The following is a 226167-nucleotide window of genomic DNA, read 5'->3' as shown; positions in this document are numbered from 1 at the left end:
CCGCCGTGGCGCCCGGGGAGAGTGGCTGCGCACCACCGTCCCCGGCGGGCGCCGCACCGTCGGGTGCCCGGTCCGCTCCGGCGCCGCTCCGCCCACCCGCGCCGGGTCCGGTTCCCGAGGTGCCCGCCGGACCCTCCGCGGCGAGCGAGGTCCCCGCTGTCGCGCCGGGCCCGTCCGCCGGTGACGTGCCGGCCCCCGGCACCGGGCCGGCGGCGTCCGACAGCTCCGACGGGTCGGCGAGGGGCGCGGCGCCGAGGACCGCGGCCCGGTGCAGGCAACGCGGCGCCAGGAGACAGCCGCAGACGGCCTGCCCGGCCTCCGTGACCACGCCGGAGGGGCCCGGACGCAGCGTCACCACCGCGTCCTCACCGAACCGTACGGTGACACCGCCCTCGGGCCCCGGCCGGGCCGCGGCGGCGCAACCCGCGACGGCGGCGTCGAGCTTCTTGCGCAGCCGGGCACTCAGGTCCTCCACGGCCTTCGCGAGGACCTCGGGGGCGACGGGCGGCAACGGCACGGCGCCGCCCGCCGGGTCCGTACCCGATTCCGAACCACTGGTCGTGCTGGTCAACGGGTCTCTCCACGGAGTCGGTCGCCCACCCAACGGGCGAGGGCGAGAGGACTGAGCGCGGCCACCGGCATGCCGGCCGCCACGAGTTGCCGGGCCACCGGAACCGAGTACCGGGGCGCGCCCGCGTCGTCGAGGGCGGCGCAGCCCATCAGGTGGGCGCCGGAGGCGGCCAGGGCGCCGACCTCGGCGAGCAGCCCGCCGAGCGGCGCGCCCTCCTCGAAGTCGCTGACCACGACGACCAGGGTGCGGCTCGGCACGGTGATCAGCGATCGGGCGTGCGCGAGGCCCGCCGCGATGTGCGTCCCACCGCCCACCCGGACCTCCAGCAGCAGCGAGAGCGGATCCTCGACGCGGTCGGTGAGGTCCACCACCGACGTGGAGAACGCGAGGAAGTGCGTGGACAGCGTCGGCACGCCGCCGAGGACCGCCGCCGTCAGCGCCGACCAGATGACGGACGCCTCCATGGAGCCGGAGACGTCGACCACCAGGATCAGCCGCCAGTCGCTCTCCCGGGAGGCCCTGGTGCGGAACACCGGGCGCTCGGGGACGACGACCACCCGGCCGTCGTCCAGCCGGCGGGTGTGCGCCAGGTTCGCCCGCAGGGTGCGGGCCAGATCGAGGGCGCCACCCGGACGGCGGGTCGGGCGCGGGGTCGACAGCCCGGACAGCGTCGGCCGCAGCCGGGTCGCCAACTCCTTGGCCAGCTCGTCGACCAGCCGCCGCACCAGGGGTCGCAACCGGGCCAGTTGCTGCTCCGGCATGCCGCCGGCCAGCGACAACACCGAACTCAGCAGTTCCACGGAGGGACGCACGGACGCCGGGTCGAGCTGCGCCAGCACATCGGTGCGGCCCGCTCCGGCCGCGTCCGCGAGCACCTCCTCCCGTACGTCGGCGCCGAAGAGGGACTCCAGCTCGTGCGACCATTCGCGGGCGGTGGGGAAGGAGGGCCCGTCCCCACCGCCGGAACCGCCCCGGTCGAGGTCCGTGGAGCCCTCGCCGCGCCCCGCCCCGTACAACTCGTCGAGGGCGTGGGCGTAGCGCCGCGCACCCGCCGGGAGCCGGTCGCGCTGCCGGCCGAGCAACAGCCGCCACCGGTCGGCGGGGGACAGGCGTCGCTCCGCCGCCGCCGGCGGCACGGCACGCGGAGCCTCCGGCACTCCGGGAACCCGCGGCGGCGACCCGGGCGAACACGCCGGGAGCGCGAGCTCCTTGAGGGCGGCCGCGCCGGCGGCGTCCGCCGCCGCCCACAGGGCGAGCAGCGCGGGCGGCGCGTCGAGGGAGAGGTCGACGCGGTCGCCCAGCCGCTCCGTCACCGTCTCCAGCAGCCGCTCGCGCGCGGCCGGGGCCAGCGCGTCGAAACCACCGCGCAGCGCGGGCAGCCGCTCCAGGAACGCCGCGTCGTCGAGACTGTCCACCCGGTCCAGGAGCGGGGTGAGGGCGTCCGGGGAGCAGTCCAGCAGCGGCCCGGCGGCACCGAGCACCCCGGCGAGCCGCCGGGACAGGGCCCGCCGTCCCTCGGGGGCGGTCGCGCCGTCGACCCAGGCGGCGGTGCGCCGGCCGAGTTCCGCCACCGGATCGAGGTCCAGCAGGACGCGCACGGCCAGTGCCGCGCCACGCATCAACGGTGAAGCCGTGGCGGCCAGCTCGTGGAGCGCGGCGTCCATGCGCAGGCCCAACCGGCGGGCCGCCGCCCGGTCGGCGAGGGCCACCAACGCGCCGGCGTCGGACGGGTCGTCGCTGCCGGCGAGCCCGGGCAGGGCCCGCACCGCGGTCTCCAGCAGATCGCCGACGAGCCCGCCCGCGGTGTCGCGGGCCGCGGCGGTGGTGCCCGGCAGGTGCCCGCGGCGCAGCGCCTCCAGCAGGTCGACGGCCTCCAGGAGTTCCGGCAGCCCGGCGGTGTCCGGCAGGACCTCCGCCGCCTCCGCCAGCCGTACGTCGACCAGCGCGGGCAGGTCGCAGCGCGCGGCGGCGGCCAGTCCGGCCAGGACCTGGGCCGCCGTCGGACCGCCCGCGTCGGCCTCGCGGCGCGCGGTGTCCCGCAGGGTTCCCGCGGCGGCCTGGGCCGCGGTCACGCCGCGGACCCCCGCCAGGTCCAGCCGGGCCGGGACGGAAGGGGTCCACGACAGCCGCCACTTGCTGCCCAGGGCGGTGCCGTCACCGGTCGCGGCGACGGCCACGGGCTCGCCGTAGGAGGCCCCGCAGACCAGCAGGCGCCGGAGCAGCACCTCGCGGCGCCCGTCGAGCGCGGAACGCAACGGGTCGAGGCGCACCTCGCGGGGCGCCGGGTCCTCGGGCGACGGCAACCGCAGCTCGGCCAGCTCCGCCTCCACGGACGGCCCGAGCCCCGAACGGGGGGCGTGCGGGGTGGTCCGGCCGCGGCCCGCACCGACCAGTACGGCCTCCAGGGCACGCGCCAGCGCCCGCCCCCGGCCCAGGGGCTCGCCCTGCCCGAGCACCGTGGACACGGCCTCCAACAACTCGCCCCGCCCGGGCGCGGGCAGCCCGCGCAGCACCGCCAGGTCGCAGGCGAGGCGCAGGGTCTCCGCCGCCTCCCCGGTCCCGGCGGTGTGCCCGGCGCGGCGCAGCTCCCGGCACACGCCGGTGACGGCGACCGACGCCGCCTCGCGCACCCGTACGGGGTCGCCGCCCGCCCTCAGGACGGCCTGCTGCCACAACGGGTCCCGGATCCCGGCCGGGTAGCCGGACCGGGAGTCGAGCAGGTCGTAGGAGTAGGCGACGAAGGAGGTCACCACCCCCGCGTCGCCCTCCCCGCCGCCCGGCGCCCCGGCACCGGGGCCCCCGGCGGGGCGGACCGTGCGCGCCCGCGCCCCGGGCCCGGCACCGGTGTGCGTCCCGTGGTCCGCAGTGGTGTCCGTCCCCGGGGCGGGCACGGTGTCGGTCGTGTCCGTACCCGGCCGCGGCGCGGGCACCGCGGTGCCCGGTCCCGCCGGGAGCAGCGCGGGGGCGTGGAAGGCGCCGATCAGGGCGGCCACCCGACGTCCGCCCGCTCCCGCGGCGGCGATCACCCGCCGCATGTGGGCCTCACGGGCCAGGTCCGTCGCCGGCACCGTCCCCGCGTCGGACCGCAGCGCCCAACCGACGCCGAGCGCGGCGCGGCGGACGGCCTCGGCGGAGCACCCGGGGGCCGGCACCTCGACGGCCCGGTCCCAGAGGTCCTCGCCCTCCCGCCCGGTGCCCGAGGCGATGAGGGCGTCCGCGAACACGCGCCCGCCGGCGGTCGGACGACCGGCCCCCGCCTCCCACGCCCCTCCGGCATCCACCGGCGGCGCCGCGGTCGGCCCGGATCCCGGAGCCGCGGCCTCGGTGCGCCCGTCTGCCGCCGCCGTCCCGTCGGTCGCCGTTCCGGCCTCCTGCGCGTCACCGTGCTCGGCTCCCGGCCCCGGGGCCGCGTCGGACCAGCCCGGATCGGTCAGCGGCAGGTCGCAGCAGACGACCTCCACGCCCCGGCCGCGGGCCCAGCGGATCGCCGCCAGCTCGGGGGAGAAGTCCGCGAACGGGTAGAAAGCGAGACGCCCTTCACGGCCGAGGCCCGCCAGGGCGACCGGTGCCACCGTCTCGGGGTCCGCGAGGTGCTCCAGCCACGGCTGGAAGTCGGCGGGGAGCTCCACGCACAGCACCTCGGTGCCCGCCGCCTCCAGCAGCGCCGGCACGACCACCGCCAGGGCGGGGCTGTGGTGGCGGACGCCGATCAGGTACGGCTCGCGCGAGGCGGCGAGGGCGGCCACGGCGGTCCGCGGTTCGGCCGCCGGGCCGGCCGTCGTACCGGCCGTCGTCGGGTCGGTGACCGTCAACGCAGGCTCCCGCGCAGGTCCCAGAGGCGCCGCCACATCGCCGACCCGTCCTCGGCACGGCGCCGGACCGGGCCGTCCCAGTACCCCAGCAACCGCCCGTGGTCGGCCGGGTCGTCCTTGCGCACGACGCCCAGCAGGTGTCCCGGCAACAGGTCCAGCGCGTCACCGCCCGGCAGGTACGCGGCGGCCACCCCCAGCGACGCCGCCACCTGTACGGCCTCGGCGGTGGACATGACCGTGCCGGGCCGCTCCACGTCCCAGCCCTCGGCGGACCGGCCCGAACGCAGGTCCCGGAACACGGTGACGAGCGCGTCGAGCACGGAGTCGTCCACCCCGAAGGCCGCACCGGCCCGCTGGACGGCGGCGACGGCCTGGCGCCGGATCAGCGTGGCCTCGGCGTCGGCGTCCGCTATCGGCTCGACCGTCTCGAAGTTGAAGCGCCGTTTGAGGGCGGCGGACATCTCCGAGACGCCCCGGTCCCGCAGGTTGGCCGTCGCGATGACGGTGAAACCAGGCGCAGCCGCGACCAACGCATCCTCCGTGGCGGTGAGTTCGGGGACGCTGACCCGCCGGTCGGACAGGATCGACACGAGGGCGTCCTGCACCTCGGGCAGGCAGCGGGTGATCTCCTCGACGCGGACGACGCGCCCGGTGCGCATCGCGGACAGTACGGGGGAGTCGACCAAGGCCTGTGCGGTGGGGCCCTGGGCCAGGAGCAGGGCGTAGTTCCAGCCGTAGCGGAAGGCGTCCTCGGTGGTGCCCGCGGTGCCCTGCACGGTGAGGGCGCTGGTACCGCACACCGCCGCCGACAGCAGTTCGGACAGCATGGACTTGGCGGTGCCCGGCTCACCCGTCAGGAGGAGGCCGCGCTCACCGGCCAGGGTGACCACACACCGCTCCACCAGGGCGCGCTCGCCCACGAACTTCGTCGTGATCACCAGCTTCGACGGCAGTCCGGCCCGGCGCTTGGGCAGGGTGAGCTCGGCACCCTCGCTGCCGCACACGAACGTCACGACGGCGCGCGGGGTCAGGGCCCAGCCCGGCGGCCGGGGACCGGTGTCGTGCGCGGCGAGGAAGGCCAGTTCGGCGGCGTACCGCTCCTCGGCCGGCATGACCTGCCGGGAGGGTGCGGGCTGATCGGTGACGGTCATCGGGTCCTCTGTGTTCTGGAGTCGACAAGGGAGAAGGGGCGCGAGGGGAAGGGACGGGAGCGGGACAGGGGGAGGGCGAGGGGGCGCGCGGATCGAGCGGCCGGACGGGGAGCGCAGGGGCGCTCCCCGTCCGGCCGTCGGGTCAGCGGCGGCGGCGGGTCGCCGTGCGCTTGACCTTCAGTTCCTCGAAGCGCGGCACGTCACCCTCGCGGACCCGCGCCCACGCCCGCCGGTACAGGGCGGCGGCCGGTTCTGTCGGCGCCAGCAGGCCCAGCGTCGGACGGCCGCCCGGCGCCGCCGCGTACATGGGCAGCTTCCAGGTCTCCACCGGCAGCACCGGCGAATCCAGGTCGGACCAGCCACCGGGCAGGAACAGGGTGCGTCCCGCCCGGCTGCGGACGGCCGTCACGACCAGGTCGCCGGCGGCCAGTTCGGCGCGGGCCGCCTTGAGGCGGGCCGGCTTCCAGCCCGTCCAGCGGGCCGTGTTGCGGTCCGTCGGGTCGGGCATCGCGAGCAGGGCCAGGTACAGGGCCGCCGCGTCCGCGCCCAGCCCGTACGCCGCCTCCACCTCGGCCACCAGCTCGGGAACGGACCTGCTCGGGTCCTGCGGCCACCAGGAGCCGTCCTTGTCGGCAGCCCCGGCCGCGGGCGCCCCCGGATCGGCCAGCAGCGCCGCGAAGCGCGGGTCGTGCGCCAGCCGCAGAGCGGTCTCGACGGCGGAGGGCAACTGCTCGGGGCCGCGCAGCAGCGGCAGGTAGGGGTCCGAACCGGTGGAGTCCAGCAGCGCCGTGCGCAACGCGGGCCGGGGCGTTCCGTCGGCCGTGGGCAGCACCACCGCGCCGTACCGTTCGTACCGCTGCGCGGTCTCCGTGGGCGTGCCCGCGGCCTTTCGGAAGTCCGCGGACCGGATGTAGTGGCCGATGCCGAGCAGCAGTTCGGGCGAGGCCAGCCGCTGCCGTACGGCGGTCAGCCCGGGCGGCAGGCAGGCCCGCAGCGGATCGCCGGCGGGCAGCCGGTGCGCCAGCCATGCCGTGAGCGTGATCGCCCCGCTCAGTACGGCGGCGTCGAACAGGGCGTCGGACGGCACGACGGGCGCCACGTGGTCGCCCTTGACGGCCCACGCGACATCGGTGGACAACACCGGTGAGGCCGCCGGGTCGAGCAGCGCGGGCAGCGCCCGGTGCAGTGCCCAACTGCTGCGCACGTCCTTGCCTGCCTCGGTGGGCAGCCAGTCCGGCATCGCCGTACGACGCCCCACGCGACGGTTCCAGACCCGCGCGGCGGCAGCCGCGTCCGGGCCCTCGGTCCACAGCCGGACCGGCTCGGCGGGCAGGAGCGCGGCGACCAGTTCCCGGCGCACGTCGAAGCCGAGTTCCTTCAGGTCGTCGCGGGCGTGCCCGGCGGCGGTGGCCTTGACCCCGAGGACCGTCCGCAACTCGGCGGGCAGGAAGCCCCGGTCATAGGTGTCGAGGTGCGGCAGGCCCGCCAACACCAGCCGGGCCGTCGTGGAGGAGACCCCGGTCAGTCGGGCGAACTCCTCGGCGGCCTCGGGGAACCAGGGAGCCGCGCCGCGGGCCCCGGCCTCCCGAAGGAACGCGGCCAGCCAGCCGGCACCGCGCTCCGGGTCGCCCGGGGCCGTGGGGTCGCCGAAGCCCTCGTAGGGCGCCGGCACGGTGAACGTGCCGGTCGGGTCGTGAAGGAGCGCGGCGAACTCGCGCTGCCCGGGCCTGCCGTCGATGGCCTCGGCCATGCCGAGAGCGGCCCCGCCGCCGAGCGGCAGGACGCTGCGGTGCCGGTTGCCGCGGCCCCGCTCACGGCCGTCCGTCCCGTGGAGGCGGCCCAGGTCGATGCGTACGCGCACCCGCCGCCACCGGGCCGCGGACTGCTCGGTCGAGCCGAGGCCCAGGGCGTCGACCTCGGCGAGCAGCGCGCACAGCGCGGTGCGCTGCTCATCGGTGGTGCCGGTGACCACGGACCGGTAGGCGACCGCGGCGGGACGTTCCAGGAAGGGCCCGGTCCACGGGAGCGCGGAGTGCGGCACGGCGGGCTCGTCGACGTGCAGGCGTCCGGGTACGGCCCGCGCCGCGCTGTCGGAGGAGGCTGCCGCGAGTTTGCGCAGGAACTGGAAGACGGTGTCGGACTCCTCGCCGTAGCGGTAGTGCCCGGAGCCGACGAGCCCGTCGAGACCTTCGTCGAGGAGACGGTCGGCGGGACCGCGTTCGACCGGCTGCCGGGGTTGGTGGGGTTCGGCGGGCGCGAGGGCCCGCGCCACCTGGTCCAGGGCCTTGCGCTGGGTGAGCGCGGCCCGCACCTGGTCGACGACGCCGCCGATGAGCACGGGGTCGGTGATCCGCGGCAGGGCCGCGGCGACCACCGCCGGCACCTCCTCGGGGTTCGTGACCTCGGCGGCGGCCTTCAGCAGGGTCGCCGCGGTGTCCCGGTCCATCGCGCGCAGCACGGCCGAACCCTCGGGGTCGCGGGCGCGCAGGCAGTACCAGTAGGGCAGCGGGGGGAGTTCCACGCGCCGGGTGGAGAAGGTCCGGGTGCGGTGGTCGGCGCCGACGGAGGCCGTGACCACGCCCTCGGGGTCGATGAGGGACAGGGTCTGCCAGTCGGTGGCCGCGGCGCGCGGCCGTCCGTCACCGGGGAGTTCCAGGGCGTGCCGCGGGACGCGGTTGCCGGCGGGGACCGTGACGGAGCGTCCGGCGTTGTCGGAGCCGTGCCAGCCCTGTTCGGGTACGTGTACGGCGCGCCAGCCCAGCAGTCCGTCGACGGGCGTGCCCAGCACGGAACCCTCGACGGTGGGTACCGGGCGCAACCAGTTCTGCCCGACGGAGCCGGGCAGGGTGCTTCCCCGGGGGTGACCGTTCAGCGCGTCGGCGAGGAAGCCGGGCGCGGAGCGCCTGCCGGTCAGGCCGGTGGTGGGGTCGTACTCGGCCCAGCCGGGCTCGGCCGGGTGCTGGGCGTGTTCCCACACCCAGTAGGAGGTGCCGTCGGAGATGACCTCCCGTTCCTCGGGCAGTCGGGTGTCGCCGGGGTGCAGGAGGTGCGAGCCCGTGGCACGTCCTCCGCCGGGCAGTTGCAGGGAGACGTGACCGGTCCGCGGGTTCCAGTGGTCGCCCTTGGAATCCAGGGTGAGGACGTCGCCGGGCGCGCTCAGCCAGTAGCCCTGGACGGGGCCGTCGTAGGAGGACCAGAAGACCAGCAGGTCCCCGTCGACGTGGTGGAAGCCGACGACGTTGTTGTTCCCGGTGGGGACCCGCAGATCGTGGGTGAGGATCGTCTTGTGGGCGTCGATGACCCTGACCTGGGCGGAGTTCGCGACGATGAGGTGCGGCCAGGCGTCCATCACGACGCGGCGGTGGTGACGGTTGTTCCCGGGCATGAGCTCGGTGACGGCCTCCTCCCAGGCCGGCCACCCCAGTTCGTCGAAGAGTCCGCCGCGCAGTGTCCGGGCGAGGATCTCGCCCAGGTCGGCCGCGGCCGCACGGCCCACTTCCTCGGGGGCCAGGGCCAGAGCCTCCGCGGGCAGCCAGGTCAGCCGCTGGATGGCCGCGGGCAGTTCCGGCAGGGCCGCGGCGCGGGACGCGTCGGCGACCCCGCGGACCCACTCGGCGACCAGCGACCTGCTTCCCCGGCTCGTCGCGAGGAGCCGTACGACCGTACGACCGACGGACATGTGCCGGTTGAAGCCGTCCAGGCCGCGCAGCACGAACGGACGCAGCCGTGCGTCGGCGCACAGGGCGTGCAGGTCGCGGCGCTCGGGAGTGACCGCCCACTGTTCCAGGCCGAGGAGGCCGCCCCGGCCGCGGTGGCCCGAGTCCCCGTCGAGGGCGGGGACGTCGACGGGCACGTCCAGGGACAGCAACAGGTCGAGGAGGTCCACGTCCTGGAGGCCGATCCGCAGACCCTCCTCCCGGTCCGGGGAGGAGAGTTCGCCGCGCAGCTGGTCGGCGCAGCGGTTCACCAGCGGCAGCAGCGACGGCAGGGCGGGCGGGGTGCCCCAGCCGCTGTACCGGGCGGTGTGGAAGCGCTCCAGCCAGCCCGCGGTGCCATCGGCGCAGCGTTCCTCGGCGGGCAGGCCGGTGTCGGTGAGCCCGGCGGTGGCACCCGACTCCTCCAGCACCTCCAACCACAGCGCCGCGAGTTCACCGGCGTCGCCGCCGCCGGTCGGTGCCAGACCCAACAGGGTGCCCCGTACGGACGGCTCGCGCCGGGCGAGCGCGACGAGGGCGGCGCGGTGCGACTTCCACCAGCCGGTCGCGGCCCGCATCGTCGCGGGCAGCGGCAGAAGCTCCGCCAGGTACTCCTGCTCGGCCTCGCCGGCGGACGGTCCGGCGGCGCGGGCCAGGCGTCGCAGCTCCACCGCCGCCTGTGCGGACGGCGGCAGCCCGCCCGCGGTGCGGCGCACGCACAACCGGCGGAAGCGGTCGAGGGCCTCGGCGGGGGAGACCCGCAGCGCCAGTTCCTTCGCGTAGGCGGTGAGCACCTTCACGGGGAGGGCCCCGGCCAGGGCGAATTCGAGGAACACGGCGTCCAGTCGGTCCTCGTCGACGCTCAGCCCGTACTGGCTCTCGCTCGTTCGGGCCCGGCCGAACAGCTGGGCGGCGTAGGTGGTGTTCTCGACGGCGAGGAACAGCCGGGCGGCCTGCTCGTGGAAGACGGGCAGGAAGTGCGGGACGGCGGCGGCGAGCCGGCCGGCCAGTTCGTGGCAGGCGTCCAGGGCGGCCTTGGGCTTCGACTTCGCCTGTCGGGCGATCCGGTCCAGTTCGGGGACGACGGCCAGCGCGTGGTGTCCGTCGTCGGGGTGGTGCACCAGGACCCACTCGGGGAAACCGAGTGCCTGCCGGCGGCCCAGGCCCACGACGGGCGGCTCGACGTCCTGCGGTACGAGGCCCAGGAAACCGGCGGCGAGGTCCTCCGCGGCGCCCAACTCGGCGGCGGCGAGCCGCACGACGACGCGCTCCTCACCGAGCGCCGGGTGACGGTAGCTCCGCGCGGTCAGCGGCACGGCGGTGGGTCCCGCTCCGGTGGCGTCGGCGGGCAGCACGGCGCCCGCCCGGAGGAGGAGCTCGGCGGCCCCGGTGCTGTCGGTGGTGGTGTTCACGCGTCCCCGCCCTCTTCGATCCTGCGCCCGGCGTACAGCGCCGCGGCCATCCTCATGCCCTCGGACCAGGCCACCGGCCCGACCTCGTCGAGCCGTACCGACCGGCCCTCTTCGTCGTGCCAGTTCAGTGACCCGGTGGCCGACTCGCTGTCCCAGTACGGTTCGCCGATCCACACGGCGGCCTCCACGGCCCGTCCGGTGTCGCGGACCTTGCAGGTGGAGTAGCCGCCGGAGACCCGGTAGCCCAGGGCGGTGGCACGGGCGGCCAGGCTGAACCGGGAGGGGAACACGCCGCCGGCGTAGTCCCGCACCTCGGTGTCCGTCGAGCTCGCCCCCTCGGGCCTGACCCAGGTCGGGCGGTGGATCTGCTCGACCTTCTGCGTGATGCCCAGCTCGGCCGCGAAGTCCCGTACGTCGTCCAGGTCGGGCAGCAGCACCGGGTGCGGCAGGGTCACCGTGCGCGGTGAGAGGCGTACCGTCTCGCCGTCGAGGTTGACCACCTTCAGCTCGCCCGCGGCCGTCGCGTCGCGCAGGAAGCCGACCTCGTCGGGGTCGTCCCCGACGATCGCCAGGTCGCGCAGGGCCGCCTGCCAGGCCTCGTCGGGCCACACGCGGGCCAGCAGCGCGGTCGGTACGGGGAGCGAGGACACCATCCACGCGTCCACCTGCGCGGCGCAGGACGCCTCGTGCCGGTCGAGCCACTCCGCGAGCCGACGCAGTCGGTCCACCTCGGGGTGATCGCGCAGCGCCTTCGGGAGCGCCTTCAACTGCCGCCCCGCGGGCCGCCGCGCGGTGACCCGCCCTTCCACGAGGGCGACCTCGTACCCCTCGTCCAGTGCCAACCAAGCCATCAGAACGCGCCCCTCCACCTGTTCGTATCCGTTTCCGCGCAGCCCTCATGACGGCGCCAACGCCCCTGAGCTGCGGTATGCGGGGAGACTAGCGAGGCCCACTGACAGCGTCCGTCACGGGATCGGGGGGCGCCGCGCGCCAGGAGTGGACAATGAGGTCGGTTGAAGCGTGAATCGCACAGAACGGGGCGGGACAGTGACTCAGGCACCTCTGGAACTCGACAAGGGCGGCAACGGCGAACTGCCGGGCACACGAGTCACGGTGACCGTGCGGACACCGGCGCCGGTGGACGTCTGCGCGCTGCTGCTCACGGCGGGCGGCAAGGTGCGCGACGACGGAGACCTGGTCTTCTTCAACCACCCCGAGCAGGACGGCGTACGCGTCGCGGGGCCGGTCGTCGAGGTGGACCTGGACGCGGTCCCGTCGGACATCGAGACGGTGGTCTGCGCGGCGAGCGTCGACGCGGCCGGACCGCAGGTCGCCTTCGACGCCGCATCGACCCCGAGCGTGTCGGTGAACCACGGGGCGCAGGACCTGGTCTTCGTCCCGCCGCCGCCGACGGACGGCGAGACGGTGCTGCTGCTCGTCGAGCTGTACCGCCGCGATGAGGGCTGGAAGGTCCGCGCGGTGGGGCAGGGTTACGCGAACGGCCTCGCCGGTCTCGCCGCCGACTTCGGTGTCGCGGTGGAGGGTGCGGCCGGCGCGGGGCGGACCGCACCGGAACCGGCCGTGGCCGGGGTGACCGTACCGGAACCGGCCGTGGTCGAGCCGGAGCCCGCCGCCGAGCCCGCCCCCGGGTCGGCGTTGGGCAGGATCGAGCTGGTCAAGAACGGCACGGCCACCATCGCCCTCGACAAGAGCGATCCGGGCGTGGTGGTGACCGCCTCCCTGGAGTGGGACGGCGGCGACCGGGAGGAGGGCCTCGCCGACCTCGACCTGTACGCCCTGTTCGTGCCCGCCGGCGGGGTCCGTCGGGACCTCACGGAGAAGGAGCGGCGCGCGGCGGACCGGGAAGCGGGGAGGACGCCCACCGCCGGGGCCGTGTACTGGAACAACGGGGGATCCCTGGACGACAGGCCCCATCTGGCGCTCGACGGGGATGCCGGGGCGCCGGGCCGCGAGATGATCCGCATCCACCGGCCGGACAGGCACGGATACGTGCTGATCTGCGCGTACAGCGCGCTCGACAACGGCACCGGCAGTTTCAAGAGCTTCGGTGCGAAGGCCGTGGTGACCGACGGACGGGGCTCGACGGTGGTGGTCCCGTTGTTCTCGGACCAGGAGAACGCCTACTGGGCGGCCATCGCCCTCGTGGACTTCACCCGTCCCGACGGCGTGACGATCAACCAGGCGGAGACGTACAGCGGGGCCAACGTCGAGAACCGTCCGATGCTGTACGCCGACGGCGTGTTCCGGATGGACCTGGGGCCGGTGGAGTTCAAGGAGGCGCGGTGACATGAGGACGCCGCCCCCGGTCCGGTGACCGGGGGCGGCGTCCAAAGGGGTGCGCGTCGCGCTCAGACGGCCTCGGCGGTCGCCTTGACGGGGGCGGCGGCGGGGGCCGCTCCCGCGGCGGCGGTCACGCGCGGTTCCTGCCCGCCGCGCAGGCCGAGCCAACTGATCAGGGCCACCAGCGCGAACGCGACGGCTCCGATCCCGAAGGTGAGCGTGAAGCCGGACTCCGCGGGCAGTGCGGGGACGCCCGGCGGGAGGTGCTCGATCGTCTGCGAGGCCAGGATCGTGGTCACGATGGCACTGCCGATCGCGCTGCCGGTGGAACGCGAGATCGAGTTGATGCCGTTGGCGATGCCGCTCTGGTGGTGCGGGACGCTCGCCATGATCACGGCGGGCATCGCCGCGTAGCCGAAGCTGACGGCCGCGCCGACGACCAGACCGGCGCCGATCACCGAGGCGCTGTGGCCGTGGTCTAGGGCGAGCCAGCCGAAGCCGGCGGCGCCGAGTGCGGCCGCCAGGCCGAGCGCGACGCGCGGCCCGCGGTGGCGCACCAGCTGCCCGCCGATGGGCGAGGCCAGCAGCGAGACGATCGCGCCGGGCAGCAGGAACTGGACCGAGGCGCGCAGGATGGACGCGTCGAATCCGTAGCCGGTCAGCGCCTTCGGCATCTGCACGAGGTAGGAGACGCCCAGGAAGTTCGCGAACATGCCGAAGCCGACGAGGATGCCGGCGAGGTTGGCCATCAGCACCGGGCGGTGGACGAACATCCGCATGTCCACGAGCGGTTCGCGCACCTTGAGCTCGGTCAGTACCCATACGGCGGTCATCACCGCGGCGCCGGCGAAGCTGCCCAGCGTCCGGCCCGAGGCCCAACCCCACTCGTGGCCCTGGGAGATGGGCAGCAGGAGCAGCAGCAGGGCGATGCCCAGGGTCAGCGCGCCCAGGAAGTCGGTGCGACCGCCGGTCTTGTGGCGGGTGGCGGGTACGAGGACGACGACGGCGAGCAGGGCCAGCGTCGCGAACCCGGTGGCCATCCAGAAGGCGTTGCGGTAGTCCGCGTCGGCGCCCGAGGTCAACAGGCCGGTGGCGACGAGCGCCAGCCCGCTGCCGAATGCGAGCGTGCCGCTGACCAGCGCCATGGCCCCCGGCAGCTTCTGCGGACGGACCTCCTCCCGCAGCACCGACAGGGCCAGCGGGAAGATCGCGGTCGCGGCGCCCTGGAGGACGCGTCCCAGGATCAGGAGCGGCAGCGAGGTCGCGAGGGCGGCCACGACGGATCCCGCGACCATGACGCCGAGGACGGCGACCAGGGTGGGCTTCTTGCCGTGCTGGTCGCCGAAGCGGCCGAGCAGCGGGGTGAAGACGGCGGCGGAGAGCAGGGTGGCCGTGGTCACCCAGCTGACGTTGGCGGTCGAGGTGCCGAGGTCGTTGCGGATCAGGCCCAGGATCGGGACGGGCAGGGTCTGCATCATCGACACGACCATGGCTGCCAGGCTCAGGGCGAAGACGATGACCGTCTCGTTCCTGTTCCTCGCTTCGGCGGGGGCGGATGCGGTGGAGCTCATGAGGGGGAGGACCTACTTCAGGACGAAGATGTTTGATGTCATCAAGTACTTCGTCGAAGGTAGACATCGATAGTTAAGGAGGTCAAGTAAAAGGTTGATAATGTCAACGATTCTGAGTAGGCTCCGGACGTATGAGCACCACCGCCGCGCCCCGGCCCACCAAGCTCCAGCTGCTGGAACTGCTCGCCGCGATCGGCACCGCCCAATGGCGGGACTTCGCGGCCGCGGCCGCGCGTCACGGCCTCACCTCCACGCAGGCCAAGGTCCTGGCCCAGCTGGAGGGGCCCGTCCCGATGCGGGGGCTCGCCGCGCTGCTGGTCTGCGACGCCTCGAACGTCACCGGGATCGTCGACCGGCTGGAAGCCCGTGACCTGGTGCGGCGCGAGCCTTCCCCGGCCGACCGGCGCGTGAAGAACGTCGCCGCGACCGAGGCCGGCCGTGACGTCATCCGCCGGGTCCGCGAGGAGATGCAGGCCACGCACGGCGCCCTCGACGAGCTGGACGCCGACGAGAGTGCGACCCTCTACGCCCTGCTGGAGCGGCTGCGCCCCACCCTGGAGCGCGACTCCGGAGCCTGAGCGACGCCCGCGACCCGGCCTCGGGGTGGCTCCGTGCCGGGTCGGGTGCTCGATCCGGCGGCCGGGTCGGCGCTCGGTCCACCCCTCGTGCCGGTGATCGGTCCCGCGTCCGTGCCGGTGATCGGTGCCGCGTTCGTGGCGGTGCTCAGTCCTGCGGCGCCGCGGCGTCGAGGGCGGCCGTCAGACGGCCCAGGCGCGTCTGGAGATCGCGGATCTCGGCCAGCTCGAACCCGGTGGCCGCCGCGATCCGGCGGGGCACCTCCACGGCGCGCGCCCGCAGTGCGGCGCCCTCGTCCGTGAGGACCGCGTGCACCGACCGTTCGTCCTCGCTGCTGCGCTCGCGCCGGACCAGGCCGGCCGCCTCCAGCCGCTTGAGCAGCGGTGACAGCGTGCCCGAATCGAGGCGCAGGTGCTGTCCGAGCTGCTTGACCGGCATCCTGCCGTGCTCCCAGAGCACGAGCATCACCAAGTACTGCGGGTAGGTCAGCCCCAGATCCTTCAGGACCACCCGGTAGAGCCCGCCGAAGGCGCGGCTCGCGGCGTTGAGCGCGAAGCAGATCTGCCCGTCCAGCCGGAGGAAGTCCTGATCGAGGACGCCCTGGTCGTGGACGTGCTGGTCGAAGACGTCCGGGAGGCGGAGGGCGTCGGCGGGCTGCTCGGTCATGGGGGCCAGTGTACCGGAGGGCCCCTCGCGAGCGATTGAGTTGTGCACAATTTAATTGTGTGCTCTAGTTGTGGTCGAGGGTCGGTCGCCGACCCCGCCCCTGTGAAAGGACCTCCCGATGAACGCGCTGTACACCGCCGTCGCCACCGCCAACGGCCGCGAGGGCCGCGCCGTCAGCTCCGACGGGCAGATCGACCTCGCGCTCGCCATGCCGCCGGCGCTCGGCGGCAACGGACAGGGCACCAACCCCGAGCAGCTGTTCGCCGCCGGGTACGCCGCGTGCTTCGCCAGCGCCCTCGGCCTGGTCGGCCGTCAGGCGAAGGTCGACACCGGCGACATCTCCGTCACGGCGGAGACCTCCATCGGCCAGGACGACAGCGGCTTCGCGCTGGCCGTCACCCTGCGCATCGAGCTCCCCGAGGCCCTGGCGGGCGAGACCGGCGCCCTGCTGGTCAAGCAGGCGCACGAGGTCTGCCCCTACTCCAAGGCCACCCGCGGCAACATCCCCGTCGAGCTCGTCATCGAGTAGTCACCACCCGGGCCCCGGCCCCTGGGTGGTCCGTCAGGCGGTGCGCCGCGCGGCCACCACCGCGCAGGCCACCGCCAGTGGCAGTTCCGCCCCGACCGCGAGGGCCAGGGCCGCGCCCTGGCCGCCCGTACCCGCCGAGGTCGTGACGTCGAACCAGGCGTCCATCGCCAGCAGCGCGGCCGTCGCCGCCGCCACCGGCGACACCCGCCGGTCCCCCTTGCGCAGCAGCAGCCCCGTCGCCGTCAGCCCGGCCGCCAACGCCGCGTCGAGGCCGATCCACGCTGTGGACCAGTTCGACACCTGCGCGGTGTGCGGCACGGTTCGTGCCGGCGCCACCATCCAGGGCAGCAGCGCCAGCCCCGCGCCGGTGAGCACCGTGGCGAGCCGCCGGGTGCGCCGGTCCGCCCCGAGCGGCTTCGCCGCCGTCCGCCGGAGGGTGGACCCGGCCTGCGGGCGGGCCGGGAACTGCGGGGTGACGAGGGCCATGGCCGTGGTCTCCTTCCTGCCCGGCGGACCGTCCCCCGGGCACACCACCACTCTGGTTCCGCGCCCCGCGAAGATCACTGGCGTACGGATCCCGTTCGGGGGTGGTGCCAGGTACACCCCCGCCCGGGTGCCAGGGTGGTGGAAACACCCCCCACCGGGCCGATTACCGTTCTGACCATGGCACTTCGCGGCGCGCCGGGACGCGCGTACACCTTGCTCGCGGCGTACGCCCCCTGGTCGGCGTGGGCCCGGCGCAACACGGCCTTCGCCGCCGCGGCTGTCCCGGCCGCGCTACCCGTCGTCCTCGGCCTCGTGGCCATGATCGCGACCCCGGCCCGCACCCCTCTCCCGTTGCTCCTCGCCCTTGCCTGCCGCCCGTTGCTGACGCGCCTCCAACGCAACCGACTGCGGACCCTGCTCGACCTGGACGTCCCGCCCGTCGTGCGGGAGCACCCCTGGAACTCCGCCCGTGGTGCGGGCGAGCGGCTGCGTTCCGAGGCGACGTGGCGCCAGTACGGGTACCACCTGCTGATCGCCCCGGCCGCCGCCGCCGCGGGCGCGCTGGTCGTCCTCGGCTGGACCGTCGGCGTCGTGGCGAGCACCGTGTACGCGTGGGAGTGGCTGTTCCCCGCCGACGGATGGATACGCGGCTCCGGGGCATCCCCGTACTACGACCTGATCACCGCGACCGGCCTGCTGTCCCTGCTGGTCACGCCGTGGGCCGCCGCCCTGACGACCCGGTTGGACGCCGCCGCCGCGACGGCTCTCCTCGGCCCCAACCGGGCCCGTGAGTTGCAACGCCGCGTGGAGGACCTGGCCGAGAGCCGGGCCGGTGTGCTGGACGCCGCCGACCTCGAACGCCGCCGCATCGAAAGGGACTTGCACGACGGGGCCCAACAGCGCCTGGTCTCCCTCGCGATGAACCTCGGCATCGCCCGCGCCACCCTGCGTGATCTGCCGCCCGAGGCGCACGCCGTCATCGACGAGGCGCACCGCGAGGCCAAGGAAGCCATCGAGGAACTCAACGACCTGGTACGGGGCCTTCATCCGGCCGTGCTGGAGGACCGCGGCCTCGACGCGGCGCTGTCCGGCATCGCCGCGCGCGCCCCGCTGCCCGTCGCCCTGACCGTGGAACTGCCCCGCCGGCCCGGGCCAACCGTGGAGGCGGTCGCCTACTTCGTGGTCTCCGAGGCGCTCGCCAACGTCGCCAAACACGCGCGCGCCGAGCGCTGTTCCGTCCATGTCACCTCCGTTCCCGGCCCCCGGCGCGACCTGCTGCGGGTGGTCGTCACGGACGACGGTGTCGGTGGTGCGGACCCGGCCGGCGGCACCGGACTGGTCGGCCTGCGCAAACGCGTAGGGTCGGTCGACGGAACGCTGTCGATCAACAGCCCCCTCGGGGGTCCTACCGTCATCACCGTGGAGCTGCCGTGCGGGCCGTGATCGCCGAGGACTCCGTCCTCCTGCGCATAGGGCTGGTCAAAGTCCTCGAAATGGCCGGATTCGAGGTGGCCGCCGAGACCGGCGACGCCGAAGGGCTGCTCGCCGCCGTGGAGGAACACCGGCCCGACCTCGCCCTGATCGACGTCCGGATGCCGCCCGCCTTCACGGACGAGGGCGTCCGCGCCGCTCTGATGATCCGGGCCCTGAGCCCCCGTACGGCCGTCCTGCTGCTCTCCCAGTACGTCGAGGAGCGCTACGCCGCCGACCTGCTGGCCGTGCCGAGCGGCGCGGGCATCGGCTACCTCCTCAAACAACGCGTCGCCGACGTGGAGGAGTTCGTCGACGCCCTGCGCCGCGTCGCGGCTGGCGGCACCGCCCTCGACCCGCAGGTCGTCGCGCAGCTCCTGTTGCGCCGCGGGGGCCCGGACCCGTTGGAGCGGCTGACGCCGCGCGAGCGGGAGGTCCTCGCGCTGATGGCGGAGGGCCGCTCCAACGCGGGCATCGCGGCCGGTCTCTTCGTGAGCGAGAGCGCGGTCGCCAAGCACATCAACAACATCTTCACCAAGCTCGACCTGCCGCCCGCCGGGGAGGCACACCGCCGGGTCCTCGCGGTGCTCCGTTTCCTGGACGGCACGGCGTGAGGGACCCGCACACCGCGCGCCCCGGGCAGGACCGTTCCGTGCAGCGGCTCGCCTGGCTCACCGCCTCGGCGTTGTGCGCCGCCCTCGTGGTGGCCGCGGTGGCTCGGCAACTGCCGGCGCGCGCGGGCGTGCGCTCGGCCACGGTGTTCGGCGGCAGCGAGGGCCGGCCGGTGTCGGCGGTCGAGATCCTCGGCGGTGGCGCGGACGTCAGCGTCACCCCGGCCGGAAACCGTGAGGTGGGCTACGAGGCCCGGACCACCTCCGCGTGGAAGGCCCCGACCGTCGAGGAGAGCCTGCTCGGCGGCACCCTGCGGTTGACCCCGCGCTGCACGGGCGGGCGGCAGGACGCCGGCTGCTCGGTGGACCTGCGCGTCACCGTCCCCCGGGACGCACCCGTCAAGGTGTCGGCCGGGTCCGGCCGGGTCTCCCTCAGCGGCCTGGACGGCGCCGTCGACGCCGAGGTCACCTCCGGTGCCCTCACCCTGGCCGGGCTCCGCGGCCCCCTGCGCGCCGCCATCGGTTCGGGCGTCCTGCGCGCCACCGGGTTGGGCTCCGCGCGGGCGGAGATCCGTACGGGTTCCGGGCGCGGGGAGGTCGAGTTCCTGACCCCGCCGGAGCGGGTCACCGGGCACGCGGGCTCCGGGCGCCTGGACATCACGGTCCCGCCGGCCTCCCGGTTCCGCGTCGAGTGCCGCAGCGGTGCCGGACGGTGCGAGACCGACGAGGCCCTGACCGATCGGGCGTCCCCGAACTCCCTGGACCTCACCGCCGGCTCCGGCCGCGTCCACGCGGGCCGGTCCGATCCGTGACCGGTGGTGGGCGCCGCACCACCACCGGCGTCCTCGTGGCGGCCGGCCGGCCGGCCGGGAGGGCGGGCCGCGGAGCGGAGGTGAGGCGAGCGGGTGCGGACCCGAAGGGCGGGTCGTCGGGGCACGCCCGCGGTGGTGCCGGGCCCGCAGGGGTCAGCGGCGTCGAAGGGCGCCGCGGACGAAGGCGGCCTGGCCCGCGTGCTGGAGGTCGTCGGAAAGGACGCTGACCAGCCGGACGGCCAGGGTGACCGGCGGGTCCCAACGGTCGTCGACGACCCGGTCCAGATCGGCCGCGGCGAGGCCGCGCAGGTGGCCCAGGGTCCGCTCGTGGACGGCGTCGTGGTAGCCGAGCAGCAGCTCACCGGTGTCCACCCGGACGGCCGCCACCTCCCGCGGGCCGTGCCCGTAGCCCGTGGCGTCGGCGGGCAGGTCGAGTGCGAACCGGTCGGCCCAGCCCCCGGCGGACCACACCTGGTCGGTGCCCGCCGCATCCGCCAGGTGGTCGTCCTGGACCCGGGTCAGGTGCCAGACCAACCAGCTGATCGAGTTCGCCTCCGGGTCGAGCAGGGCGTTGAGTTCCTCTGCGGAGAGTCCCTCGACCACCTCGTGCACCACTTCGCGGACCCGCCCGAAGCCGTCCGCGAGTACATCGGTTGCCTTCATACGCCGTCCTCAGCCGTGTCGCGTCGATGCGACCGCCGGGCCGGCGGCCGCCGCCGGGACCACCATGCAAGGCCCGCGGGCGGCGGCGTCGCAGACACTCCGTCAGCGCAGCGAGCGACGTCGGCGGCGCAGCAGGACTCCGGCCGCGGCCCCGGCCAGGGCGATGCCGGCGACGCCGGCCGTGGTCCACCAGCCGGTGTTGTCACCGGCGGAGTCGGACTCCGCGGCCGTGGGAGCCGGCGCGGACGGTCCGGGGGACGCGGGCGCGGCCGACCGGGCGACCGCCGGAGCGGGCACGGAGGCCGGCACCGAGGTCGGCGCGGGTGCGGACGCCGCGGTCGAGGGCGCCGGGTCGACGACCGGCACGCCGACCTCCGCCGTGCCGTGACCGAGGCCGGGGAAGCCCGTGTCGACGCTGACCGTCCAGGTACCGGGCGGGAGCGACTCGGCCGTCGTCCAGCCGGCGGGCCTGCCGGGATCGCGGACCAGCCGCCAGGGTCCTTCGGTACGGGTGCCGTCGGCGCTGACCGAGTTCACGGTGGCGGCGACCTGCTCGTCGACCGGGTCCCCGTCGTTCTCCCAGGTGACGTCCGCGGTGACGTGGCCGTCGCGTTGTCCCGTGACCACCACCTTCAGGGTGTCGCCGTGGGCGTGGGCGGGTCCGGCGAGGGCCACGCCCTGAACGAGGGCCAGCAGGACGAGGCCGAGTCCGGCCAGGGTCGGGGAAACGGCGGCGCGCAGTCGCATCGGCACGGTGCTCCAGGTGATGAGGAGAGCGGGAGGGGAGCGGAACGTGTGGGGGGAGGGTGAGGGGGACGTGGGGGAGGTGAGGCGTGGGGAGGCGGCGGGCGGCCGCAGGGGAGTACGGCCGCCCGCCCGTTCAGGAAAGGGTCAGGCGGCCTTGCGGGCCGTCCAGACCTGCGCCGGACGGCCGTCCGCGCGCTGGAGTTCGAGCAGCCAGTCCCCGTAGTAGGGGCGGTTGCTCACGGCGAGCGCGAAGCCGCCGCTCGGATCGGAGACCGTCACCGCGCCGTCGCGGGTGGAGACCTTCCAGCGCTGCGCGCCGGCGCTCCCGCAGGGCTGCTGCGCGACCCACATGCCGGCGGCGGGCGCGCCGCCCGGCTGCAGGCACTTGCCGGAGACCGCCGACCGGATGCGGACCAGTCCGTCACCCGCGTCGTCGAAGAACCACTGCTGCTGCGCGTAACCGTTGTTGCGCCCGGCGACGAGGACGGTGCCGTCCGCGGTCCGGCCGCCCCACAGCTCGGCGGCCATGCCGGTGCTGCCGTTGCCGAGCACGTAGCGGGTGCCCGGGGTGGTGGCGCCACCGTTCTTGTCCGCCGTGCGGAACGATGCGGCCTTGCCGGCTCCGCTGTCCCGACCGGCGTTGTCACGGACCGACACCGCGGCCGTGTACGCCGTGCCCGGACGCAGGTTGTACACGCGCAGGGACGTCGACTGGACCCAGGTGAGGTGTTTGCCGTTCAGCATGACCTGGTACCAGGCCGCGCCCTCGGTCCTCGGCCAGCTCAGCACCACCGAGTCCGGCTGGATCTGGCCGGCCGTCACGGTCGGTCCGCCGGTCGGCTTCCCGGTCGGCGTGGGGGTCGGTGTCGGCTTCGGCGTCGGGGTGGGCTTGCCGGTCGGCGTCGGCGTCGGGTTCGGACCGGGGTCCGTGCCGCCGCCCCCGCCTCCTGCCGCGCGCATCAGAAACTGGTTGTCCGCGATGTTCCAGTGCGTGGCGAGGTAGCTGCCCGCCTTCGGACTGGTGTGGAAGTAGTCGTCGTGGTTGCAGTCCAGGATGTTCTCGGCCGCCTGGTTGGTGCAGACGTTGCGCATCTTGGGGTAGTACGGCGTGTCCGAGTAGCACATGACGTCCCACTCGTCCGTGCAGTGCGCGCCGCGGCTGGTGTTCGGGGCGCTGTTGTTGACCGCGCCCAGGTTGTGGCCCAGTTCGTGGGCGGCCGTGTGGCCGCCCCAGCAGCCCGAGTCGGTGCGCCCGTAGGACGGGCCGAAGTTGCTCAGGTTGTTCTGGCCGGGACGCTCGTCACCGGCGAAGGTGCCGATGCCGCAGTAGATCTTGGCGTCAGCGAAGATCATGTACTTGCGGTCGCGGCGGTCCAACCCCTTGGCGGCGAGCGCCTTGTTCGTCGCGCTGAACTCCGCGAGTGCGGACTGCGGCAGTTCGATGCTGAGCACCGAAGGCGTGCAGTCGGCGGCCGTCACGTAGCGGATGTGACGGACACCGCCGGTCTCCTTGGCGCTGGCCGAGTAGATGACGTCGGCGTCGGCGGCCCACTTGCGGAACGAGGCGAGGTACTCGGCGTACCTGTCCTGGCCCGGGGCGTGGACGTACACGACCTGCACGCGGTTGCCGGTGGTTCCGTCGCCGTCGCACTGGACGGTCTGACCGGCCGGGCCGGCGGCGACCGCCTGGCTTCCGGCGGCCGGCGGCGCGGGCGCCGCGGCGGCCTGGGCGCTGCCGGCGTCGGCTGCCGCGGGCGCGTCCTGAGGACGCCCGCCGCCTTCCGTGGCGGCCGGGTCGCCCGCCGCGGGGGCGGCGGGGTCGGCGGCCGGGGCCTTCGCCTTGACCGCGGGCGGGATGTCCTTCTTGATGTCGACGCCGCCGGGAGGGGCGTCGGGGCCGTGGGTGCAGTGGCCGGCGTCCGTGCGGTAGACGCCGGCGCAACTGTCGCCCTTGGGCGCCGCTTCCAGGCCGTCGTAGACCATTCCGCGGGTGCCCTCGTTCGCGGGCTTGGCCTTGATGGGGGCGGGGTCCGCGTCCCGGGCGGGCGCCGAGGCCGGCTCGGGGGAGTCCGTGCCGGGTCCCGCGGCCATGGCGGGCGGGACCGCTTCGGCCTGGTCGCCGAACCCGGAGTAGGCGAGGCCTCCCGCGATCACCGCCGCCGCGGCAACGGCGGCGGTGACGAGTATGAGCCGCCGGGGTCCTCGCCGGTCCTCACGGGGTCTGCGGCGTCGGCCGCCCGCGCGTCTGGCTGTCATGCGCACCTCAAATCGATGTGAGGGGGGTGGGTGCGCGGAAGCTTGCCAGAAGGACGCCGAGAAGAATTCGGACAAACGGGAATGGGGCCCGAGAAATCTATCCGTTACCTTGTGGTTGAATCTGATGAACAGTCAACTTGCTTACAAAACATGAGAGTTACGCGCGTTGCGCCCGAATGGTCCAGGCCAATAAAGGGATGTCGTTATCAAATCGAGATATGAGGCGGAATCTTGTTGACGGGAATTCAGTCAGGTATTCACGCAAAAACTACCTGCCGAATCTCTCCGGTCACGAGCGGTGAACCAAGCCGCGGTCCTGGGTGCCCAGGCCGCCCGAACACTCCGGCGGCGGCAAGGGCACCCGTACGGACTACCTTCCGGCGTCCCGCTCCCAGCGGTAGAACCGGTGCGCCATCGCGTCCTTGGGGCCCCGCCAGGTCTGCGGGTCGTGCGGACTGATGAACGTCGAGAGCCGGTCGCTGAGATCGCGGAACTCCGGGTGCTCGACGACCTGGGCGATGGCCGGACCGGGATCCGTCTCGGACTCGATCAGGTGCAGGTACACGTCCCCGAACTGGAACAGGCTGCGGCGCTTGACCCCCACCAACCGGGGGAGTTCGCCCGCGTCCGAGGCGGCGAACAGGCCGGCGATGTCGGGTGCCGAACCGGGCGCCATGCGGGCCACGATGAGGGCTTGGTGCATCGGGAGGTTGCCTTTCGTCTCGGGTGAGGAGAGGTGGAGTGCGGGTGGACGAGCCGAGCCGGGTGCGACGCCGAGGGGCGCCGCCGCCGGCTCAGCGCCGCTCGGCGACCGGGGTGCGCGCGGCGCGCCGCCCCTTCTCGATCTTGTCCCGGATGAGTTCCATCTGGATCCGGGAGTTGTGGTTGATCCGCTTGGTCATGCCCTCGTCGTCGATGGGGGCGTCGGGCTTCATCGCGAAGTCCTGCACCCAGCGCATCCGGGTCCCGCCGCCCGCCACCTCGCCGTACTCCCAGTGGATGTTCATGTGGGCGAACGGCCCGGTCTCCACCCGGCGGGCCTTCACGGTCAGGCCCGCGCGGTCCACGGTGCGCTCGGAGACCCAGCTCCACACCACGCCGTTCTCGTCGGGGTGCATGGCGAGGCGGAACCGGGTGGTGTTCCCCTCCTTCTCCAGGATCTCGATCGAGGCGTACTCGCTGAACAGCTCCGGCCAGTTCGGCAGGTCGTTCGTCACGTCCCACACGACGTCGACGGGCGCGTCCACGTGGATCTCGTTGTCGGTGTGTCCAGGCATGTCAGGCTCCAGTCATGAGGCTGTTGTTCACGAGGTCGAGGAACTCGTGGGGGCTCTTGCAGCGGTCGGCGTCGGTGGGCAGCGCCCGACCACGCCGGTTCTCCAGCTCGCCGACGATGCCGAGCAGGCCCAGCGAGTCGAGTCCGTACTCGTCGAACCGCGACTCCGGACGGCTCCGCATCTCGGAGGGGTCGACGGTGATGCCCGCGGTCTTCATCAGGGCCGCGAGCTCTTCCATGGTCAGTCGGTCGGACATGGGTGCCTTCTCTCTTTCCTGCTTCCGGAGTGCCGCGCCGATGACGCCGCGGCCCTGACGAGCGGGTCCCGATCCCTACACGCGCGATTCGGGCCCTTTGCGGAGGACGACCGCCGCGTTCGAACCCATGAGGCCCCGGCTCAGTACGAGCGCGGTCCGCACGGGCGCGACCCGGGCGCCGCCGGTCACGACGTCGAGGTCGTGGCAGACCTCGAAGACGTTCGGCGTGGGGGGTACGACGCCGTGCTCCAGGGCCATCACGGCCGCGGCGACGTCGAGGGTGCCGGCCGCGCAGTAGGCCCGTCCGGTACCGGTCTTGGGGGCGGTCACGGCCACCCGGGCCCCGTGGGCGCCGAGCGCGTCGTGGATCGCCCGCACCTCGGCGGCGTCCGCCTCCGGCGTGCCGAGGGCGTCCGCGAAGACGACGTCCACCTCCTCGGGAGCCACGCCGGCCTCGGCCAGCGCGCCGCGGATCGCGTGGGAGAGGCCCTCGGCGGACTCCTCCCAGCGGCCCGGCCCGGTGAAGGTCGCGGCATGGCCGGCCAGTACGGCCCGCACCGTCGCGCCCCGGGCGGCGGCCGCGGCCGCCTCCTCGACGACGAACATCGCGCCGCCCTCGGCCGGGGCGAAGCCGCACGCCTTCGAGGTGAAGGGGCGGTAGGCGCGCTCCGGCTCCTCCCGGGTGCTGAGGCCCGGATACCCGAGCTGGCACACCATCGAGTACGGGGCGAGCGGCGCCTCCGTGGCGCCGACCAGCATCGCCCTGCTGCCCCGACGGATCTGCCGGGCGGCATGGGCGAACGCGTCGAGCCCGCCCGCCTCGTCGGAGGCGACGACCCCGCACGGACCCTTGAACCCGCGCCGGATCGATACCTGACCGGTGCTGGCCGCGTAGAACCAGGCGATGGACTGGTACGGGCCGACGAAGCGGGGGCCCCGCCCCCACAGCCGTTGCAGCTCCCGCTGCCCGAACTCGCCACCGCCCGAACCCGCGGCGGTGACGACACCCACCGCGTACGGATCGTCCTCGTAGTCGGCCCGGCCGAGCCGGGCGTGCTCCAGGGCGAGGTCGGCCGCGGCCAGGGCGTAGTGACTGAACCGGTCGGTCTGCACCAGGAACCGGTCCTCGACGAGCGCGCCCGGCTCGAAGCCCCGTACCTCGCCGGCGACCCGCAGCGGCAGGTGCTCGCACCCCTGCCGGGTCACCCGGTCCAGGACGCTGACGCCCGCCTGGGTCGCCTTCCAGAAGGCATCGGCGCCGACGCCGTTGGGCGCGACGACTCCGATGCCCGTCACGACCACCGACGGGCCGGCTGTGGCAGTACGGCTGTTCACGCGCGCACCTCCTTGGGCTGGGTCAGGACTACGGCGGACTGGAAGCCGCCGAAGCCGCTGCCGACCGACAGCACGTTGCGCAGGGTGTGGTTGCGGGCCGTGCGCGGCACGTAGTCCAGATCGCACTCCGGATCCGGGGTCTCGTAGTTCGCCGTCGGCGGCACCACGTGGTGGGTCATGGCCAGGACGCAGGCCGCGAGTTCGATCGCGCCGATCGCGCCCAGGGAGTGCCCCACCATCGACTTGATGGAGCTCATCGGGGTCTCGTAGGCGTGCCCGCCCAGGACCCGCTTGACGGCCGCCGTCTCGTGCCGGTCGTTCTGCTTGGTGCCGGAACCGTGCGCGTTGACGTAGTCGATGTCCGCGGAGTCGACCTCGGCCTGGTCCAGGGCCGTCCGGATCGCCCGGGCCATCTCCAGGCCCTCCGGGGTCAGCCCCGTCATGTGGTGGGCGTTGCCGAAGGTGGCGTAACCACCGACCTCGCAGTACACGGTCGCACCGCGGGCCCGGGCGTGCTCCCACTCCTCCAGCACCAATATCGCGCCGCCCTCACCGAGCACGAAACCGTCCCGGTCCGCGTCGAACGGCCGCGACGCGTGCGCCGGGTCGTCGTTGTTCGCCGAGGTCGCCTTGATCGCGTCGAAGCAGGCCACGGTGATCGGGGAGACGGGGGAGTCCGAGGCGCCGGCGACACAGACGTCCATCCGGCCGTCCTGGATGGCGTGCACGGCGTACCCGATGGCGTCGAGCCCGGACGTGCAGCCGGTGGAGACCGTCTGCACCGGCCCGCGCGCCCCGGTCTGTTCCGCCACCGCCGAAGCGAGCGTGGCGGGGGTGAACGCGCGGTGCAGGAACGGCGAGGCGAGCCGGTGGTCCACGTCCCACCAGTCGCCCTTCTGGCTGACGGCGACGTAGTCGTGCTCCAGACGGGTGGTCCCGCCCACCGCGGTGCCCAGGGAGACCCCGGTGCGCCACGCGTCCTCGCCGTCGAGGGTCAGTCCCGCGTCGGCCATCGCCTCACGGGCGGCGACCAGCGCGAACTGGATGTACCGGTCCGCCCGGGCCGCGTCATCGGGGCCCAGGCCGTGTGCGGTCGGCTCGAAGTCGACCTCGGCGGCTATCCGGGAGCGGAACCCGGCCGGATCGAAGAGGGTGATGCCCCGCGTCGCCGTACGGCCGTTGGACAGCAGATCCCAGAACGCGGCGGTGCCGATCCCGCCGGGCGCCACGACTCCGACGCCCGTGACGACAACCCTCCGGCGGGTCAAGAGACCACGCCCGTACGCTCGGGCGGGCGCTCGGCCCACGCGGTGCCCTGCGGGTTCGGGGCCTCCTCGGTGTCCACGTGCCCCAGCTCCGGGCGCGGCGCGAGCGGGCCGAGGTGGAACACCATCCGGGCCTCGGTGCTGCCGACGTTGCGGAAGCGGTGCCGCACGTTCAGCGGGACCAGGAGCCCCTGGTCGGCGCGCAGCGGGTGCGGTTCCCCGTCGAGGTCGACCTCCAGGGAGCCGCTCACCACGAACACGAACTCCTCGGAGTACGGGTGGTAGTGCTCGGCGATCGACTCACCGGGGGCGATCAGGGCCAGCCCCATGAATCCGCTCGTCGAACCCACCGAGGTCGGCGTGAGCACGGCGCGCAGGTCACCTCCGCGCCTGGTGTTGGGCTGCGTCTCGCTCAGATCGACGATGCGCGGGTGATGTTGCGTCATGACTGACTTCCTCCTGGCGGTGCGGAGCCTGAACGTGGGCTGCCGGTGGTGGTGGGACTACTGCTCGGGGCCGCGCCGGTGGACGCCGCGGCCCGTCCGGATCAGGACTGCGCCGGAGCCCGACGGTCGGTGATCAGGTCCATGGGGTGGGGAGCGCCGTCCGGCCCGGCGCCGGGCTCGCCGGCCAGCAGGCGCCGGAGCACCGCGGCCTTGCGGGGCCCGTCGATGCCGAAACCGGCCGCGAACAGGCCGTCCGACGGACCGGCGACGTCCAGGAGCCGAACGACGACGTCGTCGCGCTGGAAGACGCTGCTGCTCACCACGGGGCTGGTGGGACGTTGCGCGGCGGCCTCGTCCTGCCGGGCCAGGAAGCGGGCCAGCAGCGGACCACAGCCCGCCTTGGCGGGGTAGAAGAGAGCGTGCCTGCGCACATCCTGCGGCTCCCGCCGCGTCGCGGCCACGTGGTGGACGGCCGGCAGGGCCGCCCGCATGAAGAACATCCGGGCCGACTCCGGGTCGGTCAGGTCCCGCTCCTGCTCCAGGTACGGGTCCATCTGCTGCTCGACGGCCCGGATCTCGGGCTGCTTCGCCACGTGGCGCAGGGCCGCCGTCAGGTCGCCCTGCACCTCCACCGCCCGGACCACCCGGTTGCCGTACATGAACAGGGAGGTGCGCAGCAGCCGGGTGTGCTCGTCGACCTGAGCGGCCGGCGAGGAGTAGGAGGACAGGATCTCGGCGACCTTCGCCTCGGTACCCGGCTTCACCGTGAAGGTCAGCGCGTGGCGCACGACGCCCGCGCCCAGCCGGGGCGTGGTCTGCAAACGGCCGCCGAAGCCCTTCGCGGGGGCCTCGTAGCGCCGGCCGGTCTCCTTCAGGACGGTGAACTGCATCGGCCGCATCGTCCGTACGCAGGCGCCCAGCGGACGGACCTGCTCGGTGTGTTCCTCGCTGTTCACCCAGGCGAGGTACTGCGGGGCGCTCTCCCACTCGCTGGTGATCAGCCACTGCTCGGGGTTCTCGAACGACTGGCAGAGCTGGTCGCCGAGGTGGCCGGGGACCGAGGCGATGTCGTGCCGCAGCTGCTCGTACGCCTCGAAGAACTCCTGCTGGACCCCTTCGTGCAGGTCCATCAGCAGGACGACCCGGAGCATGGAGCCGTCGAAGGCCGACTGCGACACCCGTTCGGACAGTGTGGTTGTCATCTGCTCACTCCTTCGTGAGGGCCCGGAGTCCGACGCGAACGCGCTCACGTGCGTCATCGGCGGCAACCTCCCGGGTCGATGGGACCGGCGCCCCGCGCGATCGGGGACGGCGGGGCCGGGGGCCACCGCTGTCGCTCATCGTCATCCGCCCGGGTACGGATCGCTACATCTCCGGATCAAGCGGGTGACAACCGGCGAATCACCAGGGCATCGGGGCTCATCGGGGGCATAAGGCGACCACTGCCCCCAAGACGAAACAGGAGCCCGCAGCTGATGGAAGAGCATGCCGATGTTCGCGTACCGGTCCTCGTCGTGGGCGGCTCCCTCGTGGGCCTGTCCACCTCGCTTTTCCTGAGCCGTCACGGCATCAGGCACCTGCTGGTCGAGAAGCACTCCGGTACCTCCGTCCACCCCCGTGGACGAGGCATCAACGCACGCACGATGGAACTGTTCCGGACGGCGGGCGCCGAGCCCGCCATCCGCAAGGAGGCCTCCGCGCTGGAGGCCAACCAGGGAATCCTGCAGACCCACGCGCTGATCGGCGGAGAGCACAAGTGGCTGATCAAGGCGGTCGACCCCTCAGGGGCCCTCGCCCGCTTCAGTCCGACCGGCTGGTGCCTGTGCAGCCAGAACAACATCGAGCCGGTCCTCGCCGCCCAGAGCCGCGCACAGGGCGCCGACGTGCGCTTCTCCACCGAACTGATGAGTTTCGACCAGGACGCCACCGGAGTGACCGCCCTGGTCAAGAACCGTGAGACCGGTGAGCACCTCACCGTCCGGGCGGACTACCTGATCGCCGCGGACGGGCCGCGCAGCCCCGTCCGGGAGGCCCTCGGCATCCGCCAGAGCGGCAACGGCGAGCTGTTCCACAACGTCAGCATCGTCTTCCGGTCCGAGAACCTCGCCGGTCTCCTCGGTGACCTGCGCTTCATCGTCTGCTACCTGATGCGCCCCGGAGCGGACGGCGCCCTCCTGCCGGTCGACAACGAGACCCAGTGGGTCTTCCACGCCCCCTGGCACCCGGAGACCGGCGAAACCCTGGAGGACTTCACGGAGGAGCGCTGCGTGGCGCAGATCCGCGAGGCCATCGGGGTGCCCGACCTGGACGTCGAGATCGGCGGAAAGGCCCCGTGGCACGCCGCCGAACGGGTGGCCGAGCAGTACCGCGTCGGCCGCGTCTTCGTCGTCGGCGACGCGGCGCACGAGATGTCCCCGACGGGTGCCTTCGGTTCCAACACGGGCATCCAGGACGCGCACAACCTGGCCTGGAAGGTCGCCGCGGTCCTCAACGGCTCCGCCGGCCCCGACCTCCTCGACACGTACGAGGCCGAGCGCCTGCCGGTCGCCAAGGCCACCAGTGAGCGGGCTTCCGCCCGTTCGGCCGAGCACAGCCACCCCGGCTACGTACCGCCCCCCACCATGGGCGGCGGCCCCGGCAGCGGTGTCCTGACCACCGCCATGGGCTACGCCTACCCGAAGGGCGCGGTCGTCGGCGGCGACCCGGCCCGGCCGATCATCCCGGAGAAGATGCGCCTCGCCGGCGACGTCGGCACCCGCGCCCCGCACATGTGGTTGACCCGTGCGGGGGAGCGGATCTCCACGCTCGACCTGTACGAGACCTCGTTCGTGCTGCTCAGCTCGCCGGGCACGCCTTGGCGGGAGGCCGCCGGGAAGGTGGCGCGGGAGCTGTCCGCCCGACTGGACGCGTGGACGATCGGCTCGGCGCCCGACGCCGACCTGGTCCAGGCACCCGAGGCCGACTGGGCCGCGCTGCACGAGCTGCCGGCCGACGGAGCCGTACTCGTACGCCCGGACGGGTTCGTGGCGTGGCGTGCGGAGGGGGCCTCGGCGGACCCGCGGGCCGCGCTGCTGGAGGCGATGACGCACCTGCTCGCGCGGTCCTGACCGACGGCGGGAGCCTCAGGCGCAGGCCCAGCACCCCGACCAGCAACCGTGGCCCGATGGCCGCGTACGCGGGCGGCGGTGCTGGGCCTTCCCGGTGTCGGCGGGCCGCTCGGCGACCCGGCCGGCGAGGCAGGCGAACACGACCGCGATGGCGGCCAGTTCCTCGGGTTCGGCGTTCCCCCGGTGGACCCGGAGCAGGCTGGATATGGGGGCGTCGTTCCGCATCGACACGGCCTCTCAGCAGGAGGGTTCACCTCGTCCGGGCCCTGGGGACCCCGACGTCCCCGACGCTACGAGCCCCCCGTCCGCCTGTCGTGCCGGGGGGCTCCGTCCACACCCATCCGTGCGACACGCCCGGGCGGTCGCATCCGTTGCCGGGCAACCGCCGAAGGGGTCACGGAGCGGGGTCCCGGCGCAGGCCGAGTTTCACCCACTTGGCGGCGCTGGGAACGCCCCGGCCGTCGAGCAGGAACAGCATGTAGTAACCGGGGGGCGCGTCCGCGGCGGACGGCGGGGTCCTCAGGCCGACGTTCTCGCCCCGCACCCCGGTGACGCGCAGTTCCACGTGGCGCTGGCTGGTGTTCACCGCGTGCGTCACCGTCGTCGGGGCCAGCAGCACGGCCCGTCGGACCGCCGCGGCGGACCGACTGCGTACCTCGAAGGCCGTGTCGTGTGCCAACTCCCCGCCGGGAACCCGGTCGAGCGAGGGTCGGGGACCCCGGTGCAGGTACGCGGGTTCGTAGAGTTCGACGCTGCCGTCCATCGCGTCCCCGATGTCCGGGTCGTTGGCGATCTGCTGGAGCTCGTCACCCGTCACCATGACCCGGCCGTCCGGCATGACCAGGGCGTTGGAGTGGTAGCCGCGCGGGATCCGTTGGGCCGGGCCGAGCCGCCAGTGGCCCCGCGCGTCGCGCAGTTCCGTCTGCCGGTACTTGAGGTCGGCCTTCGGGTTGAACGGCCCGTTGCCGTAGTCCCGCGTGCTCAGGGCGCCGTTGACCGTGAGCAGGGTGGCGTCCGGGAGGATCAGCGTGTCGTCCTGGGTACGGCCGAACGCCCTCGGTTCCTCGGTGGTCCACCGGCCTCCCGCGAGCCGGTAGGTGTGGGGGTCGTGCGGGTCGCCGCCGAGGACGAGCACGGAGTCCGGACCGCGGAACCCGGCCGGGAGGGGCACCGCCGACCCGTAGCCGCGGAAGTCCGCCGGACGCCGCGGCAGGTCGCGGCGGGTCTCCGCGACGGGATCGAACAGCCACTGCTGGTCGGCGTCCCGACCCAGGCCGTAGATCATGCCGTCCCGCAGCGAGAACAGGTGCGGATAGTCGTTGCGGAAGGGCGCGTCGACACCGAACCGCTCGGTGGCCAGATCCAGCGGGATGTCGTACGGACGCCAGGGCACCGGCAGTCGTTTCGCCGGGAAGCGTTCCACGAGGGGGGTGGGGGTGCCCGTACCCCGCTCGGACTGGCCCGACATGATGATCTGGCGGCCGTCCGCCCCCGTGACCACCGAGGGGTACCAGCGGCCGGCGGCCATGTCGCGGTTGCGGTACCAGGTTTCCGTCCACGGGTCGAAGACGAACGACAGCTTCGCGCCGCTGCCGCCCTTGCCGCCCGTGTTGCCGCCGAACACCGCGAGCATGCCGTTGGGGAGGAAGGCGTGCCCGGCGCAGAAGAACGGCGCGGGGCGCGGCACGTGCGTGCCGTCGGGCATCAGGACGGTCGGCGGCCGGACCTCCTTGAACGCCCCGGGGCCGGTACCGCGGGTCGGATCCCAGAGGAAGGCGCGGCCGGCGTTGGTCGGGCCGATGCGGTCGGTGGGGCCGGTTTCCTTGGTGGGATCGGTCTCGACGCGTTCGAAGGAGAACAGCAGCACCTTGCCGGTCGGCAGCTGGGCGAGGTGGACACCGAAGTCGGGGGAGGGGAAGAAGTCGGTGAACCGGCCCGACTCCGATGCCTCGAACGCGGTGTTGGCGTGCGCCTGCGACGCCCGCAGCGACTCCAGGCTCGCCGTGCGGGTGGCCTGCGGGTACCCCGCGGCGCCCTTGGCCGCCGCGCGCCGCCCGGCGTGGGCACGGGCGTGTTCCTCGCCGAGCAGGGCGACCTCGTCGGCGGCCGGCACGGCCGCCGCGCCGGCGCGGGCGAGGGGGTGGCCGGGGACTCCGCCGTGCGGGTGGCCGGCGGAGCGGTCGCCCGGATGGTCGTGGGCCGGGGGGAGTCGAGGTCCGCCCGGTGCCGCCGAGGCCGGTACGGCCAACGTCGTCGCGACCGCCAGAGCGGACAGGAACACGCCTGCGGATCGCGTGGCGGACCGGTGTGCTCGGGACATGCCTCTCCTCGGTACGACGGCCGGGACGGGACGCCATGCTAGAAGAACCGGGACAAACCGCCCCCGTTCGACGCGAGGTGACTTCCCGGGGCCGTCCGGTCGGGCGGATCTTCCGCCGGGCCCGCGACCCCCCGTCGGTGTGCCTCCGGCCTACGCCTCCCGGCCCTCCCGCGCCCCCCGGATCGCGTTGACCAGGCCGGCGACGAGGCGCGCCCGCTCGGGCATGGCGTCGACGACGAGATACTCGTGGTCGGCGTGGGCGCCGCCCCCGACGGCGCCGAGGCCGTCGAGGGTCGGTACTCCGAGCGCCGCCGTGAAGTTGCCGTCGCTTCCGCCGCCGACGGCCGCACCTTCGATCCCGGGCATCAACCGTTGTGCCACCGCGAAGAGTTCGGCCGAAGCGGCCTCGGGCATCGGGGGGCGGCCGACGCCGCCCTCGACGGTGATCGCCGCCCCGTCGAGGTGGGGGGTCAGCGCGGCGAAGGCCGATTCGACGCGTTCCTTCTCGTCCTGCGACTCGACCCGAACGTCGACGACGACGGTCGCCTCCGCGGGGACGACGTTGTCCAGCGTGCCCGCGGACGCGACGGTCGGGGTGACGGTCGTGCCGATGTCGGGCCGGCCGAGCGCCGCGATCCCCAGCACCTGGTGCGCGGCTTCGACGAGGGCGTTGACGCCGGCGGCGGGTTCCAGCCCCGCGTGCGAGGCGCGTCCCGTGACGGTGACCCGGAAGGTGCCGCAGCCCTTGCGTCCGGTCTTGAGGCCGCCGCCTTCGGCGGCACCCTCGAACACGAGCACGGCACCGCAGGCGAGGGCCCGTTCCTCGATGAGCGCGCGGGAGGAGTGCGAGCCGACCTCCTCGTCGGCGGTCACGAGGACCTCGACGCCCGAGAGGTCCTCCAGCGTCGCCAGCCCGTGTACGGCCTGGACGAGGCCGCCCAACATGTCGAAGACGCCGGGTCCGGTGGCGTGCCCGTCGGCGACGGTGAACGGGCGGCGCGCGAGGGTGCCGAGCGGGAACACCGTGTCGTGGTGGCCGAGGATCAGGACGCGGGGGGTGCCGCCGCCGGACCAGTGGACGTGCGGACCGGCGACGCTCTCGACGAGGACGGCGTGTCCTCCGAGGCGCCGGTCGAGGAGGTTGGCCACCGCTTTCGCGGACGCCGCCAGCGCGTCGGTGTCGCGGGAGGGGGACTCGGTCTCGACGAGTGCCCGGAGGTCCTCGATCATCGCGTCAACGTTCACATCGACGGTCTTCTGCGTCGTCATCCCGCAAGAGTACTGCCGGCCCGCGCGGGGCCCAGTGGTCCGCGGCGCAAAAAAACAGCCCCGGACGAATTGACGTCCGGGGTGTGCGCCTGCGTATATTCGTTGTTTCACGTCTTACTCGCGCGATGTTTATTGCGAGGGCGTGAAGAAGCTTTGCAGTGGCATCGTATCGCGTCGGGAGTGGAATTGTCAAACGTGGAACTTGAAAATGAGCAGCAATTCATCACCCGGCTGTACGCGCGTCTCGAAGACCTCCGGGACCAGGCCGAACGTGCGGTTCGGGCGGCTCTGAAGGAGGGCGGCAACGGTTTCCAGGCCCGTATGGAACGCGATGTCGTCGTCGCCGAACAATCCGGGGTGCTTTCCGCACTGAACTCGGCCGAACACGGTCTCTGTTTCGGGCGGCTGGAGTTCACCGACGGCCGCGACCACCACATCGGCCGTATCGGAATCAGGCAGGACGACGCCGAACGCACGCCGCTGGTAATCGACTGGCGGGCCGAAAGGGCACGCCCGTTCTACCTGGCGACGGGACACGTCCCCATGGGGCTGCGCCGCCGCCGCCACATCACCACCAGGGGGCGATCGGTCACCGCCCTGCACGACGAGATCCTCGACCTCTCCGACACCGAGCGCACCGGCCACGAAGGGGCCGACGCGGACGCCGTCCTGCTCGCGGCCCTCGACGCCGCCCGGACCGGCCGCATGCACGACATCGTGCGGACCATCCAGGCCGAGCAGGACCGGGTCATCCGCTCGCCCCACCAGGGAGTCCTCGTGGTGGAGGGCGGCCCCGGCACCGGGAAGACGGCCGTCGCCCTGCACCGTGCCGCCTACCTCCTCTACGCCTACCGGGACCTCCTCGCCAAGCGCGGCGTGCTCATCGTCGGACCGAACCCCGCCTTCCTCGGCTACATCGGGGAGGTGCTGCCCTCCCTCGGCGAGACGGGCGTGCTCCTCGCCTCGCCCGGCGACCTCTTCCCCGGAGTCCACGCCACCGGAACCGACCGCCCCGGCGCCGCCGCCGTGAAGGGCCGCGCGGCCATGGCGCAGGTCCTCGCACGGGTCGTCGAGGACCGCCAGACCCTGCCCGAGGGCATCCCGGCGGGCAGCGGCGAGGACAACGACCTGGTCCCCGAGCCGGCACTGGAGATCGACCACGACGACTACGGCACCCTGCTGTTGGACCGCACCATGGCCCACGCGGCCCGCGACCGGGCCCGCGGCACCGGCCTGCCGCACAACCTGGCCCGCCCCTACTTCGCCTTCGCCGTCATCGACGCCCTCACCGCGCAGCTCACCGACCGGCTCGGCGCCGACCCGTACGGCGGCCCCAACCTCCTCGGCCCGGACGACGTCGCCCAACTCGGCAAGGAGATCGCCACCAGCTCCGAGGTGCACGCGGCCATCGACAGCCTGTGGCCCCGGCTCACACCCCTCGGCCTGATCGCGGACTTCCTCGCCGACCCGACGCACCTGCCGCCGGACGAGGCCGACCTGATCCGCCGCGCCGGGGGCGAATGGACCCCCGCCGACGTCCCGCTCCTCGACGAGGCCGCCGAGCTGCTCGGGTTCGACGACACCGCCCAGCGGGCCGCCGAGGAACGCGACCGGCTGGAACGCATCGCCTACGCCCAGGGCGTCCTCGACCTCTCCCAGGGCTCCGACTCCTACGAGTTCGAGGACGCCGAGAACGAGTACCTCGCCGCCCACGACATCATCGACGCCCAACGCATGGCGGAACGTCAGGAGGAGGCCGACCACCGCACCACGGCCGAGCGCGCGGCCTCCGACCGCACGTGGGCCTTCGGCCACGTCATCGTCGACGAGGCGCAGGAACTGTCCGAGATGGCGTGGCGCCTGCTCATGCGCCGCTGCCCCACCCGGTCCATGACCCTCGTCGGCGACCCGGCCCAGACCGGCGACGAAGCGGGCTGCGGCTCCTGGCGGAAGATCCTGGAACCGTACGTCGGCGCCCGCTGGGAGCGCGTGCGCCTCGGCGTCAACTACCGCACGCCCGCCGAGATCATGGAGGTCGCCGCGGCCGTGCTCCGCGCCCACCGGCCCGGCTTCGAGCCCCCGCGCTCGGTGCGTTCCACGGGAACGCCGCCCCGGGTCCGGAGGGCCGACGACATCGCCGACGGCGTCGCCGAGGCCCTGCGCGCGGCCACCCCGGCCGAGGGCCGGCTCGCGGTGATCGCCCCGCGCCCGCTGCACGACGCGCTCGCCGCGGCGCTGCCCGACGTACGGGCGGGCGAGGAACCGGACCTGACGCGTCGGGTCGTCCTGCTCGACCCGCGCCAGGCCAAGGGATTGGAGTTCGACACCGTGATCGTGGTCGAACCCGCCGACTTCCAGCCGAGCGACCTGTACGTCGCCCTCACCCGGGCCACCCAGCACCTCGACGTGGTCCACACCGGCCGCCTCCCGCGCGGACTGCCCGACCCGCAGGAGGTGGTGTAGGGCCGATCGGCCACCGCCACTCGGGGGAGTGGCCGGTTTCCCACACCTCCGGGGAGCGGGCCTCTCGTAGTGTGGAGCGATGGCTGTAGTAGACATCAAGACCGCCGCGCGGGACTTCGGCGCCGACCCCCACTCCTTCTACGCCGCGCTGCGCGCCGCCGGGCCCGTGCACGAGGTCGCCGGAATGGCCCTCATCACCGATACGAACTGGCTGGTCGTCGGCTACGAGGAGGCCCGCCAGGCGCTGAACCACCCCGACCTCCTCAAGGACTGGCGGACCTCCGGGATGTACCCGGACCTCGTGACCACGGCGGCCGGCGCCAACATGTTGGAGTCCGACCCGCCCCACCACACCCGCCTGCGTCGCCTGGTGGCAAGGGAGTTCACGGCCCGACGGGTGGAGGCGATGCGTCCGCGCGTCCAGCAGATCACCGACGACCTGCTGGACGCGATGGCCGCCCGACCCGAGCGGTCCGCCGACCTGATCGAGGCGCTCGCCTTCCCGCTCCCGATGACCGTGATCTGCGAGCTGCTGGGCGTGCCCGACCTCGACCGCGAGCGCTTCCGGCAGTGGTCCAACGCCGTCGTGGCGCCCGTCTCCGTCGACCTGCAGTCCACGGTGCAGCAGCAGCTCAGCGCCTACCTCGCGGACCTCATCGAGTCCAAGGCCAAGGCTCCCGGCGACGACCTCCTCAGCGCGCTGATCCGCACCCGCGACGAGGACGGCGACTCGCTCTCCCCCGAAGAACTGATCGGAATGGCGTTCCTGCTGCTGATCGCCGGACACGAGACCACCGTCAACCTGATCTCCAACGGCCTGCGCGCCCTCCTCGACCACCCGGACCAACTGGCCGCGCTCCGCGCCGACTACGACGGCCTGCTGGGCGGCGCCGTCGAGGAGATGCTTCGTTACGACGGCCCGGTGCAGAACGCCACATACCGCCATGCCGCCCGGGACGTCGAACTCGGCGGGGCGGTCATCCCCGCGGGCGCCGTGGTGTTCGTCTCCCTGGCCGGCGCCGACCGGGACCCCGAGCGCTACCCGGAGCCCGACACCTTCGACATCCGCCGCGCCCCGCAGGGCCACCTGGCGTTCGGCCACGGCCTGCACTTCTGCATCGGCGCCCCGTTGGCCCGGCTGGAGGGCCGCATCGCCCTGCGGGGACTGCTGGAACGCTTCCCGGACCTGGCCCGCGACGAGTCCGGCGGCCCCCTGGAGTGGCTGCCCGGCACCCTGATGCACGGTACGACCCACCTCCCGGTGCGCTGGTAGACCCTGCGCCGACCGGCCTCCGCAGGGTGAACGGCGGCCGCCGCGGACCGTTTTGGATTGGTGCGGGATCCTCAATACGATCCGGCGATGATCACAACAAAACGGCTGGCGGCCGCGACCTGCGGCCTGCTCGTCGCCCTCAGCGCGGGGCTCCTCCCGCCGGCCGCGGCCGCCGCCGACGGTCCACGCAAGGAACCGCCCAAGGTGGAACTCGTCCTCGACGTCAGCGGTTCGATGCGGGCGACGGACATCGACGGGCAGTCCCGGATGGCCGCCGCGAAACAGGCCTTCAACGAGGTCCTCGACGCGGTGCCCGAGGACGTACGGCTCGGCATACGGACCCTGGGCGCCGGCTACGCGGGTGAGGACAAGGCGCTCGGCTGCAAGGACACCGCGCAGCTCTACCCCGTCGGACCGCTGAACCGCACCGAGGCCAAGACCGCCGTCGCGACCCTCGCGCCCACCGGCTGGACGCCCATCGGCCCCGCCCTCCTGGGCGCGGCCCAGGACCTGGAGGGCGGCGACGCCACCCGCAGGATCGTCCTCATCACCGACGGCGAGGACACCTGCGCCCCGCTCGATCCCTGCGAAGTCGCCCGGGAGATCGCCGCGAAGGGCATCCACCTCGTCGTGGACACCCTCGGACTGGTCCCGGACGCCAAGACGCGCGCCCAGCTCACCTGCATCGCCGAGGCCACCGGCGGCACCTACACCTCGGTGCAGCACACCGCCGAACTCTCCGGCAGGGTCAGACAACTCGTCGACCGGGCCGCGGACCCCGTCGTCACGCCGGTCGCCACCGCGGGCGCCCAGCAGTGCGCGAACGCCCCGAAGCTCGGGGCCGGCCTCTACTCGGACCGCGAGACCTTCGGCGAGCACCGCTGGTACCGGGTCGACGTCCGTCCCGGGCAGGAACTGCGCGCCTCCGTCAGCATCGGGGCGGACCGCGCGGTCAACCGCGACTACGGGATCCTCCTGCGCGCGACGACCGTCCACGGACGGGAGATCGTCCGCGGATCGGAGGCCGGGGACGGCCGCACCGACGTCGTCTCGACGGGCCTGCGCTACCCCAAGTCGACCGTGGAGGACGCCGACGGGGACGCCGTGGAGGCACCCGAGACCGTCTGCCTGCAGGTCAGCAACTCCTTCTCCGCCGGGCCGGCCGTCAAGACCGCCCCGGGCATGCCCGTCGAGCTGACCATCGATGTGGTCGACGGTCCCGACGACGCGTCCGACGTCGCCTCCTTCGGCCTCGGCCGCGGCTGGTGGCTGCTGGCCGTGCTCGCCCTCACCGGCCTGCTGGCCGGCCTGGTGTGGGGCTGGATCTCGCGCTGGCGCGTCTCCGTCTGGAGGACCAACTGATGCGTACCCCAAGGACGTCGACCGCCGCGCTGTTGGCCGCGCTGGCTCTCGCAGGAGGCGCGGCCCCGGCCACCGCGGCCCCGAGCCCGACCCCCACCCCGAGCGCGTCCGGAGGCTCCGCCGGCCCCACCGAGGCCGGCACCGGATTCCGCACCGCGACCGCCTTCCGGCCGGGCGAACGGGCCACGGCCGCCGCCTCCACCGGTGACTACCTCTACTGGGTGCTCCCGGTCGACGCGGGCCAACGGGTCACCGTCCGGGCGACGGTGACCCTGCCCGAGCCGGCCCTGCGGCACGGCCCGGCCACCTGGCAGCTGGACGTGTACGACGGACTGCGCCGCCGCCAGGCCTGCACGTACGGGACGCAGACGAAGGCGGCGGCCAAGGAGGCCGGGACCGCCGAACTCTCCTGCACCCTGCGCACGGTGCGGTCCGGCGCCGAGCCCTGGGCCAACGACCCCCTTCCGGGCAGCTACTACGTACGCCTGACGGTCGTCGGACTGCCCGAGGAGGACCTGGGCCTGCCGGTCAAGGCGCAGGTGGAGGCCGACGTCAAGGACGTGGGCGGCGCCGTGGCCGTGGACGCGGCGCTGGCCGAACCGCTGGTTCCGGGCATCGCGGGCGCCTCGGACGATCAGCGGGCGGCACGCGCGCCCGCGGACGGCTGGTCCGGTGGCCGGTGGTCCGACCGCTGGGTCTGGACCGCCGCCGGCGGGGTGCTCGCCGCCCTCGCGGGAGTCCTCGGGTACTCCCTCACCCGCGGCTCGGGCCGCCCCAGGGGCACCCGGACCACCACCTGAGCGGGCGCCGCCGCGTCCCCGGGCGCGGCGGTACCCGACCAGGGAGTTGATCACCGGACACGGAGCGTGGGCTATGTTGGAACACGAGTGACGTGAGAAGGAGGCCCGCCGGTGTCATCGGGGCAGCAGGCACGCGCCCAGGCGGCTGCGATCACGCCGGGCGGACGGGCGCCGGAGCAGGTCAGGCCGCCGGCCGACCGTCTCCTCGCGCTGTTCGACGGCCACCGGCTCTCCCCGGGGCAGCGGCGGATCGCCCAGTACCTGATCGACCACCTCACCGAGGCGGCGTTCCTGTCGATCACCGAGCTCGCCGAGCGGGTCGGTGTGAGCCAACCCTCCGTGACCCGCTTCGCCGCCTCCCTCGGGTTCAGCGGCTATCCGGCGCTGCGGGACGTCCTCCAACCGATCGCGCTGAGCGCCGTCGCGGGTACCCCGGACAGTCGGGAGCAGATCCGCCAGAACGAGCTCCAGGCGGCCGTGGACGCCGAGATCGAGAACCTGGAGAACGTCCGCCGGCTGCTCGCCGACACCAACCAGGTCCTCGACATCGGGCGGGAGCTGGCCCGTTCCGTCCCGCTGACCGTGCTGGGCCTGCGGATCTCCGTCTCCCTCGCCGAGTACTTCGCCTACGCGGCCCGCCGCATCCACCCCGACGTCCGCCTGGTCACCCGGGGCGGGAGCGTGGCCTACGACGCCCTCCTCCAGTCGCGGGCGGCGGGCGGTACCTGGGTGCTGGCCTTCGCCATGCCCCGGCACGCCAACGAGACCCTCGCGGCCCTTCGGGCGGCCCGCAGCACCGGCCTGCGCGTGGTCCTGATCACGGACCCGACCCTGGGGCCCCTGGTCGACGAGGCCGAGGTGGCCCTCACGGCCGGTACGGGTTCCCGGCTGGTCTTCGACTCGTACGCGGCCCCCGGCATGCTGTCGGCCGCCCTGCTCCAGGCGATGGCCGACGCCGACCCGGAGCGGACGCAGGCCCGTCTGGAACAGTACGAGCAGGTCGCCGACCAGCACGGATTCTTCCTCTAGCGAGCCGGTCGCAGGCGCTCGCCGCCCGCTCGGCGCTTCCCTGCGCGAGGGTGTGCGCGCACGGTGCGGACCGTGAACGGATCGAAAATATTCAGTGCCGGTAGGTGCATGAAATTTTTCATACCCTTGCCTACTCGACGGTATATATGTTTACTGACGGCGGCGCCCCGGATCCATCAGATGCCAAGGCGGACGTCCCCACGTCCTCCTCGAACGGACCCCCGGTACACCGCTCCTCCTCACGGTGCGACCGGGTGTCGAGTCAGGCTTTCGGATCCCGCCGGGCGCCCCGGCGGCCTCGGTCAACCCCTGGGCCGAGGCCGCCCACCAGCACCGTCTCGATCAGAGTTCGATACCCCTCGGAAGTGACGAGAATGTCCCAGACGGCCACCCTCACGCGCAGCCCGGACTGGCCCCTGCAGGTCAAGAGCCCCGGTACGCACGACTGGGAACGCACCGCCGCGCGATGGCTGCGCGACCTCCTCCCGGCCCGCTACGGCGGCTACCTGACCCTCACCCGTCACCACGCCCTCCTCGCCCGCCACGTGCAGCTCCAGCTCCAGCACGAGATGCGTGCCGTGCGCGTCGCGCTCCACACCAGCCGGGCCGACCTGCCCACCATGGGCATGGCCGAGGCCGTCATCGAGAACACGATCCGGATGTACGCGATCGAACTCGAACAGCTGGGCAGGCTGTCCCGCAGCGTGCGCCTGGTGTCCGAGGCGCTCCTCGTGAACACCCCGGCCCAGCGCAAGCGGTAGCCCTCGGGGGTACGGCCCGGTGCGCACGCCGCCCCGGGCCGTCGCCCGTCAGGCCTGGCAGAGGCCGCGCGCGTGGTCGTACGTGGCCGTGGCCCGGGAGTACTGCCACTGCGGTGCCAGCAGCCCGCTCGCCAGTTGGCGCGCCGCGGCCGGGCTCTCGACGATGTAGCCGAAGTCCTGCAGCCAGGACGGGTAGAGGTTCTTCGAACCGATGTAGAAGGCCGAATCGTCCACCGAGACCAGCTTGTGGTGCTGGGCGTACGGCTTGCCGTCGGCCCAGGTCGCACTGTCCGAGGAACGGAACGTCGCCAGTTGCAGGTTCTGGCACATCGCGGCCTTCGCCCGTCCCTCGTCACCGGTCAGCACGGTCAGTCGCCCGCGCAGGGCGTCGCTCACCTCGGACAGGGACTTGATCTGGGAGTAGCCGTTGCTGCCGATCGGCCCCCGGTTCGCGGGGTCGCTGACGACGATGCGGACCTTGACCCCGGACGTCAGCTTCTTCGCCAGCACGTCGTACAGGCGGACGTCGTAGCGCGGCAGCGGCGGGCAGGTGGCGTGCACGTCCTGCTGGGAGATCTCGATGTGCTCGGTGGCGCTCTCCACCAGCGCGCGCAGGGCGCTCTCCTCCGGATTGACCGTGTCGTAGTCCCGGTCGGCGTTGGTCCGGTCGGGCAGGCCGACGCCGCACCTGGTGTCGGGCGCCGTCGGCAGGGCCGGGCGGAACGTCGAGGAGGGGTCGTTCTGCCGGATGCCCACCCCGAGACCGCCGACGGCCAGCACGGGTACGTCGCCGCCGGCGGGCGGCGAGGCGGGCCGGGGCAGCGTGGGCAGGCAGCCCGCGCCGTTCGACGAGGCGAACCAGGCGGCGCTCCAGCCCCAGTTCCCCTTGTTGCGGCAGGTCCAGTCCCACAGGGTGTCCAGGTACCGGCCGGCCGAGCCCGCGGCGGGACCGGACAGCGCGAGGTCGACGTCGCTCACCGGGTGCGCGGTGTCGAGGTAGGCCTCCTTCCAGCTGTTGATGCCGCCGGTGATGACCGACTCGCCGTCCACGACGACCAGCTTCGAGTGGTTCCAGGAGAACGCCGTCTTCGAGGTCGTCATCGACGCCACGTTCAGGGTGATGTTCGCGGCGTCCGGGCCGAGCCGGGCGACCAGCTCGTCGCGGTACGCGGACGGCAGCACGGTGGCGTGGTAGATCGGAGCGGCGCCCACCATGACGCGCACCTGGAGCCGGTTGCCCTTCTGCGCGGCCTCCTTCAGCCCGGCCACGATCGCGTCCTGGAAACCGCCGTCGGGGAAGGGCGCCAGGGTCGATATGTCGACGCTCCGGTGGGCCTGGGCGATGTCCTCGCGCGTCTTGTCGAGCAGCCTGCGCGTGCCGGGCCGGTCGGTGCAGGCGGGGTCGCCCCAGCAACCGGGCGTCTGGAGCAACCAGTCGGCGCCGCCGGGCGAGGAGGAGCCCAGCCGGTTGCCGGAGGTGCGCTCCCACACGGAGCCCTCCAGGCCGGGGGACACCTGACGCAAGGTCTGCTCGATGGAATCCAGGTGGGGCGTGGGCGCGTCGGAGGCGAAGGCCGGGGTCGCGGGGAACAGCGCGGCGCAGAGGACGAGGGAGAGGGCCGTCGTGCGGACGGTGCGGGCCAATGTGGTTCCTTGCTCGGGGGGTGGCTCTGCCGGGCGGCAGGACGGAAACCGGGCCCCCGGCCTTGATCAACTCGCGCAAGTTACCAGCCCGTAGCTCGCTGTTCACCTCGATGGGTCTGCTTCCGGCCACCCACCCCGAGAGGCCTCCGCAGGGCTGGTCCATTCGGATGGGACTCGCTGCCGCGCGGTCGGGCACCGGGACAGCCGGGCCGCAGTTGCCTACCTTCTGTCCTTGTTCCCTCCCTTTCGAAAGGTGGATCCATGCGATCTGTCCGTTCCGTCCTCACGGTCCTCGCCGCCGGCGCCCTCGTCTTCGGTGGCGCCTCCGCCGCGAGCGCCGACGTGACCGTCACCGTTCCGGAAGGCCCCAGCTTCAACCTCGTCTTCGGCGACTGGTACCAGTTCGCCGCCGACGACGTCTTCAACGCCGGCCACAACAACACCGTGGGCTCCGACAACTGACGAGGCCGCACCGGCTCCGGCCGGTCCCGCCCCCCGCTCACCCGGGGCGCGGGACCGGCCGTCCGTCGTTCACAGCCAGGGGATCTGCTCCGCCCCGTACCGGTAGGCACGGAACACGGAGTTCTGGGCGCCGCGCGAGGACTCCAGACCGGTGCCCCGGCTGAACGCGCCGAACTCGGGGACGACGAACTCCCACACCACGTCGCCCTCCGGAGTCACCTCGAAGAGCCGCCCGAAGGAACCCTCGGCGATGAACGTGTTGCCGTTCGCCAGCCGCTGCGCGCTGGACATGTACGGGCTGAAGAAGTTCTGCGGCGGGTTGTCCTCGTACGCCCACACCTCCTCGCCCGTGACCGGATCCAGCTCCAGCACCCGCGAGTACGGCACGGACGTCGTGTCGCGGTACGTCCCGTTGTCGAAGACCAGGATGTTGCCGCCCGGCAGCTCGTGCGGGTGGTGCTGCTGCGCCAGCACGTCGGGCCCGATCCGCCAGCGCACCGAGCCGTCCGCCCGGTCCACGGCCACGGTCGTGGACGCGCTGCGGAAGCCGATCACGATGCCGCCGTCGGCGAGTTCGTTGACGGTGTTGGCCATCGGCCAGTGCTCACGCGCGAAGTGCGGGTTGAGCGGGACCTCCTCGGGGTCGAGGTGCTCGATGGCCGCCCAGCGCCACACCGTGTCGCCGTCCCAGGTCAGCTCGTACACCACGTCCCCGTAGATCACCCCGTCCGCGGCCTCCGAGCCGGGGATGCCGCCGCGGATCCGTGCGGCGTCGGCCGGGGACAGCGGCTCCACCACGCTGATCAGCAGGTTGCCGTTCCGCAGCACGGAGGCGTCGTGGTGGTGGAAGGGGTGCCGGACCTCGCGCAGCACGGTGGAGTCGGGGGCGAGCTCCTGGAAGATGCCGCCGTGGTACACGTCCCAGATCGGGAAGAGCGTCGGCCCGGACGTGTCCTTGGCCGCGTAGAAGAGGTTGCCGTTCGGCAGCAACTGCGCCTGCCGGCCGGGCGGGTGCGGAGACGTCCAGGTGTGCGCGGTGCGGCCCTCGATGTCGACGAGGTGGATCTCGCCGTCCCCCGTGATCGGGGTGTACAGCGTGTAGCCGCCGTGACTGCGTTCGGGGTCGTGGGCGCGCAGGCCGGTACCGCGGCGGCGCAGGGTGTTCTGGTCGACGGTCATGGGGGAGCTCCTGTGGTGGATGGTCGGCACGGGTGGTCGGGGTGCGAGGGGTGCGGGCGGGACGTCAGCCGACGGTGACGGCCGCCGGATCGACGGTCCTGAGCGGACCGGGACGCAACCTCGCCAGCAGGGCCGCCCGGTCGGCGTCGCCGGGCAGGGACTGGGCGGCCTTGGCCCAGGCGGCCTCGTCCGTCAGCTGCGTCAGCAACTCGGGGGACAGGCTCGCGCCGTAGGTGTAGCGGGGCTGGTAGGCGTCGACGTAGCCCGCCTGGAGGGCGCCCTTCGACTGGGCGACCACGGCGGCCCGGGCGGCCGTCGGGTCGGCGGTCGCCGCCTGCTGGGCGCGCAGCACCGTACGCAGGACCGCCGTCACGGCCTCGTCGCTCGCGGAGGGGCCCGCGATGAGGAGTGTCCGAGCGGTGTAGCCGCTGAAGGGGAGTTCGGCGTAACGGTCGCCGAGCGCGGTGCGCGCCGCGCCGTAGAAGCTGGGGAAGGTGACGCCGGCGTCGATGTCGCCGCGGGCCAGTGCCGACGCGACCTGATTGGGGGTCAGGTTGACGACGGTCACGTCGGCCGCGGTCAGCTGCGCCGAGGCGAGCATCCGGCTCAGGGCGTACTCGACGTTGGTGCCCCGGGGCACTCCGATCTTGCGGCCCTTCAGCGAGCCGAAGCCGGTGATGCCGCGGTCGGTGGCGGACAGCAGCCGCCAGTCGCCGAACCGCGAGAGATCGGCGACGATCCGCACGTCGCGCCCGCTCAGCGCGGCCGTCACCGCGGGCAGGTCGCCCACGATCCCGAGCTGTGCCTGGCCACCGAGCACCGCGTTCAGGGCGTCGCGGCCGGTGGGCAGGGTCGTCACGGTGGCGTCGACGCCCTCGGCGGCCCACAGGCCGCGTTCCTCGGCGATGTGGACGGGGGCGCCGCCGAGGTGGTCGCTGCCGGCCACGGTCACGGCGTGCCGTCCGCCGGACTTCGACGGGGTGGCGGCCCCACCGCCGCAGGCGGTGGCGAGGACGCAGAGCAGGGAGGCCAGGAACGCGGCGGCCACCGCGCGGGGTCTGGTCGTGGATCGGGGTCCGGGCATGGTCGGGGGTCCTTCCGAGAGCAAGGGGAGTACGGAGGGCAAGGGGAGGGCGGAGGGGGCAACGGCGCGGAACGGGGAGGGGCGGGGCGGGTCCGGGAGGGTGCTCAGCCCGCGCCGAGGTGGCGGGCGATCAGCGCGCGCAGGTCCGGGTCGGGCGGGCCGGGCGTCACCGCGTGGTCGGCCAGGACCCGGCCGGGGGAACCGCCGAGGACGACGACCCGTTCGGCGAGGGCGAGTGCCTCGTCGATGTCGTGCGTCACGAAGAGCACGGTGGTGCCGCTGCGCCGCCACAGTTCCCGCAACAGGCCCTGCATCCGGGAGCGGGTCAGTGCGTCCAGCGCACCGAAGGGCTCGTCCATCAGGAGGACTTCGGGGCGCGCGGCCAGGGCGCGGGCCAGCGCCACGCGCTGTTGCATGCCGCCCGACAGCTGCGCCGGGTACTTCTGCGCGCCGTCGGCCAGTCCGACCTCCTCCAGCGCGGCCAAGGCCCGCTCGCGGCGCTCGGGGCGGGGCACCCCGAACCGTTTGAGGGCGAACTCCACGTTGCCGCGGGCGGTGCGCCAGGGGAACAGCGCGTAGTGCTGGAAGACCACGCCCCGATCCGGGCCCGGCCCCAGCACGGGCTCCGCCCCGGCCGTCACCCGCCCCGCCGTCGGGCGGACGAACCCGGCCACCGTGTTCAGCACGCTGGACTTCCCGCAGCCGCTCGGCCCGAGCAGCGCGGTGAACGAGCCCGCGGGGAACTCCAGGTCGGTGGGTTCCAGCACCGGGGCCTCGCCGTACCCGACCGACAGCCCCTCCAGTCGCACCGTCAGGCTCATGACGCGCTCCAGTGCACGAAGCGACGGCCCACGGCGGCGAGTACGAGATCGGCGGCCACCCCGAGCAGACCGAGCACCAACAACCCCGCGAACATCCGGTCCACCCGGAGGAACTGTCCGTCCACCTGGAGTCGGTACGCCAACCCCGCGTCGGCGCCGCCCAGTTCGGCGGCCACCAGGGCCAGCAGCGCCACGGACGCGCCGTACCGCAGTGCGGCGAGCAGGGCGGGAGCGGCCGCCGGTAGCAGCACCTCGGTGAAGCGCCGGTGCAGCGGCGCCCCCAGCGAGCGGGCTGCCCGCAGGTGTGAGACGGGGACGCGCGACACACCGTCGTGGACGTACAGCCAGACGGCGAGCAGGACGGCGTAGGCGATCAGCAGTCGCTTCGCGCTCTCGCCGATGCCGAACCAGGCGGTCGCCAAGGGCACGAGCGCGATGGCCGGTATCGGACGGAGGAAGGAGACCACCGGGGTCACCGCGGCCGACAGCCGGGGCAGGTAGCCCGTCGCGAAGCCCAGCGCGCCCCCGATCACGGCGCCGAGCGCGAAGCCCTGGCCGGCCCGCGCCAGACTGGCGCTCAGGTCGGTCGCCAGCACTCCGCTGCGGGCGCTGTCGACGAGCGCCGCGACCGTCTCGGCGGGGGTGGGCAGCAGCCCCGGAGCCACGGCGCCGGACCAGCCGGCCAGTGACCAGAGGGCGAGCACCGCACCGGCCGCGCCCAGGGCGGGCGCGAGCCGGCCGAGGGCCCGGCCCACGGGAGTTGGGGTGGCTTGCACGCGAGGACTCCTTCGTTGATAAGTGAGGTCAATAATTGACCACGCTTATGAACGGGGTGTTGCAGCGGTGCGAAACCTCCCGGGACCCCCCGGGCGAAGATCGGCGATGGGGTACGTTCACCAGCGTGTCCCGACCCGAACCCACCCCCGAAGCGATCGAGGTCGGGCGGGCGATCCGCGGCTGCCGCACCGCCCGCCGCGTCTCCATGGCCGTACTGGCCGCCCGCTCGGGCCTTTCGCAGCCCTTCCTCAGTCAGCTGGAACGCGGACTCGCCACGCCCAGCCTCAGCTCGATCTACCGCATCGCCGAGGCCCTCGACGTGGCTCCGGGAACCTTCCTGCGCCGCCCCGACCGGCCCGGAGTCGTCAGCCACGAGAGCGATCCACAGGTCATCCGCGTGAGCGAGGCCGCCGGGCAGGTCGCGAAAGTACTCATCCCCGGCGGCAGCAGCGGACTGATGGAGGCCTACGAGCACCACTTCGAACCCGGCCGGGGCGAACGCGGCTGGTTCGAGCACCCCGGCGAGGACTTCCTCTACGTCCTGGAGGGCGAGCTCGTCCTGGAGGTCGAGGGCGAGGAGCCGCTCGTCCTGCGCGCCGGCCAGAGCGCCCACCACCGGGGCGAGGTCCCGCACCGCTGCGGCCTCGGCGGACGTACGGTTCCCGCCCGCACCCTGCTGGTCATCGCGAACGCGTAGCCGGGTCGGCCGGGGCCGGTCGGGGTCGGCCGTCCGGACGGGCGAGCGGCGCCGTCCGGCCGGCCCCGGCCCCGGCCGGGCGTCGAACCGGAACCGGGGTCAGGACAGTCGCGTCACCCGCGCACCGAACGACGGCCCGTCCAACGCCCCCTCCACGGCGACCGGTACGGACTTCGCGCCGTCGCCCTCGCCCACGGTGAGCACGCCGACCTCGGTCCCCGCCTTCGCCTCGTGCGGAACGGACTTCGAGCCCGGGGCGAGCGACAGCCGCAGCTCCTGCCCCGGCACGCCGACGACGTTGAGGTCCTGCGTGGCCACCAGCGGGGTCGAACCCCCGAGGCCGTCCGACAGGTGGCCGACGAGCTGACCCTTGCGGATGACCGTCGTGGAGGTCAGCGCCGCCCGGACCGCCTCGATGACCTTCCGACTGTTGTCCTTCACCAGGCCCAGGGCCTTGGTGGCGTTCGGGTCCGGGCCGTCCACCCGCTGCTCCATCATCGCTCCGAGGATCAGCCGGGTCTCGCTCCCGACCGTCTTGTACGCCGCCCAGAGCAGGGTGCCGCCGGCGGGCGTGCTCGACCCGGTCTTGATCCCCTTGATGCTCAGACCGTTGGCGAGCAGCAGGTTGTCGTTGTTGTTGATGATCGGCTTCGGCAGGCCCTCGATGGTCGCGTTGGGCATCGCGACGATCGCCCGGAACGCCTCCTCCTTCATCACCGCCTCGCCCAGTTTGATCTGGTCGGCGGCCGTGCTGACGGTACCGGCGTCCAGCCCGCTGGGATCCGTGTACGTGGTGTGGTCCATGCCGAGTTCCTTCGCGGCCGCGTTCATCTTCGCGACGAAGGCGGTCGTGGAGTCGGTACCGGTGTCCCAACGGGCCAGCAGGCGGGCGACGTTGTTACCCGAGGGAATCATCAGCATCTTGAGCATGTCCTGCTGGCTGAAGGTCTGCCCGGCCGTCAGACCCTCGATCCGCGACTCGTCCTCGGCGGCGCCGTCGGCCACCGCCGCCGCGTCGACCTCGATGCGCGGACCGGCCTCGTTCTTGCGCAGCGGATGCCCCTTGAGGATGACGTAGGCGGTCATCACCTTCGCCACACTGGCGGTCGGTACGGGCTTCTGCTCGCCGAACGAGCCGATGTCCCCTGAGCCCGGCACGCGCACCGCCGCCTGCCCCTTGGCGGGCCAGGGGATCTGGGTGCTCCCCTCGAAGGCGTACGTGGCCGAGTCGGCGACCAGCTGCGGAGCCGGCAGGGGGCGCAGCAACTGCCCCCCGACGACGGCGCCGCCGAGCAGCAGCACGATCGGCGTCCACACCTTGACGCGGCGCGTGAGGGTACGGCGCGGGGTCTCCGGCGGGGGAGCGGTATTGGTCAGCTCGGCGAGCAGGTCGAGCGGGGGCAGCGGCGCCTCCCGTGTCCGCTCCGCCGCCGGGGGCTCGACGGCGACGGGCGGCGCGGCCGTCCGCGCGGGGGCCGGGCGGGGATCCTTGAGCGCGACGAACGTACTGGTCCGCTCGGGGTCGTCGACGGGCTCGCTCCGTGCGGGCCGGGGCGCGGCAGGGGCGGGCTTCGCGGTACCCGGCCCGGCCGGGGCGGTCGGCCCGGGCTTCGCGGGGTGGGGCCCGGCCGGGGCGGGGGCCGGGTCGGCGGTGTCGCCTTCGGTGTCGCCTTCGGTGTCGGTGTCGGCTTCCGCGTCGGCCTGCTCGGGGTCGGCATCCGGGGCGGTGGCGTCGGACCGGGCTGCCGCCCTGGGGTCGGTGCGCTCCGGGCGGGCCTTCGCCTCGGGGGCGTCGGGGGTGGTGTCGGTGTCCGGGGCCGCGTCGGTGTCCGGGTCCGCGTCCGTTTCCGGGTAAGCGGCGGCCTCCGCCTTCGCGTCGGGGTCAGGGCCGGCCTCCGCCTTCGCGTCCGCGTCCGACGTGGTCTCCGACTCCGCTGCCGGGTCGGAGACGGCAGGTTCGGCTGCCGGGTCCGCGGCGCGCCGAGAGGCTTCCGGTTCCGGGGCATCCGCCTGCTCGGGGGAGTCGGCTTCGGCATCGGCGGGCGCGGCGGGTTCGGCCTTCTGCGCGTCGGCTTCCTGCGCGTCGGCTTCCGGTCCGGCGTCGCCTGCCGCAGCCACGGGCGCGTCCTCGGAGGTGAACTCCGATTCGCTCCGAGACGGGTCGGTGACGGCTTCTCCTGAGCCGGTCCTGTCCGGGGCGGTGTCCCCCGTGCCGTCGGGCGCCCGCTCCGGGGCGTCGGAGTCCCGCCGGCCGCCGGCCTCGACGTTCCCGTCGGCGTCCGGCTCCGCGTTCGCCCGGGCCCCGGCCGTGGCGTCGGCCGCTTCGGTGCCCGCGTCCGCACCGGGGTGAGCCTCGGTCGTGGCGTCGGCGTCGGGTTCGGAGTCGGCGACGGCGTCCGCCTTCGGCTCCGGGCGGGCCTTCATCCTGGCAACCACGTCCACGTCCAGGTCCACGTCCGGGTCCGACGCGGTCTCCGCGTCCGTTGCGGAGTCTGTGTGCGTGTCCTCCGGGGTGGTCGGAACCGCGAAAGCGCTCCGGGGGTCGGGGGTCTTCGCCCGGCCGCCGGTGTCCGCACCTCCCGGGGTGTCCCGCCGGTCCCGGTTCGGGGCCTTGGCGGTCCGCTCGTTCTCCGACGCTCCGTCGCCACCGGCCGCCGTCGCCTCGCCCGCCACCGATTCCGCCTTCATCTCCAGCGTCCCACCTTGCTGCTCACAGCCGTTCCGGCCGCTCGTGCGCCCGCCGGTCCGGCCGGTTCTTGCCGACACGTCGGCGCGCCCCCGCGGGGCCCGCCGCATCCGTAGATGTACGTCGTGGCCACCGCGTTCCCCGCGCCGGAAGCTGTGACCGTTCGGTCATACTCCGCCGCGGTTTGACGATCACCGCACCACCCTGCACTATTCCACTAACGTGTTAGTGGAATGAGGTGGAGCTGATGGAATTCCGAGTCGATCGCCGTAGCGGCGTCGCCACCTATCTGCAGCTCGTCACCCAGGTGAAGCAGGCGCTGCGACTGGGTGTGCTCGAACCGGGTGACCGGCTGCCGACGGCGCGCGAAGTGGTCGCGGCGACCGCCATCAACCCGAACACCGTCCTCAAGGCCTACCGGGAGCTGGAGCGCGAGGGGCTCGTCGAGCCGCGGCCCGGCGCCGGAACCTTCGTGCGCCGGTCCCTGTCCCACCCCGGGGCGGCGGCCGATTCGCCGCTGCGCGCGGGCCTGGCCGCCTGGATGGCCCAGGCGCGCGAGGCGGGCCTGGGCCGGGAGGACATCACGGCGCTCGTCGCAGCGGCCGTGGACGACAGTTTCAGCACATCCGGGTCCGAGGGGCCCGGTACGTCGAGAGGGGAAACGGCGTGAGCGATCCGACCCACGCTCCGGCACTTCGGGCGACGGGCCTCGCGAGGGACTACCGCGGCAGGCCCGCCCTGCGCGGCTGCGACCTGGAGCTGTCCCCGGGGCGCATCACCGCGCTCGTCGGGCCCAACGGAGCCGGAAAGAGCACGCTGCTCCAGCTCGCCGCGGGCCTGACGCGTCCGACCGGCGGTCGAATAACCGTCTTCGGCGCCGCCCCCGGCACCCACGAGGCCCGGCGGCGCACGGCCTACCTGGCCCAGGACAAGCCGCTACACGCCGGATTCACCGTCGAGGAGACCCTCGGCATGGGCCGCCGGCTCAATCCGGGCCGGTGGGACCGGGTCGCCGCGGAACGGCTCGTACGCCAGGGGAACATCCCCTTCGGCGCCCGGATCGGCTCGCTCTCCGGCGGCAACCGGACCCGGGTCGCCCTGGCGCTGGTCCTCGGCAAGCGCGCCGATCTGCTGCTGTTGGACGAGCCGCTCGCCGACCTCGACCCGCTGGCCCGGCACGAGGTCATGAGCCTGCTCATGACGGAAGCCGCCGAACGCGGTACGGGCATCGTGATGTCGTCGCACGTCCTGGCCGAGCTGGAGGACGTCTGCGACCACGTGGTCCTCCTGCAGGGCGGCTCCGTCCGGCTCGCCGGGGACGCCATGGAACTCTGCGACGCGCACACCTGGCTCACCGGCCGCGCCGACCCGATGGAACCCGACGGCCTGCCGCGCGCGTTCGACCGCGACAGCGTCGTGCACGTCGCCGCCAGTGGCCGTCAGGTCACCGCCCTGGTCCGGACGTCCCCCGGAGAACCCTTCGCGCCGGGAAACCGGTGGATCGCCGAAACCCCCTCCTTGGAAACCCTGTTGCTCGCCCACCTGCGGTCCGCGCGTCCTGCCGGCGACCCCACGAGGACGGAGGCCGCCGCATGAGGGGCGCGCTCTGGCTGGCCTGGCGCCAGCAACGCCTGCTGATCCTCACCGCGACCGCGCTGCTCGTCGGCTGCGCGGTGTGGGTGGCGTACCAGCGCTCCGGGATGACGCAGCTGATCGAGGACCACGGATGGGTGCCCTGCCCGGGGTGGAACGGCGGCTGCGAGAGCGTCGCCACCTACGAGATCATGAACGGCAACGTCGACGGCATCCGGATGCTCGGTACGCTCGGGTTCTCGATCCCGGCCCTCATCGGCGTGTTCTGGGGCGCTCCCCTCATCGGCCGGGAGTTGGAGAGCGGCACCTTCAAGGTGGCCCTCACCCAGGGCGTCGACCCGCGCGGTTGGTTCGCCGCCCGTTTCGGTCTCGCCGCGCTCTTCGCCCTGTTGACCTCCGCGGTCATCGCGGCCCTCGTCGCCTGGTGGTGGCTGCCCATCGCCAACACCCTCGAAGGCCCCTACTGGCACGATGCCGTCGTCTACAACGCGACCGGCCCGGCCCCGCTCGCGACGGCGTTGTTCGCCCTCGCCGTCGGGACCCTCGCGGGGCTCCTGGTGGGCAAGGTACTGCCCGCGATGGGTGCGGCCTTCGGCGTGATCGGCGCGGCGATGCTCGCCATCACCTTCCTCCGCACCTCATGGATCGATCCGGAGGTCCGGATCACCCCCGGCATGACGCCCAAGCGACTCGTCGGGAGCGCCTGGTCGACGGGCGAGTTCGGCTACCGCACGCCGGACGGCCGGGAGTTCTCCATCGGCAAGTGGTGCCAGACGTCCGGCGAGGACGCCCGGCGGTGCATGGAGGAGAACGGCTTCACCAGTCGCTACCACAAGGTCTATCCCAGCGGCGACTTCTGGACCTTCCAGTGGATCGACACCGCGCTCTACCTGGGCCTGGCGGCGGTCCTGGTCGCCGTCACCCTGGCCGTCCTGCGCCGCCGCACCGCCTGACCCGCCGTACGGCCCGCTGCCTCGTACGGCCCGACCCGCCGTAGCGCCCGGATCCGCCGTACGGCCCGCAGTCACCACCGCACCTCTTCTCCGTACCCCAGGGGGACCCCTCATGGCCACCAAGAAGAACCTCACCGCCAACCGCGCCGGCGTCGGACACAAGGTCCGCTACGCGCTGGGCAATCCGACCCGCATCGCCCCGTACGTCCGGCGGGCCGCCCGGGACGGCTGGCTGCGCTTCAAGCACCCCGACCACGTGGGCTACTACCGGGCGGTCATGGCGTCCGACACCGGACGCAATCCGGAGGCGGCCGTCGGCAGCGGGAGCCACGACCGATGGTTGGCCCTCGGCAAGATGCAGTTCGACTACCTGGTCGAGCACGGCCTGGAGCCCCGCCACCGGATGCTCGACATCGGTTGCGGCAACCTGCGGGCCGGCTGGCGCTTCATCGACCACCTGGAGACCGGTCACTACTACGGCATCGACATATCGCCCGACATCCTCATCGCCGCCAAGCAGACCCTCACCGGGCGCGGACTCCAGGCCAAACTGCCGCACCTGACCATCACCCAGGACCTGACCCTGGACTTCCTGCCGGACCACCACTTCGACGTCGTGCACGCGCACAGCGTCTTCTCGCACTCGCCGCTGCACATCATCGACGAGTGCCTCGCCCACGTGGGACGGGTGCTGGCGCCGGGCGGCCGGTTCGACTTCACCTTCGACCGTACGGAAGGCGTCGAACACCAGGTCCTCCGCGAGGACTTCTACTACCGGACGCAGACCCTCGTGGACCTCGCGGCCAAGCACGGTCTGCGGGCCCGCTTCATGGACGACTGGGAGCGCCTCGGCCACGGCCAGTCCAAGCTCCGGATCACGGTGGGCTGACCGCCCGGCGCCGGGGGCCGCCCCATCGGCTCCCGGCGCCGCGTGACCTCGACCACCTCCCATTGGTGCTCAAATCTGCTTGGTGAAGGGCGACTTCAAGCAACTTCCGCCAAACGGCCCCGCCGGACCGCTATGTTGCCGGGAGCATGCCAATGCGGTGTGTCCGCGATCCGGACCGCACGAGGAGCTGCCCGATGACACCGAGCACCAGGCGCGACCGGCACGACCCCCCACCCCCACCGCCACCCCCGCTCCGAACCGTCCGGCCAGGCCGTCCCGCCCGCCGCCGCACCCCCTTCAAGGCCCTACCGGCCGCCGCGCTCGCCGTCGCGGGCCTCGTGGCCGTCGGACCGGCCACCGCCCGCGCGGCGGTACCCGACCCCGCCGGGGGCGCGAGCGCCCCGGCGGTCACGGCGGGGGACGTCACCGGGTTCACCCGGGCCGGCAACACCTTCACCGTCAGCACGTCCGGCGGGGCCAAGGCCCGGGTGACGGTCGCCCGCGCCGACATCTTCCGGCTCCGGATCTCGCCGGACGGATCCTTCACCGACGATCCGGCCGGTTCCGACCTGGCGCCCACCACCGACTTCGGGCCGGTGGACACCGACTGGACCGACGTCGGCGGGCACTACCGGATCACCACCGGGGCCCTGTCCATCCGCGTCGAGAAGTCGCCCCTGCGGTTCTCGGTCTACCGCGCCGACGACGCCACCCCGGTCTGGCAGGAGACCCGCCCCACCACCTGGGGCGGCGGCAGGACCACCCAGTACCTGGCCCGGGGAGCCGACGAGCAGTTCTACGGCACCGGTCTTCGGCTCGGCGAATGGGCGCTGCGCGGCAAGACCGTCCCCGTCGCCGTGGACAACAGGTGGCGGGAGAACGACAACGCCAGCCCCGCGCCCTTCTACATGTCGACCAACGGCTACGGCGTCATGCGCAACACCTGGGCCCCCGGTTCGTACGCCTTCGACTCGCCGACCGCCCTCACCCACGACGAGGACCGCTTCGACGCCTGGTACTTCACCGGGAACTCGCTCAAGTCCGTCCTCGACGCGTACACCGACGTCAGCGGCAAACCCTTCATGGCGCCCCTGTGGGGTTTCGAACTCGGCAACGCCGACTGCTTCAACGCCTCCAACCCCGATTACCAGGGCAGGCACGACCGCCCGCGCCACCTCACCACACCCGACGTCATCGGGTACGCGGCCGACGCCCGGGCCGCCGACATGCCCTCGGGTTGGTTCCTGCCCAACGACGGCTACGGCTGCGGCTACACCGCACCCCTGAAGTCCACCGTGGACGCCCTCGCGGCCAAGGGGTTCCGGACGGGCCTGTGGACCTCCACCGGCCTCGGGTCCATCGCCGACGAGGTCGGGAAGGCCGGCAGTCGCGGGGTCAAGACGGACGTCGCGTGGATCGGCAGCGGCTACAAGTACGCCTTCGACGGGGTCCGGCAGGCCGTCGAGGGCATCGAGAAGAACTCCGACGCGCGCCGTTACGTCTGGACCGTGGACGGCTGGGCGGGTACCCAGCGCAACGCCGTCGTCTGGACCGGCGACACCCACGGAACCTGGGACGACATGCGCTGGCACGTCCCCGCCATCACCGGAGCCGGTCTCTCCGCGCTCAACCACGCCGCCGGCGACATCGACGGGATCTTCGGCGGCAGCCCGAAGACGTACGTCCGCGACCTCCAGTGGAAGGCCTTCACCCCGGCGTTCATGACCATGTCCGGTTGGGGCGCCACCGGCCCGTCGGCCGGCTACCAGGACAAGCAGCCCTGGCGGTTCGCCGAGCCGTACCTGTCCATCAACCGCAAGTACCTCCAGCTGAAGATGCGGCTGATGCCCTACCTGTACACGATGAGCCGCGTCGCACACGAGACGGGCGTACCCAGCACCCGCGCCCTGGTCCTGGAGCACCCCGACGATCCGGTGGCGCGCGGCAACGCCACGAGCGGGCAGTTCATGGCGGGCGACTCCTTCCTCGTCGCCCCCGTCGTCTCCGACACCTCGGTGCGCGACGGCATCTACCTGCCCGCCGGCACCTGGACGGACTACTGGAGCGGGAGGACGTACGCCGGACCGGGATGGTTGAACGGCTACCGCGCCCCCCTCGACACCCTTCCCCTCTTCGTGAAGGGCGGAGCGGTCGTCCCGATGTGGCCGCAGATGAACCACACCGGCGAGAAGCCCGTCTCCACCCTCACCTACGACATCCATCCGCGCGGGTCCTCCACCTTCAGCCTCTACGAGGACGACGGCCTGACCCGCGCCCACGCATCGGGCGCCTTCGCCCGCCAGCGCGTGGACGTCACCGCCCCCACGGCGGGGTCCGGGACGGTCACCGTCGCCGTCGGAGCCGCGACCGGCGACTACACGGGCAAGCCCGCCTCGCGCGGCTACGAGTTCAACCTGCACGTGGCCTCCGCCCCCACCACCCTCACCGTGGACGGCGCGGCGTCGCCCCGCCTCGCCGACCGGAGCGCCTACGACGCCGCCGCCACCGGCTGGTTCTTCGATCCGGCCGACCGGTCAGGCGTCCTGTGGGTCAAGTCCGGCACGAAGTCGGGGGCGTTCACCGTCACCGCCACCGGGGTGGCCGTCCCCGCGGCCGAACCGGTCCCGGCGGGTTCGCCGCTCCTGGACCCGACGCGGTGGAGCCTGGTCTCCACCGACAGCCAGGAGAGCGGTGCCGAGAACGGCTCCGCCCGCAACGCCTTCGACGGGAACGCCGCCACCCACTGGCACACCGCCTGGTCCGGCGGCGCCCCGGCCGCGCTGCCGCACGAGATCGTCCTCGACCTCGGAGCCCGTCACACCCTCGACGGGCTGGGCGTGCTGCCCCGCCAGGACGGCGGCGTCAACGGTCGGATCGGCGGTTACGAGGTCCACGTCTCGGACTCCACCGCGGACTGGGGCGCACCTGCCGCCACCGGCACCCTCGCCGACGGCGCGGGCGTCCAGAATATCGCCCTCGCGCCCCGGACCGGCCGCTACCTGCGACTGCGGGCCCTGACCGAGGCGGGCGGCCGAGGCCCGTGGACCAGCGTCGCGGAACTGACCCTGACGGGACGGCCGGCGCCGCTCCCGGCCGATACCACCCTCGTCAACAAGGCCTCCGCGCGGTGCGCGGACCTCCCGCACGGCGCCACCACCCCCGGGACCGCACCGACCCTGTACTCCTGCCACGGCGGCCCGAACCAGCGCTGGACCCTGCATTCCGACGGCCGGCTCACCGGTCTCGCCGGGGTCTGTCTCGACGCCGCCGACCCGGCCGGGGTCACCGTCCGGGCCTGCGACGGCAGCCCCGGTCAGAACTGGCGGACCGCCCCGGACGGCAGCCTCCGCAACGCCGACCGGTGCCTCGCCCCGACCGGGTCGGGCACCGCCGACGGGACGCGGCTCACCCGGGCCGCCTGCACGGGCGGCGCGGCCCAGCGCTGGACCCTCACCCCCTGACCCGTGGTGCGCGGGGTTCGGCCCGGCCCCCCACGCCGGGCCGCACCCCGCGCACCACGCCCGCCGCCGGGCCGTCGCGGCCCGGCAGCGCCGCCGCCGCCACCAGACCGGTCGCGGCGAGCGCGGCGAGTACGGCGAGGGTCCGACCGACGGCGCCCTCCGCGTCCGGGCCGACGGCGCCGGCGCCCGTACCCGCCGCGACCGCGATGCCCAGGGCCGGCCCGACGTTCATCGCGGTCTGCTTCAGCCCGCCGACGACCCCCGCGTACCCGGGCGGGGCGTCACCCACGACCGAGGCGGTGGCGGTGACCATCACCGCCGTGAACCCGGCGCCCAGCAGCCCGAACGCCACCGGCCCGCCCGATCCCAGCCCCGCGATCCCGGCCACCACCGACACCGTTCCCGCCAGGGCGGTCCGCCGAGGGCCCAGCCGGCGCAGCGCGAGGGCCGCCGGCGGTGCCCCGGCGATCATCAGCGCCGTCATCGGGAGCACCCGCAGCCCGGTTTCCAGCGGATCCAGTCCCCGTACGTCCTGCAACAGGAACGTCGCCGTGAACAGGGCGCCGAACATTCCCGCCGAGACGGCCGACAGCAGCGCCATCGAAGCCGCCACCGGTCCGGCGCGGGCCACGGCGGTCGGCACCAACGGTCGGGAGCCGCGCCGCTCGTGGCGTACGAACAACGCCCCGAGTCCGGCCGCCGCACCGAATCCCAGCAGCGTCGCCGGGGCCGTCCAGCCGTGCTCCGCGGCGCCGGCCAGGGCGTGCACCGCCGCAGCGACCGCCACCGCGAGCAGCGCGGGACCGGCCACGCCCATCGGGGCGCGCGGCGCCTCCGCCGCCGGGGTGACCCGTAGGGCCGCCGCCGCGCCGGCGATGACCACGGCCACGGGCACGTTCACCAGGAACACCACCCGCCAACCCCACTCCGCGACGACGAGCCCGCCGAGCAGCGGCCCCGCCGCGGCGGCCAGCCCGATCGCGGCGGTCCGGATCGCGACCGGCCTGCCCAGCCGGTCCGGGGGATGGGCGAGCCGGAGCAGTGCGAGGGTGGCGGGCTGCAACAGGGCGCCGAACAGGCCTTGGACGGCCCGCAGGGCGACGACCCAGCCGACGTCGGGGGCGAGCGCGATGCCCGCCGAGGCCGCGCCGAAGCCCAGTACGCCGGTGAGCAGCAGCCGGACGTGTCCGTACCGGTCGCCCAGTCGGCCGGCGATCACGAGGAACGCGGCGACGGTGATCAGGTAGGCGGTGCTCGTCCACTGCACCTGGGCCGCGCTCGCCCCCAGGTCCTGCCGCAGTGCGGGCTGCACCACGATCAGGACGGTGCCGTCGAGGGCGACGAGCATCGCCGCCGCCACACTGACGAGGAGCGCGAGCCCGGGCCTCACGCCGGCTCCGGCCCGAGGTGGGCGTCCAAGGCGGCGTCGACCAGCCGCTCGACGCCGCTCTCCGGGCCGCCGTCGAGGACGAGCGGCAGACTGCCGGTCGCCCACAACCCGGCCACCCCGTGGAGGTTGGCCCACAGCGCGGCCGCGCTCACCTCCGGTTCCCGCGCCCCGCACCGGGCGACCAGCGAGACGAGCAGGGCGAACAGGGGCAGGGTCGACTCCCGCAGTCGTGGCCCGTCGCCGGGCTCCCCGGTGCTGTCCAGCAGGTCGTGACGGAACATCAACTCGAACATGCCGCGGTGCTCCAGCGCGTAGCCGACGTACGTCGTCGCGAGCGCCCGCACCTGTTCCCGCGGGGTGCGGGAAGCGGTGTCCCCGGCCGCGAACCGGGCCCCGAGGTCGGTGAACCCGCGCCGGGCGATGGCCGACAACAGGGCCCGGTGCGTGGGGAAGTGGCGGCGCGGCGCGCCGTGCGAGACGCCGGCGCGCCGGGCGATCTCCCGCAATCCCAGGGCTCCGCTCCCCTCGGTCGTGACGAGTTCCACTCCGACGTCGATCAACCGCTCGCGCAGCGGGCTTCCAGGTTCCATGGACACTGTCTACCAGCCACCGTAGACAGTGTCTACTCAGACGAATTCCCCTTGAAGAAGTGGAAGGTTGACATCCGGACCCTTCCTCCACCACCCTTTCACTACTTAATTAGTGAAAGGGTGGTGGAGGGGCGTGCTGGAGTACCGCATCGACCGGCGCAGCGGCATGGCCACGTACCTGCAGATCGTCCAGCAGACCAAACAGGCCCTGCGCCTCGGCCTGTTGGAACCCGGCGACAAACTGCCCACCGCGCGCGAGGTCGTCGAGGCGACCGCCATCAACCCGAACACGGTCCTCAAGGCCTACCGGGAACTGGAACGTGAGGGCCTCGTCGAAGCGCGACGCGGCATGGGCACCTTCGTCCGCCGGACCCTGGGCGCCGCGCCCGCAGGTTCACCCCTGTGGGAGGAACTGGCCGACTGGGCGCGCCGCGCCGGCGAGGCGGGCCTCGCGCGGGACGACGTGGCCGCCCTCTTCACCGCGGCACTCGACGAACACTTCAAGGGGGACGACGCGTGAACGACATGGCGATCGAGGCGGAAGGCCTGGGTCTGCGCTACGGGCGCAAGAAGGGGGCCTGGGCCCTGCGCGACTGTTCCTTCCGGCTGCCCGCCGGCCGGGTCTGCGCGCTCGTGGGCCCCAACGGTGCGGGAAAGTCCTCCCTCCTCACGCTCCTCGCGGGCCTGGAACGCCCCACCGAGGGCACCATCAACACCTCGGCCTCCCGCGAGACACTGGCGTACGTCGCCCAGGACAAGCCCCTGTACCCGCAGCTGACCATCGGCGAGACCCTGCGCATGGGCCACGAACTCAACCCCGGCCACTGGGACTCGGCGAAGGCGACACGCATCGTCGAAGCCGGCCGACTGAGCGAGGACACCCGCGTACGGACCCTCTCCGGAGGCCAGCGAACCCGCGTCGCCCTCGCGCTCGCCCTGGCCAAACGGCCCTCGCTGCTCCTGCTGGACGAACCGATGGCCGACCTCGACCCGCTCGCCCGGCAACAACTCATGGGCATCCTCATGGGCGACGCCGCCGAGAACGGCACCTCCGTGGTGATGTCCTCGCACATCCTCACCGAGCTCGAAGGGGCCTGCGACCACCTGCTCCTCGTCGACGGCGGCCGGATCCGCCTCGCCGGCCCCATCGAGGACGTCATCACGGCCCACAGCCTGCTCACCGGGCCCGCCGCTGCCGCCGACGAACTCGCCGCGCACACCGTCGTCGAATCCCGCACCACCGGCCGGCAACTCATCACCCTCGTACGGCCGGGGGGCCCGGTCGACACCGGCACCTGGCACGCGGCGCACCCGACCCTGGAGGAACTCTTGCTCGCACATCTCCGCGCCCCCGACGCCCCGGCCCTCCTGCTCCCGCCCACCGGCGCCGAGGCGGTGCGGGGATGAGCGCCCTGACCCTGAAGGGACCCCACTGGGCCACGGCCCGCCAGCACCGGCGCGCCCTGTGGGCCCTGCCGGCCGCGGTCGCCGCCTGCCTCGTCATCGCCGTGGCGCTGCGCGTGCTGTCCTCGCCGCCCGGCACCGTGGAACCGAACATCTGGAACGGCCTGCTGCGGAGCGCTCTGGAAGGCGCCGGGCGCGGCATGCTGATCCTGCCGGTGCTGATCGCCGCGTTCGTGGCCGGCCCGATGCTGGCCCGGGAGACGGAGAGCGGGACGTACCGGCTCGCCCTGACCCAGTCGACCACCCCGAAGGACTGGCTCGCGTCGAAGCTCGTGGTCGCCGCGGCGGTGTCGGCGGCCTGCGCGGCCGCCATGATCGGGGTGTACCGCTTCGGGTGGGACCCGGTATCGGGCAGCCACCAACTCACCTGGGCCGACCGGGGCACCTACGAGGCGACCGGGCCGGTCATCGTCGCGTACTGCCTGCTGGGAGTGGGTGTCGGAGCCGTCGTCGGGCAATGGATCCGGCGCACCCTGCCCGCCCTGCTCGTCGCCGGCGCCGTCACCGGCCTGGTGGTCACGGTCTTCGGATCCCTGCGCTGGTCCGTCCTCACCCCGGTGACCGTCACGACCCCGCTCACCGGCCGTCCGGAAATGGGATTGCCCCGCTCCTCCTTCCTGATGGACGTGGGCCTCCTCAAGGCCACGGGTGAGCGCAAGCCCGGTTGGGGCTGCTACGACGGGACCGGCGGACTCGGCTCCTGCGCCCCCGACCTCCAGGTCGTCGGCCGGTACGCCGACTACCACCCCTTCTCCCACTACTGGCTGACCCAGCTCATCGAATCGGCCACCGTCCTGGCCCTGGCGGCCCTCGCGCTGTACGCCGCCTTCCGGATGCTGCGCGCCCGCCGGGGCTGAGCGCCCACCGGGCCGCCGCCATTTTCATTGGCGGCGGCCCGCCCGATGGGCGATCATCCCCGGCATGACCACAAAGACGATCAACGCATCGGCGTCGGGGACCTGGAAGCTCGGCGATCTGGAGATCAACCGCATCGGCTTCGGCGCGATGCGCCTGCCGCAGAACGGCGCCGCGCTGCGCGCCGACGCCGTATCGGGGGACCGCGACCGGGCCATCGGCGTACTGCGCAAGGCCATCGAACTCGGCGTCAACCACATCGACACCGCCACGTTCTACTTCTCGCCGCTGCGCTCCGCCAACGAACTCATCAACAGCGCCCTGGGCGGCCCCTACCCCGACGACCTGGTCATCGCCACCAAGGTCGGACCCGGCCGGGACCAGTCCGGCGAATGGACCGCCCACGCCGGGCCCGCGCAACTGCGCGGCCAGGTCGAGGAGAACCTGCGCCAACTCGGCCGGGACCACCTCGACGTGGTCAACCTGCGCATCCTCGGCACCGACTCCGTCGCCGAACGCTTCGGTGTCCTCGCCGACCTCCGTCAAGCCGGACTCATCCGGCACCTCGGCGTCTCCAACGTCACCCCCGAACAGCTCGCCGAGGCCCGTGCCATCGCCCCGGTGGTCTGCGTGCAGAACCCTTACGGCATCGGCATGCGACCCGACCAGGACGAGTTCGTACGGTTCTGCGGCGAGCAGGGCATCGCGTTCGTGCCGTTCTACTCGATCGCCACCACCGGACGCGAGGGCGGCGCGAGCGGCGCCGAGAGCGAGGAAGTGCTCACCGTCGCGCGGGCGCACGGCGCGAGCGCCGCCCAGGTCCGCCTGGCCTGGACCCTGCACCGCGGCCCGCACGTGCTGGCCATCCCCGGCACCGGCAACCCGGACCACCTCACCGCCAACGTCGCCGCCGGCGCCCTGCGCCTGACCGAGTCCGAACTGGCCCTGCTGGAAGGCCTCCACCACCGGGACGCCTGAGCAACCCGGCCCCGGGGCACGGGGTGTCGGTGGTCCGTGGTGGGATGAGCGGGCTCTATTGTCGTGAACCTGCTGGGAGATCACCCTCATGCCCGTGTACCCGTCGCTGACCCATGCCTTGGCCGAGGCCCTGGTCGACGTACTCCGCTTCGTCGAGGACAGCGAGGAGGAGCCCATGGACACGGACGACGCCGTGAAGGTCCTGGAGGGCGTGGCCCAGCTCGTGGGCGAACTGTCGGCGGAACAGCGAGGCGAACTGGGCGACCTGCTCGGCGCCATGGCCGAGGCCGAGGTGGACCCGGTCCGCCGCGATTTCCTGGAGGAGTTCCCGGAGGGATTCGGACTCCTCGACGACTAGCCGGTCGGCGCCCGGCCCCGGCCGGCCGGAACCCGGCCGGACCGGGGCCGGGCGCGCAGCTCGCCCGGCCGGACCTGCGGCACAATCGGCGGATGAGCGAAGAAGCCCCCAACGACCCGTACCTCTGGCTGGAGGACGTGGCAGGCGAAGCGGCCCTCGACTGGGTCCGCGACCGCAACGCCGAGACCGTGGCAGCGCTGACCACCTCCGCCGGTTTCAAGCCGCTGGAGCAGGAGGTGCGCGAGGTCCTCGACGACGACGGCCGGATCCCGTACCCGGTCCGCCGCGGCCGTCACCTGTACAACTTCTGGCAGGACGCCGACCACGTCCGCGGGATCTGGCGGCGCACCACCCTGGAGGAGTACCGCACCGACCGCCCGGCCTGGGAAACGGTCCTGGACCTCGACGCGCTCGCCGACACGGAGGGCGAGAAGTGGTCCTGGGCGGGCAGCCGCGTCCTGGCCCCCGACCACCGGCACGCGCTGATCCTGCTCTCGCGCGACGGGGCGGACGCCAACGTGGTGCGCGAATTCGACCTGGGGACGAAGCGGTTCGTCGACGGCGGCTTCGAGGTGGCCGAGGCCAAGACCCGGATCGGTTGGATCGACCACGACCACGTCTGGATCGGCACCGACTTCGGCCCCGGCTCGATGTCCCCGTCGGGGTACCCGCTCCAGGCCCGCCGCTGGCGCCGCGGCACCCCCCTCGAACAGGCCGAACGCGTCTTCACGGGCGAGCCCGGGGACCTCTCCGCCGGCGCGTGGCACGACGACACCCCGGGCTTCGAAAGGGACTTCGTCCACCGGCAGATCGACTTCTGGAACCAGCGGACACATCTCCTGCCGCCGGAGGCGGACGCCCCGCCGATCAGGATCGACGTACCCGACGACGCACACGCCTCCGTCCACCGGCAGTGGCTCCTGGTCAGCACCCGGTCGACCTGGCTCGGGCACGCCCCCGGCAGTCTCCTGGCCTTCGACTTCGACGCCTACCTCGCCGGTGCCCGCGAGCCCGCCGCGCTGTTCACCCCCGACGAGCGCACCGCCCTCGCCGACTTCAGCTGGACCCGCAACCACCTCATCCTCAGCATCCGCGCAGACGTCTCCTCCCGCATGGAACTCCTCACACCGGGCCCCGACGGGTGGCGGCGCGCACCCCTCGCCGGGGTGCCCCCGCTGTCCACGGCGTCCGTCGTGTGCACCGACCCGGACGTCGGCGACGAGTACTTCCTGAACGTCTCCGGCTACCTCCAGCCCTCCACCCTCCACCGCGGCACCGCCGGTGCCCCCGACGGCGGCGAGAGCGTCAAGCGCGGCCCGGCCCTCTTCGACACCGCCGGACTCGCCGTCAGCCGGTACTTCGCCACCTCCGAGGACGGCACCCAGGTGCCGTACTTCGTCATCGGCCCGGAGGACCGCCCCGGCCCCGGCCCCACCCTCCTCTACGGCTACGGCGGCTTCGAGATCTCCCTCGCCCCGCACTACAGCGCCGTCACCGGCCGGACCTGGCTGGCGCGCGGCGGCACCCACGTCGTCGCCGGCATCCGCGGCGGCGGCGAGTACGGCCCGGCCTGGCACCAGGCCGCCCTCGGCGAGAACCGCGTCCGCGCCTTCGAGGACTTCGCCGCCGTCGCCCGCGACCTCACCGCCCGCGGCATCACCACGCCCGCCCAGTTGGGCATCGAGGGCGGCAGCAACGGCGGCCTCCTGATGGGCGCCCTCCTCACCCGCGAGCCCGAGCTGTTCGCGGCCGTCGTCGCCCACGTACCGCTCCTGGACATGCTCCGCTTCCACAAGCTCCTCGCCGGTGCCAGTTGGACCGCCGAGTACGGGAACCCCGACGATCCCGCCGACCGGCCCCATCTGGAGCGGATCTCCCCCTACCACCGGATCCGCACCGACGGCCCCCCGTACCCGCCGCTCCTCCTGCTCACCTCCACCCGCGACGACCGCGTCCACCCCGGACACGCCCGGAAGATGGCCGCCCGGCTGCGCGAACACGGCCACCCCGTGCTGTTCCACGAACACCTCGGCGGCGGCCACGCCGGCGCCACCGACCACGCGCAGACCGCCTTCAACGAAGCCCTCGTGCACACCTTCCTCTGGGAGCGCCTCACCCCCGGGCGCTGAAACCCCGGCGCGCTGCCCGGCCCGTCCGCCGTCGCGGCTGGTGGAATGGGCGGACCGGCGGCCCGCATCGGGCCGCCCGACGGGCGGAGGCACAGTGTCGGAACGCGACGGCACCCACCCGCACCCCCGACCCCCCGTCCCGCCCGCCCCCACCGATGCCCTCGACGCGATCGGCACGACCGACGACGAACGCACCACCTGCCGCGAACTGGCCGCGTTCGTCTTCCGCACCCTGGGCGACGCGGCCGCCGTCGACCTGACGGTCGACGGTGCGACCGAACGCGTCGCCGTCGCAGGGGCCGCCCACCTGCTGCGGGCACCCCTGCGCGCCGTACGGCCCGAGGTCCGGGCCGTCGACGGGGGTCACCCGATGCGCAGCTGGACCCTGCGGCCCGGGCGGGCCCCGGTGCACGGGCTGTCGGTGGCGCTCGCCCGGCACGGGACCTCGTACGGGACGCTGCTGGCCGTGCGCTCCGGGACGGGGTTCACCGACGGCGAGGCCGCCGCGCTGCACTTCGCCGCCCGGGTCGCCGCCGTCCACGTCCGCCACGCGCGGCGCCTCGCCGCCACCGAGAGCGTCGCCCTGAACCTCCAGCGGGCCCTCGTCGCCGACCCGGGCCGGCCGCACCCCAACCTCCTCGTCGCGGGCCGCTACCTGCCCGTCGGGACGAGCGCCCTCGTCGGTGGCGACTGGTTCGAGACGGTGCGGCTGCACTTCGGCCGGACCCTGCTCGTGGTCGGCGACGTCATGGGGCACGGCCTCGACGCCGCCGTGGACATGAACGCCTACCGCTCCACCCTGCGCGAGGTCGCCTCCACCGACCTGGCCCCGCACCGGGTGCTGCGACAGCTCGACTCCCTCGTGGCGGAGGACGAGGCCCGCCGCCCCGCGACCTGCCTCATCGTCCGCGTCGACCCGGCCCGCGGCACGGCCGTCTACGCCAGCGCCGGGCACCTGCCGCCGGCGCTGTTCGCGGCGGACGGGACCGGCCGGCTGGTCGACGTCCCGGTGGGACCGCCGCTCGGAACCGGCCTCGGCGGGTACGAGTCCGTGGCCCACCCCCTGGGCGAGGAGGACACCCTGCTGCTCTACACGGACGGGCTCGTCGAGCGGCGCGGGGAGGACATCGAGACCTCCCTGGACCGTCTCACGGCCCTGCGGATCCCGGCCGGCGGGGGAGTGGCCGAGGTCGCCGACGCCGTCGTCGCCGGACTGGACGCGCGGCACGCGGAGGACGACGTCGCCGTCCTCGCCGCCCGCGTCAGGGCCCGCACCCCGCACGGCTGAACGCACGGCCGCCTACGGCAGGGCGCGGGCGATCAGGAGGGCGACGTCGTCGTGGGTGTCGGGGCGGCGCAGGGCCGACAGCAACAGGTCGCAGGTGTCCTCCAGCGGGCGGTGCGGGCCCGCCAGCAGGTCGGTCAGGGTCAGCAGCCGGGTGTCGATGTCCTGGTCGCGGGTCTCGACGAGGCCGTCCGTGTAGAGGACCAGCTCGTCACCGGGACCGAGGGTCACGCTCGTGGTGTGGAAGGGGACGCCGCCCACCCCCAGCGGCACCGCCGTGCGCAGGCGCAGCAGCTGCGGATGGCGGCCCGGGCGCAGGTGCACGGGCGGCAGGTGCCCGGCCGTCGAGATGTGGCACTGCCGGGTGTGCGGATCGTAGACGCCGTACACGCAGGTGGCCATCGCCTCGCCGAGGTCGGCGATCGCGGCGTCGAGGTGCGTGAGGACCGTCCCGGGCTCCAACCCGAGGCGGGCCAGCGCCCGGGCGGTGGCCCGCAGTTGCCCCATGGTGGCGGCGGCGTTGATGCCGCTGCCCATCACGTCGCCGACGACCAGGGCGGTCCGGTCCCCGGGGAGCGGGACGACGTCGAACCAGTCGCCGCCGGTCTCGTCCGCCGCGCCGGCCGGCTGATAGCGGTAGGCGATCTCCAGGCCCGGGGCGGTTCGGGGGTCCTGCGGCAGCAGATGGCGTTGGAGGGCGAGGGCGGTGTGCCGTTCCCGCTGGTACCAGCGGGCGTTGTCGATGGACACGGCGGCGTGCGCGGCGAGTTCGGAGGCGAGCAGGACGTCGTCCTGGCCGAAGGGCGCCGGGTTGCGGGACCGCTTCAGGTCGAGGGCGCCGAGTACCTGCCCGCGGGCGATCAGCGGCACCGCCAGGTAGGAGTGCAGCCCGGACGCGCCCAGCAGACGGGCGGCCTCCTCGTTGCGGGCGATGCGGGGCAGGTCCGCGGGGAGCACCCGCGGCACCAGCACCGGCCGGCCGGTACGGACGCACCGCGTCACCAACCGGCCGGGACCGTACAACGTCACCTCCCCCACGGGGTCGGCGGCGTCCTCGGCCGGATTGCGGTAGCCCGACTTCAGCGCCAGCGCGCGGAACCGTACGGATCCGTCGCGCAGCGCCTCCCCGGGACGGGTTCCGGTCAGGATGGTGTCGAGTACGTCGACGGCGGCGATGTCGGCGACCTCCGGGACGACGACGTCGGCCAGTTCCCGGGCGGTGATGTCCAGATCGAGGGTGGTGCCGATGCGGACCGAGGCGTCCGCGATCAGGGACAGCCGGCGCCGGGCGTGCGCGGCCGACACGGCCGTGCGGTGCTGTTCGGTGACGTCCACGACCGACACGGCCACCCCGATGGTCCGGGAGGCCTGGTCGTCGAGCCGGTAGATCGACACCAGCCAGGCGTGCTCGTCGCCGGTGTTGCCCGGCAGCCGACCGGTGGTGAACTCGTCGAGGATCGGAACGCCGGTCTCCATGACGCGGCGCATCCGTGCCTCGATGGTCGTCGCGCCGAGGAAGGGCAGCACCTCCCCGATCCGCCGGCCCAGGTGCTGGTCGGCCGGCACGCCGTTGATCCGTTCCAGGGCGGGGTTGATGAGCACGTAGCGCAGGTTCGTGTCGAAGACGGCCAGGCCGATGGGGGACTGGTCGACCAGACGCAGCGAAAGGGCCAGGTCACGCTCGACGCGCCGCAGGGTGGCCTGCTCGGAGGCCAGGCCGAGCGCGTACCGCCGGCCGTTGTCGGCCTCCAGCCGCATGTTGCGGAACTCCACGAGCACGACCCGGCCGTCCCGGTGCCGTATCGGGAACGACCCGGCCCAGGCGCCCTCACCGGTCATCACGTGGGCGAACAGGGCGAGCACCTCGTCGCGCCGGCCCTCCTCGACCAGAAGCTGCGCCGCGTACTGTCCCAGGGCCTCCTCGGCGGTGTACCCGAAGAGCGTCTCGGCCTGAGGGCTCCACAGTCGGATCCGGCCCTGGTCGTCCAGGACCACGGAGGCCACACCGAGGACGTCGAGCAAGCCTCCGGCTGTCGCCGCCCCCACCAGGGGGCCGGCGGCAGGCTGAGGGGAGTCCTCCTCGGCCATGTCCGTCCTCCTCGTCCAGGGCGTCTGCCTCCATGCTGCGGCCCAGTGCGCCGGCCTGCGAGCCGGTCGTGGCGGGCGGGGTGTTCCGGGGGTGGCGCGGTGGTGGTGAGCGCGTGGGCGCGGCGGGCCCGTTCCCGGGCGAGGGGGCGGGGGTCGCCCGGGAACGGGAGCGGTCAGCGGAACAGCATGGAGGCGCCGCCGGCCGGGGTGGCGACGGAACCCGGGCACAGGAAGCTGCCCGAGGCCTTGGTGGCGGTGAAGGGCTGGTTCAGGTACTTCCGGGTGGTGCCGTCCCGGTCCCAGACGATGTTCGTCGCCTTGTAGCGGCAGGTGATGAAGCTCGCCTGCCCGGTGATGTCGATGAGGTCGGCCCGGGCGGTCGCGGCGGCGTCGTCGAAGGTGAACGCCGGGTTGTTGTTGAGGGAGGCCTTGATGCCGCCGTCACAGGCGAGGTTGCCGCCGGGCTTGTTGATGGTGGCGCGGTCGACGGTGAGGGCGCCGGGCGGTTCGGCGCTGGTGCTCGCGTTGGTCCACGTACAGGTGTTGCCCGCGACGACGATGACGCCGTCGACCTTGAGGTCGGCGGCGCTGCCGGACGCCGCGGCGGTCGTGGCGGCGCCGACCGTGGCCGCGACGGCCACCATCGTCACGGCGAGTTTCGCGAGGTGCTTCATGTCGCTCCTCCTTGACACGTCCTTGTGGGGGTGTGGTGCGAGGCCGGTGCGGAGTGCGGAGCTCGTGCGCCACGGAGATTCCCACAGGGGTCTTGAGATGTCATGAGCACAACAGTTATTGGCCGGATTTCGGCAGCCGGGGCGGGCCGTGCGGAAGCGCCGCCCGGGGCGGGGGCGGGGGCCGGAGGAGGCGGAGGGCTTGCCGCGCCGACGGGGTCAGGGCAGGTCGGAGGCCAGCGGCTCGGCCTCGTAGACGTGCGGGGGGTCGCCCTGCCACTCCAGCAGGGTGCGGTTCCCGCCGAGCACGAGGTCGTCCGGGTCGGGCACCTCCGCACGGCGCAGGAACTCGATCACGTCGCGGTCCTCGTGCGCGACACCGAGGACCGCCTCCCCCTCCGGGGTGCGCAGCGTCACCCTACGGCCCCCGGACGGAGAGACGCGGTGTACGACGATCGGGGCGTGCTCCATCCCTCCACCCTCGCGCCGCGCCCCCACCCCCGCATCCGGGCGGGCGGGCCTTCACCACACGCCCTAGTCGCCCACGAAGGCGATGTGCAGGTCGTCGTCCGCGCGGCAGCGCAGGCCCCAGGCCAGTAGGGTCGTCAGCGTATCGCCCCCGATGTCCGTCGGCCGGGCGGGGCGGGATCGAGGGCGGCGGTCAGCTCCCGCACCATCCGCTCCACCGCGGCGCCGCGCAGGGTGGTGTCCGCGTAGGGATCGACGTCGGCCAGGGTGGGCAGGCGGTGCCGCCCCATGCGCCCCACCGCCGCCCCGAAGGCCTCGTCGACGACCAGCCGCTCCACCATTCCCGTCGCGGGACGCGGCCCCGCCCGTCGGCCGGTCCGGGAGGTCGAACGCCTCCGCCGCAGCTCGATGACCAGCACCCCGACCCACTCCTCACCCTTGGCCGACCGGCTCCGTACGGGGCCGGCCGCGCTCGTCCTTCGTCGGTCGCGGCCGACGCCCTGCCTCGCTCTCAGCGCGTCCCGTGCCGCTTGAGGCCGGCCCGGGCGGTGTTGCGGATCCGCTTCGTGCGACCGTGCTCGGCGAGGAGCCCGGCGGCCCCGCTGCTCGCCGTACCGGCGGCTTTGAGCTGCAACCAGTCGGAGGCGTCGAGGAGTGCCTCCTCCGACCACGGCCGGCCCGAGGTGACGGCACGGAGGAGGGACCACTCCCGCAGCCGCCCGGTCAGGAACGGATCACCGGCGACGGCCGCGATGATCGGAGCCACCCATGTCCCGTAGCCGGGCCCGGTGTGGAGTTCGGTGGCCCGGCGGTCCAGGTGCCGCAGGACGGCGGACCGGGCCATGGCCCGGTCCGGGTCGGTGAGGACCTCGACGATCAGGCCGACCTCCTCGCCCTCGCCGACCCCCTCCAGCGCGCGGAGGTACGCCGCGAAACGCAGGTGCTCGGCCGGTTCCTCCGCCGGTTCCGCCGCAGCCGGTTCATGACGGTTCACGCGCCGACCCGCCGACCGCCGGAGGTCACCGCCGGCCTTCGCCGCACGGGTGGGGGGAGGCGCGCACAGCCGGCACAGGTGAATCCGAGGTCACGGGTCATGGGGTGGAGCCTAGTGATCGGCTTCGCCCTCCGGGGACACGGGGACACGGGGGCACAGCGGCTCGGCAGCGGCAGGGTGCCGATCGACCCCGTGCCCGCGCGGCGGGGGTGCCGGCCGTGGCAGGCTGGGGGCATGTGCGGCCGATACGTCTCCACCCGCAGCCCCGAGGACCTGACCGACCTCTTCGGCGTCACCCGACGGGATGCCGACCTGGTGGTCCCGCCCAGTTGGAACGTCGCCCCGACCGATCCGGTGTGGGCGGTGCTGGAGCGCGCGGACCGGGAGACCGGCGTACTGGAGCGGCAGCTGCGCCCGCTGCGCTGGGGGCTGGTGCCGTCCTGGTCGAAGGCGCCGACCGACGGGGCCCGGATGATCAACGCGAGGGTCGAGACGGTCGAGGAGAAGCCCGCCTACCGGCGGGCGTTCGCCAAACGACGCTGTCTGTTGCCCGCCGACGGCTTCTACGAATGGCAGCCGGTCGCGGCCACCGACGGGGCCAAGGCGTACAAGCAGCCGTACTTCATCCGTCCCGAGGACGGCGGGGTCATGGCGATGGCCGGCCTCTACGAGTTCTGGCGCGACCCCGCGGTCGCCGACGCGGACGACCCGGCCGCCTGGTGGGCGACCTGCACCGTCATCACCACCGAGGCCACTGACGCCGCCGGCCGCGTCCACCCCCGCATGCCGCTGGCCCTCGCCCCCGTCGACTTCGACACCTGGCTCGACCCCGCCCACCAGGACCCGCACGCCCTGCGCGCCCTCCTCGCGACCCCCTCCGGCGGCAGGCTGGACGTCCGCGCGGTGTCCACCGCCGTGAACAACGTCCGCAACAACGGCCCCGAGCTGCTCGTCGACGCGTAGGACCGCTCGCGCCGGCCCCCGCCCATGGTCAGCGGCGGCACAGCACCGGCACGTGCTGGACCAGGTTGTTGCCGAACCCGCCGCGGTTCCAGGGCTGCTCCAGCGGTTGGACGCGTCCTTCGGCGTCGGTGGCGCGGGCCATGAGGGTGTGGGTGCCGGGCGTCGCCGTCCAGTCGCAGTGCCATGCCTGCCAGGCCCACCCGCCGGGCTCCCCGTCCACCAGCCGGGCCCGTACCCAGGACGTGCCCCCGTCGGCGCTCACCTCGACCCGCACGACGGGTCCGGCGCCCGACCAGGCGCGCCCCTCCAACCGCACCGTGCCCGGCCGCACCACGCGGACCCGTGACATGAAGTCGGGGAAGCCGGGCGGCACCATCAGGGCCCTCGGCCGGATCCGGGTGACCGGTACGCCGGGGTCGTCGGGCAGGTCGCCCGCTTGCCGGTACCGGTAGGCGACGCTCTGCTGGAAGCCCGTGAACGGGACGTCGGTCAAGGTGATGTCCCGCAGCCACTTCACGTGCGCCATGCCGTACCAGCCCGGCACGACCAGCCGCAGCGGGTGCCCGTGCTGCGGCGGCAGGGGGCCGCCGTTCATCGTGTGGGCGATCAGCACGGGCGGGTCCTCGCCGGTGGCCACCGTCAGCGGCAGACTGCGCCGGTAGTCCTGCTCCACGCCCCGCTCGACCCCGTGGTCGGCACCCGTGAAGACGGCTTCGACGGCCTCCGGCAGCACCCCGGCCTCGGCGAGCACCGTCCGCAGCGGGACGCCCGTCCAGTCGGCGGTGCCCACCGCCTCGACCAGCCACGGCTGGCTCACGGGCCGCGGTGAGAGCCGCGCCCTGCCGTTGCCCGCGCACTCCATCGTGACCCGGTGCGTGACCGCGGGCAGGGATCGGAGCGTCGCCGGGTCCAGCTCCAAAGGAGTACGCACCAGCCCGCCCACGGACAACCGCCACGTCCCCGCCTCCGCCGGTGGTATGTCGTAGTGCACCAGTACGTAGTGCAGGCCGGCCGGGGTGACGTCGTAGCGCAGCGCCTCCAGCGGTAGCCCGTGGTTGCGCGCGGCCAACGCGAGCTCCTGCGCGCTGATGTCCTCCCCGTCGTCCGCGATCCGCCCCGGGGTGCTGACGTCGCTGAGGGAGCCCTCCATCCCCCCATGGTCGCGCGCTCGAAAGGGCTCGGCCACCCGGTCGCGGTTGCGGCCGAACCGTACGAGGCCCCAGGTCCTAGGCGCAGGACCCGGCCGCCCCGGGTCGACGCAGGGCCGGGGCCGCGAGGAGCGCGTCGGGGCCCGTGAAGAGGTGGCCGCGCATGCCGAGGGCTCGGGCGGCGTCGACGTTCTCCTGCCGGTCGTCCACGAAGAGGACGTCGTCCGGTGCCGTGCCGAGCGCCGACAGGCACCACCGGTAGGCCTCCGGTTCGGGCTTGGCGTGGCCGATGCGGCAGGAGAAGGCCCGAACCTCGAACCGGGCCAACCAGTCCTGGTGTCGTTCGTAGTGGACCGCGAGTTCCTCGGGGATGTTCGACAGCAGCGCGATGCGCCGTCCCGCGGAGGCGAGTTCGCCGATCAGGTCCACCATCCGGTCGTCCACGAGGCTCCAGCTCGCGACGTCCTCCTCGACGAGCCGCGTGGTCGTCGCCGCGCCGAACCGGGTACCGAGTGACCCGGCGACCCGGCTCCAGTACTCGGGGCCGTCGACGTCACCCCGGTCGTAGTCGGGGCGCAGGGCCCAGTAGGCCTCCCAGAAGGGATCCGGGGCCACTCCCGCCGTCCGGGCGAGGCGCTCCCGGCCCTCCGGGCTCTGGTGGCGGGCGATGACCCCGAAGAGGTCGAAGAGCAGGGTCGAGGACACCTCGTCACACCTTCCGTACGGTGACGCCCGCGGCGGTGAGCGCGTCCACCGCGTCCTCGGGAGCCGTTTCGTCGGTCACGACGGCGTGCAATGCCCCGGCGGGCAGGACGTGCGCGAGCGCGGTGCGGGACAGTTTCGCCCCTTCCGCCACGGCGATGACCCGACGGGACGAGCCGATGGCGGCCCGTTTGACGGCGGCGTCGGCGAGATCGTGGGCGGTGAGGCCGTCGGCCGCGGTCAGACCGCAGCAGCCGATGACGGCGGTGTCGAAGCGCAGCGCGGCCAGGGAGGCCTCGGTCAGCGGTCCGGTCAGGGCGAGTTCGCCCCTGCGGGGTGCGCCGCCCGGCAGCAGCAGCGTCAACCGGGGCGCGTCGGCGAGGGTGTTGGCGGCGTGCAGGGACAGGGGCACGACGGTCAGTCGGCGGTCGCGCAGGGCGTCGGCCACCTCCAGGCAGGTGGTGCCGCTGTCCAGGACGACGGACTCGCCGTCCGCGATCAACGCGGCGACCTCGGCGGCGATGCGCCGCTTGACCTCGATGCCGTCCCGGACGCGCAGCGCGAACGGGATCTCCTCCCCGCGCAGCAGCAGGCTCCGCGCGCCGCCCCGGTACCTCTCCAACACCCCTTGTTCGGCCAGCGATTCCAGGTCGCGCCGGATGGTCATTTCGGAGGCGCCGGTGAGCTCCGCGAGCTCCGCGACGCTTCGGCTGCCGTTGACGCGCACGGCGTCGGTGATCTGCCTCAGACGATCTGCACTCATGCTCGAAGTGAACATCAATGATGTTTGAAAGGCAAGTATCGAACATCATTGATGTTTGTTATGTTCGATTGCATGGATACAGTGTTGCGCCGCGGCAGAGCGGCCACCTTCGTCTACTTCGCCCTGAACGGGTTCGTCATGGGGATGTGGATCGTCCACATCCCCGCGGTGGAAGCGGCGACCGGCACCGGGCACGCGACTCTCGGCTGGCTCCTCCTGGTCCTCGGCGGCGGCGCCTTCGCCGGGATGCGGCTGGCCGGCCCGCTCACCGACCGGTTCGGTGCCAGGGCGGCCGTACCCGCCGGCGCCGCTCTGTGCAGCGCCGCCCTGGTCCTGCCGGCGATGGCCCACGACGCCCCGACCCTGGGCGCGGCCCTGCTCGTACTCGGCTTCGGCAACGGCTGCCTCGACGTCGGCATGAACACCCACGCCGTCCAGGTGGAGCGCGCGTACGGCAGGCCCGTCATGTCCGCCTTCCACGCGGTCTTCTCCGTCGGCGGCGTCCTCGCCGCCCTGGCCGGAGCCGTGGCGCTGGCCCGTGGCGTCGGCGTCACCGCCGCGCTGGTCGCCACCGCCGTCGGCGGTATCGCCGTCGCCGTCCTCGCCGCCCGCGCGCTGCTCCCCCCGGCGGCCGGCGGACGTACCGGGCCCGCCGCCGGCCCGGAACCCGCCGCCCGGGCCGGTCGGGGCCCCGCCCCGCGGATCGGACTGCTGGCGGCCCTCGCCCTGATGCTCATGCTGTGCGAGGGAGTGGCCAACGACTGGAGCGCCCTGCACCTGCGGGACGCCCTCGGCGCCCCCGCCGCCACCGCCGCCCTCGCCTACGCCGCCTTCGCCACCGCCATGACCGTCGGTCGCCTCCTCACCGACCGGCTGACCGCACGGATCGGACCCGCCGCCGTCCTGCGATACGGCTGCGCCCTCGCCGCCGCCGGGCTGGCCCTGGCCGTTGCCGCGCCCGCGGTCGGGCCCGCCCTGGTCGGCTGGACCCTCTTCGGAGCGGGCCTCTCCGGCACCGTCCCGCAGCTCTTCAGCGCGGCCGGACACGCGGACCCGGACCGCGCCGGCGCCAACGTCGCCCGCGTCGCCGGCCTCGGCTACCTCGGGATGCTCGCCGGGCCCGCCGTGATCGGGCCCCTCGCCCACCTCCTCTCCCTCGACCTGGCCCTGCTGCTGCCCGTGCTGCTGTGCGCCGTCGCCGCCCTCGCGGCCCGGACCCTCCGGGGGCCGCGCCCCGAACGTGGCCGGACGCCCGTCGAGCGGGAGCCGTTGGCGGAGCCCGGCATCGATCGTTCGTGTGGCTGACGGACCGGCCGGGGCCCGGTCCGCCGGGCCGCTGGGCTGAAAGCTTGGTCGTTCGTGTCGGTGCCGGGGCGTGCGGTCGGCGTCCGGCACGGTGTGCGCAGTGGGCGGCCGTCCGCGTGCGACGGTCCAGGAACGCTGTGAGGGGTTCGCATGGCCGAGTACGACGACACCTCCCGGACCAGCCGTCGCGCCGTGCTGCTGGCGGCGGGAACAGCCGGGGCGGCCGCGCTGACCGCGGCCTGTTCGGGCGCGGTCGGGGACCGAGGGTCCGCGACGCGGCAGACGCCCGCCGCGGCGGCGGCACTGCCGTCCGCCGGCTCCACCGTCCCCGGGTGCGTGCTCACGGCCGAGGCCGGCGAGGGCCCGTACTACCTCGACCTCGACAAGGTCCGGTCGGACGTCACCGAGGGCCGGGGCGGCGTACCGTTCCGGCTCGACCTCACGGTGGTCCGGACGTCGGCGGGATGCCGGCCCCTCGCGGACGTGGCCGTCGACATCTGGCAGGCCGACTCCTCCGGCACCTACTCGACCGGCAAGGCCACCTTCCTGCGGGGCACCCAGATCACCGACGCGGGCGGTCGAGCCGTGTTCCGCACGATCGTGCCCGGCTGGTACGCGGGCCTGGCTCCCCACATCCACTTCAAGGTGCGTCCCGACGCGGGCGCCGGGACCACCTCGCAGTTCTTCTTCCCCGAGGACCTCCTGCTGCGGGCGTACGCGCTCGCCCCCTACGACCGCCGGCGGGCCCCGAAGCACCCCAACGAGCGCGACGACCGCTACCGGGCGTCCGGAGCCGCCATGACGCTCAAGCCCCTCGCCGACGGTCAGGGCTACCGGGCCTCCTACACCGTCGGGATCGCCTGAACCCCTTCCGGGGGCACGGGAGTCAGGCGCCCGGTGCGCTGCAGCGCGTACACCGAGGCGGCGCACCCCAGGCCCAGGGCGCACAGCCCGAGCCAGGGCAGGGCGGACAGGCCCGCGGCCCGCGCGGTGTCCAGCGCGGCTCCCGTGAGCAGGTTGCCGAGGGCGATGCCGAGGCCGCAGACCGTGTTGTAGAACCCGTAGTGCGTCGCGACCAGGCGGTCCCCGCAGAGCCGGACGATGGTGTCCATCTCGAAGGGGTAGGCGATCATCGTGCCCAGCGCCAGCATCAGCGCCGCCACCGCCGGTGGCCCCGCGGCCAGCAGCTTCGCCCCCGCACCGCCCGACTCCACGGGCACCGCCGCGGCGACCAGCAGCGGCAGGAAGGCCGCGCCCATCGTGAGCAGCCCCCAGGTGAGCGCGCGGCCGGGCTCCATCCGGGCCTTGCACCACGCGGTGACCCGGGTCTGGAGGAGGATCGTACTCAGCCCCGACACGGCGAACAGGGCCGCCACCGACGCCGTACCGAAGGCGCCGTCGCCGCCGAGGCGCCGGACTTCCAGGGGCAGCGCCAGGTACACCTGGAAGGTCAGGACGTACGAGCCGATCATGGCCAGCGAGAACAGCAGGAACGGCCGGTTGGCAAGGATTCCGCGCCACTGGGCCAGCACCTTCTCGCGGGGGCCCGCCGCCCGGCCCCCGGCGTCGTCACCCCGTCGGGCGGGCAGCGCCCGGATCTGCACGGCGCCCAGGACGGCGAACACGGCCGCCGCCGTCAGACAGGTGACGCGGAACCCGATGCCCGTCAGCACCATCCCCACCAGCGGGCCCAGCAGGATGCCCGCCTGGTAGAAGACGTTGAACAGGGCGAAGGCCTCCACCCGGCGCTCGCCCGAGGCTGCCGCCAGGTACGCCCGGGTGGCCGGGTTGAACAGGGCTCCGGCCAGCCCCGTGGCCGCCGAGGCCGCGATCAGCGCGGGCACCGAACCGACCAGCCCGAGGGTGGCGAACCCGGCGACGCGCAGCCCCAACCCCGCGATGATCATCGGCTTGTAGCCGAGGCGATCGGCCAGTGTCCCACCGATCAGGAACATCCCCTGCTGGCTGAGGTTGCGTACGCCCAGGATCAGGCCGACCGTCCACGCCGCGAGCCCCAGGGAACCCGCCAGGTGCGCGGCGAGGTACGGCATGAGCATGTAGAAGCCGAGGTTGATGGTGAACTGGTTGACCATCAACAGTTGGACGCAGCGGTCGTACGAGCGGACCTGCGCGAGGATTCCCGGCATCAGGACCGCTCCTTCCCGGCGGGCGCCAGCGGATCGACGACGTTCGCGCACCTGGTCCAGCGGGTGACCTCCCGCTCGTCCGGGCGGGCGATCGTGTCGGGTTCGGTGGCGGGCGGGCCGTCCAACAGGCCGTGGGCGGCGCAGTAGTCGTCGTCGTACACCGTGCCCAGGTAGCGCTGCGGTCCGTCCGGGAAGACCGCCGCGATCCGGGAGCTCCGGGGCAGGGTGCGGGCCAGCCAGCCGGCGACCAGGGCGACCGCGCCGACGCTCCAGCCGCCCGCCGCGTAGTGGGAGGCGGCGAGCAGCCGGCAGGTCCGCACCGCTTCCGCCGGAGCCACCCAGTGCACCTCGGAGAACTCCTCGTAGGCCACGTTGCGCGGATGGATGCTCGAACCGAGGCCCCGCATCAACCGGGTCCGGGCGGGCTGCCCGAAGATCGTTGAGCCCACGGTGTCCACCCCGACCAGCCGCAACCCCGGGTACAACTGGCGCAGGACGCGGGAGACGCCCGCCGAGTGGCCCCCGGTGCCGACGCTGCACACCAGCACGTCGATGTGCCCGAGTTCGGCGGCCAGTTCGAGGGCCAGACCCGTGTACGCGGTGGTGTTGTCGGGGTTGTTGTACTGGTCCGGGCACCAGGAATCCGGATGCCGCCGCGCCAGCTCGGCGACCCGGTCGCGGCGGGCCTGCTGCCACCCACCGGTGGGGTGCGGCTCGGCGACGACGTCCACCCGCGCCCCGTACGCGTTCAGCAGACGGGTCATGGAGGGCTCCAGGCCGGGGTCGGTGACCAGGGTGACGGGATGCCCGTGGACCATGCCGGCCAGTGCCAGCCCGAGGCCCAGGGTGCCGCTCGTGGACTCGATGATCCTGGCCCGGGGCGCGAGGTCGCCCCGGGCGCGGGCCCGTTCGACCATGTGCAGGCCGGGGCGGTCCTTGATGCCGCCGGGGTTGAAGCCTTCGAGCTTCGCCCAGAACCCGCGGTCCGTCCGGGACGTGGGGTCGCCGACGCGGAGCAGGGGAGTGTTGCCGACCAGCCCGGACAGGGAGGCTCGGCTGGGAGGTGTGAGGCCGGTGATGGGGGGATGCATCGTTTCCGCTCTCGGTCGATGGAACCGGGTGGTCGCACGTGCGGGAGTCGTCGGTCCTTCCCACGGACGAACGGTCCTTCGGGATCGGCCGGGGGCGGCGGAGCCCGTGTGGGGAGGACCGGATCGGGACGTCGGCGGCCGCCGCCGACGGTCGGGCAGGGCGGCCCGCCGGCCGTATGGGGCCGCAGGAACGCGGGCAGGGCGGGGCAGGGCGGTGCCGTGCGGTCGGCGGATCGCCGGGACGCGCGGGCACGGCCGTGCGGGCGGTGCGGCCGGGCGGGGCGTCTACACCCGCAGGACGGCCGAGGTGACGGGACGCGCGGGGCCGGCCCCGACCGGCGCGATCCCGGTGCGGTGGTCCGGACGTCCGGCCCGTACGCATCCGGGGTCCGTGTGGGGTGCGGTGGTGGAGGCCTCCGACACGGCCGCCTGGTGCGGCGGCAGCGGCGCGCACTCGTGCGCCGGGTGCACGGGGCCGTGGCCCTCGGCGGGCCCGACCGGCGCGTCGGACGGCACCGTGCGGGTGACGGCGTGCGTCACCGACGCGCCGGACGCGCCGGGGCCCGGGTGGACGGCGCCGTCCTGGGCGGCGGTGCCGTGCGCGCAGAAGAGGCCCATCAGCAGCATGGTCAGGGCGAGCAGGCGAAGCAGACCCGCCGGACGGCGGGCCCGCGCGATGCCGTGCGAGCGGTCTGTGACCATGCCGCGATGCTAGCGCTCCCTTCCGTCCGACGGTGGATCTCGATTCGGACATGGGAAAACAGGCCTCGTGAGGGTGAACGGACGTCAATTGTCGTTCCGGGCGATCCGCGCCGCGCCGGTGGCGGCCGTTACGTCGAGGGGTATGGCAACCGAACGTTAAATTCGTTCAGAAGAAAGTCCATTCCACGTCAAGGAAAGCTATTTCAAGACAGTGGATGATCATTCGTGGCTACGGTTCGACCGAGACCGGGCACGTGGGCGCCTGCCGGTCGGGCGCGGCACGCACCCGACCGGATCGAAGGAGGAGCCGCCGTGACCGCCCCCGGTGCGCAGGCGAACCGACTCAAACGCACCTTCGAGGCCCTGTCCGTCCGCAACTTCCGGCTCTTCGCCGGCGGCCAACTCCTCTCCGTCACCTGCACCTGGATGATGATCGTCGCCCAGGACTGGCTCGTGCTGTCCCTGTCCGGGGACTCGGGAACGGCCCTGGGCCTGGTCACCGCCCTGCAGTTCACTCCCGTCCTGCTGCTGACCCTCGCGGGCGGCCGACTCGCCGACCGGTACGACAAGCGCCTGCTCCTCATCTGGGCGAACGCCGCGTCCGGCGTCCTCTCCCTGCTGTTCGCCCTCGCGGTCCTCCTCCCGGGCGCCGAACTGTGGCACGTCTACCTCTTCGCCCTGGGACTCGGCACGGTCAACGCCGTGGAGGTGCCGACCCGGCTCTCGTTCATCAGCGAGATGGTCGGCGCGGAACTCCTGCCCAACGCCTCGGCCCTGAGCGCCGCCTACTTCAACGCGGCACGCGTCGTCGGGCCCGCCCTCGCCGGCCTGCTCATCAGCGCCTTCGGCACCGGGCCCGTCATCGCGCTGAACGCCGTCAGCTACCTGGCGACCGTCCTCAGCCTGCTCGCCATGCGGCCCGGCGAACTCCGGCGCGGCGGCGCCCCGCGACGGGGCGCCGCCAAGGTCTCCCACGGACTGGCGTACGTCCGGGGCCGGCCCGACCTCCTGCTGCCCATGGTGCTCGTCGGGGTCGTCGGCATGTTCGGCTTCAACTTCCAGCTCACCCTGCCGCTCCTGGCGAAGACGGTGTTCCACGCCGACTCGCGGGCGTTCGGGCTGCTCGCCAGCGCACTGGCGGCCGGCTCCCTCCTCGCGGCCTTCGTCACCACCGCCCGGCGGGGCCGGCCCTCCGCCACCCTGGTCGTCACGTCCGCCATCGCCTTCGGCCTGCTGGAGACGCTCACCGGGCTGGCCCCCACCTTCGCCACCGCCCTGGTCCTGCTGGCCGCCACCGGCTTCGCGTCGATAACCTTCGCCCAGGCGACGAACCACCGCGTCCAACTCGGCAGCGATCCCGGGTTCCGCGGCCGCGTCATGGCCCTCTACGCCCTGATCATGCAGGGCACCACCCCGGTCGGGGCGCTCCTGCTGGGTTGGCTCGCCGAACACTGGGGAGCCCGCTCGGGCCTCTACGTCGGAGGGCTCGTCTCCCTGGCCGCCGCCCTCGTCGTCCTCGTCGTGCAACGCCGCGGAGCCCGTACCGGCGCGTCGCCGGACGAGGACACCCGGCTGAACCGCCCGGAGGTCCCCGACCGCCGCTGACCCCGGACGGCCGATCGGGCGGGCGGAGGCGCCGGGCCGATCCACCGGAATGCGCGCCGGATTCACCGGAAAGCGGCGGGGGGCCCACACACCGCGGCGGGCGGGGCGAACACCTTCGAATGCGCCGCGCCCTCCCTCTCCGTACCCGGAACCGATGAGGGGACCCATCGATCCGAGGCATTGCGGTCGAGCGACGCGGGGGTGAGCAATATCCCTTTCACGCCGAGGGAATTCCAGGAACGGCAATGCGCGGTCGTGCGGGAATCCGGTGCCGGTCCTCGTCCTCCGTGCGCCCTGGTGGGCTTCGCCGCCCACCAATGGACGCCGAGCGCCGAACGCCTACGGGGCCCGCCGGAACGGCTCCTGGCGGTCGACCCGCTCGGACACCTGGTGCAACCGGAGCGCGAGCTGGAGCTCCAGGGCCCGGTCCGGGGACTGCCAGTCCGCGCCGAGCAGTCGACCGATGCGGTCCAGGCGCTGCACGACGGTGTTGACGTGCACGTGCAGCAGGTCCTTCGCCCGGGACTGGCTCATCCCCGCCGCGAAGTAGGTCCGCAAGGTGTGCACGAGATCGCTGCCGCGCCGCTCGTCGTACTCCAGCAGGGGACCGAGCGTGGCCCGTACGTAGGAGGGCAGGTCGGGGCCCTCGCCGAGGAGCACCCCCAGGAATCCGAGACCGGCCAGCGTGCCGCCGTCCCCGGCGCGGCCCAGGGCCCGTAGCGCGGACAAGCAGCGCAGGGCCTCCCCGTGCGCCGCCGACAGCATGGCGCAGTCGCCGTCCGTACCGGCCGCGCCGACCGTGACCGGGCCCCCCACCGCCCGCCCGAGGGTTGCGGCGAGGGCCACGGCATCGGGCCCGGGCGCGTCCGACGGAGCCAGCAGCACCGCGTGGTCGTGGTGGACGCCCGCCAACCCCCGCCGCGCACGTGCCTGGTGCGCCGCCGCGGCGAGCAGCCGCGGCCGGGGCGCGGCATCGCTGTGCAGGACGAAGAGGGCCTGGGGCCGCGCCAGATCGACGCCCAGCCGGCGGGCCCGGACGGCCAGCCCCGCCGGATCAGCCGCGGGGCTGAGCAGGTCACCGAGGAGCTCGCCCCGTATCCGGTCCTCGGTCTCGGCGACCGAACGGCGCTGGAGCAGCAACAACGCCGCGACCGTGGCCGCCCGTTCGAAGAGGCGGCGCCCCGCGGCGTCGAGGTCGGGGCGTCCGGTCAGGGTGACGCTGCCCAGGATCTCCGGACCGGCGAGCACCGCGCACACCCAGGTCCCGTCCAGGGGGACGGCCCGACCGTCGGCCCGGGAAGCCGTCACGGCCTCGGCGGGCGCCGGCCGGGCCCCGGAGCGGGACCGGGCGAGTTCCGTTCCGTCGGCGTCGTGGACGAGGGTGCCCCCGTCGAGGAGCGTCCCGATGGCCGCGGCCACCTCCGTGATGTCCCCGCCCCGCAGGACGAGCCCCGTGAGCCGGTCGTGGGCCTCCTCCGCGCGGCGCAGCGCGTCGCTGTTCTCCTGGATGGTGCGGGAGGCGACGCCCAATTCGGACAGGGCCCGGCGGGTCTCCTCCAGGAGGCGGGCCCCGTCGATGGCGATCGCCGCGTGGTCGGCGAGCGAGGAGAGCAGCGCCACCTCCCGCGCCGAGAACTCGCGCGGGTTGCGGTCGGCGGCGAACAGGACCCCGATCACCTTCGCCCCGAGCCGCAACGGCACCCCCAGGATGGCGTGCAGTTCCTCCTCGCCGACCGCCCTGTCGATCGGACCCGTGTGCCGGAACCGCGGGTCGCCCTGGTAGTCCCCGGTGGCGTACGGGCGGGCGGTCTGGGCGACGAGCCCGCCCAACCCCTCGCCCATGCCGAGCCGCAACTCCTGGAAAGCGGCCGACACCGAACCGTCGGTGACCCGCATGAAGGTGTCGCCCGCGGCGTCGTCGTTCAGCGAGAGGTACGTGACGTCCGTGTGCAGCAGTTGCTTGGCGCGGTGGGTGATCGCCCGCAGTACGGCGTCCAGGTCGCGCAGCGCCGCGAGGTCGCCCGCGGTGTCGAACAACGCCGTCAGCTCCGCCTCGCGGGTCCGGTGCTGGGCCAGCGTGCGGTGGACGTCCAGTGCCGCGCGCGTGGCGTCCTCCAGATCGGCGAGCTCCTCGGCGGGAGCGCCGGCGGCACGTGCGTCCGCCACCGGCCGGGCGAGGTCCTCGGCGGGAGCACCGAGCGCCAGCAGCCCGAGCAGGTCCCGTACCCCTGCCCGGGTCCGCGGGCCGTCCGGGTTCGTCACGGGGGTGAGCTTACGGGCGGCGGCCGATCAGCGGCCGACGGGGGCGGACCGGGGACGGGAGGCCCCGGTGGGGGCGAGGTCCGCGCCGGTCAGGCTGCGGCCCTTCGTCTCCCGCGCCGCCAGCACCGTCCCCGTCGTGACCAGTGCGGCCGCGCAGAGGTAGAGGGAGACGGGGAAGGAGGACCCGTGGTCCCGCAGGAGCTCGACCGCGATGATCGGGGCCAGCGCGCCGCCGAGGATGGAGGCGAGCTGCGAGCCCATGGAGGCGCCGGAATAGCGGACCCGGGTGTCGAACAGCTCCGAGATGAAGGCGGCCTGCGGGCCGTACATCGCCCCGTGCAACAGCAACCCGGCCGTCACGGCGACCGCGATCATCGGGAACGACCGGGTGTCCAGCAGGGCGAAGAAGACGAAGGCCCAGACCGCCATGCCGACCGACCCGACGAGCGTGACCGCCCGGCGGCCGATCCGGTCCGACAGGGCGCCCCACATCGGGATCGTCACGAAGTGGACGGCCGAACCGATCAGGACGGCGTTCAACGCGTCGCCCTTGGGCAGTTGGAGGTGGACGGTGACGTACACCAGCAGGAAGGCCGTCAGGATGTAGTACGAGACGTTCTCCCCGAGACGGGTCCCGATCGCCGTCAGGATGCCGCGCCGGCCGGTGCGCAGGACCTCGACGACCGGCGGCCCGTGCCGCTCGCCCGCAGCCTCCTCGGCCTCCGCCCGGGCCCGGGCCTCCAGGAAGGCGGGCGACTCCGACACCGACACCCGGATCCACAGCCCGATGACCACCAGCACTCCCGACAGCAGGAACGGCACCCGCCATCCCCAGGCGAGGAACGCCTCGTCGGACTGCACGGCCGCGAGCAGCGCGAGGACGCCCGTCGCGAGCAGGTTGCCGCCCGGCGCGCCGGCCTGCGGCCACGACGCCCAGAAGCCCCGGTTGCGGTCGTCGCCGTGCTCGGCGACGAGCAGGACCGCCCCGCCCCATTCGCCGCCCAGAGCGAAACCCTGGACCAGCCGCAGCACGGTGAGCAGGATCGGCGCGCCAACCCCGATGCTCGCGTGGGTGGGCAGCAGCCCCATCGCGAAGGTGGCGCCGCCCATCATCAGCAGGCTGAGCACCAGCAGCTTCTTGCGGCCCACCCGGTCGCCGTAGTGCCCGAAGACGATCCCGCCCAAGGGACGGGCGGCGAAGCCGACGGCGTAGGTCAGGAAGGCGAGGAGGGTCCCGACCAAGGGGTCGCCGGTGGGGAAGAACAGGGTGTTGAAGACGAGGGCGGCGGCGGACCCGTAGAGGAAGAAGTCGTACCACTCGACGGTGGTCCCGACGAGGCTCGCGGCAACGATCCTCCGGATGCCTGACGGGGTCGGCGTAGCCGGTGCGGGGGAGGTCATGGGCACCACTTCCAGGGGTCCGAGGGGAGGTCGCGTGTGGCCACAACGTAGAAGTCCGCAGGTCAACGGCATATGTGGGCGGTCATTACAATCGACCCCGGTCGAATGTGTCCGACCACCACACGGCCCCCGAACCGTCGGGTCGTCGGCCGAGGGCCGCGTGCCCGCTCCGATCGACGCCGCGAAGGTTGGCGCTCCGCGGAGTGGGCAGGGGGCGAACAGGATCCCTGCGGTCCGAACGGTAACGGCGTCGGTTCCGCGGCACGTGCCGGTATCGTGCGGTAGCGGTACGGGTACGTCGGGCAATTCCAGGGAGGCTGGCTGTGAGAGCGGCGCGGGCCTTGACGAGGCTCGACGAGGTCGAGCTCGGCGACCACGTGTGTTGGCGCATGGACCCGACCGCCACCCTGCTCACCGACGCGCGCGCCTACGTGGCCGACGGAGCGCTGTACGGGGACAAGATCGTGATGATCGGGTCGTCCGGTGCCGCCGCGGCCCGCCGCGACGGCGCCCCCGCCGCGTCGGTCATCCTCGACCTGCCGGACCTGGCGGACACGGACCTGATGTTGGCGGCGGTGCGCCGCGAGGCCCGTACGGCCGTCCGCCAGGGTTTCCGATCGGTCCGTGTCCTCGCGGAGCGGGCACCGGTGACCGCGCCCGGCGGGACCGAGGAACTGCTCGCCCAGGAACTGAGGCTCGACGAGTTCGCCTCCGAGAGCGGCGCCATCGTGGTGTGTGCCTTCCGGTCGTCATTGTGGGACGCGCCGTCCATGGAACGGGCGGCGTGTATGCATCCTCACGAGATGGGCACACGTGCGGAACGTCCGGCCTTTCGGATGTTCAGTACGGGTGCCGACGAGTGGAGCGTGGACGGAGTGATCGACTCGGAGGGCGCGGACGCCTTCAATGCCGCGGCGAGGGCCGCGATGCGGCACACGCCCCTCATGAAACTACGGTTCGACACCCTGGACATGATCGACGCCGCCGGCATGCACGCCCTCGTGGACGCGGCCCGCCACCTGCCGGACCGCCGGATCGAGGTGGCCGGGGCGAACGAGACCGTGCGCCTGTGCTGGGAACTCGCGGGCTACGCGACCGCCGGCGTACCGGTGGTGATGGCGGCATGACCGCGACCGTGCCCTCGAAGCCGTCCGGCGGGGACCACAGCCCCTTCCGCCACGAGCTGTACCCCTACCGCGGCGAGGCGCAATTCCTTTCCGGGACGCTGGACTTCATCCACGAGGCCTTGGAGGGCGGCGAGGCGGTCGTCGTCGCCGTCCCCTCCGACAAGACCTCGCTCCTGCGCGGTGAACTCGCCGACGAACCGGCCGTCACGTTCGTCGACACCACGACGGCGGGCCCGAACCCCGGCCGTCACGTCGCCGCCTGGACCGCCTGGATGACGGAGCGCGGCGAGGGCGACAGGCCCGTGCGCGGCATCGGGGAAACCGCCTGGCACGAGGCGCGCAGTGCCGCGCACCTGTCCGAACTGCGCTACAACGAATGGCTGTTGAACCGGGCCTTCGCGCGCAGCTCCACCTGGTCGATGCTGTGCCCCTACGACGCGGCGGACGAGGACCAGGACGCCCTGCGGTCGCTGTCCAGCTGCCACCCCCTGATCCGCCGGGATGGTCGGCAAGCGAACAACGAGGACTACCTCACCGGTGACGAGTACCCCTTCGAGGTCCTGACCGACCCGTGCGACCCGTTCCAGGAGATGGGCTACGCGCAGGGCGACCTCGGCGCGATCCGCTCGAAGGTGTCCCAGTGCGCGTCCGACGCGGGCGTGCCCCAGGACCGGCTGCCGAAGCTGGCCGTGGCCGTCACGGAGATCGCGACGAACAGCATCCGCCACGGCGGCGGCCACGGCACCCTGCGCACCTGGGCCCAGGACGCGACCTTCCTGTGCGAGTTCCGCGACTCCGGCTACATCCCCGACGTCATGGCGGGCCGCAGCCGTCCCGACGCCCACCAGATCGGAGGCCGAGGGCTGTGGCTCGCCCACCAGCTCTGCGACCTCGTCGAGATCCGCTCCACCCGCGACCGGGGTACCACGATCCGGCTCCACATGGACGTACCGCGGTCGTAGGGCCCCCGACCCGACCCGACCCGACCGGCCCGGACCCCTCCCTCGGCCGCGTACCTTATTGCACAGAGGTTGCAATTGCTTGAACTGTGCGAAAGGGGCCGTCGTGGGCTCTCCGGTGGTACTGGGCATCGAGTCGTCCTGCGATGAGACGGGGGTCGGCATCGTCTCGGGCGGGCGGCTGCTCGCGCACGTCGTCGCGTCGAGCATGGACGAACACGCCCGATTCGGCGGGGTGGTGCCGGAGATCGCCGCCCGCGCCCACCTGCAGGCCTTCAACCCGGTCGTCCGGGAGGCCCTGGACCGGGCGGGCCTGCGGATCCCCGACATCGACGCCGTGGCGGTCACCACCGGGCCGGGCCTCTCGGGCGCGCTGCAGGTGGGGCTGGCCGGGGCGAAGACCCTCGCGTACTCCGCGGGCGTCCCGCTGTACGGCGTGCACCACCTGGCCGGACACGTCGCCGCCGACACGCTGGAGCACGGGCCGCTCCCGAACCCGTGCATGGTGCTGATCGTGTCGGGGGGCCACACCTCACTGCTGTTCGTACGGGACCTCGTCCGGGACCCGATCCTGCACCTCGGGGACACCGTCGACGATGCCGCGGGGGAGTGCTTCGACAAGGTGGCAAGGGTCTTCGGACTGCCCTACCCCGGCGGACCCGCCATCGACCGGGCCGCCCGCGGCGGCAACGGGTGCGCGGTGGCGTTCCCGCGCCCGCTCACACGTCCGGGTGACGCCCCGTACGCCTTCTCCTTCTCCGGTCTGAAGACCGCCGCCGCCCGCTGGGCCGAGCAGCACCGCGTCCGCGGCGAGGAGATCCCGCTCGCCGACGGCGCCGCCTCCCTCCAGGAGGCCGTCGCCGACGTCCTCACGCGCAAGGCGCTGGCCGCCTGCAAGGAGTACGACGTGCGCACCCTCGTCGTGGTGGGTGGGGTCGCCGCCAACTCCAGGGTGCGCGCGCTGGCCGACGAGCGCTGCGCGGCCGCCGGTGTGGAGCTGCGGGTGCCCCCACTGACCCTGTGCACCGACAACGGGGCGATGATCGCCGCCGTCGGCGACCTCCTGGTGCGGGCCGGCTCGGCTCCGGCACAGCTCGACCTGTCGATCGATCCGTCCGCGCCGCTGGAGTACGCGGCCCTGCATCCCGTCGCCCGCGCCGCCGCGAAGGCCTCGTGAAAGGGGCCCGCCGCGCAGCGGACACCGCCCGGGGAGGCGGACGCGTCGAGCCCGCCCCGTCCGGAATGCAGACGCCCGCTCCCACGCCCCGGCGGACCGTCTAGGCTGATCGAGCAGCTGGTTCGCCCCGTCCGCCAGACGGGATGCGTCGCAAGAGGGAACCCGGTGGGAATCCGGGACTGCCCCGCAGCGGTGAGTGGGAACGACCGCCGTCATACGCACTGGGACCGGACAACGGTCCCGGGAAGCGACGGCCAGTAGGTGCCCGCCGGGAGACCCGGTGGGCGTGCCCGCGAGTCCGAAGACCTGCCCGTTGCCCGTGCGCGGACGATTCCGTGTGCGGAGATCCCGGTGACCTCGTGGGCGGGTCGGCGTACACAACGAGCGGCACGTGCGGCAACTCCGCCGCGTGGGCGGCCCGTCGTGTCGTTCCTTCGCGTCCGCGTCCCCCTGCCGGGACGGTTCTGGACACATCTCGCGAAGGAGAGTTCCGTGACAGGCAAGTCCGCAGCCGCGGCAGCGACCTCCCGCACCGTCGAAGTCCTCGGCGCTCCGGGCCCCCGATTCGAGGAGATCCTCACCCCAGCAGCCCTGGACTTCCTCGCGCGGCTGGATTCGGCGTTCGAGAAACGGCGCCTGGACATCCTCAAGGAGCGCCGCCACCAGTCCGATCGCCTGGCCTCGGGCTCCCGCCCCGACTTTCCCCGCGCCACGTCGGCGGTCCGCGACGACGCGACCTGGAAGGTCGCCCCTCCTGCTCCCGGCCTGCTGGATCGCCGCGTGGAGATCACCGGGCCCCCCGAGCGGACCGTGGCCGTGCACGCCCTCAATTCGGGTGCCCAGGTGTGGACGGCCGACTTCGAGGACGCCACGTCCCCCGTCTGGGGAAACGTCATCAACGGCCAACTGAACCTGCTCGACGCCGTAGAGCGACGGATCGGCTTCACCACCCCCGACGGCACGGAGCACAGCCTCGGAGAGCGCCTCGCCACCATCATGGTCCGCCCGCGCGGCTGGCACCTGGACGAGGCCCACCTCACGATCGACGGACGGCCGGTGTCGGCCGCGCTGGTCGACTTCGGGCTGTACTTCTTCCACTGTGCGCGGCGACAGATCGACGGAGGCAGCGGCCCGTACTTCTACCTTCCCAAGCTGGAGACCCGGCACGAAGCCCGCCTGTGGAACGACGTGTTCGTCCTCGCCCAGGACCTCCTCGGCATCCCGCGGGGGACGATCCGGGCCACCGCGCTGATCGAGACGGTCCCCGCCGCCTTCGAGATGGAGGAGATCCTCTACGAACTGCGCGAGCACTCGGCCGGGCTCAACGCCGGTCGCTGGGACTACTTGTTCAGCCTGCTCAAAACCTTCGGGTACGGAACCGACCTGCTGCTCCCGGACCGGGTCTCCTTCACGATGGACGCCCCCTTCATGCGGGCGTACACGGCCCTGCTCGTCAGCACCTGCCACCGCCGCGGAGCCCACGCCATCGGAGGGATGGTCACCCGCGTACCGGGCGAGGGCACGGGCCCGGACGAGGACGTCCCGGACGGCGTGCGAATCGACGCCGAACGCGAGGCCTCGGAAGGCTTCGACGGAGCGTGGGTCGCCCATCCGGCGCTGGTCCCGGTGTGCCGGGAGGCCTTCGACGGCGTGCTCACCGACGGGCCGCACCGGATCGAGCAGGGTCGCCGGGGCACGGACGTCCGGGCCGCGGAACTGCTGTCCGTACGCCGGGCGGTGGTCCCACCGGCGGCGGAGGACATCCGTGCGAACGTCGCCGTCGCCCTGAGGTACTTCGCATCCTGGCTGCGCGGCGACGGAACGATCGTTCTCGGCGGAGTCATCGAGGACACGGCCACCGCCGAGATCGCCCGGGTCCAGCTGTGGCTGTGGCTGCGGCACCGGCTGCTGACCCGTGAGTCGCTGCTCGCCGCCATCGACGCGGAGTGCGCCGCCCTGGTCGGCGAACGCCCTGCCCCACCCGTCGGTGAAGCGCGCGCGATCCTGGAACGCACGGTCCTGAGCCGGGAGCTGCCGGCCTTCTTCACCACCGATGCCTACGCGCGACACCTCGTGCGTCGGACGGGGTCCTCGTCATGACCTCCCGAGCCCACCGAGCCGGCGACCGCGGTCGCGGCGCACCCGGCACCGGCACCGGCGTCGTCGGCGTCGTTGAGGGGCTGCCCGACTGGGACCGCTGCGCCGTCATGGGCGTCGTCAACGTGACCCCCGACTCGTTCTCCGACGGGGGCCGCTGGTTCGACGCGGCCGCCGCCATCAAGCGCGGTGTGGGACTGGCGGCCGACGGCGCCGACCTGGTCGACGTGGGCGGCGAATCGACCCGACCCGGGGCGTCCCGCGTCGAGGAGCAGGAGGAGCTGCGCCGGGTCGTTCCGGTCGTCCGGGGGCTGACCGCCGAGGGAGTCATGGTGTCCGTCGACACCATGCGCGCCACCGTCGCGCGGCGGGCGGTGGAGGCGGGCGCCGTCCTGGTCAACGACGTCAGCGGGGGCCTCGGGGACCCCGACATGGTTCCGGCCGTGGCAGCCTGCGGCGTCCCCTTCGTCCTGATGCACTGGCGCGGCCACAGCCACGACATGAACAGCCGTGCCGTCTACGGGGACGTGGTGGCCGAGGTCGTCTCGGAACTCCGTGACCGCGTCGACGCCGCGGTCGCCGCGGGCATCGCACCGGAGCGGCTCGTGGTCGACCCGGGCCTCGGCTTCGCCAAGGAAGCACGGCACGACCTCGGCCTGGTGGCCGGGCTAGCCGACCTGCGCGCCATCGGTCGACCGGTACTGGTCGCCGGTTCCCGCAAGCGTTTCCTCGGGCACGTGCTGGCGGACGCGGACGGGACCCCACCGCCGGCCCACCGCCGGGACGCGGCAACGGCCGCCCTGTCGGCCATCGCAGCACATCAGGGTGCCTGGGCCGTCCGCGTCCATGACGTACGGGCCACGGCGGACGCGGTGAGGGTCGCCCGCGCGATCACCCCGCCGGCCTGACGGTCCGGCCGTGATCCCCGGTGCCGGGCGGGGAGTACGGGGGCCACCGCGCGGATGCCCGGCGGGGCCCCCGGGGGCGCGGGAATTGTGGCTGACAGATCATCCGGGAGGTGCTTATGATGCCGGTGATGAACACCTTCCCCTCCCGCGGATTGGGGGAATCGTCCACGCAAGGTGAGTGCTGATGGCACTTCACTTCGCGGAACCGATTCCCGCCCGCCTGTTGATGTGGCAACGCGTACGCGACTACGCCGTGCCACCGTCCATGATCGAGAAGGCCACCGCCCGCCGGCTGGCCGGTGACTGGGCCGGCGCCTGCGCCGTCGCCCGTATCGACGTCGACCTCGATCTGCGCGCCGTGCGCGACCGCCACGGCACCGACCTCGCCACCCGCCTCCGGGCCGATCTGCGCCGACTGGCGCCGGAACTGCTGCGCTGGAACATGCCGCGGATCGCCCCCGACGGGCGGCTCCGGCCCGGTCTGACCCTCTCGCTCGTCCGCTACCGATCCCAGGACCCCGCGGCGCCACAGCTCGTCGTGCGGACACCGCCCGCCTGGGCGGACGCGGGCCAGCGGATGTCGCTGGCCCTCTGGGAGGATGCGCGGGACGGCGCACCCGGGCACCATCCGCACCCCCACCCGGACCGCCGCTTCCGTCTCGACCTGCACCGCCACCTCTGGGACGCCACGCGCAGTGGCGAGCTGGCGCGGAGGTGCGGCGCGGACGCGCCGCACCGGACCGCCGACCACGATCCCGAGTGGCCCCCGGACCACTGGGCGCACGAGGCGGAACTGCTCCTGCGGGCCGAGGGCCGTGATCGCGGGGCCCTCACCGTGCGGCTCGGTGTGCGCGGCCATGCCGTGCTCGAACTCATCGCCCCCGACGACAGCCACGCCCCCGCCCTCCGGCCGGTACGGGAGATCCCGCCGCCGCACCGGACGGCGGCGCTCCCTTTGCTTCCGGAGGCCGCCGCCCGGGAGCATCCGGACCTGGAGCTGCTGCGCGCCGGCCTGCTCACGCCCGAACGGCTGCACCCGCTGGTCGCGGCAGCGCTGTCCGTGCCCGGAGCGGCCGGATCCGCCTCCGGTTCGGTGGCGGTGTCCGGCCGCGGTTGGCCGGCGGACGATCCGACCCCCGGGCCCACGGATCCGCACCGGGTCGACTGCCTGGGGGAGGTCCACCGCATCGCGCTGCGCGACGGGACGCTGGCTGCGGTCGACCACGATCCGGCCCAACTGGCGCGCGAAGCACTCCTCATGGCGCTCGGAGGGCCCGGCCTGCCGTGTTTGAGGGCGATCGAGGCGGTGCACCGCAGCCCCGAGGCACTGCCCGCCGTCCGTGACCGGCTCGGCCACGGCGACGTGATCGGGGCCCTGGCCGTCGTCGAGGGGTTGCTCGGCCCCGGCGCCGTCCTGCGGGACGGGCCCCTGCGGGAAGCGTTGGAGGATGCCGTTGCGGGCCGCCTCGACCACGGCTGCTTCCGCTCGGGGCTGGTCCCGGCGCATCCCGCCGCGGCTGCGACGGGCGACCCGGGCCACCGGCCACGGCTCGACCGTCATGCGCCGCGGGAGTGGCACCGCAAGCGGGCCGGCCGCTCCCGACCCCGGACCGGCCTGTAACGCCGAACGACCACGGTGCGGGGTCCGCGGTGCGGGGGTTCGGGGTGCGGGGTTCGGGGTGCGTGCGTCCGCAGGGCACGCCTCCGAGGATCCGGCCAGCCGCACGGTCTCGCCCGACCGCCCGACCGCCCGACCGCCCGACCGCCCGACCGACCGTCCTGACCGCCTCCGGCCGTGCCGACCGGCCGCCTCCGGCCCTGCCAGCCGCCCGCCCTGACCGCCCTGACCGTCTCCCTACCGGGTCGCGCCGGCGATGGTCCGGTCGGGCCGGTGTTGACGCCGGCAGACCGGACCCGACCCCGAACCGCCGCGCGTACCGCGCGTACCGCTCGTACGGCTCCCGCGCCGTCCTGCGCCGCTGAAGAACACGACGTCCCGGACGGCCATCCGTCCCGAACACACCCAGGTGATGCCCATGACCTCAAGCACCGTCCTCCCCGCGCCCGTGCCCATGCCCTTCCAGGACGACAGCACGCAGCTCTTCCTCGCCGAGGACCTCCTGACCCTCCTACGGACGACCACCACCGAACCGCGCCCCGACGAGCAACTGGAGGCGCTCGCCCTGGCCGTGGCCGCCGACCTGCCCGTACTGCTCTGGGGTGAGCCCGGTATCGGGAAGACGGCTGCGCTGACCCAGCTCGCCGCCTCCCTCGGTCTGCCGCTGACGACCGTGATCGCCAGCGTCCACGAGCCCACGGACTTCTCCGGGCTGCCCATCGTGGGCGACGACCCGGCGGCGAACGGCGTTCCCATGGCACCACCGCAGTGGGCCGTGGAGCTGGTGCGCGCCGGTCGTGGGTTGCTCTTCTTCGACGAACTGTCCACCGCCACCCCCGCCGTCCAGGCGGCGCTCCTCCGGGTCGTCCTGGAGCGGAGGGTCGGCACGCTGCAACTGCCGCCCGGCATAAGGATCGTGGCCGCCGCCAATCCGCGAGCGTCGGCCGCGGACGGATGGGAACTCAGCCCGCCCCTCGCGAACCGGTTCGTGCATCTGTACTGGGTGCACGACCGGGACGTGGTGGTGCGCGGACTCGGCGGGGTCTGGCCGCGCGCGGAGCTGCCCCGGCTCGACCCGGCCGGATTGCCGGAGGCGGTGGCGTTCGCCCGCCGCGCGGTCTGCGGCTTCCTGACCGCCCGGCCGACCCTGATCCACCGGCTGCCGACCACCGAGACGAAGCGCGGTGGCGCCTGGCCTTCGCCGCGAAGCTGGGACGCCGCGATGACGCTGCTCGCCTTCGGCACGGCGGCCTCGGTCTCCCGGGACGTACTGGCGACCCTGGTGCGAGGTGCCGTCGGGGACGGACCCGGCCTCGAACTGCTCGCCCACATCGACCGGATGGAGCTGCCCGACCCGGACTCGTTGCTCGCCGACCCGGCCGCAGCCGAGCTCCCCGAGCGCGGAGACCTTCGCCAGGCCGCGCTGGAAGCGGTCGTCGCCGCCGTGGGGGCGCGCCCGGAGCGGGAGCGCTGGGAGGCGGCCTGGGCGGTTCTGGTCAGGGCGCTGGAGACCGGCGCTCCCGACCTGCTGGTCGGCCCGGCGAAGGCGCTGGCCGCGCTGCGTCGCGACGGCTGGGAGGTCCCGGAGACGGTGGAACGCCTCGCCGCGGTGATCGGCCTCGCCCGGCGGGCGGAGAACTCGGTGGCCCGTGTCGCGGCGGCCGACAACGCCAGGAGCGCGGCGGGCGGACGGCGATGAGCGGGTCGGTGAAGCAGCCGAAGCCGCGGCCCCTGCCGCGCCCCATGTCCCCGCCCCCGCCGCCGCGGCCGGTGCGAGCGGTGGATCGCGGGCAGCCGCCGGGCCCCGTCATTCCGCTGGACATGGACAAGTTGCTGGCGGCGCGGCTGTACGCGGTCTCCGTCCGGCCGTACCTCGCGGGGGCGCTCTTCGCGCTGCACGTGGTGGAGGACCGTTCGGTGCCGACCATGGCGGTGGACGCCCACTGGCGCTGCTACGTCTCCCCGTCCTTCGTGGCGCGCACTCCGTTGGAGGAGTTGGCGGGCGTCTGGGTGCACGAGGTTTCCCACCTGCTGCGGGACCACCACGAACGCGGCGCTCGGTACGCCCGGGAGCACGGGGAACAGGGGCCGGGGCAGCGGCTGCGGCAGAACGTCGCCGCCGACTTCGAGATCAACGACGACATCTACGGCGAGGGCCTGCCGAAGCCGGCCGGGGCGGTGCTCCCGGCGATGCTGGAGCTGCCGGCCGGGCTGCTCATGGAGGAGTACCTGCGCCGCTTCTCGGTGGCGGGCCGCACACCAGGGGTGGCCTGGGTGGACTGCGGCAGCGGCGCCGACGGGCACCCGAGACCCTGGGAGCTGGGGCCCGAGGGGTCGCACGGGCTGAGCCGGCAACAGCGCGACGCGGTGCGCTTCCGGGTGGCCGAGGCGATCACCGGTCGGCCCGGCGACGCGCCGGAAGGGTGGCGGCGTTGGGCGGACGAGGCGTTCCACCCTCCGCAACCCTGGCGGCAGTTGCTCGGAGCGGCGCTCCGCGCGGCCGTGGGCGCGCCGGGGCCGGGCGAGGACCACAGTTACCGGCGCCCGTCCCGCCGCTCAGCCGGCGTCCCCGGCGTCGTGCTGCCGAGCCTGCGCCGGATGCCGCCCCGGGTCTGCGTCGTGATCGACACCTCCGGGTCGGTCAGCGATGCCGAGCTGGGGGGCGCGCTGTTGGAGGTGGCGGCGATCTCGCGGGCGGTGGGCGGGCGGCGCGACCTGGTCTCGGTGATCTCCTGCGACGCGGCGGCGGGCGTCGCCGTACCGCTGTGCCGGGCCGAGAACATGGAGTTGATCGGCGGCGGCGGTACCGACCTGCGGTCCGGCTTCGCCCGTGCGCTCCGCTCCCGTCCCCGCCCGGACGTGATCGTCGCCCTGACGGACGGGCAGACGCCCTGGCCCTCCTCACAGCCGTCCTGCCGCACGGTCGTCGGCCTCTTCCCCCGTGCAGCCCGCAGCGTGGACGAGGACGATCCGGACTACGTCCCCGACGCTCCGCCCGAGTGGGCCCGGGTCGTCCACATCGGCTGAGCGGGGCCGCCGGCCCGGGTGCCCCGCTCGTGGGTCGCAACCGCCGCCACCGTCCACGTGCCGCACGCTCCGCCCGCTACCGAGCACCACTACTCGGTGATACCGTGTACTGGTACTCGGTGGCACGCAGTACTGAAGGGGGGGAGTGCGATGGACGACCTGACGGAGATGCTGAAGGGCACGCTCGAAGGGTGCGTGCTCGAAATCATCGCCGGCGAGGAAACCTACGGGTACGCCATCACCCGGCGACTCAACGAACTCGGCTTCGCCGACGTCGTCGAGGGGACGGTGTACACCATCCTGCTGCGGTTGGAGCGGAACGGGCTCGTCCAGGTGACGAAACGCCCGTCCGGTGTCGGCCCGCCGCGCAAGTTCTACGCGCTCAACGAGGCCGGACGCGGAGAACTCGCGACGTTCTGGACGAAATGGCAGTACCTCTCATCACGCATCGACAGGCTCAAGGAGGGCGGGGGATGAGCTTCTGGGAGAGCATCACCGGCAGTGATCTGACCAGGGAGTGGAAGGCGTTCGAAGCCCGGGCCGAGGCGCTGCCCGACGACCACCGGGCGGCCTGGGACCAGATCAAGGCCCACCTCCACCCCCACGCGGACTTCACCGGCCGCAACCTGATGCCGATCCTTGACGCGGCCCTCGGGCTCCTCGAAGAAACCGCGGCGGACGGGCAGGGCGTCGACGAGGTGCTCGGCGACGACATCCGGGGCTTCTGCACGGCCCTGGCCGGTGGGGAAGGCGCTCGCACCCATCGCGACCGGTGGCGCGAACAGTTGAACAGGAACGTCGCGAGGAAACTGAGCCGGCTGGGAGGCTGACGTGAGCATCCGGGACATCATCGACGGCAAGAAGCAGTGGCGGGCGCACGCGGCCCGGGTCAAGGCGCTCCCTCCGGACTACCGGATCGTCCACAAGGAGATGCTGCGGTACCTCTTCAAGGTCGGCCCGATCGACCTGACCGACGGCCCCCTGCTCCCCGGGATCGTCGACTTCTTCGAGGAGGGCGTCGCCGCGGGCAAGGGGGTCGTGCAACTCATCGGTACCGACGTCGCCGCCTTCTGCGACGGCATGATCCAGGACTCCCCGACCTACGCGGACATCCACCTGGCCTCCCTCCTCGGGGAACCGGGAACGGCCACGACGTAGCACCGGCCGTACCGTGCGGGCGGCCCCGCCCGCACGGTGCGGGGCGCGCCGGATCCGGGGCGATCGGGCTACCGTCGATGCCATGACTGCTGATTCCCTGCGCTCCGTCACCATCGAGCGGACCGGTCCGGGCTCGTACACCGCGACCAACTCCCGTGGCGACACCGTCACTTTCGCCACCGGGTCCGGCGGCGGCTTCACCCCCGTCGAGCTCTTCCTCGCCGCGATCGGCGGCTGCTCCGCGGCCGACGTGGACGTGGCCACCACCCGACACGCCGAACCCGCCGAATTCTCCGTCGCCGTTCAGGGGCACAAGGCCGAGGACGCGGGTGGCAACCACATGACGGACCTGGAAGTCGCCTTCACCGTGCGGTTCCCCGCGGGTGAGGGCGGCGACCGGGCCCGGGCGATCCTGCCGCGCGCCGTGAAGACCTCCCACGACAAGCTCTGCACGGTCAGCCGCACCGTGGAAGCCGGAACCCCCGTCCACGTGACGGTCGTCGAAACCACCTGACCACCTGACCGCCTGACCGCCTGACCGCCCGAGCGACACCCATCGGGGTCCGCCGCGGGGGTCGGCCCTGATGGAACCGGGGCATGACCTACAGGTTCACGGCCCGCGCGGTCGCCGAGCCGTCCGAGGAGGACGTCGCGCTCGGGCTCGACACGTACCGCGTGACGACGGAGGACGGGGGCACGGCCCTCGGCTGCGTCCGCGAGGTGGCCCTGACGGGCAACCTGCTCACGGTGTCGCTGGATCCCGATCGTCCGGACGCACTGGAGTTGGAGGACGCGGAGATCGAGGGCGTGCTCGACGTGCCGACCGAGGCCGTGGACGAGCTGTGCCGGACGCTCGTGAGAGTACTGGCTCACGGGCGGGGGGAAGCCCGGCCGCTGCTCACCGGATTTCCGGTGGATCCGTGACGAGGGGTAGTGGGGCGGAGCCCCCGGGGGCCCGCCGTCACGGATCCACCCGTCCTATGCGGTCGCGCGGTCCCCGTCGCTCGGGGCGGGCGCGGGGTACGGACGCAGGACCATGAGCGCGTCCTCAGAGGTCGCCACCATGGCGAAGGGGAACCGGTCGAGCTCCAGGCAGAGCGCGACGTCATCGGGATGCGCACCTTGACGCACGCCCTGCGTCAGCTCCGCGGCGGCGCGTGACGCCTCGGCACGGCGGAGGAACCCGGCCGCGTCGGTCGGGATCCCGTTCGCCCTCCCGGCGATGTACTCGGCGCACGCCAGGTCCTCGTCGGCCCGCCCGTCCTCGCCGGTGACCACGAAGGTGACGCCGTCACACCCGCGCGTCCGCAGGAGGCCGGCCGTCGCCTCCGCCACCACGAAACCGGCGCACAGCACCAGCGACGCCTCCTTGACGGCCAGGGCCCCGACCGTACCGGCCGTGGTCTTCTGCACGACGGTGCGTCCGGTGAGGTCCATGGACCGCAGCAGGCCGGGCGAGTTGACGGCGTCGAACCCGGGCGCGTGCGCGCCGTCCTTGAGCGCCACCCAATCCGGGTGGCGGACCTTGAGGGCCAGGGCCTCCTCCGGTGATTCGGCGAGGACGATCTTCTCCGCGCCCTGGGCGAAGGCCCAGGCGGCCACCGTGTAGGCGCGCATGACGTCGACCACGACCGCCACGGAGGGGGTTTCGACCAGATCCGGGATACCAAGGAAACGAGCGTCCATCCCCTCATGATCACGCATGTGCGGCCCATGGGGGACACGTTGGTGGTGCGCCTCACACCCGAAGGCCCGCGACGCCGGTGCACGCGGCGCGCCCCGACACCTCGGGCCCCCTGATCGGGGGCGGGCGGAGGTGCCGGGGCGTACGGGGGGTGCCCGGGGCGGCGGAACGCCCGTGGTGATGGCGTGTCAGGCGTGTTCCGCGACCGGGGTGCGGAGCATCGTCGCGCAGCGGTGGAGTTCCGCGGCGAGGGCGTCGCAGCGCCGCAGCAGGGCCTCGTCCGGTACGGGGGCGGCGCCCCGCGATCCGGGGACGAAGTCGGCCGGACACGACGCGATCTGGGTGGGTGCCACCCAGCCCCCGAGTGCCCGGGCCACCGTACGCAGGTGCTCGCACACCACGCTGCCGGTCCGCGGGCCCGCGCCGTGGGCCAGGACCCCGACCGCCGTCTCGGCCAGCCAGTCACCCGGCACCTCGTCCAGCGCGAGTTTGAGCAGGCCCGAGTAGCTGGCGTGGTGGACGGGGCTGGCCAGGACGACGGCGTCGTAGCTCCGCGGCGCGTCCCGCAGGCGCGGACCCGAGGCCTGCGCCAGTTCGAGCGACGTCACGGTGGTACCCCTGGCGCGCAGGGCGTCGCCCACCAGCGCGGCCAGGGCGGTGGTGCCGGAGCCCACCCGGGGGCTTCCGCTGATCAGCAGGGCGTGCACGGTCGGTGGTCCTCTCCTCGGGCGGGCGGCGGCAGGGGCGCCGGTGGCCGTCCCCCGTCCCTCATGCGGCGTCGATCAACGTCCACGGCACGGTGCGGCCGAGGGCCTGACGGGGCTTGCTCCGAGCCCAGTGCAGCACCGACGCCGCCATCACCCCGCCCGGGTCGGCGACCTTGCGGGTGGGTTCGAAGGGCTCGCTCATGCTGGTGTAGCTCTGGAACATCGCCAGCAGTTTGACGGCCTCCTGCTGGACGGGCGAGAGCCACTGCGCGGCCAACGGCAGGAAGAAACGGTTCCAGCTGTCGGTGGACACGGTCGGCGGCTGCGCGATCGGGTCGACGCCGTGCTCCGCCCGGAAGGCGTTGAGCGTGTCAACGGTGATCCGGACCAGGTCGGACAGGCGCATGCTGTCCCGCCCCGCCGAGATCACCTCGGTGCGCGGCGACCCGGGCGGGGTGCCCAGGGCGGCACCCGCGATCGCCTCGGCGACCTCGTCGACCGGTGCGATCTCGGCGTAGCCGTCCGGGTCGCCGACGACGACGGCCGCCAGACCGGAGACGAGCGCCGGGAAGAGGCTGTACGGGCCGGAGAACCGGCCGATGGCACCGTCACCGCGACGGCCCAGGACCAACGGCGGGCGGACGATCGTCGCCGGTCCCCGGTGCTCACCGGCCACGATCTCCTCGCAGGCGGCCTTCGACCACTCGTAGCCGTTGCGGTACCCCTCGAACTCCTCCCCCCTGAGGTCCTCGGGCGCGCGCACGCCGCCGACGTACGCGGTGGAGACGTGGACGACGTGGGTGTCCGGGCCGGAGAGCGCGAGGACCGCCCGCAGGGTCCGTATGTTGGCGTCGGTCGCCTCCTGGCGGGTCATGGTCCACCGGGTCGACGCCGCGGTGTGCACGATGACGTCCCAGGGCCCGTCGGTGAGCCGGTCCGGGGCGGGTGCGGCGCCGATGTCCCAGGGGACGGGCGCGGTCAGGGGATCGGCGCCGGCCGCCGCACGGCGGGCGGTACGGACGATGCCGGGGCCGGCACGGCCGGCGGTTTCCGCGGCGAGGCGCTCGGCGACTTCGGTGCCGACGACGCCCGAGGCGCCGGTGACGAGGATGCGCATGGCAAGGCTCCTGGGGTTCAGGTGGCGGGCAGCAGGACCAGGCAGACGTTCTGTCCGCCGAAGCCGAAGGAGTTGGAGAGCACCGGGGCGCCGTCCACCTCGCGCGGAGCTCCGGCGACCACGTCGATCCGGTCGGCCTCCGACGCGGTGGTGAGGTTCGCGACGGGTGGCACGATCCGTCGTTCGGCGCAGACCAGGGCGATCGCGGCCTCCAGCGCCCCCGAGCCCCCGATGAGGTGCCCGGTGACGCCCTTGACGGCGGTCACCGGCGGTGCCTGGCCGTTGAAGCACCGGTGGATCGCGGCGGCCTCGGCCCTGTCGTTGGCCTGGGTGGACGTGCCGTGCGCGCTGATCTGACCGATGTCCGACGGCAGCAGTCCGGCGTCCGCGACGGCCTGCGCCATGCACGCCGCCGCGACCGCGCCGTCCGCGTGCGGGGCCACGATGTGATGGGCGTCGGCGTTGGTGGCGTAGCCGGCGATCTCGCCGAGGATGGTCGCTCCGCGCCGCAACGCCGCGTCGCGCCGCTCCAGTACGAGGACGGCCGCGCCCTCGCCCATGACGAAGCCGTCGCGCTCGGAGTCGAACGGTCGGCTCGCGTTCCCCGGGTCCTCGTTGCGCGTCGACAGGGCCTGCATCCGTGAGAAGCCGCTCAGCATGAAGGTGGTCACCGCCGAGTCGAAGCCGCCGGCGACGGCCACGTCGAGCTCCCCGTACTGGATCCGTCGGGCGGCCTCCCCGATCGCCGTGGCACCACTGGCGCAGGCGGTGGAGTAGGTGACGCAGGAGCCCTGGAAGCCGAAGCGCATCGCCACGCGGGCGGCAGCCGAGTTGGCCATCGTCCGGGGAACGGAGTGCACCGGCATCGCGGTGGGCTTCGCGTCGTTGTCCCGTACCAGCCCCTCCATGGTGGGGAGCCCACCGATGCCGGTCCCGAGGTGGACCCCGACCCTCGACGGCGGCAGGTCGGGCAGGGCGGCCTGCCGCACGGCGTCGGCCGCCGCGCACAGGGCCAGCTCCGTCGGCCGGTCGATCTGGCGGCGCTCACGGTGGGTGATGTAGGAGGCGATGTCGAAATCGGGAACCCGGCAGGCGATGTGCACGGGCGAGCCGGACGCGATCAGGTCCGGGTGCACCGCGGCGGTGGGGCGCGCGGCGAGGACGGTGTCCATGACCTCGTCCAGCGTCAGACCGGCCGGGGACTTCACGCCGATCCCGGTGACGACCACGCGCGGACGTTCGGCGGGCCCGCCGGGACCGTCCGCGGCGTGCTGCCGGGTCATGAGCGCTCCGCCCGACGCTCCGCGAGGAGGGCGACGGCCTGGCCGACGGTCTCGGACCGCATCAGGTCCTCGGCCGCGATGCGCACGTTGAGCGCGCGTTCGAGCTGCGCTCCGATCGACATCATCTCCAGGCTGTCGATGCCGTATTCGGCCCGCAGGTCGGTGCTCTCCACGATGACGTCGGGAGTGGTTCCCAGGACGTCGGCGATGGTCTCGCGGACGAGGACGAACAGGTCGTCGGAAGGGACGACGGCGGCTTCGGTGATGGGTTCGGTGGGGTTCACCTGGTTCCTCCGGTGGGTCGGTGAGAGGTGGTGGGTCGGGGGTCGTGCCCGATGCCGGGCCGTGGGACAGGGCCGCGGGCCGGGCGTGACGACGACGGGTGTCAGGCGGGCAGGCCGGCCGGGGTGGCCGCGGCCAGTGCCGTGTCGAGGATGTCGAGCGCCTCGTCGAGTTCCGCCTCGGTGGTGACGAGCGGGGGCAGCAGCCGCACCGTGGTGGGGCAGCCCAGACAGGGCGAGACGAGCAGACCGTTGTTGGCCAGGGACACCACGGCCTCGCCCGCCGCCGCGGGGGTGGTGAAGTCGATGCCCCACAGCAGCCCCCGGCCGTGGTGGCCCGCCATCACCCGCGGGTGACGCTCCCCGAGAACGCGCAGCCCCTCGGCGAGGCGGGCCGACAACGTGACGCCGTGCCCGGCGAGTTCCTCGACCGCCTCCAGCGCCGCGGGGAGCGCGGCACAGCTCAGCGGGTGGCCGCCGAAGGTCGCCGAGTGCAGGAAGGGGTCCTGGGCGAGTGGTGCGTACAACTCCTCGCTGCACACCACCGCGGACAGCGGCACCACGCCGCCGCCGAGCGGCTTGCCCACGAGGACGGCGTCCACGGGCAGGCCGTCGGCCAGGGCGACGGAACGCTCACCGCAGCGGCGCAGCCCGCACTGGATCTCGTCCGCGATGGCGAACGCGCCGTGGGCGTGCGCGTCCTCGCACCACTGGCGCAGGACGTCGGTCCGCAGCGGTGCGGCGCCGTTCTCCCCCTGGACGGGTTCGAACACCACGGCGGCGATCGGAGCGGCCTCCACCTGCGCGCGGACGGCGTACGGGTCCTCCGGGTCGATGTGGACCACGTCGACCACGGCGCCCCGCAGCCCGGTCCGGAACAGCGGACTGTGCGTCAGGGACAGGGCGCCCAGGGTCTTGCCGTGGTATCCGCCGGTCACCGCGAGCACCCGGTCCCGCCCGGTCGCGAGCCGGGCGAGCTTCACCGAGACCTCGACGGCGTCGGCGCCGTTCAGGCCGAAGTACACCTTCGGGAGCCGGTCACCGAAATAGTGGGAGAGCAGCGCCGCCGCCCGGGCGGCCACCGGGTTGGCCAGGCTGCGCGTCGAGGTCGGCATCACCTCCAGCTGCCGGGCGACGGCCGCCACCACGCCGGGATGGCGGTGCCCGAGGAGGGCGACGGCGTACGAGCCGAAGTCGAGCGCCCGACGGCCGTCGGAGAGGGTGACGCGAGAGCCCAGGGCGCCGGCCTCCACGGCTCCCTGACCGGCGAACTTGCCGGTCAGCGCCAGTTTCGGGGACTGGTGCCGACGGAGCTGGTCGAAGACCTCGGCGGGGGCGGTGGGCAGGGTGGTCGTGGACGGGTCGGCCACGGGGGACCTCCTGGAGAGGGGCGGGGCGGGGGACGGGGGAGGCACGGACCGCATCAGCGGGCGGCGCCGCCGATGAGTCGCCGCTCAAGGGCCTGGAGCATCTGCTCGGCGTTCTCCCGCAGGGCGGTGGCGGCGACGGGGTTGAGCATGTCGGCGAGCAGCGGGATACCGATCTCGAACTCGACGGTCAACGAGACGTGGCTACCGCCGTCCTCGGACGGGCGGACGGCCCAGTGGCCCACGAAGTGCGCGAGGTCGCCGCTGACCTGGTGGAAGTCGAAGCGCCGGGCGACGTGGTCGAGCCGTTCGGCCTCCACCCACTCCAGGACGGAGCCCTTGAGGTGGACGGACCAGGCCGTCGTGCGCTCGTCCGGGCCGTTGCTGTCGACGATGGTGACGGACTGGACGCTGTCCATGCAGGAGGAGTAGCTCTCGACGTCGATGACGGCGTTCCAACTGTCCTCGGGACGCGCGGCGATGGGGATCTCTACCTGGACGAGGGGCATGGCGGGTCTCTCTTTCCGGTGGTGGGGGAGCCCCGTGGGGGCTCGTCGACGACGCGCGGGTGGTGCCGCGGAGTCGGGGTGGTGCCGGCGCGGCGGACCGGCGCCGGATGCGGTGGCGGTCCGTCAGGACTTGGGCGCCAGGGCCTGCTCGCGGGCCGCCTCCAGGGCGGGCGGCAGCAGGAGCCGCAGGACGGTGCGGGGCAGCCGTCCGGTGTGGTTGAGCGCGTACGACTGCTCGACCAGCTCACAGCCGAACTCGCGCTTCGGCTCGTACGCGGTCTGCGCGAAGCGGATGTGGCGGCAACCCCGGGCGAGGGCCAGCTCGATCGCCGCGTAGTGCAGGTTGTGGTAGAGCCGCGCCCGGTGAGCCAGCCCGTAGTCCAGGCCGATGCGGGCGCCGACCGCACCGCGGCCGCGGAACAGGCAGTGCAGGTATCCCACCAGACGGTCGCCCTCGAAGCAGGCGACGAGCCGCTGCTCGGTGCCCCCGCCCTCGTTCCCGCCCGCGCTGCCGGCGGCCAGGGCGTGGACGAAATCCTCGTCGAGGACGTCGAGGGTCTGGTCGGCGCGATCCATGACCTGCCGGTACAGGCCCATCATCGCGGGGACGAGGTGCTCGAAGTCGTCGAGGACCTCCATCCGCAGATCCGTCTGCTGCTGGAACTTCCGGATCTTGTTCCGGGCGTTGCGCCTCGGCTTGGCCGGCAGCGAGGCCAGGAACCCGTCGAAGTCCGCGTGGTACAAGGAGAGTTCGGTGTCCGGCAGGGAGGCGACGGTGAAGAAGCCCGCCGCGTCCAGACCCGGGCGCAACGCATCGAGGTCGTGCGGGGCGAAGTCCTTGAACACCACCGTACCCAGCCGGTGTTCGCGGGCGTGGTCCATGACCTCCCGCACCAGCAGCCGGGCCGCCGCGGCGGGCAGGGGGCCCCGACCCATGACGTGGCCCTGCCCGAGGAAGTTGCCGCAGAACAGCATCGGCACGCGCAGGAGTCCGGGGAAGGCCCGGGCCACCGGAGCCATCAGGCGGCGTTCGCGCGGCCCCACGACCTGGTCGAGCCGCAGTCCGCGCACGGCGCTGAGGGGCAGTGCCGCGAACGGCAGGCCGTCCTGGCGCACCAGCAGGTAGGCGTACGCGTCCGGGCCGATCCGCGCACCCTGCATGGCGGTGAACACGTCCTGCCCCCACATGGGGTCGTCCGCCGGGGCCAACTCGTCCCACAGCTCGCGGGGCACGTCCTCGGCACGGTGCAACCGCTCGATCGCGTAAACCGGCTCGCGCCGCTCCCCGGCGGCTCCGGCGGGAGCCGTCGGCGGCGCCGAGGGGCCGGGCCCGGAGGGGCCCGACGCGGCGGTCCCGCGGTCAGCCGACACGGAGCGGCTCGCCGTCCAGCACCGCGCACAGCGGCTCGGCCATCCGCGCCCGGGACGGCGGGTGGAAGTTCAGGCCCGCGGCCGCCGACGCCAGATAGGTTCCCTCGTCGGATCCGATGAACGACATGCCACCCAGTGCCTCCAGGGCGGTCGCCGTGGTGCGGGCGATGGCGTCCTGGGCGGCGTAGCGCGCCGTGAGCGCGGAGACCAACAGGGCCTCGCCCCACTCCGGGGATTCCCCCATCGTCCGGGCCACCGCCTCCACCGCGAGCATCGCCGCGTCGACCTCGGTCACGAGCGCCGCGCGGACCGGGGCGGGTGCGCGCCCGTGCCGCAGGACACGCTCCACCAGGGCGCTCGCCGTCCCCAAATAGCCTGCTGACATCAGAAGTTCGAACCAGAGGAACCCGGCCACGTTGAGCGGGTCCAGCACCGAATCGGCGGTGACCTCGGTGAGGACGACCATCTGCGGATCGAGCGCGACGTCCTCCAGGACGACCTCGTCGCTCTCCGCACCGGCGAGCACGCCGCTGCGCCAGAAGGGACGGACGGACACGCCGGGGGTGTCGGCGGGGACGATCGCGACCCCGAGCCGCTCGGTACCGTCCTCGTCCGTCATCACCACCGAGGCCGTCAGCAGATCCATCGAATGGGCCAGGCTGCACGGCTTCTTGCTGCCGTTCAGCACGATCTCGTTGCCGCGGCGTTCGGCCCTGATGGCGGGCCGCAGGATGGACTGCCCGGTCCGACCCTCCGAGAATCCGGAGGCCAGCAGCATCTTCTTCCCGACGATTGCCTCCAGCAGCATCCATTCGAAGCCGGCGCCGTTCTTCGCGGCCTCCACCAGGCTCGCGACGGAGAAGTGGTGCATCGTGGTCGCGACCGCGAGCGAGGGGCAGCGCGCACCGACAGCGCGTTGCAGCCGTACGGCCTGCAGGGGGTCCGCCCCGATCCCGGTGTTCTGGGCCGGCACGAGCAGGCCCGCGCCGCCCGCCTCGCGGAACGCGGCGACGGCCGGGCTGCCCGGCCGCTCCAGGTCGGCGAGCGGATGACGTGCCAGCTCGGCGTCCAGGCCGGGGAGCAGTGCTTCCAGCACCGCGCGTTCGGTGTCCAGGAATCCCATGGGTTCAGTCCTTCGCCGTCGTCGTCGCGCCGACCGAGGCCCGCGTACGGGTCGTCCCGGCTCCGGCCGTGGTCGTCAGGGGCAGGTTCTCGTACATGCGCAGGCTGAAGGACTCGCGCCGTACCGGCGTCCCCGCCAGAGCCAGGTCGGGGAACCGGGCGAACAGCCGCTGGAGGGCGATGGATCCCTCCAGCCGGGCCAGGGCGGCGCCCATGCAGTAGTGCGGGCCGGCACTGAAGCTCAACACCCTGCTCCCGGTCCGGCGCACGTCGAACCGGTGCGGGTCGGGGAACTGGGCCGGATCGCGGTTGGCTGCGGCGAGCACGGTCGTGACGTTGGCGCCGACCGGCACCGTCACCCCGCGGATCACCGTCTCCTCGGAGGCGATCCGCTCGGTCATCTGGACGGGCGTGTCCCAACGGAGCGCCTCGTCGACCGCCTGCCCGGCGAGCGCGGGGTCGTCGCGCAGCGCCGCCAGCTGCTCGGGGTGCGTGAGCAGTGCGTGGGTGGCGATCCCCAACATGGCGGCGGTCGTCTCGAAACCGGCGACGAACGTGAGGATCAGGGTGTCGACCACCTCCTTCCGGCTGAGCCGCTCCTGGCCCGCCCCGGTCTCCAACAGCACGGTGGCGAGGTCCTCGCGCGGCTCCGCCGCACGCTTCAGCAGCAAGTCCGCGAAATAGGAGCGCAGTTCGGTCACCGCGGCATCGGCGCGCGCCCAGTCGTCCTCGGTGCGCACCGGTTCCAGCAGCCGGCTGGCGTCGCCCCCCAGCCGCTGGAACCGCAGACGGTCCTCGGCCGGCACGCCGATCAGCTCACCGACGACCGCGACGGGCAGCGGATACCCCACCAACTCCTGGAAGTTGGCCGCGGACCCGTCCGCCGTGGCCGCGGCGAGGTCGTCGAGGAGGGAGTCGGTGAGCTGCTCGACCGCCTTGCTCAGCGCGGCGACCCGGCGCGGCGTGAACCCGGCACCGATCAGCCGGCGCAGCCGCGTGTGGTCGGGCTGGTTGGCGCGCAGCATCGAGGCGTAGAAGAAGTCGGCGGCCGGGTGCTCGCGCCAGTCCGGCAGGTTGTCCTCGCACCACGTCAGGTCGGGAGTGCGGAAGGAGGTGTCCGTCAACACCCCCTGGCAGTCGGCGTAGGTCGTCAGGAAGTAGGTGTCGAGGTCCTTGTCGTAGTAGACCGGAAAGTTCTCGCGGAGCGCCTCCAGCGCCAGGAACGGGTTGTCCCGGCCTTCCGGTGTGAACAGGGAGAAGAGCAGAGCCTGCGGGTCCAAGGGGGGAGTCCTCAGCAGATCGACGATGCGGCCCCGGGTGACCGCGGTGTGCCCGGGCCGCCCCCCGGCAGGGATCTCCGAAGGGGGAGGACATCCGTGCGGGGGGCGGTGACAAGAGCCTGTCACCGCCCTGCTCGTGCGACGTCAACAGCGCATCAACCGGACGTCAACGCCCCCCGACACACGCCCCCGACACACACCCCTCGCCACCCGCCACCCTTCGTCCGGCATCCGGTCGCGTCACCCGCCGCCGAGGCGCGCCTCGACGTCCGCCGCCTCCGGCATGCCCAGCTCCCGGAAGAGTTGCAGCGCCTGCCTGCGGTAGTACGTCGCCTGGCCGACCCGACCCAACGCATCAACGGCGTCCGCGAGTTGGACGAGGGCCCGCCCGAGGAGGTACGTGTCGCCGTGCAGGGTGGCCACGTCCCGGGCCTCCGTGGCGTGGGCCACCGCCTCCTCGTACCGGCCCAGCAGGTTGAACGCCTCCGCGAGCCCGCCCAACACCAACGCCTCCCGGAAGGTCGAGCCCGTGGCACGCCACAGCCTCAGGCTGGTGCGCATGCAGGCCAGGGCCTCGTGCCGCTCCCCCGTGTACAGCAGGACCTGCCCGAGCGAACGCAACGCGTTGGCCTCACCGGGGCCGTCACCGCAGGACCGTGCCTGGGCGACGGCGGCGCGCCCCGACCGCACGGCCTCCTCGGCCCGCCCGGTCGCCAGTTGTGCCAGGCACAGGAAACCGAGGGTGACGGACTCGCAGGCCGGGCTGTACGGCTCCCGGCTGAGGGGCAGTGCCTCCGTGAGGTGCCGCACGGCGGCGGGGAAGTCCCGCTGGGCGAGGGCGCAGCCGCCCAGGGCGTTCAACGCGTGGGCGAGCAGCGGCCACCGCTCCTCACGGCGGAAGACGTCGGCCGCGGTGCGCAGATGGGGCAGCGCACGACCCATCGAGAACCTGATGGCGAAGGAACCGCCCAACATGAAGTGCGCGATCCCACCGGCCACCGCGTCGTCCGACCGCTCCGCCGCCGCCCGAACGGCGCGCGCGGCCCGCTCCAGGTTCCCGGTACCGCTGCTGTCGCGTCCCAGCGGGTCGGTGGCCAGCAACAGGTGCGCGCAGACGTCCGCGGGGACCTCGGCGAAGCCGGCGGCCTGTTCGACGAGCGCGAGCAGGTGCAGCCGCTCGTCGAACAGCCAGCCGGTGGCCGCCGCGGGGGAGGGGAACCGGCGGCGGTCGCGGGCCGCCCCATCGCCGGGACCGACCGACGCCACCCGCCCCGGTGCGTCCGTCCGGGTGGCCGGCGCGACGTCGGCGGGGAACGGGTCGCCCGCCGTCGCGGCCCGATAGGCCTCCCTGCCCATGTCGGTGCAGGTGACCAACAGCCGCCGCATCGCCGCCCCGCGGTCGGCCGCGGACAACTCCTCGGCCCCGGACGTCCGGGCGAACAGCCGCAACAGGTCGTGGTAGCGGTACCGGCCGGGCGCAGGCGACTGGAGCAGACTGGCGTCGACGAGCCCCTCGCACAGCGCCTCCGCCTCCGCCCGGGGTCGATCGAGCAGGGCCGCGGCGCTCAGCCCGCCCAGCTCCGGCAGGTCGGGCAGCGCCAACAGCCGGAACGCGCGCAGCCGCTCCGGGCCGAGCCGCGCCGTACCGAGCCGGAAGGTGGCCTCCACCGCGCCGTCGCCGCCGGCCTCCGCCGGTCGCCGCCGCTCGTCCGCGAGCCGCCGAGCGGTCACCGCGACCGACAGCGCCGGGCAGCCGACCATGCGGGCGGCGATGACACGGATGGCGAGCGGCAGCCGCCCGCAATCGGCGACCAGGGCCCGGGCGGCCTCCTCCTCCCGCCGTACGCGCCCCTCCCCGACCAGCCGCACCAGCAGGTCCACCGCGACCCCGTCCGCCAGTTCGTCCAGGTGCACCAGCGTCGATCCGCCGAGGTTGCCCAACCCGGTGAGCCACGTCCTGCTGGTCACCAGGAGGCCGCAGCCGGGCGCCGTCGGCAGCAGGTCGCGTATCTGGCGCAGGTCGTGGGCGTTGTCGAGGACGAGGAGCACGCGCCGGTCGGCGAGCAGTGATCGGTGGAGCGCGACCCGCTCGGCGGTGTCCGCCGGGAGCTGCGCCGGCGTCACCCCGAGGGCGCGCAGGAGGTCCCCGAGGACCTCGTGGGGATCGGCCGGCCGGGCGTCCATGCCGCAGAGGTCGACGAAGAACACCCCGTCGGGGAAGCGCGCGGCCACCTCGTGCGCCACACGGACGGCCAGGGCGGTCTTGCCGACGCCGCCCATCCCGCTGATCGCGCCCAACGCCGTCACCGAGCCGCCTTCGAGGACCTGCCGCAGCCGCACGATCTCCGCGTCACGGCCGACGAGGTGCGCCGTGTCGGGCGGCAGGCCCAGCGTCGGCGCCCTCACGGCCGTGGGACCGGACGCGGTGGCGGCGGACGGGCCCGCGGCGGAAGGCGCGGACCGGACCGTTGCCCGACCGGGCCCCGCCGGTGACGCGTCGGAGCCCGGTCGGGGCGGACGCTCGGCGCTCCCGGGGCCGCCCGCCGGCCCCGGAGCGACGTCCTCGGCGGCGCCCGGGCCGGCGAGGATGCGTCGGCGAATCCGGTCGAGTCCGGCCCCCGCCTCCGACCCGTCCGCGCCGCGCAGGGCCGCCTGGGCGCGCGCGTGGACGTCCAGGGCCTCGGTCTGACGACCCGTCTCGTACAGCGCCGTCATCAGGAGTTCCTGGAGCCGTACGCGCCGCGGATGGGTCTGCGCCGGCCCGCGCAGCTCCTCCACGGCCCGGGCGTGGCCGCCGAGCGACAGCACCACCTCCCACCTGTCCTCCAGTACCGTGAGGCGCCGCTCGCGCAGCGCGGCCCGCTGGGCGGCCGCGAACGGACCGGGCACCCCGGCCAGGGGCTCCTCCCCGTCCCACAGCCCGAGGGCGGAGTCGTACAGGGCGAGCGCGTCACCGGTCCGCCCCGCGAGCACCGCCCGGGCGGCGCTGCCCGCGCGACGGTCGAAGACGGTCAGGTCCAAGGCGTCCGGCAGCAGGTGCAGGGCGTAGCCGTTCGGACGGGAGACCAGGACGCGCGCCGGGGTGCGCGGCGCCCGTCCGGGTTCGACCAGGCGGCGCAGCGCGGCGACGTGGCCGCGCAGGGCCGCGGGCGCCCCGCCGGGGGCGGCGTCGCCCCAGACGGCGTCGATGAGGGCCTGGGTACTGCCCCGCCGGCCGTGGCGCAGCAACAGCGTGGTGAGCAGGGCGGCCGCCAGCGGGGGTCGTACGTCCGACTCGACCTCGCCGCCGCACACGCGCAGCGGGCCGAGCACGCGGAAGGAGAGGCCCGGCGGCGGGTCGCCGGCGCGGAGCGGGGCGGGTACGGGTCGGGGCGTGGTGTGCACGGGGAGGTTCTCCAACTGGTTCTGCGGAAGGGGCCGCGACGCGATCGCCGCCGGGCCGCATGAGCCCCGGACCGCGGCCGGGATGGGCCGTGCGGCGCGGCATGAAGCGGGACGGAGGGGGTGCGCGTGGGTGCGGGGACACGGGGGACGAGAGGACATGGGGACACGGGGGCTACGGGCCGGTGGCAGGGGGTGCCGTGGGGTGCGGGCCGGGCCGGGCGCGGACCGGTTGGACCGCCCCGGCGGGGCCCGCCCGCGGCCCCTACGGGCCCGGGGCGGTGCGGGCGCGGTGGGGGCACGGAGCCCCCCGCCCCGGAGTCAGGAGGCCAGGCCCTCCCGCAGACCGGGGGAGGGCCGGAACGACCGGCCGCCGAGGCGGGTGTCGGCCCCGTCGGCGGCGAAGAGCATCGCCACCGGCCGGTCCCCGTCGGCGCGGGGCGCCGCCCCGTCCCGGTGGACGGCCACGGCGAAATCGCGCAGCAGGCCGTGGACGTGGTAGCGGCCGGGATGCGCGGACTCCAGCCAACTGCGGTCCACCAGTTCCTCGCACAGCGCGCGGGCGCGGTCCGCCGGGACTCCGAGGGCCGGAGCCGCCGCGGTGGGCCCGAACCGTCCGTCCGGCTCCCTCAGCAGTGCCACCCGCGCGAAGACCGACCGCAGGGGAGCGGGCAGCCGTCCGTACTCCCGCCGGAACGCCTCCCGCACGGAGAGGTCCGCGATCCCGAGTACGGTCAACCGGTGGCGACCGCGCAGGGCGCCCACCACCGAGGCGACGGCCCACGCCGGCCGGGTGGCGAGCCGCATCGCCACGATCCGCAGCGCCAACGGCAGCCCTCCGCAGAGTTCGACCAACTCGGAGCAGGCCTGCGGTTCCGACGCCACGCGGTCCGCACCGATCGCCGTCTCCAGCCACATCAGGGCCTCGGCGCGGGAGAGTGCGCCCAGGTGGGTGTGGTGGGCTCCGGCGAGACCGGAAGGCCGTGCGGTGCTGGTGATGAGTACGGAGCAGCCCGGCCCGCCGGGCACCAGGGCGTCGACCGCCGCCGGGTCCTCGACGTTGTCGAGGACCACCAGGACCCGACGCTCGGCCAGATCCGACCGGTAGAGCGCGACCCGGTCGGCCTGCTGCACGGGCACCGGCCGGTCGGTGCCCCCGAGCGCGCGCAGAAAGGACTCCAGTACGCCTTCCGGCCGCACCGGAGTTCCGTCCGGGGCGCGCAGATCGGCGTGGAGCTGACCGTCGGGAAAGTGGTCGCGCACCCGGTGGGCGGCGTGCACGGCGAATGCGCTCTTGCCCACGCCGGTCGAACCCGACACGACGACGAGCGGCGCCGGGCGGGCGGCGCCCCGTGCCGGAAGGCCGGCGCGCACCCCTGTCAGCGCGCCCGTCACCTGCCCGAGCGCTTCGTCCCGACCGGTGAAGTCGGCAAGGTCGCGGGGGAGTTGGGCCGGGCGTCGGAAGTCGTCGGGTGTCGGCCGCAGGGCGGCCCGTGCGTCGGTTCCGGGAGCGGCGCCGGTGTGGGGTGCCTCCCACGGCCCCGCGTACGGTGACACCCCGGCCCGCACCTCACCCGTCACGACGCCCGGGCCCGCCCCGCCCGTTCCCTCCGTGCCGCTGGTACTCCGCGTACCGCAGGTGATGCCCTCGGCCAGCGCGGCCATCTCGCGCCCCGGGTCGATCCCGAACTCCGCGGCCAGGAGCCGCCTGGTCCGCTCGTGGACGGCCAGCGCCTCCGCGTCCTGGCCGCTCAGCAGGTACGCCCGCATCAACAGGGCGCCCAGCCGCTCACGCAAGGGATGAAGCTCCGTCAACTCCCTCAGCTCGGTCAACACCCGCACGTGGTCGCCGAGTTCCACGTCCAGGGTCAGACGCGTCTCCAGTGCGGCGAGCCGCTGCCCGGCCAACCGGTTCCGCTCGGACTCCACGCCCGGGCCGCCCAGCTCCGTCAGCGGCTCGTCACCCCACAGGGCGAGCGCGCCGCGCAACAGCACCCGTGCCTCCTCGGGCCGACGGCCCGCACGGGCGAGGTCGGCGGCGGCCACGTCCCGCCGGAACAGTCCGAGGTCCACCGCCTCCGGCGGCACCCGCAGGGCGTAGGCGCCGTGTTCGGACACCAACACCCGCGGCCCGTCCCCCGCGACGGGGCCCGGCGCCTCGATCTCCTTGCGCAGCCGTGAGACGTACGTGCGCAGCGACCCCACGGCGCGGGCCGGCGGCCGGTCGCCCCAGATGTCGGCCACCAGGGTGTCGACGGGCGCCGGACGGCCCTCCCGCAACAGCAGCAGGGCCAGCAGGGTCCGCTGCTGGCGCGAACCCAACTCCAGTTCCCGCGAACCGCGCCACGCGCGCAGGCGTCCGAGCAGGCTGAACCGCAGGGTTATCGCGTCGGTGTCCATGTCGTGCCCCATGCCCTCGTACTGTCCGGCCCGGCCTCGCCGGGCTGCTCCTGTGCCCCGCCGGGAAGGAGTGCGAAGTGCTCCGGGAGGTCAACCCCGCGAACACCCCGGTGACCTGCACCGTGTTCGGCCGTGACTCCGTCATGGCCGTGCGAAAGCCCCCCTGAACAGCAGTTTCTCCCATGACCGGAACCGGACGGCCGAGTTCGGCCATCGGCGCGCCGCTCGGAGCGAAGGCCCACGGGCAGCACGGGTCCCCGCCCCGCGGGTGCCCGGGCGGGGCGGCCGTACCCCGCCGGGCCGACGTGGCGTTCCGTGACGGTAACGCCGTCGGCCGCCCACGCCTCCCGGGCGCGCCGCAGGCTGGGGAGGTCGGCTGGATTCTTGCCACCGCCCGCCCGGTTACCGACAGTAAGAAGCCGCGGGGTCCCTTTCCGGCGGGTCGAGGTCCCGTCGGCCGGGCCCGGAGCAGGTGTCCCGGACCACTCCCCGTGGCAGGATGAGCTGGTGATCGAACCGCGTGCGTTGACGAAGTCGTGGTGCCGGGGCAGCGGGTCCTACCTGTCCCTCTGGTCCAAGGACTCGGTGCTGTCGATCGGCTCGGTGGGCTCCGTGCTGTCGATCGGCTCGGTCGGCTCGGTGCTGTCCGTCGGCTCGGTGGGCTCCGCCCTGTCCGCCGCCTCCATCGGGTCCTCGCTCTCCCTGCTCTCCACCGCTTCCTGGCTCAGTACGGGCTCGTTGCTGTCCGCGCGGTCCCGTTGGTCGGTCCTGTCCTGGCGCTCCCGTGACGGCTTCATGGAGGCGGGTGTACTCACCGCCACCGCCGTCACCGTGCTCGCCCTGCACGCCGGCCGGCGCCGCGCCGGGTCCGCGATCCGGGTGGGACCCGCCTCACGAAGGGCGTGACGTCCACCCGGCGGACCGACGAACGGGACCGGCCCGGCACGACCGTGGTCGCCCGGGCCGGTCCTGGTGCGGGCCCGCCACGCGGTGGAGGCGGGGGCAGTCCGCGTCATGGGCCCCGTGACGCGGTGGGCCGCTTCGCCGGCGGGGGCTCGGGTGGGGGGTCCGGCCGTGCCGGGGCGGCCGGTTCAGACCCGGCCGCGCCATGCTCCGGTGGCCTGCCCACGGTTTTCGATGAAGTGCTTGAAGCGCATCAGATCGCTCTTGACCTGACGGTCGACGAAGCCCAGTTTGTCGCCGATGTTCTCCGCCATCCCCTCGGGATCGAAGTCCATCCTCAGCGTGACCTCGGTGTGGGACGGATCGAGCGGGCGGAAGGTCACCAGTCCGGACTGCTCGGTGTCACCGCCGACGCTGACCCAGGCGACCTTCGTGTCGGGGATCTGCTCCGTGATTTCCGCGTCGAACTCCCGCTCCACCCCGGAGATCCTCGTCTTCCAGTGCGTCAGCGTCTCGGTCCGCTGCTCGATCGTCACCACACCGTCCATGAACTGCGGGAACGACTCGAACTGCGTCCACTGGTCGTACGCGGTGCCGACCGGGACATCGACGGCGATGGATTCCTTGACCTGCGACATGGTTGACCTCCTGGTCACGACTGCGGGGTGACGGGGGCCGACGCCTCGGAGGGATCCCTCCGGTACACCGGTACTCCGGCGCCGGGAGCGGACAGCCCCGGTGCCGTCCGCTCCCGACGCGCCTGCCCCGAACCGACGACGGGCACTCCCCGAACGCACTGTCTTCCCTCAGCCGTAGCCGTAGCCGTAGCCGTAGCCGAGGCCGCGCCCGAACCCGAACCCGAACCCGCGCCGCTCAGGCGGGGATGTCCACGACTCCGACCGGGGCCGTGGTCGGCCCGGTGGAGCCCGCGGCCGACTCGACGGTGACACCGACGGCCGTCGCCTGGTCGACCGGTCCGTCCAGGAGCTTGATGTGCCAGTTGCCACCCGCTGCCAGGGTGCCCGCCGAACGGGTCGTGCCGTCGTCGTCGTACCAGAGCGCGTAGACCTGGTCGGCGGGCAGTTTCGGCAGGCCCGTCGCGATGAAGGCGGCCCGGCTCTCGCTCCGGGAGACGATGACGCAGCCGGTGGCCCCGTCCTCGAACCGCGCGGCGTTGACCTGGGCGTCCGGAGCGGAGAGCACTTCCGCCAGTTCCTTGGCGGGGCCGGAGGGGCGGGACGCGGACAATCCGGCGCGGGCCTCCTCGGCCTCCTGGTGCTGCCAGAGGGCGATGCCGCCGAACGCCACCGCGGCCGCGGCGCAGCAGGCCAGGGCCCACCGCAGGCGCCGTACCCGGGCGGGCGGCCGGGCCACCGGCGCGGCGGTCCGGCCCACGGGTGCGCCCGGAGCGTGGGACGGGGCGGGACCGGGAGCCGCGGCGGGTCCGGCGGCCTCCTGCGGAGTGCCTGCGATCCGCTCCAGCACCACGGCCCGCGACCCCGCGGGAGGTGCCACCGGCGGCACGGCGCACAGGTCCGCGACGACGGGGCCGAGCGCGGCCGCCTCACGGCGGCAGGAGACGCAACCCGCCAGGTGCCGGGCGAAGTCGGCCTCCTCATCGGGCGGCAGCGCGTGCAGCAGGTACGCCCCGAGAGACGCGTGGGGGTCGGGCACGGTGGTCATCGGGACGCCTCCAGACAGCCGCGCAACCGGTGCAGGCCGTCGCGCAGCCGGGATTTGACCGTCCCCTCGGGAGCCTCCAACGAGCGGGCCACCTCCCGGTAGGTCATCCCCTCGTAGAAGGCCATCCGTACGGCCTCCTGCTGGGGCCCGCTCAACGCGTCCAGGCAGCGCCGCACCCGCGCGTACTCGTCACGCCCCTCGACCTCGTCCGCGACCTCGTCGAACGGCGGCACCAGGTTCAACAGGGCCGCCTTCTCCTCCCGGACCAGGCGCGCCTCCGCCGAACGCACGCGGTCCACGGCCCGCCGGTGGGCCAGCACCAGCACCCAGGCCTTCGCCGTCCCGATCTCGGGACGGAACCGGGTTGCGGTCCTCCACACCTCGACCATCACCTCCTGGGTGACCTCCGCGGCCTGGTCCTCGTCGCGCAGGACCCGGCACACCACGCCCGTCACGGAGGCGACCAGCGCGTCGTAGAAGGGGGCGAAGGCCTCCGCGTCGCCCTGGGCGACCCGCAGCAGCAGCGCGTCCGGCCCGTCCTCGGGGTCGGCGCTCACACCGTCCGCGCTCACCGCCCTGTCCGTGCTGTCCGCCATCTGGGGTCCCGTGCTCCTCGGGTGCGTGCGTGGGCCTTCCGATCCCACCACCGTTGTGGACCGGGCGCATCCGGAGAGGACGGGTACCACGCAGACGAGGGCCCGCGGTGCGGGCCCTCGTCGAACCGTGTGTGCTGCGGGTGGAAGCGACCGCTACCAGCGGTGCTTGTACGAGCAGTCCCAGTGGCCCTTGACCCACTGCCTGTCCCACTCGCCGGGGACGTACACCCACTTCCAGTGCCCCTTGTTGCCCCACCTGGAGTCGCCGTGGCCGCCACCCCGGTCACGGTCCCCGTTGCCGTTCCCGTATCCGCTCCAGTTCCCGTTGCCGTGGTTGTCCCAGTGGTTCTTGACCCAGCGCTTCTCCCAGTGGCCCTTGACCCACCGCTTCTCCCAGTGGCCCTTCTTCCAGACGCACCGCTCGCCGCGGTCACCGGCGACGGAAGCGGAGACGGCCTGCGTCGCGGCGGGCGCCGCCATCGCGGGGGCCGCGGCGCCGAGCGCCGCTCCGCCGACGAGGATGCCGGTCGAGGCGACGGCCACCGCCATGTGTCTGACACGGATGGGAACGGACATGGATCCCACCTCCTCGCCCTCACCGCAGTGAGAGCAGTGGTTGATGTGACACAAGTAGTTCGATGCCACTGGTGGGGGTGGATGGGATGAGATGTCCGTTTTTTCGGGACGGGATCGCGGGCCCTGTGTCAGGGACGGGTGAGTTGCCCCGTGAGCTTGCCGTGGAGGGCGGCGCTCGGGCCGTTCAAGCCGGTGATCGTGACGGTCTTCCCGCGCTCCGCGTACCTCGCCTCGATGGCGTCGAGGACCGCGACCGACGAGGCGTCCCAGACGTGCGCCGCGCTCAGGTCGATGACGACGTCGCTCGGGTCGCCGGCGTAGTCGAACCGGCCGACGAGGTCGTTGGAGGAGGCGAAGAACAGCGCACCGCTCACCCGGTGCACGACCGTGTCCCCGTCCGGGACGGTGGTGACCTCGATGAGGTGGGCCACGCGCTTGGCGAAGACGACCATCGCGGTGACGGACCCGAGCACGACGCCGACGGCGAGGTTGTGGGTGCTCACCACCGCCGCGACGGTGATGACCATGACCGCGATCTCGCCCGCGGGCATCCGCGACAGGGTCCTCGGGGCGATGGAGTGCCAGTCGAAGGTCGCGCACGACACCATGATCATGACGGCGACCAGCGCGGCCATGGGAATCTCGGAGACGATCGGGCCGAACGCGAAGCACAGCACCATCAGGAAGGCACCCGCCAGGAAGGTGGACAACCGGGTGCGGGCGCCGGAGACCTTCACGTTGATCATCGTCTGGCCGATCATGGCGCAGCCGCCCATGCCGCCGAAGAAGCCGGTCACGATGTTGGCGATGCCCTGGCCCACGGACTCGCGGGTCTTGTTCGAGCGGGTGTCGGTGATGTCGTCGACGAGCCTCGCCGTCATCAACGACTCCATCAGCCCGACGAGTGCCATGGCGAAGGCGTACGGGGCAACGGTGGTCAGGGTGGTCAGGGTGAACGGCACGTCCGGCAGGCCGGGCACGGGCAGCGAGTCGGGCAGGGCGCCCCGGTCGCCGACGGTGGGCACCGCGATGGCCGCGCCGACCGTGATGGCGGTGAGGACGGCGATGGACACCAGGGGCGCGGGGACCGCGGTGGTGATCCGCGGGAGGAACACCAACAGCGCCAGGCCGCCGATGAACAGCGGATACACCGGCCAGGGCACGTTCCGCAGTTCGGGGATCTGCGTCATGAAGATCAGGATGGCCAGGGAATTGACGAACCCGACCATGACCGAGCGCGGGACGAAGCGCATCAGCCGGGCCACGCCCAGCGCACCGAGCACGACCTGGAGGACGCCTGCCAGGATCACCGCCGCGATCAGGTGGCCGAGGCCGTGTTCCCGGTTGAGCGGCGCGATCACCAGGGCGACCGCGCCGGTCGCGGCGGAGATCATCGCCCGCCTGCCACCGACGACGGAGATGACCACGGCCATGGTGAAGGAGCTGAACAACCCGATGGCGGGATCGACCCCGGCGATGATCGAGAACGAGATCGCCTCGGGTATCAGCGCGAGCGCGACGACGAGGCCGGCGAGCACCTCGGTGCGCCACACCTTCGGATCGGACAGCCAGTCGGGCGTCAGGCCGCGCAGGCGCGCGCCCGGGGATGCGGCCGCAGCAGCAGAAGGCAAGGAAGTCGGACCTGTCGTGCTCGGGCACGGCCCGTCGACGGGTCGGGGCGTGCTGGTGGAGGCGGAGGCCGGATCGACCTCGGAGCCGGCGGGCGGGGCGAACCCGTTCGTGCCGACCACAGACCGTACCCCAGGGGCGCGGTGGAACCTCGGGGGTGCCCGCATCGTGGGGCGCCCCGGCTCAGGCCGGCGGCACGTCCTCGACGGGGATGCCCAGACGGGCGGCCAGCCCGGTCAGCGCCGTCCCCAGCGGAAGCTCGACCCGGGCGACGGCGTACCGGTCGCCGCGCGTCGGGTCCCGGTTGACGATCACCACGGGCTTTCCCGCCTCCGCGGCGCGGCGGACGAACCGGAGCCCGGACATCACCGTCAGCGAGGAACCCAGCACCAGGAGCGAGGACGCCTCGTCGACCATGGCCCGACAGCGCTCGACCCGCTCCGGCGGAACGGCCTCCCCGAAGAACACCACGTCCGGCTTGAGGACGCCGCCGCACCGCGCGCAGGGCAGCACCCGGAAGCCCGCGACCTGCTCGTCGGTGAGGTCGGCGTCGCCGTCCGGGTTCAGGCCGGCGGCCACCGGTTCGAAGCCCGCGTTGGCCTCCTCCAGCCGTCGGGCGAGATCGCTCCGCGGGCCGATGTCACCGCAGGACAGACAGACGACCCGGCCGAGGCTTCCGTGCAGCTCCACCACGTCCCCGCTGCCACCGGCCTGGTGCAGACCGTCCACGTTCTGGGTGATCACCCCTGAGAGGAGGCCGTGCCGCCCGAACGCGGCCACCGACCGGTGACCCGCGTTCGGCCGGGCCCGGCCGAAGGTGCGCCAGCCGAGGTGACCGCGCGCCCAGTAGCGGCGCCGGGCCGAGGCGCTCCCGGTGAAGTCCTGATAGGTCATCGGGGTGTGCCGGCTCAGGCTCCCGCCCTCGCCCCGGTAGTCGGGGATGCCCGATTCCGTGGAGATGCCCGCCCCGGTGAGCACCAGCACTCCTCCGGCGCCCAGCAGGGCCCGAACCGGCTCCGGGTCCGTGGTGCCGGGCTCCGGGGGCTCGGTGGGCGTCCAGCTCAGTGTGGGGCGCGTGCGCATGCCGCCAGGGTACGGAACGGGCCCGAGGAGTGCGCCGGGCGGGAACGCCCCGTGGGTGGGGCGGGCCGGCGGGGGAGGACGGGGGCGCCCCCGCGCGGAACGACGGGGCCGCGGTGGCTCAGGGCAGCGGGGCGAAGTCCCGTGAGGCGATGAAGGACGGCCGTCGGATCGGCGCCGCGAACGGCTCCATCGGCAGGTTCTCCACGCTGTTGAACACCAGGAAGACGTTGCTGCGGGGGTAGGGGGTGATGTTGTCCCCGGAACCGTGCAGCGCGTTGCAGTCGAACCAGGTCGCCGATCCGGCCGCCCCGGTGAACTGCTGGATGCCGCACGCCGACGCGAACCGCGTCAGGGCCTCGGGGGAGGGGATCCCGGCGTCCTGCATCTGGAGCGACTTCTTGTAGTTGTCCTTCGGCGTCGCACCCTCGCAGCCCAGGAACGTCCGGTGGGAACCCGGCATGATCATCAAGCTGCCGTTGGTCGTGTGGTTCTGGGTGAGGGCGATGGACACCGAGACGGTCCGCATCCGGGGCAGGCCGTCCTCCGCGTGCCAGGTCTCGAAGTCCGAGTGCCAGTAGAAGCCGCTCGCGCCGAATCCCGGCTTCGCGTTGATGCGGGACTGGTGGACGTACACGTCGGAACCGAGGATCTGTCGCGCCCGGTCCACGAGCCGCGGATCGGCGGCGAGCCGCGCGAACACCTCGCTGATGCGGTGGACCTCGAAGACCGAGCGGACCTCGCCCGAGCCGGGCTCCACGATGGCCCGTTCGTCGGACCGCACGTCGGGGTCCGACACCAGCCGGTCCATCTCGGCCCGGTACTCCTCGACCTCGTGCGGGCCGATCAACTGCTCCGCGGTCACGAAGCCGTCGCGTTCGAAACCCTCCAACTCGCGGGCCCAGAAAGGCCCGGGCGTACCGGGCTCGGACCACACGACGGGGTCCTTGCGGCCGATGAGGACTTCTTCGGAGCCCCGGGTGGGGTACAGGTCGGCGAGGGTGCGTTCGGTGGCAGTGAGCATGGCGTTGCTTGCCTCTCCTCTCGGGTTCGGTGGGTGCGGACCGGGTCGGGAAACGTCAGACCGGATCCGGTTCGGTGAGCAGCGGGTACACGCCGTTCTCGTCGTGGTCCTCACGGCCGGTCACCGGCGGGTTGAAGACGCACAGGCATCGGAACTCGCTGATGACGCGCAGGGTGTGCCGCTCGTGGCCGTCGAGGACGTAGACGGTGCCCGGCGTGATGGTGTGCTTCTCGCCGGTCTCCTCGTCGGTGAGTTCGGCCTCGCCCTCGACGCACACCACCGCCTCGACGTGGTTGGCGTACCACATGGACGTCTCGGTGCCGGTGTACAGGACGGTCTCGTGGAGGGAGAAGCCGACGCGCTCCTTCGCCAGGATGAGGCGCTTGCTCTCCCAGGTACCGGAGGCCGCCTTGACGTGGCGGTCGGTGCCCTCGATGTCACGGAAGGATCGGACGATCACGGTGGTGCTGCCCTTCGTGGGGTCGGGTGCGGTGCTGTCAGGCCGTCTCGCGGACGGACCGCGCGAGGATGTCGAGGCCCTCGTCGAGCTCGTCGGCCGACACGGTGAGCGCCGGCAGCAACTTGACGACCTCGCTCTCCGGACCGGAGGTCTCGATGAGCAGGCCGTTCTCGAAGGCCCTGCGGCACACTTCCGCGGCGCGTTCCTTGCGGGTGAACTCAAGACCCCACACCATGCCGCGACCGCGGTACGAGACGCCGTCCCGCTCGTGCTCCGCGCAGAGGTCCATGAGGGCCTGCTCGATGCGGTCGCCCTGGACGCGGGTGCGTTCGCGCAGGACGCCGTCGCGCCAGTAGGTCTCCAGCGCGGCGGTTGCCGTGACGAAGGCCGGGTTGTTGCCGCGGAACGTGCCGTTGTGCTCGCCCGGCTCCCAGATGTCGAGTTCGGGCTTGAACAGGCAGAGCGCCATGGGCAGTCCGTAGCCGCTGATGGACTTGGAGACGGTGACGATGTCGGGCGTGATGCCCGCCTCCTCGAAGGAGAAGAAATCGCCGGTGCGGCCGCAGCCCATCTGCACGTCGTCGACGATCAGCAGCATGTCCCGCCGGCGGCACAGGTCGGCGAGGGCGCGCAGCCACTCGGCGCGCGCCACGTTGACGCCACCCTCGCCCTGCACCGTCTCGACGATCACGGCGGCCGGGTTGTTGAGACCGGAACCCTGGTCCTCCAACAGCCGCTCGAACCACAGGAAGTCCGGCGTCCGGCCCCCGAGGTAGTTGTCGAAGGGCATCGGCGTGCTGTGCACCAGCGGAACGCCGGCTCCGGCGCGTTTGAAGGCGTTGCCGGTCACGGCGAGCGAACCCAGGGACATGCCGTGGAAGGCGTTGGTGAAGGAGACGACCGCCTCGCGCCCCTTGGCCTTCCGGGCCAACTTCAGGGCGGCCTCGACCGCGTTGGTGCCGGTGGGGCCGGGGAACATCACCTTGTACGGCAGGGCGCGGGGCGCGAGGATTGCCGACTGGAAGGTCTCCAGGAAGGCCCGCTTGGCGGTCGTCGACATGTCCAGGGCGTGCGTGATGCCGTCGCGTTCGATGTAGTCGAGCAACGCCCGCTTCAACACCGGGTTGTTGTGTCCGTAGTTGAGCGAGCCGGCGCCGGCGAAGAAGTCCAGGTAGCTGCGACCGTTCTCGTCGTGGAGGCGGCTGCCCTGCGCGCGGTCGAAGACGACGGGCCAGGCGCGGCAGTAGCTGCGCACCTCCGACTCGACGGTTTCGAAGACGGTCTGGGTCGGTGCTGTCGTGGTCAAGAGGATCTCCTGTGGTCTGTGGCGATCGGTGGGTGAGGGGGCCGTGCGCGGGCCGGCCTACGTGGTCAGTGGCTCGCCGGGGCTGCCGATGCTGTGCAGCACCTCCGCCTCGTGGTGCCCGGCGCCACCGGGGAAGTGCTCCTCGGCGAAGAGGACCTTCCGGGTGACGCGGGCGCCGTGGCGCTCGGCGTACGACGCGAACAGCCTTTCCGACGCGGTGTTTCCGGGGCTGATGGTGGTCTCCAGGACGTCGAGCGCGTGCTCTGCGGCGACCCGTTCGGTGAGGTGGTCGAGCAGGTACCCGGCGATCCCCTGCCCCCGGGCGGTGGCGTCCACCGCGACCTGCCAGATCAACAGCGTGCCCGGCGCGTCGGGGCGGAGGTATCCCGTGACGAAGCCGACCGGGCGGCCGGTCCGGTCGCGGGCGACGGCGGAGGTGGCGGCGAAGTCCCGGCACCACAGCAGGTAGCTGTAGGGGGAGTTGACGTCCAGGGTCTGCGCTTCGCGGGCGATGCGCCAGAGGTCGGGGCCGTCGGAGACGTCGGGCCGGTCGGCTCGAATCGTGGGTGGATGGGTGGAGGTGCCGGGTCGGGGACGGGTGGCCGGATCTACGGGGACGGCGGTCATGCGGGCCGAAGCTACCGAGCATCTGCCCAAAAAACATGCCCGTACGGGCTTCCGGACACCGCCGCTCCGTGTTATCCCACGGCATCCACGATGCGGACAACCTCCTCGATGACCCGAGCCAGAGCAGCATTTATCGGCATGAAATACCCCAAAATTTGCCAAGGTCACGAGACTATAACGTCTTTGCCCTGTGCCATATTTGCGGTGTGAAAGCCACGACAATCGACGGTTCCCCCGTTTCGACCCGGGGGAACGGGACATGCGAGTGGGCCCCCTCGGTCGCACGGCCCCCGCGCACCGCCTTCGGAGTTCCCGCCGGAGCGTCGGACCCCTGGGAATCCGGAAGGATCAGGCGGTACAAAGAGGTATGACCGAGGAAACGCGATCCGCGGATCCCCCGCCTGCCGTGGCCGAGGCCGATGAGGTCGACGACCTGACGCACGCGGTCCTGACCGCCTCCCACATGCTCGTGTCCATCTCGACCAAGGCCCTGGCGGCAGCCGCCGGGGACGGGGTCACGCCCGCGCAGTTCCGGATGCTCGACGTCCTGGTGGCCCGCCGGCACGTGAAACTGGTCGCCCTCGCCGGGGTGATGGCGGTCAACCCGTCGACCGCCATGCGCATGGTCGATCGGCTGATCGCGGCGGGTCTGGCGGACCGCAGACCCAACCGGGAGAACCGACGGGAGACGGTGCTCACCGCCACGGACTCGGGCGCGCGCCTGGTGGCCGCCGTCACCGCCCGGCGCCGGGCGGAGACGGCGGCCCTGCTGGCGCGGCTCGGGCACGCCGAGCGCGCCGGGCTGGTCGGCGCCCTCGGCGCCCTCGCCGCCGCGGGCGGGGAGCCCGCCGAGGCCGCCCCGCACGACCTCGCGCAGCCCTGCGGGTGGACGGATCCCCACCTCCCGGGCTGAGCCGGCGCACACGCAGCCGGCCGGGTGGGGCGGGGCCGGGCGGTCCCCCCGACGGAACCGGGTGCCGGGGTCGGGCCCGTCGCGGCCGTGCGAGGATGGATCCGTGCCGGCCATCGGAACGACCGCCCTCGTGATCGAACTGCCCGAGGCGGAGGTGTTGTTGGACGCCGTCGCCGGGGTGGACCCGAGGCTCGTCAGGACGGGCCTCCCCGCCCACGTGACGGTCCTGTACCCGTTCGTGCCCGTCGCGGACCTCGAAGACGACACGGAGTGCGCGATCCGCCGACTCGCCGGGTCGCTGACCTCGGTGGACCCACTGCTGCGGCGGTTGGTCACGGCGCCCGGATTCATCGCGGTCGAGGCCGCCGAACTCGACCCCGTCATCACGGCGTTCCGCGCCGGGTGGCCGCAGGTGCGCCCCTACGGCGGACACTTCGGGGAGTCGCCCGCCGCACACGTCACGCTGGCCATGGGCTGCGACGAGGCGCAAGCCCGGTGCGTGGGCGACCGGGTGGGGGAACTCCTTCCCCTCCGGGCGCGGGCGCAGGCCGTCCACCTCGTGGCCCTGACCGACCGCGGCTGGCGACGCCGCGTCTCGGCGCCGCTCGCCTGACCCCCGGCCGGTACCCGCCCCCGGCACACGGGGCGGGTACCGGCCGGCCACCGGGTTCGTCCGCTCAGGCGTCGAGGGCGGCGAAGAACGCGCGGACGTCGGCGACGAACGCCTCCGGCTGCTCAAGTGCGAGGAAGTTGCCGCCCCGCTCCAGCTCGGTCCAGTGGGTGACGTGGTGGTCCCGCTCCGCGAAACGGCGGATGGCCACGTCGGTGCCGAGCGCGACCGCCACGCCGGTGGGCACGGTGCCGCGCGGCTTCGGGGCCCAGGCGCTCGCGTCGTGTCCCGCCTCGTAGTAGAGGTTCGCCGAGGATCCGGCCGTGCCGCTGAACCAGTAGACGCTGATGTTGGTCAGCAGTCGGTCGCGGCCGACGGCGTCCTCGGGGAGCTCCGCCGCAGGATCGGTCCACTCCTTGAACTTTTCCGCGATCCAGGCCAGTTGACCGACGGGGGAGTCGTGAAGACCGTACGCGAGGGTCTGCGGGCGGGTGGACTGGATGGCGTTGAAGCCCATCCTGTCCTGCTGGAACTCCTCCAGCCGGGCCAGCCGCTCCTGCTCGGGGTCCGTCAGGCCCTCGAACTCGGCGGGATCCCCCGAGGGGAAGGTGATCAGGCCGTTGACGTGCACGCCGACGACCCGATCGGGCGCCCGACGGCCCATCTCGGCGACGATCCAGGCCCCGCCGCCGGTGCCCTGAACCCCGTAGGAGCCGTAACCGAGCCGCTCCATCAGCTCGACGAACGCCCCGGCGATGCGACCGGTGTTCCAGCCCGCCTCGCCGAGCGGGCCCGAGAACCCGGTACCGGGCGTGGAGGTCACGACGACGTGGAAGTCCCGCGAAAGCGGCCCGATGACATCGACGAACTGGACGAACGAGCACGGCCAGTCGTGCACCAGGACCAGCGGAACGGCCGCCGGGTTCTGCGAACGGACGTGCAGGAAGTGGATGTTCTGGCCGTCGATCTCTGTCGTGAACTGCGGGAACTCGTTGAGCTCCGCCTCCGCCTTGCGCCAGTCGAAGCCGTCGGCCCAGTACGCGGCCAGGCCCTTGAGGTAGTCGGTGGGCACGCCGCGGCTCCAACCGGCGCCGGGGATCTCGCTGCCCCAGCGGGTGCGTGCCAGCCGGTCACGCAGGTCGTCGAGTTCCTCCTGCGCGATGTCGATGCGGTACGGGTGGATCCGGGCGTCGGTGCCGCTGCTGTTCTCCATGGGTGGGACGTTAGTCTCGATATAGGCACGCTGCCTTCCTAATGACCGCACAGGCTGGGTTTCATGCTCGATACTTCCGCGCGGCTCCTCGCGCTCCTCTCCCTGTTGCAAACCCCGCGCTCCTGGCCGGGTTCCGAGCTGTCCGAGCGGTTGGGGGTCAGCGGGCGCACCGTCCGCAAGGACATCGATCGACTGCGCGAACTCGGCTATCCCGTGGACGCCGCACGCGGCGCCACCGGCGGCTACCGGCTGGGTGCGGGAGCGGCGATGCCTCCGCTGCTGCTCGACGACGAGGAGGCCGTCGCGGTGACGATCGCCCTGCGGACCGCCGCGCAGGGCGCCGTTCCCGGTACCGAGGAGACCTCCCTGCGGGCGTTGGCCAAACTCGAACAGGTCCTGCCGTCGCGGCTGCGCCGACGGGTGCGGACGCTCCAGGCGTACACCGTCGCCGTCCCGGCGGACAGCCCGGCCCCGAGCGTCTCCGCGGACGTCCTGACCACCCTGGTGTCCGCCTGCCGAGACCGGGAACGACTGCGCTTCGACTACCTCGACCATGCCGGAACGCCGACCAGTCGCATCGTCGAGCCCCACCGTGCGGTGAACTGGGGACGCCGCTGGTACCTCGTGGCGTGGGACGTCGAACGGGAGGACTGGCGGACGTTCAGGGTCGACCGCATGCGTCCCCGTACCCCGACCGGACCGCGCTTCGTCCCGCGCGAGGCGCCCGCCGCCGACCTCGCGGCCTACGTCTCGGGGCGGGTGTCGAGCGCGGCCTGGCGCCACCACGCGCGGGTGACCGTCCAGGCGTCGGCGGCCGCGGTGGTGGAGCGGATCAATCCCGCGGTCGGCACGGTGGAGGCCGTCGACGCCGACCGCTGCACCCTGGTCACCGGCGCCGACACGTGGCAGGCCCTCGCCGTGCACCTGGGCATGCTGGACTTCGACTTCGAGGTCACCGAGCCCCCCGAACTGGTGGCCCACCTGCGCGGGCTCGCCGGACGCTACGCACGCTCGACCCCGCCGGAGGCCTGAGCCTCACGCCTCCCGCAGGGTCCGCCCGGTGGCGGCCAGTGCCTCCTCCAGCACCCGGACCGCCTTCGGGCCGACGCCGTGGAGGGCGGCCAGTTCGGCCCGCCGCAGGCCCGCGACGTCGTCCAGGGTGGTCAGTCCGGCGGCGGCGAGCGCCCTGGTCGCGGGGTTGCCGATGCCCCGGGGCAGGTCGCCGACCTCCCCGGCGGTGACGGTCGCGGCGGCCGACTGGGCCGAGGCCAAGGCCTTCGGGGCCCGCCCGAGCCAGGCCCTGCGCACCCAGTGGTTCAGCTGTTGGCCGTCCAGGTCGCCGAGCGGGATCCGGACGCCGATCGCCGCGGTGCCGCGAGCGAGCACACCGGCCGTCGGGTGGGCGTCGCGCAGCTCCCGTGCCTCGGCCTCGGCCAGGTGGAGGCCGAGTTCGCCGTCGGCGTCGGCCCGGGCGAACCAACGGTCCCGTACGGAGAACACGACGCCGGCGCCGCCCGCGGCGGGCCGTTCGACGGTTTCGGGGAGGGTGAGCGCGGTCCGACGGAGTTGGGTGAGAGTCGTCACGGCTCCACCCTCGCACGCCGCCGCCGACGCGGCCCCTGCCCGGGCGGGACATCGACGGGGCGCGCCCGACGCCGAGGTTTTTCGTCGGGATTCGTTCAAAGATGACCAAAGGCCGATCCAAGAAGAGTGCCGGATGGCATTTTGAGGCGCGAATGCGCCTATTTTGGTCCGCTATGACTCCTGAAGTCGAACGTCATGAGGACCGTGGCCGGCGCCTCTTCGTGCGGGCCGCGCTGACGGGAACGGTTGCCGTCGGCGCCGGACTGGTCGCCGGCCTGCCGGACGACAGGACCTCCCCCACGGAAGGACTGAACGGCCCTCGCCCGACGACTCCCCTGTCCGCGATGCGGGTGCTCGACGCGGGGAACCGACGCTGGAGGACCCTGCACGAACGACACCCCGACGAAACCAGGGCGGTGCGCAGGACGCTCGTCACCGGACAGCACCCCTTCGCCGTCATCCTGGGCTGCGTGGACTCCAGGGTGCCGCCGGAGTTGGTCTTCGACCAGGGCCTCGGTGATCTGCTGACCGTGCGGTCGGCCGGCGAGGTCCTCGACGAGGCGGTCCTGGCCAGCATCGCCTACGGGGTCGTGGAGCTGGCCATCCCGCTCGTCGTGATCCTCGGACACCAGTCGTGCGGGGCGGTCGCGGCAGCCGTCCACGCGGACGAGAGCGGGACGGGGCTGCCCGGCCACATGCAGTACCTGGTCGATCAGATCCGCCCGGCCATCGACCGTGGGCTGACGGGCGCCGCGCGGGTCGACGCGGCCGTCGACGCCAACGTGCGGCTGGTGGCCGGACGCCTGTCGGCGGAGCCGGCCCTGGCCGAAAGGATCGCGACCGGCGGACTGTCCGTCATCCCCGCCAGGTACGAACTGACCAGCCAGCGGGTCCACCGGATCGACGCCTCTCCCTGACGCCCCGTGACACGTCGGCCGGCCCGAGGATCGGGGATCATGGACGCACCGTCCGTACGCACGCACAGACCGCCCGGAGTGGTGCCCCAGTGAATCCCGATCCGACCGAAGCAGCCCGGCCCGTCCACGCGCCGGACCCCTCGACGCTCCACCCGATGCCGGGACAGCCGCGCGTCGTGCTCCTGAAACCGCTGGTGACGTCCCCGTTGATCGAGGTCGGAGAGTACTCCTACTACGACGACCCGGACGACGCCACGGCTTTCGAAACCCGCAACGTCCTCCACCACTACGGGCCGGAGAAGCTCGTCATCGGGAAGTACTGCGCGCTGGGCACCGGCGTCCGATTCATCATGAACGGCGCCAACCACCGCATGGACGGACCGTCGACCTTCCCGTTCCCCATCATGGGCGGCGGCTGGGCCGAGCACTTCGACCTCATCACCGGTCTCCCCGGACGCGGGGACACCGTCGTCGGCAACGACGTCTGGTTCGGCCACGGCGTCACGGTCATGCCCGGCGTGCGCATCGGCCACGGCGCGATCGTCGCCTCCCGGTCCGTCGTCGTCGAGGACGTGCCCGACTACGGCATCGTCGGCGGCAACCCGGCCGGGCTGATCCGTACGCGCTACAGCGAGGCCGAGGTCGCCCGCCTGCTCGCCGTCGCCTGGTGGGACTGGCCGGCCGAGCACCTCACCCGGCACGTGCGCACCGTGATGGCGGGCAGCGTCGACGATCTGGAGGCCGCCGCCCCGACCCGCCCCCGGTGACCGACCGGGGGCCGGCCGTGCCCCTACTGGCCCACGCGGCCGTCGACGCACTCGCGCAGCAGGTCGGCGTGGCCGCAGTGCCGGGCGTACTCCTCGATCCTGTGGACCAGCAGTTCCCGCACCGCGATGTCGTCCTCGCCCAGGCGCTCGCCCAGGTCCGGATGCCCGGCCAGGGCGGCGTCGGTCGCGGCCTGCTCGCGCTCCAGATCGGCGTACGCGGCGTCCACCACGGCCTGGTCCGCGACCGCCTCGTCGAAGTCCGCGTCGCGCTTCCCGTACAACTTCGGCAACGGATCACCCTCGGTGATCCAGTTGTGCCAGTCCCGCTCCGCCTCGGCGAGGTGCCGCAGCAGCCCCAGCAGCGACATCGTCGACGGCGGGACCGAACGGCGGGCCAGTTGTTCCGGGGTCAGGCCCTCGCACTTCATCCGCAGGGTCAGGCGGTAGTCCGACAGGAAGTCCTCCAGCGTGGCGAGCTCGCCGTCCCGGCTGGTCCGCGTGTCACGCGGGTCGTCGGCCGGGTCGACCCACATGTCGGGGTACACGGTTGCCTGGGTCCATCGCGCGGGTTCATCGTTCATCCGGCGAATGATCCTCCACGAGCACCCGGTGCCGCGAACGGATTTGTGGGCCCGGTCCTCATGCGAACGTATCCGCCAGCAGTTTCGCGGTCCTGGCGATCAGAGTGTTGTCACGGGGCGCGTCCGCGTCCGGCATGGTGGAGAGGATCGACAGGACCACCGGGGGGCGTCCGGGCGGCCATGCGATGCCCACGTCGTTGTTGGTGCCGTACGATCCCGCACCCGTCTTGTCGGCCACGGCCCAGTCGCGGGGCAGACCCGCCCGGAGTCGATCGCCGCTGGTGGTGTTGGCCAGCAGCCACCCGGTCAGTCGCTCCCGGTCCTGTGGGGTCAACAGGTGGCCGAGGGTGAGCCGCGCGTACGTCCGCCCGATCGCCCCGGGCGTGGTGGTGTCGGTGACCCGATCGGGTTCGGCCGAGTTCAGCTCGGGCTCCATCCGGTCGAGCCGGGTCGTGGGGTCCCCGACCGAGCGGCTGAAACGGGTGACCGCGGTGGGGCCGCCCAGTTCGCGGAGCAGCAGGTTGGCGGCGGCGTTGTCGCTCTGGGCGATGGCCGCCGAGCAGAGCTCGGCCACGGTCAGCCCGCCCGCGATGTTCTCGGGACGCTTCGTGATCTCACCGCCGCCCGCGTCCGTGACCTCCTGCTGCGTGTAGTGGATGCGCTTGGCCAGGAAGGTGCCGTCGCGGTCCAGGTCGCGCAGCACCGCCGCCACGGCGACCGTCTTGAACACCGAACACATGGGGAAGAGCTCGTCGGAGCGGTGGAGGACGGTGCGACCGGTCGCCGTGTCCCGCGCGTACACCCCCAACCGTGCCCCGTACTCGCGTTCCAGGTCGCGCAACTGCCGCACGACACCGGTCGGGCCCGGCGACGAGGCCGCACGGGCCGCGCCCGCCGGCAGCGCCACGGCCAGGGCCGCCCCCGCTCCCGCGGTCAGCAGTGAGCGACGGGACGGGATGGTTCCCGGGGTCTTCACGTCAGCTTCTCCTCTTCCGTCAGTTCTGTGCGGTCATGTGATCCGGAAGACGCCAAACGTGATCAATTCGGTTCCCGGGTGGGGCCGGTGTTGTCATGGCGTACTGCCGATGAGCCGTCAGGTCACGCTTTCATCAAGGAACTTGCGGGACCAGGAGCCACGGCGACGACCGCGGCGAATCGGCGGCCGGAGGGCGCCCCCGGGATCGGCCGAAGACCGTCTGGTCCCGGTGAGGGGTCTAAGTGTGGAATGGCGGTGATGCCGCCTATCGGGCGGTACGCACTGTCGCTCCACCCCGCGGCGGCCCACGGGCCGCCGCGGCCGACGACCAGGAGTTCAGCCTTGCGCCGCACACCTCGCCCGCGTACGACCCTCCTCGCCCTCTCCGTCGCCCTCGCGGCCGCCGTGACCGCCGCCGCACCGGCCGGCGCCGCCCCCGCTCCCGCCCCGGCACCGGCGGTCGCCAACGTCGGACCCGTCGTGGTGTACCTGACCGGCATCGGCGGCGGGCCGCAGAACATCGCCGCGGCGGCTGCCTACGACCATCTGGGCCGGCAGGCGGCCGACGCCGGATTCGCCGGCTCCCAGTGCCGGGTGACGGAGGGCCCGCTCTACACGCACGTGACCGGGAACTACTACCAAGCCATGATCAAGGCCACCTGCAGCGGTGAGCCCGCGGTCACCGCCCCCACCCGTAGCCTCAACCGCCTCATCGGTCCCAACGGCGAACACATCAGCACCGTCTGGAACGTTCCCCCCGGCTACCAGGTCGAGGGCAGCCTCGGCCTGCTCCACACCAGCGCCCGCGAGGGCACGGTGCCGCTCTACCACTGCGTCGTCCGCAAGGACAACTTCCTGTCGGCCGACGTCAACTGCGAGGGCCAGACGTACGTTTCGCGTCTCGGCTGGTTCCACCCGGGTCGGCCGGCCGACGTGAGCACCGCGCCCCTGATGCGCTGCATGGTGGGCAAGCACCGGGAGTTCTTCGAGTCCAACCAGACCAACTGCGAGGGCCAGGCCTCCGGAGGTCAGCTCGGCTGGATCTTCACCGGCTGACCCGAGCACCGGGTCGGGACGGAGGGCCGCACCCCGTCCGGACCCGGCGCGCGCGGGATCAGGAGGGCTTGGTGGCGGAGAACGCCGTGACGGTCACCTTGTCGTCGCACTCGGCGAACACCCCGTCGTCCATGGCGATCTGGTGCGCGCCCGCGCCAGGCACCCCGATGACGAGCGTGGGGAAGCTGGACGGAGTGGCACCGGACGCGCAGTAGCCGTCCGCCTCGCCCTGTACCTGGACGAAGGTGAGCTTCGTCCAGGCGCGTCCCCCCGGGGCCAGGGTGACCGGTCCCGCCGCCCCGCTGCGGGTGACGACCAGGGGACGGTTCTTGTCGGGGGAGCCGTTGCCGGCGCCCGCGACGGTGGGGAAACCGGTCAGCGCGCAGGGCTGCGACGAGGTGTTCGTGACCGAGAGGACGGCGGCCCCCGTGCCCGTTCCGGGCGGCCGGACGTCGGCCTGGTGGCCCTCCGACACCTTGACGCCGCCACTCGCGCAGGCCTTGGCCCCGGCCGCCGGAGCCGAGCCCGACGGGCTCGGCGTCCCCGTGCCACCACCGCCGGAAGCCGAACTCCCGGATGGCGCCCCGCCGGATCCCGGGCCCGTCGGTGTGGCGGCGCCCGAGGGCTTCGCCGGGCCGGACGTCGCGGGCGGTGACGACGGGCTCGCGACCGAGCCGTCCTCGCCGGTCGGCGTACAACCCGTGACCAGGGCGGTGGCCGCCGCGGCCACCGCCAGAACCACCGTGCCGCGTCGGACGGCCGCTGTGTACCGCATGGGTGCTCCCGAGGCTCACGGGCCGGTCCCGCACCGGCTCTCGCGCCGACGGACACGACCCGCGCCGACATCCGGTTCGCGCCACGACCTCCCTGTGGCGGATTCGTGACACCGTCATGAAGAGTCCACTCCCCGAACCATGTGATCCAAGGGGTGTCCCGCTCCCCGGCGTCGTGCACCGGCCGGGGACCGCGGGACACCCCTTAGGGTCGGCGCATGACGCTGCCCCGCGACCACCACGGCCAAGGCCGCGCCCGCTCGACGGAGGGCATCGGCGGCGCCGCCCCCGCGGGGACGGCCGCTGCGAGCGCCGCGGCGCCCCGGTCGAGGTACGGGACCCCGCTCCCTCCCACCCTCCCCACTCCTGCCCCTGCCACGAAAGGCACTCCCTCATGAGGATCCTCACGGTCGGCGCCGGCGCCGTCGGCGGCTTCTTCGGCGCCCGCCTCGATCGAGCGGGCCATGACGTCTCCTTCCTCGTCCGGCCCGCCCGCGCCACCGCCCTGCGGGCCCGTGGCCTGCGGGTCGAGGGACAGGGGGAAAGCCTGCGTCTGACCCCCCGGTTGGTGACGGCCGAGGCGCCGGGCAAGGACTACGACCTGGTGCTGCTGTCCGTGAAGTCGACGGCGCTGGAGCCGGCCCTGGCCGACCTCGCCCCCGCCGTGGGGCCGGGAACGGCCATCGTCCCCCTGCTCAACGGCATGGCCCACCTCGACGTGCTCGTCGAACGCTTCGGGTCCGCGGCTGTCCTCGGAGGCGTTGCGAAAGTCGTCACCGCCCTGAACGACCACGGCGACATCCTCCGCATGGCCCCGCCCGCAGTGATCCAGACCGGCGAACTCGACGGCCGTGCCTCCGCCCGGGTGGACGCCGTACGCGCCGCCCTGACCGGAGCGGGAATCGACTCGCCCGCCACCGACGACGTGGTCGGCGCGATGTGGCACAAGTGGGTCTTCATCTCGACCCTCATCTCGCTGACGTGCCTGATGCGCGGCACCGTCGGCGAGGTCAACGCGGCCGCCGGCGGGCCCGAGTTGGGTCCCGCCCTGCTGGCCGAGGCGGCAGCGGTGGCCGCGGCCACCGGGCATCCCCTACCGGAGGCCGAGCGCGCCTCCACCGAGGGCGTGCTCACCGCGCCCGGCTCGCCGTTGACCCCGTCGCTCTACCGCGACCTCGTCGCGGGCCGTCCCACCGAGGCCGACCACGTCCTCACCGACCTCACCGTCCGGGCCCGCGCCGCGGGCGTGGCCACGCCCCTGCTCGACCTGGCCGCGCTGCACCTGCGCGTTCACGAGCAGCGCCTCCTGGCGCGGCGCGGCTGACGGGCCCGCCCGCCCCGGCGCGCTCCGTCAGTGCTGCGCCGGGACGGGGCTCAGTCGGTAGTGGTCCCCGTGGGCACCGACGGTGCCCGCGGTGGGCGGCGGGAAATGGGAGCCCAGGAGGAGGGTGTCGGTACCGGCGAGGGACGCGAGCAGGGCCCGGCGCGTCTCCTCGGAGCGCACGGGGTCGACGTCGACGCAACTGCCGATGTCCGGGTGCGGCAACTGGACGGGATGGTGGACGCAGTCGCCGGTGATCAGGGCCGTGGCGCCGCGGCTGTCGAGCCGGACCGCGAGGTGGCCGGGCGTGTGTCCGGGGGTGGGGACCAGACGCAGGCCGGGGACGATGTCGAGGCCCTCCGCCGGGACGTCGACGAGGTCGAGCAGTCCCGCGTCCTCGATCGGGTGGACGGAGTCGCGGAACATCTGCAGGCGGGGACCGTCCATGGGGTACGCGGCCCAGAACTCCCGCTCGGTCCGTGAGGTGAGGTAGCGGGCGTTGGCGAACGTGGGGACCCACGCGCCGTCCACCTCGCGGGTGTTCCAACCGACGTGGTCGGTGTGGAGGTGGGTCAGGATCACCAGGTCGACGGATTCCGGCGGGTGGCCCGCGGCCGTGAGGCGCTGGAGGTAGTCGGTACGGAGGTCGTGCCACGCGGGGTTCGCCCGCTCCTTGCCGTTGCCGATTCCGGTGTCGACCAGCACGCGCAGCCCGCCGACGGAGAACGCGAAGCTGTGGCTGGACAGGCGTAGGACGCCGTCCGGGTCGGCGAAGTCGGGTCGCAGCCAATCCTGTTGGGCGACGACGGCCGGGGTGGCGGCGGGCAGCAGCCAGCGCCCGGTCGGAGGGGCGAGGGGGACCTCGTCCACCCGATGGACGGTCACGTCCCCCACGGACCAGTGGGGGACGCCGGTGCGGTCGATGCCGGCCGCAGGCGTGCCCGGCGTACTCGTCGTCCTCATCGCGTTGCTCGTGCGGGTCGTGTTCATGGCGCGGTTTCCTCGGCACTGGGCTCGGTGGGGGTGTTCCCCCCGGAGTTAAAGCTACGGGATTGCATTAAGGGAACGTAGCCCCTACGGTCACCCCAGGCAAACCATCGGCTTCCGGTTGCCCGAGGGGCGCAACTCCCCCCGCCCGCCTCACCGATCAGGAATGAGCGCCCATGTCCGCCGCCGAACTCACGCCCCCGGAGGCGGCCCGGTGGGCCGCCCGCGCCGGGCTCCCGCTCCCGGACGACCGCCACGCGGCCGTCGCGGCCACCGCCAACCACATCCACTCCGTCGTCTCGGTCCTGCGGGAACTCGACTTCGGCGCAACGCACCCGGCGACCGGCCACCACCAGGGGAGGGGGGAGCACGATGCAGCCGTATGAACTCTCCCTGGCGGCCTCCGCCCGGGAGATCCGGGCCGGGCACCTGTCACCCACCGAACTGGTCGACTCCGTACTCGACCGGATCGACGCCACCGAACCCCTCCTGCGGGCGTACGTGACCGTGACCGCCGAGCGGGCCCGGCACTCCGCGCGCCGGGCCGAAACCGACCTCGCGGCGGGCCGCGACACGGGCCCCCTCCAGGGGATCCCCATGGGTCTGAAGGACCTGATCGACACGAAGGGCGTGACGACCAGCGCGAGTTCCCGCGTACGGGAGGGCCACCGGGCGGCCACCGACAGCGCGGTCGCCGCGCGCCTGGACGCGGCGGGCGCGGCTCTCGTCGGGAAGACGCACACCCACGAGTTCGCGTACGGCCTCACCACGCCCGGAACGAGGAACGCCCGGGACGCGGGACGCATCGCCGGCGGGTCCAGCGGCGGTTCGGCCGTCGCCGTCGCCGCCGGGTCGGCGACGTTCGCGTTGGGCACCGACACCGGCGGGTCGATCCGCGTACCGGCCGCCCTGAACGGCGTCGTCGGCCTCAAGCCGACGTACGGGCTCGTCCCGCGCCACGGGGTGACGCCCCTGTCCTGGTCGCTCGACCACGTCGGCCCCCTCACACGGACAGTCGAGGACGCCGCGCTCGTCCTCACGGCCCTGGCCGGGTACGACCCCCGCGACCCCGCCTCCCTGTCCGTGACCCCCACCGACCCGTGGCGGGCCGGCGGCCGCGACGACGCCGAAGACCTCACCGGACTGCGGGTCGGCGTACCGGGCAACCACTACTTCGACCACGTCACCCCCGAGGTCGAATCCGCCGTCCGGCGGGCCGTCGACCGCCTCGCCGACCTGGGGGCCGAACTCGTCGACGTCGAGATCCCGATGGCGCGCTACATCCGGGCCACCCAATGGGGCCTGATGGTTCCGGAAGCCACGGCCTACCACGAGCGGACGCTCAGGACCGTGCCGGAGCTCTACACGCCCGAGGTCCGGATCCTGCTGGAGGCCGGCGAACTCATGCCCGCCGGCGACCACCTGCGGGCCCGGCGGGCCCGGACCCTCATGCGCCGGGCATGGCTCGACCTGCTGCGAACCGTCGACGTCATCGCCGCGCCCACCGTCCCGGCGACCGCCGCAGCGGTCGGACAGGAGACCTTCACCTGGCCCGACGGCACCGCCGAGACCGTCTCCGACAGCTACGTGCGCCTTGCGGCGGCGGCCAACATCACCGGAATCCCGGCGTTGACCGTGCCGGTCGGACACGACCCGGCCGGACTGCCGATCGGCATGCAGCTCATGGGGCGACCGCTCTGCGAGGCCGTCCTGTTCCGGACGGGGCACGCGTACGAGCTCACCGAACCCGTCCGCGCCCTCGCACCGGCCGGTCACCCCCCGGTGCCCACGGAGCACGCCGACGCTCCCGTCGGCCCTCGGGCCGTGCTCTAGGGTGGGCGCATGCCCAGACCCATGGCCCGTCCCGGCGGGCGCAGCGCCCGCGTCCAGCAGGCGGTGCACACCGCCGTGCAGGAGTTGGAGGCCGAGGTGGGCCGCGGCGCACTCACCGTTCCGCTCATCGCCGGCCGGGCCGGTGTCACCCCGTCGACGATCTACCGCCGCTGGGGAGACCTCCAGGAACTCCTCTCGGACGTCGCCGTCGAACACCTGCGGCCCGACGCGGAACCGGCCGACCTCGGTGACCTGGCCACCGACATGCGGGCCTGGGGCGAGCAGTTCGTCGAGGAAATGGCCTCGGACATCGGCCGCGCTTACATCCGGGACACCCTCGTGGGCGACCCGGACGGCAGCAACGCCGGCCTGTGCTCCGCGTACGCCGCCCGCTCGATCGAGGTCATCCTGGAACGGGCGGCGACCCGCGGCGAGCCGGCCCCCGACGTCGAAGCGGTCCTCGACGCCGTCGTGGCACCGATCATGTACCGCATCCTGTTCCGGCCGAGCCCCTTGGACGCCGCGTACGCGCGCCGCCTCGTGGACGACTGCCTGAAGTAGGCGGGCACGGGGCCGGCCCCCTCGGCCCTCGGCCCTCGGCGCCGGTCAGGCCGAGGCGTCCCACGCCGTCAGCAGGCCGTCCAGCCACACGGGCGGGAGCTCGGCCGCGTCCCACTCCTCCCGCAGCGCGGACGGGGCCGTCACGAGCCGCTCCAGCACGGCGAGGCTGGTGGGGGAGTGGATCAAGGAGTAGCGGCCGTGGATCGAGATGGCGCTGCCGGGTCCGTACTCCGCGTACAGCCGCTCCAGCCGGGCCCGGTGGTCGGAACCGAATTCCGTGAGCTGCCCCGCGTACATCGCCCGCTGTCTGTAACCCATCGTGCCGAGGACGGCGGAGAGCACCTCCGTGGTGACCTCGGGATCGAAATCGGACACGGAGGTGAGCGACAGGTAGAGCGGGCTCACCGCGACCTGGGCCCGCTCCACCTCCATCCTGCGCACCCGCGGCCGGTCCTCGGGAACGGAGACCGGCGCGTCGGAGCCCACGGCCTGCCGCAGGGCCCGCTCGGCGATCCCACCGAGCTCGTGGACCAGGTCGACACCGCCGGACCGGCCGGACCCACCCGGTCCGGCGGCGGGTCCCCCAACGCCCGGCCCACCACCCGTGAGCTCCTCGTACGCGCGGGCCAGGGCGCCGGCCTCGACGACCCCGATCAGCTCCTCCGCGTCGCCGGTGAAGACGCCCGCACGGGCGAGGAGCTGGAGGAGCGTCGTCTTCGCGTTGGCGACGCTGGCCGCGTCCGGCAGCTGCGGACCTGCTCCGGCGGTGTTCATCGGATGCTCCTCAATGCTCGGGTGCGTCGCGCGGGAACGCGAAGTCGTTCGCTCCAAGGATGCGACGTCCGATGATCGCGCCGCGACCCGCCCCTCCGGCGCGGCACGAGCGCGCTGTCACCCGACCGGTGGGCGGTCGCGTACGGACACCGGCTGCGGCGGGCGCTCCGGGGCGGGACGAGGCCTGCGAACGAGCCCGGACGGCGGGTGCCGACCAGCCGTCCGACTAAGCTTCGCGGGGTCGGAAGGCGCACGAGCACGCGCCTGTCCGGTCGTGGATTCATTTGTGCGCAGCGGAAGTTCGCCCCGTCAACCGTCGCAAGGACCTGGTCCCGGGACGGATTGACGCGCCGACGCCCGCGTCGTTGACCGTGCGGGGAGGGGCAGGGGAGATGTCGGGAACGTCCAGAACCATCGTGTCGGCCGTCGTCGAGCAGGACGGGTGCCTCCTGATGGTTCGCGAACGTCCGCCGGTCGGACCGGAACAATGGGTCCTGCCCGGCGGGGTCGTCGAGCCGGGCGAACTCGCTCACGACGCCATGGTGCGGGAGGTGCACGAGGAGACCGGGCTGACCGTCACCGGGCCGACGAGCCTGGCCTGCGTCTCGCAGCACGCCGTGACGGGCGACCCGGGCTGGAACGGGACCTGGACCGTCATCACCTTCCGCGCTGAGCGGCCGACGGGAACGCTGGGCCCCGTCGACCCGGACGCCGAGGTGCTGGAGGCGGCCTGGGTGCCCCTGGACGAGGCCCGGACCCGACTGGCCGCACATCCGTCCCGCCGGCGCAGGGAGCCGCTCATCGCCTGCCTGACGGGTACCGCCCCGCCCGGCGCCCTGTGGCTCTGGCCCGACGGCCCGCAGGACGCGCCGGTCGTCATCCCGGCCACGACGGCCGGGCCGTGGACGCCGGACCGGCCGGAGGCCGACAGCGGGACGGTCCGATAGCCGGGCCCGCCCGCGATACTGGCCGGCATGACGAACACTGCAGGAACCTCGACGGCCACCCCGTTCTCCCGGATCAAGGTCCGGGTCGGGGCCCTGGTCTTCTGCGGCGGAGACGTCGCCCTCATCCGCCGCGACCGGGACGGCGCGACCCACTACACGCCGCCCGGCGGCAACGTCGAGGACGGCGAAGGCTTCGAGGAGGCCCTGCGCCGCGAACTCGCGGAGGAGCTCGAACTCGATGTGGACCGGGCCGAGGGCGGTGACCTCCTGTGGGTCGTCGACCAGCGCGTCAGCCGCCCCGGTCCCACGCCGGCGCCGCGCAAGCTCCACCTGATCCACCGCCTCCACATCACCCCGGAGGTCCGCGCCGGCCTGGCCGAGCAGGAATGGGACGAGCTTCCCGACGGCAGCCGCGAACTCGGGACCGTCAAGTGGGTCGACTACCGCGAGACCGCGGACCTCCCGATCTTCCCGCCCATCGGCCCCGCCCTCGCGGCGCTGACCGGCCCGCGCGCCGGCGTCACCGACGCGGCCCTCGGGGCCGTCACCGACGAGAACTACACCTGGGTGTGACCCGGAGCCCGGCCATCGGGATCGGGCTCGTACGCGCGAGCGACGCGTCGGGCGGGATCGAGCAGGCCCTCGTAGAGGCGGCCCGCGCCGAACCGGTGTTGCGACGGCTGCACCCGTTCACCAGCCACTGGACGCTGCGCTTCTCGACCAGGACGCGCCCCGGCCTCGCCGCCGTCGGCGCCGGTCTGGTGGTCCACGGCGTCGGCCGGTACTCGGTGGCCGAGGGGCTCCCGAACGGGGACGACCCCGTGTTCACCACGGCGGCCGAGGCGGTGGCGGCTGCCGTGCGCCGTCTCCCGCCGCGCCTCGCCCCGGTCGCACTGGGGCGGGGTGCAAAACGGCCGGCCCCCGGGGAGCCGCGCGACTACCCTCGGACTCCATGAGCACCTTGCTGACCATCCACGACGTACCCGTGTTCACGTGCGCACCCGACGGTGACGCCATCCGCTGCGAAGCCGATGCCCTGGACCTCATCGGCAACGCGGGCTATCAGGGCGCGCGGTGGGTCGTCATCCCGGCGGAACGCCTCGACGAGGAGTTCTTCCGGCTGAGCAGCCGCGTCGCCGGGGACATCGTCCAGAAGTTCGCCAACTACGGCATGGGGCTCGTCGTCCTCGGCGACATCACCCGCCACACCGAGGCCGGTTCGGCGCTGCGCGACTTCGTCCGCGAGTGCAACCGGGGGCGTCAGACCTGGTTCCTCGCGGACGCCGAGGAGCTCCGGGAGCGCCTGGGGGACGGGCCCGCCACCGCCTGAACGCCGATCGCCCGGGGCGGGGACGCGCGTCGGCGCCCCCGTCCCGGGCGATGGGTGGTGCGACCCGTGGGGAAGGTCAGCGCGAGGTGCCGAAGGCCTGCGTCCAGTAGGAGTTCGGCTGGGCGAGGCCGACGCCGATCTCCTCGAACGCGCAGTTCAGGATGTTCTTCTTGTGGCCGGGGCTGTTCATCCAGCCGTTCATGACCTGTTCGGGCGAGTTGTACCCGTAGGCGACGTTCTCGCCGTACGTGCTCCAGCCGTATCCGGCGCGGGTGATGCGTTGGCCCGGGTCCGAACCGTCGGAGCCGGTGTGCGACATGTTGCTGTGGGAGGCCATGTCCTGGCTGTGGTTCTGCGCGGCCGCCGTCAGCTTGTCGTTGACCGTGAGGGCCGAGCACCCGGCCTTGGCGCGCTCCTGGTTGACCAGGGCCACCACCTGGGCCGTCGGACCGGATCCGGGGGCGGTGGGCGGCTTCTGCCCGGCGGGCGGGGCCGTCGGCCCGGCCGGGGCCGGCTTCGTCGGCTTGGCCGGCACCTGCGGCTTCGTCGCCGTCGGGGACTGAGCGGGACTGGTGCTCGGCTGCGTCTGCGAGGGAGCCGGTGAGGTCTGCGCGACGGGCACGGTCGTCCCGTTGTCACCCGCACCGGTCGAACCCGTCGGAGCGGGGGTCGGGCTCTGCGTCGACTCGGTCGGGGAAGCAACGCCGGGGAGGGGCACGTCGGGTATCGAAGCGCTGTAGGAAGGGCGCGCGGAGGGCTTCTGGGAGGCGCGGGAGGTGTTCCCGTCCGTGTCCAGGCATGCCATGGCGGCAGTGGGTATGCCCACGACGCCGAGCGTCACGGCGGCGATCGATATCTTCCTGTAGTGCGTCGTCTTGCGGTGCTTCTGCATACGTGACCTGACCTCACTTGGTTTCTGCGAAGCGTCCTGCGCCCCTTGCTGCGGGAGCGCCGGGCGAGCCGCCATTCTTAGAAGCCCCCCAACGGGCCGGCAAGTCCCGCCGTCGACCCGAGCGGCAGCGGTGCTCACCGGGCTTGAAATGACCGGACGATCGTGCCTGTCGCACGGGCCGAGTCCTGGTCGAGATCAGTGACGGACCATCAGAATGTGCCCGGACAAGGGATGTTGCTCATATCCGTCCCACCATTCGAGATGGTCATTTCGGTGGAGAGGGGAATGTCGACCGTCGGCGCGCAAATGGTGACATGTCAGGGGCCGCCAAACGGTCGTAATGGTTCCGTGATCCAGGAGAGTCCTGTGGCGCATGTCACTGTTTGGCGGGGCCCGCCGGGGAACCACCGCCCGGGCGGGCGTGGCCGCCCGGCCCGTGGCGGGCGCCGCGGCTACGCCCGGGCCTCGGCCGAGCGCCGCGGCAGGTGGGGGGCCACGGTCCAGCCCAGTGCCAGCAGGCTCAGGCCGAACATCAGAATGCCGAGCGGCACGTGGACCGACGGGACGTGGGCGATGCCCAGCACCACCTGGACCGAGGCCAGTACGAGGAAGCCCGACGCGTAGAGGACGGGGCGGGGCGATCCGCCGCCCGGCCGCCAGGCGAGGACCGCGGCGAGCACGTACAACATCGAGGCCCCGTACATCACGCGTGATCCGACGTCGTGCAGTACCCCGCCGAGGGAGGAGGACAGCAACATTCCCGCGGTGACCGCCTGGAAGAAGAGGGCCGCGGTCTGCAGGGCGATCGAGACGCGCAGGAACGTCGCGAGGCGGTGGTGTCGTGCTGTCGTCGTCGTCCGGGTGGTGGCCATGATGTGGTCCCCTCTTCTGCCTCGCGGCGGTGGATCTGTACTGTCCTGATCACCCGACGAGACGGACCCGTCGAATGTGAGGCGAACCGCCGGCTTCCCCATCCGGTGCGGTGTTCCGTCGAAGTGGCGGGAACGGAACCGGACGAGAGGAACCGAGGAGATGCCGCCACCATGAGCACCCCATCCGAGGAACGGCACGAGCGGTCGGAGCCCGACCTGAGCGCGGTCGTCGGCGAGCGGCGGCAGCTGATCAACCTCGCCTACCGGCTGCTCGGTTCGCTGGCCGAGGCCGAGGACGCCGTACAGGAGACCTACGCCCGCTGGTACGCGATGTCACGGGAACAGCGGGAGGCCATCAAGGTGCCCGGGGCCTGGCTGACCACGGTCGCCGGACGCATCTGCCTGGACCTGCTGCGCTCGGCGCGGGTTCGGCGCGAGAGCTACGTCGGTGCCTGGATTCCCGAGCCGCTGCCCGACCGCGGGGAGTGGATCAGCGGGTCGGCCGGTGGCGCGACCCGGTCCGTCGACCCCGCCGACCGGGTCACCCTGGACGAGTCGGTGAACATGGCCTTCCTCGTCGTACTCGAAGCGATGACGCCCGCCGAACGCGTGGCCTTCGTCCTGCACGACGTCTTCCGGTACCCGTTTCCCGAGGTCGCGGCCATCGTCGGTCGGACGCCGGCGGCCTGCCGCCAACTGGCCTCCTCCGCCCGCCGCCGCATACGCGCCGCGCAGGCGCCGACGGCCGCGCCGGCCGGACAGGCCGGTCTGGTGCGGAACTTCAAGGAGGCCTGGGAGGCCAAGGACATCGAGGCCCTCGTAGGGCTCCTCGACCCCGACGCCACCATGACCGCCGACGGCGGGGGAATGGTCGGCACCGTCCTCCACCCGGTCCGGGGCGGCGAGAACATCGCCGCCTACCTCATCCACATCGCCGACAAGGCCCCCGGACTGACACTCCTGGAACGCACGGTCAACGGCCGGCCCGGCCTGGTCGCCCAACATGCCGGGACCACGGTCACCGTCGCGGCCTTCAGCCTCGCCGAGGGCCGGATCACCCAGATCTGGGCCGTCCGCAACCCGGAGAAGCTCCGCCCGTGGACCGTTGGGGGAGGAAGCTGACCGCAACGGCCGCGACCCGGCCGTTGCGGGCCGCGTGGCGTGGCCGTCAAGCCCGTGCGGACCGCCCCGCCGGCGCCGGCCGGGTGGTCCCATCGGGCTCGGACTCCGCCGCGGCGGAGCAGCGCGCGACGAACGCCGAGAACGTGGGTGCCACGACCCGCCACCGGCACCCGTCGGGATCCGTCCGGTAATCACTGCCGACGACGCGGGGATCCGAGGGATCGGTGCGGTAATCGAGCGCCAGGGCGCCGTCATCACCGGGATTGCGGGTGATGGCGATCAGCACCGCTTTTTCGACGTCGAGCCACGGCAGTTCGATCGGGGCGGTGCCGCTGCTTCCGCGTGCCTGGCGGAAGTACCCGGAGTGCGGATCGTCGGCGACCATGTCCATCGATCGGGACGCGAACGTCATCTGCTCCGCGTCCCGCACGAAGACGAGCGGATCCTCGAACCACGGGATGACCCTTCCCAGTACCGCGTCCCCCGGGTGCTTCCAGAGGCCGAGGTCGATGAGGGTCGTCAGGGGAGCGGGCAGGGGAAGTCCCCGAACCGTGAAAGGCGCCATGGCCCGAAGCTTCGCACGGCAGGGCGATGATGGCGGCATGTTCTACGAGGACCTGAGTCCCTACACCTACGCGGGCGACGAAGACACCTTCAGCGATCTCGACGACGGGGTGAGCCACGTGTGCTTCCGGCCCGTACGAGCGCCTCAACATCGGCTGGTTGTCCGCGGAACATCCTTGGCCGAGCGGAACCACGCCCACGGGATTCGTCGACCGCCTGCTCACGATCCTCGAATCCCACCAGGTCAACGCGATGTTGGGGCTGCACGCCTGCGACCTGTGCCCCGAGGCCCTCCCGCTCTCGCACCCCTGGTACGAACCCCGGTCGGGACACCGGTGTGCGAGCGAGGGAACCGGCGAGATCCGTGTACCGGGTACGGCGGACGGCCCCCGCGCCCCGGACGGCCCCGGCAACCCCACCGTGTTCGCGGCCCCCTACCTCGTCGGCCACTACGTCGCCGATCACGGGTATCTGCCACCCCGGCCGTTCACCGACGCCGTCGAGGCCTTCGACCCGTACGGCACCCGGCCGCTGCGGATCCCGGGGGTCAGGTTTCCGCTGCTTCCCGAGGACGCGGTGCTGCGCCACCCCGACGAGGAATGAACGACCTCGACTGACCCGCGCCGGGGCGTTCGAATCCCCGCGGAAATTCACGGCCGCCCTCATGGCCGGTCCCGTACGCTGACCCGCGTGATCCACTCGGGGGAGAGAACGAACATGCACGTCGGAGCAGTCGGAGGGGGCAGATCCAGAAGGGGGTTCCTGGCGCTGGCCACGGGACTCGGAACCGCGCCGGTGCTCGCCGCATGCGGGTTGCCGACACGGCGGCAGTCGGGGAGCGAGCCGGTCCAGCCGCTGCCGAAGGCACCCGAAAGCCTGCACGGGGACCGTACGACCATCGTCATCGGTGACGTGAACGCACCCGTCTCCGTCCGGCTCTACGAGGACCCGAGCTGCCCGGGCTGCGCGGAGTTCGAGCTCCGAGGAACCGGCCGGCACCTGCGCGACAAGGCCCGGAGGGGCGAGATCCAGCTCCAGTTCGTCCTCGGGTCCTTCCTGGGCCCCGGATCGGTGCAGGCGGTCAACGCCCTGCGCGCCGCCCTGGACCACCACGCGTTCCTGGAGTTCCACGAGGCGCTCTACCGGAAGCAGGCGGCGGCCAGGAAACTCGGCGGTTTCACGCCCGATTTCCTGCTGGTCGCGGCGATCGGCATAGAGGGCCTGCACGGCGCGGAGTTCGATGAGGCGGTCACGTCCATGAAGCACAAGGAGTTCGTGGACCTGTCCGAAGAGGCCCTGGAGAGCGCCGGGGTCTCCGGTACCCCTTCGATGGCGGTCAATGGCAGGCTCGTCCACGACGACGACCGTGACGTCTTCGACTCCGCGCGCACACTCGACCGCCATCTGGCGAAGCAGCCCCCCGGACAGAGCTGAGCCGATCGGCCGGGACCAACGGACTCCGTCGAGGGGTCGTTCGGCCCTACGGGCGTACGGGGTGGGTTCCTAGGCTCAATCCATGATCATTACGAAGAACCTGCGGTTAACCACCCCTGCGCTCCGCTCGGGCGCCGCGGTGCTGGCCCTCGCCGGCTCGGCCCTCCTCCTCCCGACCACCGCACAGGCCGACCCGACCGCGCACGGCGCACGGGCCGTAGAGACCGCGGTCGCCGTACAGGCCGGTACGTCCGTCTCGCCTGCCGGGCACCGGTTCGCGGCCCTCGCCTCGGGGCCGGTGGTGTTCGAGGCCGGACCGATCGTCGTGACCTGCGCCGCCTCCGATACCCGCGACAACGCGATACCCGCCGAGCCGAACCACACCAACCCCGAAGGCCCCGTCGCCCTCCGCATCAAGCCGCCGGTCTTCAAGGACTGCACCACCGATGCCCCGGGTCTGCGCGTGGCCGTCGAGACCAACGAGGACAGCGGCCCCTGGCAGGTCCTGCTCCAGCACGGCGACCCGAGCACGGCCCGACTGTCCATCCCCGCCCGTGGCTTCGTCCTGAGGACGAGCGGCCTCCTCGCCTGCAAGGCGACCGCGGCCCCGACCGGCCCCGCGGGAGCCCAGGGGCGCTGGGAGGGAGGGGCCGGCCCCGCGGTGGTCCTGGACCGGGCGCCGATCCCGGTGAAGCTGGAAGGCTCGTTCTTCTGCGCCACGTCGATCACCGGCGCCACCATCTCCGCCCGCTACGCCGTCCACGACACGACCGACCCGGGCCGTGTCATCACCGTCGACCCGGCCTGACCGGTACGGCCCCGTCCGCGGCCACCCGCGGACGGCAGGCTCCACCACCGCCCGCCGACCCACTCGGTCGGCGGGCCTCGGAGCCCGACGACCTCAGAGCCCGACGACCTTGGAGCTCGCCGACAGCTCGTAGACCAGCGTGACCGTACGCCGGCCACCGGGCGGGAGCGTCACGTCCCAGCGGGCGATGCCCTCGGCGTCGACCACGTCCGGAGCCGGGGAGCACGCCTCCCGGCGCAGGCGCACCTCCACCGCCGACACCTCCGAGACCGGGATCCGTTCCCGGACGGCGACGACCCGGTCGTCCAGTTCCCCGGGCGCCGAGAACCGGGAGAGGTGCAGCCGCACCGTGCGGGTGACCAGGGTCCGCTGGGTGATGCCCACCGCATCGCGGGACTCCTCGGCATACCGGACCACCCGGTGGTCGTCACGGCTACCGAAGGCGAGCTCGAAGGCGGCTCCGGCAGCGGTGAAGTCCAGAGTGCCGCGACCGCTGAACCCACTGCCGCGCACCAACTGGACGGGCCCCGCGAGCAGGGCGTGGCCCGACCGGTTCTCGCACCGCACCACCTGCGTCACCAGCGGGGACAGCTCGGGCGAACAGGCGTACTCGCTGCGGGCGGGCGCCGTGAAGGAGGAGAGCGGCACCCGGTGCGCGCGGCCGTCCGAGGGCACCGACACCGGTGCCGGGGAGCTCAACACCCGGGCCTCGCCGCCGTCGTCCACGCCCGGCAGGCCGACCACGGGGGCCGCCCCGAGGTCGCCGATCTCCTCCTCGCGCAGTTCCACGTCGACGGTGCGGCGCTCCGCGGCCGACCGGTCCTTGAGCGTCAGCCGGTCCTCGGTGAGCCGCGGGGGATCGGTGGCCAGGGCCGAGCGGGCCGTCGACAGGGTCAGTCGTACGTCGGACCAGTCCTCACCGGTGCGCTGCCAGACCACCGCCTCGGTCTCCAGCGTCAGGGAGTCCCCGTCGAGCACAGCCCGGTAGGCGGGCCGCCACAGCGCGCACGGCGTGAGGTGCCCGAGCCGCAGCCGGACGGGCCCGGCGACCGAGGCGTCCACGGTCAGCTCGATGTGACCGACCAGTTCGGCGGGTTGCTGCTCGGAGAGGTTCAAGGCGCCCTGGACATGCCGGAGCTCGACGGCGAGAGCGGCCAGCCGCGCCTCCACGGAACGGAGTTGTTCCCCGCACGCGTCGCGTTCCTCGTCGACGCGGTCCAACTCAAGGTTCCAACGGTCCCGCTCGGTGTCCCCGGCGCCGGCGCCCTCGCCGATGTCCCGCAGCAGGTCCGCGGCGAGGCTGCCGAGCGCGTCGAGCCGGGCCCTCAGCCGGTCCTGCCGCTGCCCCAGGGCGGTCCGCTCCTCCTCGATGGCGTACTCGCGGTGGCGCACGGCCGAGTCGTCCACGGTGGGCGGCAGCGGGCCGTGCGGTGTCCAGGCGCGGACGATGCGGACGTCGAGCACGGTCGCCGAGTGCTCGGCGATCAGCTCGGCATGGAGGGTGCGGTCGACGGCCAGCGCGCTGACCGGTCCCAGGCGCAGGCGTTGGACCCCGGCCTCCAGGTCGAGGACGGCCGTGCGCTCGATGTGGGCACGGTCCTCCAGACAGGTGACGGCGGTGACGGGCAGGGCGATCGGCTTCGGGGGCGTGGACATGGGGTGCTTCAGCTCCTGCGGTTGCCGTCGACGAGGGCCTTGCCGGCCGGGATGCGGATCTCGTAGCCGCCTTCGAGGGCGGTGGTGGCGCCGGCGGGCAGCTCCACCCGCCAGACCCGGGTACCCGGGGCGTGATGTTCCGCAGCGCCGTCCTCGGGTGCGGCCCAGTCGGACCGTTCCTCGATGCGGACATCCGTCTCGGACGTGACGGGCACCCGTTCGCGGACCTCGACGGTGACCGCTTCCGCGAGCCGGTTCGCCACCTCCACGTGGACCCGGTGGTCCAGGACGGTGGTGTTGTTGCGGAGCCCGGCCGTCGACTCGTGCAGGTTGGTGCGGCGGGTGACACGGATGCCCTCGGCCGCACCGAGCCCCACCCGGCGGACACCGCCGGGCGCGAGCGTCGGCAATGCGGCGGTCAGCAGGAACTCGTCGTCCACGGTGACCTCCACCGGGCCGGCCAGCAGGGCCTGATCGGTGGCGTTGGAGAGGACGAGCGTCGCGTACACGGTCTGCTCGACGGACGGCACGCAGAGGTACTCGGTGCGCAGCCCCACCGGGATCTCGGTGACGGTGACGGTGTGCCAGGTGCCGTCCGACGGAACGTCCGCCCGGGCGGCGGCGTCGAAGCGGTGGTCGAAGGAACCCGCCGACTCGCGGGGCCGCACCGCGTGCCCGGGCAGCGGCAGCGCCGCCACCGTCTCGGCGCGGCGCCGGTGTTCGGCCGCCACCGGGTCGGCGGGCGGGTTCGGGAACAACCGGCCCCGGCGGCCGGTCGACTCCTCCGGACCGCGCAGGACGAGCGCCGCATAGTCGAGTTCGGCGCCGCTCGGCTGCGGCGGGCCGACGGGCGGAGGCGGTGACGGCGCCGCCGAGCCGGGAGCCGCCGGAGCCATGGCGCCTGCCGCGCCGGGCCCGGGCCCGCCGGGCCCGGCGGCCGATCGCGCCCGGGCCGGCCGCGCGAAGGCCTGCGCCCCGCCGCCGAACTCCGGGGCACCGCCGGGCACGGGAAGCGCGGACGACGGCGGCGGCGGGCCGCCGAAGGCCTGCGGCGCCGGTGGCGGGGGCGGTGGTGGCGCCTGTACGGGGGCGGCCGCGGTCGCCGCGGGCACCGCTGCGCGCGCGGCGACCGGCGCCGGGCGCGGGCCGGCCGCGGCGTAGCCGGCGAACAGGTCCGCGAGGCCGGCCGGGGGCTCCCGCCAGCCGGACGGCGCGGGATCGGCCTGTCGGCGTCCGATCCGGACCGAGCGGAGCTTCGGCAGGTCGGTGCGGCGGCGGAGGTCGGCCGTGGCCAGGGCGATCCGCACGCCGGTCCAGTCCTCGCCGGTGCGCTGGGCGACCGAGGCGCGCAACACCAGACGGCCCGTACCGTCGCCCTGACGCTGGGTGAGGCGGTAGGCCGGCACCCAGACGGCGCCCGGCACGCCGTACTCCAGCTCCACTTCCACCTCGGTGCCCGGGGCACCGGTGCCGTCGAGGGTCAGGACCGCACAGACCGTGGTCGCCACGTGCGCCGACGGCGCGTCGGTGGAGGCGCGGGAGAGCCGGTCCGAGGCGACGTCGCGTTCGTGCCCTACCCGGGCCAAGGCCTCCTCCAGCTCGACGAGGCGGGCGTGCAGCCGGGCAAGTCGCTCGTCGACGAAGTCGGCGAGGGCCAGCCAGGCGTCGACCGGCGTGCGCCGGTGCGGATCGTCCCGCCTGCGCGGCGGCGGCACCGGTCGCAGCGCCCGGACCTCCTCGATCAGGCCCGACTGCCGGTCCCGACGGGCCCGCGCCGCCGCCTGCTCCTCGGTGAGCCGCTCGACCTCGCGCCGCAACGTGTCCGGAGCGTCGGCGCCGAGGGGCTCGGCCTCGACCTCCACCCGGGCCTCGGTGACGCGCACCCCGGCCGGTCCCACCACCGCGGCGCGCAGCGAGCCCGGGTCCAGCGAACGGGGCAGGCCCGTCACGCGCACCCGACCGTCCGGCGGTACGACGCCGCGGGCCACACGCCGACACAGCGCGCCCCGCGCGTACACCACGACCGAGTCGAGGTCCGAGCCCCACCTCTGTCCCATCCCAGCAGCCATACGATCCGCCCCCACGCCGTCCGTGCCTGCCCGAAGCCTACGCCGGGCCGCCGACAGGCCGGCCGGCCGGACGGACGGTCGGTACGGCCGGGCCCGACACCGGTGTTCCACACCACCGGACGGCGCCGAACCCGGACCGGATCGGCGCGTAGGGTCGGGGGCGTGTCTGCCTCCCGCCTCCATCGTGTCGCCGTGCTCGTCCTCGAAGGTGCCAAGCCGCTGGACGTCGGCATCCCGGCACAGGTGTTCACGACCCGCGCGAGCATGCCGTACGAGGTACGGGTGTGCGGGGCGGCGCCCGGGCTGGTGGCCGGGGGCGACGGGCTGTCGTACCACGTGACCCACGGATTGGAGGCGCTCGCATGGGCCGACATCGTCTTCGTCCCCGGCTACCGCTTCCCGGACCGTGACGATCCGCCACGACCCGTCATCGACGCGCTGATCACCGCGCACGAGCGCGGCGCCCGCCTCGCCGCGATCTCGACGGGCGCGTTCGCGCTCGCCGCGACGGGCCTCCTCGACGGCAAGCGCGCCACGACCCACTGGCACTACGCCCGTGCCCTCGCGGCGCGGCATCCGCTGGTCCGCCTCGACGAGAACGTCCTGTTCGTCGACGAGGGAAGCGTCCTCACCTCGGCCGGCGCCGCCTCCGGCATCGACCTGTGCCTGCACATCCTGCGCGGCGACCTCGGCGTGGCCGCCTCCAACCACGCCGCCCGGCGGCTGGTCGCGGCCCCCTACCGCAGTGGCGGTCAGGCCCAGTACGTGCCGCGCAGCGTGCCCGAGCCGCTCGGCGAGCGGTTCGCCGCCACCCGGGAGTGGGCGCTGCACCGGCTGGCCGAACCCCTCACGCTGGAGGCGCTCGCCCGGCACGCAGGGGTGTCGCCCCGCACGTTCTCGCGCCGCTTCGCCGACGACACCGGGTACACGCCGATGCAGTGGATCATGCGGGCCCGGATCGACCTGGCCCGCGAACTGCTCGAACGTTCGGAGCGCGGCGTCGAGCAGATCGCCGCCGACGTGGGCCTCGGCACCGGCGCGAACCTGCGCCTGCACTTCCAGCGCATCCTCGGCACCACGCCGACCGACTACCGGCGCACGTTCACCCGCGGCGACTAGGACCTGTCGTCGAACTCCGAGGCCGCCCTCCGGGCGACGACGGGACTTTGACGACAGGCCCCGGGCATGCCTCCACCCCTGCGGAGACGCGGGCGGCCTCCACCCGCGGAGTCGGGGCAGTCCCTTTGGCGGGATCCTTTTGAACCATGGCGATCCCGCCTCTGTCGGAGGGTGTGCGGCGCGAGCGAACCTGGTGGCGAACGAAGGGACATCGCTCATGACTCGCATCGCCATCAACGGATTCGGCCGCATCGGTCGCAACGTGCTGCGCGCGCTCCTGGAACGCGACAGCGACCTCCAGGTCGTCGCCGTCAACGACCTCACGGAGCCCGCCACCCTCGCCCGGCTGCTCGCCTACGACACCACCTCCGGCCGGCTCGGCCGCCCGGTGACCGTCGAGGGGAACACCCTCGTCGTGGACGGCCACCGCATCAAGGTGCTCGCGGAGCGGGAACCTGCGCAGCTTCCGTGGGCGGAGCTCGGTGTCGACCTCGTCCTGGAGGCGACCGGCCGCTTCACCTCGGCCGAGGCCGCCCGCGGCCACATCAAGGCGGGCGCCCGCAAGGTGCTGGTCAGCGCGCCGTCCGACGGCGCCGACGTCACGCTCGCGTACGGGGTCAACTCCGACACGTACGACCCGGCCCTGCACACGATCGTCTCGAACGCCTCGTGCACGACCAACGCGCTGGCACCCCTGGCCGCCGTACTGGACGACCTCGCCGGCATCGAGCACGGCTTCATGACGACGGTGCACGCCTACACGCAGGAGCAGAACCTGCAGGACGGCCCGCACCGCGACCCCCGCCGCGCCCGCGCCGCCGCCGTCAACATCGTGCCGACCTCGACGGGCGCCGCCAAGGCGATCGGCCTGGTCCTGCCGAACCTCGCCGGCAAGCTGTCCGGTGACTCGATCCGCGTACCGGTTCCGGTCGGCTCGATCGTCGAGCTCAACACCACCGTCGCCCGCGACGTGACCCGCGAGGACGTGCTGGAGGCCTACCGCGCCGCGGCGAACGGACCCCTCGCCGGCGTCCTGGAGTACTCCGACGACCCGCTGGTGTCCTCCGACATCACGGGCAACCCCGCCTCGTCGATCTTCGACGCGGAGCTCACCCGGGTCGACGGCCGTCACATCAAGGTCGTCGCCTGGTACGACAACGAGTGGGGCTTCTCCAACCGGGTGATCGACACGCTCACCCTCCTCGCCGCCGGCTGAGCAGCCGACAGCACCCGCCGCCGGGACTCCGGGGGGCCGCCACGGACGGCCCGACCGGAGCCCGCGCGCGTGCGGAGGGCCGACCGACAGCAAGCGCACGGGTGAACGCGTACGTCCGCCAACTGTCGTGCGACGGGCCCCGATCACGCGCCGACCGGCGCCCCTCCCGCAGCCACCGACGGCCTATTCTCTGGGCCATGGAGGCAATCGCGGTACGGCTGTCCCACCTGGACCCGCACGTCGAGGGCGCGATCCGCGTCGTCGTGTTCTACGACACCCTGATGCGCCGCCGGGTGGACCTGGCGGCACTCGCCCGTGCCTCGGCCGTCTTCGCCGAATGCGTCGCCGGGATCCGGATCCACGGCACCGGACGGTCGATCCGCATGGCGGTCGACGGCCGACCGGCGTCCGACCCACCGGCCCCCGCCTCCACCACGGTGGCGATCACCCTCGACGAGGAAGAGATCGGCACGGTCTGGCTGGAACGCCCCGGGGCGCCCGGCCCGCTCGACGACGTGCTCCTGGACCGGTTCGCCATCGCAGCGTCGGCGGCCGTCGAGCGGTACGGCCCGGCCCGTACGACCATGGCCGACCCCGCGCTCGTGGAGCTGGTGATCGGGGCCGACAGCGACGAGGCGGCCAGGGCCCGGGCGCTGCGGCTGCTGGGTTTCGCCGCCGACCTGCCGGTCCGCGTCGTCGCCGTACGGTCGGGGGAGCCGCTCGACCGGATCGGCGCCCTGGTGTGCCCGGGCCGCCCGGTCAAGGCGGCCGCGCTCGCCGACGTCGGCGTGCTCCTCGCCACCTGCGTCGACCCGACCCTGTTCCCGGCCGGTGTCCGCGCCGGCATCGGCGCCGCCACGAGCCCCGACCGGTCCTGGCGCCAGGCGCGGACCGCCCTGCGCTTCACCGGCCCGCGCGAACCGGTCGTCCACCACCGGGACCTGGGCGCGCTCGCCCTGCTTGCCGAGATCCCGCGGGCAGCCGCGCGCGACAACGCGGACGTGGTGGCCATGGCCCGACTCGCCGCGGTCCCCGAGGATGTGGAAACCCTGGACGCGTACTGCGCCACGGGCTCCTTCCGCCAGGCCGCGGACCTCCTCCACCTGCACCACAGCAGTGTCGCCCGGCGGATCGAACAGATCGCGAGGACGCTGGGCATCGAGCTGACCGGACCCGCCGGACACACCGGTCTGATCCGGGCCCGGCTCGCCCTCACCGCGTGGCGACTGCTCGACCCGGCGGCCGACCCGGCCGGGTGAGCAGCGGCGCCATTCGTCCGGAGCCGTGGGAGGCACGACCGGTACGGCGGCCCGGACGTTCCAGGGCCGGTCGTCAAAGTCCCGTCGTCGCCCGGAGTGCGTGCCGGACACCGCGAGGCAGACGGGAGTCCGACGACAGGTCCTAGTGCACGCTCCAGGTGAATTTCCCGCCGCCCACCCAGTGGACCGCCTCGGGGTCGTCGAGATCGTGGACCGTGACACCGGCCTCGGCGGCGACGAGCAGCACGTCCGTCATCGAACTCGCCCTGCCGACGAACTCGCCGTCGACCTCGACGAGGCGGAAGGGCGGATTGCCGGGCTGCACCGCCAGGACGGTGACCCGGGCCGCGGAGATGTAAGGCGTCGAACTTTCGGTCATGCGGAGACGGTTCCACGTCCCGGGCGCCGGCAGGCGCGGCGACACGAACGGAAACCGCGTTCGTCGCCGCGGGAACGCGGTCACGAACGCCGCCGCCCTGCCCGAGGTGACGGCCCCGCCCGGAGCGCCCGCGCCGCGGGCCGTCGACCCGCTCACCGTCCGGCGTCGCGCCCGCCGCGCCGAAGCCCTGCGCGTGAGCGCCCCGACCGATCTCGCCACCCGCGCCCGGACCCTGCGCGCGTCGCCCGCGCGCGCCGTGCGGGACGCCGCCCTGCGCGGCGCCCTCGGGACCCCGGTCGGACGCCGCCTGTCGGCCGAGGCCGTCGCGGGCCCGCACCCGGGCCGTGCCTGACCCGGTCGGCATCGGGGCGGTCGGCATCGGGCGGTCGATCCCGCGTGCGGCCCGGATCGTCGGGTAGGCGCCGGACATGCCCCTCCCGACGATCGACGGCACCGCTTCCCTGTGGACGCACGGCTACGCCTGGCTGCCCGACCTGCGCCGACGCAAGGGCCCCGACGGCGGCCCCGTGCGCACGCGGCTGTTCGGGCGGCGCGCGATCGTCCTGCACGGCCCCGCCGACGTCGCGTTCTTCTACGACGAGCGGCACGTCCTGCGCCACGACGCGTTGCCGGGCGCGGTGCTCGACACCCTCTTCGGCCGCGGCGCCGTCCATACCCTGGACGGTGACGCGCACCGGGTCCGCAAGGCGATGTTCGTGTCCCTGCTCACCTCGCGCGAAGGCGTCGCCGCGCTGCTGGACCGCATCGGGACGCACTGGCACGAGGCGTTCACCCGGGCCCGCGGCGGGGAGATCGTGCTCTTCGACCGGTTCGCAGAGGTGCTCGCCGAGGCGGCCTGCGACTGGGTGGGTCTGCCGGTGACCCAGGACGCGGCCCGCGAGATCGCCGAGGACTGCGTGTCCATGGTCGACGGCTTCGCGACGCCCGGGCCACGTCATTGGAAGGCCGTCCGGGCGCGGACCCGGCAGGAACAGGGCCTCGCGCACGCCGTGACGGACGTACGGGCCGGCCGCGCACACCCCGGTGTCCTCACCGTCCCGGGCGACGGCGGCAGCGTGCCGTCCCGCTCGGTCCTGGAGACGGTGGCCCACCACCTCGACGCCGACGGCAACCCGCTCGACCCCCACACCGCCGCGGTCGAACTGCTCAACATCATCCGGCCGACCGTCGCGATCGCCTGGTTCGCGGCCTTCGCCGCGCACGCCCTGGGGCGCGACCCCGAGCTGCGCCTGGGACTGCGCGCGGGGGACTGGGCGTACGCCCGGGCCTTCGCCCACGAGGTCCGTCGATTCTACCCGTTCGTCCCCTTCGTCGGCGGGGTCGCCGCCCGCGATCTCGAACACCGGGGCTCGGCCGTGCCCGCGGGCACCCTGGTCCTCCTCGACGTCTACGGCCACCACCACGACCCGGACCTGTTCGACCGGCCCCACCGCTTCGACCCCACCCGCTTCCTCGGGCGGGAACCGGACGCCGACCTGCTGGTCCCGCAGGGCGGGGGAGACGTCCGTACGGGGCACCGCTGCCCGGGTGAGGACATCGTCGTCGGCGTGCTGACGGCCCTGGCCACGGCACTCGGCCGGTTGGAGTACACGTTTCCGCGCCAGGACATGACGATTCCGCTGAACCGCATACCGACCCGGCCGCGCAGCGGCATGGTCCTGCGGCTCTCGTACTGACGGGCGCCCCCTGGGTCCTGGGGCTCTCCTACCGATGACGCCCCGGCGACGCTCACCGACGGCTCCGCGGCCCGGGTCGGTCAGGCGGCCGTGACCGTCAGGCAGGCGCTGACGGTCTTGCCCCCGGCCGCGGTCGGGTGCACGGTCACCTCGCGGGCGAGGTGTCGGATCAGGATCCAACCCCAACCGCCGGTGCCCTCGACGTGCGGCGCCCGGGTGACGGGACGCTCCGGACTGCCGTCCGTGACGTCGATGTCGAGCCGTTCCCCGTGCAGGGCCAGATCCAGGGTGCAGGGTCCGGCGGTGTGCCGGACCGCGTTGGTGACGAGCTCGGTGACGATCAGCAGGGCGGCGTCCTCCGCCGGTGGGGACACCGCCCGCGGGCGGTCGGATCCGTCGGCCGCATCGTGCAGGAACCGGGACGTCGCCGCGCGCGCCCGGTTGGCGGCGGCACTGTCACCCGCGAGGTCGAGGTGCAACCGGGGGTGCTGCAGGAGTGCAGGAGTCATCGGTGGTCTCCCGGTCGCGGCTCTACAGGGCTCTCACGAGAACCCCCTGCCCGGCAGCGGCGGCCTCATTCCCCGTCCGCCCTCCTTCGTCCGGATTTCTCGTCCTCCCGTCCTCCCGCTCTCCCGGTCAGGGTGCGACGACGCCCAGCCGCGGGACTCCGCGTCGACGGCCTCGCCGGGCAGCACGGACGCCCCCTCAGCGGGAGGGTTCCGCGCCCGCCCGCCGGTTGAAGGGGAGCCGGCCCAGCACGACCGCCATGCCGCAGGTGTTGCTGACGGCGGAGAAGACCAGTCCGCCCGCGATGCCCGCGGACAGCAGCTGGAACGCCGGGTGCGCGACGAGACCGAGGACCAGTCCGAGCAGGACCAGCGCGCCCGCCGCGAAGCGGACCTGGCGCTCCATGGCCCAGACGGCCCGCTGCGCGCCCTCGGGACGGTCGAGACGGTGGCCGCCCGCCGCCCAGGCCGCGGTGCCACCGGTGAGCACGGAGGCGCCGATGCCGTGGGAGGCCAGGACGGCGACGGCGTTCTCCGCACGCGCTCCGGAGGCGCACACCACCAGTAGCGGTGTGCGGGCGGACGCCCGCCGGAGGTCCGGCAGGGACCGCGCGAGACGGTCGAGGGGAACGTTGACGGCGTCGGGCAGGTGACCCGACGCGAACTCGCCGGGGGTACGAACGTCCACGACGGTCAGCTCGTGCAGGCGGGGGAGCACCTCGGGCACAGTCAGGGCGGCGGTCACACTCATGGCGGATCGTGATCCTCGGCAGGGGGACGGTGGCGTGCGCGGCGGACGGCGGCACGTGCCCGGGATCCTAGGCTCGGGGGCGCCCCCGCGGCGGTCGCCGCGGCCGACCGCCACACACTCGCCACGTTCCCGCAACAAGCGAGGTGGCCCGCGGCCGGAGCAGGGAGGCCGGGTCGTCGGCATGACCCGCGGGCGCCCCTCGCCCCGCTCCCTCGGACCTCACCGGCCGCCGACGGCGGTCCGTATCCGCAGGCGGGCGCGCGCGACGGCCGGCCCACTGCACAGCCGCGCGAGGGGCGTGGGCGGCAGGCCGCGGGAGGTGCCGCGCGCGTAGTACCGCTCGACGTAGAACTGGCCCGCGCTCAGCACGGTGGTGACGGCGATGTACCAGAGGGTGGCCACCATCAGCAGCGGAATGACCTGGTAGTTCTGGTTGTAGGTCAACTGCACCGAGTACAGCAGGTCGTGCACCGCCAGCACGCTGACGATGCTGGTGCCCTTGAGCGTGCCGATCAGCATGTTCCCGGCGGTCGGCACGATCGAGCGCATCGCCTGCGGGACGACGATCCGGCGCAGGGTGCGGAACCTGCTCAATCCGAGGGCCTGGGCGGCCTCGGTCTGACCGGGGTCCACCGACAGGATGCCGCCGCGCACCACCTCGCAGGCGTAGGCGCTCTCGTGCAGGGTCAGACCGATGACGGCGGTGAGGGTCGGGCCGAGCAGGTTCACCGTCTTCACGGTGAAGAACTCCGGACCGTACGGAATGCCGAGTCCGAGCGTGGGATACAGGGCGCCGATGTTGAACCAGAACAGCAACTGCACCAGCAGCGGGGTGGACCGGAAGATCCATACGAAGCCCCAACTCAGGCTTCGCAGAACCAGGTTGCCGGACAGTCGCATCACCGCCAGGACGGAACCCAGCAGGAAACCGAGGACCATCACCGCGCCGGTCAGCCACAGGGTCAGCAGCAGACCGTCGAGGACGGCGGCCGTGGTGAAGTGGCGTCCCACCACGTCCCATTGGAAGGCCTCGTTGCGGACCACGGACGTCAGCGCCATCGCGAGGACCAGCAGGGCGAGGGCGGCGGAAACCCGACGGCCGGTGCGCCGGCGCGGAACGATCGGCGGTGGCGTGGAGACGTCGGCGGTGGTGGATGACCCTGTCGACGGGGCAACCGTGGTGGTGGGCGTGGGCATCGCGGGATTCTCCAGGTGAGGGAGGCGCGGGCGGTCGTGGCCGCCCCGGCGCCGCGCGCCGAAGGGCGCGGCAGGAATGCTCCGCGCAGGAGCGGGACCCATCCGGTCCGGGTCGGTGCGTCGTCACGCTCACCGCGTCCCTCAACGCGGCGGGATCGGCCTCCCGCACGGGGGCGGCCGGTCCGTCGCCGGATCGTACGCGCCGACGCCGTGGCCGTGTCAACCACGGGCTCCCACCCGGTCGGGGGGTGTCCGGCATCCGGTCCGTTGCTTGACGAAGCGCATCGCGTGCTGCTCAAGTGGTCACATGAATGCCCATCAGCGCCTTGTTTCGCGCGACTACATCGACTTCGGTCGGGTGTGGTCCGCGACCTGTCGCGCCTGATGCGGCAGCGGGCTGTCTGATCGGCCCTTCCCTCCTTCGGTGACCCCGTCGCGGGCCGATGTCCCCCTCCGCACCACCCGCCGCGCGGCGTCCGCCCGCACCGGGGCGCGGCGTCGTGGATCCGGACGTGCGCTGCCCCGCCCCCATCCCGCGACGTGTCGCGTCGTCCACGTCGCATTCCGCCGCGCCGCTTCCGCCACCTCGGTGTGACGTCACGTCATATGAGGCTGTCGAGAGGTCGGTTCGCGCTGTCCGCCCGCGATCCGCCGCACCCCGAAAGGCCCCCCATGCCCGTGGAATTCCTTGGCATAGCCGCCACCAACGACGGTTCCGAAACCACCGCCCGCTCCGGCGCCTCCTTCGACAAGGAGTACACGCTCCGGCTCGCCCGGGCGCACGAGGACCACGGCTGGGACCGGGTGCTGTTCGCCTACGGCTCCGGCTCCCCGGACCCCGCGCCGGCCGCGGCCTACGTCGCCGCCAGGCTGGACCGCCTCGGCATCCTGCTCGCCCACCGGCCCAACGTCTCGTACCCCACCTTCGCGGCCAAGACCTTCGCGACCCTCGACCGGATCAGCGAGGGCCGGCTCGCCGTGCACTTCATCACGGGCGGCAACGACCACGAGCAGGGTCGCGAGGGCGACACCCTCACCAAGGACGAGCGCTACGCCCGCACCCGTGAGTACATCCGGATCGTCAAGAAGATCTGGACCACCCACGAGCCCTTCGACCACGAGGGCGAGCACTACCGCTTCCACGACTTCGTCAGCGATGTCTTCCCCGTCCGACAACCCCGCCCCGACGTCTCGTTCGGTGGCTCCTCGCCCGCCGCGTACGCGGCCGGGGGCGCCGAGGCCGACGTCTACTGCCTGTGGGGCGAACCGTTGGCCGAAACCGCCCTGCAGATCGAGGCGGTGAAGGCCGCCGCGGTGGCCGCGGGTCGCACCGACGTGCCGCGCATCCAGGTGGCGTTCCGCCCGATCATCGCCCCGACCGAGGAACTCGCCTGGGAGAAGGCCCACCGTACGGTGGCCGCGATCCGGCGGCGCCGGGCCGGCGGCCCGGTACGGCGGCACCAGGGCGGCGTCACGGAGGCCGCGGCGCCCGAGAACACCGGATCGCGGCGCCTGATCGCCATCGCGGAGGCCGGTGAGCGTTACGACCGGGCCCTGTGGACCCCGACCGCCGCCGCCACCGGCGGCGCGGGCAACTCCAACGCCCTGGTCGGCACCCCGGAAACGGTCGCCCAGGCCCTGCTCGACTACCACGACCTCGGCGTCGACATCCTCTCCGCCCGCGGTTACGACCTCCTCGACGACGCCGTCGACTTCGGCCGGTACGTGATCCCCCTGGTCCGCGAGGAAGTGGCCAGGCGCGACACCGCCGGGAAAGCCGCCCGGGCAGCCGCGAACCCGAACGCCGCCCCGCAGGAGCGCCTGACCGGGGTCGGCGGGTGACGACCCGGGTCCACCCCGACCACCCCCACCGCCCCGCCACCGTCCTTGACCACGCCCCGCCATGGAAAGGCCTGCCCGCCGTGAACCTCCCCGGGAACGGGATCCGCACCCGCCTGCGCGTCACCGCCGCCCTCGCCCTCCTGCCCCTGCTGCCGCTGACCGCCTGCGGCTCCGGTGGCGGTGCTCCGGCGCCGGCGGGCGCCGCGCGGACCTCAACGGTCCCGGCCGACGATCCGGTCGCCGACGTGACGACCGTCGAGACGATCGCCGCCCTGCTCCCCGCCGACGTCCGCAGCACGGGCAGCGTACGGATCGGCAGCTCCGTCGGCTCCCCGCCGTCGGCGTACTACCCGAACGGGCAGGACAAGCCGCCCGCCGGCCAGGACATCGACATCGCCGACGCCGTGGCCAAGGTCCTCGGGGTCAGGGCGGAACGTCAGGACGCCTCCTTCGAGACGATCCTGCCCGCCCTCGGCAGCGGGAAGTACGACCTCGGCACGGGCAACTTCGGCGTCACCGCGGAACGCCTGAAGACCATCGACTTCGTCACCTACATCAACGACGGCCAGGGCTTCGCCGTGAAGACCGGCAACACCACGCTGACCACGCAGGTCAACGACCTCGCCCAACTCTGCGGACTGACCATCGGCACCGGCGCGGGCACGACCTTCGAGAAGACCCTGACCGCACAGCAGGGCGTGTGCGCCGCGGCCGGCAAGAAGCCCTACGAGGTCAAGGTCTTCTCGGAGCCGGGGGCCGTGACCACCGCGCTCCAGCAGGGCCGGATCGACGTCGTCATGTCGACGATCAACGGCCTGCGCCACCAGGCCGCCCAGCCCGCCGCGCGGACCACCTTCCTCGGTGAGTACCACCGCCTCGACGTCGGCTTCGCCTTCAAGAAGGGGTCCCCACTGACCCCCGCCTTCCGGGCCGCCGTCAACGAGCTGGTCAGGAACGGCACGTACGCCCGGATCCTGAAGAAGTGGGGCACCACCGCCTCCGCGATCGAAGAGTCGCGGATCAACCCCGCCGAGCACACGTGAGCACCCCGGTCGTCGGCACCCCGACCGACGTCATGGTCGAGGTGCGGGGCGTCCACAAGAGCTTCGGGACGCTGGAGGTGCTGCGCGGTGTGGATCTGCTGGTCCGGGCCGGCGAGGTCACCGTGGTCATCGGCCCTTCGGGCTCGGGCAAGTCCACGCTCCTGCGCACCATCAACCACCTGGAGAAGGTCGATCGCGGCCTGGTCCGTGTCGACGGCGAGCTCATCGGCTACCGCAGCGCCCGCGGCAAGCTGTACGAGCTGGGGGAGGCGGAGGTCCTCGGGCAGCGCACGCACATCGGCTTCGTCTTCCAGAACTTCAACCTCTTCCCGCACCTCACCGTGCTGGAGAACCTCGTCGAGGCCCCCGTCGGCGCGCTCCGCCGCCCGCGGGCGCGGGCCCGGGAGTCGGCGCTCCGACTGCTGGAACGGGTCGGTCTCGCGGACAAGGGCGACACCTACCCGCGGCAGCTTTCCGGTGGACAACAGCAGCGGGTGGCCATCGCCCGGGCGCTCGCCCTGGAACCCAAGGTGCTGCTCCTCGACGAGCCGACCTCGGCCCTCGACCCGGAACTGGTCGGCGAGGTGCTCGACGTCATCACGGACCTGGCGGCGGCCGGTACCACCATGATCGTCGTCACCCACGAGATCGGCTTCGCCCGGGAGGTCGCCGACACCGTCGTGTTCATGGACGGCGGGGTCGTCGTCGAGCAGGGCCCGCCGGCAGCCGTCCTGGACGCGCCGCAAGAGGAACGTACCCGGGCGTTCCTTTCCAAGGTGCTCTGACCGGGGAGCCGGATCCAGGGGCGGGGCCCGGTCCGCCGGGCCCCGCCCGGGCCTGCGGAGCGTTCCGGACCGCTCCGATCCGGTCAAGGTGCGTGGCCGTTCGATGAACGGCGCGCGGCGCCCGGCGGGTCGGGGCGCAGGTCACGGGTGGTGCCGCCCGAGACCCTTGATCGCGCGGCAGGGCGGCGCACGCCCTGTGAGCTGCCCGAACGACCATTCGGTGCCCGCTATCCGAACGGAGTGTCCGTAAAACGGTCGTCGATGTGCGTCGCCCCTTCGCATCGGTCACTGTTGGCCAAGTCAGGACGCGATATCGCAAGGCGGTATCGCGTTCAACCTTGGAATCGAAAGTGAGTTGTGCTGTGCGCCGCATCACCACGGTCTCTGCCGCCGCCCTCCTGTGTCTCGTAGGAGCTTCCGGTGTGGCGGAGGCCCGCCCCGCGAGCCTGTACGCCCCGTCCGCGATGGTCTTCACCGTCGTCCAGGGCGACACCGACACGGACACCGCCTTACGCGCCTCCACCCTCAGCTGCGCCCCGACCGCCTCGGGTACGCACCCCGACCCCGCGGCCGCCTGTGGCGCCCTGAACGCCACCGGCGGTGCCTTCGACCGGCTGCTGGCCGCCCCGGACCCGGAGCGGGCCTGCCCCATGCACTACGACCCCGTCACCGTCACGGCGGACGGCGTCTGGCAGGGCGGCCGGGTCGCCTGGAAGCACACGTTCTCCAACAGCTGCGCCATGAACGCGACCCTGAACGGCAACGCCGTCTTCGCGTTCTGATCGGCATCGGGGTGAAGGGCGGCCGTACGGGTCGTTCTCCCTCCGGTTCCCTCCCGAACCCGTGACATGCGTCACGGCCCGCCCGCGGGTCCGGCGACCCTTGAGGTGGGATTCGGTCCGGCGACATGTCGGCCTATGTCGCTATTTCGCGGGGACATGCCTCACTCCGCCAGAAACGGAATTGGTGGCTCCTGTTCGGCCTTCTCCAACGCGGCTGACAGGGGCCTGTTCTGGCGGTGCGACAGTTGCGTGCCGGGGCGGCCGCCGTCCGGGCATGCACGATCTTCCAGCCGATTCAAGCCGTGTCCCGGACCCCCTCCGCGGCTCCGGGGCCGTGGCTTGCCAGGCCACTGCCGGGCTTCTAAGAATGGCGACTCCTCCGGCGCCCTCGCGGTCCGGCGCCGGGAGCTTCGCGATCACCGAGTGAGGTCCCGCATGAAGAAGCACCGTAAGAAGAAGCACCATCGCAAGATAGCCGTCGCCGTCGGGGCGCTGGCCATCGTGGGCGTGCCCACCACGGCCATGGCGTGCCTGGACACCCAGGAGACCGGCCCCGTGCGGGTCGTCTCCTCCCAGCAGGACGCCCGCCCCTGGCACGCGGGACCGGACGCGCAGCAGCCCGTGCAGGCCCCGATCCCGTTCGAGGCCCCCGAGGCGGCTCCGGCCGAGCCCGTCGCGCAGCCCGTCGTCGAGCCGCCCGCCGACCCGGCCCCCGAGAACCCGCTGCCCGCCGAACAGCCCCAGCAGGCGCCGCAGCAGCCGGTCCAGCAGCCGCAGCCCGCGGAGTCGACCGGGACGCCGGAGGCCGGCACCCCCGCCGACGCCCAGGCCCCCACCGGCGCCACCGGCGAGGTCCTCGCGCTCGTCAACAAGGAGCGCGTCGCCGTCGGTTGTCCCGCGCTCACCGTCAACGAGCAGCTGACCAAGGCCGCACAGGACCACAGCGCCGACATGGCCGCCCACTCCAACATGTCCCACACCGGATCCGACGGCTCGGACCCGGGTCAGCGCATCACCCGCGCCGGATACCAGTGGAGCACCTACGGCGAGAACGTCGCCTACGGCTACGACACCGCCGCCAAGGTCATGGAGGGCTGGATGAACAGCCCGGGCCACAAGCGGAACATCCTCGACTGCTCCTTCAAGGAGATCGGGATCGGCCTCGCCCAGCCCGGCCAGTACTGGACGCAGAGCTTCGGCGCCGCGCGCTGACCACCCGCGCCCGGCACCGACGCGCGACTCCGGGGCACGGGGCGACGTTCGAAGCACGGGGCGACGCACGACGCCGACATGTGGCGCCGACACGTGGAGCCGACGTACGACGTGGGGGCGGCCGGGATCCGGCCGCCCCGTCCGGGCTCAGACCTTCGTCACGGTGCGACGCCGGGGCGCCCGTCCGGCGAGCGCGTGCAGCCGGGGATGGCGTGCGCGGCGTTCACGCGAGTGCCGGTCCAGTTCCTCCATCAACCGGGCCGAGCGCTTCTCCACCCCCAGTTCGTCCAGCACCCGATCCGCGTCGGCCAGCAGGGACCCGTAGAGCTGCCATTCGTCGGGTCGCCGCGCCACCTGCTCCGGCAGCAGGGCGGCGAACCGCTCGCGGCTGCGGCGGGCGATGGCCAGTTCCTCGTTCAGCCGCTCCTCCGCCGCCTCCGCATTGGCACTGACCTGGGCCGTCACGAGCTGGGCGAAGGACTCGACCGCGCCCGCCAGGTGGTCGTACACCTCCTGGAGCGCATCCGCCACCGGCGACGGCAACAGCGGCTCCGAGCCACGGGTGCGGGCCATGTCGGTCAGGGTCCGGCAGGACACGCGCAGCACTACCGCGCATATTTCCAGCGTGTCGAGGCCCGTCCGCAGCACGAGCCGGAAGAGGAGGCCCTCGCGGACGCGGGGGTTCATCCGCAGGCTGTCCTCGGCCTGCCGCAGCGCCGCGTCCACCTCGGCCACGTCGTTGTCGAGCCGCCGGGCCTCGTGCAGCCGGGCGGCGGCCGATTCCACGGTGGTGGCGTTCTCCGCCTCACCGCCTATGTGCAGGAGCAGCGTGCGCATCCGGGCCGCGAGACCGGTGATGGCGGCGCTCGCCGGTTCCACCCACACGGGCGGGGCGACGAGGACGTTGAAGGCCAGACCGACCGCCGCGCCGATCAGCGTTTCCAGGACCCGGTCCCAGGCGGTGTCCGTCACCCGGCTCACCCCGAGGACCAGCATGGCGCTGATCGCGACCTCGGGCACGAACTCACCGGCCCGCACCAGTCGCCCCACCACGAGCGACGCCAGGATGACCAGGCCGAGGCTCCACCAGGTCAGACCGACCAGCGCGCTGAACGCGATCGCCACGAGGACCCCCGCCACCACGGAGTTGACGCGTCGGATACCCGTGGTGAGCGTCGTGTAGAGGGTCACCTGTACGACGAGGAGTGCGGTCAGCGGCGCCGTCAGCGGCGCGGGTTCGCTGCTCAGCCGTAGCGCGACGGCATAGGAGACGACGGCGGCGGCCGTCGAGCGGAGCGCTTGGACGACCGCGGGTTCTCGGCGTACGACGTGCAGGAGCGAGGCAAGTGCGTGGGTCATGCCCGTGCGCCTGCCCGAACCCGCCGACGGAAACCTGTGACCGGCAGGTTTCGGGCCCCCGGGAGGTTTCAACCGCGCGGCGGCGAGCACGCGCCGGGTGAGGCGAGCGCACCGAACGAGGAAGGAGCCGGCATGGCAGCCGACCGGCAGCACCAGGATCAGGAACAGGACGTCGTGGCGTTGATCCTCAAGGACCACCGCAGGATGGAGGACCTGTTCCGGCGGATGCGGAGCGTGGAATCGGACCGCGAGGACGCGCTGAGGAAGTTCTCCGCCCTGCTCATCGCGCACGGGGACGCGGAAGAGGCGAAGGTGTACGGCGCCCTGAAACGCTTCAAGGACGTGGACAACGAGGAAGTCGAGCACGGCACCGAGGAGCACGAGGAGGGCAACGAAGCACTCCTGGCCCTCCTGGAGGTCGACGAGGTGGGCTCCGACGCCTGGGACTCCAAGCTGGAGGACCTGGTCAAGGCGGTGTCCCACCACCTGGACGAGGAGGAGCGGACCATCCTCAACGGCGCCAGGGAGAACGTCCCCGACGAACGGCGGGCCGAGCTGGGAGCCGCCTTCCTGGAGGAGCGCGCACGCCGGCTGGCCGAGGACTGCGGCAGCGTCGAGAACGTCCGGGCCGCCGTGGGCAAGTAGCCCGCGGACGCTCCCCGAACCGGCCGGCCCCCGCCCCCACCGTGCGGGCGGGGGCGGCGACCCCGCGGGTCACAGCGGTCGCGGCAGCCCGATCAGCGGCGTGCGCACCGGCGTGGCCAGGCCGACGAAGAGCACCAGTTGACGGCCGCCCGGGTTGGTCTGCAACGGGACGAGTTCCCAATTGTTCGTCAACCACACGTTGCCCGACGGGTCGACCTGGACGCCGGTGTTGCGGACCAGCCCGTCGAAGCCGTACCCGGCGGAAGCCGGCGAGATGGGCTGCCCGGTCCGGTACCCCGGCGGGCAGGCCTCCGTCCGCACCCCGCACAGCCGGGTCACCCGCTGCCCCGAGAAGTCGGCCACCCACACCGTGTCCGAGCCGTCCACGGCGATGCCCCAGGGCAGCAGCACACTGCCCGTCGTGTACGAGGCCGCCGGCGTCGAACCGTCGGGGTCGAGCATGAGCACCGAGGCCCCCTCCGCGGCGGGACCGCCCGCCGGGCCGGCCGAGTCGGCCAGGTCCTGGGAGGTGCCGTCCTCGCACGGCACCCGGACGCCACCGCTGTTCGACACCCACTGGTTGCCGCGGCTGTCGGATGCGATCCCCATCGGCCGCCGCAGCCCGCCACCGGTCACCACGCGCTCCAGCGTCCCCTCCGGGCCGAACACGGCCACGCTGTCACTGCCGTTGCCCGTGACCCACGCCCGGCCGCGGCCGTCCAACGACACACCGAACGGCTTCACCAGCCTGCCGTCCGCGACCGGCAGGTTCTCGGCCCGCGCGGCCCGCCCCTGCGGGATCCGGGTGACGCTGCGGCTGCCGCAGTTCGCCACCCACACCGTGCCGTCCCGTCCCGTCATGAGGCCCTGCGGCTGCACGAAGTCGCCCTGCCGCCACCCGGCGGGCGGGGACAGTGCCCGCCCCCGGGGGTCGAACTGCGAGACGCTACGGAACAACGGGTCCGGGTCCAGCGGACAACCCCGCCCCTGGAAACCGAAGTTCGCCGCCCACACGTCCCCGGACCGGTCGATCGCCACCCCGTACCCGGCGCCGTACAGGCCCCCGCCCGCATAGGGCGCTCCCGGGGCGTCCCGGCCGTCCGGTCGGATCCGGAGCAGTTGCCTGCCCCCGCACGCCGGGTCCCGGGGGTCCTGCCCGTAGACGTAGTTGTTCACCACCCAGGCGTCCCCCGCCCGGTCGAAGGAGATGTTCCCCGGACCGTCGAACTCCCGCCCGTTGCCCTCGTAGCGCAGGGCCAGCGTCCAGGCCGTCGGCGCCGCGTCGAGCGCCGGCGTGTACACGGGGTGGCGCCGCGCCAGCGCGAACACCGCGCCCGGCCGGGTACCCGGCGCGCGGGCGATGTCCGCGACGGCCTGCAGAGTGTCCCGGGGCCGCTCGCCACCGGGCACCCGCGCCGCTTCGAACAGTTCCGCGCAGCCCCGGGCCCGCGCCGTGCACGCGGCGAGCGCGTCGGCCAACGAGTTGAAGGCGCGCAGCGTTGAGGTCTGCCCGCCGTTCGGCGGCGCAGCCAGGAAGGGCGAGACCCCTCCGGTGGTCACGTCCGCCAGGTTGTGCGCCACCGACGCGGCGTTGCGGGGCCCCGGCCAGGGCCCCGCGAACCCCCCGTCCCGCGTGAACTGGGCCAGCGCGAACCCCGCCGCGACAGTGGTCCGCTCGGTGACGCCCAGCCGGCGCCCCGGCCCGCCGGGGGCCCCGGTCAGCACGGCCGCGAACCGAACCGGGGGCGTCGTCCGCGCCCGGTCGTCCGGCCCGCCGTCCGCGGGCCGCGCGTCGGCCGTCAGGTACACCACAGCCCCCGGGTCGCGGGGCGGGGCGTACGTCACCCGGAACCGGCCCCGGTCGTCCGTACGGGCACCGCCCAGGCGGCGCGGCCGGTCACCGAAACGGGTGCCCGCCTCGTACACCGTGACCGCCGCCCCCGGGACCGGACCGCTGCCGCCGCGCACCACCCCGTCCCGGGCGATCTCCCGCTTACCGGGAGCGGGGTCGCCCGACGCGGGCGCCGGCCCGGTGGCCACGGTGATCGAGAGCAGGGCGGCCAGGAGGGCCGCCCGGTGATGTCCACGGCGCACGCGCATCCGCATGGTCCTTCCTTCGGGCTGGGGCGGGGTCCGCGCCAGCCTCACAGCACCGGCCGCGCCCCCGTCCGGTCCCGCCCCGCCCCACGCACCCGATCCGCCCGTACGGACCAACCACCGCCACCGCGCACACCGGGCTCCGCCCGGGCGCACCGGCCCGCGAGGACCGTGGGACGTCCCGTCCGGATCCCTCCGGACCCGTACCGCCCGTACCGAGCCGGCTGGAGCAGCGCCCTCCGGACGGCTCCGCGCCGGCGGAGCTGACCGGCGCGGACGGACTCAGGGCAGCCTGGGCCACCGCGGAAGGGCTGCGGGAACTCCTGGGCTGGGCGGCCGGGGAGCTCGCCGCCGCCGGCAGGGCGCCGACCGGGCCGCCCGAGCAGCGGCGGACGTGGAACCTGGCCGGGCTGTTCCGGTTCCCCACCGCCCGGGGCCCGGTCCGGCTGAAGGCCACCCCCGCGTTCGCCGCGGACGAGGCCGCGGTCATCGCCGCCTTCGCCCGGCACGACGCCGGGTTGGTGCCACGGGTCGTGGCCGCCGCGGAACGGCGGATCCTGCTGGAGCACCTGCCCGGCGCGGACTGCCACGAGCCCGGTCCGGAAACCGTCACCAGCGCCGTGACCCGTCTCGTCGCCGCCCAGGCCGCGTGGGCGCGCAGTAACAGGGACAGGCCTCCTGGTTGCGGGACCGCCGCGGCAGCCTCCTCGCGGCGCGGGTCGCCGAACTCCTCGACGGCGAGGTCGGCCGCGAGCTGTCCCGCGGCGAACGGGCGGCGGCGCGAGAACTCGTCGCCCGCCGGCCCCTGCTGGCCGAGTGCGGACTTCCGGACACCCTCGTCCACGGCGACTTCCACCCCGGGAACTGGCGCAGCGACGGCGGCCCCCCGGTCGTCGTCGACTTCGCCGACGCGCACTGGGGCAACCCGGTCCTGGACGGTGTACGAGCCTACGACTACCTGCCCGCGGCCGTCCGGCCCGTCGCCGTCCGGGCGTGGACCGAGGCCTGGCAGCGGCGACTGCCGGGCTGCCGCCCCCTGCGGGCACTGGCACTCGCGGAGCCGCTCGCCCATCTGACCCACGCCCTGCGGTACCAGGAGTTCCTCGACGGCATCGAGGCGTCCGAACGGATCTACCACCTCGGTGACCCCGCCGCCGTCATCCGGCACGCGTTGCGCTGCGCGGCCACCCCCAACCCGCACTTCGCCCCCTGACGGCGCCCCGGCCGGCGGGGGTGGTATCCATGCGGCATGAACACGGAACAGGTGGTCCCGGCCGAGCTGTCCGAGCTCCGCGCGGCGTTCGACGTCGATGACGACGGTGCGTCGGCCCTGGGGTGGGAGGGCGTCCACGCCTTCGAGGCGCGGCACGGGATCGTGCTGCCCGAGCCGTACCGGACCCTCGTCGCGGAAGTCACGGACGGCTCGCCCGCGGGGCCGCCCGAATACGGGCTGCTGCCGTTGGCGGACCTGCCCGTCGACTGGGGCGACGACCCGCTCAAGCGGGAACCGGGCCGCCCGTTCCCGTTGACGGCGGCATGGATGTGGGAGGAGGACACGGAACCGGCCGAGGACATGGAGGAGACGCTGGAGCGGGTCCACCGCCACGGGTCGATCGTGCTGGGCACCGACGGCTGCGCCATGAACTGGCACCTCGTCGTCTCCGGACCGCAGCGGGGGCACGTCTGGCTGATCACCGAGGTCGGCGCCGCCCCGCTCGGCGAGGGTTTCGTGTTCGGGTCCACCACCACCGAAGCGGGCTTCGCCGGTTGGGTCAGGCACTGGGCGGCGGGCAGGACCTGGTTCGAGGACGAGTGACGTCCGCGGGCGCGGTCCGGCACGGGAATTCACGCCATACCGACGGAATGGGCCGGGCCGTTCTCTGGCACACTCTCTGCCTGCCCGGATGTCGACTTCGCGGAGGACCGCCGCCTTGCCTGGAGAAACCCAGCGATGCCCCATGCCCTGCGGCTGCTCCCCGCCCACCCCGCCTTCCTCGCGGACCTCCACCAGTTGGAGGAGCCCCTGCTGATCTGGCTCGACGACATGGCCTTCCAGACCCGGTTCGGACACGACGACGTGTGGGGACTGCCCCCCGGCCTCGACGGCGAGGCACCGCGGACCGCCCTCATCAACGTGCAACGGGCCCTGCCCAAGCCCCTGCGCCAGCAGATGTACGCCCTGACCGACGCGCGCGACGTCGAAGGGGCCCATCGGATCCTCGGACGGGACGGACACGAGCACACCCCGCTCTACGCGGTCGGCCTCGACCGGGCCGACATCGACACCCTGTCCGGGCTCCTCGATCACCTCCGCAGGGCCCTCGACGAGGAGGACGGCTACGCGGCGCTGCGCTCCGTCCTCGAAGAGGCCGGCGACTGGTACGGGTGCGAGTACGGCACCCGGCCCGAGACCCCCGCCGAGGTCGTGTGCAGGATCGCCCGCACCGTCGCCGTGCTCGACACCGACACCGACGACACGCGGCTCCTGCTCCGCGCCCTGCACACGGCCGGTGGCACGGGGCGGATCGTACTGACCGAGGCCGAGGACAAGGCCGCCTTCCGCTATCTCCAGCACGTCGCGACCATCACGGCGCCCGACACCCCCCGGCCCGGCTGACCGCGGCCCCGCCGCTCGCGAGGTCGACCGAACCGGCCGGCGCGGCACCCCGGCGGGCGGCCCCTCCCGGTGACCGCCGACGAAACGATCGTTCGGGCGGCGGTCGTCGGCGGCCCTCGTGACGCCTGCGGCAGGTCGCTACGGGGGTGCCGGCGCGTCCGTGCGGGCCGCCCGCAGCAACTGGACCCGCCAGTTCGTGACGGCGTCCTGCGGACGGGCCCGGATCCGCGCCGCGAGGCCCGCCCGGAAGCTCCGCACCAGCGGGTCGACGGCTCCGCCCCCCGCCCCGCCCCCCGCCCCCGTTCCGGCGAACAGGGACGGTCCGAAAGCGGCCATGAAGGAGTCCGTGACCTCCCGCGCGTACGCGTCGAGGTCGCCGTCGCGCGCGTACCGGTCGCCCACGGGGTCCGGCAGTACGGCGAAGGCCTCCTCCTCCAGGTCGAACCAGCCGCTCGCCGGGCCCCGGCGCAGCGGGTCCAGGAACTCGGCGGACGTCCTGTTCCACGTCGGCACCGTCATGGCCGCGAACCGGTCGTCGCTCAACTGCCCTTCGTCGATCCGTGCCCGCAACTCCTCGACGACCATGCCGAAGAGCCCCTCCGCACCGCTCGCCCCGTCGTCCGTGGCGGCTCCACCGACCACCACCAGCCTTCCGCCCGGGGCGAGTTCCACGGCCCTGTGGTGCAGGAACGCCCGCCAATCCGCCGCGGACCGCTCGCGCAACCCCTCCCGTGCGGAGCCCGTCGCCCCGGAACAGTAGACGTGGTCCACGATCGGCACGGGGACACGCGACAGCCAGTGCACGGCGATCGAACTCCACGCCAGGTGCAGTTCCCCGGGCGGGAACAGGGGCGAGAAGAACGAACGCGCCTCGACGTACGCGAACACACCTGGTCCGGACGGATAGGCGCCCGGCGAGGAGAGCGTCTCCATCAGCGCGTTGAAATCGTTCCCCCGGATGTCGGTGTGCGTGACCGCCACCGCGATGCCCGGCGCGCGCCCGCGGGCGGCGGCCACGACGCGCGCCATCGGCTCCAACGCGTTGCCCCCGGACGCGCACCCGAGGTCGGCCACCCGAAGGGCCCGCCCGCCGGACGGCAGCGGGAGCGCCGCGACCGCCCGGTCGAGCATGCCCAACGCCGTCCCGATGCCCACGTGCTGCGCCGCCGAGTGCCGGCCGTAGCCGCCTCCCATGACCCCGGAACCGCTGCGCACCACCGCACACCTCCGCAGGCCTATGTCCTCGTCCCCCTACCACCACCCTAGGCCGCGCCCCGATCGGAGCGCATCCGCGTGGGCCGGAGGCGGGCGGGGGTGGCGGCGGGAGCGGCGCTCAGCCGTGGCCCTCGCCCGTGAGCAGGGCGTGTGCGGCGCCGCGCAGGCGGGCGTCGGTGCCGGGGCTGCGACGGCCGGTGATGCCGGACCGGAACAGGGCGGACCCTTCCATGAGCATGACGAAGGCCTCGGCCCGGTGCCGCGCGTCGTCCGCCGACATGCCGGGCGCGCGGTCCCCGACGAACGAGGCCACGTGGGCGACGTACCGGTCGTAGAACGCCCGGACCGCGGTGGCGGCCTCCTCGTCGTGCGCGGCCAGTGCCCAGACCTCGGTGAACAGCCGGACCAGACGCGGGTCGTCGTGGTCGGAGAGGACGCCGTCGAGGAGGGCGTCGACGCCGGTTTCGTCGGTGTCGGAGTCGGTGAGGCCGGTGACGCGTTCCAGGGACGCGGTGAGGATCCGGTCGAGGAGCGCCGACAGGAGTGCGGCGCGGGCCGGGAAGTAGTACTGGAGGTGCCCGAGGCGGACGCCCGCCTCCTCGGCCACGGCCCGGAGGGTGAGTTCGGACCCGCCGGACGACGTGAGGACGCGCTCGGCGGCATCGAGCAGGGCCGCGCGGCGCTGCTGCCCCTTGGGCGTCGGCGCGGCGCTCACGCCGTGGCCCGCGTTCCGGCCCGGCCGTTCCCGACGCGGAGGCCGTCGGCCGCGGGTACGTCGTCCGACGCGTCGCCTCCGCCGCGTACGTCCGGCTCGCCTCCTCCACGGCCGCCGCGGTGCCCGTCGGCGGTGACCTCGACGCCGTGTGCCGCGAGCGGGCCGAGCACATCGGCCGGAGCCGGGTGTTGCTCCGGGAAGGTCAGGCCCCGCGGAGCGGGGTGGCCGTCCGTGCCGAGGACGCGGCGCAGGCCCAGAACGGCCCCCACCGCCGTCAGGTGGTGCTGGCCGCGCGGGTCGGTGACGGTCGCACCGCGCGAGCGCCCGTCATGGCCGACGTCGATGCGCAGCCGTGCCGTGCCGCCCTCGCCCGGCGAGTGCAGCAGTGCCCGGCGGGCCGGGGCCCAACGATCCCCGGCGGCCCAGCGGAAGAAGCCGGTGCCTCGCAGGGCGAGGAGCGCCCGGGTCGCGGCGGGCGAGCTGAACCCGATGCGGGTCGCCGCGGTGGCCGTGCCGAGGGTCAGGGGCAGGGTGAACTGCTCGGGGGTGTCGATGCGGGCGACGCGCACGGAGGTGTCGCCGATGCGCACCGTACGGGCCTCCGTCATCGGGGAGGCGAGCCGGCGCCGACCACAGTCGACCACCTCGAACGCCACGCCCAGCCGGTCCATGAACTCCACGGAGTCCGCGCCCGCCCGGTCGGCCATGTCCCATCGGACGGCGATGTCGACCTGCTCCGCACCGCCCAGTTCCTCGGCCAGGACGGCCGTCACCAGGCTGGTGACGCCTCCCATCCAGGCCGAGGACAGCAGCACCGGCGCGGTCGGCCGGAGCAGCGCGGCCACGGTGACGGCCCGTTGGAGTCGGCCCGTCCACCGGGTGATGTCGACGTAGGGGACGCCCGCGGCCACGGCGGCGCGCAGCACCCGGTCCTCGGGGTCGTTGACCGAGCTGATGACGGCCCGGACGGCCGCCCGGAAGGGGGTCGGGTCCGCCAGGTCCCAGGCGCGCACCTCGCTCCCGGTCTCGGCGGCCAACGCCCGGCCCCGGCCGGGGGTGCGGCCGGTGAGCAGGGTCGGGGTGTCCGGGGCGAGGATGCGTGCGATCTCGGCGCCCACGGTGCCGTACCCGCCGGTGATGAGCACGGGTCCGGAGGGGTCGTGGCGCAGCTCGTCGATCGATTCGGTGATCATGAGCGCTACTTTAGGTCAATCGACCTAGAAATGCGACCGGCTGTCCGGCGGCGCGATGCCGGCGGCCGGTCGGGTGGGAGCGGTCGGGGCGGGGTCGGCACGCGGGGTCGGCGCCCCCGGCCCTTCCCCGCCCCGGCCGACGGGTCGATCAGGGGCGGAGCCCGGCGAGCAGGACGGAAGCCACCGCCCGGTCGGCCGGGCCGGTGTTCCAGTCCGCGTTCATCGGGCTGACGGCGATCCGGTTCGCGGCCAGGGCCTCCAGATCACCGCCCCTTGCGGCGGGCCGCAGGGCCACCTTGACCGTCACCTTCCAGGTGCCGTCGCCGGCGTCGGTGAAGTCGGGTTCCAGGACGGTCTGCGGATCCTGGAAGGTGGTGGCGACCCCGGCGGCGGTGCCCTTGCCGTCCGCGCCGACGACGGGGTGGTTGACGTTCAGGCCCACGCCTGCCGGCAGCAGTGGGCCGGACCGGGCGCGGGCGCGCAGCCGGTCGATCAGCTTCACGGCGAAGTCCATCGTGGGAACCATCGCGTTGACGGTCGTCACCGGGTCGGGCACGACCAGGCCGCCGGTGCTCAGCGCGATGGCGGGGACTCCCGACTCCAGGGCGGTGACGGCGCCGCCGACGGTGCCGGAGTGGGTGGCGAGCCCGCCGACGTTCGGGCCGAAGTTCGTACCGGACACGACCAGGTCCGGAGCGCGGTCCGCGAAGACCTCCGCCAGGCCGAAGGCCACCGAGTCGCCGGGCGTGCCGTCCACGGCCCACACCTTCGGCTCGGGGTGCTTCACGGTGACGGACGGGGCGTTCATCATCTTCGTGCCGGTGCCGCTCTGGTTCGTGAGCGGGGCGACGATGGTGACGTCGTGCCCGGCCGCGGTCAGCCGCTCGTACGCCTTCCGGATGCCCGGCGCGCTGTAGCCGTCGTCGTTCGTGAGCAGGATCCGCAGCGGGCGCGGGGGCGGGCCGCCCTGCGGGGAAGCGGTGGCCGGCGCCGTACCGGCCAGCGCGGGGGCGCACAGCACCAGGGCGGCCAGGGGCAGGACGCGCTTGCGTGTCGGTCTCACGGAGTGCTCCTTCGTGGAGGGACGTGCGGGGAGGAGGTGCGGGAACGCCGAGGGCGGGTCGGACGCGTGGTGACCGGCGGGCGGGTGACCCTCGGCACCCGCCCGCCGGAGTGCGGGCCGGGCCGGTCGCGCGGACGGGCCCGGGACGGTCAGCGCACGCTGCGGATCGGCAGGATCGCGAGGGCGCCGACCAGTGACAGGGCCCCGCCGACGAGGAACAGCGGGGTGTAGCCGCCCAGGCCGGTCACCACGGCGGAGGCGACGAAGGGGGCGATGATCTGCGGCCCCGCGTTCGCGACGTTGAGGACGCCCATGTCGCGGGCGGCGTCCTCGGCGCGCGGCAGGACCAGGGTGACGAGGGCGGTGTCGACGGCCATGAAGCAGCCGAACGCGAGCCCGTTGAGCGCACTGAAGACGAGCATGCCCGTCCAGGTCGGGCTGACGACCGGGACCACCATGACGAGGCCGGCCAGTGCCGCGGACACCCCGACGAACACCTTGCGGCGGTTCCACCGGTCGGACAGCAGCCCGCCGACCACCGTGGACACGGCCATCGCGACCATCGACACGGGGGTCAGGACGGCCATGGCCGCGGGCGGGGTCAGCCCGGCGGGCAGCGCGATGTGATCCCCGAGGATGTAGAGCTGGTACCCGACCACGGAGAAGTACCCCAGGACCATCAGGGCCCGACCGATGAAGGCCCACCGGAAGTCGTGGTTGGCCAGGGAGGAGAGGAAGGCGGCCCACTGGGCGCCCTTCGGGGCCGGAGCCGCTTCCTGCGCGCCGGTGCGGGGGAGGTCCCGGCAGAACGTGGTGAGCAACAGGGCGGCCACGGCGATGATCGCACCGAAGACGAGGTACCCGACGCGCAGGTGGTCGGCCGCCCGGGAGGCCACGAGGACACCGACGGTGCCGCCGATCGGCAGCCCCAGACCCACCAGCGCGGACGCGGTACCGCGGCGGACCGCGGGAACGCGGTCGGGCACGATGGCGGTGACCGCGGCCTGGTAGACGTTCATGGTCGCCTGCACCAGGCACCAACCGATGCCCACGAGCAGGGCGGTGCTCACGCTCCCGAGGAAGGCGAGCCCCGCGAGCGAGGCGAGGGCGCCGCCCAGGACCCACGGCCCGCGCCGGCCGCTGCGGTCGGAGAGCGCTCCGGCGATCGGGTTGAAGGCGGTCGCGAAGATGGCGCTGACTCCGCCGATCAGACCCAGGACGGCGACTTTGTCATCGGGGGCGATCGCGGCGATCTGGGTCGGCAGGAGTACGGATCCGACTCCCATGTAGACCGCCATCATCGCGGAGTTGGCGACCAACAGCAGCGGCAGCAGACCGCGTTGGCGGGGTGGTTCGGCGACTGCGGGGGCGGGCGGGCCGGTGACTTCGTTCGTGGCCATGACGACTCCTCGGGGGGACGGTGCGGGGAGGTGGCGAGCAGCGGTCGAGCGTGGGGGAGGGGTGCGGCGCGGGTGTCGGTACGGCGGGCGGCGGGGCAGGGGTGTTGCCGGGAGCCACGGGCCGACGAGCCCGTCGACGTGATGTTGTTACACGTGTCACCAACGGCGCTGGAGACTGTGTAGCACCCATTCGGAGGCTCCGCCAGGCCCCGCGGCGGGTCATTGTGCGGATCGTGACCGGGTGGAAGCCGTGCCGTGCCGTGCCACTGGTCGCGGGGGATGCCCGGGTGGGCCATGACGTACACCCGTCGGAACCGCGTCGTCCGGATGCCCTATCGGACCGTCCCGGAGCCCTGTCGGGCCGTACCTCCCTGACCCGTGTGGGGGCGCGGACGGGTCGGCCGTACCGCGCGCCGACCATGCGACGCGAGGGTGGCGTTGCGCGGAGCCGCCGGGGCCCGTGCCCATGCCGGGGGCGTGTCCCCGTCGTGACGGCCCTCGCCGTTCGCGCGGGCGGCTCCGGACGCTGCGCGCGGGCTCGGCGCACCCCGCGGCGCCCTGATCTGACGCGTGTAACCTCGGAGGGAGCAAGTGCACACCGAGCAGAGGAACGTCGAGGGACACCATGGCCGAAGCACCCCGGGTCCCCCCGGCCACCCCGACCCCCACAACCACGACCACGAGCGCGGACGTCGCTCGCCTGGCCGGGGTTTCGCGGGCCACCGTCTCCTTCGTCCTCAACGACACCCAGGGCCACCGCGTCAGCGATGCCACGAGGGCCCGCGTGCTCGACGCCGCGCGCCGGCTCGGATACGTACCGCACGCCGCCGCCCGGTCCCTGCGCGCCGGTCGCAGCAACCTCGTGTTGATGCCCTCCTCGGTCTCCGCGATAGGCCGCCTCGTCAGCGACTGGGCCGACGACCTGCACGGCGAACTCGACCGGCACGGTTACACGGCAGTGCTGCACGCGGGCCGCTTCGCCGACCCCGTCGACGCGGCCCGAGCCTGGGCTGAGCTGCGCCCGGCCGGTGTCGTCGCCCTGGACGGCGACCGGTTCCCGCCGCAGGCCGCCGAGTTGCTGCGCCGGGCGGGCGTGCGCGGACTGCTGGCCTTCGCCGCGCGTCCCGTCGAGGGCGTGCACACCGTCGGCTTCGACCACGCCGACATCGGCGCCACCGCCGCCGAGCACCTCATCGCCCGTGGCCGCACCCGGATCGGCGTGGTCGTACCGCAGGAGCGCGGGCTCGGCACCTTCGCCCTGCCGCGGCTGGCGGGCGCGGAATCGGTCGCGGCCCGGCACATGGCCACCGTCACGCCGCTGGAGCTGGCCCACACCCGCGCATCCGCGACCGCTCTGGCCCGGCGGTGGCGGGATCTCGGGCTGGACGCCGTGTTCGCCTACCACGACGAGTACGCCACCCTGTTGCTGCACGCCTTCCGTGCGGAGGGCGTCGTCGTGCCGGACGAGGTCGCCGTCGTCGGCTCCGACGACCTGGTCCTCTCGGCGTTCCAGCAGCCCGCGCTCACCTCGGTCCGCCTGGAACTGCCGTCACCCGCGCTGATCGCGGACTCCCTCCACGAGTTGATCTCCGCCGGCACGGCGCGGGAACTGCCGCCCGTCGAAGCGGTCCTCGTCCCCCGCGAGACCTCCTGACGGGACGGCGGGTTCCGCGGACGGTCGCCGACCGAACCGACCGAACCGACCGAACCGACGAACCGACCGAAGGGCGCGAGCCGAACGGCGGAGGGGCTCCCCCGGGACACCGAAGGACGGGCGGGACCCGATCGGATCCCGCCCGGCGCCTCAGCCCTGCGGGACGGGATCAGCCGTGTTCACGGCCGCCCCCCGGCGGTCGTGGACGCGTGCGCGCTCCCTGCGGAGTGCGGGCCCGCACACCCACCAGGCCAGCAGGCCGACCCCCGCGCCGGCCGCCGCGCCGGCCACGGTGTCGCTGAGCCAGTGGGCGTGCAACCAGGTGCGGCTCCACATCATGGCCAGGACGAAGACCGCACCGGCGACCCACCAGGCGCGCCGCCGGGCGGCCGGCACCAGCAGCACGCCGACGAGCACCACGAGCAGCGCCGCCGTGGCGGCATGGCCGGACGGGAACGAGCCGTGGTCGACGCGGACCAGGGGGTTCGCCGGGCGCGGCCGGTCCACCAGGTGCTTGAAACCCTGGATGGCGATCAGGTGGGCGCCCAGGTAGGTGACGAGGAAGAAGCAGGCGGAGACCCAACGCCGCCGGACCAGCAGGAGGGCGAGCAGGGCGAGAGGGACGACGATTCCGGGCGGGCCGCCGAACCAGTTGAGCGCGGCCGCGACGGCGGCGTACGGCCCTTCGTGGGGACCGCCCATCCAGCGCAGCCAGCGTTCGTCCAGTCCCTGGAAGGGCGGATTCGTGACGTCCGGGCGGACGACGAGGGCCAGGAGAGCGGCGCCTCCGAGGAACAGCAGGCCCGACGCGAGCGCGCCCCGGCCGCGGTTGGTCCCGGAGGCGCCGGGTCTGCCGGTGGGAAGGGGCGGGGCGGTGGGTGCGGGGGAGGTGGACATCACTACCTTTCCGGACCGCGGGTGCGGACGCGGCCGTGAGGACGTGCGGGGTGGGCAGGACCGAGGCGTACGGGTCAGGACCGAGGCGTGCGGGATGGGCGGGACCGGCCGGAGGCGTCCTCGGATGCGGTGGGCGAGGACGCCGTCGCGGCCGGACCGCGCGTGGAGGGCCCGGGACCGGGCCCCCGGGATCAGGCCCCGGCGCTGAGGTGGTCGGCGAGGAAGGCGACGCTCTCCGCGACGATCCCCTCGATGTCGGGCGAGCCGAGGAAAATGTGGTCGGCGCCGTCCACGGGCCGCAGCGTGGCCTCGCCCCCGGCGCGCGTCAACACCCGTGCGAGGGCCTCGCTCTGGCTGTACGGAACCAGTCCGTCCCGCGTGCCGTGGACCAGGAGGAACGGCGGCGGGTTCGCGCCGTCGGCGTATGTCACCGGGCTCGCGGCGCGGGCCAGCGCCGGACGTTCGGCCTCGGTGCCGCCCAGCAGGGCCGCGTACGGGTCGGGGAACTCGACCCCGCCGGGCAGCGCGGGCATGGGGTGTTCGGCCAGGGCCGGCAGGTCGGAGACCCCGTACCAGTCGACGACGGCCCGTACCCCGGTGTCCCCGGAGCCGACGCCGTGCGCGCCCTCCAGCGCGGCGCCGTTCGGGCTGCCGGGGCCGACCAGCCCGGCGAGGGCCGCCAGGTGGCCGCCCGCGGACTCGCCCCAGACGCCGATCCGGTCCGGATCGATGCCCAGGACCTCGGAGAAGGCACGGACGTAGCGGATCGCGGCCTTCACGTCGTGCAGTTGGGCGGGGAAGGGGGCTTCGAGGCTGTGGCGGTAGTCGACGGACACGAGGGCGAGGCCGGCGCCGAGGACCGCCCCGTGCAGGAGGTCGGCGGGAACGGTCGGCGGCGGGTAGCGACGGTCGCCCTCCAGCCAGCCGCCGCCGTGGATCCAGACCACCGCGGGGAAGGGGCCCTCGCCCGCCGGTGTCCGCACGTCGAGCAGCCGCGGACGGAACCCCGGCGTCGTCGCGTACGTGACCCCGTCGAAGAGGCGTACGCCGTCGGCCTCCGTCCGGGGCGGCACGGGGGGCTGGTAGGGCGGGGGAGGCCAGGTCATGTCGGCGAGGTCGAACCCGGCCGTGGGGGATTGCGTCATTGCGGCCCTTCCGATTCGGCGCGGCCGTGTGGCCGGCGGGTCCCGGCGCGGGCGCAGGGTTCGTGACGTTTGTCCGAAATGCTTGCGCGGATCACCGGGGGAGGCGTAACGTGTTACACGTGTAATCAGAACACTAGCGACGCGTTTCCGCTGACCACAAGCCCATGGTTCGGATGACTTCCCGGCCGGTTGCACGAGCCGTCCCGGTGGACGCGCGGCCTTCCCCCTCCTGGAGCACTCCATGCTCACCCCCGTCGGCAGACCCGCGGACCCCGCGCCGTCCATGCCCTGCGCACCGCCCGGCGCACCACCCGCCCCCGCCTCCGCGTGCGGGCGGCCCCTCGGTGAGTGGCGGGTGTCGCGGGAGGTGGTCGAGGTGCTGTTGCTCGCCGTCAGTGAACTCGTCGGCAACGTCGTGCAGCACGCGGCCGTCGGGCGCATGAGGGTCGGTGTGTCCCGGGGTGGGGGGTGGCTCCGACTGGAGGTCGCCGACCAGGGGGCCGGGCTGCCGCGGCTGCCCTCACCGCGCGCCGAGGCGGACCCGGAGTCGGAGAGCGGCCGGGGACTGCTGATGGTGCAACTGATGGCGGCCGAGTTCGGCGGTCGACTCTCCCTGGTGGCGGGGGAGTCGGGCAAGGCCGTCAGGGTGCGCATCCCGGTGGTGTGAGTCGGTGGGGGGCCGAGTGCCAGGGCGTTCCCCGCGCCTCGGCCCCGTCCCGGAAAGGTGGGGAGGGGTCAGGGCGCTCCCCGCGTCCCGGTGCGGCCGTGCCCCGACGGGTGCGCGGTGTGCGCGGGGTTGTCGGTGTCGGTCAGGGCCGCAGTGAGCGCGGCGTGGTCGGCGACCGTCAGGTCCGCGTAGTCCAGGGCGAAGCGGGTGACCGCCTCGTCGAAGGAATCACCCGCGCCCAGGTACCCGGCGATCGCGAACCGGTCGCCGGTCCGCGCGTGCGCACGGGCCAGCGTGCGGCCGCACAGGCGGGCGTAGCCCTCCAGCAGCAGCGGATCCATGCCGGCGACATCGGCCGAGCCCTTCATGTCCCGCAACTGCCGCCAGTAGAAGTGCCGGCCCTCGGGGCCGGTGGCCCAGCCGAGGAAGATGTCGCCGGCCGCCTGCAGGAGCCGCTGCCCCGCCACCACCCGGTGTCCGGAGTGCCGGTGCGCCGACCGCCCGAGGTGGGCCTCCAACACCGACGGCACCGCCTCCTTGATCTGGAGGAAGAGCGGGTCCGCGTCGTCGCGACCCGTCAGGAGCACCACGAAACAGCGGGTGCCGACACTGCCGACACCCACCACCTTCCGGGCCACGTCCACCACGTGGAAGCGGTCCAGCAACATCCGCCGCTCCTCCGGCAGCGACGCCCGGTACTCCCGGAACACCTGCTCCACCATGGCCTCGTCGAGGGAGGTCACCGGCTCCAGCAGCGGTGGTTCGAACCGGATCCGGAGCCTGCCGTCCACCACTTCCGCCAGCTTGTCCAGTGCCTGGAGACTGGTCCGCCGCCGGGCCCGCTCCAGTCCGGACGCGACCCGCTCGCGGTGCCGCCGCCGTACCAGGGGCAGCACCTCGGCGCTGTCCACCCGCTCGTACCAGACGGCGAGTTCGCCCAGCCCGGCCAGCCGGCGCATGTTCCGCCGGTACGCCGCCGAGGCCGCCCCGGCCGCTCGCCGGGCGGCCTTGTCGCCGTGTCCGTTGTCCCGGGCCGCTACGGCCACGCTCGCCGCAAGTCGTTTCACGTCCCATTCGAACGGGCCGGGCAGCGTCTCGTCGAAGTCGTTCAGGTCGAACAGCAGGGCCCGCTCGGGAGAGGCGTACAGCCCGAAGTTCAGCAGGTGCGCGTCCCCGCACAGTTGCACCATCAACCCGGTGTGCGGCGCCGCCGCGAGGTCGGCGCTCATCACGGCCACCGCGCCGCGCAGGAAGGCGAACGAGCCGGCCGCCATCCGGGAGTACCGCAGCGGCAGCAGGTCGGGCAGCCGGTCCGCGCCCTGCGCCGCCAGCACGGCCACCGGGTCGGGGCGGTTCTCCTGCGAGGGCGTCGCCGCGTGCTCCGACCGGGGCAGCCGTTTGCGCCGCGCCCGGCCGTACCGGACCCGTTCGTCGGGGGACGAGGGCGGGGCCTTTGCCATCCCCCAGTCATATCACCGGCTCCGCGCGTGCGCCGTCCGGGGGAACGCACGGTGTGCCGGACCGTCCGGCGGCCGGTGGCGGCGCAAGGTCCATTGCGGTGCCGTGTCCCGCACGGCCGTCCAGCGGTATCGAGGAACGTCCGGCATTGCCGGCAGTGGAGATGGGGAAGCGCGGATGCGCATGTTCAGGAAGATCGCCGTGGTGGCGCCGGTGGCCGCCGTCACGGCCGTTCTCCTCACCGGGACCGCCCTGGCGTCGGGGTCGTACGCGGAGGGGTTGGTCGTCAGCTCGTCGGGGGTGAAGGTCCGCTCGTCCCCGACCACCACGGCCCGGGTCGTCGGCACCCTCGCCCCGTGGCAGAAGGTGAAACTGGCGTGCCGGACCGAGGCCAAATGGGTGGAGGGCAACGACACCTGGTACCGGCTGCACGGCGACGGCTGGGTGTCGGCCCGCTACGTGCACAACTACACCAACGTGCCCTGGTGCTGAACCCGGCGACGACCCGTCGCTGACCCCGCTCAGGCCTCCCGGGTGACGCAGTCGCCGGTGCCCGACGTCCCCAGGTCCCCGCCGGTCAGGGCGAAGGAGAGGACGAGTCCGGCACCGGTGGCCCGCGCCCCGGTGAGCCCGACCCCGTCCGGGAGGTCCCCCAGGCCGATCGTGCGGGGCTTCAACTTGTCGGCGATGCCGGATCCGAAGGGCAGGGACGCCAGCCGGTCCACCGGTATGTCACGGCCGAACAGTCGGACGGCGGCCGGGGTGACGGTGACGCTGTCGGCGGTGGTGGACAGGGTCGTCCTGACCGTTACGGGCAACCCCGTACCGCCCGCGTCGCCCGTGAGCGTGAGGTCCTTGCCGTCCGTGCCCAGGACCAGGCCGGAGGCGGCGTCGCCCGCCTCCCGCTCCGCACGCCGGTTCAGGGAGGCGTAGGGGACGGTGGCCGTGGCGGTCCCCCCGCCCACGCCGTCGCGTGACACGTCCTTGAGCACCGCCTCGACGTCCATGTCGGTGCCCTCCCGTCGCACGCCCTCCGCGCGGACGCGAACGGTTCCGATGTCGCCGGTGAGGGCGCGCAGTCCGGCGAGGGGGCCGTCGAGGTCGGCGCTGACCGCCCCGGCCGCACCGAGTCGGCAGGTCGCCGCGTCGACGACCTCCCCCTCGGCCCGCTGGAGGGCCACGAGGTTCACCGTCCCGGTCGCGGCGGTCGCCACCAGACAGGCGGCGGCGGTGACGAGCAGGGTCTTGCGGCGAGGGCTTTTCACGGTGCGGGTGTTCCGTTCCGGGCGAGGGCGAGCAGGTCGAAGGCCTTGGGCAGGAGCGGTGCGGCGTCCCCGGCGGTACCGGCCTCACGGCGGGCCCGTTGGGTGCGCAGCACGGCACGCGCCGCCGAGAGGGCCGAGCAGGCGATCACGTTCGCGCGGAGGTCGGCATCGGGCAGGTCGGCCGGGAGGCGCTCCAGTACGAGGAGCGCCAGGCGGTCCTCGAACTCGATGAACGCCTGCATCAGGCGGGACCGGATCAGTGCCTGCCCCTCGGTGCCCGCCAGCGAGTGGGTCAGACCCGCCAGGGTGCTCCGCGCGAACGGCACCGCGGCCTCCAACAGGGCGCGGCACACCGCGTCGAGGGGGTCCTCGTCGCGGGGGCGTGCGGCCAGGGCGGCCTCGATGAAGGCGAACAACTCGGCGCTGTCCGGCAGCAGCAGGGACTCCTTGTTCTCGAAGTACCGGAAGAACGTGCGCTCCGACACGTTCGCGGCCGCCGCGATGTCGGTGACCGTCGTCGCGGCGTACCCCCGCTCGGCGAAGAGTTGGGCCGCGCACGCACGAAGGGTGCGACGGGTCTGCTCCTTCTTGCGTTCGCGCAGGCCGGGCGGGGTGGTCTCGGGTGCCATGGAGCCACCCTACCCATGGCGGCAGGCATGTCAATTGTCAGCCCTGTCATGTGTGACCTAGTGTCTCTTGGCAGTACTGCCACTTTTTGGAGCCGCCGTGACGTCTGCCCTGCCCGAGGTCCCCCCCGCCGCACCGCCATTCCCGGACGGGGCGCCGCCCTCCCGGCTCGCCCGTACCGGTGCGTTCTGCGCCCGCCACCCGCTGTGGGTGATAACGGCCTGGCTGCTCGTCATGTGCGCCGCGCTCGCCGGACGGCACCTGGTCGGCGCCGGCTACAGCGACCAGGTGAGCCTGCCCGGCACCGCCACCCACACCGGGGCCGGCCTGCTCAAGGCCTCCGAGCCGGCCGCCGAGGCGCCGAGCGGCAAGGTCGTCCTCCACGTGGACTCCGGCAAGGTCGCCGACCACGGTCCGGCGGTCTCCGACACGATCGCCCGACTCGCCGCCCTGCCCCACGTCACCGCCGCCTCGGCCCCCGTGACCAGCGAGGACGGCCGCACCGCCTACAGCGTCGTGTCCTTCGACGCGCCCCTGAAGTCGCTCGGCCACCCCTACACCGACGAACTGGACGAAGCCACCGAACCGGCCCGCGCGGCCGGCGTCGGCGTCGGCTACGGGGGCGACCTCGACCAGATCGTCCGGCCGCCGGCCGACGACGTCTCCGCCGAACTCACCGGACTCGCCGCGGCGCTCGTCATCCTGCTCCTGGCCTTCGGCAGCGTCGCCGCCGCGCTCCTGCCCATCGCCACCGCGCTGGTCGGGGTGGGCGTCGGCATGGGCGTGGTCGGCATCGTCGCGGGCACCGTCGCCTTCGCCACCGCGGCCCCCACCCTCGCGGCCATGCTCGGCCTGGGCGTCGGCATCGACTACGCCCTCTTCCTCACCACCCGCTACCGGCAGGACCTCATGGAGGGCCGCGATCCCGTCGAGGCCGCCGGCCGGACCACCGCCACCAGCGGCCACGCCGTCCTCGTCGCCGCCCTGACCGTCGGTGTCGCCCTCCTCGGCCTCTACGCCTGCGGGATCGGCTTCATCGGCAAGCTCGGACTCGCCGCGACCATCGCCGTGGTGATGACCGCCGCCGCCGCCGTCACCCTGGTGCCCGCCGCGCTCGGACTGGTCGGCCGACGCATCGACCGCGTCCACGTGCGCCGTCCCGTCGCCGAGACGTCCGGCGACCGGGACGGTTGGCACCGCTACGCCGCCCGCGTGGCACGCCGCCCCTGGGCGTTCCTCCTGGCGGGTACGGCGCTCCTCGCCCTCTGCGCCGTACCGATGTTCTCCATGCGGCTCGGCCACGTCGACAGCGGCTCCGACCCGGTCGGCAGCAGCACGCGCGACGCCTACACCTGGATCTCCGACGCCGAGGGCCCCGGGTTCGGGCCGGGTGCCAACGGCCCCCTCCTCGTCGTGGTGGACCTGAGCGACGCGACGCGCGGCGCCGCCGACATCGGTCGGCAACTCGGGGAGGCACTCCGGGCCACTCCCGGGGTCGCGCGCGCGACCCCGCCGCGGGCGAGCGCCGACGGCAGGATCCTGACCTCGACGGTCACCCCCGTCACCGGTCCCCAGGAGGCCGCCACCGGCGCCCTCTTCGACCGGCTCACCGACCGCACCCTCCCGCAGGCCATGGCGGACACCGGAGCCACCGCCCACCTCACCGGCACCACCGCGGGTCAGCTCGACTTCCGTGACACCGTCACCGAGCGCCTGCCGCTCATCATCGGCCTCGTCCTCATCGCCTCCTTCCTGCTGCTGATGACCGTCTTCCGCAGTCTGGTCATCCCGCTGAAGGCCGTCCTCCTCAACCTCGCCACCACCGCCGCCTCGTACGGGGTGCTCGTCGCCGTCTTCCAATGGGGCTGGGGATCGGCCCTGTTGGGCCTGACGGGGCCGGTGCCCATCGAGTCGTACGTGCCGATGATGATGTTCGCCATCACCTTCGGACTGTCCATGGACTACGAGATCTTCCTGCTGTCCCGCATCGCCGAGGACTGGCGCGCCCGGAAGGACAACCAGCACGCCGTGGGCACCGGGCTCGCCGTGACCGGCCGGGTCATCTCCAGCGCCGCACTGATCATGACGGTGGTGTTCCTGTCGTTCGCCGCCTCGCCCACCGTCGTCATCAAGATGCTCGCGCTGGGGCTGGCCGTCAGTGTGATCATCGACGCGACCGTCGTCCGGCTCGTCATGGTGCCGTCGGTCATGTTCCTGACGGGTCGCGCCAACTGGTGGCTGCCGCGCGGCCTGGACCGGATCCTGCCGCACATCAAGGCCTGACGGCCCGACCGGCCCCCCGTCGGCTCCCGCCCGGACGAAAGGACGGCCGCCCGATCCGCACCCCGGCCCGGGGTGGAATTCCAGGTGAATTCCACCCCGGGCCGGCCCGCGTCCCGTCGATGTGACCTCGATGGACTTTCCAGCGTCCTTATAGCGGTCCGGGCGATTCTGGGCCTTGCACGGAAGAGGCCGGTTCTCATCGGTGGTCCCATGTTTTTCGGCCGCCGAAAGCGCAATTCGGACGTGCCCATTCGGGACGTCCGATGCATTCCGGAATTGCTTGCAGCAGCTCGATCGGCCTTGCCATACTTTTTTGGAACAGCGCTCTCCGAATATCGGACGACCCGAGCCGCGGAGTGCGGCGTTCTGTTCCGTGCACATTCGGCTATCGCCTCCACTTCTGGGAGACATCTGTGCCCGATTTCGCGAGCACCATCGATCTCGACCTCCAGGAACTCGACCTCGACCTCAGCGACCTCGTCGTGACGTCCATGCGCGACAAGGGCGCCCTGCCCGAGGGCGCCGCGGCCGGGGGCGCCTGCTCCTGCGTGGCCTCGTCCAGCTGCGTCGACCCGCAGCTTGAGATCGGTGTGTCCACGGGCTGACCGACGCCCGCCACACACCCCGCACCGATCCCATCGACCGTCCAGTGAAGGAGACATCCATGTCCGAAGCCCGGCCCGCACCCGAATTCGAGATCGAGGACCTCGATCTCGGTGACCTCACCGTGACGTCCATGCGCGACACGGCCGCCCTCCCCGAAGGCGGAGCCTCATGGGGCTCGTGTTCCTGCCAGGGCTCCTCCTCCTGCGCCCAACCGGACGCCGGCGAAATCCCCGTGGGCTGACCCACCACCGACCACCGGCATGCCGGACGCCTCCCGCCGCACCCCGCGTGCGGCGGGAGGCCCGCGCCACCACACACAGGACGGGGAGCGGCATGCCGCAGCCACAACACACCGGTGCCGCGACGGGGCCACCGCGGCCCCAGCACGCCGGCGTCGCGACGGGTCCGCCGCAGCACCGGCCCACCGGACTCGCGACGGATCCGTCGCAGTCGCCGCGCGCCGCAGCCGGTCGGCCGGTCCGGTCCGCGCCGTACGCGCTGGTCCGGGCCACCGTCCTCGCGCATCCGGCCCAGGCGCCCGACGCCGCCGCATACCGTGCGCTCGCCGCCGAACTCCACCGCATCGACGCCGAGTCGCTCCACCTCGTCGGGCCGCTCTGCGACGCCCTGCACGACAGCCGCGGCGACCACCCCGACGACTTCCACCGCGACGTCGTACTGCCCCTGCGACGAGCCCTGCACAACGGGCGCGACCCCCGCCCCGCCCTGCTGGAACGCCTCGGGGACCTGCCCGACCGGGTGCCCGCGCTCGCCGCCTGGACCGCCCTGCGCACGCGCCGCGCCCTCCTCCTCACCCGGCTCGACGCCGCCACCGAGCGGGCCCTGGCCGCCGAACGCGCACAGCTCGCCACCCTCTGCCGCGAACCGGCCCTCGCCCGGGCCGTCGCCTCCACCAGCGCCGACCTGCTCCGGGCCGTGGAACGGGCCGCCACCGGCGCGACCGACCGCCGGGCCCGCAAGGAGGAACCCACCGTGCTGCGCTACGCCCTGCGGGCCAGCACCAAGACCAGCCCCCTGTCCTGGTTCACCGCCGTCGGCTGGGGCCCCCTCGCCGAGGAGCCCGCCGGCCCCACCGTCCCCTCCTGGGGCGCCGCACCCCTGCTCCGCGTACCCCTGCGCTCCGTGGTGAAGGTCAACCGGACCCTGACGTCCGCCCTCACCGTCGCCCTCCTCGACGCCCCCCACCGCCGCACGACGCTGCCCCACCGCATCACCAGCACGGCGCGGATCACCGGCGGACGGGCCGCGTACTCCCGCGACCGGACCGCCTTCGCCGGCGGACGCCACCTGGTGGCCGGCGAGGACGAGGCGGAGCTCACCCATGCCGGCCCGCTGCACCTCCTCACCGGCCGGGCGGCGGAACCCGTGCCCCTGGACGACCTCACCGGCATGCTGGCCGCCTGCCTGACCGCACCCGGCAGCGGCATCGGCAAGGTGAACGGGGCCGAGGCGGCCGTCGGGTACCTCGACCGCCTCGTCGAGGCCGGCCTGCTCGTGCCCGCCGACCCGGTCCCGCCGCAGGACGACGACCCGTTGGGGCGCCTCGCCGACTGGCTGCGCACGTTCGGCGCGCACCACGCCGAGGACGCGGCGCGCGCCGACCGGCTCGACGAACTCGGCCGGCTGACCGCCTCGTTCGCCGGGACCCCCGCCACCGATCGCCCCGCCCTGCTCGCCGACCTGTCCCGGCGCTGGCGGGACGAACTGACCGACGCGGGGCGTCCCGTCCCGTCCGTCTCCGCCCCGCTCACCGTCCTCACCGAGGACGTCGTCGCCCCCGACGCCCTCGCCCTCGACGGGTTCCTCGGCGCGCCCGACCACGAGGCCCTCGGCGAGATCACCGCGCTGGCCGAACTGTTCGACCTCGGCCACCTCGTCCGCCGCGTCGTCCGCGACCGCTTCGTCGCCCGCTACGGCCCCGGCGGTACCTGCCCCCACCCGTGGGAGTTCGGCACCGAGGTCACCGACGCCTGGGACACCGCCGCCCGCCTCCCCGTGCTCGACCCGCGGGACGGCACCCCACTGCCCACCGGGGCGACCGAACTCCTGGCCCTGCGCTCCGTCGTCATCGACGCCGTCCGGGAAGCCGCGGTCGCCGCACCCGCCGGCGCCCACGAACTGGTCCTGCCCCCGGACCTCCTCAGCACCCTCGGCGCGCACCTGCCCGACTGGACCCGCGAACGGCCCCTGAGCTACGCGTACTTCCTCCAACGCGACCCGCGCCACGACCTGCTCTGCGTCAATCACGTGTACGGCGGTTGGGGCCGCTTCAGCAGCCGCTTCCTGGACGCCCTGGACCCCGCCGCGCGCGCCGCCGTCTCCCGACAGATCGGCCACGGCCTGGGCCCCGGTGCCCGGGCCGCCCAGATCCGCCCCGTGGGCGGGTTCAACGCCAACCTCCACCCGCTGCTCGTCCCCGACGAGATCGGCACCGACCGCCGCACCGCCTCCCTCACCGAAGCCGACCTGGAACTCGTCCACGACCGGACCACCGACCAGGTGCGCTTCCGGCTGCGGACCACCGGCGAACTCCTCGACGTGCTCTACGCCGGCTTCCTCGCCCCCGTCCTCCTGCCGCACCGCCTCGGCGCCCACCTGAGCGACCACCCCCACGGAACGGTCGACTTCCGGCCCCTCATCCCCCGCACACCGCTCCCCGCTCCCGGCGGCACGGTGACCCGCAGCCCCCGGTTGCGCCACCGGCAGGTCGTGCTCCGACGGGCCCGCTGGGTCCTGCCCCCCGATTCGGTTCGGGCCCTGCGCGCGGAGTTGGCCGCCACCCCCCACCCGGCCGAGGTGGCCGCCCGCTGGCGCGCCCTGCTGGACCTGCCGGAACAGCTCTTCCTGCACCCGGCGGGCACCACCCCCACCGGGCGCGGGGCCGAGGACTTCCTGAACCGACTGAGCCGCCCCAAGCCGCAGTTCGTCGACCTCGGGAACGCCCTGCACCTGCGCTGCCTGCCCAAATGGCTGGCCCGCCACGACACCGGCGCGGTCCTCGAAGAGGCACTGCCCGCCCCCGGCGGCCTGGCCGCCCCGACGTGGGCCACCGAACTCGTCCTGGAGGTCAACCGGCCCGGGCGGCCGGTATGACCCACCCACCGACCGCACAGGAGGACACCGTGCGAGGAGCACGCCCCCGCACCACAGGCGTCCGCGACGTCGTCGCCTCCTACCGCCAGCCCGTCAAGGCGCCGCTGCTGCGGGAGGCGCTCCTGCCGTCGGCCCGTTCCGCGGCGGCCACGGGGCTGGCCGCACACGTCGAACGGCACTGGCTGCACGGCCCCCACCTACGGTTGCGCCTCCAAGGGCCGCCCGAACAGGTGGCGGCCGCCGCCGAGTCCGCGGCCACCCGGATCCGCGCCTGGATGGCGGCGCACCCCTCCCGGGGTGACCTCACCGAGGCCCGGCTGCTGGAACTGGCCGCGGAGGCGGGCCGCGCCGAACTCATCGCCCCGCCCTACGGACCCATCGCCCCGGACAACACCGTCCGCACGGAGCCCGCCGACCGTTCCTCCGTACGCGCCCTCCTCGGTGAGGACGGCGCCGCGCTGCGCGACGACCTGCTGCGGACCGGCCTCGGCGCGCTGGAGGCGGGCGCCGGATACCTGGGGGAGCAGGGCGACACCGCGGGGGCCCGGCTGCGGCTCGCGGTGACCGCGCTCGCCGCGCACGCCGGTGCCCACCCCGGGGGACTGGCCGGTGGCCACTGGTCGTACGTCTCCCACCTGGAGGACCACCTCCTCCACGAGGATCCGCACGGCCGCCTGCGGGAACGCTTCGACAGCCACTGGGACCGCGCGGGCGGCGCCGTCACCGCCCTCGTCGGACGGATCGCCGACGGCGACGCCCAGGGTTGGGAACGGGCCTGGGCGCAGTACGCGCGGGACGCCTGGCGGCTGACCCGCGGCCGGTACGACGAAGGCGCCGACCTCCACGGAGTCCCACAGGAGTACCGGGCCCGCGCCGCCGCCACCGGCGACGCGGCGGCGGCGCAGCGCTGGAACCACGAAACCCGCACGGGCTACAGCGAGTTCCACCGCCTGCTCGCCCGGTCCGACCCCGACGGGAGGATGTGGAGCCGCCCCGACTACCTGGTGTACCGGGCGTGCACCAACGCCCTGTACCGGCTCCTCGCCATCTGTGACGTGCTCCCGGTCGAGCGGTACTTGGCGGCCCACCTGGTCGTGCGCGCGGTCCCCGCGCTGACCGGTTGCGACTGGCGCACCGAACTCGCCGCTGCCGCGGGCGCGGGCACGAAGGAGCACCGCGCATGACCCCCCGCACCCGACCCGCGCCGACCGATGCGACATCGACCGTCCCCGTGCCGACCGATGCGACATGGACCGTCCCCGTGCCGACCGATGCGACGCCGACCGTCCCTGCGCCGACCGATCCGACGCCGACCGTTCCGACTCCGGGCGCCGCCGTGCCCGCCACCCGGGCGGGCACGGCGCTTCCCGGGCCCCCGGCCCCCTCGCCGGTCGCTCCCGCACCGTCCCTCCCCGGACGGCCCGTACGCAGGTTGCGCCCCGGGGTCGCCGTGACCCCGCTGCGCGACGGCCTGCACCTGCGGGGGCGGCGCGGGAACCTCACCCTGGAGGGCAGCCCCGCCCTGCCCCGACTGTGGCGACGGCTGGAGGCGGTGCTGGCGGACGGGGGCGTCGAGGACCTCCTCGACGGGACGGATCCCGGCTCGGCCCTGCGCACCGCCGTGGAAACCCTCCTCGCGCAACTCGACGCCCACGACCTGCTCGTGACGGAACCCGCCGCCCGCCCGCCCGCGCCGAACGGCTCCGACCCGACCACCCCCGGCCCGCTCGCACGGTGGCTCGGGGCGAGCGCCCAGCACCCCGCCCGCGCCGAGGCCGCCCTCGCCGCCGCCCGCGCCGAGGTCCTCGCCGGGGCTCCCGAGGGGCCGCTCGCCCGGTCCGTCGGCGAAGCCCTGACCCGGGGCGGGCTGCACGTCACGTACACCGCCGACCCGCACCTCACCGAGGGCCCGATCCTGCTGCGGGTCCTCGGCGGGGGCCCGGACCGGGCACTCGCCGTCGGGTGTTCCGGCGGCACCGGCTGGGTCACCGCGCCCGGCAGCACCTCCCAGGCCCGCTCCGACGCGGCGGCCCTGGCGGCCCGGCTCGGCCGCGGCGCGTCCGCACGGTCCGACGCGCTGGTCCCGCTGCTCGCCGGAGCCGCCGCCCACCGACTGCTGAGCGCGGCGGCCGGGCTCGCCGACCCGTCGACCGAGGGCGACGACGGCGCGCTCCAGCCCGGCCTGCCCGCCGTGCTCCTCGCGGACTCCCGCCCACCGAGGGCCGAGTACCGCACCTGGCTCGGCCCCGACCGGATCGACGCCGACCGACGCACCGCCGCCGCCCCCGCCACCACTGCGGGCGAGGCTCTGCGCCGAGTGGCCGTCCTCACCGACGCCCGGTGCGGAGCGCTGCCCGAACCCCTGCCGGGGGAGCTGCGACAACTCCCCGTTCCGCTCGCCGCCTGCCTCCTGCCCGGACCTCCCGCCCCGGGTGTCCGGGCCGTCGGGGGAGCGGCCCGACTGGACCTGGCCCGCCTCGAAGTGTTCTGCCGGGCAGCCGAACACCTCCTCGACGAAGCCGCACCGCAGGGCGGATACACCGTCGGGGCGAACCCCGGGCACGCCCGGGGTCGGGCCCTGCGCGAGGACGTGTCCCGCCGCTTCGCCGCCGACGGGCGGCAGCCCCTGGCGGAGCACGCCTGGTCCGGGCACCCGCAGGTCCGGCACTGGTGGAGCACCCTGACGGGCCGCCTGGGCGTGCCCGCCCGGCTGGAGGTCTTCCGGATCGTCCCGGGTGAGGAGGCGTACCGGGCCGTCGTGCACTGGGAGGCACCGTCCGACGGGCGCTACGGCGCGGTGCCGCAGCCGCTCGGCGACGCCGTCGAGGCGACCCCGGGTGACGCGGCGGCGTACGCCGCACTGGCGGCGGTGGCCGCGGTGGCGGGCCGCGCCGCCGGGCCGAGCATCGGACGGGCCCGCCCCTCGGGCGGCGCCGTCGCGCCGCTGGCCGTGTCCGGGGCGCCCCCGGCCGACTGGGAGGACGCCGGCTGGACCGGAGGCTGGCTCGCGGGGACGGCCGCCCGCGAGGACGCCTTCCAGGAGGCGTTGGCCCGGCTGACGGGAACGGCCCTCCCCGAGCAGCCGGTCGGCCCGGACCGGGCTCCCGCCCTCGCCGACCTGCTGCGCGCCCACGGGTTCACCGTCCTACCCACCCCGAGGATGCCCCGATGACCGTCCTTCCCGACACCCCGCCCATCCCGGCCCGGGACCTCCTCGGCCCGCTGCCGGTCCCGCTGTACGACGGCGTCGAGGCCGCGCGGGAGCACGTCCTCGGACCGGCCGTCGTCCTGCTGACCGGATGGACGCTCGGCGGGGCCGAGGAGCTCGGTCGGCTGGGGCTCGGGCGTCCGGTGGCGCTCGTACCCGTACGGCTGGACGGGCCGCTGGCCGTGATCGGCCCGGTGCTCCGGCCCGGTGCGGCGGCCTGCCTGTCCTGCGCCGAGTACCAGCGGCTGGCCACGGACGGCGGCCGGGTCCCGTGGCGCAGCCCGGGCATGGCGCTGGCGGGCGTACCGTCACTGGCGCTCGGCGGCTCCCTGGCCGCCCTGGCGCTGGGCCTCCTGGACGACGAGCAGCAGGGCGGGAAGCGCGACGCGGAACCTGACGAGGAGCAGGGCGGGGAGGAAGGGCGTCAGGAGGGCGAGCCGGGCCGCGACCACTCGGAGGCCCGCACCGCCGCGGTCCACGTCCTGCACCTGGGACGCGGAACCTGGTCGACCCACCGCGTCCGCCCGGTCGGTGGCTGCGAGGTGTGCCGACCGCTGCCGGCGGATTCCCCGGCCGGGGTGGCACCGCTGCCCTCGGCACCCCGTCCGCTGCCGGACCCGTACGTCCTGCGCGCTCCCAACCCCCGCACCACCCCGTACGGGTTGCGCGCGGCCCTCCACGACACGCGGTTCGGTCCGGTCCGCCGACTGCTCCGGGCGGAGGACTCGGCCTTCTCCCTGACGAGTGCGTTCGTCACGGACGGTCGGCTCGCCGACGGCGCCGGATACGGCCGCGCGGGCGACTTCGCCGGCAGCGAGCGGATCGCCCTGTTCGAGGCCGTCGAGCGGTACGCCGGGATGCGTCCCACCGGCCGCCGCACCGCGCTGCGCGCCTCCTTCGCCGAACTGGGTCCCGACCGGGCGGTGGACCCGGAGCGGCTGGGCCTGCCGGACCCCGCCCACCAGGGGCACCCGGCGTCCCGGACCGTCCCGTACGCGCCGGACCTCGAACTGGACTGGGTGCACGGCTGGTCGCTCACCCGGCAGCGGGTGACGGCCGTGCCCGAGCACGTGGCGTACTGGGACCCGCCGGGACCCGGCCGTCCGCGCGTGGTCTACGAGTCGTCCAACGGCTGCGGACTGGGCAACAGCCCCGAAGAGGCGGCGCTCTACGGCCTGTTCGAGGTCGCCGAACGGGACGCCTTCCTGATGGCTTGGTACGCGGCGACGCCCCTGCGCCGCGTCGAGGCGCCGGCCGGGGACCTCGACACGGCCCTCCTCGCGGACCGGGCGGCGGCGGTCGGCTACCGGCTGGTCCTGCTGGACGCGACCAACGACTTCGGCATCCCCTCCGTGCTCGCCGTCTGTCGCTACGAGGGCACCCACCCGGCGGCGCCCCGCATGTTCCTCGCGGCGGGGGCCCACCACGACCCCCGCGCGGCGATCCGCTCCGCGGTGGCCGAAGTGGTCACCAACGTCCTGGAGTCGGTGCACCGCCCGGCCGACGAGGGCGGCCCGCGCGACCCGCGGCGACTGCGGCCGATGCTGGACCGACCGGACCTGGTGGTCACCTTGGACGACCACGTCGGGCTCAACACCCTCCCCGAGGCGCTGCCGCGCTGGGAGTTCCTGACGGCCGCCGCGCCGGCCCTCACGGTCGAGGAGGCCTGGCCGGGCGCGCCCGCACCGGTGCACGACCCCGGCCACCTCCTCGGAGCCACCGTGGAGCGGCTCGCGGCGACCGGCCTGGAGGTCATCACCGTCGACCAGAGCGAGCCGGGTACGCGGGAACGCCTGGGCCTGCACTGCGTGAAGACGGTGGTGCCCGGATCACTGCCGATGACCTTCGGGCACGTCAACCGCCGCACCCGGGGCCTGCCCCGGCTGCTGGAGGTGCCGTACCGGCTCGGCCGCACGGCCCGCCCGCTGCGCCACGAGGACCTGACGTTCCACCCGCACCCCTTCCCCTGACCCCTTCCCCTGACCCCATCGCCGACCCGGGACACCACCCCACCACCCCCGCCCACGCCCGCTCCGCGCCCACCCCGAGGAACCACGTGACGACGACGACCGGCACCTGGCACAGCCACCACCTGTTCCTGCACTGCGGTGCCGAGGAGACCGACACCTTCCTCCTCGGGGCCGCCGCCCCGCTCCTGGACGGTCTGGTGGAGTCCGGACACGCCGACCGGTGGTTCTTCATCCGGTACGGGGAGGACGGTCCCCACGTACGGATCCGGGTGCGCGGCCCGCACACGGAAGCCCTCGCCCGACTGCCCGAGGAACTGGCCCTGGCGGCGAAGGAGGTGCCGTCCGTGCCCGGGCCGTGGCCCTCCCGCCACGGCGAGGTCCGCACCGTGCCCTACGCGCCCGAGACCGGCCGATACGGAGGCCCCGAGGCCCTGCCGGTCGCCGAGGAGGTCTTCACCGACTCGACGCGGGCCGCCCTGGAGGCGCTGCGGGGGCTCCGCGGCGCCGCGGACCGGCTGACCCGCGCGGCGGACCTCGCGCACGCCACCGCGTACGGCCTCGGCATGGATCCCCTCACCGCCGCCCGCTGGCTCCGCCGGCACGCCGCGGGCTGGCGCTGGGTCGAGGAGGTGCCGCTGCTGCCGGGCGCGGCCGTGCACAGCCGCGTCAACTCCGTCCACGCGGCGCAGCGCGCGGAACTCGTACGGCGCGCGGAGGACCTGAGGGAGCGGCTCGCGGCGGGCACCGCGCAACCCCGGCTCGTCCGGTGGGCCGACCGCGTACGGGAGGCAGACGCCCTGATGCGGGCCGGAGGAGAACCGGCCGACGGGGCGCGGGGGCTGTCCCGGGAGGCGGCGTACCGGGTCTGGGCCTCGCAGCTCCACATGCTCTTCAACCGGCTCGGGGTGACCCCCGACGAGGAGCGGGCCGTGTGCCGGTTGGCCTCCCGCACCCTGCTCGACCCGTGGGGAGCGGCCGGCTCCGCGCCGGGGGAGGCCGGCTACTTCCCGACCGGCCACACCGCGCCCGACGTGCAGTACCTGGAGCGCAGCAAGTTCCAGATCGGCCGGGGCGAGGACACGGCACTGAGGTCACCCGCGGCCGGCACCCGGCCGGCGCCGACGGTCCCCGGCCGGCCGGAGACGGCCCTGCCCGCCGACCCGCTGCCCGCGACGACCCTGCGCGACGCCCTCGCCGCCCGGGCCTCGATCCGCGGTGCCCTCGGGGGTCCCCTGGACGCCGGCACCCTCGGCGCGCTGTTGTGGCACTCCCTGGCCGAGGGCGGCAGCTCCGAGCGGCACCTGCCCGACGGATCCGTCCTGACCGCGACCCATCGCCCCCACCCCAGCGCGGGCGCCCTGTACACGGCCCGGGTGCGGCTGGTCGTCCTCGACGTGGCCGGGGTGGCGCCGGGCACGTACGACTGCGTACCGGAACGCAGGACGCTGCGGTACGTCGGCCCCGCTCCGGAGGTCGCGGAGATCAAGGCACTGTCGACGTACCTGTCCCGGCCCGCGACGGACCCGGCCGCGATCGGCATCGACGATGCCCCGGTGTTCCTCGGCCTGTACGCCGAACTCGGCCTGCTCCGCAGCCGCTACGGTCTGCGCGCCCTGCGCCTGGCCCTGCTGGAGACCGGGCACGTGGCGCAGAACCTCCTCCTCGTGGCCTCCGCCCTCGGGCTCGGCGGGACGACGCTGGGCGGGTTCCACGACGACCTGGCGCACGAACTCCTCGGGCTGGACGACCTGACGCAACCGCTCCAGTACCTCCTCCCGCTCGGCCGCCCGGCACGCACCGTCCGGGTAGCCCCCGCCCCGGGGAACCCACCCGTCGTGCCCGACACCAGGGGCGGCGCGGCAGGCTGAACCGGACTGCCGTGATGACCGAGGCGACGCCCCCCTGTCCCGAGAACTCCGGCGTGCCCAGGGGCAGGGCGCGCTGCCGGTGTACCCGAGCGCGCGCACGCGTGGTCGCGGGCGGGCGCCGGCGACGAGCCGGCGGAGCAGGTGGTCGAGGACTCCCGTCGGTCCCGTGCGGCTGAAGTCCGGCGTGGTCCGCAAGGGCCGACCGGTCCCCGATCGGCGGCCGACGCCGCGTCGGCCCGGACGCGGTGTTTGGCTGAATTCGTACGGTTCGGGTCGCGGGTCGGGAGGTCCCGACCGCACGCGTCCCCAGCGGTCCCCGCGCCCGTCGCACTCCGCCCGCACTCAACCCGCGCCCGTGCCGCGCGGGGCGCCGTCGTCGACGCCGGAGGGGCGGAAAACCCCGTCGCCCCATGCCCGTACCGGCTGCCCCGGTCGTGTGGGGCAGCCGGATGAGGGCGTCGGGAGCGAGGGTGCGGAGGCGTCCCCGGAGCGCGGTTCCGGCGCGCCCCGAGTCGGCGTCGAGGGGATGCCGGTAGGGCTCCGATCGGCTCGAAATTGGTCTGGACCACCTGGTGGCGTGATGGTTAGGGTTCTTAACAGAACTCGCTCCGGCCGGCTGCGGGCCCGTTCCGCACGCCGCCGAAACCTCTGATGGAGGACCCGTCCGTGATCGACATCGTGGCCGTACTCAGAGCCGAGGACGCGGTTCTCGACTTCCTCTCCGTCCTCGCCGACCCCCGACGCACCGAGGTCCACGTGCTGTGCGGCGACACCCGCGGCCACCTGGTGCTGCCCCCGGGCACGGAACTGCGCGAACGGCTCGCCGTACTGGCCCGCCACGTGCGCCCGGTCGACGACACGGCGGCCTCGCCCGGCCCGGAGCCGCTCGCCGCCCTCGTCCACCGGGCCGCCGCCGGCCGACCTGCCCGACTGTGGACGCACTCACCCGCCGACAACCGCCGCGGCCGCGGCGTGCTCGGCCGCGATGCCGCCCGTGCGGGGGAGGGCCTGCCCGTCCGGCACGCCGTCGGCTACTCGCCGTTCCTCCAGTTCATCAGCGACCTGGACCGTCCCCTCGACGGCTCGCAGGCCACCGCCAAACTCGACTTCGTCAACCGGCACTGCGGACACCTCCTGCGGTCCTCCTCGCCGGAACAGATGCTGTACACCGCCCGCGTCCCCGCCACCGAGCGGTTCTTCGAGGCCCAACCCGGCGAACGCGACCGGCTGTTCGCCCTGCTGTCCAGCCTCGACGACGGGGCCGCCTCCGTGGAGGACCCGTGGGAGTTCGAGAGCTCCCCCTACGAGGAGGAACGGCTGGACGCGACGACCGCCTGGATCGCCGGCCGGTCGGCCCCGGCGGACGGACCGCTGATCGAGGTCGGTGCCTGCGAGGGCGCGCTCACCGCACGGCTCGGCGCCAAGGGGTTCGCCGTGGAGGCCACCGAGCCCAACGCGCTGTTCCGCGACCGCCTGGCCGCCCGCGTCGGTGGATCGGCCGGGGTCCACCCCGACGGCCTCGAAGAGCTGGCCGCCCGGCCCCGGCTGCCCGGAACCGCGTACCTCCTGATCGAAATGCTCTACTACGGCCAGGACCTCGACCTGCTCGACACCCTGCCGACCGAACGGGTCTTCGTCGCCCTGGAGCCCGAGGCGCTCGCCACCCGGCTCGCACCCTGGTTGGCGACCGCCGCGCACTGGCAGGCCGCCGAGGAGGAGGTCCTCGTGCACCCCGCTCTCGAAGCCGTCTGCGGCGGGCGCGCCTACCTGAGCAAGCGCGGGAGCACGGGCGTCCTGCTGCACCGCCGCACCACCCGCTGACCGCTCCCACCCCTCGCCGACGGCCCCTGCCGCCGGTCCCCGGACGACGGTTCGGCCGTCGCACCTCGATCGAAACACGCCACCGGTTCCACCGGTCCCCCCGGACAACTCGTCACGCCGCTCCGCCGTCCGGTACCCCGCAGGCCCCGCCGCGCCGATGTCGCCGCGCCCGCGCCCTCCGTGCCGCATCCGCCGACCCCCACGGACTTCGCCGAACTCCGCAGAGCCGCGCCGAAGTCGTCGGCCCGACCCCGCCCGGACCACCCGCGCCGCCGGGAGCGACCCGTACCCCCCCGGCCGGGCCGCAACGCAGCCGCACCGGCCCGCCCCCTGGGGCGCCGCCCCGCCCCGGCCGCCCCGCCCCTCCTCCTCCGTCCCGTTCCCGAAGGTTGAACGCCCGTGAGCACAACCACGAACCTGGTCAACGCCTGCCTGCTGCCCGCCTACGACGGGCGGGTACCGCCCGATTGGATCCTGCGCGCCCTGGACCAAGGGGTCGCCGGGGTCGGGCTGTTCGGCACCAACCTCCACCCCACCGGGCGCTCCCTGCGCGAGGACATCGTCGACCCGCTCCGCGCGGTACGGCCCGACGCCCTCATCGCGCTGGACGAGGAGGGGGGCGACGTCACCCGGCTCGACTACCACCGCGGCAGCGTCTACCCCGGCAACCACGCCCTCGGAGCCGTCGACGACCCCGAACTCACCCGGCAGGTCGCCCTGGCCATCGGCACCGACCTCCGCGAGGCCGGGATCAACCTCTGCCTGGGCCCCTGCGCCGACGTCAACTCCCGCGCCACCAACCCGATCATCGGGGTGCGTTCCTTCGGCTCCCGACCGGGACCGGTATCCCGCCACACCCGGGCCTTCGTACAGGGCCTCCAGGAACGCGGAGTGGCCGCCACCCTGAAGCACTTCCCCGGGCACGGCGACACCGGGACCGACTCCCACTCGGCGCTGCCCGACATCCACCGCGGACTCGACGCCCTGCGCGCCCTGGACCTCCCCCCGTTCGCCGGAGGCATCGCCGCCGGCGCCAAGGCCGTCATGACCGGCCACATCCGGCTCCCGCACCTCTGCGACCTGCCGGCCACCCTGAGCCGCCGCATCGTGACCGGGCTGCTGCGCGAGGAACTCGGCTACGACGGCGTGGTGATCAGCGACGCCCTGGAGATGGCCCCCGTGCGCGACCGCTGGGGATTCGGCGGCGCGGCCGTCCTCGCCTGGGCCGCGGGCGTGGACCTCGTCCTGCTCGGCGCCACCGACGGCGAGCAGATCCTGCCCGAGGTCCACCGGGCGGTGGAGGACGCCCTGCGCACGGGGGACCTCACCGTCGAACGCCTGGAGGAAGCGGCCGCCCGGGTCACCGCGCTCCGCGCCTGGGCGGCGCCGACCGCCGGCCCGCACCCGGCCACCGCCACCGACGGCGCCGCGGGCCGCTGCGACATCGGGCTCGTCGCGGCCCGGCGCGCCCTCGTCGCCACCGGCCTGCCGGCCACCGCCCCCGAGGAGCCGGTACGGCCGGTCCACACCGTGCGGCTCCTCACCGGCGGCAACATGGCGGTCGGCAGCGCCCCCTGGGGCCTGGCACCCGCGCTGAAACTGCTCGACGCGCTGGCTTCGGCCACCGACGTGGAACCGGGCGCGGACCCGCGGGAGATCGAGCTGCCCGACACCGGCCCCGTCGCCGTCGTCGTGCGCGACGCGGCCCTCGACCCCTGGCAGGACACCATGCTGCGCGCCCTGCGCGCCCGCAGGCCGGACCTGGTCACCGTCGACATGGGGCTCGGACCGCGCACCCCGCGACCGGGAGCCCGGCAGATCCTCACCCGGGGCGCCGGCCTCGCCAACGCGGTCGCCGCCGCCGAACTCCTCACCGGCCGCACCCGCACCGGCCCCTTGCGCACCTGACCTCCCGCCCCGACCACCCGGAGGGAACCCGCCCGACCCCACACCCCCCGGACCGCCCATCCCCTGCCACCCCGGAGGACCAGGTGTACGACGTCTGCGTCGGCCTCGGCTACCACTGCGAATCCACCCACCAGATCCGGCGGATCACCGGCGACGACCGGGCCCACTTCTTCGACTGGCTCGACCTCGACTTCGAGTCCGTGCTCGACACCCTCGCGACCGACTTCCGCGAAGTCCTGCGCCCCGGCCTCACCGAACCCTTCGGCAACGGCACCTGCGCACTCGACACCGGCTCACGGATCCGCTTCTTCCACGACTTCCACGCCACGGCCGGCGGACCGCTGACGGCCGAGGACATCGCCGACCAGTTCGCCGCCGTACGGGCCAAGTTCGAGCACCTCGCCGCCCGCTGGCGCGACCTCACCGCATCCCGCGCCCACGTCCTGTACGTCCACCACGACGCCTTCGACGAGCTGGTGGCCGCCGACCTGGCCCGCCTGCACGCCCTGCTCGGCGCGCGCCACCCCGGCCACCGCTTCTCCCTGCTGTGGCTGCGCCGCACACCCCCGGGCGATACGGCCGACCTGCCGCCCGGCGTCCGGTGGGGCACGGTCGCCGCCCTGCCCGGCCGCTGGGAGGGGGACGACGCCCAGTGGGACGCCGCCTTCGCCGCTCTCGACCCCCCGGCTCCGGGGCCCGGTCCCGCCGGCCCGCGGTCCGGCCCCCTCGCCCGCCCCGCCACCCGCACCTGACCCGGAGGAACCCATGCCCGCTCCCGCACCGCCCCCGTGGCGCACCGTCGTCCTCTCCCCGCACTTCGACGACGCCGTCCTGTCGCTCGCCGGGCTGCTGCCCGCGCTGCCGGGACCCGTCGCCGTCGTCACCGTGTTCGGCGGCGCCCCGGCGCCCGGAGCCCCCACCTCGTGGTGGGACGGCACCTGCGGCTTCGCCTCCGCCGCGCAGGCCCACCGGACCCGCCGCGACGAGGACGCCCGGGCCCTGGCCCGGCTCGGAGCCGAACAGGTCGTCCTCGACCATCCCGACGGTCCGTACGGCGACGGCGGCGAACCGTACCTCCTCGACGCCTTCCTGGAGGACCTCGCCCCCGGCACCCGGGTCCTCGCCCCGCTCGGCAGCAACCAACCCGACCACGAGAGCGTGCGGCTGCGCGCCACGAAGGTCCTCGCCGCCCTCGACGCACCCGCCCCGTGGGTCTACGCCGACCTCCCCTACACCGGACACCTGCCCGAATGGGGCACCGACGCGGCGAGCACCGCGCTGGCCCGGAGCCCGATGTGCGGGCTCGCCTACCAGGAACTGCTGCGGAGCCACCGCACCACCGTCCGCCACGAACTGCTCCTGAGCGACGAGCAGTGGCAGGCCAAACACGAGGCCGTGCTGTGCTACGCCTCCCAGCTCGCCGCGCTCGTCCCCGACCACGGCACCTTCCTCGCCCGCACGGGACCCCTGCGGGCCGAAGTGATCTGGGAACTGTCGCCCCTGGACCCGCCGTGCTGACCCCCGACCGCCCCACCGCGCCCGTCCCCGGCCCGGCACCCGCACCCGACCTCGCGCTCCCGCAGGACGGGCCCGTCGAGGACCCGCGCCCCGTCGTGATGGCGGCCACCGGCCTGATCAAGGAGTACCGCCGCGGCCGGGCCGTCGACGGCGTCGGTTTCACCGTCCGCGCGGGGGAACGCCTGGGTCTGCTCGGGCCGAACGGCGCGGGCAAGACCACGACGCTCCTGATGTGCCTCGGAGCCGTCGAGCCGGACGCGGGCCGGGTCGAGATCCTCGGCAGGAACCTCCACGGCAACCGGGCCGCGGCCATGCAGGGCGTCGGCTTCGTCGCCGGCTACCTGCCCCTGCCCGACCGGGTCAGGGTGCGCGAGTACCTGCGGCTGTACGCCGACCTGTACGGGCTGCGCGCCCCCGGCGCCGCCGTGGACCGGGTCCTGACCCGGTTCGGCATCGAGCACCTGGGCGTCGCCATCGGCACCGAACTGTCCAGCGGGCAGCGCACCCTGGTGGGTATCGCCAAGGCCGCCCTCCACGAACCCCGACTGATGATCCTGGACGAGCCGACGGCCTCCCTCGACCCCGACATCGCGCTGCGCGTCCGCACGGCGCTGCTGGCCCTCTCGGCGGAACAGGGCACCGCCCTGCTCGTCACCAGCCACGACATGGTCGAGGTGGAACGGCTCTGCGAGCGGGTGATGTTCCTGCACGGCGGGCGGATCGCCGCCGACGGAACGCCCGCCGAGGTGGCGCACCGCTTCGGCCGGGCCGACCTGGAGGGCGTCTTCCTGCACCTGGCCGAAGAACGCGACCGCGAAAGGGCCACCGCCCGATGAAGACCCCTCCCCGTCCCCTCCCGGCACCGCACCGCCCCGCACCGGACACCGCCCCTCCGGCCCTGCGCTCCCCGGCCGCCGCGTCCGCGCACCGGGTGCGCGCCGTGGCCCGCAGGCACTGGCTGGTGCTCAAGCGCAGCCCGCACCGCTTCTTCGACGTGCTGGTCTGGCCGCTCGTCGACACCCTGCTCTACGGGTCCATCGGCCTGTTCGCCGCCCAGGCGGCGGGCACCGACCCGGGAGCCACGACCGCCGTCGCGGTCTACCTGCTCAGCGGAACGGTCCTGTGGCACCTGGTCCACCAGACGCAGATCTCGCTCGCCACCGGATTCCTGGAGGAGACCTGGTCCCGCAACCTCCTGGGCCTCCTCGCCACCCCCATGAGGGAATGGGAGTACCTCGCCGGCGTCGGCCTCTTCGCCCTGCTGCGCACCGCCGTCAGCACGATCGCGGTCGCCTCACTGGCTTTCGCGGCGTACGCCTTCGACGTCACGGCGCTGGGCTTCGGGCTGATCCCGGTGGCGGCCCTGCTGCTGGCCTGCGGCTGGTCGGTGGCCCTGCTGGTGGTGGGTCTGGTGCTGCGCCACGGCAGTGGGGCCGAGGCCCTCGTCTGGGGCGCCCTGTCCGTGGTGATGCCGTTGTCGGGCGTCTTCTACCCCGTCTCCACACTGCCGGCCGCGCTGCGACCGCTCGCCGAGATCCTGCCCACGACGCACGTGTTCGCCGCCGGGCGGGCGCTGACCGGGGGAGGGGCGATGCCCTGGCGGGAACTGGGCACGGCCACCGCCGGGACGCTCGTCCTGATGCTGCTCAGCCTGTTCGCGCTGAGCCGGATGATGCGCTCCTTCCGCAGGCGGGGTCTGGTGACGCGGTACTCCTGACGCGGGGTCAGCGGACGACCGTCCCCGGGTGGCTCCAGCGGAACTCGGCCTCCGGGAACCGTGGCGAGGGGCCGTCCAGCAGCGGGGAGGGCAGGTTCCGCAGGAAGCGGTCGAAGAACGCCCGGGTGTAGGCGCGGACCAGCCGGGCCGACCTGGCCGGTGGCAGGGTGCCGAGGAGTTCGGCGTACAGCTCGTCCGGCCAGGCCGCCGGGAGTCCGCCCGCCGCGGCGAAGTGCGGCAGGTCGGTGAAGGTCAGGTGCCCGGCGCCGGCGATCCGCACCTGGCGGGCCCAACCGTGCGGGTGGTCGCGCCACCGCCGCCAGGTCTCGTGGTCCTCCAGTGCGGTGAGGAGCATGTACGGCCGCTCCAGGCCCTGTTCGGCCACCGGCGAGCCGAAGAAGGCGCCGTCCAGACCGAGTCCGGCCCGGAACCGCCGGTCCACGCGCAGCGCCTCGGCCGCGGCCGACCCGCCCATGGAGTGGCCGAGGACCCCGATCCGCGCGGGGTCGGCCCGAGGCCATTCCCAACCTGCCGCGCCGCCCCGCGGCCTGAGGAGTTCACCGGCCAGGAAGCGCAGGTCGTCGACCCGGGCCCGGATCTCCAGACGCTCCTGGGCGTCCCAATCGGCGGGCTCCTCGGGCAGGACGCCGCGTACGATCCGGCCGCCGGGGAACTCGACGACCGCGGCGTCGAAGGTGTGGTCGACGGAGGCGACGAGGTAGCCGTGCGAGGCCAGGTCCTCGGCCAGGGCGGTGCAGTTGGCCCGCCCTCCCGCGCGGCCGTGGCCGAGCAGCAGGAGCGGCAGCGGGCCGTGCGCCGCGGGGGCCGCGTCCCGGGCGTGGGGGCGGACGGCGGCCAGGGTGCCGGTGGTGAGGGGGAGCCCGGACTCCAGGTCGGCGGCGACCGCGGCGGTGGTGTAGGGGGCGCGGGGGCGCCCTGCCCTGCCGAGGGCGGGGTACCAGAGCTGCACCATCAGTTCGCGCGCGCGGCGATCCGGGGCGAAGGGGTCCTCGCGCGAGGCGTCGATGAGGTGGAGGGTGCGGGTGCCGACGGGGCGGGGTGCGGTGGGGGCGGGCAGCGGCAGCGCGGCGGCGGCCTGGGCGGCGGTCGTGGGCAGCAGCGCGCCACCGGCGGCCGAGCCGGCGAGCAGCAGAACGGAGCGACGCGTGATCATCATCCACCCTCGGGGAAACGGCGAACCTGACGACGCCCCAACGTAGTTGGTCTGGACCAATTTGCCCAGAGGGTCTCCAGTCGCCCGACAGGGCTTCGGCGTCAAGGGCTCCGGCTCCTGTCGACCGCGACCGGACGTCGGATCGTCAGGTGCACTGGTGGTACACCCTATTGGTGCGTACTATGGGTTCATGCCACTGCCTCGTTTCCACCGCCTGCCGGTCGAACGCCAGGAGCACCTCCTGGCCGTCGCCCGGCGTCACTTCGCCGAGTACGGTCCCGAAGCGGCCTCGTACAACAAGATCATCGAAGCGGCGGGCGTCTCGAAGACCGCCGCCTACCAGTACTTCGACGGCCGGGAGGACCTCCTGGAGGCCGTCCTCGACGGAGTCCGCGGCCGACTGCTCGACGCCCTGGGCCCCTGGGTGCCCGCCGAGGACCCCGAGGACTTCTGGGCCGGACTGGCGGCGGGCTCCCGGGCGCTGGTGACCCACCTGCACGCGAACGCCGACGACCTGGCGCTCGCCGGCGCGGTCGTGGCACGGACCCGGGGTGGTGAGAGCCCCCGCTGGTTCGAGGACGTCGTCGGCGACGGGCAGCGGCTCGGCGTCGTCCGGACCGACATCGACCACGACCTGCTGGTGTCCGCGACCGCCGCCGTCTTCCAGGCCGTCGACGCCTGGGCACTGGCCGCCCTGCGGAGCGGGGCGCCGGACACCGGGGACGGGGACCGCCAACTGCGCGGCCTGCTGCGAGGACTGTGGAGCACGCCCGAGGGCGAGGTGACCGACCGTGCGCACTGACCTGGGCGTCAACTGGGAGATACCCCCCACCCCGGCCGGCCGGGCCGGAGCGCTGGAACGGTTCATGGGGCCGGGCAGGAGTCGCGCCGAATCCGCCGTGGAAGCAGCCGGTGGCGCCGTGTGCGCCGCGGTGCTCGCTGCCGGGATCTGGGCCCTCGGGGGCCACGCAGACTGGTCCGGGGTCCAGTTGGTCGTCGTCGCGCTGGCCGGCCTCGACCTCATCGGGGGCGTGCTCACCAACTCCACCAATGCGGCCAAACGCTGGTACCACCGCCAGGCGGACGGCGCCAGACGCGTGCGCCTCCTCTTCGTCGGCGCCCACCTGCTGCACCTGGCCGCCGTCGGGCTGATCGTGCTGTCCGGCGACGGGGCCTGGACCCTCACCAACGCCGCCGTGCTGCTGACCGGCGCCGTCGCCGTGGAGTTCACTCCCGTGGAGGTCAAACGCCCGGTCGCGATGGCCGTGTTCATGCTCGCCGTCCTCATCAACCTCTTCTGGCTGACGGTGCCCACCGCGCTGGCCTGGTTCGCCCCGCTGTTCTTCCTGAAGCTGCTCGTCTGCCACCTCGTCCCCGAGGCCCCGCTCGAACGGCGCCGCGATGCCTGAGCCCGCTCCCGTCATCGACGACCGCCCGCCCGTGGCCCGCTGCGCCGCAGTGCTGGCCGACGCGTTCGCCCGGGAACCCGCGACCTCCTGGATCTGCGGCACCTCGGACTCCGTCCGGGCGCACTGGTTCGCGGCCACCCTTCACACCCAGTCCACTCTCCCCGGAGCCCGCCGCCACGTCCTGACCGCCCCGGACGGCCGGCCCGTCGCCGCCGCGGTCCTCACCCCGCCCGGGGCGATCCCGGGCGCCGGCGCCCGGGCCGGCTGGGCCACCCGTACGCTCCTGCGCGGCGGCCCCCGCACGCTGCGGCGGACCCTGCGCTACCTGGAGGCCGCGGAGGCCGAAGCCCCGCAGGGGGCCTGGACGTTGGAGTTCATCGGGGTGTCGCCGGCGGCCGCCGGGCGCGGCCACGGACGGCTGCTCCTGGACCACGTCCTCGCCGGGACCCCGGGCGCGGCGGGCACCTTCCTCACCACGGCGGACCCGGCCAACGTCGGCCTGTACCGGCACTTCGGCTTCACCGTGCTGCGGCACCTGTCCGTCGGTCCGTTGCGAGTGACGTCGATGCACCGCCCCGCCACCACCTAGGCGATCAGTCCGGTGCCGCCGCGCCGTCGGCGGGCCCGACCGAACCGCGTTCACGTCGGGCGCCGTTGGGCGCGGGCACTCCTCCCCCGGGGGCCGGCCGGGCGGAGGACAGAAGGGGGTCGTCGAGGATCACCAGCCGGTATCCCGTACGGCGGCCCCTGTCGCGCGCCGGACGACGGCGCGGACCCGAGCCGTTCCCGCGCGGCGACCGGGCCCGTTGGGCCGCGGCGATCAGGGCCGCCACGGGTGGCGCCTCGGCGCGCAGGCGGTTGAAGCGGCGGACCGAGATCCCCACCAGGCCCGCCGCCACGGGCCAGGTCGCCCCCTTGCGGATCGCGTTCAGGACCAACCGGAGGGCCGCCGGGGTCGGCGCCGCACCCGGTCCGAGGCCGTGCGCCGCCGCCAGGGCCTGCGCGGAGCGGATCGCCTCCGCGAAGCTCGCGTCCAGGTCGAGCCAATCGCGCAGCATGTGCTCGGGTATGCCCGCCGCCGCTGCGCAGCCCGGGATGGTCAGTCCCTGGGCCGCGCCCCGGACGGCCTCCGCCATGTGCGCGACGGTTTCCTCGCGCTGGCTGGGTGTGCGGCGAAGGACTTCGCGCAGGGACCGGTCGATCTGCTCCTGCGAAGTGATCCACGCCAGTATGCGATCGGCCCACTCGTCCTGTTGGGCCTGGTGCGCCGGGTCGTCCACCATTCCGTACCCCCAATGATTAGGCAAGCCTAACCTAATGGTCTTTGCGGGTGGGGGAGTTCGGAGGACCGCCCACGGCCGGGAGGGCGTGGGTCAAGCGGCGGTCCAGCCACCGTCCATGGGGAGCGAGGCGCCCGTGACGTGGTCGGTGTGCGGGCCGCAGAGCCACAGGGCGGCGGCCGCGACCTCCTCCGGTTCGATCAGCCGCTTGATGGCCGAGCCGCGGAGCAGTACCTCGCCGACGACCTGTTCCGGCGGGATCCCGTGGGCCTCCGCCTGGGCGGCGATCTGTCGCTCCACGAGCGGTGTGCGCACGTACCCGGGGTTCACGCAGTTGCTCGTCACGCCGTGCGGCGCGCCCTCCAGGGCGGCGACCTTGCTGAGGCCCTCCAGGGCGTGCTTGGCGGCGACGTAACCGGACTTGAAGGGGCTCGCCCGCAGACCGTGCACGCTGGAGATGTTGACGATCCGGCCCCAGCCGCGCCGGTACATGTGCGGCAGCGTGCGGCGCAGCAGCAGGAACGGGGCGGTGACCATCACCTTCTGGAGGCGGTCGAAGAGCTCCGGAGGGAAGTCCTCGATGGCCGCGACGTGTTGCAGTCCGGCGTTGTTCACCAGGACGTCGAGCTCCGCCGGCAGGGACGCGACGGCGGCGGGATCGGCCAGGTCCGCGGTGTGGGCCCGCCCGTCCACCCGCCGGGCCACCTCCGCGGCGGCCCGTGCGTCGACGTCCACGACGTGGACGAAGGCCCCCGCGTCCGCCAGGGCCTCGACGCAGGCGCGCCCTATGCCACTGCCGCCGCCGGTCACCAGGGCCGTACGCCCGCTCAGTGAGCCCGCCGGGGGCCCGGACGTCGTTCCACCGAATCCGTTCGTCATGACCCGAACGTTAGGGACGGGCGCCCCGGGCTGCCGATGTGCGCCGCCGCCACAGTCGGGGCCCGGGACATGGCCGCGGCCACCACCGGTGTCCGCGTTCCGGTCCCGCTGCGGTCGTTGGCGCGCGGTCGACGGGGGTCATAATTCCGCCATGAACATGATGGGACTGCGACTGTTGCTCGCGACCGTGCTCTTCGGGGCGGCGCTGAGCGGATGCTCCTTCCTCTCGCCCTTCACCACCTGCGAGGGCACCGGTCCCGAGGTGGCGGCCCTCGACGAGCTGTCGGCCCTGGACCTGCACCCACCGGGGGCCACGCCCGTCGGTGGCGGCTCGGCGGACAGCGCCACCTGCACCGACGACAGCGGGGACGCCTGGCTGAGCGCGGACCGGCTGTACGTGTACGACGGGAGCGCCGAGGACGTGCAGGCGTACTACGCGCGGGAACTGCCGGCGGCCGGCTGGCACCCGCCCAGGCGGGTTGGGGCGGCGGTGGCGGGCCGGACCCCCCTCACCTGCTACGAGTCCCCGGACCGGCCGAGCGTCACCGTCGCTTTCGAGACACCCGCCAATCTCCGGGAGTTCTACGGCGTGGACCCCGGCCCGGCGCCGGCCGGCTCCGCGTCCCGGGTCTGGATCCACCTCTTCGCCGAGGCGTCGACCGACGGATCGCGCATGGACTGCTGGTAGGCCCTGTCGTCGATCGACGACAGGGCCCTGCCGGGGGCGGACCGCGGGTGGTGGGGGCGGTCGCGCTCAGCGCCTGAGGATCCGGCGTGCGAGCCGGTTCCCGAGGAACTGGGCGGACTGCACCAGCCCGATGAGGACCAGTACCGTCACCACCATGACCGAGGTGTCGAACCGCAGGTAGCCGTAGGTCATGGCCAGGTTGCCGACCCCGCCGCCGCCGACCGTCCCGGCCACCGCGGAGAAGTCGATGAGCGCGACGAGCATGAAGGTCAGCCCGAGCACGAGCGGCCCGAGGGCCTCGGGCACCAGGACGGTGAGCAGGATGCGCAGCGGGCCGGCCCCCATCGAGCGGGCCGCCTCGATGACGCCCGGTTCGACGGACAGCAGGTTCGACTCGACGATCCGGGCCATCCCGAACGTCGCCACGATCGTCATCGGGAAGATCGCCGCATCGGTTCCGATCATCGTGCCGACCACCGCCCGGGTCACCGGTGCCAGGGCCACGATCGCGATGATGAACGGGACGGGGCGGATGACGTTGATGAACGTGCCCAGGACCGCGTGCACGATCCGGTTCGGCAGGACACCTCCCTTGCGGGTGGCGTACAGCGAGAGCCCGACGACCAGGCCGCCGACGGTGGACAGGGCCAGTGTGATCAGCACCATGTAGACGGTCTCGCCGGTCGCCTCGACGACCTTGGGCCAGAAGGTGCTCCAGTCGGCCTTCACGCGACACCCGCTTCCCGGCCCGCGCCGGCCGCCGTGCCTGCCGTGCCCGCCGCGAGTCCGGCGGCCACCGCCTCCACGGCCGCCTCCTCACCCCGCAGCGCGATGGTCACGCTGCCCAGGGGTCTGCCGCGGACCTCGCCGACACCGCCGTGGACGAGGGAGAAGTCCACGCCGTGCGCGCGCAGCAGCGGTGAGAGGCCTTCCAACGGCGGAGCCCCGTCGACCACCGGAACCGTGACCAGCCGCCCCGGGTGGCGGGCGCGCAACCGGTCCAGGAGCGGGCCGTCCGGTTCGCCGTGCAGCGCCGAGCGGACGAACGCGGTGGTGGTGCGGTGGCGCGGCCGCGCGAACAGCTCGTAGACCTCGCCGCTCTCCACGATCCGGCCGTCCTCCATGACGGAGACCCGGTCGCACAGGGAACGGACGACCTCCATCTCGTGGGTGATCAGGACGATGGTGACGCCCAGCTCGCGGTTGACCCGGCGCAACAGGGCCAGTACCTCCTGGGTGGTCTGCGGGTCCAGGGCCGAGGTGGCCTCGTCGCACAGCAGCACCTTGGGACGGGTGGCCAGGGCGCGGGCGATGCCCACGCGTTGGCGCTGCCCGCCGGACAACTGCTCGGGATGGCGCTTGCCGTAGCCGGACAGCCCGACGAAGTCCAGCGTCTCCTCGGCGCGCGCCCGGGCGGCGGCGCGATCCGTTCCGGCGAGGCGCAGCGGGTAGAGCACGTTGCCGAGGACCGTGCGCGAGCGGAAGAGGTTGAACTGCTGGAAGATCATGCCGATATCGCGGCGGATCGGACGCAGCGCGCGCTCGCCGAGCGCCGCGAGGTCCTGGCCGTCGACGAGGACGCTGCCCGACGTCGGCTCCTCCAGGCCGTTGACCAGCCGCAGGAGGGTCGACTTGCCGGCGCCGCTGTGGCCGACGACGCCGTGGACGGTGCCCGCCGCGACGGACAGGCTCACGCCGTCGACGGCGCGGGCGCCGCCCGGGAACTCCTTGTGGACGTCGCGCAGTTCGACGGCGGCGGTCACCGCCCCAGCTGCTTCGCGACGCGGTCCAGCTCGGCCCTGAGCTCGACGGCGGGCAGCTCGATGTGGTGGGCCGTGCCGTTGCTGGTGCGGCGGACCTCGTCCTGAACGGGCTTCGACGCGTACAGCTTCACGATCCTCGCGTAGTCCGCGTCGTCCTTCTCGTTCGCGCGGGCGGCGATGACGTTCAGGTAGGGAACGGCCTGCGGGCCGGCCGGATCGTCCTTGAACAGGGCGGTCCCGGCTTTGATGCCCGCGAGCTCGGCGACCCCGTCGTTGATGATCGCGGCGTCGGTGTCCTTGAGCGTGCGGGGAGTCTGCTGGGCGTTGACCGGTGTGAGCTTGATGCGCTTGGGGTTGGCGGTGATGTCGTCGGGGGTGGCGAACAGCCCGGCGTCCTTCTTGAGCTCGATCAGCTTCGCCTGCTCCAACACCCGCAGGCCGCGGCCCTGGTTGGCCGGGTCGTTGGGCAGTGCTATCTCCGCCTGTTCGGGGAGGTCCGCGAGCGCCTTGTGCTTCTCGGAGTAGAGGCCGAGGGGTACGACGGTGGTCGCGGCGATCGGTGCGATGTCGGTCTTGTTCTCGGTGTTCGACTGCGCGAGGAAGACCAGGTGCTGGAAGGCATTGAGCTCGATGTCGCCCGCGCCGAGGGCCTTGTTGGGCAGCGAGTAGTCGTCGAAGACGACGGTCTCGACCGTGAGCCCCTCCTTCTTCGCCTCCGTGGCGAGGACGTCCCACTCGGGGGAGTCGCCCGCCACGCCCACCCGGATGCGCCGTTCGTCGGAGTCGCCGGCTCCGCAGCCGGTGACGAGGAGCGCGAGTACGGTGGCGGACGTCGCGAGGGCGAGGAGGGCGCGGTGGCGCGGGGATTCAGCAAGCATCGTGGGATCCAGTGGTAGACGAAACGCGTCGAGCGAGGTACCTACGAACAGTAGGCATGGATCCCGTTATTGACTTGGTTTGAAAGATCGTATTCACGATCCTGCAATGAATCTCAGGTGATGGGTGCGGCCGGGGCAGTGGCCTGGGTAGTGGCCGGTGCCGGGGGAGTGTGCGCGGGTCCGGGTACGCCCGCCGGGTACTCCTCGCCCAGCACCGTGTCGAACAGGCTGGTGACCTCCTGCGCGGTCAGACCCTGCTCGCGCGCCTCGCGCATCCACTCGCCCAGCCGTGCCCGTACGGGGGACTCCGGCGCGGTTCGCGGGGTCGCCAGGGTCCGGGTGATGAAGGTGCCGGATCCCTGCCGGACTTCGACGAGTCCGGAGCGCTCCAGTTCCCGGTAGGCCTTGAGGGTGGTGTTCGGGTTCACCTTCGTGGTGGCGGCCACCTGCGCCGCGGTGGGCAGCTTGTCGCCCTCGGTCAACGCCCCCATGTGGAGCGCCTGCTCCACCTGGTGGACGATCTGGAGGTAGGCGGGCAGGCCGCTGCGTCGTTCGATGCGGAACACGACCACGGTGCCCGCCTCCTTGATCCTCGTAGTTTTTCGCTCAGCCTAGGTGCTCGCCGACCTACAGCCGGCCCTTGCGTGCCCGTACCACGCACACCCCCAGGAACAGCGCGGTCAGTACCAACAGAAGTCCCGTGGCGGTCCACTGCATGCCCACCATCTGATCGCGGTTGAAGTAGTCCCGGACGGTGTTGACGATGCCGAGGTCGCTCCGGCACTTCTCGGGCGAGGCGTCGCTGACGCAGGTGGACCAGCCGTGGAGCTTGCCCGACGCGGTACCGACCCACTGGTCGACCTCGACCCCGCCGTCGAGTGCGGCCGGCGTGGCGCCGTCGAGGGGCCAGGCAAGCCGCCGCGGCGTGGCGAGTTCGTTCCGGAAGGCGGAGCCGGCGGTCAGGCCGATGCCCGCGATCAGGAACGTCGCGACCATGGCGGGCGTGACCCGCCGCGCCAGAGTTCCGACCGCCATGCCGAGCGCGGTGGCGCACAGGGTGGTGGCCACCAGGACCGGACCCGTGGTGTCGAACAGTGCCCCGGACAGCCAGTCGTTGGGGGCGGCGGCCCCCAGGGACCTCCACCACCAGCCGTAGAGCAGGCTCAGGACCGCCGCCGGAACGGTCACCACGATCAGGGCGAAGGACATCTTGGCCAGCAGCCACTGGAGCCGCGAGACCGACTGGGTGACGACGAGCCGTCCCGTCCCGTTCTCGTGGTCCGCCGCGATCAGCGGTGCGCCGAGGAAGGCTCCGAGCAGGATGGGGAGGGCGCCCAGCGTCCCTCCGGCGGAGTTGAGGTCGTTGGCCACCCGGTTGGTCAGGTCCGAGGGGAGGGCGTCCACCGACTTGGCGGGCCAGCCGGCGGCGTGCAGGGAATCCAGCATCGCTCCGCGCTGGTAGATGATCCAGGCCGCTCCGAGGAGGGTGATCACGAGGCAGGACAGGAGGGCCGCGCGGTGCTGGTGGACCATGAGCCAGGCCAGTCCGCGCAGCGCGCGGGGACCGGACGGCTTGCGGCTGCGGATCGCGGAGCCCTGGGCGAGCGTGCTCATGCGGCGTGGTCCTCTCGGTGGTCGGGGACGGAGGTGGGGGACAGCAGGGCCGGAGCCTGCGGCGAGCGGAGGTAGGCCAGCAGCACTTCCTCCAGGCTCGGCTCGGACGTCTGCCATTCGCCGCCGATCCACCCCTGTCGACGCACGAGGGCGGTGAAGTGGCGCCCGGACGTGCGGGCTTCGATCAGGGTGTGGGTGCCCAGGGAGGCGGGCAGCGCGCCGGTCTCGTCGGTCACGCCCGTCACCACCGTGTGCTGGGGGACCAGCTCGTCGGTGTCGCCCGCCATCCGCACGCGCCCGTCGGCGAGGACCAACAGGTGGTCACACATGTCCTCGATCTCGCTCAGCAGGTGCGAGGAGAGCAGGACGGTGGTTCCGTTCTCGGCGGCCTCGGCGAGCAGCAGCGAACCGATCTCGTCCCGGGCGACCGGGTCGAGATCTGCCATCGGCTCGTCGAGGAGCAGCAGTTCGGGCCGCTTGCCGAAGGCGAGGGCGAGGGCCACGCGGGTGTGCTGACCGCCCGAGAGGTCCGCGATCCGCGCGTCCATCGGAACGTTGCCGGCGCGCACGATCCGTTCGGCGACCTCCGGGTCCCAGCCGGGATTGAGTTCCTGTCCCATGCGCAGGGTCCGGGCCACGGTGAACCGCTTGAAGAGCGGCTTGTCCTGGCCGAGGTACGCCCAGCGGGTCCTGGTGTCGGGAGAGCCGACGGGGAGGCCGAAGATCCTCAGTTCGCCGGCCGTCGGCTCGACGAGCCGGGTCGCGAGGCCGAGCAGGGTGCTCTTGCCGGCGCCGTTGGGTCCGACCAGGGCGGCGATGCGGCCGGCGGGAATCCGGAAGCTGCATTCCCGCAGGGCCCACCCCCCGCGGTACCTCTTGCCCAGCCCGTGTGCCTCGACGGCCCACGGGTAGTCGGCCGTGTCGGAATCGGTCGTACGGCGCACGGCGTCCCCCCTTTCCACAAATCCACTAGATGAGTAGTGGAATAATGGACTCAGGGTCGGGTCGTGTCAAACGAGTGGATCCGGCGGCGACCGGCCCGCGCGGGGAGGGTCCCACGCGGGCCGGCGCCACCGGATCCGGAAGTACGACGGTCGAATGGACGGGTGAAGGGGCGGGGTGCCCGCTGTCCGATCAGGGACGGGCGGCGGGCGGCGTCGGCAGCGGGGTGCCGTCGGTGCCGAGGAGCGCGAGGACGACGATCGCGTCGGTCCAGCCGAGCGGTACGACCGCCTTCGGCCGCCCGTCGACGCTCACGGTCTCGGGCAGTTCGCCGAGCGCGTTGCGCTTGGACAACACCCAGTCCACCACCGCGTCGGCCTTGTCCCGTCGCCCCGTACCCGCCCAGGCGAGGGCGAAGAAGGAGGTGCTGGCCGTCCAGGTGATGTTCCCCCAGGGCGCGTCCGGGTCGTCGCCGGGTACCACGCCCCCGTTCGGGCGCAGCAGCGCCGCGTACGTGTCGTCGAGGGCCCGGGGCAGATCCGCGGGAGCGTTGTTGAACGGCGGGGCCATGAACCCGACGGCGCTGTCCCGGCCGTTCAGCCCGTCGGCCGTCCGCGGGTACCCGAGCGGCGCGAACCGGGCGGCGATCCCCTCGGACAGGCGCTTCGCCGCGTCCGCCCAACGGGCGGCGTCCTCGGTCCGGCCGAGCCCGCGGGCCAGGTCGGTGGCGGCGTTCAGCCCCGCCAGCAGCGGCGCGGCCGTGCCGATGTTCGCGGTCTCCGTCGCCAGCTCCCAGTAGTCGGGGGACGCCGGGGGCAGACCGTCGGCGTCCAGGCTGCCCGCCGTGTGGTCGGCCGCCTTGCGGAGCATCGGATAGAGGGCCTCCAACCGTGCGGCGCGGCCGTCCTGCGGGGCCGTGCGGTACCACTGCCAGGTGGCCCACGGCACCCAGCCGTTCCCGTCGAGCTGCCACTCCCGGTCGTCCGGCGGCCCGGAACCGTCCAGCAGCGTACGGGCCTCCCAGGTGCCGTCCGGCCGCTGCGTCTGCGCGTTGTAACGCAGGATCCGGTAGGCCTCCTCGTCGTACCCGGTGTGCGCGAACGCCGCCGCGGCGAAGCTGGAGTCGCGCGGCCACGAGAAGTCCCAGAACGACGACCAGGCCGCCGCGAACGAACCGTTCGGCCGCAGCAGCGCCCGCATCGACAGCAGGGCCCGCTCCGCACTCGCCCGCCGCGCTCCCGCGGCGCCCGGGATCCGGCCCGAAGCCAGCCAGGCCCGGGACTCGGCGATCTGCTCCAGCGCGCCGGCGTCGTCCGCCTCGACGACGACGGACGTCGCCGCACCCGCTGGCAGGTAGCGCCACCGCCCGGACGGCAGCCGCAGCACGTTGCTGCCCTCCACGTATCCGGCGCCCACGGCGAACTCCGGAGTCACCGCCTCCACGGCGGTGCCGTTGGAGAGCAGGCCCGAGGTCCGCGCGATCCGGTCCGAGGCGGGCACGTAACAGGGCTCCGTCTCGCCGCACCGCTCCTCACCGGTCGGGTTCACGTGGAACGCCAGCCGCTCCTCGACGGGCTCCCAACTGTCCGTCGCCCCGTCGTGCCGCCAGCTGACCGGCGCCCCGACCTCCGCCCGGCGGGTTCCGTGCCAGACGACCGGTTTGCCGTCCGGGGTGGTGGCCTGGGCGAACAGGTAGTAGGGAGTGTGCGGCTTCAGGGTGGCGTCGAGGGGCACCTCCAGCCAGCCGGCGCCGGCGCCGCCCAGCTCCGCCACGTCGACCGTACGCGCGGCGATCGTGGACCCGCCGTCCTCGCGAGCGCTGCGGACCTCGATCCGCACCCGGCCGGTGGCGGCGCCGCTGCTCAGGTAGAGACTCACCCGCGACAGGCGGGCGTCGGACGTTCTGAACTCCTGCGCGGCCGCCCCACCGGCCGTCGCGATGCCGAGCAGGGCGGCGTCGTGCTGGGCCTGCCCGTCCGGTGGAACTCCGTCGCGTGCGCTCGCCGGCCCGCCGGCGGCGCACAACAATGTCGACAGCAGGGCAGTGGCCAACGCGGTGGACCTCGTACGCACCATGCTTCTCCCTTCGGGTGATCCGGACGTCAAACGAGAGACGGGCATGGGTGGTGGCGCGCTCCTTTCAGAGGGTGCCTCGAACGACCATCGGACCATCGGAAGATCGCCCGGCCGCGCCGGAACCCGCCCCGTCTGGACGAACCGCGTCCAAGCGGTTCCACCACCGACGTCATCCCACGGATGCAGGAGGTGTACGGGCGTACCACCGTGGGCCGATGGCCGGTGCGGGACCCGGTCCTGGCGCTCGGTCAACGGATCGTCGACCGAGCGCCCACAGCCGAGGCGGAACGTCACCGCGAGGACACCCCCGAGGACAGCGGGAACACCAAGGAGGCGCACCCTGGCGGCCGTTACGGCCGCCACCGGACGTGGTCGACACGTACGGGAACGACCGCCCCCCAACGGCGTCCCCCCCGGACCTTCCGTTCCTCGATGCTCGGCAGGACCGCTCACCTGCCCGGCGTCCCCGACCGCACCCGGCACGAGACCCGGACCGAACTGACCGGGCGGGAGCGCCGGCTGACCATCGACGGCCCCGAACACACCTCCTCCGGCCGCACGGCGTCCATCGGAAAGCAACTCGGCACCCGCCTCCGGCCACTCGACCGGCGGACGCACCCCCCGGGCGGGCGCCCGGAAACCGGAGCCCCGCCACCCCCCCCCCGGACGTGGGTGGGGTGCGGGGCCCCGGCGCCCGCCGCTAACGGGTCAGGACCGCGCCCGCGACCGACGACGGAACCGGCGCGAGCCCCGTGGGCCGGGTGGTGAAGGTGCCCCGCCCCCGGGTCCGGCCCCGCAACCGGGACGCGTACCCGAAGAGCTCGGCCAACGGCACCGTCGCCGTGATCACCGCGGTCCCGGCGCCGGCCGTGGACCCGCTGACCCGGCCCCGCCGGGACGCGAGGTCACCGAGGACACCACCGACACCGTCCTCCGGAACGGTCACCGTCACCTCCACGACCGGCTCCAACAGTTCCACCGTGCTCGCCCGCAGCGCCTCGCGCAGGGCGAAGCGCCCCGCGGCCCGGAACGCCATCTCCGAGGAATCCTTGGAGTGGGTCGCCCCGTCGGTGAGGGTGACCCGCAGCCCCGTCACCGGGAAACCGCCCAACGGCCCCTCGGTGAGGGCGTCCCGGCAGCCCGCCTCAACGGCACGCGCGTACTCCTGCGGCACACGCCCCCCGACGACCGTCGACCGGAACTCGAAACCGGGCTCCGCCAACGGCTCCACGTCGATGACGACGTGCGCGAACTGGCCCGCGCCACCGTCCTGTTTGACGTGCCGGTGCACCAGACCGGCCACCCCGCGCACGACGGTCTCCCGGTAGGAGACCTGCGGTTGACCGACCGCCACCTCCACCCCGTGCCCACTGCGGATCTTCTCCACCGCGACCTCCAGGTGCAGCTCGCCCAGCCCCGACAGCACGGTCTGACCGGTTTCCGCATCCGACCGGACCACCAGCGAAGGATCCTCCTCCGCCAGCCGCGCCAGCGCCACGGACAGCCGGCCCGTGTCGACGGCACGCCGCGCCTCCACCGCCACCGACACCACCGGATCCGCCACCGTGGGCGGTTCCAGCAGCACGGGGGCGCTCGGCGCGCACAGCGTCGTACCCGCGCGGGCCGCCTTCGGGCCGATCACGGCGACGATGTCACCCGCCACCGCCTCCTCCGTCTCCTCGTGCCGGTCGGCCTGCACCCGCAGGATCCGCCCGACGCGTTCCGTGCGGCCCGTACCGGGATCCAGTACGGACGCGCCCTTGCGCAGGGTCCCCGCGTAGACCCGCAGGTAGGTGAGCCGCCCCGTCGCCGTGGCCGTCACCTTGAAGGCGAGGGCCGCGAACGGCGCCGCCGGATCCGGCGCCCGCTCCACCTCGCCCCCGTCGGCCGTGCCGCGCACCGCGGGCATGTCCGCCGGGGACGGCAGATAGGCCACGACCGCGTCCAGCAGCGGTTCGATCCCGCGGTTGCGGTACGCCGAACCGCAGAGCACCACCACGCCCTCGCCCCGCAGCGTCAGTCCCCGCAGGGCGCGGACCAGGGTCGCCGCGCTCAGCGCGGACACCGCGCAGAACTCCTCCAACGCCTGCGGATCCAGTTCGGCGACGGTCTCCTCCAGGAGCCGGCGCCGCCGCAGGGCCTCCTCCCGCAGCGGTTCGGGCACCGGCCCGGTGCGGTACGTGTCGTCGCCCTCGTGCCAGGTCAGGGACCGCATCCGGACGAGGTCCACGACGCCCCGGAAGTCGTCCTCCTGTCCCACGGGCAGCTGGACGACGAGCGGTACCACGCCGAGCCGGTCACGGATCGAGGCGACGGCCGCGTCGAGGTCGGCGCCCGCCCGGTCCAGTTTGTTGACGAACGCGATCCGGGGCACACCGTGCCGGTCGGCCTGCCGCCACACCGACTCGCTCTGCGGCTCGACGCCCGCGACGGCGTCGAACACGGCGACCGCCCCGTCCAGGACCCGCAGGGACCGCTCGACCTCGTCGGCGAAGTCGACGTGACCGGGCGTGTCGATCAGGTTGACGCGGTGCCCTTCCCAGACGCAGCTCACGGCCGCGGCGAAGATGGTGATGCCGCGGTCACGTTCCTGGGGGTCGTAGTCGGTGACGGTGGTGCCGCGGTGGACCTCGCCCTGCTTGTGGACCGCGCCGGTCCTGAACAGGATCCGCTCCGTGAGGGTGGTCTTGCCCGCGTCGACGTGCGCGAGGATCCCGAGGTTGCGCAGGGTCGTGAGGGCGGGGGAGAAGGGGACGGTGGAACGCCGGTCGGTGCGCATGGCCCGAGGCCTTTCGAACGAGGGGATGAGGGGATCGGCGCGATTCCCGGACCACGTACGGACCCACCCGCGTGCCCCGTCCCCGACGGGCCGGCCCGGACCGGGACGGAACCCGGCAGGGCGGAGCGGGGGAACGGGAAGGACGGAGGTCGGAGCCTAGAGGTGTGTCACGGGCATACGGTGACGGCCGCGCGGCCGGCACCGCACGGTGCGAGACACCGGGATCACGTCGTAACGGGACGGGGGAACGAAGGCGGCGGTGCGGTACGTGCACATGGCCCGGTTCCCCTTCTCTTCGTTCGGCGTCGGGCGCGCCGGGCCCGGATCGGCGGCGCGCACGGCGAGTGTAGGCAGCCGGACGCCCGCACGGCACGGCATTTTCCGCCGCGCCCCGATCACCGGCGTACCGGCACCCCGAACGGGCCCCGCGCAACCGCGTCGGACGCCCCGACCGCACCGTCCCGGCCTCGCTGCGAACCGTCCTGGTGGCCCGTCAGGCGGAAGCGCGCTCTTCCCGACGCGCCGGACGCGACGTGCCCGCCCGGGACGGCGGGCCGGGGTTACCGTCGGCGGCATGGACGGTGACCGTCGGAGATGGCGTCAGTGCGTGCTCGCCGGGGCGGTGTTCGCCGTGTGCATGGCCGGCACCACCCTGCCGACCCCCCTCTACGGGCTCTACCAGGACAAGTTCGGCTTCTCCGAGCTGGTGGTGACCGTCGTCTACGCCGTCTACGCCTTCGGAGTCATCGGCGTCCTCCTCCTCGCCGGCAATGCCTCGGACGCGGTCGGTAGACGCCCGGTCCTGCTGGCGGGCCTCGGCTTCGCCGCCGCGAGCGCCGTCTGCTTCCTGTGCGCCGACGCGATGGGCTGGCTGTACGCCGGACGGCTGCTGTCGGGCCTGTCCGCCGGCCTGTTCACCGGGGCCGCGACCGCGTACGTGATGGAGCTGGCCCCCCGGGACGGCTCCTCCCGGGCCACGCTCGTCGCGACCGCGGCCAACATGGGCGGCCTGGGCTGCGGTCCGCTCCTCGCCGGGATCCTCGCGCAGTACGCGGCCCACCCCCTCCAACTACCGTTCGTCGTCCACCTCGCCCTGGTGGCGGTGTCCGCGGCCATCCTGCTGAGGCTCCCGGAGACCGTGCGCGAGCGGCGCCCGCTGAGCACCGTACGTCCCCAACGACCCGCCCTGCCCTCAGGGGTACGGGCGGTCTTCGGGCCCGCCGCCATCGCAGCGTTCGTGGGGTTCGCCCTGTTCGGGGTGTTCACCTCGGTCAGTCCGGCGTTCCTCGCCGAATCCCTGGACGTCCACAACCGCGCCGTCAGCGGTCTCGTCGTCGCCCTGGCCTTCTTCGCCTCGACCGCCGGACAGCTCGCCGTCGGCCGGGTCGGCGTGGGGCGCTCCTTGCCGCTGGGCTGCGCCGGTCTGCTCGCCGGGCTCGCGCTGCTCGCGGGCGCGCTGTGGTGGGACCAGCTGTCCCTCGTGGTGCTCAGTGCGCTCGTCGGCGGGGCCGGGCAGGGCCTGGCCTTCCGCGGTGCCCTGTCCGCGGTGGCCGCGGCATCCCCCGCGGACCGGCGGGCGGCGGTGATCTCGACCCTGTTCGTGGTGGCGTACACGGGCATCTCCGTCCCGGTGATCGGCGTGGGCCTCCTGACGGGTCCGATGGGCCTGGAGGGCGCGGGGCTGGTGTTCATCGCCTGCATGGCCGTTCTGGTCACCACCGCCGGCGTCTACCTGCTCCGCCGGCCGGTCCCCGCGAGCTGACGCCCCGGCGCAACGCAACGCCTGCTCCCGCGGCAGGCGTTCACCACGATCCGGCCGGGCCGGCGGCGTTGCGGCGTGCGCGCGGGGCGTTCGTGGGACACCGTGGAACCGCCCCCCGCACCCGGGCCGTCGGCCCGGACCGACCCGCTGGCGTGACACGAGGAGACCCTGCATGAACTGGACGCTCGAAGTCGTACCGGTCCCCGTCACCGACATGGACCGAGCGAAGGAGTTCTACGCGGACAAGGTCGGGTTCAAGGTCGATCTCGACGACGAGGTCGCGCCCGGCATGCGCATCATCCAGCTGACACCGCCCGGATCGCGCTGCTCGATCGCGATGCTGCAGGGCATGCCCGCGGCCCCCGGCACCCAACAGATGGCCCCCGGCACCCTGCACGGGCTGCAGATCTGCGTCACGGACATCGAAGCGGCCCGCGCGGAACTCGTCGCCCGGGGCGTCGTCGTCTCCCCGGTCCGCCACGTCGGGGAGACGGGCTGGGAAGAGGGCAGGGGCGCGACCTGGAACTCCTTCCTGACCTTCGAGGACCCCGACGGCAACGGCTGGGTGGTCCAGGAGGCCCCCTCGGACCTGTCCGAACGCTGACCGGGCGCGGGCCCTCCCGGGCGCGACCGCGGACGACGACTTGCCCCTGACCCGCGGGTCAGGGGTTGGCGTCACCGCACCCGGGCCGAGGGCGCGTGGTGGACGTTCCGCCCGACCGTCGGGCGTCCGACGCCGCTTTCACCACCCACCCTCGGCCAACTGCCCCGAACCCGCCCGGGAGACCGCATGCCCGCCACCGTTTCGTCCCGCACCGGCCGCGAGGTCCGGCCGGCAGCGCTACGGTTCCACGAACAGCCGAGGCTGCTCCCGCCGCCGTCGCGGACGGCCGCAGGGCAGCGGGAGTACGGCCAGGGCGACGTCACCAGGGTCTCGCCACACCCGACTGCGCGAGAGCCTGGCGCAGGACGGCGCCGACGGCCATCGGCCCGCTCGCGACTCGGGATCCCTCAACGGCGTTACCGAACAACGTTCTTGACGCATCCTCGCCCTCCGGCGGAATCCCCCGGCACCCACCCCGCGCCGCATGCCGGCGGGCGCGGCGGGTAGACGCGGCCCATGACGGTCAAGAAGACGAGCGTTCTCGTACTGGACTGCGCCGAGCCCCAGGCCCTGGCCCTCTTCTACGCCCAACTCCTCGACGCCGACGTACGGATGGGCGACAGCCCCGACATCGTCGAGGTCATCGGCGCCGCCGGCGTTCGGCTCGCCGTGCGCCGGGACCACGGCTACGCACCGCCGAGCTGGCCGCGCCCCGAGGACTCGCAGCAGGCGCACCTGAGGATCCTGGTCGACCCCGCCGACCTCGACGAGGCCGAACGCGAGGCGGTGTCCCTCGGGGCCCGCCCGATCGCCACCGACGTCGAGGACGGCCCGCACGACACCCGCCTGTTCAGCGACCCCGCCGGTCACTCGTTCACCCTCGCCGGCCGCCCCGCAGCCCCCGAGCTCCCCACTCTCTGAATCCCCCTCAGGGCCTGTACCAGGGGGACGCCGAACCGGTCCGGTGCTCCGGTCCACGGACGGAACGAGGTCCGCCGACGAGCGGACCGGTGGGCTTGCGTACAGTCGCATCCATGCCGAGAACCACACCGCCGCGCCCGCTCGACGTCGAGGAGCTCTTCCCGGAACTGAATGCGCACCGGGGCACCACCACCCGGCTCCACCCACGCCCGGGGCGCCCGGACGCGACCCGGAGTTCCGTGGGCGGTCCGATGCTGTGGCCCTCGGACGAAGCCTGGCCGGTCTGCACCGAGCCCCACGGCCACGCGTCCGGTCGGCGCCCGGCGGACATCCACCGGCGACGGCACCTGGTGGCGGCCGCATGGAGCCGGGAAGCGAACCCCGGGCTCACGGACGAAGAACGGCTGCTGCTCCCGGAACTCGACCGGCGCCATCACGTCGAGGAGGGCGCGGAAGCCGGTCCGCTGCCGTTGATCGCCCTCGCCCAGCTGTACCGGAGGGACGTCCCGGACCTGCCGGCATGGGCCGACGACTGCGATCTGCTCCAGGTGTTCTGGTGCCCGTTCGACGCCCACGGCCCGAGCGGCTCCGGAATGCTGCTCGACCTTCGCCGACGCCGGTCGTGGGAGGTCACCGACGTGCTGACCGAGCCTCCGCAGCCGCGGCTCGTCGGCTACGACGGGTACGTGCCGGAGCCGTGCGTGCTGCATCCGGAGCAGGTGACCACATACGAATACATCGGGCTCCTGCCCGAGGACCTGTCCGCCCGGATCGACGCCTGGGAGGAGGCCCTGGAGGAGGAGGCCGAGGAATCGGCGGACGAGGACGCCGCGGCGCCGGTGGCCTACCAGTACGACCTGTCCATCCCGCCGGGCTGGCGGGTCGGCGGCTTCGCCTCCTGGCACGCCACCGACCCGTATCCCATGGACTGCCCGACCTGCGCCACCCCGATGCGCCTGCTGCTGACCGTCGACAGCACGGAGTGGGACGGTGGCAGCGACAGTTGGAGACCCTTGGAGGAGAAGGGCCTGCCCCCGCACCCCTTCGCCCTGCCGACCGAGGTCACCGTGGGCCGCACGGGCGAACTCAACGTCTTCGCCTGCCCCGACGATCCCGACCACCCGCCCCGCTGGAGCATCCAGTAGCCCGCCACCGCGGTCGGCGCGACGCCTCGGCAGGTCCGGTCGCCGCCGGGAGCCCCGCACCGGCCACGCAAAACGGGAGGGGCCCGGATCCGAACGGATCCGGGCCCCTCCCGGGCAGTAGCGGGGACAGGATTTGAACCTGCGACCTCTGGGTTATGAGCCCAGCGAGCTACCGAGCTGCTCCACCCCGCGTCGGTGAAGCCAACCCTACGGCACCCCGGGGGGTGCCGGTGACCACGTCACCGGGAACGCCGTCGGGGAGCATCAGCGACGAGTCCGCGTGGACGGTGATCCGCACCGGCCCGACCGCGCCGCCGCCGGTGGGGCCGGCCGTCGGGTCCGGGGCGGCGCTGATCTGCCAGCGGATGCGGTGACCGGCGGCGAAGCGGTACGCGGTGTGGCCCATCGAGGCGGTGACCGCCGCGGGCGCCGCGTCGTCGGACCGCCGTACGGCCGGCCCGTCGCAGACGTTCGTCGAGCGGCCCCGGGGGTCCACGTCGCACAGGCGCGTGAAGACCTCCGCGCGTCCGCCGATGCGCCGCGTCGCGGCCGAGGTCGGCGCCGGCGTCATGTCGCTGTACAGCTACGCCCCGGACAAGGAGACCCTGCTCGACCTGATGGCCGACCGGGTCAACGCCGAACTGCACGCCCCGGGGTCGCCGAGCGGCGACTGGCGCGCCGACCTGAAGGCCATCGCCCACCTCCAGCGCGCCCTGATGCTCCGTCATCCCTGGTTGCCCGCCGCCCTGCACGGCCGCCGCTCGCTCGGCCCCCACGCCCTCGCCTTCCTGGAACACGCCCTCGCAGCGCTGCGCCCCACCGGGCTCGACGCGGCGGCGCGACTGGAAGTCTTCGCCCAGCTCACCGGGTTCGTCTCCGGGCACGTCGCGCACGAACTCGCACAGCGGGCCGCGGCGGGTTCGCCGCACCGGATGGCGGCGGAGGCCCGCTATCTGGCCGCCGTCGCGGCCGACGGCCACCACCCCGAAACTCGCCGAGGTCCTGAACGCGCCCGCCCGGTCCGTCACCCCCGGAGCCACGTTCGAGCGGTTCCTGAACCGACTGGTCGACGGCCTCGACACCGACTGATCCGCCACCCGCGGAGCGGCCGGCCGGCGCCGCGCGGCCCTCGGTGTGAGTACCTTTCGTGCATGCAGATCGAGGGTCCGCGGCAGCGGGGACACGTGCTTCTCGTGGCGGGCGACGCCGCCGTGCGCCGACGGGCCGTCCAGGTCGCGCCGAGCGCCAACCTGGCGGCGCTGGGAGTGGTCCCCGTCGCCGGACTGCTGAACAGCGATGCCCCCGCCGACACCACCTACCTCGACGGGGTCCGGGACCCCAACACCGTCCTGATGCGCCTGCGCACGGCCGCGGCCACCCCCGGACCGCTGTTCGTCTACCTGTCCGGCCGGCTGACCGTCGATCGTCGCGCCCGCCGACTCCACCTCGCCCTGGCGGGTACCACCAACGCCTCCGTCCGCTGGACCGCCCTGCCCTGGGAATGGCTCGGCGGTGAACTGC

General features: G+C 73.7%; 206 protein-coding genes, 1 tRNA gene, 2 pseudogenes and 1 riboswitch (2 of these 210 running past the window's edge). Of the genes and pseudogenes, 104 read left to right on the top strand and 105 right to left on the bottom strand.

Annotated features, from left to right (window positions below; translation table 11 throughout):
* The 5 genes from ACZ58N_RS01315 to ACZ58N_RS01295 all read right to left on the bottom strand — a co-directional run.
* A protein-coding gene (locus ACZ58N_RS01315) for a hypothetical protein (RefSeq protein WP_471154138.1) crosses the window boundary here: on the bottom strand, positions 1–571 show its 5' end (the start). 1409 nt of this gene lie to the left of the window's left edge; only the first 571 of its 1980 coding nucleotides appear in the window; it begins with the start codon at positions 569–571; its stop codon lies off the left edge, out of view.
* Positions 568–4383, bottom strand: a complete 3816-nt coding sequence (locus ACZ58N_RS01310) for a DUF5682 family protein (protein ID WP_471154136.1) — start codon at positions 4381–4383, stop codon at positions 568–570. Before ACZ58N_RS01310 ends, ACZ58N_RS01315 begins: the two co-directional genes overlap by 4 nt.
* Positions 4380–5534, bottom strand: coding sequence for an ATP-binding protein (locus tag ACZ58N_RS01305; RefSeq protein WP_471154133.1), 1155 nt, complete (start codon positions 5532–5534; stop codon positions 4380–4382). The genes ACZ58N_RS01310 and ACZ58N_RS01305 overlap by 4 nt, the downstream gene beginning before the upstream one ends.
* A 142-nt stretch (positions 5535–5676) precedes the next feature.
* Positions 5677–10641, bottom strand: a complete 4965-nt coding sequence (locus ACZ58N_RS01300; protein ID WP_471154131.1) for a DNA-binding protein — start codon at positions 10639–10641, stop codon at positions 5677–5679.
* The gene (locus ACZ58N_RS01295) at positions 10638–11492 is read right to left on the bottom strand and encodes a DUF4132 domain-containing protein (RefSeq protein ID WP_471154129.1); all 855 of its coding nucleotides are present in this window, start codon (positions 11490–11492) and stop codon (positions 10638–10640) included. The genes ACZ58N_RS01300 and ACZ58N_RS01295 overlap by 4 nt, the downstream gene beginning before the upstream one ends.
* Positions 11493–11688: 196 nt before the next feature.
* Here ACZ58N_RS01295 and ACZ58N_RS01290 point away from each other — a divergent pair, with 196 nt between their 5' ends.
* On the top strand, positions 11689–12948 hold the full coding sequence (locus ACZ58N_RS01290; protein WP_471154128.1) for a TerD family protein: 1260 nt from the start codon (positions 11689–11691) through the stop codon (positions 12946–12948).
* Between the two features lie 62 nt (positions 12949–13010).
* Here ACZ58N_RS01290 and ACZ58N_RS01285 read toward each other — a convergent pair whose 3' ends face one another.
* Positions 13011–14513 carry an MFS transporter gene (locus ACZ58N_RS01285; protein ID WP_471154127.1) on the bottom strand — a complete coding sequence of 501 codons (1503 nt, stop codon included), beginning with the start codon at positions 14511–14513 and terminating at the stop codon, positions 13011–13013.
* 131 nt (positions 14514–14644) lie between these two features.
* Here ACZ58N_RS01285 and ACZ58N_RS01280 point away from each other — a divergent pair, with 131 nt between their 5' ends.
* The gene (locus tag ACZ58N_RS01280; protein WP_471154125.1) at positions 14645–15091 is read left to right on the top strand and encodes a MarR family winged helix-turn-helix transcriptional regulator; all 447 of its coding nucleotides are present in this window, start codon (positions 14645–14647) and stop codon (positions 15089–15091) included.
* Positions 15092–15236: 145 nt separating this feature from the next.
* On the opposite strand, the gene ACZ58N_RS01275 is transcribed toward ACZ58N_RS01280, so the two are convergent.
* Positions 15237–15755 carry a MarR family winged helix-turn-helix transcriptional regulator gene (locus ACZ58N_RS01275; RefSeq protein WP_471154123.1) on the bottom strand — a complete coding sequence of 173 codons (519 nt, stop codon included), beginning with the start codon at positions 15753–15755 and terminating at the stop codon, positions 15237–15239.
* A 118-nt stretch (positions 15756–15873) separates the two neighbouring features.
* On the opposite strand from ACZ58N_RS01275, the gene ACZ58N_RS01270 reads away from it, so the two are divergent.
* Positions 15874–16284 (top strand): organic hydroperoxide resistance protein, encoded by a 411-nt coding sequence (locus ACZ58N_RS01270; RefSeq protein WP_389701946.1) that lies wholly within the window; start codon positions 15874–15876, stop codon positions 16282–16284.
* A 33-nt stretch (positions 16285–16317) separates the two neighbouring features.
* On the opposite strand, the gene ACZ58N_RS01265 is transcribed toward ACZ58N_RS01270, so the two are convergent.
* Entirely contained in the window at positions 16318–16770 is a 453-nt protein-coding gene (locus ACZ58N_RS01265; protein ID WP_471154121.1) for a hypothetical protein, read from the bottom strand.
* Between the two features lie 177 nt (positions 16771–16947).
* Between ACZ58N_RS01265 and ACZ58N_RS01260 the strand changes: the two genes are divergently transcribed.
* From ACZ58N_RS01260 to ACZ58N_RS01250, 3 genes are read left to right on the top strand one after another with little or no spacing between them, the layout of a single operon-like run.
* Positions 16948–18213, top strand: coding sequence for a sensor histidine kinase (locus tag ACZ58N_RS01260; protein WP_471154118.1), 1266 nt, complete (start codon positions 16948–16950; stop codon positions 18211–18213).
* The gene (locus ACZ58N_RS01255; protein ID WP_471154116.1) at positions 18201–18854 is read left to right on the top strand and encodes a LuxR C-terminal-related transcriptional regulator; all 654 of its coding nucleotides are present in this window, start codon (positions 18201–18203) and stop codon (positions 18852–18854) included. Before ACZ58N_RS01260 ends, ACZ58N_RS01255 begins: the two co-directional genes overlap by 13 nt.
* Complete coding sequence (locus ACZ58N_RS01250) at positions 18851–19663, top strand: DUF4097 family beta strand repeat-containing protein (protein ID WP_471154114.1); 813 nt, start codon at positions 18851–18853, stop codon at positions 19661–19663. Before ACZ58N_RS01255 ends, ACZ58N_RS01250 begins: the two co-directional genes overlap by 4 nt.
* Positions 19664–19816: 153 nt before the next feature.
* Here ACZ58N_RS01250 and ACZ58N_RS01245 read toward each other — a convergent pair whose 3' ends face one another.
* The 10 genes from ACZ58N_RS01245 to ACZ58N_RS01200 all read right to left on the bottom strand — a co-directional run bounded on the left by ACZ58N_RS01245 (position 19817) and on the right by ACZ58N_RS01200 (position 29110).
* Entirely contained in the window at positions 19817–20326 is a 510-nt protein-coding gene (locus ACZ58N_RS01245) for a mycothiol transferase (protein WP_471154111.1), read from the bottom strand.
* A 102-nt stretch (positions 20327–20428) separates the two neighbouring features.
* A complete protein-coding gene (locus ACZ58N_RS01240) occupies positions 20429–21073 on the bottom strand; it encodes an LPXTG cell wall anchor domain-containing protein (protein ID WP_471154110.1) in 645 nt (214 codons plus the stop codon).
* Positions 21074–21217: 144 nt separating this feature from the next.
* A complete protein-coding gene (locus ACZ58N_RS01235) occupies positions 21218–23329 on the bottom strand; it encodes an RICIN domain-containing protein (protein ID WP_471154107.1) in 2112 nt (703 codons plus the stop codon).
* Positions 23330–23699: 370 nt separating this feature from the next.
* Positions 23700–24032: a TcmI family type II polyketide cyclase gene (locus tag ACZ58N_RS01230; protein WP_471154105.1), complete on the bottom strand. Its 333-nt coding sequence runs from the start codon at positions 24030–24032 to the stop codon at positions 23700–23702.
* A gap of 91 nt (positions 24033–24123) precedes the next feature.
* Positions 24124–24606, bottom strand: a complete 483-nt coding sequence (locus tag ACZ58N_RS01225) for an SRPBCC family protein (protein WP_471154102.1) — start codon at positions 24604–24606, stop codon at positions 24124–24126.
* 1 nt (position 24607) lies between these two features.
* On the bottom strand, positions 24608–24862 hold the full coding sequence (locus ACZ58N_RS01220; protein WP_471154100.1) for an acyl carrier protein: 255 nt from the start codon (positions 24860–24862) through the stop codon (positions 24608–24610).
* Between the two features lie 75 nt (positions 24863–24937).
* Positions 24938–26197, bottom strand: a complete 1260-nt coding sequence (locus ACZ58N_RS01215) for a beta-ketoacyl synthase N-terminal-like domain-containing protein (protein WP_471154099.1) — start codon at positions 26195–26197, stop codon at positions 24938–24940.
* Positions 26194–27465, bottom strand: a complete 1272-nt coding sequence (locus tag ACZ58N_RS01210) for a beta-ketoacyl-[acyl-carrier-protein] synthase family protein (protein ID WP_471154096.1) — start codon at positions 27463–27465, stop codon at positions 26194–26196. The genes ACZ58N_RS01215 and ACZ58N_RS01210 overlap by 4 nt, the downstream gene beginning before the upstream one ends.
* A complete protein-coding gene (locus tag ACZ58N_RS01205; protein ID WP_471154093.1) occupies positions 27462–27908 on the bottom strand; it encodes a cupin domain-containing protein in 447 nt (148 codons plus the stop codon). Before ACZ58N_RS01205 ends, ACZ58N_RS01210 begins: the two co-directional genes overlap by 4 nt.
* Positions 27909–28009: 101 nt before the next feature.
* Positions 28010–29110, bottom strand: coding sequence for a SchA/CurD-like domain-containing protein (locus ACZ58N_RS01200; RefSeq protein ID WP_471154090.1), 1101 nt, complete (start codon positions 29108–29110; stop codon positions 28010–28012).
* A gap of 273 nt (positions 29111–29383) precedes the next feature.
* Between ACZ58N_RS01200 and ACZ58N_RS01195 the strand changes: the two genes are divergently transcribed.
* Positions 29384–31015 (top strand): FAD-dependent oxidoreductase, encoded by a 1632-nt coding sequence (locus ACZ58N_RS01195; RefSeq protein ID WP_471154088.1) that lies wholly within the window; start codon positions 29384–29386, stop codon positions 31013–31015.
* Between the two features lie 15 nt (positions 31016–31030).
* Here the strand turns inward: ACZ58N_RS01195 and ACZ58N_RS01190 are convergent, their stop codons facing one another.
* The 3 genes from ACZ58N_RS01190 to ACZ58N_RS01180 form a co-directional block, all read right to left on the bottom strand.
* Positions 31031–31240, bottom strand: coding sequence for an acyl-CoA carboxylase subunit epsilon (locus ACZ58N_RS01190; RefSeq protein ID WP_471155181.1), 210 nt, complete (start codon positions 31238–31240; stop codon positions 31031–31033).
* 169 nt (positions 31241–31409) lie between these two features.
* Complete coding sequence (locus tag ACZ58N_RS01185) at positions 31410–33335, bottom strand: glyoxal oxidase (RefSeq protein ID WP_471154086.1); 1926 nt, start codon at positions 33333–33335, stop codon at positions 31410–31412.
* A gap of 150 nt (positions 33336–33485) precedes the next feature.
* On the bottom strand, positions 33486–34604 hold the full coding sequence (locus ACZ58N_RS01180) for a M20 family metallopeptidase (protein WP_471154084.1): 1119 nt from the start codon (positions 34602–34604) through the stop codon (positions 33486–33488).
* Positions 34605–34790: 186 nt separating this feature from the next.
* On the opposite strand from ACZ58N_RS01180, the gene ACZ58N_RS01175 reads away from it, so the two are divergent.
* From ACZ58N_RS01175 to ACZ58N_RS01150, 6 genes are all read left to right on the top strand, one after another.
* Entirely contained in the window at positions 34791–37067 is a 2277-nt protein-coding gene (locus ACZ58N_RS01175) for a HelD family protein (RefSeq protein ID WP_471154082.1), read from the top strand.
* Between the two features lie 79 nt (positions 37068–37146).
* Positions 37147–38340, top strand: a complete 1194-nt coding sequence (locus ACZ58N_RS01170; protein WP_471154080.1) for a cytochrome P450 family protein — start codon at positions 37147–37149, stop codon at positions 38338–38340.
* Between the two features lie 87 nt (positions 38341–38427).
* Positions 38428–39702 carry a VWA domain-containing protein gene (locus ACZ58N_RS01165; protein ID WP_471154077.1) on the top strand — a complete coding sequence of 425 codons (1275 nt, stop codon included), beginning with the start codon at positions 38428–38430 and terminating at the stop codon, positions 39700–39702.
* The gene (locus ACZ58N_RS01160) at positions 39702–40502 is read left to right on the top strand and encodes a hypothetical protein (protein ID WP_471154074.1); all 801 of its coding nucleotides are present in this window, start codon (positions 39702–39704) and stop codon (positions 40500–40502) included. Before ACZ58N_RS01165 ends, ACZ58N_RS01160 begins: the two co-directional genes overlap by 1 nt.
* A gap of 111 nt (positions 40503–40613) precedes the next feature.
* Positions 40614–41531, top strand: a complete 918-nt coding sequence (locus tag ACZ58N_RS01155) for a MurR/RpiR family transcriptional regulator (protein ID WP_389701978.1) — start codon at positions 40614–40616, stop codon at positions 41529–41531.
* Between the two features lie 374 nt (positions 41532–41905).
* A complete protein-coding gene (locus ACZ58N_RS01150; RefSeq protein WP_281208520.1) occupies positions 41906–42292 on the top strand; it encodes a hypothetical protein in 387 nt (128 codons plus the stop codon).
* 48 nt (positions 42293–42340) lie between these two features.
* On the opposite strand, the gene ACZ58N_RS01145 is transcribed toward ACZ58N_RS01150, so the two are convergent.
* Positions 42341–43936: a phospholipase D-like domain-containing protein gene (locus ACZ58N_RS01145; RefSeq protein WP_471154071.1), complete on the bottom strand. Its 1596-nt coding sequence runs from the start codon at positions 43934–43936 to the stop codon at positions 42341–42343.
* A 261-nt stretch (positions 43937–44197) separates the two neighbouring features.
* On the opposite strand from ACZ58N_RS01145, the gene ACZ58N_RS01140 reads away from it, so the two are divergent.
* Positions 44198–44398 (top strand): chaplin, encoded by a 201-nt coding sequence (locus tag ACZ58N_RS01140; RefSeq protein ID WP_471154069.1) that lies wholly within the window; start codon positions 44198–44200, stop codon positions 44396–44398.
* Positions 44399–44467: 69 nt separating this feature from the next.
* Here ACZ58N_RS01140 and ACZ58N_RS01135 read toward each other — a convergent pair whose 3' ends face one another.
* The 4 genes from ACZ58N_RS01135 to ACZ58N_RS01120 form a co-directional block, all read right to left on the bottom strand.
* The gene (locus ACZ58N_RS01135; protein WP_471154066.1) at positions 44468–45577 is read right to left on the bottom strand and encodes an aryl-sulfate sulfotransferase; all 1110 of its coding nucleotides are present in this window, start codon (positions 45575–45577) and stop codon (positions 44468–44470) included.
* Positions 45578–45641: 64 nt separating this feature from the next.
* A complete protein-coding gene (locus ACZ58N_RS01130; RefSeq protein ID WP_471154064.1) occupies positions 45642–46661 on the bottom strand; it encodes an ABC transporter substrate-binding protein in 1020 nt (339 codons plus the stop codon).
* Between the two features lie 104 nt (positions 46662–46765).
* Positions 46766–47482, bottom strand: coding sequence for an ABC transporter ATP-binding protein (locus ACZ58N_RS01125; protein ID WP_471154061.1), 717 nt, complete (start codon positions 47480–47482; stop codon positions 46766–46768).
* Complete coding sequence (locus ACZ58N_RS01120) at positions 47479–48258, bottom strand: ABC transporter permease (RefSeq protein WP_471154058.1); 780 nt, start codon at positions 48256–48258, stop codon at positions 47479–47481. Before ACZ58N_RS01120 ends, ACZ58N_RS01125 begins: the two co-directional genes overlap by 4 nt.
* Positions 48259–48383: 125 nt before the next feature.
* Here ACZ58N_RS01120 and ACZ58N_RS01115 point away from each other — a divergent pair, with 125 nt between their 5' ends.
* Entirely contained in the window at positions 48384–48956 is a 573-nt protein-coding gene (locus tag ACZ58N_RS01115; protein ID WP_471154057.1) for a cupin domain-containing protein, read from the top strand.
* 99 nt (positions 48957–49055) lie between these two features.
* Here the strand turns inward: ACZ58N_RS01115 and ACZ58N_RS01110 are convergent, their stop codons facing one another.
* Positions 49056–51644, bottom strand: a complete 2589-nt coding sequence (locus ACZ58N_RS01110; RefSeq protein ID WP_471154055.1) for a D-alanyl-D-alanine carboxypeptidase family protein — start codon at positions 51642–51644, stop codon at positions 49056–49058.
* 245 nt (positions 51645–51889) lie between these two features.
* Between ACZ58N_RS01110 and ACZ58N_RS01105 the strand changes: the two genes are divergently transcribed.
* From ACZ58N_RS01105 to ACZ58N_RS01085, 5 genes are all read left to right on the top strand, one after another.
* Positions 51890–52312: a GntR family transcriptional regulator gene (locus ACZ58N_RS01105; RefSeq protein WP_471154052.1), complete on the top strand. Its 423-nt coding sequence runs from the start codon at positions 51890–51892 to the stop codon at positions 52310–52312.
* Positions 52309–53238 (top strand): ABC transporter ATP-binding protein, encoded by a 930-nt coding sequence (locus ACZ58N_RS01100; RefSeq protein WP_471154050.1) that lies wholly within the window; start codon positions 52309–52311, stop codon positions 53236–53238. The genes ACZ58N_RS01105 and ACZ58N_RS01100 overlap by 4 nt, the downstream gene beginning before the upstream one ends.
* Positions 53235–54188, top strand: a complete 954-nt coding sequence (locus ACZ58N_RS01095; RefSeq protein WP_471154047.1) for a transporter — start codon at positions 53235–53237, stop codon at positions 54186–54188. Before ACZ58N_RS01100 ends, ACZ58N_RS01095 begins: the two co-directional genes overlap by 4 nt.
* A gap of 112 nt (positions 54189–54300) precedes the next feature.
* Positions 54301–55077 (top strand): class I SAM-dependent methyltransferase, encoded by a 777-nt coding sequence (locus ACZ58N_RS01090; RefSeq protein ID WP_471154046.1) that lies wholly within the window; start codon positions 54301–54303, stop codon positions 55075–55077.
* Positions 55078–55271: 194 nt separating this feature from the next.
* On the top strand, positions 55272–58538 hold the full coding sequence (locus ACZ58N_RS01085) for a TIM-barrel domain-containing protein (RefSeq protein ID WP_471154044.1): 3267 nt from the start codon (positions 55272–55274) through the stop codon (positions 58536–58538).
* Here ACZ58N_RS01085 and ACZ58N_RS01080 read toward each other — a convergent pair.
* Positions 58528–59886, bottom strand: a complete 1359-nt coding sequence (locus tag ACZ58N_RS01080; RefSeq protein ID WP_471155178.1) for an MFS transporter — start codon at positions 59884–59886, stop codon at positions 58528–58530. The genes ACZ58N_RS01085 and ACZ58N_RS01080 overlap by 11 nt on opposite strands.
* A gap of 38 nt (positions 59887–59924) precedes the next feature.
* Positions 59925–60518, bottom strand: coding sequence for a TetR/AcrR family transcriptional regulator (locus tag ACZ58N_RS01075; RefSeq protein WP_471154042.1), 594 nt, complete (start codon positions 60516–60518; stop codon positions 59925–59927).
* Positions 60519–60651: 133 nt separating this feature from the next.
* On the opposite strand from ACZ58N_RS01075, the gene ACZ58N_RS01070 reads away from it, so the two are divergent.
* The 7 genes from ACZ58N_RS01070 (at position 60652) to ACZ58N_RS01040 (ending at position 67590) form a co-directional block, all read left to right on the top strand.
* Entirely contained in the window at positions 60652–61038 is a 387-nt protein-coding gene (locus tag ACZ58N_RS01070) for a GntR family transcriptional regulator (protein WP_385578848.1), read from the top strand.
* Entirely contained in the window at positions 61035–61925 is an 891-nt protein-coding gene (locus tag ACZ58N_RS01065) for an ABC transporter ATP-binding protein (RefSeq protein ID WP_471154039.1), read from the top strand. Before ACZ58N_RS01070 ends, ACZ58N_RS01065 begins: the two co-directional genes overlap by 4 nt.
* On the top strand, positions 61922–62839 hold the full coding sequence (locus ACZ58N_RS01060; protein WP_471154037.1) for an ABC transporter permease: 918 nt from the start codon (positions 61922–61924) through the stop codon (positions 62837–62839). Before ACZ58N_RS01065 ends, ACZ58N_RS01060 begins: the two co-directional genes overlap by 4 nt.
* Positions 62840–62903: 64 nt before the next feature.
* Positions 62904–63815, top strand: a complete 912-nt coding sequence (locus ACZ58N_RS01055; protein WP_471154034.1) for an aldo/keto reductase — start codon at positions 62904–62906, stop codon at positions 63813–63815.
* Positions 63816–63903: 88 nt separating this feature from the next.
* On the top strand, positions 63904–64173 hold the full coding sequence (locus ACZ58N_RS01050; protein ID WP_471154031.1) for a hypothetical protein: 270 nt from the start codon (positions 63904–63906) through the stop codon (positions 64171–64173).
* A gap of 92 nt (positions 64174–64265) precedes the next feature.
* A complete protein-coding gene (locus tag ACZ58N_RS01045) occupies positions 64266–66302 on the top strand; it encodes a prolyl oligopeptidase family serine peptidase (RefSeq protein ID WP_471154028.1) in 2037 nt (678 codons plus the stop codon).
* A 94-nt stretch (positions 66303–66396) separates the two neighbouring features.
* Positions 66397–67590 (top strand): PP2C family protein-serine/threonine phosphatase, encoded by a 1194-nt coding sequence (locus ACZ58N_RS01040; protein ID WP_471154026.1) that lies wholly within the window; start codon positions 66397–66399, stop codon positions 67588–67590.
* Between the two features lie 12 nt (positions 67591–67602).
* Here the strand turns inward: ACZ58N_RS01040 and ACZ58N_RS01035 are convergent, their stop codons facing one another.
* The 5 genes from ACZ58N_RS01035 to ACZ58N_RS01015 form a co-directional block, all read right to left on the bottom strand.
* Positions 67603–69675, bottom strand: a complete 2073-nt coding sequence (locus ACZ58N_RS01035) for a SpoIIE family protein phosphatase (RefSeq protein ID WP_471154024.1) — start codon at positions 69673–69675, stop codon at positions 67603–67605.
* A 173-nt stretch (positions 69676–69848) separates the two neighbouring features.
* Positions 69849–70349: a hypothetical protein gene (locus ACZ58N_RS01030; protein WP_471154021.1), complete on the bottom strand. Its 501-nt coding sequence runs from the start codon at positions 70347–70349 to the stop codon at positions 69849–69851.
* A gap of 216 nt (positions 70350–70565) precedes the next feature.
* Positions 70566–70817 carry a hypothetical protein gene (locus tag ACZ58N_RS01025; protein ID WP_471154018.1) on the bottom strand — a complete coding sequence of 84 codons (252 nt, stop codon included), beginning with the start codon at positions 70815–70817 and terminating at the stop codon, positions 70566–70568.
* Positions 70818–70951: 134 nt separating this feature from the next.
* Complete coding sequence (locus ACZ58N_RS01020) at positions 70952–71233, bottom strand: hypothetical protein (protein ID WP_471154015.1); 282 nt, start codon at positions 71231–71233, stop codon at positions 70952–70954.
* A gap of 92 nt (positions 71234–71325) precedes the next feature.
* Entirely contained in the window at positions 71326–71808 is a 483-nt protein-coding gene (locus tag ACZ58N_RS01015; RefSeq protein ID WP_471154012.1) for a hypothetical protein, read from the bottom strand.
* 234 nt (positions 71809–72042) lie between these two features.
* Between ACZ58N_RS01015 and ACZ58N_RS01010 the strand changes: the two genes are divergently transcribed.
* The gene (locus ACZ58N_RS01010; RefSeq protein ID WP_471154009.1) at positions 72043–72771 is read left to right on the top strand and encodes an SOS response-associated peptidase; all 729 of its coding nucleotides are present in this window, start codon (positions 72043–72045) and stop codon (positions 72769–72771) included.
* 28 nt (positions 72772–72799) lie between these two features.
* Here the strand turns inward: ACZ58N_RS01010 and ACZ58N_RS01005 are convergent, their stop codons facing one another.
* From ACZ58N_RS01005 to ACZ58N_RS00995, 3 genes are all read right to left on the bottom strand, one after another.
* On the bottom strand, positions 72800–73921 hold the full coding sequence (locus tag ACZ58N_RS01005) for a sulfite oxidase (RefSeq protein WP_471154008.1): 1122 nt from the start codon (positions 73919–73921) through the stop codon (positions 72800–72802).
* A gap of 76 nt (positions 73922–73997) precedes the next feature.
* Positions 73998–74624, bottom strand: coding sequence for an HAD family hydrolase (locus ACZ58N_RS01000; protein ID WP_471154006.1), 627 nt, complete (start codon positions 74622–74624; stop codon positions 73998–74000).
* 4 nt (positions 74625–74628) lie between these two features.
* The gene (locus ACZ58N_RS00995; RefSeq protein ID WP_471154003.1) at positions 74629–75384 is read right to left on the bottom strand and encodes a DeoR/GlpR family DNA-binding transcription regulator; all 756 of its coding nucleotides are present in this window, start codon (positions 75382–75384) and stop codon (positions 74629–74631) included.
* Between the two features lie 72 nt (positions 75385–75456).
* Between ACZ58N_RS00995 and ACZ58N_RS00990 the strand changes: the two genes are divergently transcribed.
* Positions 75457–76689, top strand: a complete 1233-nt coding sequence (locus ACZ58N_RS00990; protein WP_471154001.1) for an MFS transporter — start codon at positions 75457–75459, stop codon at positions 76687–76689.
* 150 nt (positions 76690–76839) lie between these two features.
* Positions 76840–77553: a dioxygenase family protein gene (locus tag ACZ58N_RS00985; protein WP_471153998.1), complete on the top strand. Its 714-nt coding sequence runs from the start codon at positions 76840–76842 to the stop codon at positions 77551–77553.
* Here the strand turns inward: ACZ58N_RS00985 and ACZ58N_RS00980 are convergent.
* From ACZ58N_RS00980 to ACZ58N_RS00970, 3 genes are all read right to left on the bottom strand, one after another.
* On the bottom strand, positions 77532–78836 hold the full coding sequence (locus tag ACZ58N_RS00980) for an MDR family MFS transporter (RefSeq protein WP_471153996.1): 1305 nt from the start codon (positions 78834–78836) through the stop codon (positions 77532–77534). The two genes, ACZ58N_RS00985 and ACZ58N_RS00980, sit on opposite strands and share 22 nt — an antisense overlap.
* Positions 78836–79927, bottom strand: coding sequence for a PLP-dependent cysteine synthase family protein (locus ACZ58N_RS00975; RefSeq protein ID WP_471153995.1), 1092 nt, complete (start codon positions 79925–79927; stop codon positions 78836–78838). The genes ACZ58N_RS00980 and ACZ58N_RS00975 overlap by 1 nt, the downstream gene beginning before the upstream one ends.
* 285 nt (positions 79928–80212) lie before the next feature.
* A complete protein-coding gene (locus tag ACZ58N_RS00970) occupies positions 80213–80629 on the bottom strand; it encodes a hypothetical protein (protein ID WP_471153992.1) in 417 nt (138 codons plus the stop codon).
* A gap of 312 nt (positions 80630–80941) precedes the next feature.
* Here ACZ58N_RS00970 and ACZ58N_RS00965 point away from each other — a divergent pair, with 312 nt between their 5' ends.
* Complete coding sequence (locus ACZ58N_RS00965) at positions 80942–82234, top strand: MFS transporter (RefSeq protein WP_471153990.1); 1293 nt, start codon at positions 80942–80944, stop codon at positions 82232–82234.
* A gap of 339 nt (positions 82235–82573) precedes the next feature.
* Here ACZ58N_RS00965 and ACZ58N_RS00960 read toward each other — a convergent pair whose 3' ends face one another.
* Together ACZ58N_RS00960 and ACZ58N_RS00955 are read right to left on the bottom strand one after the other, a co-directional pair.
* A complete protein-coding gene (locus tag ACZ58N_RS00960; protein WP_471153987.1) occupies positions 82574–84496 on the bottom strand; it encodes a helix-turn-helix domain-containing protein in 1923 nt (640 codons plus the stop codon).
* 27 nt (positions 84497–84523) lie between these two features.
* Positions 84524–85897, bottom strand: a complete 1374-nt coding sequence (locus ACZ58N_RS00955) for an MFS transporter (RefSeq protein ID WP_471153985.1) — start codon at positions 85895–85897, stop codon at positions 84524–84526.
* A gap of 323 nt (positions 85898–86220) precedes the next feature.
* Between ACZ58N_RS00955 and ACZ58N_RS00950 the strand changes: the two genes are divergently transcribed.
* The 13 genes from ACZ58N_RS00950 to ACZ58N_RS00890 all read left to right on the top strand — a co-directional run bounded on the left by ACZ58N_RS00950 (position 86221) and on the right by ACZ58N_RS00890 (position 98892).
* Complete coding sequence (locus tag ACZ58N_RS00950) at positions 86221–87024, top strand: MEDS domain-containing protein (protein ID WP_471153982.1); 804 nt, start codon at positions 86221–86223, stop codon at positions 87022–87024.
* Entirely contained in the window at positions 87021–87986 is a 966-nt protein-coding gene (locus ACZ58N_RS00945; RefSeq protein WP_471153979.1) for an anti-sigma factor RsbA family regulatory protein, read from the top strand. Before ACZ58N_RS00950 ends, ACZ58N_RS00945 begins: the two co-directional genes overlap by 4 nt.
* 115 nt (positions 87987–88101) lie before the next feature.
* Positions 88102–89160: a tRNA (adenosine(37)-N6)-threonylcarbamoyltransferase complex transferase subunit TsaD gene (tsaD, locus tag ACZ58N_RS00940; protein WP_471155175.1), complete on the top strand. Its 1059-nt coding sequence runs from the start codon at positions 88102–88104 to the stop codon at positions 89158–89160.
* A 101-nt stretch (positions 89161–89261) separates the two neighbouring features.
* Positions 89262–89488: riboswitch (cobalamin riboswitch) on the top strand.
* A 164-nt stretch (positions 89489–89652) separates the two neighbouring features.
* Positions 89653–91260, top strand: coding sequence for a malate synthase A (gene aceB / locus ACZ58N_RS00935; protein WP_471153977.1), 1608 nt, complete (start codon positions 89653–89655; stop codon positions 91258–91260).
* A 107-nt stretch (positions 91261–91367) separates the two neighbouring features.
* Complete coding sequence (gene folP / locus ACZ58N_RS00930; RefSeq protein ID WP_471155173.1) at positions 91368–92165, top strand: dihydropteroate synthase; 798 nt, start codon at positions 91368–91370, stop codon at positions 92163–92165.
* Between the two features lie 184 nt (positions 92166–92349).
* A complete protein-coding gene (locus tag ACZ58N_RS00925) occupies positions 92350–93786 on the top strand; it encodes a hypothetical protein (RefSeq protein ID WP_471153975.1) in 1437 nt (478 codons plus the stop codon).
* A 415-nt stretch (positions 93787–94201) separates the two neighbouring features.
* Complete coding sequence (locus tag ACZ58N_RS00920) at positions 94202–95482, top strand: AAA family ATPase (RefSeq protein ID WP_471153973.1); 1281 nt, start codon at positions 94202–94204, stop codon at positions 95480–95482.
* Between the two features lie 122 nt (positions 95483–95604).
* Positions 95605–96810 (top strand): vWA domain-containing protein, encoded by a 1206-nt coding sequence (locus tag ACZ58N_RS00915; RefSeq protein ID WP_471153970.1) that lies wholly within the window; start codon positions 95605–95607, stop codon positions 96808–96810.
* 150 nt (positions 96811–96960) lie between these two features.
* Positions 96961–97287, top strand: a complete 327-nt coding sequence (locus ACZ58N_RS00910; RefSeq protein ID WP_471153968.1) for a PadR family transcriptional regulator — start codon at positions 96961–96963, stop codon at positions 97285–97287.
* Positions 97284–97640 carry a DUF1048 domain-containing protein gene (locus tag ACZ58N_RS00905; RefSeq protein ID WP_471153965.1) on the top strand — a complete coding sequence of 119 codons (357 nt, stop codon included), beginning with the start codon at positions 97284–97286 and terminating at the stop codon, positions 97638–97640. The genes ACZ58N_RS00910 and ACZ58N_RS00905 overlap by 4 nt, the downstream gene beginning before the upstream one ends.
* A 1-nt stretch (position 97641) precedes the next feature.
* Complete coding sequence (locus ACZ58N_RS00900) at positions 97642–97968, top strand: DUF1048 domain-containing protein (RefSeq protein WP_471153963.1); 327 nt, start codon at positions 97642–97644, stop codon at positions 97966–97968.
* An 82-nt stretch (positions 97969–98050) separates the two neighbouring features.
* Positions 98051–98482, top strand: a complete 432-nt coding sequence (locus ACZ58N_RS00895) for an OsmC family protein (protein ID WP_471153962.1) — start codon at positions 98051–98053, stop codon at positions 98480–98482.
* An 83-nt stretch (positions 98483–98565) separates the two neighbouring features.
* The gene (locus tag ACZ58N_RS00890) at positions 98566–98892 is read left to right on the top strand and encodes an Imm10 family immunity protein (protein ID WP_471153959.1); all 327 of its coding nucleotides are present in this window, start codon (positions 98566–98568) and stop codon (positions 98890–98892) included.
* A 54-nt stretch (positions 98893–98946) separates the two neighbouring features.
* Here the strand turns inward: ACZ58N_RS00890 and ACZ58N_RS00885 are convergent, their stop codons facing one another.
* The 12 genes from ACZ58N_RS00885 to ACZ58N_RS00830 all read right to left on the bottom strand — a co-directional run bounded on the left by ACZ58N_RS00885 (position 98947) and on the right by ACZ58N_RS00830 (position 114482).
* Complete coding sequence (locus ACZ58N_RS00885) at positions 98947–99654, bottom strand: 2-phosphosulfolactate phosphatase (protein ID WP_471153958.1); 708 nt, start codon at positions 99652–99654, stop codon at positions 98947–98949.
* 186 nt (positions 99655–99840) lie between these two features.
* Complete coding sequence (locus tag ACZ58N_RS00880) at positions 99841–100359, bottom strand: NADPH-dependent FMN reductase (protein WP_471153956.1); 519 nt, start codon at positions 100357–100359, stop codon at positions 99841–99843.
* Between the two features lie 61 nt (positions 100360–100420).
* Entirely contained in the window at positions 100421–101476 is a 1056-nt protein-coding gene (locus tag ACZ58N_RS00875; RefSeq protein ID WP_471153954.1) for an SDR family oxidoreductase, read from the bottom strand.
* 17 nt (positions 101477–101493) lie between these two features.
* On the bottom strand, positions 101494–102759 hold the full coding sequence (locus ACZ58N_RS00870) for a beta-ketoacyl-[acyl-carrier-protein] synthase family protein (protein WP_471153952.1): 1266 nt from the start codon (positions 102757–102759) through the stop codon (positions 101494–101496).
* Positions 102756–103043, bottom strand: a complete 288-nt coding sequence (locus tag ACZ58N_RS00865) for an acyl carrier protein (RefSeq protein ID WP_471153950.1) — start codon at positions 103041–103043, stop codon at positions 102756–102758. Before ACZ58N_RS00865 ends, ACZ58N_RS00870 begins: the two co-directional genes overlap by 4 nt.
* Positions 103044–103144: 101 nt before the next feature.
* A complete protein-coding gene (locus ACZ58N_RS00860) occupies positions 103145–104410 on the bottom strand; it encodes a class-III pyridoxal-phosphate-dependent aminotransferase (protein WP_471153947.1) in 1266 nt (421 codons plus the stop codon).
* A 53-nt stretch (positions 104411–104463) separates the two neighbouring features.
* Entirely contained in the window at positions 104464–104916 is a 453-nt protein-coding gene (locus ACZ58N_RS00855) for a type II toxin-antitoxin system RatA family toxin (protein ID WP_471153946.1), read from the bottom strand.
* Between the two features lie 123 nt (positions 104917–105039).
* Positions 105040–106287 (bottom strand): GNAT family N-acetyltransferase, encoded by a 1248-nt coding sequence (locus ACZ58N_RS00850; RefSeq protein ID WP_471153944.1) that lies wholly within the window; start codon positions 106285–106287, stop codon positions 105040–105042.
* Entirely contained in the window at positions 106277–107410 is a 1134-nt protein-coding gene (locus ACZ58N_RS00845; RefSeq protein WP_471153941.1) for an acyl-CoA dehydrogenase family protein, read from the bottom strand. Before ACZ58N_RS00845 ends, ACZ58N_RS00850 begins: the two co-directional genes overlap by 11 nt.
* Positions 107411–107414: 4 nt before the next feature.
* Positions 107415–108689, bottom strand: coding sequence for a cytochrome P450 (locus ACZ58N_RS00840; protein WP_471153939.1), 1275 nt, complete (start codon positions 108687–108689; stop codon positions 107415–107417).
* Positions 108690–108929: 240 nt separating this feature from the next.
* The gene (locus ACZ58N_RS00835) at positions 108930–112073 is read right to left on the bottom strand and encodes an AfsR/SARP family transcriptional regulator (protein WP_471153936.1); all 3144 of its coding nucleotides are present in this window, start codon (positions 112071–112073) and stop codon (positions 108930–108932) included.
* Between the two features lie 318 nt (positions 112074–112391).
* Positions 112392–114482, bottom strand: a complete 2091-nt coding sequence (locus ACZ58N_RS00830; RefSeq protein WP_471153934.1) for an AfsR/SARP family transcriptional regulator — start codon at positions 114480–114482, stop codon at positions 112392–112394.
* 498 nt (positions 114483–114980) lie between these two features.
* Here ACZ58N_RS00830 and ACZ58N_RS00825 point away from each other — a divergent pair, with 498 nt between their 5' ends.
* A complete protein-coding gene (locus tag ACZ58N_RS00825) occupies positions 114981–115376 on the top strand; it encodes a hypothetical protein (RefSeq protein WP_471155172.1) in 396 nt (131 codons plus the stop codon).
* Positions 115377–115561: 185 nt separating this feature from the next.
* Here the strand turns inward: ACZ58N_RS00825 and ACZ58N_RS00820 are convergent, their stop codons facing one another.
* The 10 genes from ACZ58N_RS00820 to ectA form a co-directional block, all read right to left on the bottom strand.
* Positions 115562–116011 carry an SRPBCC family protein gene (locus ACZ58N_RS00820; protein WP_471153931.1) on the bottom strand — a complete coding sequence of 150 codons (450 nt, stop codon included), beginning with the start codon at positions 116009–116011 and terminating at the stop codon, positions 115562–115564.
* Positions 116012–116246: 235 nt separating this feature from the next.
* Positions 116247–117056 carry an anti-sigma factor gene (locus ACZ58N_RS00815; RefSeq protein ID WP_471153928.1) on the bottom strand — a complete coding sequence of 270 codons (810 nt, stop codon included), beginning with the start codon at positions 117054–117056 and terminating at the stop codon, positions 116247–116249.
* Complete coding sequence (gene sigK, locus ACZ58N_RS00810) at positions 117053–117652, bottom strand: ECF RNA polymerase sigma factor SigK (protein ID WP_471153927.1); 600 nt, start codon at positions 117650–117652, stop codon at positions 117053–117055. The genes ACZ58N_RS00815 and sigK overlap by 4 nt, the downstream gene beginning before the upstream one ends.
* Before the next feature lie 153 nt (positions 117653–117805).
* On the bottom strand, positions 117806–118228 hold the full coding sequence (locus ACZ58N_RS00805; protein ID WP_471153924.1) for a hypothetical protein: 423 nt from the start codon (positions 118226–118228) through the stop codon (positions 117806–117808).
* Between the two features lie 128 nt (positions 118229–118356).
* A complete protein-coding gene (locus tag ACZ58N_RS00800) occupies positions 118357–119859 on the bottom strand; it encodes a SulP family inorganic anion transporter (RefSeq protein ID WP_471153923.1) in 1503 nt (500 codons plus the stop codon).
* 181 nt (positions 119860–120040) lie between these two features.
* Positions 120041–120940: an NAD-dependent protein deacetylase gene (locus ACZ58N_RS00795; protein WP_471153921.1), complete on the bottom strand. Its 900-nt coding sequence runs from the start codon at positions 120938–120940 to the stop codon at positions 120041–120043.
* A gap of 118 nt (positions 120941–121058) precedes the next feature.
* Positions 121059–121961 (bottom strand): ectoine hydroxylase, encoded by a 903-nt coding sequence (gene thpD, locus ACZ58N_RS00790; protein ID WP_471153919.1) that lies wholly within the window; start codon positions 121959–121961, stop codon positions 121059–121061.
* A gap of 55 nt (positions 121962–122016) precedes the next feature.
* Positions 122017–122421, bottom strand: a complete 405-nt coding sequence (locus ACZ58N_RS00785; RefSeq protein WP_281204309.1) for an ectoine synthase — start codon at positions 122419–122421, stop codon at positions 122017–122019.
* A 37-nt stretch (positions 122422–122458) separates the two neighbouring features.
* Positions 122459–123727, bottom strand: coding sequence for a diaminobutyrate--2-oxoglutarate transaminase (gene ectB, locus ACZ58N_RS00780; protein WP_471153916.1), 1269 nt, complete (start codon positions 123725–123727; stop codon positions 122459–122461).
* Positions 123728–123784: 57 nt separating this feature from the next.
* Positions 123785–124354, bottom strand: coding sequence for a diaminobutyrate acetyltransferase (gene ectA, locus ACZ58N_RS00775; RefSeq protein ID WP_471153914.1), 570 nt, complete (start codon positions 124352–124354; stop codon positions 123785–123787).
* A 367-nt stretch (positions 124355–124721) separates the two neighbouring features.
* Here ectA and ACZ58N_RS00770 point away from each other — a divergent pair, with 367 nt between their 5' ends.
* Both ACZ58N_RS00770 and ACZ58N_RS00765 read left to right on the top strand, forming a co-directional pair.
* A complete protein-coding gene (locus tag ACZ58N_RS00770; protein WP_471153912.1) occupies positions 124722–125267 on the top strand; it encodes a MarR family winged helix-turn-helix transcriptional regulator in 546 nt (181 codons plus the stop codon).
* A 103-nt stretch (positions 125268–125370) separates the two neighbouring features.
* Positions 125371–125880 carry a 2'-5' RNA ligase family protein gene (locus ACZ58N_RS00765; protein WP_471153910.1) on the top strand — a complete coding sequence of 170 codons (510 nt, stop codon included), beginning with the start codon at positions 125371–125373 and terminating at the stop codon, positions 125878–125880.
* Between the two features lie 64 nt (positions 125881–125944).
* Here the strand turns inward: ACZ58N_RS00765 and ACZ58N_RS00760 are convergent, their stop codons facing one another.
* Entirely contained in the window at positions 125945–127090 is a 1146-nt protein-coding gene (locus tag ACZ58N_RS00760; protein WP_471153908.1) for an epoxide hydrolase family protein, read from the bottom strand.
* 63 nt (positions 127091–127153) lie between these two features.
* On the opposite strand from ACZ58N_RS00760, the gene ACZ58N_RS00755 reads away from it, so the two are divergent.
* On the top strand, positions 127154–128122 hold the full coding sequence (locus ACZ58N_RS00755) for a helix-turn-helix transcriptional regulator (RefSeq protein WP_471153905.1): 969 nt from the start codon (positions 127154–127156) through the stop codon (positions 128120–128122).
* Between the two features lie 3 nt (positions 128123–128125).
* Here the strand turns inward: ACZ58N_RS00755 and ACZ58N_RS00750 are convergent, their stop codons facing one another.
* Positions 128126–128674 (bottom strand): MmcQ/YjbR family DNA-binding protein, encoded by a 549-nt coding sequence (locus tag ACZ58N_RS00750; RefSeq protein ID WP_471153903.1) that lies wholly within the window; start codon positions 128672–128674, stop codon positions 128126–128128.
* Between the two features lie 173 nt (positions 128675–128847).
* Here ACZ58N_RS00750 and ACZ58N_RS00745 point away from each other — a divergent pair, with 173 nt between their 5' ends.
* Together ACZ58N_RS00745 and ACZ58N_RS00740 are read left to right on the top strand one after the other, a co-directional pair.
* The gene (locus tag ACZ58N_RS00745) at positions 128848–129591 is read left to right on the top strand and encodes a carbonic anhydrase (protein ID WP_471153900.1); all 744 of its coding nucleotides are present in this window, start codon (positions 128848–128850) and stop codon (positions 129589–129591) included.
* A 155-nt stretch (positions 129592–129746) separates the two neighbouring features.
* Positions 129747–130358, top strand: a complete 612-nt coding sequence (locus tag ACZ58N_RS00740) for a CatB-related O-acetyltransferase (RefSeq protein ID WP_471153898.1) — start codon at positions 129747–129749, stop codon at positions 130356–130358.
* 23 nt (positions 130359–130381) lie between these two features.
* On the opposite strand, the gene ACZ58N_RS00735 is transcribed toward ACZ58N_RS00740, so the two are convergent.
* Both ACZ58N_RS00735 and bla read right to left on the bottom strand, forming a co-directional pair.
* Entirely contained in the window at positions 130382–130939 is a 558-nt protein-coding gene (locus tag ACZ58N_RS00735) for a DinB family protein (RefSeq protein WP_471153895.1), read from the bottom strand.
* Positions 130940–130997: 58 nt separating this feature from the next.
* Entirely contained in the window at positions 130998–131915 is a 918-nt protein-coding gene (bla, locus tag ACZ58N_RS00730; RefSeq protein ID WP_471153894.1) for a class A beta-lactamase, read from the bottom strand.
* Between the two features lie 342 nt (positions 131916–132257).
* Here bla and ACZ58N_RS00725 point away from each other — a divergent pair, with 342 nt between their 5' ends.
* Positions 132258–132971 (top strand): hypothetical protein, encoded by a 714-nt coding sequence (locus ACZ58N_RS00725; protein WP_471153891.1) that lies wholly within the window; start codon positions 132258–132260, stop codon positions 132969–132971.
* A gap of 58 nt (positions 132972–133029) precedes the next feature.
* Here the strand turns inward: ACZ58N_RS00725 and ACZ58N_RS00720 are convergent, their stop codons facing one another.
* On the bottom strand, positions 133030–133746 hold the full coding sequence (locus ACZ58N_RS00720) for a DUF4232 domain-containing protein (RefSeq protein WP_471153888.1): 717 nt from the start codon (positions 133744–133746) through the stop codon (positions 133030–133032).
* A gap of 392 nt (positions 133747–134138) precedes the next feature.
* Here ACZ58N_RS00720 and ACZ58N_RS00715 point away from each other — a divergent pair, with 392 nt between their 5' ends.
* The gene (locus ACZ58N_RS00715; protein ID WP_471153887.1) at positions 134139–135068 is read left to right on the top strand and encodes a 2-dehydropantoate 2-reductase; all 930 of its coding nucleotides are present in this window, start codon (positions 134139–134141) and stop codon (positions 135066–135068) included.
* A 27-nt stretch (positions 135069–135095) separates the two neighbouring features.
* Here the strand turns inward: ACZ58N_RS00715 and ACZ58N_RS00710 are convergent, their stop codons facing one another.
* The gene (locus ACZ58N_RS00710) at positions 135096–136028 is read right to left on the bottom strand and encodes an MBL fold metallo-hydrolase (protein WP_471155170.1); all 933 of its coding nucleotides are present in this window, start codon (positions 136026–136028) and stop codon (positions 135096–135098) included.
* A gap of 200 nt (positions 136029–136228) precedes the next feature.
* Here ACZ58N_RS00710 and ACZ58N_RS00705 point away from each other — a divergent pair, with 200 nt between their 5' ends.
* Genes ACZ58N_RS00705 through ACZ58N_RS00695 form a run of 3 tightly spaced genes read left to right on the top strand, consistent with a single transcriptional unit; the run spans position 136229 to position 138446 of the window.
* Positions 136229–136438, top strand: coding sequence for a hypothetical protein (locus tag ACZ58N_RS00705; RefSeq protein ID WP_471153884.1), 210 nt, complete (start codon positions 136229–136231; stop codon positions 136436–136438).
* Positions 136425–137885 carry an amidase gene (locus tag ACZ58N_RS00700; RefSeq protein WP_471153881.1) on the top strand — a complete coding sequence of 487 codons (1461 nt, stop codon included), beginning with the start codon at positions 136425–136427 and terminating at the stop codon, positions 137883–137885. The genes ACZ58N_RS00705 and ACZ58N_RS00700 overlap by 14 nt, the downstream gene beginning before the upstream one ends.
* Before the next feature lie 9 nt (positions 137886–137894).
* Positions 137895–138446 (top strand): TetR/AcrR family transcriptional regulator, encoded by a 552-nt coding sequence (locus tag ACZ58N_RS00695; protein WP_471153879.1) that lies wholly within the window; start codon positions 137895–137897, stop codon positions 138444–138446.
* 45 nt (positions 138447–138491) lie between these two features.
* On the opposite strand, the gene ACZ58N_RS00690 is transcribed toward ACZ58N_RS00695, so the two are convergent.
* Positions 138492–139220 (bottom strand): hypothetical protein, encoded by a 729-nt coding sequence (locus ACZ58N_RS00690; RefSeq protein ID WP_471153876.1) that lies wholly within the window; start codon positions 139218–139220, stop codon positions 138492–138494.
* A 392-nt stretch (positions 139221–139612) separates the two neighbouring features.
* Here ACZ58N_RS00690 and ACZ58N_RS00685 point away from each other — a divergent pair, with 392 nt between their 5' ends.
* From ACZ58N_RS00685 to ACZ58N_RS00670, 4 genes are read left to right on the top strand one after another with little or no spacing between them, the layout of a single operon-like run.
* A complete protein-coding gene (locus ACZ58N_RS00685; protein WP_471153874.1) occupies positions 139613–140167 on the top strand; it encodes an NUDIX hydrolase in 555 nt (184 codons plus the stop codon).
* Between the two features lie 27 nt (positions 140168–140194).
* Entirely contained in the window at positions 140195–140740 is a 546-nt protein-coding gene (locus tag ACZ58N_RS00680) for an NUDIX domain-containing protein (RefSeq protein WP_471153873.1), read from the top strand.
* Positions 140737–141123, top strand: a complete 387-nt coding sequence (locus tag ACZ58N_RS00675; protein WP_471153871.1) for a DUF6193 family natural product biosynthesis protein — start codon at positions 140737–140739, stop codon at positions 141121–141123. Before ACZ58N_RS00680 ends, ACZ58N_RS00675 begins: the two co-directional genes overlap by 4 nt.
* A complete protein-coding gene (locus tag ACZ58N_RS00670) occupies positions 141120–141497 on the top strand; it encodes a DUF4180 domain-containing protein (RefSeq protein ID WP_471153868.1) in 378 nt (125 codons plus the stop codon). The genes ACZ58N_RS00675 and ACZ58N_RS00670 overlap by 4 nt, the downstream gene beginning before the upstream one ends.
* Positions 141498–141573: 76 nt before the next feature.
* On the opposite strand, the gene ACZ58N_RS00665 is transcribed toward ACZ58N_RS00670, so the two are convergent.
* Both ACZ58N_RS00665 and ACZ58N_RS00660 read right to left on the bottom strand, forming a co-directional pair.
* Complete coding sequence (locus ACZ58N_RS00665; protein ID WP_471153865.1) at positions 141574–142389, bottom strand: CAP domain-containing protein; 816 nt, start codon at positions 142387–142389, stop codon at positions 141574–141576.
* Between the two features lie 452 nt (positions 142390–142841).
* Complete coding sequence (locus ACZ58N_RS00660) at positions 142842–143261, bottom strand: hypothetical protein (protein ID WP_471153863.1); 420 nt, start codon at positions 143259–143261, stop codon at positions 142842–142844.
* Positions 143262–143432: 171 nt separating this feature from the next.
* Between ACZ58N_RS00660 and sigJ the strand changes: the two genes are divergently transcribed.
* Complete coding sequence (sigJ, locus tag ACZ58N_RS00655; protein ID WP_471153862.1) at positions 143433–144383, top strand: RNA polymerase sigma factor SigJ; 951 nt, start codon at positions 143433–143435, stop codon at positions 144381–144383.
* Positions 144384–144429: 46 nt separating this feature from the next.
* On the opposite strand, the gene ACZ58N_RS00650 is transcribed toward sigJ, so the two are convergent.
* Complete coding sequence (locus ACZ58N_RS00650; RefSeq protein WP_471153860.1) at positions 144430–144948, bottom strand: hypothetical protein; 519 nt, start codon at positions 144946–144948, stop codon at positions 144430–144432.
* A gap of 143 nt (positions 144949–145091) precedes the next feature.
* Here ACZ58N_RS00650 and ACZ58N_RS00645 point away from each other — a divergent pair.
* The 3 genes and pseudogenes from ACZ58N_RS00645 to ACZ58N_RS00635 all read left to right on the top strand — a co-directional run.
* Positions 145092–145550, top strand: a pseudogene (locus ACZ58N_RS00645) (DUF7919 family protein); the annotation flags it as partial.
* A 114-nt stretch (positions 145551–145664) separates the two neighbouring features.
* On the top strand, positions 145665–146381 hold the full coding sequence (locus ACZ58N_RS00640; RefSeq protein WP_471153858.1) for a DsbA family protein: 717 nt from the start codon (positions 145665–145667) through the stop codon (positions 146379–146381).
* Between the two features lie 82 nt (positions 146382–146463).
* Positions 146464–147189, top strand: a complete 726-nt coding sequence (locus ACZ58N_RS00635) for a hypothetical protein (protein WP_471153856.1) — start codon at positions 146464–146466, stop codon at positions 147187–147189.
* Positions 147190–147282: 93 nt separating this feature from the next.
* Here ACZ58N_RS00635 and ACZ58N_RS00630 read toward each other — a convergent pair whose 3' ends face one another.
* Positions 147283–148845, bottom strand: coding sequence for a DUF4139 domain-containing protein (locus tag ACZ58N_RS00630; RefSeq protein WP_471153853.1), 1563 nt, complete (start codon positions 148843–148845; stop codon positions 147283–147285).
* Positions 148846–148853: 8 nt separating this feature from the next.
* Entirely contained in the window at positions 148854–150902 is a 2049-nt protein-coding gene (locus ACZ58N_RS00625) for a DUF4139 domain-containing protein (protein WP_471153850.1), read from the bottom strand.
* Positions 150903–151076: 174 nt separating this feature from the next.
* On the opposite strand from ACZ58N_RS00625, the gene ACZ58N_RS00620 reads away from it, so the two are divergent.
* From ACZ58N_RS00620 to ACZ58N_RS00610, 3 genes are all read left to right on the top strand, one after another.
* A complete protein-coding gene (locus ACZ58N_RS00620; protein ID WP_471153847.1) occupies positions 151077–152033 on the top strand; it encodes a GlxA family transcriptional regulator in 957 nt (318 codons plus the stop codon).
* Between the two features lie 217 nt (positions 152034–152250).
* Entirely contained in the window at positions 152251–153249 is a 999-nt protein-coding gene (gene gap, locus ACZ58N_RS00615) for a type I glyceraldehyde-3-phosphate dehydrogenase (RefSeq protein ID WP_471153845.1), read from the top strand.
* Between the two features lie 197 nt (positions 153250–153446).
* Positions 153447–154508 carry a helix-turn-helix domain-containing protein gene (locus ACZ58N_RS00610; protein ID WP_471153842.1) on the top strand — a complete coding sequence of 354 codons (1062 nt, stop codon included), beginning with the start codon at positions 153447–153449 and terminating at the stop codon, positions 154506–154508.
* Positions 154509–154650: 142 nt separating this feature from the next.
* Here the strand turns inward: ACZ58N_RS00610 and ACZ58N_RS00605 are convergent, their stop codons facing one another.
* Positions 154651–154887 (bottom strand): hypothetical protein, encoded by a 237-nt coding sequence (locus tag ACZ58N_RS00605; RefSeq protein WP_471153839.1) that lies wholly within the window; start codon positions 154885–154887, stop codon positions 154651–154653.
* Here ACZ58N_RS00605 and ACZ58N_RS00600 point away from each other — a divergent pair.
* Positions 154886–155239 carry a hypothetical protein gene (locus ACZ58N_RS00600; RefSeq protein ID WP_471153836.1) on the top strand — a complete coding sequence of 118 codons (354 nt, stop codon included), beginning with the start codon at positions 154886–154888 and terminating at the stop codon, positions 155237–155239. The two genes, ACZ58N_RS00605 and ACZ58N_RS00600, sit on opposite strands and share 2 nt — an antisense overlap.
* 76 nt (positions 155240–155315) lie before the next feature.
* Positions 155316–156584: a cytochrome P450 gene (locus ACZ58N_RS00595; RefSeq protein ID WP_471153833.1), complete on the top strand. Its 1269-nt coding sequence runs from the start codon at positions 155316–155318 to the stop codon at positions 156582–156584.
* A gap of 80 nt (positions 156585–156664) precedes the next feature.
* Here the strand turns inward: ACZ58N_RS00595 and ACZ58N_RS00590 are convergent, their stop codons facing one another.
* From ACZ58N_RS00590 to ACZ58N_RS00580, 3 genes are all read right to left on the bottom strand, one after another.
* Positions 156665–157093, bottom strand: coding sequence for an ATP-binding protein (locus tag ACZ58N_RS00590; protein WP_471153830.1), 429 nt, complete (start codon positions 157091–157093; stop codon positions 156665–156667).
* Positions 157094–157289: 196 nt separating this feature from the next.
* Entirely contained in the window at positions 157290–157841 is a 552-nt protein-coding gene (locus ACZ58N_RS00585; protein WP_471153827.1) for a rhodanese-like domain-containing protein, read from the bottom strand.
* A 219-nt stretch (positions 157842–158060) separates the two neighbouring features.
* Entirely contained in the window at positions 158061–159038 is a 978-nt protein-coding gene (locus ACZ58N_RS00580) for an amino acid ABC transporter permease (RefSeq protein ID WP_471153825.1), read from the bottom strand.
* A gap of 672 nt (positions 159039–159710) precedes the next feature.
* Between ACZ58N_RS00580 and ACZ58N_RS00575 the strand changes: the two genes are divergently transcribed.
* From ACZ58N_RS00575 to ACZ58N_RS00555, 5 genes are all read left to right on the top strand, one after another.
* Positions 159711–160880: an LLM class flavin-dependent oxidoreductase gene (locus tag ACZ58N_RS00575; protein ID WP_471153823.1), complete on the top strand. Its 1170-nt coding sequence runs from the start codon at positions 159711–159713 to the stop codon at positions 160878–160880.
* Between the two features lie 80 nt (positions 160881–160960).
* Complete coding sequence (locus tag ACZ58N_RS00570) at positions 160961–161923, top strand: ABC transporter substrate-binding protein (RefSeq protein ID WP_471153822.1); 963 nt, start codon at positions 160961–160963, stop codon at positions 161921–161923.
* A gap of 32 nt (positions 161924–161955) precedes the next feature.
* The gene (locus ACZ58N_RS00565; RefSeq protein WP_471155168.1) at positions 161956–162708 is read left to right on the top strand and encodes an amino acid ABC transporter ATP-binding protein; all 753 of its coding nucleotides are present in this window, start codon (positions 161956–161958) and stop codon (positions 162706–162708) included.
* Positions 162709–163130: 422 nt separating this feature from the next.
* Positions 163131–163490 (top strand): subtilase-type protease inhibitor, encoded by a 360-nt coding sequence (locus tag ACZ58N_RS00560; protein WP_471153819.1) that lies wholly within the window; start codon positions 163131–163133, stop codon positions 163488–163490.
* Between the two features lie 435 nt (positions 163491–163925).
* Positions 163926–164702 (top strand): CAP domain-containing protein, encoded by a 777-nt coding sequence (locus tag ACZ58N_RS00555; protein WP_471153817.1) that lies wholly within the window; start codon positions 163926–163928, stop codon positions 164700–164702.
* A gap of 147 nt (positions 164703–164849) precedes the next feature.
* Here the strand turns inward: ACZ58N_RS00555 and ACZ58N_RS00550 are convergent, their stop codons facing one another.
* Positions 164850–166061, bottom strand: a complete 1212-nt coding sequence (locus ACZ58N_RS00550) for an FUSC family protein (protein ID WP_471153815.1) — start codon at positions 166059–166061, stop codon at positions 164850–164852.
* 132 nt (positions 166062–166193) lie between these two features.
* Here ACZ58N_RS00550 and ACZ58N_RS00545 point away from each other — a divergent pair, with 132 nt between their 5' ends.
* The gene (locus ACZ58N_RS00545) at positions 166194–166706 is read left to right on the top strand and encodes a hemerythrin domain-containing protein (protein WP_471153812.1); all 513 of its coding nucleotides are present in this window, start codon (positions 166194–166196) and stop codon (positions 166704–166706) included.
* 69 nt (positions 166707–166775) lie between these two features.
* On the opposite strand, the gene ACZ58N_RS00540 is transcribed toward ACZ58N_RS00545, so the two are convergent.
* Positions 166776–168812, bottom strand: coding sequence for an NHL repeat-containing protein (locus tag ACZ58N_RS00540; RefSeq protein WP_471153810.1), 2037 nt, complete (start codon positions 168810–168812; stop codon positions 166776–166778).
* A gap of 673 nt (positions 168813–169485) precedes the next feature.
* Between ACZ58N_RS00540 and ACZ58N_RS00535 the strand changes: the two genes are divergently transcribed.
* From ACZ58N_RS00535 to ACZ58N_RS00525, 3 genes are all read left to right on the top strand, one after another.
* Positions 169486–170016 (top strand): phosphotransferase, encoded by a 531-nt coding sequence (locus ACZ58N_RS00535; RefSeq protein ID WP_471153807.1) that lies wholly within the window; start codon positions 169486–169488, stop codon positions 170014–170016.
* A 36-nt stretch (positions 170017–170052) separates the two neighbouring features.
* A complete protein-coding gene (locus tag ACZ58N_RS00530) occupies positions 170053–170619 on the top strand; it encodes an SMI1/KNR4 family protein (RefSeq protein WP_471153804.1) in 567 nt (188 codons plus the stop codon).
* Positions 170620–170754: 135 nt separating this feature from the next.
* Positions 170755–171420: a hypothetical protein gene (locus ACZ58N_RS00525; RefSeq protein ID WP_471153802.1), complete on the top strand. Its 666-nt coding sequence runs from the start codon at positions 170755–170757 to the stop codon at positions 171418–171420.
* Positions 171421–171558: 138 nt separating this feature from the next.
* Here the strand turns inward: ACZ58N_RS00525 and ACZ58N_RS00520 are convergent, their stop codons facing one another.
* The 5 genes from ACZ58N_RS00520 to ACZ58N_RS00500 all read right to left on the bottom strand — a co-directional run bounded on the left by ACZ58N_RS00520 (position 171559) and on the right by ACZ58N_RS00500 (position 177006).
* Entirely contained in the window at positions 171559–172635 is a 1077-nt protein-coding gene (locus tag ACZ58N_RS00520) for a class I SAM-dependent methyltransferase (RefSeq protein WP_471153801.1), read from the bottom strand.
* 118 nt (positions 172636–172753) lie between these two features.
* Complete coding sequence (locus tag ACZ58N_RS00515; RefSeq protein ID WP_471153799.1) at positions 172754–173350, bottom strand: TetR/AcrR family transcriptional regulator; 597 nt, start codon at positions 173348–173350, stop codon at positions 172754–172756.
* Positions 173347–174543 carry a saccharopine dehydrogenase family protein gene (locus ACZ58N_RS00510; RefSeq protein WP_471153796.1) on the bottom strand — a complete coding sequence of 399 codons (1197 nt, stop codon included), beginning with the start codon at positions 174541–174543 and terminating at the stop codon, positions 173347–173349. Before ACZ58N_RS00510 ends, ACZ58N_RS00515 begins: the two co-directional genes overlap by 4 nt.
* Positions 174544–174691: 148 nt before the next feature.
* Positions 174692–175606 carry a 5'/3'-nucleotidase SurE gene (surE, locus tag ACZ58N_RS00505; RefSeq protein ID WP_471153793.1) on the bottom strand — a complete coding sequence of 305 codons (915 nt, stop codon included), beginning with the start codon at positions 175604–175606 and terminating at the stop codon, positions 174692–174694.
* Positions 175607–175755: 149 nt separating this feature from the next.
* A complete protein-coding gene (locus tag ACZ58N_RS00500; RefSeq protein ID WP_471153791.1) occupies positions 175756–177006 on the bottom strand; it encodes an MFS transporter in 1251 nt (416 codons plus the stop codon).
* Positions 177007–177631: 625 nt separating this feature from the next.
* Between ACZ58N_RS00500 and ACZ58N_RS00495 the strand changes: the two genes are divergently transcribed.
* Positions 177632–178660, top strand: a complete 1029-nt coding sequence (locus ACZ58N_RS00495; RefSeq protein WP_471153788.1) for a LacI family DNA-binding transcriptional regulator — start codon at positions 177632–177634, stop codon at positions 178658–178660.
* A gap of 150 nt (positions 178661–178810) precedes the next feature.
* Here the strand turns inward: ACZ58N_RS00495 and ACZ58N_RS00490 are convergent, their stop codons facing one another.
* The gene (locus ACZ58N_RS00490) at positions 178811–179557 is read right to left on the bottom strand and encodes a phosphatase PAP2 family protein (protein WP_471153785.1); all 747 of its coding nucleotides are present in this window, start codon (positions 179555–179557) and stop codon (positions 178811–178813) included.
* Between the two features lie 191 nt (positions 179558–179748).
* Entirely contained in the window at positions 179749–180702 is a 954-nt protein-coding gene (locus ACZ58N_RS00485; protein ID WP_471153783.1) for an alpha/beta hydrolase fold domain-containing protein, read from the bottom strand.
* A 241-nt stretch (positions 180703–180943) separates the two neighbouring features.
* On the opposite strand from ACZ58N_RS00485, the gene ACZ58N_RS00480 reads away from it, so the two are divergent.
* Positions 180944–181369: an ATP-binding protein gene (locus ACZ58N_RS00480; protein WP_471153780.1), complete on the top strand. Its 426-nt coding sequence runs from the start codon at positions 180944–180946 to the stop codon at positions 181367–181369.
* A gap of 68 nt (positions 181370–181437) precedes the next feature.
* On the opposite strand, the gene ACZ58N_RS00475 is transcribed toward ACZ58N_RS00480, so the two are convergent.
* Positions 181438–182829, bottom strand: coding sequence for a DUF2252 domain-containing protein (locus tag ACZ58N_RS00475; protein WP_471153777.1), 1392 nt, complete (start codon positions 182827–182829; stop codon positions 181438–181440).
* Positions 182830–183004: 175 nt separating this feature from the next.
* Here ACZ58N_RS00475 and ACZ58N_RS00470 point away from each other — a divergent pair, with 175 nt between their 5' ends.
* Positions 183005–183319, top strand: coding sequence for an SH3 domain-containing protein (locus tag ACZ58N_RS00470; protein WP_471153774.1), 315 nt, complete (start codon positions 183005–183007; stop codon positions 183317–183319).
* Positions 183320–183348: 29 nt separating this feature from the next.
* On the opposite strand, the gene ACZ58N_RS00465 is transcribed toward ACZ58N_RS00470, so the two are convergent.
* Positions 183349–184092, bottom strand: a complete 744-nt coding sequence (locus tag ACZ58N_RS00465; protein WP_471153772.1) for an LmeA family phospholipid-binding protein — start codon at positions 184090–184092, stop codon at positions 183349–183351.
* Positions 184089–184721, bottom strand: coding sequence for a TetR/AcrR family transcriptional regulator (locus ACZ58N_RS00460; RefSeq protein ID WP_471153770.1), 633 nt, complete (start codon positions 184719–184721; stop codon positions 184089–184091). The genes ACZ58N_RS00465 and ACZ58N_RS00460 overlap by 4 nt, the downstream gene beginning before the upstream one ends.
* 97 nt (positions 184722–184818) lie before the next feature.
* Between ACZ58N_RS00460 and ACZ58N_RS00455 the strand changes: the two genes are divergently transcribed.
* The 14 genes from ACZ58N_RS00455 to ACZ58N_RS00390 all read left to right on the top strand — a co-directional run bounded on the left by ACZ58N_RS00455 (position 184819) and on the right by ACZ58N_RS00390 (position 204732).
* Positions 184819–187002, top strand: coding sequence for an MMPL family transporter (locus ACZ58N_RS00455; protein ID WP_471153768.1), 2184 nt, complete (start codon positions 184819–184821; stop codon positions 187000–187002).
* A gap of 413 nt (positions 187003–187415) precedes the next feature.
* Positions 187416–187607 carry a thiazolylpeptide-type bacteriocin gene (locus ACZ58N_RS00450; protein WP_471153765.1) on the top strand — a complete coding sequence of 64 codons (192 nt, stop codon included), beginning with the start codon at positions 187416–187418 and terminating at the stop codon, positions 187605–187607.
* A 59-nt stretch (positions 187608–187666) separates the two neighbouring features.
* Positions 187667–187849: a thiazolylpeptide-type bacteriocin gene (locus tag ACZ58N_RS00445; protein ID WP_471153763.1), complete on the top strand. Its 183-nt coding sequence runs from the start codon at positions 187667–187669 to the stop codon at positions 187847–187849.
* Between the two features lie 92 nt (positions 187850–187941).
* Positions 187942–190722: a lantibiotic dehydratase gene (locus ACZ58N_RS00440; protein WP_471153761.1), complete on the top strand. Its 2781-nt coding sequence runs from the start codon at positions 187942–187944 to the stop codon at positions 190720–190722.
* Between the two features lie 29 nt (positions 190723–190751).
* Positions 190752–191906 (top strand): lantibiotic dehydratase C-terminal domain-containing protein, encoded by a 1155-nt coding sequence (locus tag ACZ58N_RS00435; RefSeq protein WP_471153759.1) that lies wholly within the window; start codon positions 190752–190754, stop codon positions 191904–191906.
* A complete protein-coding gene (locus ACZ58N_RS00430) occupies positions 191903–193894 on the top strand; it encodes a hypothetical protein (RefSeq protein ID WP_471153756.1) in 1992 nt (663 codons plus the stop codon). Before ACZ58N_RS00435 ends, ACZ58N_RS00430 begins: the two co-directional genes overlap by 4 nt.
* Positions 193891–195900 (top strand): TOMM precursor leader peptide-binding protein, encoded by a 2010-nt coding sequence (locus tag ACZ58N_RS00425; RefSeq protein WP_471153754.1) that lies wholly within the window; start codon positions 193891–193893, stop codon positions 195898–195900. The genes ACZ58N_RS00430 and ACZ58N_RS00425 overlap by 4 nt, the downstream gene beginning before the upstream one ends.
* A gap of 86 nt (positions 195901–195986) precedes the next feature.
* A complete protein-coding gene (locus ACZ58N_RS00420; protein ID WP_471153752.1) occupies positions 195987–197768 on the top strand; it encodes a thiopeptide-type bacteriocin biosynthesis protein in 1782 nt (593 codons plus the stop codon).
* Positions 197769–198434: 666 nt separating this feature from the next.
* Positions 198435–199589, top strand: a complete 1155-nt coding sequence (locus ACZ58N_RS00415; RefSeq protein ID WP_471153750.1) for a class I SAM-dependent methyltransferase — start codon at positions 198435–198437, stop codon at positions 199587–199589.
* A gap of 399 nt (positions 199590–199988) precedes the next feature.
* Entirely contained in the window at positions 199989–201497 is a 1509-nt protein-coding gene (locus ACZ58N_RS00410) for a glycoside hydrolase family 3 protein (protein ID WP_471153747.1), read from the top strand.
* Positions 201498–201580: 83 nt separating this feature from the next.
* Positions 201581–202249 (top strand): DUF1796 family putative cysteine peptidase, encoded by a 669-nt coding sequence (locus tag ACZ58N_RS00405; RefSeq protein ID WP_471153745.1) that lies wholly within the window; start codon positions 201581–201583, stop codon positions 202247–202249.
* Positions 202250–202262: 13 nt separating this feature from the next.
* The gene (locus tag ACZ58N_RS00400) at positions 202263–203015 is read left to right on the top strand and encodes a PIG-L deacetylase family protein (RefSeq protein ID WP_471153742.1); all 753 of its coding nucleotides are present in this window, start codon (positions 202263–202265) and stop codon (positions 203013–203015) included.
* The gene (locus ACZ58N_RS00395; protein WP_471153739.1) at positions 203009–203851 is read left to right on the top strand and encodes an ABC transporter ATP-binding protein; all 843 of its coding nucleotides are present in this window, start codon (positions 203009–203011) and stop codon (positions 203849–203851) included. Before ACZ58N_RS00400 ends, ACZ58N_RS00395 begins: the two co-directional genes overlap by 7 nt.
* On the top strand, positions 203848–204732 hold the full coding sequence (locus tag ACZ58N_RS00390; RefSeq protein ID WP_471153737.1) for an ABC transporter permease: 885 nt from the start codon (positions 203848–203850) through the stop codon (positions 204730–204732). Before ACZ58N_RS00395 ends, ACZ58N_RS00390 begins: the two co-directional genes overlap by 4 nt.
* Positions 204733–204739: 7 nt before the next feature.
* On the opposite strand, the gene ACZ58N_RS00385 is transcribed toward ACZ58N_RS00390, so the two are convergent.
* Complete coding sequence (locus tag ACZ58N_RS00385; protein ID WP_471153734.1) at positions 204740–205909, bottom strand: alpha/beta hydrolase; 1170 nt, start codon at positions 205907–205909, stop codon at positions 204740–204742.
* Positions 205910–206096: 187 nt separating this feature from the next.
* On the opposite strand from ACZ58N_RS00385, the gene ACZ58N_RS00380 reads away from it, so the two are divergent.
* The 3 genes from ACZ58N_RS00380 to ACZ58N_RS00370 are packed head-to-tail and all read left to right on the top strand — an operon-like array spanning position 206097 to position 207904.
* The gene (locus ACZ58N_RS00380) at positions 206097–206708 is read left to right on the top strand and encodes a TetR/AcrR family transcriptional regulator (protein WP_471153731.1); all 612 of its coding nucleotides are present in this window, start codon (positions 206097–206099) and stop codon (positions 206706–206708) included.
* Positions 206698–207315, top strand: coding sequence for a hypothetical protein (locus ACZ58N_RS00375; RefSeq protein ID WP_471153729.1), 618 nt, complete (start codon positions 206698–206700; stop codon positions 207313–207315). The genes ACZ58N_RS00380 and ACZ58N_RS00375 overlap by 11 nt, the downstream gene beginning before the upstream one ends.
* The gene (locus ACZ58N_RS00370) at positions 207308–207904 is read left to right on the top strand and encodes a GNAT family N-acetyltransferase (RefSeq protein WP_471153727.1); all 597 of its coding nucleotides are present in this window, start codon (positions 207308–207310) and stop codon (positions 207902–207904) included. The genes ACZ58N_RS00375 and ACZ58N_RS00370 overlap by 8 nt, the downstream gene beginning before the upstream one ends.
* A 4-nt stretch (positions 207905–207908) precedes the next feature.
* Here ACZ58N_RS00370 and ACZ58N_RS00365 read toward each other — a convergent pair whose 3' ends face one another.
* Together ACZ58N_RS00365 and ACZ58N_RS00360 are read right to left on the bottom strand one after the other, a co-directional pair.
* Entirely contained in the window at positions 207909–208598 is a 690-nt protein-coding gene (locus ACZ58N_RS00365) for a hypothetical protein (protein WP_471153725.1), read from the bottom strand.
* Positions 208599–208688: 90 nt separating this feature from the next.
* Entirely contained in the window at positions 208689–209474 is a 786-nt protein-coding gene (locus ACZ58N_RS00360) for a 3-hydroxybutyrate dehydrogenase (protein WP_471153723.1), read from the bottom strand.
* Between the two features lie 151 nt (positions 209475–209625).
* Between ACZ58N_RS00360 and ACZ58N_RS00355 the strand changes: the two genes are divergently transcribed.
* The gene (locus ACZ58N_RS00355) at positions 209626–210162 is read left to right on the top strand and encodes a hypothetical protein (protein ID WP_471153720.1); all 537 of its coding nucleotides are present in this window, start codon (positions 209626–209628) and stop codon (positions 210160–210162) included.
* Between the two features lie 66 nt (positions 210163–210228).
* On the opposite strand, the gene ACZ58N_RS00350 is transcribed toward ACZ58N_RS00355, so the two are convergent.
* The 8 genes from ACZ58N_RS00350 to fusA form a co-directional block, all read right to left on the bottom strand.
* Complete coding sequence (locus ACZ58N_RS00350) at positions 210229–210891, bottom strand: methionine ABC transporter permease (protein ID WP_471153717.1); 663 nt, start codon at positions 210889–210891, stop codon at positions 210229–210231.
* A complete protein-coding gene (locus ACZ58N_RS00345; RefSeq protein ID WP_471153715.1) occupies positions 210888–211925 on the bottom strand; it encodes a methionine ABC transporter ATP-binding protein in 1038 nt (345 codons plus the stop codon). The genes ACZ58N_RS00350 and ACZ58N_RS00345 overlap by 4 nt, the downstream gene beginning before the upstream one ends.
* A complete protein-coding gene (locus ACZ58N_RS00340; protein WP_471153712.1) occupies positions 211922–212803 on the bottom strand; it encodes a MetQ/NlpA family ABC transporter substrate-binding protein in 882 nt (293 codons plus the stop codon). The genes ACZ58N_RS00345 and ACZ58N_RS00340 overlap by 4 nt, the downstream gene beginning before the upstream one ends.
* 113 nt (positions 212804–212916) lie before the next feature.
* Positions 212917–213375, bottom strand: coding sequence for a GntR family transcriptional regulator (locus ACZ58N_RS00335; RefSeq protein WP_471153711.1), 459 nt, complete (start codon positions 213373–213375; stop codon positions 212917–212919).
* A gap of 55 nt (positions 213376–213430) precedes the next feature.
* Positions 213431–214417: an ABC transporter permease gene (locus ACZ58N_RS00330; protein ID WP_471153708.1), complete on the bottom strand. Its 987-nt coding sequence runs from the start codon at positions 214415–214417 to the stop codon at positions 213431–213433.
* On the bottom strand, positions 214414–215361 hold the full coding sequence (locus ACZ58N_RS00325; protein WP_471153705.1) for an ABC transporter ATP-binding protein: 948 nt from the start codon (positions 215359–215361) through the stop codon (positions 214414–214416). The genes ACZ58N_RS00330 and ACZ58N_RS00325 overlap by 4 nt, the downstream gene beginning before the upstream one ends.
* A gap of 190 nt (positions 215362–215551) precedes the next feature.
* Positions 215552–217435: a glycoside hydrolase family 15 protein gene (locus ACZ58N_RS00320; protein WP_471153704.1), complete on the bottom strand. Its 1884-nt coding sequence runs from the start codon at positions 217433–217435 to the stop codon at positions 215552–215554.
* 700 nt (positions 217436–218135) lie between these two features.
* Entirely contained in the window at positions 218136–220214 is a 2079-nt protein-coding gene (gene fusA / locus ACZ58N_RS00315) for an elongation factor G (RefSeq protein ID WP_471153701.1), read from the bottom strand.
* A 574-nt stretch (positions 220215–220788) separates the two neighbouring features.
* Between fusA and ACZ58N_RS00310 the strand changes: the two genes are divergently transcribed.
* From ACZ58N_RS00310 to ACZ58N_RS00295, 4 genes are all read left to right on the top strand, one after another.
* On the top strand, positions 220789–221976 hold the full coding sequence (locus tag ACZ58N_RS00310; protein ID WP_471153699.1) for an MFS transporter: 1188 nt from the start codon (positions 220789–220791) through the stop codon (positions 221974–221976).
* Between the two features lie 172 nt (positions 221977–222148).
* Positions 222149–222580: a VOC family protein gene (locus ACZ58N_RS00305; protein WP_471153697.1), complete on the top strand. Its 432-nt coding sequence runs from the start codon at positions 222149–222151 to the stop codon at positions 222578–222580.
* A 516-nt stretch (positions 222581–223096) separates the two neighbouring features.
* A complete protein-coding gene (locus ACZ58N_RS00300; protein ID WP_471153695.1) occupies positions 223097–223501 on the top strand; it encodes a VOC family protein in 405 nt (134 codons plus the stop codon).
* A 113-nt stretch (positions 223502–223614) separates the two neighbouring features.
* Positions 223615–224646 (top strand): hypothetical protein, encoded by a 1032-nt coding sequence (locus ACZ58N_RS00295; protein ID WP_471153694.1) that lies wholly within the window; start codon positions 223615–223617, stop codon positions 224644–224646.
* Between the two features lie 118 nt (positions 224647–224764).
* Here the strand turns inward: ACZ58N_RS00295 and ACZ58N_RS00290 are convergent.
* A tRNA-Met gene (locus ACZ58N_RS00290) sits at positions 224765–224838 on the bottom strand.
* On the bottom strand, positions 224816–225052 hold the full coding sequence (locus ACZ58N_RS00285) for a hypothetical protein (RefSeq protein ID WP_471153691.1): 237 nt from the start codon (positions 225050–225052) through the stop codon (positions 224816–224818). Before ACZ58N_RS00285 ends, ACZ58N_RS00290 begins: the two co-directional genes overlap by 23 nt.
* Here ACZ58N_RS00285 and ACZ58N_RS00280 point away from each other — a divergent pair.
* A pseudogene (locus tag ACZ58N_RS00280) lies at positions 225051–225735 on the top strand (TetR/AcrR family transcriptional regulator C-terminal domain-containing protein). The gene ACZ58N_RS00285 and the pseudogene ACZ58N_RS00280 overlap by 2 nt on opposite strands.
* A 62-nt stretch (positions 225736–225797) precedes the next feature.
* On the top strand, positions 225798–226167 hold the beginning of the coding sequence (locus tag ACZ58N_RS00275) for a hypothetical protein (RefSeq protein ID WP_471153689.1). Its footprint extends 848 nt past the window's final position; only the first 370 of its 1218 coding nucleotides appear in the window; the start codon lies at positions 225798–225800; its stop codon lies off the right edge, out of view.

It is taken from the genome of Streptomyces sp. NPDC040432 (assembly GCF_055595445.1).
This window is presented reverse-complemented; position numbering and strand designations above follow the sequence as displayed.

Excerpts from the sequence above, each read along its gene's own strand:
- ACZ58N_RS00320 (WP_471153704.1), bottom strand. The coding sequence starts at position 217,435 with ATGGTGCGTACGAGGTCCACCGCGTTGGCCACTGCCCTGCTGTCGACA.
- ACZ58N_RS01125 (WP_471154061.1), bottom strand. The coding sequence starts at position 47,482 with ATGAGCCTGACGGTGCGACTGGAGGGGCTGTCGGTCGGGTACGGCGAG.
- ACZ58N_RS00910 (WP_471153968.1), top strand. The coding sequence starts at position 96,961 with ATGGACGACCTGACGGAGATGCTGAAGGGCACGCTCGAAGGGTGCGTG.
- ACZ58N_RS01220 (WP_471154100.1), bottom strand. The coding sequence starts at position 24,862 with ATGTCCGACCGACTGACCATGGAAGAGCTCGCGGCCCTGATGAAGACC.
- ACZ58N_RS01010 (WP_471154009.1), top strand. The coding sequence starts at position 72,043 with ATGTGCGGCCGATACGTCTCCACCCGCAGCCCCGAGGACCTGACCGAC.
- ACZ58N_RS01185 (WP_471154086.1), bottom strand. The coding sequence starts at position 33,335 with ATGTCCCGAGCACACCGGTCCGCCACGCGATCCGCAGGCGTGTTCCTG.
- ACZ58N_RS01305 (WP_471154133.1), bottom strand. The coding sequence starts at position 5,534 with ATGACCGTCACCGATCAGCCCGCACCCTCCCGGCAGGTCATGCCGGCC.
- ACZ58N_RS01295 (WP_471154129.1), bottom strand. The coding sequence starts at position 11,492 with ATGGCTTGGTTGGCACTGGACGAGGGGTACGAGGTCGCCCTCGTGGAA.
- ACZ58N_RS01090 (WP_471154046.1), top strand. The coding sequence starts at position 54,301 with ATGGCCACCAAGAAGAACCTCACCGCCAACCGCGCCGGCGTCGGACAC.
- ACZ58N_RS00660 (WP_471153863.1), bottom strand. The coding sequence starts at position 143,261 with ATGGCCACCACCCGGACGACGACGACAGCACGACACCACCGCCTCGCG.
- ACZ58N_RS00525 (WP_471153802.1), top strand. The coding sequence starts at position 170,755 with ATGCCCCATGCCCTGCGGCTGCTCCCCGCCCACCCCGCCTTCCTCGCG.
- ACZ58N_RS00795 (WP_471153921.1), bottom strand. The coding sequence starts at position 120,940 with ATGCGCACGCGCCCCACACTGAGCTGGACGCCCACCGAGCCCCCGGAG.
- ACZ58N_RS00875 (WP_471153954.1), bottom strand. The coding sequence starts at position 101,476 with ATGCGCATCCTCGTCACCGGCGCCTCGGGCGTCGTCGGCACCGAAGTC.
- ACZ58N_RS00580 (WP_471153825.1), bottom strand. The coding sequence starts at position 159,038 with ATGCCCACGCCCACCACCACGGTTGCCCCGTCGACAGGGTCATCCACC.
- ACZ58N_RS00295 (WP_471153694.1), top strand. The coding sequence starts at position 223,615 with ATGCCGAGAACCACACCGCCGCGCCCGCTCGACGTCGAGGAGCTCTTC.
- ACZ58N_RS01050 (WP_471154031.1), top strand. The coding sequence starts at position 63,904 with ATGCCCGTGTACCCGTCGCTGACCCATGCCTTGGCCGAGGCCCTGGTC.
- ACZ58N_RS00855 (WP_471153946.1), bottom strand. The coding sequence starts at position 104,916 with ATGCCCCTCGTCCAGGTAGAGATCCCCATCGCCGCGCGTCCCGAGGAC.
- gap (WP_471153845.1), top strand. The coding sequence starts at position 152,251 with ATGACTCGCATCGCCATCAACGGATTCGGCCGCATCGGTCGCAACGTG.
- ACZ58N_RS00400 (WP_471153742.1), top strand. The coding sequence starts at position 202,263 with ATGCCCGCTCCCGCACCGCCCCCGTGGCGCACCGTCGTCCTCTCCCCG.
- ACZ58N_RS01035 (WP_471154024.1), bottom strand. The coding sequence starts at position 69,675 with ATGGCCGAGGAGGACTCCCCTCAGCCTGCCGCCGGCCCCCTGGTGGGG.
- ACZ58N_RS01160 (WP_471154074.1), top strand. The coding sequence starts at position 39,702 with ATGCGTACCCCAAGGACGTCGACCGCCGCGCTGTTGGCCGCGCTGGCT.
- ACZ58N_RS00715 (WP_471153887.1), top strand. The coding sequence starts at position 134,139 with ATGAGGATCCTCACGGTCGGCGCCGGCGCCGTCGGCGGCTTCTTCGGC.
- ACZ58N_RS00635 (WP_471153856.1), top strand. The coding sequence starts at position 146,464 with ATGATCATTACGAAGAACCTGCGGTTAACCACCCCTGCGCTCCGCTCG.
- ACZ58N_RS00735 (WP_471153895.1), bottom strand. The coding sequence starts at position 130,939 with ATGAACGATGAACCCGCGCGATGGACCCAGGCAACCGTGTACCCCGAC.
- ectA (WP_471153914.1), bottom strand. The coding sequence starts at position 124,354 with ATGACCGCCGTCCCCGTAGATCCGGCCACCCGTCCCCGACCCGGCACC.
- ACZ58N_RS00600 (WP_471153836.1), top strand. The coding sequence starts at position 154,886 with ATGCGGAGACGGTTCCACGTCCCGGGCGCCGGCAGGCGCGGCGACACG.
- ACZ58N_RS00430 (WP_471153756.1), top strand. The coding sequence starts at position 191,903 with ATGACCCCCCGCACCCGACCCGCGCCGACCGATGCGACATCGACCGTC.
- ACZ58N_RS00530 (WP_471153804.1), top strand. The coding sequence starts at position 170,053 with ATGAACACGGAACAGGTGGTCCCGGCCGAGCTGTCCGAGCTCCGCGCG.
- ACZ58N_RS00625 (WP_471153850.1), bottom strand. The coding sequence starts at position 150,902 with ATGGGACAGAGGTGGGGCTCGGACCTCGACTCGGTCGTGGTGTACGCG.
- ACZ58N_RS01140 (WP_471154069.1), top strand. The coding sequence starts at position 44,198 with ATGCGATCTGTCCGTTCCGTCCTCACGGTCCTCGCCGCCGGCGCCCTC.
- ACZ58N_RS01225 (WP_471154102.1), bottom strand. The coding sequence starts at position 24,606 with ATGCCTGGACACACCGACAACGAGATCCACGTGGACGCGCCCGTCGAC.
- ACZ58N_RS00590 (WP_471153830.1), bottom strand. The coding sequence starts at position 157,093 with ATGACTCCTGCACTCCTGCAGCACCCCCGGTTGCACCTCGACCTCGCG.
- ACZ58N_RS00975 (WP_471153995.1), bottom strand. The coding sequence starts at position 79,927 with ATGCATCCCCCCATCACCGGCCTCACACCTCCCAGCCGAGCCTCCCTG.
- folP (WP_471155173.1), top strand. The coding sequence starts at position 91,368 with ATGGGCGTCGTCAACGTGACCCCCGACTCGTTCTCCGACGGGGGCCGC.
- ACZ58N_RS00330 (WP_471153708.1), bottom strand. The coding sequence starts at position 214,417 with ATGAGCACGCTCGCCCAGGGCTCCGCGATCCGCAGCCGCAAGCCGTCC.
- ACZ58N_RS00805 (WP_471153924.1), bottom strand. The coding sequence starts at position 118,228 with ATGTCCGTTCCCATCCGTGTCAGACACATGGCGGTGGCCGTCGCCTCG.
- ACZ58N_RS00640 (WP_471153858.1), top strand. The coding sequence starts at position 145,665 with ATGCACGTCGGAGCAGTCGGAGGGGGCAGATCCAGAAGGGGGTTCCTG.
- ACZ58N_RS00760 (WP_471153908.1), bottom strand. The coding sequence starts at position 127,090 with ATGGAGAACAGCAGCGGCACCGACGCCCGGATCCACCCGTACCGCATC.
- ACZ58N_RS01130 (WP_471154064.1), bottom strand. The coding sequence starts at position 46,661 with ATGCCCGGACCCCGATCCACGACCAGACCCCGCGCGGTGGCCGCCGCG.
- ACZ58N_RS00985 (WP_471153998.1), top strand. The coding sequence starts at position 76,840 with ATGGCCGAGTACGACGACACCTCCCGGACCAGCCGTCGCGCCGTGCTG.
- ACZ58N_RS00495 (WP_471153788.1), top strand. The coding sequence starts at position 177,632 with ATGGCCGAAGCACCCCGGGTCCCCCCGGCCACCCCGACCCCCACAACC.
- ACZ58N_RS00470 (WP_471153774.1), top strand. The coding sequence starts at position 183,005 with ATGCGCATGTTCAGGAAGATCGCCGTGGTGGCGCCGGTGGCCGCCGTC.
- ACZ58N_RS01245 (WP_471154111.1), bottom strand. The coding sequence starts at position 20,326 with ATGAAGGCAACCGATGTACTCGCGGACGGCTTCGGGCGGGTCCGCGAA.
- ACZ58N_RS00830 (WP_471153934.1), bottom strand. The coding sequence starts at position 114,482 with ATGGGGCACGACATGGACACCGACGCGATAACCCTGCGGTTCAGCCTG.
- ACZ58N_RS00905 (WP_471153965.1), top strand. The coding sequence starts at position 97,284 with ATGAGCTTCTGGGAGAGCATCACCGGCAGTGATCTGACCAGGGAGTGG.
- ACZ58N_RS00920 (WP_471153973.1), top strand. The coding sequence starts at position 94,202 with ATGACCTCAAGCACCGTCCTCCCCGCGCCCGTGCCCATGCCCTTCCAG.
- ACZ58N_RS01260 (WP_471154118.1), top strand. The coding sequence starts at position 16,948 with ATGGCACTTCGCGGCGCGCCGGGACGCGCGTACACCTTGCTCGCGGCG.
- ACZ58N_RS00700 (WP_471153881.1), top strand. The coding sequence starts at position 136,425 with ATGCAGCCGTATGAACTCTCCCTGGCGGCCTCCGCCCGGGAGATCCGG.
- ACZ58N_RS00990 (WP_471154001.1), top strand. The coding sequence starts at position 75,457 with ATGGATACAGTGTTGCGCCGCGGCAGAGCGGCCACCTTCGTCTACTTC.
- ACZ58N_RS00555 (WP_471153817.1), top strand. The coding sequence starts at position 163,926 with ATGAAGAAGCACCGTAAGAAGAAGCACCATCGCAAGATAGCCGTCGCC.
- ACZ58N_RS00500 (WP_471153791.1), bottom strand. The coding sequence starts at position 177,006 with ATGGCCACGAACGAAGTCACCGGCCCGCCCGCCCCCGCAGTCGCCGAA.
- ACZ58N_RS01230 (WP_471154105.1), bottom strand. The coding sequence starts at position 24,032 with ATGCACCAAGCCCTCATCGTGGCCCGCATGGCGCCCGGTTCGGCACCC.
- ACZ58N_RS00485 (WP_471153783.1), bottom strand. The coding sequence starts at position 180,702 with ATGACGCAATCCCCCACGGCCGGGTTCGACCTCGCCGACATGACCTGG.
- ACZ58N_RS00305 (WP_471153697.1), top strand. The coding sequence starts at position 222,149 with ATGAACTGGACGCTCGAAGTCGTACCGGTCCCCGTCACCGACATGGAC.
- ACZ58N_RS01025 (WP_471154018.1), bottom strand. The coding sequence starts at position 70,817 with ATGGAGCACGCCCCGATCGTCGTACACCGCGTCTCTCCGTCCGGGGGC.
- ACZ58N_RS00360 (WP_471153723.1), bottom strand. The coding sequence starts at position 209,474 with ATGACGAACGGATTCGGTGGAACGACGTCCGGGCCCCCGGCGGGCTCA.
- ACZ58N_RS00610 (WP_471153842.1), top strand. The coding sequence starts at position 153,447 with ATGGAGGCAATCGCGGTACGGCTGTCCCACCTGGACCCGCACGTCGAG.
- ACZ58N_RS00340 (WP_471153712.1), bottom strand. The coding sequence starts at position 212,803 with ATGCTTGCTGAATCCCCGCGCCACCGCGCCCTCCTCGCCCTCGCGACG.
- ACZ58N_RS00440 (WP_471153761.1), top strand. The coding sequence starts at position 187,942 with ATGCCGCAGCCACAACACACCGGTGCCGCGACGGGGCCACCGCGGCCC.
- ACZ58N_RS01265 (WP_471154121.1), bottom strand. The coding sequence starts at position 16,770 with ATGGCCCTCGTCACCCCGCAGTTCCCGGCCCGCCCGCAGGCCGGGTCC.
- ACZ58N_RS00995 (WP_471154003.1), bottom strand. The coding sequence starts at position 75,384 with ATGAGTGCAGATCGTCTGAGGCAGATCACCGACGCCGTGCGCGTCAAC.
- ACZ58N_RS00820 (WP_471153931.1), bottom strand. The coding sequence starts at position 116,011 with ATGTCGCAGGTCAAGGAATCCATCGCCGTCGATGTCCCGGTCGGCACC.
- ACZ58N_RS00755 (WP_471153905.1), top strand. The coding sequence starts at position 127,154 with ATGCTCGATACTTCCGCGCGGCTCCTCGCGCTCCTCTCCCTGTTGCAA.
- ACZ58N_RS00970 (WP_471153992.1), bottom strand. The coding sequence starts at position 80,629 with ATGGTCACAGACCGCTCGCACGGCATCGCGCGGGCCCGCCGTCCGGCG.
- ACZ58N_RS00945 (WP_471153979.1), top strand. The coding sequence starts at position 87,021 with ATGACCGCGACCGTGCCCTCGAAGCCGTCCGGCGGGGACCACAGCCCC.
- ACZ58N_RS00745 (WP_471153900.1), top strand. The coding sequence starts at position 128,848 with ATGACTCCTGAAGTCGAACGTCATGAGGACCGTGGCCGGCGCCTCTTC.
- ACZ58N_RS00575 (WP_471153823.1), top strand. The coding sequence starts at position 159,711 with ATGCCCGTGGAATTCCTTGGCATAGCCGCCACCAACGACGGTTCCGAA.
- ACZ58N_RS00365 (WP_471153725.1), bottom strand. The coding sequence starts at position 208,598 with ATGGTGGACGACCCGGCGCACCAGGCCCAACAGGACGAGTGGGCCGAT.
- ACZ58N_RS00885 (WP_471153958.1), bottom strand. The coding sequence starts at position 99,654 with ATGGACGCTCGTTTCCTTGGTATCCCGGATCTGGTCGAAACCCCCTCC.
- ACZ58N_RS01055 (WP_471154034.1), top strand. The coding sequence starts at position 62,904 with ATGACCACAAAGACGATCAACGCATCGGCGTCGGGGACCTGGAAGCTC.
- ACZ58N_RS01075 (WP_471154042.1), bottom strand. The coding sequence starts at position 60,518 with ATGGAACCTGGAAGCCCGCTGCGCGAGCGGTTGATCGACGTCGGAGTG.
- ACZ58N_RS00870 (WP_471153952.1), bottom strand. The coding sequence starts at position 102,759 with ATGACCCGGCAGCACGCCGCGGACGGTCCCGGCGGGCCCGCCGAACGT.
- ACZ58N_RS00690 (WP_471153876.1), bottom strand. The coding sequence starts at position 139,220 with ATGAACACCGCCGGAGCAGGTCCGCAGCTGCCGGACGCGGCCAGCGTC.
- ACZ58N_RS00740 (WP_471153898.1), top strand. The coding sequence starts at position 129,747 with ATGCCGGGACAGCCGCGCGTCGTGCTCCTGAAACCGCTGGTGACGTCC.
- ACZ58N_RS00540 (WP_471153810.1), bottom strand. The coding sequence starts at position 168,812 with ATGCGGATGCGCGTGCGCCGTGGACATCACCGGGCGGCCCTCCTGGCC.
- ACZ58N_RS00680 (WP_471153873.1), top strand. The coding sequence starts at position 140,195 with ATGACGAACACTGCAGGAACCTCGACGGCCACCCCGTTCTCCCGGATC.
- ACZ58N_RS00490 (WP_471153785.1), bottom strand. The coding sequence starts at position 179,557 with ATGTCCACCTCCCCCGCACCCACCGCCCCGCCCCTTCCCACCGGCAGA.
- ACZ58N_RS00695 (WP_471153879.1), top strand. The coding sequence starts at position 137,895 with ATGCCCAGACCCATGGCCCGTCCCGGCGGGCGCAGCGCCCGCGTCCAG.
- ACZ58N_RS00710 (WP_471155170.1), bottom strand. The coding sequence starts at position 136,028 with ATGAGGACGACGAGTACGCCGGGCACGCCTGCGGCCGGCATCGACCGC.
- ACZ58N_RS01135 (WP_471154066.1), bottom strand. The coding sequence starts at position 45,577 with ATGACCGTCGACCAGAACACCCTGCGCCGCCGCGGTACCGGCCTGCGC.
- ACZ58N_RS01045 (WP_471154028.1), top strand. The coding sequence starts at position 64,266 with ATGAGCGAAGAAGCCCCCAACGACCCGTACCTCTGGCTGGAGGACGTG.
- ACZ58N_RS01195 (WP_471154088.1), top strand. The coding sequence starts at position 29,384 with ATGGAAGAGCATGCCGATGTTCGCGTACCGGTCCTCGTCGTGGGCGGC.
- ACZ58N_RS00980 (WP_471153996.1), bottom strand. The coding sequence starts at position 78,836 with ATGCCGGGAATCCTCGCGCAGGTCCGCTCGTACGACCGCTGCGTCCAA.
- ACZ58N_RS00300 (WP_471153695.1), top strand. The coding sequence starts at position 223,097 with ATGACGGTCAAGAAGACGAGCGTTCTCGTACTGGACTGCGCCGAGCCC.
- ACZ58N_RS00815 (WP_471153928.1), bottom strand. The coding sequence starts at position 117,056 with ATGACCACCGTGCCCGACCCCCACGCGTCTCTCGGGGCGTACCTGCTG.
- ACZ58N_RS00285 (WP_471153691.1), bottom strand. The coding sequence starts at position 225,052 with ATGGGCCACACCGCGTACCGCTTCGCCGCCGGTCACCGCATCCGCTGG.
- ACZ58N_RS00595 (WP_471153833.1), top strand. The coding sequence starts at position 155,316 with ATGCCCCTCCCGACGATCGACGGCACCGCTTCCCTGTGGACGCACGGC.
- sigK (WP_471153927.1), bottom strand. The coding sequence starts at position 117,652 with ATGGCGGACAGCACGGACAGGGCGGTGAGCGCGGACGGTGTGAGCGCC.
- ACZ58N_RS01030 (WP_471154021.1), bottom strand. The coding sequence starts at position 70,349 with ATGAAGCACCTCGCGAAACTCGCCGTGACGATGGTGGCCGTCGCGGCC.
- ACZ58N_RS00925 (WP_471153975.1), top strand. The coding sequence starts at position 92,350 with ATGGCACTTCACTTCGCGGAACCGATTCCCGCCCGCCTGTTGATGTGG.
- thpD (WP_471153919.1), bottom strand. The coding sequence starts at position 121,961 with ATGCTCACTGCCACCGAACGCACCCTCGCCGACCTGTACCCCACCCGG.
- ACZ58N_RS00770 (WP_471153912.1), top strand. The coding sequence starts at position 124,722 with ATGACCGAGGAAACGCGATCCGCGGATCCCCCGCCTGCCGTGGCCGAG.
- ACZ58N_RS00565 (WP_471155168.1), top strand. The coding sequence starts at position 161,956 with ATGGTCGAGGTGCGGGGCGTCCACAAGAGCTTCGGGACGCTGGAGGTG.
- ACZ58N_RS01105 (WP_471154052.1), top strand. The coding sequence starts at position 51,890 with ATGGAATTCCGAGTCGATCGCCGTAGCGGCGTCGCCACCTATCTGCAG.
- ACZ58N_RS00550 (WP_471153815.1), bottom strand. The coding sequence starts at position 166,061 with ATGACCCACGCACTTGCCTCGCTCCTGCACGTCGTACGCCGAGAACCC.
- ACZ58N_RS01275 (WP_471154123.1), bottom strand. The coding sequence starts at position 15,755 with ATGACCGAGCAGCCCGCCGACGCCCTCCGCCTCCCGGACGTCTTCGAC.
- ACZ58N_RS00915 (WP_471153970.1), top strand. The coding sequence starts at position 95,605 with ATGGACAAGTTGCTGGCGGCGCGGCTGTACGCGGTCTCCGTCCGGCCG.
- ACZ58N_RS00665 (WP_471153865.1), bottom strand. The coding sequence starts at position 142,389 with ATGCAGAAGCACCGCAAGACGACGCACTACAGGAAGATATCGATCGCC.
- ACZ58N_RS00845 (WP_471153941.1), bottom strand. The coding sequence starts at position 107,410 with ATGGGATTCCTGGACACCGAACGCGCGGTGCTGGAAGCACTGCTCCCC.
- ACZ58N_RS00390 (WP_471153737.1), top strand. The coding sequence starts at position 203,848 with ATGAAGACCCCTCCCCGTCCCCTCCCGGCACCGCACCGCCCCGCACCG.
- ACZ58N_RS01095 (WP_471154047.1), top strand. The coding sequence starts at position 53,235 with ATGAGGGGCGCGCTCTGGCTGGCCTGGCGCCAGCAACGCCTGCTGATC.
- ACZ58N_RS00385 (WP_471153734.1), bottom strand. The coding sequence starts at position 205,909 with ATGATGATCACGCGTCGCTCCGTTCTGCTGCTCGCCGGCTCGGCCGCC.
- ACZ58N_RS01190 (WP_471155181.1), bottom strand. The coding sequence starts at position 31,240 with ATGCGGAACGACGCCCCCATATCCAGCCTGCTCCGGGTCCACCGGGGG.
- ACZ58N_RS01235 (WP_471154107.1), bottom strand. The coding sequence starts at position 23,329 with ATGACAGCCAGACGCGCGGGCGGCCGACGCCGCAGACCCCGTGAGGAC.
- ACZ58N_RS00480 (WP_471153780.1), top strand. The coding sequence starts at position 180,944 with ATGCTCACCCCCGTCGGCAGACCCGCGGACCCCGCGCCGTCCATGCCC.
- ACZ58N_RS01110 (WP_471154055.1), bottom strand. The coding sequence starts at position 51,644 with ATGAAGGCGGAATCGGTGGCGGGCGAGGCGACGGCGGCCGGTGGCGAC.
- ACZ58N_RS00355 (WP_471153720.1), top strand. The coding sequence starts at position 209,626 with ATGAACATGATGGGACTGCGACTGTTGCTCGCGACCGTGCTCTTCGGG.
- ACZ58N_RS00310 (WP_471153699.1), top strand. The coding sequence starts at position 220,789 with ATGGACGGTGACCGTCGGAGATGGCGTCAGTGCGTGCTCGCCGGGGCG.
- ACZ58N_RS00890 (WP_471153959.1), top strand. The coding sequence starts at position 98,566 with ATGACCTACAGGTTCACGGCCCGCGCGGTCGCCGAGCCGTCCGAGGAG.
- ACZ58N_RS00380 (WP_471153731.1), top strand. The coding sequence starts at position 206,097 with ATGCCACTGCCTCGTTTCCACCGCCTGCCGGTCGAACGCCAGGAGCAC.
- ACZ58N_RS00705 (WP_471153884.1), top strand. The coding sequence starts at position 136,229 with ATGTCCGCCGCCGAACTCACGCCCCCGGAGGCGGCCCGGTGGGCCGCC.
- ACZ58N_RS00685 (WP_471153874.1), top strand. The coding sequence starts at position 139,613 with ATGTCGGGAACGTCCAGAACCATCGTGTCGGCCGTCGTCGAGCAGGAC.
- ACZ58N_RS01165 (WP_471154077.1), top strand. The coding sequence starts at position 38,428 with ATGATCACAACAAAACGGCTGGCGGCCGCGACCTGCGGCCTGCTCGTC.
- ACZ58N_RS01280 (WP_471154125.1), top strand. The coding sequence starts at position 14,645 with ATGAGCACCACCGCCGCGCCCCGGCCCACCAAGCTCCAGCTGCTGGAA.
- ACZ58N_RS01060 (WP_471154037.1), top strand. The coding sequence starts at position 61,922 with ATGAGCGCCCTGACCCTGAAGGGACCCCACTGGGCCACGGCCCGCCAG.
- ACZ58N_RS01200 (WP_471154090.1), bottom strand. The coding sequence starts at position 29,110 with ATGACAACCACACTGTCCGAACGGGTGTCGCAGTCGGCCTTCGACGGC.
- ACZ58N_RS00670 (WP_471153868.1), top strand. The coding sequence starts at position 141,120 with ATGAGCACCTTGCTGACCATCCACGACGTACCCGTGTTCACGTGCGCA.
- sigJ (WP_471153862.1), top strand. The coding sequence starts at position 143,433 with ATGAGCACCCCATCCGAGGAACGGCACGAGCGGTCGGAGCCCGACCTG.
- ACZ58N_RS00510 (WP_471153796.1), bottom strand. The coding sequence starts at position 174,543 with ATGATCACCGAATCGATCGACGAGCTGCGCCACGACCCCTCCGGACCC.
- ACZ58N_RS01085 (WP_471154044.1), top strand. The coding sequence starts at position 55,272 with ATGACACCGAGCACCAGGCGCGACCGGCACGACCCCCCACCCCCACCG.
- ACZ58N_RS01080 (WP_471155178.1), bottom strand. The coding sequence starts at position 59,886 with ATGCTCGTCGCCCTCGACGGCACCGTCCTGATCGTGGTGCAGCCCGCA.
- ACZ58N_RS01205 (WP_471154093.1), bottom strand. The coding sequence starts at position 27,908 with ATGACGCAACATCACCCGCGCATCGTCGATCTGAGCGAGACGCAGCCC.
- ACZ58N_RS01180 (WP_471154084.1), bottom strand. The coding sequence starts at position 34,604 with ATGACGACGCAGAAGACCGTCGATGTGAACGTTGACGCGATGATCGAG.
- ACZ58N_RS01150 (WP_281208520.1), top strand. The coding sequence starts at position 41,906 with ATGTCCCAGACGGCCACCCTCACGCGCAGCCCGGACTGGCCCCTGCAG.
- ACZ58N_RS00650 (WP_471153860.1), bottom strand. The coding sequence starts at position 144,948 with ATGGCGCCTTTCACGGTTCGGGGACTTCCCCTGCCCGCTCCCCTGACG.
- ACZ58N_RS00630 (WP_471153853.1), bottom strand. The coding sequence starts at position 148,845 with ATGTCCACGCCCCCGAAGCCGATCGCCCTGCCCGTCACCGCCGTCACC.
- ACZ58N_RS00955 (WP_471153985.1), bottom strand. The coding sequence starts at position 85,897 with ATGACCTCCCCCGCACCGGCTACGCCGACCCCGTCAGGCATCCGGAGG.
- ACZ58N_RS00445 (WP_471153763.1), top strand. The coding sequence starts at position 187,667 with ATGTCCGAAGCCCGGCCCGCACCCGAATTCGAGATCGAGGACCTCGAT.
- ACZ58N_RS01285 (WP_471154127.1), bottom strand. The coding sequence starts at position 14,513 with ATGAGCTCCACCGCATCCGCCCCCGCCGAAGCGAGGAACAGGAACGAG.
- ACZ58N_RS00475 (WP_471153777.1), bottom strand. The coding sequence starts at position 182,829 with ATGGCAAAGGCCCCGCCCTCGTCCCCCGACGAACGGGTCCGGTACGGC.
- ACZ58N_RS00895 (WP_471153962.1), top strand. The coding sequence starts at position 98,051 with ATGACTGCTGATTCCCTGCGCTCCGTCACCATCGAGCGGACCGGTCCG.
- ACZ58N_RS00545 (WP_471153812.1), top strand. The coding sequence starts at position 166,194 with ATGGCAGCCGACCGGCAGCACCAGGATCAGGAACAGGACGTCGTGGCG.
- ACZ58N_RS00425 (WP_471153754.1), top strand. The coding sequence starts at position 193,891 with ATGACCGTCCTTCCCGACACCCCGCCCATCCCGGCCCGGGACCTCCTC.
- ACZ58N_RS01005 (WP_471154008.1), bottom strand. The coding sequence starts at position 73,921 with ATGGAGGGCTCCCTCAGCGACGTCAGCACCCCGGGGCGGATCGCGGAC.
- ACZ58N_RS01270 (WP_389701946.1), top strand. The coding sequence starts at position 15,874 with ATGAACGCGCTGTACACCGCCGTCGCCACCGCCAACGGCCGCGAGGGC.
- ACZ58N_RS00720 (WP_471153888.1), bottom strand. The coding sequence starts at position 133,746 with ATGCGGTACACAGCGGCCGTCCGACGCGGCACGGTGGTTCTGGCGGTG.
- ACZ58N_RS00585 (WP_471153827.1), bottom strand. The coding sequence starts at position 157,841 with ATGAGTGTGACCGCCGCCCTGACTGTGCCCGAGGTGCTCCCCCGCCTG.
- ACZ58N_RS00605 (WP_471153839.1), bottom strand. The coding sequence starts at position 154,887 with ATGACCGAAAGTTCGACGCCTTACATCTCCGCGGCCCGGGTCACCGTC.
- fusA (WP_471153701.1), bottom strand. The coding sequence starts at position 220,214 with ATGCGCACCGACCGGCGTTCCACCGTCCCCTTCTCCCCCGCCCTCACG.
- ACZ58N_RS00460 (WP_471153770.1), bottom strand. The coding sequence starts at position 184,721 with ATGGCACCCGAGACCACCCCGCCCGGCCTGCGCGAACGCAAGAAGGAG.
- ACZ58N_RS01240 (WP_471154110.1), bottom strand. The coding sequence starts at position 21,073 with ATGCGACTGCGCGCCGCCGTTTCCCCGACCCTGGCCGGACTCGGCCTC.
- ACZ58N_RS01170 (WP_471154080.1), top strand. The coding sequence starts at position 37,147 with ATGGCTGTAGTAGACATCAAGACCGCCGCGCGGGACTTCGGCGCCGAC.
- ACZ58N_RS00370 (WP_471153727.1), top strand. The coding sequence starts at position 207,308 with ATGCCTGAGCCCGCTCCCGTCATCGACGACCGCCCGCCCGTGGCCCGC.